Origin of the sequence: Desulfurispirillum indicum S5, assembly GCF_000177635.2 — a bacterium.
In the GTDB taxonomy this organism is placed as follows: Bacteria; Chrysiogenota; Chrysiogenetes; order Chrysiogenales; family Chrysiogenaceae; genus Desulfurispirillum; species Desulfurispirillum indicum.
The window spans coordinates 1,247,672-1,478,357 of record NC_014836.1; the positions used below are offsets into that span (position 1 = coordinate 1,247,672).

204 protein-coding genes, 4 tRNA genes, 1 pseudogene and 1 riboswitch (2 of these 210 cut by a window edge) are annotated in these 230,686 nt (G+C 55.2%); of the genes and pseudogenes, 107 read left to right on the forward strand and 102 right to left on the reverse strand.

Annotation, left to right across the window (positions count from 1 at the left end; genetic code table 11):
- The 6 genes in view from ruvA to argJ are tightly spaced (at most 30 nt apart) and all read right to left on the reverse strand, a layout consistent with a single transcriptional unit that may run on beyond the window.
- Nucleotides 1-551, reverse strand: partial view of a Holliday junction branch migration protein RuvA gene (ruvA, locus tag SELIN_RS05875; protein WP_013505750.1) — the 5' portion only. The gene continues 58 nt to the left of window position 1, outside the view; 551 of the gene's 609 nt are visible here — the first part of the coding sequence; the start codon lies at nt 549-551; the stop codon falls past the left edge of the window.
- Nucleotides 548-1,063, reverse strand: a complete 516-nt coding sequence (gene ruvC, locus SELIN_RS05880) for a crossover junction endodeoxyribonuclease RuvC (RefSeq protein ID WP_013505751.1) — start codon at nt 1,061-1,063, stop codon at nt 548-550. The genes ruvA and ruvC overlap by 4 nt, the downstream gene beginning before the upstream one ends.
- Nucleotides 1,060-1,809: a YebC/PmpR family DNA-binding transcriptional regulator gene (locus tag SELIN_RS05885; RefSeq protein ID WP_013505752.1), complete on the reverse strand. Its 750-nt coding sequence runs from the start codon at nt 1,807-1,809 to the stop codon at nt 1,060-1,062. The genes ruvC and SELIN_RS05885 overlap by 4 nt, the downstream gene beginning before the upstream one ends.
- Nucleotides 1,810-1,839: 30 nt before the next feature.
- A complete protein-coding gene (locus SELIN_RS05890; RefSeq protein WP_013505753.1) occupies nt 1,840-2,202 on the reverse strand; it encodes a hypothetical protein in 363 nt (120 codons plus the stop codon).
- Between the two features lie 7 nt (nt 2,203-2,209).
- Nucleotides 2,210-3,151: a uroporphyrinogen-III synthase gene (locus tag SELIN_RS05895; RefSeq protein ID WP_013505754.1), complete on the reverse strand. Its 942-nt coding sequence runs from the start codon at nt 3,149-3,151 to the stop codon at nt 2,210-2,212.
- An 8-nt stretch (nt 3,152-3,159) separates the two neighbouring features.
- Nucleotides 3,160-4,383 carry a bifunctional glutamate N-acetyltransferase/amino-acid acetyltransferase ArgJ gene (gene argJ / locus SELIN_RS05900; protein WP_013505755.1) on the reverse strand — a complete coding sequence of 408 codons (1,224 nt, stop codon included), beginning with the start codon at nt 4,381-4,383 and terminating at the stop codon, nt 3,160-3,162.
- Between the two features lie 252 nt (nt 4,384-4,635).
- Here argJ and SELIN_RS05905 point away from each other — a divergent pair, with 252 nt between their 5' ends.
- Nucleotides 4,636-5,196 carry a Pycsar system effector family protein gene (locus tag SELIN_RS05905; RefSeq protein ID WP_013505756.1) on the forward strand — a complete coding sequence of 187 codons (561 nt, stop codon included), beginning with the start codon at nt 4,636-4,638 and terminating at the stop codon, nt 5,194-5,196.
- 7 nt (nt 5,197-5,203) lie between these two features.
- Here SELIN_RS05905 and SELIN_RS13850 read toward each other — a convergent pair whose 3' ends face one another.
- Nucleotides 5,204-5,620 (reverse strand): pentapeptide repeat-containing protein, encoded by a 417-nt coding sequence (locus SELIN_RS13850; protein ID WP_013505757.1) that lies wholly within the window; start codon nt 5,618-5,620, stop codon nt 5,204-5,206.
- Nucleotides 5,621-5,787: 167 nt separating this feature from the next.
- On the opposite strand from SELIN_RS13850, the gene SELIN_RS05920 reads away from it, so the two are divergent.
- From SELIN_RS05920 to SELIN_RS05935, 4 genes are all read left to right on the forward strand, one after another.
- Nucleotides 5,788-9,114, forward strand: coding sequence for a PAS domain S-box protein (locus tag SELIN_RS05920; protein ID WP_156788030.1), 3,327 nt, complete (start codon nt 5,788-5,790; stop codon nt 9,112-9,114).
- A 106-nt stretch (nt 9,115-9,220) separates the two neighbouring features.
- Nucleotides 9,221-11,554 (forward strand): PAS domain S-box protein, encoded by a 2,334-nt coding sequence (locus SELIN_RS05925; RefSeq protein WP_013505759.1) that lies wholly within the window; start codon nt 9,221-9,223, stop codon nt 11,552-11,554.
- Entirely contained in the window at nt 11,551-13,959 is a 2,409-nt protein-coding gene (locus tag SELIN_RS13855; RefSeq protein ID WP_049871095.1) for a PAS domain-containing sensor histidine kinase, read from the forward strand. The genes SELIN_RS05925 and SELIN_RS13855 overlap by 4 nt, the downstream gene beginning before the upstream one ends.
- Before the next feature lie 98 nt (nt 13,960-14,057).
- Nucleotides 14,058-14,858 (forward strand): undecaprenyl-diphosphate phosphatase, encoded by an 801-nt coding sequence (locus SELIN_RS05935; RefSeq protein ID WP_013505761.1) that lies wholly within the window; start codon nt 14,058-14,060, stop codon nt 14,856-14,858.
- Here SELIN_RS05935 and SELIN_RS05940 read toward each other — a convergent pair.
- Complete coding sequence (locus tag SELIN_RS05940; protein ID WP_013505762.1) at nt 14,826-15,371, reverse strand: P-loop nucleotide/nucleoside kinase family protein; 546 nt, start codon at nt 15,369-15,371, stop codon at nt 14,826-14,828. The two genes, SELIN_RS05935 and SELIN_RS05940, sit on opposite strands and share 33 nt — an antisense overlap.
- Nucleotides 15,368-16,387 carry a hypothetical protein gene (locus SELIN_RS05945; RefSeq protein WP_013505763.1) on the reverse strand — a complete coding sequence of 340 codons (1,020 nt, stop codon included), beginning with the start codon at nt 16,385-16,387 and terminating at the stop codon, nt 15,368-15,370. Before SELIN_RS05945 ends, SELIN_RS05940 begins: the two co-directional genes overlap by 4 nt.
- 147 nt (nt 16,388-16,534) lie before the next feature.
- Here SELIN_RS05945 and SELIN_RS15430 point away from each other — a divergent pair, with 147 nt between their 5' ends.
- From SELIN_RS15430 to corA, 12 genes are all read left to right on the forward strand, one after another.
- Nucleotides 16,535-16,669 carry a hypothetical protein gene (locus tag SELIN_RS15430; protein WP_264180145.1) on the forward strand — a complete coding sequence of 45 codons (135 nt, stop codon included), beginning with the start codon at nt 16,535-16,537 and terminating at the stop codon, nt 16,667-16,669.
- Nucleotides 16,670-16,746: 77 nt separating this feature from the next.
- Nucleotides 16,747-17,397, forward strand: coding sequence for a tRNA (guanine(46)-N(7))-methyltransferase TrmB (gene trmB, locus SELIN_RS05950; protein WP_013505764.1), 651 nt, complete (start codon nt 16,747-16,749; stop codon nt 17,395-17,397).
- A gap of 187 nt (nt 17,398-17,584) precedes the next feature.
- The gene (locus SELIN_RS05960; RefSeq protein WP_013505766.1) at nt 17,585-19,360 is read left to right on the forward strand and encodes a M3 family oligoendopeptidase; all 1,776 of its coding nucleotides are present in this window, start codon (nt 17,585-17,587) and stop codon (nt 19,358-19,360) included.
- An 18-nt stretch (nt 19,361-19,378) separates the two neighbouring features.
- Nucleotides 19,379-19,846, forward strand: a complete 468-nt coding sequence (gene ribH / locus SELIN_RS05965) for a 6,7-dimethyl-8-ribityllumazine synthase (protein WP_013505767.1) — start codon at nt 19,379-19,381, stop codon at nt 19,844-19,846.
- A 74-nt stretch (nt 19,847-19,920) separates the two neighbouring features.
- Nucleotides 19,921-20,322 (forward strand): transcription antitermination factor NusB, encoded by a 402-nt coding sequence (locus SELIN_RS05970; RefSeq protein WP_013505768.1) that lies wholly within the window; start codon nt 19,921-19,923, stop codon nt 20,320-20,322.
- Nucleotides 20,319-20,564 (forward strand): DUF4911 domain-containing protein, encoded by a 246-nt coding sequence (locus SELIN_RS05975; RefSeq protein ID WP_013505769.1) that lies wholly within the window; start codon nt 20,319-20,321, stop codon nt 20,562-20,564. Before SELIN_RS05970 ends, SELIN_RS05975 begins: the two co-directional genes overlap by 4 nt.
- Nucleotides 20,561-20,971 carry a hypothetical protein gene (locus SELIN_RS05980; RefSeq protein WP_156788031.1) on the forward strand — a complete coding sequence of 137 codons (411 nt, stop codon included), beginning with the start codon at nt 20,561-20,563 and terminating at the stop codon, nt 20,969-20,971. The genes SELIN_RS05975 and SELIN_RS05980 overlap by 4 nt, the downstream gene beginning before the upstream one ends.
- Nucleotides 20,972-21,159: 188 nt before the next feature.
- Nucleotides 21,160-23,034, forward strand: coding sequence for a biosynthetic arginine decarboxylase (gene speA / locus SELIN_RS05985; protein ID WP_013505771.1), 1,875 nt, complete (start codon nt 21,160-21,162; stop codon nt 23,032-23,034).
- Complete coding sequence (locus SELIN_RS05990) at nt 23,027-23,404, forward strand: hypothetical protein (RefSeq protein WP_013505772.1); 378 nt, start codon at nt 23,027-23,029, stop codon at nt 23,402-23,404. Before speA ends, SELIN_RS05990 begins: the two co-directional genes overlap by 8 nt.
- 9 nt (nt 23,405-23,413) lie before the next feature.
- Nucleotides 23,414-24,040: a LysE family translocator gene (locus SELIN_RS05995; RefSeq protein WP_013505773.1), complete on the forward strand. Its 627-nt coding sequence runs from the start codon at nt 23,414-23,416 to the stop codon at nt 24,038-24,040.
- A gap of 131 nt (nt 24,041-24,171) precedes the next feature.
- Nucleotides 24,172-25,476 (forward strand): NCS2 family permease, encoded by a 1,305-nt coding sequence (locus SELIN_RS06000; RefSeq protein WP_013505774.1) that lies wholly within the window; start codon nt 24,172-24,174, stop codon nt 25,474-25,476.
- Between the two features lie 20 nt (nt 25,477-25,496).
- Nucleotides 25,497-26,474 (forward strand): magnesium/cobalt transporter CorA, encoded by a 978-nt coding sequence (gene corA, locus SELIN_RS06005; protein WP_013505775.1) that lies wholly within the window; start codon nt 25,497-25,499, stop codon nt 26,472-26,474.
- 721 nt (nt 26,475-27,195) lie between these two features.
- Here corA and SELIN_RS06015 read toward each other — a convergent pair.
- The 3 genes from SELIN_RS06015 to SELIN_RS06030 all read right to left on the reverse strand — a co-directional run bounded on the left by SELIN_RS06015 (nt 27,196) and on the right by SELIN_RS06030 (nt 29,328).
- Nucleotides 27,196-27,972 carry an ABC transporter ATP-binding protein gene (locus tag SELIN_RS06015; protein ID WP_013505776.1) on the reverse strand — a complete coding sequence of 259 codons (777 nt, stop codon included), beginning with the start codon at nt 27,970-27,972 and terminating at the stop codon, nt 27,196-27,198.
- Between the two features lie 413 nt (nt 27,973-28,385).
- Nucleotides 28,386-28,472, reverse strand: a tRNA-Leu gene (locus SELIN_RS06025).
- A gap of 121 nt (nt 28,473-28,593) precedes the next feature.
- On the reverse strand, nt 28,594-29,328 hold the full coding sequence (locus SELIN_RS06030) for a lipoprotein intramolecular transacylase Lit (protein ID WP_013505777.1): 735 nt from the start codon (nt 29,326-29,328) through the stop codon (nt 28,594-28,596).
- 47 nt (nt 29,329-29,375) lie between these two features.
- Between SELIN_RS06030 and SELIN_RS06035 the strand changes: the two genes are divergently transcribed.
- From SELIN_RS06035 to SELIN_RS06095, 13 genes are all read left to right on the forward strand, one after another.
- A complete protein-coding gene (locus SELIN_RS06035; protein WP_013505778.1) occupies nt 29,376-30,308 on the forward strand; it encodes a methionyl-tRNA formyltransferase in 933 nt (310 codons plus the stop codon).
- 122 nt (nt 30,309-30,430) lie between these two features.
- Nucleotides 30,431-30,505, forward strand: a tRNA-Gln gene (locus tag SELIN_RS06040).
- Nucleotides 30,506-30,647: 142 nt separating this feature from the next.
- Complete coding sequence (gene proB, locus SELIN_RS06045; protein ID WP_013505779.1) at nt 30,648-31,784, forward strand: glutamate 5-kinase; 1,137 nt, start codon at nt 30,648-30,650, stop codon at nt 31,782-31,784.
- Between the two features lie 15 nt (nt 31,785-31,799).
- Nucleotides 31,800-33,053: a glutamate-5-semialdehyde dehydrogenase gene (locus tag SELIN_RS06050; protein ID WP_013505780.1), complete on the forward strand. Its 1,254-nt coding sequence runs from the start codon at nt 31,800-31,802 to the stop codon at nt 33,051-33,053.
- Complete coding sequence (nadD, locus tag SELIN_RS06055; protein WP_013505781.1) at nt 33,050-33,664, forward strand: nicotinate-nucleotide adenylyltransferase; 615 nt, start codon at nt 33,050-33,052, stop codon at nt 33,662-33,664. Before SELIN_RS06050 ends, nadD begins: the two co-directional genes overlap by 4 nt.
- 75 nt (nt 33,665-33,739) lie before the next feature.
- The gene (locus SELIN_RS06060; RefSeq protein ID WP_013505782.1) at nt 33,740-34,177 is read left to right on the forward strand and encodes a Fur family transcriptional regulator; all 438 of its coding nucleotides are present in this window, start codon (nt 33,740-33,742) and stop codon (nt 34,175-34,177) included.
- Nucleotides 34,178-34,333: 156 nt separating this feature from the next.
- Nucleotides 34,334-35,899 carry a murein biosynthesis integral membrane protein MurJ gene (gene murJ, locus SELIN_RS06065; protein WP_013505783.1) on the forward strand — a complete coding sequence of 522 codons (1,566 nt, stop codon included), beginning with the start codon at nt 34,334-34,336 and terminating at the stop codon, nt 35,897-35,899.
- Nucleotides 35,896-37,000 (forward strand): peptide chain release factor 2 gene (prfB, locus tag SELIN_RS06070; protein ID WP_013505784.1). Its coding sequence is split into 2 segments (ribosomal slippage): nt 35,896-35,964 and nt 35,966-37,000, totalling 1,104 coding nucleotides; the frame shifts between segments, so codons are not numbered across the junction. Before murJ ends, prfB begins: the two co-directional genes overlap by 4 nt.
- A gap of 166 nt (nt 37,001-37,166) precedes the next feature.
- Entirely contained in the window at nt 37,167-38,129 is a 963-nt protein-coding gene (locus SELIN_RS06075) for a TAXI family TRAP transporter solute-binding subunit (protein WP_013505785.1), read from the forward strand.
- A 66-nt stretch (nt 38,130-38,195) separates the two neighbouring features.
- Nucleotides 38,196-38,639, forward strand: a complete 444-nt coding sequence (locus SELIN_RS13860) for a DUF1850 domain-containing protein (RefSeq protein ID WP_156788032.1) — start codon at nt 38,196-38,198, stop codon at nt 38,637-38,639.
- A gap of 5 nt (nt 38,640-38,644) precedes the next feature.
- On the forward strand, nt 38,645-40,630 hold the full coding sequence (locus SELIN_RS06085) for a TRAP transporter permease (RefSeq protein ID WP_013505787.1): 1,986 nt from the start codon (nt 38,645-38,647) through the stop codon (nt 40,628-40,630).
- Between the two features lie 90 nt (nt 40,631-40,720).
- On the forward strand, nt 40,721-42,709 hold the full coding sequence (locus SELIN_RS06090) for a transporter substrate-binding domain-containing protein (protein WP_013505788.1): 1,989 nt from the start codon (nt 40,721-40,723) through the stop codon (nt 42,707-42,709).
- 177 nt (nt 42,710-42,886) lie between these two features.
- Nucleotides 42,887-44,263 (forward strand): sigma-54-dependent transcriptional regulator, encoded by a 1,377-nt coding sequence (locus SELIN_RS06095; RefSeq protein ID WP_013505789.1) that lies wholly within the window; start codon nt 42,887-42,889, stop codon nt 44,261-44,263.
- 9 nt (nt 44,264-44,272) lie between these two features.
- Here the strand turns inward: SELIN_RS06095 and SELIN_RS06100 are convergent, their stop codons facing one another.
- The 5 genes from SELIN_RS06100 to SELIN_RS06120 form a co-directional block, all read right to left on the reverse strand.
- On the reverse strand, nt 44,273-46,189 hold the full coding sequence (locus tag SELIN_RS06100) for an ATP-binding cassette domain-containing protein (protein ID WP_013505790.1): 1,917 nt from the start codon (nt 46,187-46,189) through the stop codon (nt 44,273-44,275).
- Nucleotides 46,189-47,076 (reverse strand): carbon-nitrogen hydrolase, encoded by an 888-nt coding sequence (locus SELIN_RS06105; RefSeq protein WP_013505791.1) that lies wholly within the window; start codon nt 47,074-47,076, stop codon nt 46,189-46,191. The genes SELIN_RS06100 and SELIN_RS06105 overlap by 1 nt, the downstream gene beginning before the upstream one ends.
- Nucleotides 47,073-48,119, reverse strand: a complete 1,047-nt coding sequence (locus SELIN_RS06110; RefSeq protein ID WP_013505792.1) for an agmatine deiminase family protein — start codon at nt 48,117-48,119, stop codon at nt 47,073-47,075. Before SELIN_RS06110 ends, SELIN_RS06105 begins: the two co-directional genes overlap by 4 nt.
- Nucleotides 48,120-48,264: 145 nt before the next feature.
- Nucleotides 48,265-50,844 (reverse strand): TRAP transporter permease, encoded by a 2,580-nt coding sequence (locus tag SELIN_RS06115; protein ID WP_013505793.1) that lies wholly within the window; start codon nt 50,842-50,844, stop codon nt 48,265-48,267.
- Between the two features lie 148 nt (nt 50,845-50,992).
- On the reverse strand, nt 50,993-51,988 hold the full coding sequence (locus SELIN_RS06120) for a TAXI family TRAP transporter solute-binding subunit (protein WP_013505794.1): 996 nt from the start codon (nt 51,986-51,988) through the stop codon (nt 50,993-50,995).
- 275 nt (nt 51,989-52,263) lie between these two features.
- Here SELIN_RS06120 and SELIN_RS06125 point away from each other — a divergent pair, with 275 nt between their 5' ends.
- Together SELIN_RS06125 and SELIN_RS06130 are read left to right on the forward strand one after the other, a co-directional pair.
- Complete coding sequence (locus SELIN_RS06125) at nt 52,264-52,638, forward strand: response regulator (protein ID WP_013505795.1); 375 nt, start codon at nt 52,264-52,266, stop codon at nt 52,636-52,638.
- 32 nt (nt 52,639-52,670) lie between these two features.
- Complete coding sequence (locus tag SELIN_RS06130; RefSeq protein WP_013505796.1) at nt 52,671-52,865, forward strand: hypothetical protein; 195 nt, start codon at nt 52,671-52,673, stop codon at nt 52,863-52,865.
- 73 nt (nt 52,866-52,938) lie between these two features.
- On the opposite strand, the gene SELIN_RS06135 is transcribed toward SELIN_RS06130, so the two are convergent.
- The 6 genes from SELIN_RS06135 to mltA all read right to left on the reverse strand — a co-directional run bounded on the left by SELIN_RS06135 (nt 52,939) and on the right by mltA (nt 57,837).
- Entirely contained in the window at nt 52,939-53,991 is a 1,053-nt protein-coding gene (locus SELIN_RS06135; RefSeq protein WP_013505797.1) for a flagellar basal body P-ring protein FlgI, read from the reverse strand.
- A 9-nt stretch (nt 53,992-54,000) separates the two neighbouring features.
- A complete protein-coding gene (locus SELIN_RS06140; RefSeq protein ID WP_013505798.1) occupies nt 54,001-54,666 on the reverse strand; it encodes a flagellar basal body L-ring protein FlgH in 666 nt (221 codons plus the stop codon).
- A 51-nt stretch (nt 54,667-54,717) separates the two neighbouring features.
- Nucleotides 54,718-55,416 carry a hypothetical protein gene (locus SELIN_RS06145; protein ID WP_013505799.1) on the reverse strand — a complete coding sequence of 233 codons (699 nt, stop codon included), beginning with the start codon at nt 55,414-55,416 and terminating at the stop codon, nt 54,718-54,720.
- A 5-nt stretch (nt 55,417-55,421) separates the two neighbouring features.
- Nucleotides 55,422-56,069 carry a ribulose-phosphate 3-epimerase gene (gene rpe / locus SELIN_RS06150; protein ID WP_013505800.1) on the reverse strand — a complete coding sequence of 216 codons (648 nt, stop codon included), beginning with the start codon at nt 56,067-56,069 and terminating at the stop codon, nt 55,422-55,424.
- Nucleotides 56,070-56,085: 16 nt separating this feature from the next.
- Nucleotides 56,086-56,814: a polyprenyl diphosphate synthase gene (uppS, locus tag SELIN_RS06155; protein WP_013505801.1), complete on the reverse strand. Its 729-nt coding sequence runs from the start codon at nt 56,812-56,814 to the stop codon at nt 56,086-56,088.
- A gap of 93 nt (nt 56,815-56,907) precedes the next feature.
- Nucleotides 56,908-57,837 (reverse strand): murein transglycosylase A, encoded by a 930-nt coding sequence (gene mltA / locus SELIN_RS06160; RefSeq protein WP_049871098.1) that lies wholly within the window; start codon nt 57,835-57,837, stop codon nt 56,908-56,910.
- On the opposite strand from mltA, the gene SELIN_RS13865 reads away from it, so the two are divergent.
- The 7 genes from SELIN_RS13865 to SELIN_RS06190 all read left to right on the forward strand — a co-directional run bounded on the left by SELIN_RS13865 (nt 57,808) and on the right by SELIN_RS06190 (nt 64,051).
- Nucleotides 57,808-58,110 carry a hypothetical protein gene (locus SELIN_RS13865; protein WP_156788033.1) on the forward strand — a complete coding sequence of 101 codons (303 nt, stop codon included), beginning with the start codon at nt 57,808-57,810 and terminating at the stop codon, nt 58,108-58,110. The two genes, mltA and SELIN_RS13865, sit on opposite strands and share 30 nt — an antisense overlap.
- Before the next feature lie 125 nt (nt 58,111-58,235).
- Nucleotides 58,236-61,061, forward strand: coding sequence for a monovalent cation/H+ antiporter subunit A (locus SELIN_RS06165; protein ID WP_013505803.1), 2,826 nt, complete (start codon nt 58,236-58,238; stop codon nt 61,059-61,061).
- A complete protein-coding gene (locus SELIN_RS06170; protein WP_013505804.1) occupies nt 61,061-61,393 on the forward strand; it encodes a Na+/H+ antiporter subunit C in 333 nt (110 codons plus the stop codon). Before SELIN_RS06165 ends, SELIN_RS06170 begins: the two co-directional genes overlap by 1 nt.
- The gene (locus SELIN_RS06175; RefSeq protein ID WP_013505805.1) at nt 61,390-62,958 is read left to right on the forward strand and encodes a monovalent cation/H+ antiporter subunit D; all 1,569 of its coding nucleotides are present in this window, start codon (nt 61,390-61,392) and stop codon (nt 62,956-62,958) included. Before SELIN_RS06170 ends, SELIN_RS06175 begins: the two co-directional genes overlap by 4 nt.
- Nucleotides 62,958-63,458: a Na+/H+ antiporter subunit E gene (locus tag SELIN_RS06180; protein ID WP_013505806.1), complete on the forward strand. Its 501-nt coding sequence runs from the start codon at nt 62,958-62,960 to the stop codon at nt 63,456-63,458. Before SELIN_RS06175 ends, SELIN_RS06180 begins: the two co-directional genes overlap by 1 nt.
- A complete protein-coding gene (locus tag SELIN_RS06185; protein ID WP_013505807.1) occupies nt 63,452-63,721 on the forward strand; it encodes a K+/H+ antiporter subunit F in 270 nt (89 codons plus the stop codon). The genes SELIN_RS06180 and SELIN_RS06185 overlap by 7 nt, the downstream gene beginning before the upstream one ends.
- A gap of 9 nt (nt 63,722-63,730) precedes the next feature.
- Complete coding sequence (locus tag SELIN_RS06190; protein ID WP_013505808.1) at nt 63,731-64,051, forward strand: Na+/H+ antiporter subunit G; 321 nt, start codon at nt 63,731-63,733, stop codon at nt 64,049-64,051.
- A 72-nt stretch (nt 64,052-64,123) separates the two neighbouring features.
- On the opposite strand, the gene SELIN_RS06195 is transcribed toward SELIN_RS06190, so the two are convergent.
- The 9 genes from SELIN_RS06195 to SELIN_RS06235 all read right to left on the reverse strand — a co-directional run bounded on the left by SELIN_RS06195 (nt 64,124) and on the right by SELIN_RS06235 (nt 75,196).
- Nucleotides 64,124-65,590: a DEAD/DEAH box helicase gene (locus tag SELIN_RS06195; protein ID WP_013505809.1), complete on the reverse strand. Its 1,467-nt coding sequence runs from the start codon at nt 65,588-65,590 to the stop codon at nt 64,124-64,126.
- Between the two features lie 221 nt (nt 65,591-65,811).
- Nucleotides 65,812-66,336, reverse strand: a complete 525-nt coding sequence (locus SELIN_RS06200; protein ID WP_013505810.1) for an adenine phosphoribosyltransferase — start codon at nt 66,334-66,336, stop codon at nt 65,812-65,814.
- A gap of 238 nt (nt 66,337-66,574) precedes the next feature.
- Nucleotides 66,575-70,117, reverse strand: coding sequence for a CHASE domain-containing protein (locus tag SELIN_RS06205; RefSeq protein ID WP_041725959.1), 3,543 nt, complete (start codon nt 70,115-70,117; stop codon nt 66,575-66,577).
- A 122-nt stretch (nt 70,118-70,239) separates the two neighbouring features.
- Nucleotides 70,240-70,974: a radical SAM protein gene (locus SELIN_RS06210; protein WP_049871100.1), complete on the reverse strand. Its 735-nt coding sequence runs from the start codon at nt 70,972-70,974 to the stop codon at nt 70,240-70,242.
- A gap of 127 nt (nt 70,975-71,101) precedes the next feature.
- The gene (gene sppA, locus SELIN_RS06215; protein WP_013505813.1) at nt 71,102-71,935 is read right to left on the reverse strand and encodes a signal peptide peptidase SppA; all 834 of its coding nucleotides are present in this window, start codon (nt 71,933-71,935) and stop codon (nt 71,102-71,104) included.
- Between the two features lie 38 nt (nt 71,936-71,973).
- Nucleotides 71,974-73,398 carry an aldehyde dehydrogenase family protein gene (locus tag SELIN_RS06220; RefSeq protein WP_013505814.1) on the reverse strand — a complete coding sequence of 475 codons (1,425 nt, stop codon included), beginning with the start codon at nt 73,396-73,398 and terminating at the stop codon, nt 71,974-71,976.
- A 31-nt stretch (nt 73,399-73,429) separates the two neighbouring features.
- Nucleotides 73,430-73,927 carry a MogA/MoaB family molybdenum cofactor biosynthesis protein gene (locus tag SELIN_RS06225; RefSeq protein WP_013505815.1) on the reverse strand — a complete coding sequence of 166 codons (498 nt, stop codon included), beginning with the start codon at nt 73,925-73,927 and terminating at the stop codon, nt 73,430-73,432.
- Complete coding sequence (queC, locus tag SELIN_RS06230; RefSeq protein WP_013505816.1) at nt 73,924-74,574, reverse strand: 7-cyano-7-deazaguanine synthase QueC; 651 nt, start codon at nt 74,572-74,574, stop codon at nt 73,924-73,926. Before queC ends, SELIN_RS06225 begins: the two co-directional genes overlap by 4 nt.
- A 1-nt stretch (nt 74,575) precedes the next feature.
- Nucleotides 74,576-75,196 carry a site-2 protease family protein gene (locus tag SELIN_RS06235; RefSeq protein WP_013505817.1) on the reverse strand — a complete coding sequence of 207 codons (621 nt, stop codon included), beginning with the start codon at nt 75,194-75,196 and terminating at the stop codon, nt 74,576-74,578.
- A 146-nt stretch (nt 75,197-75,342) separates the two neighbouring features.
- On the opposite strand from SELIN_RS06235, the gene SELIN_RS13870 reads away from it, so the two are divergent.
- The 3 genes from SELIN_RS13870 (at nt 75,343) to SELIN_RS06250 (ending at nt 78,729) form a co-directional block, all read left to right on the forward strand.
- Entirely contained in the window at nt 75,343-75,924 is a 582-nt protein-coding gene (locus SELIN_RS13870; RefSeq protein ID WP_013505818.1) for a TMEM165/GDT1 family protein, read from the forward strand.
- A 90-nt stretch (nt 75,925-76,014) separates the two neighbouring features.
- Entirely contained in the window at nt 76,015-77,304 is a 1,290-nt protein-coding gene (locus SELIN_RS06245; protein ID WP_013505819.1) for a hypothetical protein, read from the forward strand.
- 258 nt (nt 77,305-77,562) lie between these two features.
- Nucleotides 77,563-78,729 carry an iron-containing alcohol dehydrogenase gene (locus SELIN_RS06250; protein ID WP_013505820.1) on the forward strand — a complete coding sequence of 389 codons (1,167 nt, stop codon included), beginning with the start codon at nt 77,563-77,565 and terminating at the stop codon, nt 78,727-78,729.
- 334 nt (nt 78,730-79,063) lie between these two features.
- On the opposite strand, the gene SELIN_RS06255 is transcribed toward SELIN_RS06250, so the two are convergent.
- Both SELIN_RS06255 and SELIN_RS06260 read right to left on the reverse strand, forming a co-directional pair.
- A complete protein-coding gene (locus SELIN_RS06255; RefSeq protein WP_013505821.1) occupies nt 79,064-79,516 on the reverse strand; it encodes an acyl-CoA thioesterase in 453 nt (150 codons plus the stop codon).
- Nucleotides 79,517-79,549: 33 nt separating this feature from the next.
- On the reverse strand, nt 79,550-80,746 hold the full coding sequence (locus SELIN_RS06260; RefSeq protein WP_013505822.1) for a M24 family metallopeptidase: 1,197 nt from the start codon (nt 80,744-80,746) through the stop codon (nt 79,550-79,552).
- Nucleotides 80,747-80,859: 113 nt separating this feature from the next.
- Here SELIN_RS06260 and SELIN_RS06265 point away from each other — a divergent pair, with 113 nt between their 5' ends.
- Nucleotides 80,860-81,174, forward strand: a complete 315-nt coding sequence (locus SELIN_RS06265; RefSeq protein ID WP_013505823.1) for a hypothetical protein — start codon at nt 80,860-80,862, stop codon at nt 81,172-81,174.
- A complete protein-coding gene (gene mutM / locus SELIN_RS06270) occupies nt 81,158-81,994 on the forward strand; it encodes a bifunctional DNA-formamidopyrimidine glycosylase/DNA-(apurinic or apyrimidinic site) lyase (protein WP_013505824.1) in 837 nt (278 codons plus the stop codon). The genes SELIN_RS06265 and mutM overlap by 17 nt, the downstream gene beginning before the upstream one ends.
- 24 nt (nt 81,995-82,018) lie before the next feature.
- Here the strand turns inward: mutM and SELIN_RS13875 are convergent, their stop codons facing one another.
- Together SELIN_RS13875 and pap are read right to left on the reverse strand one after the other, a co-directional pair.
- Nucleotides 82,019-83,314, reverse strand: coding sequence for an MFS transporter (locus tag SELIN_RS13875; protein ID WP_013505825.1), 1,296 nt, complete (start codon nt 83,312-83,314; stop codon nt 82,019-82,021).
- Nucleotides 83,315-83,344: 30 nt separating this feature from the next.
- Nucleotides 83,345-84,859, reverse strand: a complete 1,515-nt coding sequence (pap, locus tag SELIN_RS06280) for a polyphosphate:AMP phosphotransferase (protein WP_013505826.1) — start codon at nt 84,857-84,859, stop codon at nt 83,345-83,347.
- 133 nt (nt 84,860-84,992) lie between these two features.
- Between pap and SELIN_RS06285 the strand changes: the two genes are divergently transcribed.
- Entirely contained in the window at nt 84,993-85,817 is an 825-nt protein-coding gene (locus SELIN_RS06285; RefSeq protein ID WP_013505827.1) for a tetratricopeptide repeat protein, read from the forward strand.
- A 727-nt stretch (nt 85,818-86,544) separates the two neighbouring features.
- On the opposite strand, the gene SELIN_RS06290 is transcribed toward SELIN_RS06285, so the two are convergent.
- The 7 genes and pseudogenes from SELIN_RS06290 to SELIN_RS06320 all read right to left on the reverse strand — a co-directional run.
- Entirely contained in the window at nt 86,545-87,759 is a 1,215-nt protein-coding gene (locus SELIN_RS06290) for a sensor domain-containing phosphodiesterase (RefSeq protein ID WP_013505829.1), read from the reverse strand.
- A 3-nt stretch (nt 87,760-87,762) separates the two neighbouring features.
- Nucleotides 87,763-88,266 carry a tRNA adenosine(34) deaminase TadA gene (tadA, locus tag SELIN_RS06295; protein WP_013505830.1) on the reverse strand — a complete coding sequence of 168 codons (504 nt, stop codon included), beginning with the start codon at nt 88,264-88,266 and terminating at the stop codon, nt 87,763-87,765.
- Nucleotides 88,263-89,585, reverse strand: coding sequence for a 30S ribosomal protein S12 methylthiotransferase RimO (gene rimO, locus SELIN_RS06300; protein ID WP_013505831.1), 1,323 nt, complete (start codon nt 89,583-89,585; stop codon nt 88,263-88,265). Before rimO ends, tadA begins: the two co-directional genes overlap by 4 nt.
- A gap of 7 nt (nt 89,586-89,592) precedes the next feature.
- Complete coding sequence (locus SELIN_RS06305; protein WP_013505832.1) at nt 89,593-90,180, reverse strand: DUF502 domain-containing protein; 588 nt, start codon at nt 90,178-90,180, stop codon at nt 89,593-89,595.
- Nucleotides 90,165-90,965, reverse strand: a complete 801-nt coding sequence (locus tag SELIN_RS06310; RefSeq protein ID WP_013505833.1) for a gamma-glutamyl-gamma-aminobutyrate hydrolase family protein — start codon at nt 90,963-90,965, stop codon at nt 90,165-90,167. The genes SELIN_RS06305 and SELIN_RS06310 overlap by 16 nt, the downstream gene beginning before the upstream one ends.
- On the reverse strand, nt 90,962-91,954 hold the full coding sequence (locus SELIN_RS06315) for an amidoligase family protein (RefSeq protein WP_013505834.1): 993 nt from the start codon (nt 91,952-91,954) through the stop codon (nt 90,962-90,964). Before SELIN_RS06315 ends, SELIN_RS06310 begins: the two co-directional genes overlap by 4 nt.
- Before the next feature lie 3 nt (nt 91,955-91,957).
- Nucleotides 91,958-93,013: pseudogene (locus tag SELIN_RS06320) on the reverse strand (leucyl aminopeptidase); the annotation flags it as partial.
- Between the two features lie 447 nt (nt 93,014-93,460).
- Between SELIN_RS06320 and SELIN_RS06325 the strand changes: the two are divergent.
- The gene (locus SELIN_RS06325; RefSeq protein WP_013505836.1) at nt 93,461-93,859 is read left to right on the forward strand and encodes a hypothetical protein; all 399 of its coding nucleotides are present in this window, start codon (nt 93,461-93,463) and stop codon (nt 93,857-93,859) included.
- A 671-nt stretch (nt 93,860-94,530) separates the two neighbouring features.
- On the opposite strand, the gene SELIN_RS06335 is transcribed toward SELIN_RS06325, so the two are convergent.
- Nucleotides 94,531-95,220, reverse strand: coding sequence for a sulfite exporter TauE/SafE family protein (locus tag SELIN_RS06335; protein WP_013505838.1), 690 nt, complete (start codon nt 95,218-95,220; stop codon nt 94,531-94,533).
- A 60-nt stretch (nt 95,221-95,280) separates the two neighbouring features.
- Complete coding sequence (gene htpX / locus SELIN_RS06340; RefSeq protein ID WP_013505839.1) at nt 95,281-96,165, reverse strand: protease HtpX; 885 nt, start codon at nt 96,163-96,165, stop codon at nt 95,281-95,283.
- A 235-nt stretch (nt 96,166-96,400) separates the two neighbouring features.
- On the opposite strand from htpX, the gene SELIN_RS06345 reads away from it, so the two are divergent.
- The 14 genes from SELIN_RS06345 (at nt 96,401) to SELIN_RS06415 (ending at nt 114,935) form a co-directional block, all read left to right on the forward strand.
- On the forward strand, nt 96,401-97,150 hold the full coding sequence (locus tag SELIN_RS06345; RefSeq protein ID WP_013505840.1) for a hypothetical protein: 750 nt from the start codon (nt 96,401-96,403) through the stop codon (nt 97,148-97,150).
- Nucleotides 97,151-97,211: 61 nt separating this feature from the next.
- Nucleotides 97,212-97,389, forward strand: a riboswitch (cobalamin riboswitch).
- 177 nt (nt 97,390-97,566) lie between these two features.
- The gene (locus tag SELIN_RS06350) at nt 97,567-98,019 is read left to right on the forward strand and encodes a hypothetical protein (RefSeq protein WP_198007132.1); all 453 of its coding nucleotides are present in this window, start codon (nt 97,567-97,569) and stop codon (nt 98,017-98,019) included.
- Nucleotides 98,006-98,659: a cobalt transporter CbiM gene (gene cbiM, locus SELIN_RS06355; RefSeq protein ID WP_013505842.1), complete on the forward strand. Its 654-nt coding sequence runs from the start codon at nt 98,006-98,008 to the stop codon at nt 98,657-98,659. Before SELIN_RS06350 ends, cbiM begins: the two co-directional genes overlap by 14 nt.
- Before the next feature lie 8 nt (nt 98,660-98,667).
- Complete coding sequence (gene cbiQ / locus SELIN_RS06360) at nt 98,668-99,417, forward strand: cobalt ECF transporter T component CbiQ (RefSeq protein ID WP_013505843.1); 750 nt, start codon at nt 98,668-98,670, stop codon at nt 99,415-99,417.
- On the forward strand, nt 99,410-100,162 hold the full coding sequence (locus SELIN_RS06365) for an energy-coupling factor ABC transporter ATP-binding protein (protein ID WP_013505844.1): 753 nt from the start codon (nt 99,410-99,412) through the stop codon (nt 100,160-100,162). The genes cbiQ and SELIN_RS06365 overlap by 8 nt, the downstream gene beginning before the upstream one ends.
- Nucleotides 100,163-100,553: 391 nt before the next feature.
- Nucleotides 100,554-103,091: a PAS domain S-box protein gene (locus SELIN_RS06370; protein ID WP_013505845.1), complete on the forward strand. Its 2,538-nt coding sequence runs from the start codon at nt 100,554-100,556 to the stop codon at nt 103,089-103,091.
- 343 nt (nt 103,092-103,434) lie between these two features.
- Entirely contained in the window at nt 103,435-105,870 is a 2,436-nt protein-coding gene (locus SELIN_RS06375; RefSeq protein ID WP_013505846.1) for an ATP-binding protein, read from the forward strand.
- Nucleotides 105,857-106,237 carry a response regulator gene (locus SELIN_RS06380; protein WP_013505847.1) on the forward strand — a complete coding sequence of 127 codons (381 nt, stop codon included), beginning with the start codon at nt 105,857-105,859 and terminating at the stop codon, nt 106,235-106,237. Before SELIN_RS06375 ends, SELIN_RS06380 begins: the two co-directional genes overlap by 14 nt.
- A gap of 36 nt (nt 106,238-106,273) precedes the next feature.
- Nucleotides 106,274-107,695 (forward strand): sigma-54-dependent transcriptional regulator, encoded by a 1,422-nt coding sequence (locus tag SELIN_RS06385; RefSeq protein WP_013505848.1) that lies wholly within the window; start codon nt 106,274-106,276, stop codon nt 107,693-107,695.
- 417 nt (nt 107,696-108,112) lie between these two features.
- Nucleotides 108,113-109,216, forward strand: a complete 1,104-nt coding sequence (locus tag SELIN_RS06390) for a hypothetical protein (RefSeq protein ID WP_013505849.1) — start codon at nt 108,113-108,115, stop codon at nt 109,214-109,216.
- A 779-nt stretch (nt 109,217-109,995) separates the two neighbouring features.
- Entirely contained in the window at nt 109,996-111,984 is a 1,989-nt protein-coding gene (locus SELIN_RS06400; RefSeq protein WP_013505850.1) for a methyl-accepting chemotaxis protein, read from the forward strand.
- A gap of 13 nt (nt 111,985-111,997) precedes the next feature.
- Entirely contained in the window at nt 111,998-112,699 is a 702-nt protein-coding gene (locus SELIN_RS06405; RefSeq protein ID WP_013505851.1) for an HD-GYP domain-containing protein, read from the forward strand.
- Nucleotides 112,696-113,220 carry a chemotaxis protein CheW gene (locus SELIN_RS06410; RefSeq protein ID WP_013505852.1) on the forward strand — a complete coding sequence of 175 codons (525 nt, stop codon included), beginning with the start codon at nt 112,696-112,698 and terminating at the stop codon, nt 113,218-113,220. Before SELIN_RS06405 ends, SELIN_RS06410 begins: the two co-directional genes overlap by 4 nt.
- Nucleotides 113,221-113,258: 38 nt before the next feature.
- Nucleotides 113,259-114,935, forward strand: a complete 1,677-nt coding sequence (locus SELIN_RS06415) for a methyl-accepting chemotaxis protein (protein WP_013505853.1) — start codon at nt 113,259-113,261, stop codon at nt 114,933-114,935.
- Between the two features lie 136 nt (nt 114,936-115,071).
- Here the strand turns inward: SELIN_RS06415 and SELIN_RS06420 are convergent, their stop codons facing one another.
- From SELIN_RS06420 to SELIN_RS06435, 4 genes are all read right to left on the reverse strand, one after another.
- A complete protein-coding gene (locus SELIN_RS06420) occupies nt 115,072-115,575 on the reverse strand; it encodes a tetratricopeptide repeat protein (RefSeq protein WP_013505854.1) in 504 nt (167 codons plus the stop codon).
- A gap of 87 nt (nt 115,576-115,662) precedes the next feature.
- Nucleotides 115,663-116,049, reverse strand: a complete 387-nt coding sequence (locus SELIN_RS06425; protein ID WP_013505855.1) for a flagellar protein FlaG — start codon at nt 116,047-116,049, stop codon at nt 115,663-115,665.
- A 68-nt stretch (nt 116,050-116,117) separates the two neighbouring features.
- A complete protein-coding gene (locus SELIN_RS15435) occupies nt 116,118-118,619 on the reverse strand; it encodes a flagellin N-terminal helical domain-containing protein (RefSeq protein WP_013505856.1) in 2,502 nt (833 codons plus the stop codon).
- A 388-nt stretch (nt 118,620-119,007) separates the two neighbouring features.
- Nucleotides 119,008-120,510: a response regulator transcription factor gene (locus SELIN_RS06435; protein ID WP_013505857.1), complete on the reverse strand. Its 1,503-nt coding sequence runs from the start codon at nt 120,508-120,510 to the stop codon at nt 119,008-119,010.
- A gap of 812 nt (nt 120,511-121,322) precedes the next feature.
- On the opposite strand from SELIN_RS06435, the gene SELIN_RS06445 reads away from it, so the two are divergent.
- From SELIN_RS06445 to SELIN_RS06475, 7 genes are all read left to right on the forward strand, one after another.
- Entirely contained in the window at nt 121,323-121,709 is a 387-nt protein-coding gene (locus tag SELIN_RS06445; RefSeq protein WP_013505858.1) for a response regulator, read from the forward strand.
- A 55-nt stretch (nt 121,710-121,764) separates the two neighbouring features.
- On the forward strand, nt 121,765-123,843 hold the full coding sequence (locus SELIN_RS15365) for a methyl-accepting chemotaxis protein (protein ID WP_013505859.1): 2,079 nt from the start codon (nt 121,765-121,767) through the stop codon (nt 123,841-123,843).
- A gap of 161 nt (nt 123,844-124,004) precedes the next feature.
- A complete protein-coding gene (locus SELIN_RS06455) occupies nt 124,005-124,268 on the forward strand; it encodes a hypothetical protein (RefSeq protein ID WP_013505860.1) in 264 nt (87 codons plus the stop codon).
- Nucleotides 124,265-126,649, forward strand: a complete 2,385-nt coding sequence (locus tag SELIN_RS13880; protein ID WP_013505861.1) for a chemotaxis protein CheA — start codon at nt 124,265-124,267, stop codon at nt 126,647-126,649. Before SELIN_RS06455 ends, SELIN_RS13880 begins: the two co-directional genes overlap by 4 nt.
- 37 nt (nt 126,650-126,686) lie before the next feature.
- Entirely contained in the window at nt 126,687-127,574 is an 888-nt protein-coding gene (locus tag SELIN_RS06465) for a sensor histidine kinase (RefSeq protein ID WP_013505862.1), read from the forward strand.
- Nucleotides 127,571-128,062, forward strand: a complete 492-nt coding sequence (locus SELIN_RS06470; RefSeq protein ID WP_198007133.1) for a chemotaxis protein CheD — start codon at nt 127,571-127,573, stop codon at nt 128,060-128,062. The genes SELIN_RS06465 and SELIN_RS06470 overlap by 4 nt, the downstream gene beginning before the upstream one ends.
- 2 nt (nt 128,063-128,064) lie before the next feature.
- On the forward strand, nt 128,065-129,114 hold the full coding sequence (locus tag SELIN_RS06475; protein WP_013505864.1) for a protein-glutamate methylesterase/protein-glutamine glutaminase: 1,050 nt from the start codon (nt 128,065-128,067) through the stop codon (nt 129,112-129,114).
- A 224-nt stretch (nt 129,115-129,338) separates the two neighbouring features.
- Here the strand turns inward: SELIN_RS06475 and clpB are convergent, their stop codons facing one another.
- From clpB to tatA, 7 genes are all read right to left on the reverse strand, one after another.
- A complete protein-coding gene (gene clpB / locus SELIN_RS06480) occupies nt 129,339-131,927 on the reverse strand; it encodes an ATP-dependent chaperone ClpB (protein ID WP_013505865.1) in 2,589 nt (862 codons plus the stop codon).
- A gap of 194 nt (nt 131,928-132,121) precedes the next feature.
- Nucleotides 132,122-133,072 (reverse strand): alpha-E domain-containing protein, encoded by a 951-nt coding sequence (locus SELIN_RS13885; protein WP_013505866.1) that lies wholly within the window; start codon nt 133,070-133,072, stop codon nt 132,122-132,124.
- Nucleotides 133,073-133,076: 4 nt separating this feature from the next.
- Nucleotides 133,077-134,516 (reverse strand): circularly permuted type 2 ATP-grasp protein, encoded by a 1,440-nt coding sequence (locus tag SELIN_RS06495; RefSeq protein WP_013505867.1) that lies wholly within the window; start codon nt 134,514-134,516, stop codon nt 133,077-133,079.
- 849 nt (nt 134,517-135,365) lie between these two features.
- Complete coding sequence (dut, locus tag SELIN_RS06505) at nt 135,366-135,809, reverse strand: dUTP diphosphatase (RefSeq protein WP_013505869.1); 444 nt, start codon at nt 135,807-135,809, stop codon at nt 135,366-135,368.
- A gap of 59 nt (nt 135,810-135,868) precedes the next feature.
- Nucleotides 135,869-136,663 (reverse strand): twin-arginine translocase subunit TatC, encoded by a 795-nt coding sequence (tatC, locus tag SELIN_RS06510; RefSeq protein WP_013505870.1) that lies wholly within the window; start codon nt 136,661-136,663, stop codon nt 135,869-135,871.
- Nucleotides 136,664-136,981, reverse strand: coding sequence for a twin-arginine translocase TatA/TatE family subunit (locus SELIN_RS06515; protein ID WP_013505871.1), 318 nt, complete (start codon nt 136,979-136,981; stop codon nt 136,664-136,666).
- Nucleotides 136,974-137,174 carry a twin-arginine translocase TatA/TatE family subunit gene (gene tatA, locus SELIN_RS06520; protein WP_013505872.1) on the reverse strand — a complete coding sequence of 67 codons (201 nt, stop codon included), beginning with the start codon at nt 137,172-137,174 and terminating at the stop codon, nt 136,974-136,976. The genes SELIN_RS06515 and tatA overlap by 8 nt, the downstream gene beginning before the upstream one ends.
- Nucleotides 137,175-137,865: 691 nt before the next feature.
- Here tatA and SELIN_RS06525 point away from each other — a divergent pair.
- The 9 genes from SELIN_RS06525 to truA all read left to right on the forward strand — a co-directional run bounded on the left by SELIN_RS06525 (nt 137,866) and on the right by truA (nt 150,603).
- Nucleotides 137,866-139,113, forward strand: coding sequence for an EAL and HDOD domain-containing protein (locus SELIN_RS06525; RefSeq protein WP_013505873.1), 1,248 nt, complete (start codon nt 137,866-137,868; stop codon nt 139,111-139,113).
- 114 nt (nt 139,114-139,227) lie between these two features.
- Nucleotides 139,228-140,844 carry a thiolase family protein gene (locus tag SELIN_RS06530; RefSeq protein ID WP_013505874.1) on the forward strand — a complete coding sequence of 539 codons (1,617 nt, stop codon included), beginning with the start codon at nt 139,228-139,230 and terminating at the stop codon, nt 140,842-140,844.
- Nucleotides 140,845-140,904: 60 nt separating this feature from the next.
- The gene (locus SELIN_RS06535; RefSeq protein WP_013505875.1) at nt 140,905-143,634 is read left to right on the forward strand and encodes a cation-transporting P-type ATPase; all 2,730 of its coding nucleotides are present in this window, start codon (nt 140,905-140,907) and stop codon (nt 143,632-143,634) included.
- Between the two features lie 104 nt (nt 143,635-143,738).
- Nucleotides 143,739-145,145, forward strand: a complete 1,407-nt coding sequence (sthA, locus tag SELIN_RS06540) for a Si-specific NAD(P)(+) transhydrogenase (protein WP_013505876.1) — start codon at nt 143,739-143,741, stop codon at nt 145,143-145,145.
- Between the two features lie 79 nt (nt 145,146-145,224).
- The gene (locus tag SELIN_RS06545; protein WP_013505877.1) at nt 145,225-146,793 is read left to right on the forward strand and encodes a DEAD/DEAH box helicase; all 1,569 of its coding nucleotides are present in this window, start codon (nt 145,225-145,227) and stop codon (nt 146,791-146,793) included.
- A 12-nt stretch (nt 146,794-146,805) separates the two neighbouring features.
- Entirely contained in the window at nt 146,806-147,294 is a 489-nt protein-coding gene (gene ispF / locus SELIN_RS06550; RefSeq protein ID WP_013505878.1) for a 2-C-methyl-D-erythritol 2,4-cyclodiphosphate synthase, read from the forward strand.
- A complete protein-coding gene (locus SELIN_RS06555) occupies nt 147,281-148,147 on the forward strand; it encodes an NAD(+)/NADH kinase (RefSeq protein WP_013505879.1) in 867 nt (288 codons plus the stop codon). The genes ispF and SELIN_RS06555 overlap by 14 nt, the downstream gene beginning before the upstream one ends.
- A gap of 3 nt (nt 148,148-148,150) precedes the next feature.
- Nucleotides 148,151-149,815, forward strand: coding sequence for a DNA repair protein RecN (recN, locus tag SELIN_RS06560; RefSeq protein WP_013505880.1), 1,665 nt, complete (start codon nt 148,151-148,153; stop codon nt 149,813-149,815).
- Nucleotides 149,812-150,603, forward strand: a complete 792-nt coding sequence (gene truA, locus SELIN_RS06565; RefSeq protein WP_013505881.1) for a tRNA pseudouridine(38-40) synthase TruA — start codon at nt 149,812-149,814, stop codon at nt 150,601-150,603. The genes recN and truA overlap by 4 nt, the downstream gene beginning before the upstream one ends.
- Nucleotides 150,604-150,623: 20 nt before the next feature.
- On the opposite strand, the gene SELIN_RS06570 is transcribed toward truA, so the two are convergent.
- Nucleotides 150,624-153,830 carry an efflux RND transporter permease subunit gene (locus SELIN_RS06570; RefSeq protein WP_013505882.1) on the reverse strand — a complete coding sequence of 1,069 codons (3,207 nt, stop codon included), beginning with the start codon at nt 153,828-153,830 and terminating at the stop codon, nt 150,624-150,626.
- The gene (locus SELIN_RS06575) at nt 153,830-154,852 is read right to left on the reverse strand and encodes an efflux RND transporter periplasmic adaptor subunit (protein WP_013505883.1); all 1,023 of its coding nucleotides are present in this window, start codon (nt 154,850-154,852) and stop codon (nt 153,830-153,832) included. The genes SELIN_RS06570 and SELIN_RS06575 overlap by 1 nt, the downstream gene beginning before the upstream one ends.
- A 323-nt stretch (nt 154,853-155,175) precedes the next feature.
- Between SELIN_RS06575 and SELIN_RS06580 the strand changes: the two genes are divergently transcribed.
- A complete protein-coding gene (locus tag SELIN_RS06580) occupies nt 155,176-155,535 on the forward strand; it encodes a DUF4870 family protein (protein ID WP_013505884.1) in 360 nt (119 codons plus the stop codon).
- A gap of 100 nt (nt 155,536-155,635) precedes the next feature.
- On the opposite strand, the gene SELIN_RS06585 is transcribed toward SELIN_RS06580, so the two are convergent.
- The 9 genes from SELIN_RS06585 to SELIN_RS06625 all read right to left on the reverse strand — a co-directional run bounded on the left by SELIN_RS06585 (nt 155,636) and on the right by SELIN_RS06625 (nt 163,358).
- Complete coding sequence (locus SELIN_RS06585) at nt 155,636-155,974, reverse strand: GlpM family protein (protein WP_013505885.1); 339 nt, start codon at nt 155,972-155,974, stop codon at nt 155,636-155,638.
- An 11-nt stretch (nt 155,975-155,985) separates the two neighbouring features.
- Nucleotides 155,986-156,816, reverse strand: a complete 831-nt coding sequence (locus SELIN_RS06590; RefSeq protein WP_013505886.1) for an SIR2 family NAD-dependent protein deacylase — start codon at nt 156,814-156,816, stop codon at nt 155,986-155,988.
- A 100-nt stretch (nt 156,817-156,916) separates the two neighbouring features.
- Nucleotides 156,917-157,681: a M90 family metallopeptidase gene (locus SELIN_RS06595; protein ID WP_013505887.1), complete on the reverse strand. Its 765-nt coding sequence runs from the start codon at nt 157,679-157,681 to the stop codon at nt 156,917-156,919.
- Nucleotides 157,682-157,683: 2 nt separating this feature from the next.
- A complete protein-coding gene (locus SELIN_RS06600; RefSeq protein ID WP_013505888.1) occupies nt 157,684-158,247 on the reverse strand; it encodes a macro domain-containing protein in 564 nt (187 codons plus the stop codon).
- A gap of 18 nt (nt 158,248-158,265) precedes the next feature.
- Nucleotides 158,266-159,534 carry an OmpP1/FadL family transporter gene (locus SELIN_RS06605; protein ID WP_013505889.1) on the reverse strand — a complete coding sequence of 423 codons (1,269 nt, stop codon included), beginning with the start codon at nt 159,532-159,534 and terminating at the stop codon, nt 158,266-158,268.
- On the reverse strand, nt 159,512-160,393 hold the full coding sequence (locus SELIN_RS06610) for a M48 family metalloprotease (RefSeq protein WP_013505890.1): 882 nt from the start codon (nt 160,391-160,393) through the stop codon (nt 159,512-159,514). Before SELIN_RS06610 ends, SELIN_RS06605 begins: the two co-directional genes overlap by 23 nt.
- On the reverse strand, nt 160,390-160,869 hold the full coding sequence (locus SELIN_RS06615; protein WP_013505891.1) for an SH3 domain-containing protein: 480 nt from the start codon (nt 160,867-160,869) through the stop codon (nt 160,390-160,392). The genes SELIN_RS06610 and SELIN_RS06615 overlap by 4 nt, the downstream gene beginning before the upstream one ends.
- Before the next feature lie 20 nt (nt 160,870-160,889).
- Complete coding sequence (locus SELIN_RS06620; protein WP_013505892.1) at nt 160,890-163,076, reverse strand: CHASE2 domain-containing protein; 2,187 nt, start codon at nt 163,074-163,076, stop codon at nt 160,890-160,892.
- A gap of 12 nt (nt 163,077-163,088) precedes the next feature.
- On the reverse strand, nt 163,089-163,358 hold the full coding sequence (locus tag SELIN_RS06625; protein WP_013505893.1) for an ArsR/SmtB family transcription factor: 270 nt from the start codon (nt 163,356-163,358) through the stop codon (nt 163,089-163,091).
- A 405-nt stretch (nt 163,359-163,763) separates the two neighbouring features.
- Here SELIN_RS06625 and SELIN_RS06630 point away from each other — a divergent pair, with 405 nt between their 5' ends.
- From SELIN_RS06630 to pseC, 3 genes are all read left to right on the forward strand, one after another.
- Nucleotides 163,764-164,444 carry a hypothetical protein gene (locus tag SELIN_RS06630; RefSeq protein ID WP_013505894.1) on the forward strand — a complete coding sequence of 227 codons (681 nt, stop codon included), beginning with the start codon at nt 163,764-163,766 and terminating at the stop codon, nt 164,442-164,444.
- A gap of 15 nt (nt 164,445-164,459) precedes the next feature.
- On the forward strand, nt 164,460-164,867 hold the full coding sequence (locus SELIN_RS06635; RefSeq protein ID WP_013505895.1) for a hypothetical protein: 408 nt from the start codon (nt 164,460-164,462) through the stop codon (nt 164,865-164,867).
- Nucleotides 164,868-164,934: 67 nt separating this feature from the next.
- Complete coding sequence (gene pseC / locus SELIN_RS06640) at nt 164,935-166,095, forward strand: UDP-4-amino-4,6-dideoxy-N-acetyl-beta-L-altrosamine transaminase (protein ID WP_013505896.1); 1,161 nt, start codon at nt 164,935-164,937, stop codon at nt 166,093-166,095.
- 3 nt (nt 166,096-166,098) lie between these two features.
- On the opposite strand, the gene SELIN_RS06645 is transcribed toward pseC, so the two are convergent.
- From SELIN_RS06645 to SELIN_RS06695, 11 genes are all read right to left on the reverse strand, one after another.
- On the reverse strand, nt 166,099-166,725 hold the full coding sequence (locus SELIN_RS06645; protein ID WP_013505897.1) for an exopolysaccharide biosynthesis protein: 627 nt from the start codon (nt 166,723-166,725) through the stop codon (nt 166,099-166,101).
- A gap of 8 nt (nt 166,726-166,733) precedes the next feature.
- Nucleotides 166,734-167,954 (reverse strand): type II secretion system inner membrane protein GspF, encoded by a 1,221-nt coding sequence (gspF, locus tag SELIN_RS06650; RefSeq protein ID WP_013505898.1) that lies wholly within the window; start codon nt 167,952-167,954, stop codon nt 166,734-166,736.
- Between the two features lie 2 nt (nt 167,955-167,956).
- Nucleotides 167,957-169,438, reverse strand: coding sequence for a type II secretion system ATPase GspE (gene gspE / locus SELIN_RS06655; RefSeq protein WP_013505899.1), 1,482 nt, complete (start codon nt 169,436-169,438; stop codon nt 167,957-167,959).
- A gap of 17 nt (nt 169,439-169,455) precedes the next feature.
- Complete coding sequence (gene gspD / locus SELIN_RS06660; RefSeq protein ID WP_013505900.1) at nt 169,456-171,372, reverse strand: type II secretion system secretin GspD; 1,917 nt, start codon at nt 171,370-171,372, stop codon at nt 169,456-169,458.
- A 147-nt stretch (nt 171,373-171,519) separates the two neighbouring features.
- The gene (locus SELIN_RS06665; protein ID WP_013505901.1) at nt 171,520-172,494 is read right to left on the reverse strand and encodes a type II secretion system protein N; all 975 of its coding nucleotides are present in this window, start codon (nt 172,492-172,494) and stop codon (nt 171,520-171,522) included.
- Nucleotides 172,495-172,559: 65 nt separating this feature from the next.
- A complete protein-coding gene (gene gspN / locus SELIN_RS06670; RefSeq protein ID WP_013505902.1) occupies nt 172,560-173,303 on the reverse strand; it encodes a type II secretion system protein N in 744 nt (247 codons plus the stop codon).
- 97 nt (nt 173,304-173,400) lie between these two features.
- The gene (locus SELIN_RS06675; protein WP_013505903.1) at nt 173,401-174,513 is read right to left on the reverse strand and encodes an RtcB family protein; all 1,113 of its coding nucleotides are present in this window, start codon (nt 174,511-174,513) and stop codon (nt 173,401-173,403) included.
- Entirely contained in the window at nt 174,510-175,124 is a 615-nt protein-coding gene (locus SELIN_RS13890; RefSeq protein ID WP_013505904.1) for a thiamine phosphate synthase, read from the reverse strand. Before SELIN_RS13890 ends, SELIN_RS06675 begins: the two co-directional genes overlap by 4 nt.
- Nucleotides 175,124-175,978 carry a hypothetical protein gene (locus tag SELIN_RS06685; protein ID WP_013505905.1) on the reverse strand — a complete coding sequence of 285 codons (855 nt, stop codon included), beginning with the start codon at nt 175,976-175,978 and terminating at the stop codon, nt 175,124-175,126. The genes SELIN_RS13890 and SELIN_RS06685 overlap by 1 nt, the downstream gene beginning before the upstream one ends.
- 27 nt (nt 175,979-176,005) lie before the next feature.
- The gene (locus SELIN_RS06690; RefSeq protein WP_013505906.1) at nt 176,006-176,746 is read right to left on the reverse strand and encodes an SDR family oxidoreductase; all 741 of its coding nucleotides are present in this window, start codon (nt 176,744-176,746) and stop codon (nt 176,006-176,008) included.
- A gap of 7 nt (nt 176,747-176,753) precedes the next feature.
- Nucleotides 176,754-177,776 (reverse strand): aspartate-semialdehyde dehydrogenase, encoded by a 1,023-nt coding sequence (locus SELIN_RS06695; protein WP_013505907.1) that lies wholly within the window; start codon nt 177,774-177,776, stop codon nt 176,754-176,756.
- 183 nt (nt 177,777-177,959) lie between these two features.
- Here SELIN_RS06695 and SELIN_RS06700 point away from each other — a divergent pair, with 183 nt between their 5' ends.
- The 4 genes from SELIN_RS06700 (at nt 177,960) to SELIN_RS06715 (ending at nt 181,973) form a co-directional block, all read left to right on the forward strand.
- Nucleotides 177,960-178,901 carry a ribose-phosphate diphosphokinase gene (locus SELIN_RS06700; protein ID WP_013505908.1) on the forward strand — a complete coding sequence of 314 codons (942 nt, stop codon included), beginning with the start codon at nt 177,960-177,962 and terminating at the stop codon, nt 178,899-178,901.
- Between the two features lie 6 nt (nt 178,902-178,907).
- Nucleotides 178,908-179,483: an aminoacyl-tRNA hydrolase gene (gene pth, locus SELIN_RS06705; RefSeq protein WP_013505909.1), complete on the forward strand. Its 576-nt coding sequence runs from the start codon at nt 178,908-178,910 to the stop codon at nt 179,481-179,483.
- Between the two features lie 127 nt (nt 179,484-179,610).
- On the forward strand, nt 179,611-180,600 hold the full coding sequence (locus SELIN_RS06710) for an NAD(P)H-quinone oxidoreductase (RefSeq protein WP_013505910.1): 990 nt from the start codon (nt 179,611-179,613) through the stop codon (nt 180,598-180,600).
- 119 nt (nt 180,601-180,719) lie between these two features.
- Entirely contained in the window at nt 180,720-181,973 is a 1,254-nt protein-coding gene (locus tag SELIN_RS06715) for an EAL and HDOD domain-containing protein (protein ID WP_013505911.1), read from the forward strand.
- Between the two features lie 15 nt (nt 181,974-181,988).
- On the opposite strand, the gene hypE is transcribed toward SELIN_RS06715, so the two are convergent.
- The 9 genes from hypE to SELIN_RS06760 form a co-directional block, all read right to left on the reverse strand.
- Nucleotides 181,989-182,993: a hydrogenase expression/formation protein HypE gene (gene hypE, locus SELIN_RS06720; RefSeq protein ID WP_013505912.1), complete on the reverse strand. Its 1,005-nt coding sequence runs from the start codon at nt 182,991-182,993 to the stop codon at nt 181,989-181,991.
- Complete coding sequence (hypD, locus tag SELIN_RS06725; protein ID WP_013505913.1) at nt 182,990-184,114, reverse strand: hydrogenase formation protein HypD; 1,125 nt, start codon at nt 184,112-184,114, stop codon at nt 182,990-182,992. The genes hypE and hypD overlap by 4 nt, the downstream gene beginning before the upstream one ends.
- Nucleotides 184,111-184,356 (reverse strand): HypC/HybG/HupF family hydrogenase formation chaperone, encoded by a 246-nt coding sequence (locus tag SELIN_RS06730; RefSeq protein WP_013505914.1) that lies wholly within the window; start codon nt 184,354-184,356, stop codon nt 184,111-184,113. Before SELIN_RS06730 ends, hypD begins: the two co-directional genes overlap by 4 nt.
- A gap of 1 nt (nt 184,357) precedes the next feature.
- A complete protein-coding gene (gene hypB / locus SELIN_RS06735) occupies nt 184,358-185,155 on the reverse strand; it encodes a hydrogenase nickel incorporation protein HypB (protein WP_013505915.1) in 798 nt (265 codons plus the stop codon).
- Between the two features lie 17 nt (nt 185,156-185,172).
- On the reverse strand, nt 185,173-187,443 hold the full coding sequence (hypF, locus tag SELIN_RS06740; protein WP_013505916.1) for a carbamoyltransferase HypF: 2,271 nt from the start codon (nt 187,441-187,443) through the stop codon (nt 185,173-185,175).
- The gene (locus SELIN_RS06745) at nt 187,440-187,688 is read right to left on the reverse strand and encodes a helix-turn-helix transcriptional regulator (protein WP_013505917.1); all 249 of its coding nucleotides are present in this window, start codon (nt 187,686-187,688) and stop codon (nt 187,440-187,442) included. Before SELIN_RS06745 ends, hypF begins: the two co-directional genes overlap by 4 nt.
- A gap of 186 nt (nt 187,689-187,874) precedes the next feature.
- The gene (locus tag SELIN_RS06750; protein WP_013505918.1) at nt 187,875-188,447 is read right to left on the reverse strand and encodes a manganese efflux pump MntP; all 573 of its coding nucleotides are present in this window, start codon (nt 188,445-188,447) and stop codon (nt 187,875-187,877) included.
- Nucleotides 188,447-189,796 carry a glutathione synthase gene (locus SELIN_RS06755; RefSeq protein ID WP_013505919.1) on the reverse strand — a complete coding sequence of 450 codons (1,350 nt, stop codon included), beginning with the start codon at nt 189,794-189,796 and terminating at the stop codon, nt 188,447-188,449. Before SELIN_RS06755 ends, SELIN_RS06750 begins: the two co-directional genes overlap by 1 nt.
- A complete protein-coding gene (locus SELIN_RS06760) occupies nt 189,793-190,704 on the reverse strand; it encodes a tyrosine-type recombinase/integrase (protein WP_013505920.1) in 912 nt (303 codons plus the stop codon). Before SELIN_RS06760 ends, SELIN_RS06755 begins: the two co-directional genes overlap by 4 nt.
- Nucleotides 190,705-191,156: 452 nt before the next feature.
- Here SELIN_RS06760 and SELIN_RS06765 point away from each other — a divergent pair, with 452 nt between their 5' ends.
- The 6 genes from SELIN_RS06765 to SELIN_RS06790 all read left to right on the forward strand — a co-directional run bounded on the left by SELIN_RS06765 (nt 191,157) and on the right by SELIN_RS06790 (nt 197,388).
- Entirely contained in the window at nt 191,157-191,822 is a 666-nt protein-coding gene (locus tag SELIN_RS06765) for a cell division ATP-binding protein FtsE (RefSeq protein ID WP_013505921.1), read from the forward strand.
- Between the two features lie 16 nt (nt 191,823-191,838).
- Nucleotides 191,839-192,657, forward strand: coding sequence for a cell division protein FtsX (locus SELIN_RS06770; protein ID WP_198007134.1), 819 nt, complete (start codon nt 191,839-191,841; stop codon nt 192,655-192,657).
- A complete protein-coding gene (locus tag SELIN_RS06775) occupies nt 192,658-193,758 on the forward strand; it encodes a murein hydrolase activator EnvC family protein (protein ID WP_013505923.1) in 1,101 nt (366 codons plus the stop codon).
- On the forward strand, nt 193,755-195,014 hold the full coding sequence (locus SELIN_RS06780; protein ID WP_013505924.1) for a S41 family peptidase: 1,260 nt from the start codon (nt 193,755-193,757) through the stop codon (nt 195,012-195,014). The genes SELIN_RS06775 and SELIN_RS06780 overlap by 4 nt, the downstream gene beginning before the upstream one ends.
- Nucleotides 195,015-195,221: 207 nt before the next feature.
- A complete protein-coding gene (locus SELIN_RS13895; protein WP_198007135.1) occupies nt 195,222-196,397 on the forward strand; it encodes a divergent polysaccharide deacetylase family protein in 1,176 nt (391 codons plus the stop codon).
- Nucleotides 196,387-197,388, forward strand: coding sequence for a D-alanyl-D-alanine carboxypeptidase family protein (locus SELIN_RS06790; RefSeq protein WP_041725968.1), 1,002 nt, complete (start codon nt 196,387-196,389; stop codon nt 197,386-197,388). Before SELIN_RS13895 ends, SELIN_RS06790 begins: the two co-directional genes overlap by 11 nt.
- Here the strand turns inward: SELIN_RS06790 and SELIN_RS06795 are convergent.
- Complete coding sequence (locus tag SELIN_RS06795; RefSeq protein WP_013505927.1) at nt 197,377-198,345, reverse strand: NAD(P)-dependent oxidoreductase; 969 nt, start codon at nt 198,343-198,345, stop codon at nt 197,377-197,379. The genes SELIN_RS06790 and SELIN_RS06795 overlap by 12 nt on opposite strands.
- Nucleotides 198,346-198,427: 82 nt before the next feature.
- Between SELIN_RS06795 and SELIN_RS06800 the strand changes: the two genes are divergently transcribed.
- The 4 genes from SELIN_RS06800 to SELIN_RS06815 all read left to right on the forward strand — a co-directional run bounded on the left by SELIN_RS06800 (nt 198,428) and on the right by SELIN_RS06815 (nt 201,933).
- Entirely contained in the window at nt 198,428-199,756 is a 1,329-nt protein-coding gene (locus tag SELIN_RS06800; protein WP_013505928.1) for a glucose-6-phosphate isomerase, read from the forward strand.
- Between the two features lie 80 nt (nt 199,757-199,836).
- Nucleotides 199,837-200,112 (forward strand): HU family DNA-binding protein, encoded by a 276-nt coding sequence (locus SELIN_RS06805; RefSeq protein WP_013505929.1) that lies wholly within the window; start codon nt 199,837-199,839, stop codon nt 200,110-200,112.
- An 80-nt stretch (nt 200,113-200,192) separates the two neighbouring features.
- Nucleotides 200,193-201,497, forward strand: coding sequence for a phenylacetate--CoA ligase family protein (locus SELIN_RS06810; protein WP_013505930.1), 1,305 nt, complete (start codon nt 200,193-200,195; stop codon nt 201,495-201,497).
- Nucleotide 201,498: 1 nt separating this feature from the next.
- On the forward strand, nt 201,499-201,933 hold the full coding sequence (locus SELIN_RS06815; RefSeq protein WP_013505931.1) for an amino acid-binding protein: 435 nt from the start codon (nt 201,499-201,501) through the stop codon (nt 201,931-201,933).
- Nucleotides 201,934-202,142: 209 nt separating this feature from the next.
- Here SELIN_RS06815 and SELIN_RS06820 read toward each other — a convergent pair.
- The 6 genes from SELIN_RS06820 to SELIN_RS06845 all read right to left on the reverse strand — a co-directional run bounded on the left by SELIN_RS06820 (nt 202,143) and on the right by SELIN_RS06845 (nt 208,039).
- Nucleotides 202,143-202,229, reverse strand: a tRNA-Leu gene (locus SELIN_RS06820).
- A gap of 54 nt (nt 202,230-202,283) precedes the next feature.
- Nucleotides 202,284-203,168: a tyrosine-type recombinase/integrase gene (locus tag SELIN_RS06825; RefSeq protein WP_041725969.1), complete on the reverse strand. Its 885-nt coding sequence runs from the start codon at nt 203,166-203,168 to the stop codon at nt 202,284-202,286.
- Between the two features lie 136 nt (nt 203,169-203,304).
- The gene (locus tag SELIN_RS06830; protein ID WP_013505933.1) at nt 203,305-204,873 is read right to left on the reverse strand and encodes an ABC1 kinase family protein; all 1,569 of its coding nucleotides are present in this window, start codon (nt 204,871-204,873) and stop codon (nt 203,305-203,307) included.
- Nucleotides 204,874-205,078: 205 nt separating this feature from the next.
- Nucleotides 205,079-205,360, reverse strand: a complete 282-nt coding sequence (locus SELIN_RS06835) for a phasin family protein (RefSeq protein WP_013505934.1) — start codon at nt 205,358-205,360, stop codon at nt 205,079-205,081.
- A gap of 91 nt (nt 205,361-205,451) precedes the next feature.
- Nucleotides 205,452-206,993, reverse strand: a complete 1,542-nt coding sequence (locus SELIN_RS06840; protein ID WP_013505935.1) for an NAD(P)/FAD-dependent oxidoreductase — start codon at nt 206,991-206,993, stop codon at nt 205,452-205,454.
- Complete coding sequence (locus SELIN_RS06845) at nt 206,993-208,039, reverse strand: poly-beta-1,6-N-acetyl-D-glucosamine N-deacetylase PgaB (protein ID WP_013505936.1); 1,047 nt, start codon at nt 208,037-208,039, stop codon at nt 206,993-206,995. Before SELIN_RS06845 ends, SELIN_RS06840 begins: the two co-directional genes overlap by 1 nt.
- A gap of 82 nt (nt 208,040-208,121) precedes the next feature.
- On the opposite strand from SELIN_RS06845, the gene SELIN_RS06850 reads away from it, so the two are divergent.
- The 4 genes from SELIN_RS06850 to ubiE are packed head-to-tail and all read left to right on the forward strand — an operon-like array spanning nt 208,122 to nt 212,124.
- Nucleotides 208,122-209,885, forward strand: a complete 1,764-nt coding sequence (locus SELIN_RS06850) for a tetratricopeptide repeat protein (RefSeq protein WP_013505937.1) — start codon at nt 208,122-208,124, stop codon at nt 209,883-209,885.
- 6 nt (nt 209,886-209,891) lie between these two features.
- Nucleotides 209,892-210,494, forward strand: coding sequence for a hypothetical protein (locus SELIN_RS06855; protein WP_013505938.1), 603 nt, complete (start codon nt 209,892-209,894; stop codon nt 210,492-210,494).
- Complete coding sequence (locus SELIN_RS06860; protein WP_013505939.1) at nt 210,457-211,332, forward strand: 4-(cytidine 5'-diphospho)-2-C-methyl-D-erythritol kinase; 876 nt, start codon at nt 210,457-210,459, stop codon at nt 211,330-211,332. Before SELIN_RS06855 ends, SELIN_RS06860 begins: the two co-directional genes overlap by 38 nt.
- Nucleotides 211,333-211,374: 42 nt before the next feature.
- On the forward strand, nt 211,375-212,124 hold the full coding sequence (gene ubiE / locus SELIN_RS06865) for a bifunctional demethylmenaquinone methyltransferase/2-methoxy-6-polyprenyl-1,4-benzoquinol methylase UbiE (RefSeq protein WP_198007136.1): 750 nt from the start codon (nt 211,375-211,377) through the stop codon (nt 212,122-212,124).
- Between the two features lie 224 nt (nt 212,125-212,348).
- On the opposite strand, the gene SELIN_RS06870 is transcribed toward ubiE, so the two are convergent.
- Nucleotides 212,349-212,426 (reverse strand) — tRNA-Arg (locus tag SELIN_RS06870).
- 91 nt (nt 212,427-212,517) lie between these two features.
- On the opposite strand from SELIN_RS06870, the gene SELIN_RS06875 reads away from it, so the two are divergent.
- From SELIN_RS06875 to SELIN_RS06885, 3 genes are all read left to right on the forward strand, one after another.
- The gene (locus SELIN_RS06875; protein WP_013505941.1) at nt 212,518-214,749 is read left to right on the forward strand and encodes a CHASE2 domain-containing protein; all 2,232 of its coding nucleotides are present in this window, start codon (nt 212,518-212,520) and stop codon (nt 214,747-214,749) included.
- A gap of 76 nt (nt 214,750-214,825) precedes the next feature.
- Nucleotides 214,826-215,242 (forward strand): ferritin-like domain-containing protein, encoded by a 417-nt coding sequence (locus SELIN_RS13900; RefSeq protein ID WP_013505942.1) that lies wholly within the window; start codon nt 214,826-214,828, stop codon nt 215,240-215,242.
- A 32-nt stretch (nt 215,243-215,274) separates the two neighbouring features.
- A complete protein-coding gene (locus SELIN_RS06885; protein ID WP_013505943.1) occupies nt 215,275-215,919 on the forward strand; it encodes a DUF1847 domain-containing protein in 645 nt (214 codons plus the stop codon).
- Nucleotides 215,920-215,950: 31 nt separating this feature from the next.
- Here the strand turns inward: SELIN_RS06885 and SELIN_RS06890 are convergent, their stop codons facing one another.
- On the reverse strand, nt 215,951-216,829 hold the full coding sequence (locus SELIN_RS06890; protein ID WP_013505944.1) for a LysR family transcriptional regulator: 879 nt from the start codon (nt 216,827-216,829) through the stop codon (nt 215,951-215,953).
- A gap of 108 nt (nt 216,830-216,937) precedes the next feature.
- Between SELIN_RS06890 and SELIN_RS06895 the strand changes: the two genes are divergently transcribed.
- Nucleotides 216,938-218,107, forward strand: a complete 1,170-nt coding sequence (locus tag SELIN_RS06895; RefSeq protein WP_013505945.1) for a YbfB/YjiJ family MFS transporter — start codon at nt 216,938-216,940, stop codon at nt 218,105-218,107.
- A 56-nt stretch (nt 218,108-218,163) separates the two neighbouring features.
- Entirely contained in the window at nt 218,164-218,364 is a 201-nt protein-coding gene (locus tag SELIN_RS06900) for a 2-hydroxymuconate tautomerase family protein (RefSeq protein ID WP_013505946.1), read from the forward strand.
- Between the two features lie 105 nt (nt 218,365-218,469).
- On the opposite strand, the gene SELIN_RS06905 is transcribed toward SELIN_RS06900, so the two are convergent.
- The 4 genes from SELIN_RS06905 to SELIN_RS06920 all read right to left on the reverse strand — a co-directional run bounded on the left by SELIN_RS06905 (nt 218,470) and on the right by SELIN_RS06920 (nt 221,366).
- Entirely contained in the window at nt 218,470-219,933 is a 1,464-nt protein-coding gene (locus tag SELIN_RS06905) for a sigma-54-dependent transcriptional regulator (RefSeq protein ID WP_013505947.1), read from the reverse strand.
- A gap of 109 nt (nt 219,934-220,042) precedes the next feature.
- Nucleotides 220,043-220,420 carry an Hsp20/alpha crystallin family protein gene (locus SELIN_RS06910; RefSeq protein ID WP_013505948.1) on the reverse strand — a complete coding sequence of 126 codons (378 nt, stop codon included), beginning with the start codon at nt 220,418-220,420 and terminating at the stop codon, nt 220,043-220,045.
- 31 nt (nt 220,421-220,451) lie between these two features.
- A complete protein-coding gene (locus SELIN_RS06915) occupies nt 220,452-220,877 on the reverse strand; it encodes an Hsp20/alpha crystallin family protein (protein WP_013505949.1) in 426 nt (141 codons plus the stop codon).
- A gap of 174 nt (nt 220,878-221,051) precedes the next feature.
- Complete coding sequence (locus tag SELIN_RS06920; RefSeq protein ID WP_013505950.1) at nt 221,052-221,366, reverse strand: hypothetical protein; 315 nt, start codon at nt 221,364-221,366, stop codon at nt 221,052-221,054.
- Between the two features lie 126 nt (nt 221,367-221,492).
- Between SELIN_RS06920 and SELIN_RS06925 the strand changes: the two genes are divergently transcribed.
- The 4 genes from SELIN_RS06925 (at nt 221,493) to SELIN_RS15445 (ending at nt 228,857) form a co-directional block, all read left to right on the forward strand.
- A complete protein-coding gene (locus SELIN_RS06925) occupies nt 221,493-221,921 on the forward strand; it encodes an acyl-CoA thioesterase (protein WP_013505951.1) in 429 nt (142 codons plus the stop codon).
- Nucleotides 221,922-221,997: 76 nt separating this feature from the next.
- Nucleotides 221,998-223,317 carry a DUF1015 domain-containing protein gene (locus SELIN_RS06930; RefSeq protein WP_013505952.1) on the forward strand — a complete coding sequence of 440 codons (1,320 nt, stop codon included), beginning with the start codon at nt 221,998-222,000 and terminating at the stop codon, nt 223,315-223,317.
- A gap of 154 nt (nt 223,318-223,471) precedes the next feature.
- Nucleotides 223,472-225,994 carry a flagellin N-terminal helical domain-containing protein gene (locus SELIN_RS15440; RefSeq protein ID WP_013505953.1) on the forward strand — a complete coding sequence of 841 codons (2,523 nt, stop codon included), beginning with the start codon at nt 223,472-223,474 and terminating at the stop codon, nt 225,992-225,994.
- A 361-nt stretch (nt 225,995-226,355) separates the two neighbouring features.
- The gene (locus SELIN_RS15445) at nt 226,356-228,857 is read left to right on the forward strand and encodes a flagellin N-terminal helical domain-containing protein (RefSeq protein WP_013505954.1); all 2,502 of its coding nucleotides are present in this window, start codon (nt 226,356-226,358) and stop codon (nt 228,855-228,857) included.
- A 120-nt stretch (nt 228,858-228,977) separates the two neighbouring features.
- On the opposite strand, the gene SELIN_RS06945 is transcribed toward SELIN_RS15445, so the two are convergent.
- Together SELIN_RS06945 and ettA are read right to left on the reverse strand one after the other, a co-directional pair.
- Nucleotides 228,978-229,433, reverse strand: coding sequence for a PAS domain-containing protein (locus tag SELIN_RS06945; protein WP_013505955.1), 456 nt, complete (start codon nt 229,431-229,433; stop codon nt 228,978-228,980).
- A 24-nt stretch (nt 229,434-229,457) separates the two neighbouring features.
- A protein-coding gene (ettA, locus tag SELIN_RS06950; protein ID WP_013505956.1) for an energy-dependent translational throttle protein EttA crosses the window boundary here: on the reverse strand, nt 229,458-230,686 show its 3' portion. It continues 451 nt past the right edge of the window; 1,229 of the gene's 1,680 nt are visible here — the last part of the coding sequence; its start codon lies beyond the right edge, outside the window; its stop codon occupies nt 229,458-229,460.

Genomic DNA, 230,686 nt, shown 5'->3' on the forward strand with positions numbered 1-230,686 from the left:
CCGGCTGCCATGGCGCGGCGCGCGGCGCTGTCGGCTTCTTCGCGGCGCAGTCCCAGGGCGATCAGGCCCTGTACCGCATCGGCAAAGACCGATGGTGTCCCGGAAGTGGTGCCGGTAAAGGCCTGGGGCGCGCTGCTGGTGGCGGCAGCGGGAGTGACCTTGTCCTTGAGTTCCAGGGCGATCTTTTCAGCCACTTTCTTGCCCACACCGGGAATACGCTGAATCGTGGCGATGTCGCCCATGGCGATGGCGTTGCCCAGCTGTTGCGTGTTCAGGGTGCCCACTGCGGCCAGGGCAATCTTCGCTCCGATGCCGGAGACTTTCATGAGGAGCAGGAAGAGGGCTTTCTCTTCACTGCTGCTGAATCCATACAGGGTGATGGCATCTTCTTTGACGCCCATCCAGGTCTGAATGCTCACCGTCTGATCCACCTTCAGCGAGGTGGCCAGGGAGGCGGGGATGGAGAGTTCGTAGCCGACTCCACCGGAGGTCAGTATGGTGGCGCGATCCTGGGTGAGGCTGTGTACCGTGCCGCTGACGAGGGAAATCATCGGTGTGCTCCGCGAAGGTTGGTGCGGCCAATGGCCTGCTGGTGGGCAATGTGCTGGGAGAGGGCGATGGCAGCTGCCAGCGCGTCCGCGGCATCTTCGGGTTTCGGCAGTGTGGCGAGGCTCAGGAGCATCTGCACCATGCGGCCCACCTGCTCCTTGGGTGCCTTGCCGTAACCAGTGACACTCTGCTTGATCTGCAGGGCGCTCAGTTCCACCACATCCAGGCCTTGGCTGAGGCAGGTGATCATCAGGACTCCCCGGGCGTGGCCCAGTTTCAGGGCCGACTGAGGATTCTGGGCCAGAAAGACTTCCTCAATACAGACGTGGGCCGGTGAGTGCTCCCGCAGTACTTCATTCAGACCCTGCTGCAGGTGGAGCATACGCTGGGGAAAGGGGAGATCGACGGGTGGGCGTATGGCGCCGTGGGCACGGTGCAGAAGCTGATTGCCCCGTGCTTCCACTATCCCGTATCCCGTTATGCGGGTTCCCGGATCAATTCCCAGCAGGATCACGGGTTCAGCTGTTCCATCAGCGCGTCGTCAATGTCAAAGTTCATATAGACATTCTGCACATCATCGCAGTCTTCCAGGGCTTCCATGAGGCTGAGCACCTGGGTGGCGATTTTCTCATCCTCCACCGTGATGGTGGTGGCGGGTACCATGTTCATCTCTGCGGTTTCAATGGGAATACCTGCCTCTTCCATGGCGTCGCGCACGGCCATGAAGTCTTCAGCCGCCGCGATGATCTCAAACATGCCATCGCCACTTTTCACATCTTCGGCACCGGCATCCAGGGCCACCAGCATGACATCGTCCTCGCTGGCAGACTCGGCGTTGACGGTGATGACACCCTTGCGGCTGAACAGGTAGCCCACGCAACCCGACTCGCCGAGGGAGCCGCCGCGCTTGCTGAAGATGTGCCGAACTTCGGCGACGGTGCGGTTCTTGTTATCGGTCAGGGACTCCACCATAACGGCGATGCCGCCAGGGGCGTAGCCTTCGTAGGTAATGGATTCATAGTTGTCGCCATCCATGCCGCCGATACCGCGCTTGATGGCGCGCTGCACGTTGTCATTGGGCATGTTGACGCCTTTGGCTTTCTGCAGGGCCAGTCGCAGGGCGGGGTTCATATCCGGGTCAGCGCCGTTGCGTGCCGCGATGGCAATCTCCTTGGCGACCTTGGTGAAAATTTTGCCACGTTTGGCGTCCTGTGCGCCTTTGCGATGTCTGATGTTGGCCCATTTGGAATGACCTGCCATAAATCCTCCGAGTATAAAAATGACGTATGATTAGCGTTCTATAGTGATCTGCCGTACCAGAGAGGCGGCAATGGTGTAGCTGCCGAAACCGGTCTTACCGGAGAAGGTGCCATGGCCGTGCAGAATACGCAGCGTATCGTTGCCAGTCTGGATGACCATTTCGTCCTGTTCTATGTCGATCTGGTGAATTTTTGGCAGTTCAATGCGGATATCGGCGGAACCAAGTTTGCCCTGAATGAAGGGGGCGTGATTGTAGGTGAGTCCCTCCACCCGCACGCTTTTGCCGGAGGTGTCGGTGACAGTGGCGGTGGGGCCGGCAATGGATGGCCCCATGGCGGTAAGGGTGATCAGGGCGATCAGAAGCAGGGCAAGGGAGATGGTGAATTTTTTCATGGGCAACTCACTTTGCTGTGTATTCGTGAAGGGTGCTGAGCAGGCCGTCGGTGTCAAAGGTTGCGGCCTGGGCCAGAATCTGATATCCGCGCTGCTTTACGGTCGCCGTGGTGGGAGGTCCGATAGTGATGATGGGAACCTGCCACAGGATGCCGCTGTCCCGGACCCTGTCCAGAAAGTAGCCTGCCGCAAAACTTGAAGTAAATACCACAAAATCAGGTTTTCTGTCCACTGTGCGCTGGAGAAACTCTCCGGGGTGGGCGATGCCTTCACTGTGGTAGAGGTGCAGTTCCTCGACGGCAAAGCCGTGATGCCTCAGGGTGTCGGGCAGAATCTCGCGGCCACCGGCGCCGCGGGCCAGCAGAAATCTGGAGTTGGACGGTTTGTAGTGCTGGCAGAGTTCCCGGGCGAAGGCGGCGGCTTCCGAGGTATCTGCCACGTACTCAACGCGCAGGTTGCGGGCTTCGCAGGCCTGCCGGGTTCCCTGTCCGATGGCCAGAACCGGTGGAGCAGAAGCTGCGTCCATGTTAGCCATGGCGAGCATGCGCGCCAGATGTTCCACTCCCTCGCGGGATGTCAGCAGAATATGGGAGTAGTTGCCCAGGCACTGCAGGGCAGCAGGAAGTTGATGTTCTGCAGAGAGAGGCGCGGTGCGGCTGGCAGGAGCCACCAGCACCCGAAAACCTTCTTCCAGCAGCCGCCGGGTGAAGGTGAATGACTGGCTCACTGGCCGGGTATTGATGACGATGGGGCCATCCGTTTTGCCGAGTACCGGGTTTTCGCAATCTACCAGAATGTCACCGGATTCGCGGTAGTCGAGGTGGTGCTGCTGCGGTGCCAGGGTGATGTACTGGAGATACGCCTCATAGCTGTAGAATCCGATATTCTGCTGGTTGTGGTCGACGAGTCTGACATGGCGGCAGCTGGCAGGGATGGTGATGTGCTCCATGGCCGCTGTCAGGTCCGGTAGTCGGCATTGACCCGCACGTATTCGTAGCCCAGGTCAGAGCACCAGTAGTCGTGGGTGCCGGAGCCGAGCTTCAGGTCAAAGGTAACGGTGAATTCCGGCTGGGCCAGCACCTCGGCGCAGCGCTTTTCCGCCTCATCGCCCAGACCGATTCCGTCGGCGACCATCTGTTCGCGGTCGAAGAAGAGGTCGTACCCGTAGCGATTGATGGCCGCGCCGGAATAGCCCACGGCGGCGGCGATGCGGCCCCAGTTGGGATCGCTGCCGAAAAAGGCTGTTTTGCAGAGGTTTGAGTCGGCGATGGAGCGGGCGGCGGTGCGGGCATCTTCGTCGCTGGCGGCCCCCCTGACGACAATATGGACGGTCTTGGTGGAACCTTCGCCATCGCGGACGATCTGTTTGGCCAGTTTGAGCAGCAGTTCCGTGAGCACATCCCGGAAGAACTCCCACTCGGGAGTATCCACTTCCATGGCAGGTGTATGGGATTCGCCGTTGGCCAGCAGGCTGACCATATCGTTGGTGGACATGTCGCCATCCACCAGGATGCGGTTGAAGGTGAGGTCCACTGCGTGACGCAGGGCCTTCTGGGCTGCAGCAGGGGTCAGGTTGGCGTCGGTCTGCACAAAGCACAGCATGGTTGCCATGTTGGGGCAGATCATGCCGGCTCCCTTGCAGATGGCGCTGATGACGATTTCCCGGTCACCACGGGGCAGACGTACACCATCGAACTTTTCAAAGAGATCGGTGGTTTTGATGGCCATGGCCAGGGGCTGTGGCCGATAGGGCGACAGGTTGCCGGCAATGGCCGTGATAGCCGGGGCGATGCGATCCATGGGCAGGGGGACGCCAATAACGCCAGTGCTGGCCACCAGAACTTCGTCGGTGCCGATCTGCAGAGATCTGGCGACAGTGTCGGCCATGGCGCGGGCATCCTTTTCCCCCTGTGCTCCGGTGGAGGCGTTGGCGTTGCCGCTGTTGACGATAATGGCCCGCACGCGGCTGTCCTGCAGCGACTGGCGACAGATGTCAATGGGAGCGGCGTAGACGCGGTTGGTGGTGAAGACCGCCGCGCCGGTACACGGGGTGGGAGAGTAGATAATCGCCATGTCATCGCGACTGGTGTTTTTCGGCTTGACGGGCACCCGGCCCGCTGTGCCCAGAAAACCTCTGGGTACGGCATGCTGGTCCCAGATAACTGCTTCATTTACGCTCATGGTTCTCTCCTGATGGTCGAATCACTGACAGGTTGTGCTCGGTGCCGTCGATCGTTGCGGACGGTGAAAACCCCGTCTGTGGTCTGATCCGTGTTCCGCAGCGCACGGTATGCGGGATTCTTTCAGTTGCCTGCATGTTTTTGGTATTTCGCCGGGCCCCTGGGGTGCTGAAGGTAACTTTCATTGCGTCCGCCTGTCAGGTAATTTATCATGAAGTGCTGAATTCAAGCTACTGTTTGCAAGGGGTGAATCATGTCGGAACCGGTACAGAACAATAATGTCGAAGAGCCGGTGCTGCCGCGTCTGCTGGCTGCAAGCGCGCTGCAGGCCAATCTCACCAAACATATGGATTACAATAAGATGGCCGATCAGAAGGCCAGTGCCCTGGTGACCATTGCCACGGTGGTCATCACCATCACTCTTGCCCAGTACGCCAACATGGTGTTTCTGGTACCGGAAGTTCTGCTGGTGACCAGTGTCATCAGCATTTATTACAGCCTGCTTACCATTGTGCCCAAGGTGTATGATCACAATTTTATCGATCCCTACCACTATCAGAGCTTTTCCAAGATCTCCGAGGAGGAGTACCTGAGCCTGTTCAAGGAGCTGATTAAGGACCGTGAGAAGATGTACGATGCCTACCTGCGGGATATCTACTATCTGGGGACCTATCGGCTGAAAAAGAAATACCGCAACCTGATGCGAGGAAAATTCGCTCTGCTGGCCGGGTTGATTGCGGCGGGAGTGCTGACGCTGATCGCCAATCAGGAGTTGTCGTTGATGATACTGCTTTCAAAGGTGCTTGGACACTGAGGGTCTGTCAATAGCGGCATTGGCCGATGGAGCCTTCAGCGCAGACCTGTCCGTTGACCCAGATGGCCTCCTCAAGATTTGCCCCGTCAAATTGGGCGCTTTCGATGTTACGGCTCCAGCGGAAGTTGGCTCCGTTGAGGGCGGCGTTGCGAAAGTCGGTACTGCGCAGTTCGGCAGACTGAAAGTTCACGCCGCGCAGATTGGCGCCCTGGAAGTTGGCGTGCATGAGGTTGGCAGCCTCCATGCGCGCGCCCTCGAAGTTGCCCTCAGCCAGGTTGGCGCTGCGCAGGTTGGCTCCCATCAGGTTTTCTCCGGGGCACTGGGTTCCCGGACGCAGCTGACAGTTGCCGACTGTGCGCCCAGAGGCGTTCAGTGAGAATATGAGCAGCAGGAAAAGTGCTCCATATACGTATTTATATGCCATGGGAAAGACTCCTTAGTAAGGCTTCATTGGTGGATATGATGCCACAGAATCTGCCGGTATTCAGTAAAAATCGGCAAAGACTTGATAGATAAGAATTTGTTTCCACTGAAGAACATTTCCTGTTAGATTGGTAGGTGCGTAAGTCCTGATCGCTGACGGGGTGGAATTTGGGTATTCTGTCGAAAGAAGAACAAAGGCTTTTGTTTGTCCCCCTGGCGGGGGCCCTGGCTGTGGCCGTGGTGGTAACCCTTTTTCTGCTGCAACTGGCATCGGTCCGCACGGAACAGCGTGTCAGCCAGGCCCGCTCTGAAGGCCAGGAACGCATTGTGCAGCTGCGTGAACAACTGGAAGATGCCCTCTTCGACAGCTATCACGTGATGCATGCCACAGCCCGGGAAGTGGCTGAGCTCTCGCCATGGTCAGAAGAGAGGTTTGCGGCAGCCGGCAGCCGGGTATTACAGGCTCAGGATGCGATTTCTGCCATAGCGCTCGTGTCCCGCCAGGAGCTGGCCGCGGTGTACCCTCCCTCACTGGCGCAGAATGTGCCCTGTTTCACGTCGAAGAGTATTCACCGACTTTCCCAGAATAGCTCCACCAGCGCCACCCTTCGTGGCCCTCTTTTCCCCTCCCCGGATGAAGCTCAAGTCTGTATGGCGATACCACTTTCTGCCACTGCAGATGCTGACGCTGGCATACTGCTGGCAGCGATTAACCTGGCGAGCATGCTGGAAAAAGCAGGAAGCGTGGACTTTCGCCTTGATGGCATGTTTCTGGGGCTCAGCAAGGCGCTGAGCCCTGTGGCAGAAGGGGAATTTGCCGGCCATGAAAGGGCTTTCCGTGATGATGCCGTCACCACGCGCCTGCGCTTTCATGACGCCGAGTGGTATTTCTCCATGGCACCACAGGGTCAGTGGGGCCCGCAGGTCTACTCCTGGGTCTGGGTTATCGCGCTGTTCTCGGTGGCCGCCGGCAGCCTCTCCTGGTATCTTTTCCACCAGCTTATGCGCATGCACCGGTCCAGTCAGCGACTGGTGCCTGAGATGCGCAGCCGACGCCAGGCTCAGCAGGAGGTGCGGCGCATGAGCCGTGCCCTGGAAAACAGCGCCTGCTCGGTATTGATCACGGATATCGACGGTCTCATAGAGTACGCCAATCCGAAAACCTGCCGGGTGACGGGTTACTCGCAGGCAGAACTGCTGGGGAGCAACCCGCGTCTGTTCAGCGCGGGGGAGACGCCCGCTGAGGTGTACGATGCCATGTGGAGCGATCTGCTCAGTGGCCGCGAATGGGTGGGCGAACTGCTGAATCGTCGCAAGGATGGCAGTCTCTACTGGGAGCATGTGGCCATTTCGCCTATCTTAAATCAGAGCGGCAGGATCATGAGCTATATTGCCGTCAAAGAAGATATTACCCGTCGTCGGCAGGTGGAGATTACGCTGGAGCGGGAGCGGGGTGTCCTGGAGGCCATCGCCCAGGCCCGGCCTTCATCGGAAATTCTGCGCACTATCTGCGCTATCATACAGGAGCAGATTCCCCATTCGCGCTGTTCGTTCATGCTGCTGGACGCTTCGGGAAAGGTGCTGCAGGGCTGCATTCACACTGACCTGCCAACGGAGTATGTGGATCTCATCGTCAGCGTTCCGGTGCGGGAGGCTTCCGGTTCCTGTGGCACGGCAGCATATCGCAGGCAACCAGTGATCGTCAGCGATATCGCCACTGACCCCTTCTGGAGTGGCCCGTTTCGCGTGATGGCACTCAAGCACGGACTGAATGCCTGCTGGTCCTGGCCGGTGCTCTCCTCGACGGAAGAGGTACTGGGCACCTTTGCCATTTACTGCCGTGATCAGCGCAGGCCCGAGCCCCACGAGGAGCTTATGGTCATGCGTTTTGCCTCCATAGCGGCCATCGCGGTGGAAAAGGAGGAGTGGCGCGAAAAACTGCTGCTCAGCGAGCAGCGCTACCGCAGTTTCATGGAGAGCCTCAACGACGGGGTTATTATCACCCAGGACGGCCTGCTGCGCTATCTGAACCAGTCTATGGCGCAGATGGTCGGATACGGGCGGGAGTCTCTCACGGAAACACCATTCATGACCTATATCCATCCTGACGATCAGGCCCTGGCCATGGATTACCACCGACGCCGCATGATGGGGCAGCAGGCTCCCAGTGAATATGACGTGCGGCTTCTCTGTCACGATGGGCGGGTGATCACGGTGCGCGTAAATTCGAGCCTGATTACCTGGAATAACCGCCCGGCTGCCCTGGCAACGGTCACGGACATGACCCGGCGTCATGAGGCCCAGGAGCAGATCCGGCAGCTTAATGAAAGCCTTGAGCGCCGGGTGACCGAAGAGCTGAAGCGGCGTATGGAGACGGAAACCCTGCTGGAGGGTGTTTTTGAGAACTCTTCGGTGGGTATCGTGGCCATTGATGGCAGGGGGCAGGTGCTGAGGGCGAACGCCACCTACTGTCAGATGCTGGGGTATTGTCCTGAAGAGCTGCGCGAAGTCGGATTGGACTCTCTCCATCCCGATGACCGCCTGACGGTGGTCGAACACTTCGAATCCCTGATGGATGGTTCTGCGGCCATGTGTCAGATTGAAATACGCTATCTCACCAGGGATGGCGGGCTGCTTGATGTTCAGATAGTTGCCTCGGCACTGAATGATGAAAATGGAGATCCCAGGGCCATTCTCGCCATGGTCAAGGATATCAGCGATCTCAAGGTGGCCATTCGCCGCCAGCGCATCCAGGAACAGCTGTTGATCCAGCAGTCAAAGATGGCGGTCATGGGAGAGATGATCGGCGCGATTACCCACCAGTGGAAACAGCCCCTGAATGCCCTTTCCATCATACTGCAGGAGGCCCGCGAGGATTATCAGCTGGGCATTCTGCCACCACCGGTCTTCAGCGAAGCTGTGGAAAGATCCCTCAATCATATTGACTTCATGTCCCGCACCATCGACGATTTCCGCGATTTCTTCCGCCCTGACAAGAGCCGTGTGCTCTTTGACATTATCGAGGCCGTGGAGGAGGTGGAGAAACTTCTGCAGAAGCAGCTTCATCTGCACAGCGTCAGTATGCTCTATGAAATCTCTTCAGAAAACCAAGCGCATCGTGCCATCTATACCGTTGCCAATGAGGTGAAACAGATTGTCCTGAATATCCTCAATAACGCCATTGACGCCATAGCGGCGGCGCGGGTACAGGGCCTGCTGCACCGCAATGATAATGGCATCATTCGCGTGCGCCTGGAGACCACGCCCATGGAGCGCATCCTGCTTATTGAGGACAACGGCGGTGGTATTCCCGATGAGATTCTGCCGCGAATTTTCAAACCGTACTTCACCACAAAGGCGGACAAGGGGACTGGCATTGGCCTCTATCTCTCCAGGATGATCATGGAAAACAGCCTTGGGGGGAGTATCAGCGTTACAAATACACCGTCTGGCGCCTGTTTCCGCCTGGCCTTTCCAACGCTGCAGAAGGAGTAGTCATCCGCGGTATCCGGGTGGCTCGTACTTGCCAAAGCGTGCGTCCTTCCTGTATAAACCTGTATCGGCGATCGAACCTATCTTTTTCCGGGAGAGGAATGTAGCGTTGCCAGAAAACTGTACCCCCCCCATTACTCCCGATCTGGCTGACTTCCTGAATGCCTGCGATGAGCCGGTTCTGTTTTTTCATCGTCAGACGCAGCGGATTTGTTACGGCAATGCGGCTCTGCAAAACCTTCTGGGCATATCTGATGCATCGTCATCCTGGCCATTTGTTCATGATCTTTTTACCAATGTGGAGAGTTCATCTTTCACGACTGAGTCCGCTCGATACCAGTATCTGTGGTCGAAGCAGAGCATGCAGGATGGGATGGTGCAGCTGACGGCCTATGTCCCACGGGCCCACCCCGACTATGTTCTCATGAAGCTGCATATTGACGAGCGTTTTCTGCAGCGCTTCGAGCAGTGTCTGCACTTTTCCGGCGACGGGCTCTGGGAGTGGGAACTGCTGTCCGGCACGGTCTATCTCTCTCCGCGCTGGAAGGAAATCGCCGGATACAGCGATGGTGAGCTGGAGAACTCCTTTGCTTCATGGCGCCAGGTAATACATCCCGACGACTATCAGCGCGCCATTGAACGCATCCGATCCCTGTCCCAGTTCCCCGGCCGCGTCTTCCAGGTGGTTCACCGCATTCTCAGCAAGAGTGGAACCTTCAAGTGGGTGCTCTGCCGTGGCCAGGTTCTCCCCGGCCCCGATGGCAAGGCTGAGCGGATCATCGGCTTTCTGACTGATATCGATGAACAGCGTAAAATAGAAGAGGAGCTGGAGCAGGCCCGGCAGATGCTGCTGGATGTTCAGTCGCGGGTCAGCATGGGCAACTGGGAAATGGATCTGGAGACGGAGCAGTTCTGGTGGTCCGATGAGATGTACCGCATTTTCAATGTCTCCGCGGGTGACTTTGGCGGAAGCCTCAATGATTTTCTCGCCATGATCATCCCCGAGGAGCAGCCGCTTGTGGAACAGGTCTTTCGTGGCGATGTTCCCTTCAGTCACTTTTTCACCTTCCACACTGATCCCGTCGGGCCGCGCACGGTTTACATGGAAGCCGAAATCTACCGCAACGCGCATGGTACGCCCACCCGTATGGTGGGTCTGGCCCAGGATGTCACCGCCCAGCGCGAAGCTCAACAGCAGAACAGCAAGCTCAGCCGGGCGTTGGAGCAGGTTCCCAACGCGGTCATCATCACGGACCGCGAAGGCACCATAGAATACATTAACCCTGCCTTCGAACAGATTACCGGTTATACCCGGGAAGAGGTCATCGGCCGTAATCCCAATGTGCTGAACTCCTCTTCCATGCCCAGGGAGTTTTACCGGGACATGTGGCAGCAGATCCTTAACGGAAGCATCTTTGAAGGGGAACTGGTCAATCGGCGCAAGGATGGCACCCTCTACCAGGAGCACAAGTCCATTGCCCCTATTCGCGATACCCGTGGGCATATCACCCACTTTGTTTCCATTGGCCGGGATATCACCCAGCAGGTGCAGATGCAGCGGGAAATTGAAGCTGCCAACCAGACCCTGCAGGAATTAAACGAGGGACTGCAGCGGCGGGTTGAAGAGGGAATTGAAAAGCAGCGGCGTCAGGAGCAGCTTTTGCTGCAGCAGTCGCGCCTGGGGGCCATGGCCGAAATGATGAGCTATGTGGCCCACCACTGGCGGCAGCCTCTGAATATCATCGGCCTGCTGATTCAGAATATTCAGATAGCCCACCAGATGAACGAGCTCAACTCCCAGTTTATTGAGGATGTCTCCCGTCAGTCCATGGAGCAGATCCGCAAAATGTCAGAGGTTATCGACAGCTTCGCCAGCTTTTCCCAGGAGTCCCGTGACAAGCAGCCGTTCAGTCTGGTACACGCCATTCAGGACACCCTGCTGCTGGTGCAGCAGCAGTTGCAGGACAGTGGCATCACCATTCAGGCGACCTTTGTGCCCACCGGACAGATGATTCCCGTCAGTCAGGCCGATACCTGCCCCATAGACCCGCATCAGAACAACTATCCTGCCGTGAATGTGCTGGGGTACCCCAACGAGTTCAAACATGTGCTGCTGAGTATCATCAACAATGCCCGTGACGCCATTGCCAGTCGTTTCAAGGGTTCTGGGCAGGGCTTCATTGACATATCCCTGGATCATAACGAGCAGGAGATTGTGGTGCGGATCGCCGATACTGGAATGGGGATTGACGCTGCTATCATGGATCGCATTTTCGACCCCTATTTCACTACCAAGGATGTGGGCAAAGGCACCGGAATTGCTCTCTATATGGCCAAGGTCATTATCGAAACCCATATGGGAGGCCAACTGACGGCGCAGAATACCAATGAAGGTGCCTGCTTCACCATCCGGTTTCACGTTCCTGCACAGGTTTCTGTGTGAAGATTTTGCCCCTCGTCGCTCAGTCTGTTCTTAATCATCTGCCCTGTGGAGCCATCTGCGTGGATCGTCAGGGCAGGGTGGCTCTGGTGAACGCCATGGCAGCTCGCCTGTGGCAGGTGGCACCCGATACGGCCCTGGATATCAGTTCGCTGACCCAGTTGATGGCCAGCCAGCTGGAATCTCCTGAGCCGTTTGTGGAAGCGGTCCTGTCATACTTTTCCAGCAGCGGGCAACAGGAAATTGCTGGCCAGCTCAGGCAGGTGTGCGGGCGAAAAATCCATCATGCCATCACCGCGATCCATGATGAGTGTTTTCCCGAAGGAGCCTGGCTGTGGAGCTTTCTACCCCAGGAGGAGGCTCCGGCGGCTGTACCGGTTCCAGCAGAATCAGGGGCTTCTCTCTTTGCCGATGGCGAGATCACCCGTGATCTGAATGCCGTTGGCTCCCTTATGGAGGCCCTTGCGGAGATGGTCTTTTTTTATACCCTTGACCGCACCATGTACTTTGGTAATGTCATGGGCCGGTTTGCCCCCGAAACCCGGCTTTCCCCCGGGCACTTTTTTGCTCGCAGCATCTGGCAGATATTTCCCCACAAAACGGCGCGTATTCACGAACAAGTCAACCGTGAGGTGCTGCAGGAGGCGACGACGAAGGTCTTTGAGTGGTGTATGAGCGGCGGTGATGGTCAGGAGTTCTGGTTTCGCTCGTCCCATGCTCCACTGCTGGACGCTGGGGGGCAGGCCGTGGGTATTGTGGGAATATCCATGGATATCACCCGCCTGAAAAGCCTTGAGGAAAACACCCGCGAGCAGACAACCTATATTCGCAACATACTGAATTTCCAGGCCAATCTCATCGTGGTCATGGAAGGGTCTCGGCTGAAAACCTGCAATAAAGCCTTTCTTGACTTCTTCCACTGTGAGACCAAGGAGGAATTCCTGCAACGTAACCAGTCGCTGGAGCAGGTTTTTGTGGAGGAGGAGGGTTATCTCAGCGCCCGGGATGGTCAGTGGCTCCTCAGGTTGATGGAGAATCGACAGCGCGCTCAGGAGACGCGCGTGCTCCTCTATGATATGCGACGCGGAGAGAATCGTCATTTCCTGCTGGATTTTCGCATCATGCCCACGGGTATTGACGAGATGGTTCTCACTTTTACTGATATTACCGAACTGGAAGAATACCATCGCCTTTTGCAGGATATTAATGCGTATCTGGAGATTAAGGTTCAGCAGCGCACCAGCAAGCTTCAGCAGGTCAACGATCTGTTGCAGACACGGGAAAAGCTGGTACACACTATTTTCGAAACGATTCATGTGGGTATTGTGGTGCTGGATGAGGGCGGCAGCATTGTGCAGTCTAACAGTGCCTTCGGGCGTATCTGCAGCCTGGGCACCGATGAACTCGCGGGAAAACCCTTCGAGGAGTGTCTGCGCGGACGCAGTCGCCGCAGTGCCAGACGCATGTTCAATCGATCCCTGACGCGTTCCCAAGTCCAGGGGCCCTACCACTGGAAGGTACAGCGCCATGATGGCGCTCAGCTGCGGGTACTGTTCAGTCTGTCTCCCCTGGCCTATGGCAGTGGACAGGACTATCGCCTGCTGACCATTACCGATATCACACGGCGTCACGCCATGGAAGAGCGTGCCCGCTACCAGGAGCAGATGCTGATTCAGCAGTCGCGCATGGCGGACATGGGGGAGATGATCGGGGTCATAGCCCACCAGTGGAAGCAGCCACTCAACAGCATAGCCTTGCTGGCTCAGACCATTTCTCTGCTCTTTGATGGGCAGCCTGGTGAATACAGTCGCCAGCGCATTGCCGACTCCCTGCAGAATATCCTGGAGCAGGTCCGGTTCATGGCAGACACGATTGAAGACTTTCGCGACTTCCTGACGCCCTCGAAGGAAAAAGTGAATTTCCCCCTGGATGTTGCTGTCGCCTCCATACTGCATATTCTGGCGCCGCAACTGCAGCTCAGTGGAATCACTCCCCACACCAGCTTCCAGAGTACGGCAGGGGAGCTGATGCTGGCCCACGGATATCCCAATGAGTTCAAACAGGTCATTCTCAATATATTGGTCAACGCCCGTGATGCCATTGAGCAGGCGCGCAGCAACGGCCAGCAACTTCAAGGAGAGCACAGTATCGATATCGCCATAGAACCGTTGCCGGAACACTGGCAGCTCGCCATCAGCGATACCGGTGGGGGAATTCCCCCGCAGATGCTGGAGAAGATCTTTGAACCCTACATGACCACCAAGGGGGATCAGGGAACGGGAATCGGGCTCTCCATGTCGCGCACGATCATCGAAGACCATATGGGTGGCAGCATTGAGGCCACGAACTGGGAGAAAGGGGCGCGAATCCTTATACAGCTTCCTCGCGCGGGGAAGAGCTCCCTGTGAGAAAAGGCAGTGCTTCGCAGCCGTCAACCTGCCGCAAACTGCTGGGCGGATATAACTCTATGCGTATCGGCTGATGAATCTCCAATGAAAGGTTTCCCGTGGATTTCCTGCAGATTTTCATTCTCTCCGTCGTTCAAGGCCTGACGGAGTTTCTTCCCATTTCCAGCTCTGCGCATCTTATTCTGGTGCCGGTGTTTACCGCCTGGGAAGATCAGGGGCTGGCCTTTGATCTGGCGGTGCACCTCGGCTCACTGGCAGCGGTTTTGTGGTATTTCCGGGTGCAGATTGCCGGTATGGGCAGTGCCTGGACCAGAAGTCTGCTTTCGGGTCAGAAAAGCGCCGATTCGCGCCTGGCCTGGGCTATTCTGTGGGGAACCGTTCCCGTGGGGCTGGCGGGGATAACCATGAAGGGGCTTGTGGAGACGGAGTTTCGTTCACCGCTACTGATCGCGTTTTCCCTGATCCTCTTCGGCATTGCCCTGGGTGTCGCCGACTTTCGTCGCAAAGGCGAACGCACTGAATACGATCTGCGCTGGTCCGATGTGCTGGTGGTGGGTTGTGCTCAGGCACTGGCATTGATACCGGGAACGTCCCGTTCCGGCATCACCATGACCGCCGCCCTCTTTATGGGCCTTGGCCGTGAAGGAGCCAGCCGGTTCTCTTTTCTGCTCTCCATACCGGTTACGACTCTGGCGGTGGGGCTGCAGCTTCTGGAGCTGGTACAGATGCCGGCGGGTTCGACGGACTGGAGCTCTCTGGCGTTGGCTGCCGTGCTGTCAGGTATCAGTGCCTATCTCTGCATTCACTATTTCCTCGTTTTTATCCGGCAGATAGGCATGCAGCCGTTTGTGGCCTATCGTATTGTTTTAGGGGTGCTGCTTCTGGTCGTCTTCTGGTGAGATGGACTGGAGTATGTCGTTGACAGCCTTCCACGGGCTTTGGGTGTAGGTGTCGATCCGCAGCACCCGTTCATGGGAGGCGAAGGGTTCAAAGGACTTTTTCTGCAGCAGGTAGATGTCGAGATCCGCTTCGGAGGGGTTGTCGGCACGCTGCTGTCGTTGAATGATTCGCTGGCGGATGACCTCTTCGGGCGCCTGGCAGAGGATATACCAGTGAGGTGCGCCGGTGCCGGCCAGCAGGTTGCGCTGCCACTGGCAGGTGAAGGTAGCGTCCACGATGGCGTGGGGATGCTCCAGGGCGCGTTGAATCATGGTGGTGTAGGTCTGGCGGCTGAACGCGGGGGTATAGATATTGCTGCCGGGATGGGAAGCGCTCTGTTCCAGAGGTCCCATACCCGCCAGTTCCTTGCGGATGACATCGGACTGCAGATGGGGGTATCCAGTGGCCTCGGAAAAAAGATGGGCCAGATAGCTTTTCCCTGTTCCCGAAAGTCCGCAGAATGCGTAAATCATAGGCGGGAGAGTTCGTCGGCGTAGCCCAGGGCCAGTTCCACGTACTTGCGGGCCCGGTGGTACGCCTCATCTTTCTGCACGGGGTCAACCCCTTCATCGGCTATGAGCAGGCCCTCCACCTTGGCTCGCACCAGAGCGCGATAGAGCTTGTAGAAAATCACCAGCCCCGGTCCATCACTGCCTTCGCTGAAGTCATTCAGCAGCATTTTCTCCAGGTAGCGGGAGAACTCGTCGAAACCGTGAAAATCCATATCCATGAACAGAAAGGCGATATCATTGAGAATGTCGCAGCAGCGCAGGCTTTCGTTGAACTCGATACAGTCAATGGCGTGGATATGGCCTTCGCTGAAGCAAAGATGCTCAAGGCGCAAGTCACCATGGCCATCATAGATCTTGCCGCGCTGGGCCCGCTCGTCAAAAATGGCGCCGTATTTCTTGTAGATGGCTTCGGTGATGATGGTAAGGGTGTCATACTCATCCTGCTCAATGGTGGTGCCGATCTGGGTTTGCAGGACGTTGAAGTTCTCGTCGGTTTTGCGGGAAATGCCGGCCAGGCTGCCGTAGCGCTGGATGCCATGGTCATTGGGAGACTGGGAATAGAACTGGGCCAGGCGCTGACGAATCTTGTCCAGAAGGTTTCCCGGTGAAACAGACATGAAAATCAGCCGATCCAGGAGCATGTCATCGGGAATGCGATTCATGATGACGGCGTACTCGATGGCCTCACTGGTCTGCTGGTCAAAGAAGAGGTTGCCGTTGTAATGGTGCAGGGATGAAGCGCCCAGGTAGATGTTTTCACTCATGCGGCGATTCAGGGTGACTTCCAGCTCGCAGTACTTCTTACGCATCTCCAGGGTAGAGTAATCGACAAAGCCGAAGTTGACGGGCTTTTTTATCTTAATAACCCGTGTCTGACCGATAAAAACGGAAGAGATATGGGTCTGTTTGTTAATGAAGCCTTGCTGTCCCAGCAGGCTGCTGTGGCTGAGCAGGGAGTTGAGCTGTGCAAATTCCACCGGACACCTCCGCTTTTCGTTCAACTCTGGTACCATGGCACGATCTGTGCTGGGGGAACGCAGCCTTTGCATCCACATCGGATATTCGCTGTTTTTTCCCCGATTAAAATACGCTATAATTTTTGAATTCTCAACGAAAGACCCCCCATGAAATACGCTTTTATTGTTCTTCTGCTGGCTGTCTGGATACTGTATCCCACAAAATACCCCTTCCGCTGGGTGTTGCGCATTCTTCTCGTCGGGTTGATCTTCATGAGCATCATCACTATGATCAAACCGTGAGCGGCTGCTGAAAAAGCCGACCAGAAAAAGCACCGCTCTCTTAAGCAACTGATCATTCTGTTTCAGAGGAATCCTGTATGTCGAGTTCAACCATTGAAGTCAATCCGTACGTGCGCAAAATCCATGAGTTTCCCGAAACCATTCTTGTCCCCGGTGAGGATGGCCGCTTCGCCCTTTTTCCCCAGCTGCGCTCTGATATGCCGGTGGTGGTGGAGATTGGTTCCGGCAGTGGAAACCACATGATCCAGTACCTGACGCGCATGCCCCGGTGTCAATACTTTGGCTATGAGTTGCGCTACAAACGCCTCTACCGCACGGCTCAGAAGCTTGCTGAAGCAAAACAGCAGGGCTATGTGGTGCAGTGTTTTGCCCAGAAGATGCCAGAACACTTCGCGCCCGCTTCCATAGACACCCTCATCATCAACTTTCCCGATCCCTGGGCAAAGCTGAAGCAGCGCAAGAATCGCATCATGGCGCCGCAGAATCTGAAAATCTTCCACAGCCTGCTTAAACCCGGCGGTGTGGTGGAATTCAAGTCCGACCACCATGAATACTTCCTGCGTGCCAGGGAGAATCTTCTGGACAGTGGATTTGCGGTGGAAGCCTATACGCTGAATCTCCATGGTTCAGCGTACAGTGCCGACAATATCATCACCGAATTTGAGCGCATGTTTCTGCATAAGGTTCCCAAACGCATTGGCTGGCTGCGGGCACGCAAGGTGGGTTGAGCAGTGAAGAAGGCACCGCGACGCGTTCTCTGTGGACACTGCCGACATTACTACATCACCTGGGATACACACTTCCCCTTTGGCTGTCGGCGCCTCAACTTTAAAAGCCGTCATCAGCCTTCCCTGGAAGTCTTTCGTTCCTCCGGCATGCCGTGCCAGTATTATGAAGAGAAAAAGGAGAAGAACCATGACCACTCACCCTGAGGGCATTCGCTGGAATCTCAGTTCCATCTATACCGGTATGGACGACCACGCCATTGAGCGGGATTGCGCCATGGTGCGCAGCGAGGCTGCCGCTTTGCGGGAGCGTTTTCGCGGCAAGATTGACCAAATATTCCCCTCTGAGATGGCGGTGTTGCTGCAGAAGCTGGAAACCATCAATCAGATGATGGGAAAGCTGGGTGCCTACGCCTTTCTGCTCTTTGCGGTGGACACTGCTGACGAGGAGAAGTCGGCGTTCTTTCAATCCATGAAGGAGCTCTCCAGTGCCCTGTCTGCTGAGCTGACTTTCTTTGACATCGAATGGGCCAACCTGGATGAGGCCAGGGCTGCAGTCCACATGCAGGATTCCAGTCTGGCGCAGTATCACCATTTCCTGCGCAAAAGCCGCATCTACCGTGACCACCTGCTCAGCGAGCCCGAAGAGCGGGTGATCTCCCGTTACAGCGTGGTGGCGGGTTCCGCCATGAACAGCCTTTTCAGCAAGGTTATGTCGCGTATGAGTTTCGGTGCCGACCGGCTATCACAGGAAGAACTCATGTCAAAGCTGCGGGATGTCTCCGCTGCTGTGCGCAAGCAGGCCCAGGAGGACTTTACCGCTGGCCTGCGGGAGTATGGCCATATTCTGACCCATATCTATAATACGGTTATCAGTGAAAAGATGATCGTGGATGACCTGCGCAGCTATCCCAACTGGATTCGTTCCATGAATCTGGCCAATGAGCTTTCTGATGCTGCTGTAGAGAATCTGGTGGGTTCAGTGGTCAGCCGCTACGATATTCCCCAGCGTTTCTACCACCTGAAGCGGAAAATTCTTGGCGTCGAGACTCTCTATGATTACGACCGCTACGCGCCGCTGGATACGGTCAACCGTACTTACAGCTGGGAGTACGCCTGCGCTGCGGTGCTGGATGCTTTTGATACGGTCAGCCCGGCCATGGGCGATATCGCCCGTACGTTCTTTGAAAAGAAGTGGATCGATTCGGTCTGCCGTCCCGGCAAGCGCAGCGGTGCCTTTGCCCATCCCGTGACACCTGACGCTCACCCGGTGATCATGACCAACTTCACGGGGAACTTTCGCGATATGGAGACCCTGGCCCATGAGCTTGGTCACGGCATTCACCAGTACCTGGCCCATCAGCAGGGCTATTTCGGCTCAAGCACTCCGCTGGTGCTGGCGGAAACTGCTTCGGTGTTCGCGGAAATGGTGCTCTTCCGCAGTGAGTACGCCAAGCTCAGCGATAACCGCCAGAAGCTGGCGGCGCTCTGTGCCAAGATTGAATCGATCATCGCCACGGTTTTCCGCCAGATTTCCATGAATCGTTTTGAGGATGCCTACCACACCACCCGTCGCGAGAAGGGAGAGCTGGGTTCAGCGGATATTTCACAACTGTGGATGCGCAGCCAGCGGGACATGTTTGGTGACAGCGTCGAACTGACGGAGAACTACAGCATCTGGTGGTCGTATATTCCTCACTTTATCAACGCACCGGGCTATGTGTACTCCTACGCCTTTGGTGAACTGCTGGTGCTTTCCCTCTACAGCCAGTATCTGCAGCAGGATGACAAGGACGCCTATATGAAACGCTACATGGAGCTGCTGGGCAAGGGAGGTGTGGTTCCCCCTGCCGAGGCGCTGACATCCCTGGGGGTTGATATAACCAGTCCGGAGTTCTGGAATTCCGGTCTCGGCGCTATTGAAGAGCTTGTCAATGAGGCGGAGCTGTTATATAAGAACCTGTAATTTACCGGGAGTAACACCATGAACGTATTTGAAGGGAGCCTGATTGCTCCGCATAAACCTGTTGCCATCGTTGTCTCGCGATTTAACGCCTTTATCACCGAGAGTCTTCTGCAGGGCGCACTGGATTTTCTGAAGCGCCACGGCATGAGCGAGAGTGATATCGACGTCGTCCGTGCCCCCGGTGCCTTCGAAATCCCCCTGGTGGCTGACCGCCTGGCCCTGACGGGCAAATACAGCGGCATCATCTGTCTGGGCGCGGTGATTCGCGGTGGCACTCCCCATTTCGACTATGTGGCGTCAGAGGTGACCAAGGGCGTGGCCCATGTCTCCTTGCAGCGCGGCATTCCCGTCTCCTTCGGCGTGCTGACCACCGACTCCATCGAACAGGCCATTGAACGTGCCGGAACCAAGGCCGGCAACAAGGGTGCCGAGGCGGCAGCTTCGGTGGTGGAAATGATGAATCTGCTGGAGCAGATTCCCGGCTGAACGGTTCCCGTCCTGTAAGGCCCAGCGGAGCTTCTGCTTTTTCGTTAACAACTTCATAGCATAAAGAGAGTAAGGTGATTCCGGTGCCTACGCGCCGCAACCAAAGGGAAAACGCCCTGAAACTCAATTACGCGCTGCAGATTTTCAGCGGCAGCTTTGATGAGCCCCACATCCAGCGGACGGCCAGTCAGTTCGGCATGGAAGTGACGGAGTTCACCCGTGAGCTGGTGCAGATATCGCTGCAGGCGAACCCGGCCTGTGGACAGCTCATTGAGTCCCTGGCCAAAAACGATGACATGATCGCGCATCTCGACCGGATTCTCATGATACAGGGCATGTGCGAACTGAGTATGAAACACTCCCCTGCTCAGACGGTAATCAATGAATATATTGAACTTGCCAAACTGTATGGCGCGGAGAACTCCTTCCGCTTTGTCAATGTGGTTATGAACCAGTACAAAGAAGACCACCCGTGAAAGAGCTCGTGTATGTCTGTAAGGTCCACTCTCCGCAGATCATGTATGTCAACAGCCTGCTGGATTCCTACGAAGGTATCGGGATCATACGCACGGTGAACGAAAAGACCGGGGACGTGGTGTTCTACACCACGTCGGATACCGCCGAGGCCCTGGAGCATTTTCTGCTTTCACTGGATCAGGAATGTGGAATAGAAATACGGGAAATCCGGCAGCAAGAAGGCCTTGAGTTGATTCCATGAAATCCGACTCTTCCGACAAGGAGCAAGCCATGAACGCCGTGGAACGTCAGAAACTCCATATGATTCTCAGGGATATCATCAACACCCTCAATACCATCCAGGTGAAGTACCACCTTGAGCTGGAGCAGACCAACAAGAAGATCGACGTCATTATGTTTGTCCTGCGCCATATTGCCAAGAGCGAAGAGGTCGACCGCCTGATTCTCAAGGCCAAGGAGCAGCTCAACGAGCCGAACCTTGGCGACTCATTCAGCACGACTCTGGACAAGGAAATACAAAAGCTTGAGCAGTGGGTGAACGAGGTCATTGTACTGGAACGCATGCTGGAGGATGAACACGACACCAGGCCACATGTCGGACCCGATACCCCCCTGCAGTTTGACCCCGAGGAAGAGAGCCCGTCCTGAGGGCTTTTTGCCTTTCTGAATCACGGAACAGCTTGCTGAAATACTTCAAAATCAGGCAGGCCACTGGAAGACTCTGCGCAACACTCGCCCTGTGAGGAGTGGAGCGTGCCCGCAGGTTCCGGCGCGTGAATGTCCGGCGCCTGGCACCGCAGATGGGGTTTTTCGGCAGCCAGCTAAGGAGAGCTTCATTGCAGAAGGCAGATATCATAGCAGAAAACCTCAGACGCTTCAGGGTTGATAACTGGAGCGAAGGCTATTTTTCCATCAACGAGGCCGGCGAAGTGGTGGTGCGCTGCCAGGGGCAGTCGATTCCTTTGACCAACGTTATTGAAGCGGCCCATAACCTGGGGCTTTCCACGCCCTTCATCATTCGCTTCCCCTTTCTGATCGGCGAGCAGATCAAAAAGTTCTACCGTGCCTTTCAGCACGCCAAGGAAGAGTTCAACTACAAGGGTGAGCACAAGGCGGTGTTCCCCATCAAGGTCAACCAGAACCGTCACTTCATCGAACGGCTGCTGCACTATGGCAAGGATTTCTCCTATGGACTGGAAGCAGGCAGCAAGGCGGAACTGTTCGCCGTGCTCATCTCCGATATTCCCGAAAACGCCCTGATCACCTGCAACGGTTTCAAGGATCGCGAGTTCCTCGACCTGGCTGTCATCGGCAAGCAGCTGGGCAAGGATATCTGCGTCATCATTGAAAGTGTCGAGGAGCTGGTGGGCCTGATTGATATTTACCGGCGTGCCGAGACCATTCCCGATATCGGCTTTCGCATCAAGCTCTCCTCGCGGGGCTCCGGCAAATGGGAGAAATCCAGCGGCGAAGGGGCCAAGTTCGGCCTGAGCTCTACGGAGATCCTGCTGGCCATCGACCTGCTCAAGGAACATGACCTGCTCGACCGCGTGAATCTGCTGCACTTCCATATCGGCAGCCAGATCACCAACGTGCGCACCATGAAGCGGGCTATTCGCGAAGCGGGGGTGATCTTTGCCGAAGTCGCCAAGCTTGGTTTGAACATCAAGTACCTCAACATCGGTGGCGGTATCGGAGTGGACTATTCCGGCAGCAAGTCCTCTTCTCTGGCCAGCGCCGAGTACAGTATCGAAGAGTTTGCCAATGACGTGGTCTTTACCATGGAAGACATGTGTAATAAGCATGGCCTGGAGCGGCCCGGCATTGTGACGGAATCGGGTCGCGTGATCGCCGCCTACCACGCCATCGTGGTCACTGATCTGGTGGAGATCATGGGGGCGGAATACGACCTTTCCCATTACCAGCAGACTCAGAATGAGGTCAAGCCTCTGCTGGAGCTCAAATACGCTCTTGAATACATGAACGAGAAGAACTACATCGAATACTACCACGACGCCCTGGAATTCAAGGAAGACCTGCGTACCATGTTCACCCTGGGGCTGTGCTCACTGGTGGATAAGTCCAACGGCGATATTCTCTTCCAGGAAATTGTCGAAAAAACCATCGCCATTGCCCTGCGCAAAGGAGAAAATTTCGAGAAAGACCCTTTCCTGCGCAAGTTTCTGGCTGAAAAATACCTCTGCAATTTCTCGGTATTCAACGCCATTCCCGACTCCTGGGCTATTCGGCAGCTCTTTCCCATTATGCCTCTCAAACATCTGGACAGGCCCTGTGATAACTTTGGCGTGATTACCGACATCACCTGTGATTCCGATGGCGTTGTCAATGCCTATCAGTTTCCCGATACCGCCGAGAACGAATACCTGCCGCTGCACGACGAGATGGCTGACTACCCCATTGGGATATTCCTCACCGGTGCCTACCAGGAGGTACTGGCCAACAAACACAATCTGCTGGGGCAGATGAACGAGATCTCCGTGGATTTCAACGAAGAGGGCAAGCTGGACGTGGTTTCCAGTGAGCAGGGAGACACCGTCAAGGATGTGCTCAATGGCATGCGTTATGATGATGCCTTTATTAACAATCAGTCCAAGAGATTTTTCCAGAGTATGGATAACCCAAAGCTCTTCCGCCGTTTTCGCTCATACCTCAACAGCTACACCTATATGATCAAGGATGGCCATGATTAAGAAACTCCTCTTTATGTTGCTGTTTTTCTTCATCCCACTGGTGCTCGGCATTGCCCTGGCCCAGCAGGCCTTTGATGGCTCCTCCTTTGAGGCGGGGCGTGTTGCCTGGAACAGTGAAGAAAACCCCATGGGCATCAGCTGCGCTGGGTGTCACTTCGAGGGCTATGACGTGGTATCCCGTGGCAGTTTTCCCAGGCATAACTCCCTTGCGGATCAGCATATGACCCTGCTGGAATCCATTGAATACTGCATGCGCCACCATCAGCATCTTGATGTGCCCGACAATAATGATCTCTACGCGCTCTTTCAGCATCTGAGTATCCTGCAGGAAAACTACGAGCTGAATCTTTTTTTGCGCCAGCGCAACTGAAGCTGACCCATGCTCCCACTGGAAGTCATGATCACGTTCAGCGTGGCAGCGCTGGTGCTGGCACTGGTCCCCGGTCCCGATAACTTTTATGTGCTTTCGGTATCGGCCCTGCAGGGCCGGGTGTCAGGCTACTGCGTTATCCTGGGCCTCTGCACCGGCCTGATTCTGCACAGCATGGCGGTGGCCCTGGGTGCCGCCGTGATCTTTCAGACCTCCGCCCTGGCCTTTACCTTGTTGAAGTACTGCGGGGCGGCCTATCTGGTGTACCTGGCATGGCAGGCCTTCCGGTCGCGGGGAGAGGGGAATGGGTGCGTGTCGGTGCCCCGTGCACGCCTGCGTTCGCTCTATACGCGCGGAATTCTCATGAATATCTCCAATCCCAAGGTATCGCTTTTCTTTCTGGCCTTTCTGCCACAATTTGCCGACCCTGCCCGAGGCTCCATTCCACTGCAGATAGTGTTGCTTGGCGGCCTTTTTATCCTCTCCACCATTTTGGTTTTCGGTGCCATTGCCAGCCTGGCCGGAGCGGCAGGTGCCTGCCTCGGGCGCAGGCCAGGATTGTACGCCATAACCAGGAATATGGCGGCCCTGGTCTTTCTGGCGCTGGCAGCGCGGCTGATCACCGCCCAGCGCTGACAGACTGCTGTCAGTACTGATCCCTGGAGCAGCTTTTTCATCAATTGAAACAAATACACTTTTTTTCTTGGCGTAACTGTAGTAAGCAACAGAAAATTGACTGGATCATAGTTTTCTCATCGGGGGATTTCATGCTTGAATCGATGTTTCGACTCTCCGCAAACAAGACCAATGTTCGACAGGAGCTCATGGCTGGCGTAACGACCTTTGTCACCATGGGCTATATCATTTTCGTCAACCCGGCCATGCTCTCTGACGCGGGCATGAACTTCAACGCGGTTCTCTTTGCCACCTGTGTTTCCGCCGCCATAGCCACCATTCTCATGGGTCTCTACGCCAATTACCCCTTCGCTCTGGCTCCCGGAATGGGCATCAACGCCTATTTCACCTACGGCGTTGTGCTGGGGATGGGGTACGACTGGCAGACGGCCCTTGGCGCTGTTTTCATCTCGGGTGTGGCCTTTATCATTCTGACTCTCATCAAGGCCCGCGAGCTGATAATGAATGCCATCCCCAAAGGCATCAAAGTCGGCACGGTTTTGGGGATCGGCCTGTTTATCGCCTTTATCGGACTGAAAAACGCTGGCATCATCGTCAAACATCCCGCCACCATGGTCACCATCGGCAGTATCACCCAGCCTGCGGTTCTGGTGGCGATCTTCGGACTGCTTCTCATTGCCGTGCTGGTCAGCCGCAAAATCAAAGGCGCGATTCTCTGGGGAATACTGGCATCAACCCTCCTGGCGATCATGACAGGTGTCTCCAATGCGCCCACCGCCGTCTTCGGCGTTCCCACGCTCTCGGACGTCTCCATGACCTTCTTCCAGATGGATATCAAGGCGGCGATCACCATTGGACTGCTGGAAATTATTTTCGTCTTCCTCTTTGTGGATATCTTCGACTCCATCGGAACCATGACCGGCCTGAGCAAGCAGGCGGGGTACCTGGATGCCAATGGCAAGCTGCCCCGTGCCGACAAAGCGCTCATGGCTGACGGCGTGGGCACCACCGTTGGCGCCTGCCTCGGAACCAGCACGGTTACCGCCTATATTGAAAGTGCTTCCGGTATTGCCGAAGGCGGGCGTACGGGGCTGACCGCCGTAGTGGTGGGCGTGCTCTTTCTGCTGGCACTCTTTTTCACACCGATTATCGGCGCGGTGCCCGCAGTTGCCACAGCGCCAGCGCTAATTATCGTCGGCGCGCTCATGCTGCAGAATGTGCGTGATCTGGACTTTGATGACATGAGCGAGGTCATCCCCGCCTTTCTGACCATGATCATGATGCCCCTGACCTTCAGCATCGCCACTGGACTGGCCTTCGGCTTTATCTCCTACCCCATCATCAAGGCCCTCAGCGGCAAGCTGCGGGATGTCTCCTTCATGGTGTGGATCCTGGGAGCCCTGTTTGTCCTGCGCTTTATCTTCCTGGCGGAATAAGGGAAATTCGGAGGGGGCAGTTGTATATCAACGTCAGTGTATTCGACACAGTCAGCGGTGAACTGACACGCGGCGGCCAGGAGCTGCTGCAGAACTGGGATGCCAACCCCAACGCCATCATCTGGATGGATCTGATCAAGGTTGACCCCGGATTGGAGAGCCAGCTCCTGGAGGACTACTTTCAGTTTCACCCCCTGGCTATTGAGGATACCCTGCGCAAGAACCACCAGCCCAAGCTGGAAGTTTTCTCCGACCATGTCTTTTTTATTCTGCGTGGCGTCATCGCCGGCGAAGAGCCTCTCAGCTTCACCTATCAGCAACTGGCCATGTTTGTGGCGCCACGTTTTATCGTGACGCGCCACCAGGGCCAGATGAGCAGCGCCAGCGCCGCCCAGTGGGGCTATCTCATGTCCAGTCGCAGCGCGCTGGAGCGTGGTACTTCCTATATCGCCATTATGCTGGCCACCATCATCACCGAGCAGTACCTGCCCCTGGTTCAGGAGCTTGAGGAACGCCTGGAGGCCATCGAAGACGGCATGTTCGTCAGCCCGCGCGATGAGCACCTGAACGAGCTGCTCTACTATAAGCGTCAGCTCAAAAAACTGCGTCGCAGCGCTGCGTACCAGGAGTATATCTTCGTGCGCCTCCGCGAGGGCGGCATCCCCTATTTCCCGCGCAGCCTGCGCCATGAACTGAACAACGCCTATGAGAACCTGGAGCGGGTGGGCAGTCTGTGTACCCTGTACGGCGACATTGCCAATGACCTCATGAACGGCTACCTCTCCCTCTCGTCCCACCGCCTGGGCAGTATCATGAAGATCCTCACCATCATCACGGCAATCTTCGTTCCCCTGACCTTCCTGGCGGGCATCTACGGCATGAATTTCGAATATATGCCCGAGCTGAGCTGGAAATACGCCTACTTTGGTGTCCTGGGCTTTATGACCGCCATCGCCCTGGGTCTGCTGTGGTTCTTCCGTCGCCGTAAATGGCTTTGAAAACGTTGATCTCAAGTTTCGCATCTTGTTGTCTAGGGTTAAGGTTTTATTATTCTGACATTTATCGCGCGGAAACTGTATTGATTTTGAATGCTTGACTTATCTGGTATTCCACTTTTCGTCTCCGGATATTGTCCTTTTTGACCGCGCAAAAAGGACGCAAAAACGCGCCCCCCGAACGCCCGTTTTTGCGGATCGTTGGCTCGCCTGTTCAGGAGATCCGGCAGCAGGCTGCTCAAAGAGGCCCATCTGCTGCGTTGCCGGGCATCGCTCGTCACTGCGACGTACAGGGAGTACGCCTCGCTTCTCGCTTTACCCGCGCCTTGCACCTGGGCCTCTTTGCGTTGCCTGACCCCTGCATCCCTGCAGTGCTGCCGGACCACTCACCTCCTGTGAGTGTCCCTTCGGGTCTTGCCAGCCAGGCGTCGCACTCACCGGACGGGCTTAGGGGGGAACGGCCTGCTTCTGCCTCTCCCCCGCGTTCTTTCCCAGCCAGGACACGCCGACTGTCAGGTTGCTGAAAAGCCTCATCTGCGACGTTGCTCACCAGTGCTCGTCGCTGCGACGTACAGGAAGTACGTCTCACTTCTCACAAACAAGGTGAGGGCAATGTCAAGAAACCCAGTCTCAGAACCATTTCCGCTATTCCAGCATGGTATCCAGGTCGACGCCGACAACCTGCCGCTTCGGGGGTGCGAAACTTCAGGTTGATGGCAGCCGGTTAAAACCGGTACCAGCCGTCAGACTCATGTACCTGGACCGGTACGGCGAAGAGGCGGCTGAGCAGATCACTGCACAGTACTTCCGCCTTGGGCGCGTCGGCGAAGATACGCCCCTCCCGCAGGCAGATGACCCGGTCGATCTGGGGAATGATATCGGGCAGATGGTGGGTGACCACGATGATGGCGATACCCTCCCCGGCCAGCTGTTCCATGGTGCGATGCAGCTCCCGCTGCGCCGCCACATCAAGGCTGTTGGAAGGCTCATCCAGAATCAGCGATTGCGGCGCGTGTACCAGAGCCCGTGCCAGCACCACGCGCCTGAGTTCCCCCGACGACATCTCTGTCAGGGCCCGCTTTGCAAGGTGGGCGATACCCAGCATGTCCAGGAGCCCCCGCGCCCTGTGAACCATCTCTTCGGTTGCCTCCAGATGGGGCCACAAGCCATGAGTGGAGAAATAGCCGGAGAGCACCGCCTCCAGAGCACTGATGGAAGGACGGGTCAGCTCGGCAACCAGATCGTTGGTGACAATACCGAAACTGCGGCGCAGCTGGGCTACGTTCCACAGTTCCTGCCCCAGAATGCGCAATGCGCTGTCCGCGCTTCGCACCGGGTAGAGCTCACGGGTCAGCAGTTTGATCAACGTGGACTTGCCGCTGCCATTGGGGCCCAGAATCGCCACATGCTCACCGGGGAAAATTCGCATGGAAAGATGCTTCAGGGCCATGTTCTGCCCCTGCATCACGGTAATATTCTGCAGTTCAAGGAGGGGGGTCATGGGGTCTCCTTTCGTTCTTGTACATCTGACTCAAGTTTTGGTGCACCAAAAGAGCAGGTTGTCGACGTTTACCCTGATGCCATGCAGTAATGGTGAAAATGGTTCTGCACAGATAGCGTCTCTTGACATTGCCCTCGCCTTGTTTATGAGTTTCTTTTACCACTTTTTACCCGCAAAAAGTGGCTGGGAAGCGGCCCCCAGTGCTGTCCTTTTTGCGCGGTCAAAAAGGACAATACCCAGGAACGAAAAATGGAATGCCAGATGAGTCAAACATGCAAAATACATACGGCTTCTGCGTGCTCAACATCGGGACCATAATATCTTATCCAAGACGACAAGATGCGAAACTTCAGATCCAAGTGGGAAAAGCCTGAAAGGCGAGGAGCTTTCAGGCTTTCGTGTAAAGGATATGTTGGTGCCCGGAGCGAGAATCGAACTCGCACGATATTGCTACCGCCGGATTTTGAGTCCGGTGCGTCTACCAGTTCCGCCATCCGGGCTTCTGGATGGTGCCTGACCGTGTGCTGAAATACCATAAAACACGCAGCCTGTTAACGGTTGTGAAATGTAGCGGCATGGTAGTTTTTTGTCAATTGAAAATACGTTGGCTGTGGTGTGGCTTCAGCGCCGTCCGAGCATATACCACAGGCCGCTGTAGGCAGTGGCGGCAATGAAGACGCTCAACAGGAGCCAGCTGACTGCTATGGCACCGAATATGTCCGGGGCCTTCATGAGGGTGGTCATCAGGGACTCCTGGTAGTAAAAAAACCAGGGGTTATCGGGGGGGAAGAACCAGTCGTGGAGCTGGTAGAAGACCCTGACGGGGCCGAGGATATACACGCCGAGACTGATACACAGTGCGGTGATGCCGAGCAGGGCGGTGGCGCGCAGGGGGTGCAGCAGTCTGCTGCGCCGGTGCCACAGCAGCAGTGCCAGGAGCAGTGTCAGGATCAGGCAGGTTGCCCCGACGCGGGTGAGCAGGGTGACGATATGGGCGACATCCTGCAGGTGGGTGACTTCATCGGCGCTCAACAGGGTTCCGAGTTTCCGGCCATCAGGGGCATGATAGGTGATGGTGGCGAGGTCGCTTCGCCCATGGATGCCGTGGACGATCTGCTGGAACAGGCGAAAGTGCTCTGCGGTGGCGGTGTGGGCAAAGTTCCCCTTGCCGTGGATATTCTGCGGGGCGTACTCCTGGATGTGGGCCTCGATGTGCAGGAGGCTGTACCATTGGGGGTAGAGAAAGTTGACGGAACCGAGGAGAATCCAGCCGATGTACAGGGAGCTCAGCAGGAAAAGAAAGGGCAGACTCAGTGCTGAGGGGTGGAGGGGGCGCAACTTTTGCTTGTTCGCCATGGGTGGTGCTCCTATACTCGGTATATTCTGTGGGAATGGGTACCTTAATGAAAATTGTGGTTTTTGGCTACTCCGAGTTTACGCGGCGCTGTGTGCTGGAGCTGCAGCAGCGCGGTATGGACATTCTACTGCTGTGTCCCGAGTGCGATCGTGAACTGTTTGCAAGTTATGGCATGCACGAAATCGCGGTGCAGCAGCTCATTTTTCACGACATGGATGATCCCGTACTGCTTGACGCCCTGCGCGATTTTTCCCCTGATTATCTCTTTTCCATCATCTTTTCCCATCTGGTGCCCGATCATATTCTCTCCATGGCCCGCCATGGCTCGGTGAACTTTCACCCGGCGCCTCTGCCAGCCTTTCGTACTGCCAATGCCTGGTTCTGGCCTCTGCGCCATGGCGCTGAGTCTTCGGCTCTGTGTCTGCATTACATGACTTCGCGCTGGGACAGTGGCGATCTGGTGCTGCAGGTGCCCTTCTCCCTCAGTCCCCTGGAGACTCAGGGTACCTATGTGCAGAAAGTGTGCGAGCTGGCACCGGCGGTTGTGCAGCAGCTGATGGCTCTGATGAACAGGGGGCCGCTGCCTCGCACTCCCCAGGGCAAGGGCCGTTACTACGGCAAGGTGACGCTGGGTGATATCTTCATCGACTTCAATGAAGGCGCGCGCGGTATTGAGGCGCTGGTTCGGGCCTGTAACCCCTTCCATTACGCCCAGACCATGTTTCGCGACAAAAATATCGAAATTGTCGAGGCCGATCTGACAGGTCGGGCCAGCGATGGGGTTCCCGGCAGCCTGCTGTTTGAGGATGGTGAGCTGTACTGTGCTGCCGCCGATGAGCTGCTGCACCTGCGGATTCTGCAGGTTCCCATGGAGGGCACTTTCAGTGGCAGACGCTTCGCGCTGCAGTATGGGGTGAATTCCGGTGAGCGCCTGCGTCATATTCGCGAGTTTCCACAGTTTCAGCACCTGCTGCAGTGAGTCTGCAACTCTTGCATATGCGCTATTTGGGGGTGCTGGTGCCGGGGTTCAGAATTTTCTGTTGACATTTGGTTCGCATTGACGTATTCATTATCGCCGTTGCACAAAACACGGCAGACTCTTGGGGTGTAGCCAAGCGGTAAGGCAGCGGTTTTTGGTACCGCCATTCCGAGGTTCGAATCCTCGCACCCCAGCCATTCATCAATCAAGCAACTCTCCCAAAAAGAGAGTTGCTTTTTTTGTCGCTGTTGCGCCAAACTGATGGAGGCGTACCCGGAGGCTGCTGAGAATCTTCACGCGCCGGCTGTTTCTCAATTGACGTATTCCAAGGAAGAAGCCATGTCTGCAAGTTCGCTCGTTCAGGTCATCCAGGAGGCTCAGTGTATTGTCATCAAGGTAGGCAGCAACGTGCTGGTGCGTGGCACCGGCCTTGACCTGCCCTTCCTGTACACACTGGCGGAGGATATTCACGAACTGCGCCAGGCCGGAAAAAAAGTGGTCATTGTCACCTCGGGCTCCATTGCCACGGCCATGGTCAAACTCGCCACTCCCGCCCGGCCCAAGGCCCTTCCCCTGAAGCAGGCCTACGCCGCTGTCGGGCAGCTGGGGCTGATGTGGGAGTATGAACGGGCATTTCGCGTCTATAATATTCCTGTAGCCCAGGTGCTGCTGACCAGGGGTGATCTGGAAAACCGCAAACGGTATCTCAATTCCCACAATACCTTTATGGCGCTCTTTGATCTGGGTGTCATTCCCATAGTCAATGAAAATGACACCGTGGCCACCGATGAAATCCGTTTCGGTGACAATGACTCTCTCTCGGCCATGGTTGCCGGGGTGGTGAACGCCGATGTCAATATTATCCTCAGTGATATCGATGGCCTCTATACTGCCAACCCACAGCTTGAACCCGGCGCCACGCACATTGCGCTGGTGACCAGTATTGATGAGCAGGTGGAGAAGATGGCGGGTAACAGCCTCTCCAGTGTCGGTACTGGTGGCATGATCACCAAAATGCAGGCGGCGAAAATCTGCATGAATGCCGGCATTCACATGATTATCGGCTGTGGCAGAGGCAACCACGCTCTGCGGCGTCTGATGAAGGGGAAGACCCGGGGGACGCTCTTTGAGCCTTCCATTGACGCGGTCTCCGCTAAAAAACGCTGGATACTGCAGTCCCTCACCAGCAAGGGAAAGCTGGTTATCGATGACGGAGCCAGGCAGGCGCTGACCCGCAAGGACGCCAGCCTGCTGCCCATCGGGGTGACAGGGGTGCAGGGGCGCTTTGAGCGTGGAGACTGTGTGGACATTGTAGGCGCAGATGGCGTGGCAGTTGCCAAGGGCCTGGCCCTTTACAGTTCCGATGAGATCGTCCGTATCAAAGGGAAAAAATCTACTGAAATAGAGCAGGTTTTAGGGTATACCAATCACGATGACCTCGTTCACCGCGACAACATGGTCCTTTACAATGCGTAAATCAAGGAGAACGCCATGAACCAGCTTGCCATCAATTACGCCAGTGATGCGAAAAGTGCCAGATTCGCCCTGGCTCAACTGGGCAGCGCGCAAAAAAGGACGCTGCTCCATAAAATGGCCGATCAGCTTATTGCCCACAGCGACGCTATTCTGGAAAGCAACCAGCAGGATATGGTCAATGGGCGCAAGAGTGGGCTCTCCAATGCCATGCTCGACCGACTGCTGCTGAATCCCGAACGCATTGAAGACATGGCAGACTCGGTGCGCCAGATTGCCGATATGCCCGATCCCGTTGGGGAGAAGTTTGACCACCGTGTCCTGGATAATGGGCTGGAACTTACCAAGGTTCGCGTGCCCATTGGCGTGGTGATGGTTATATTTGAATCAAGGCCCAATGTGGCCAGCGATGCCGCCGCCCTCTGCGTGAAGTCGGGTAACGCCAGTATTCTGCGTGGTGGTAAGGAATCCATTCACTCAGTGACGGCCATTGGCCGTGCCCTGAAGCATGCCCTGTCGGAAATGAAGCTACCCGCCCAGGTTGTCACCATGGTGGAGGATGCGGATCGCGCCATTATGGAGGATCTGCTGCGCATGACCAGCAGTATCGACCTGGTGGTACCCCGTGGCGGCGAAGGGCTCATCAATTACGTGACTGAGCATTCGCGCATTCCTGTGGTCAAACACGATAAGGGTTTGTGCCATGTGTACATCGACCAGTATGCGGATATGGACATGGCCATCAGGATTGCTGTCAACGCCAAAACTCAGCGACCTGGCGTCTGCAATGCCATGGAAACGCTGCTGGTGCATCAGTCCATAGCACCAGCGATTCTGCCCCTTCTCTGTAAGGAGATGACAAGGAAAAAAGTGGAGATCCGTGGCTGTGAAGCCAGCATAAAACTGTGTCCCGATGCGGGCATCGTGGCGGCAAAGGCGGAGGACTGGGACACCGAGTACCTGGATCTCATCATGAATCTGCGCGTGGTTGATTCGCTGGAACAGGCAGTTGAGCACATCCAGCAGCATGGCACAGGTCATTCGGAAGCCATTGTCACCGAGAACTACCACGCGGCCGGACTCTTTCAGAAGATCGTGGATGCCGCTGCCGTTTATGTCAACGCCTCTACCCGCTTTACCGATGGTGGCCAGTTCGGCATGGGGGCGGAAATCGGCATTTCCACTCAGAAGCTGCACTGTCGAGGCCCCATGGGTGTGCGCGAGCTGACCACTACCAAGTATATTGTCAGCGGGAGTGGACAGATCCGATGATCGGTATACTGGGGGGCGTATTCAGCCCGATTCACAACGGACATCTCTTTCTGGCTGAATACGTGATGCACACCCTGCGTCTGGAAAAGGTCATGTTTCTGCCCTCCAATAAGCCTGCCCATAAAGAAGTGGATGTCATGGACTCCATTGAGCGGCTGCATATGCTGCATCTGGCCGTGGAGGACAATCCACGTTTTTTTATCTCCACCATGGAGATCGAGCGTTCCGGGTACAGTTATACCGCCGACACCATCCGCAATCTGGAGAACCCGCGCAACTACTGCTTTATCACCGGCGCGGATATCTTTTCCACCATAACGAACTGGCAGGACAGTGAGTACCTGCTCAGGAATCTGCGCTTCGCCGTTGCCAGCCGCCCGGGCAGCATCAGTCTGGACTCCATTGCTGAGCACCTGCCACCCTGGTACCGATCGCACATTACCTCTGACCTGGAGGATACCGCTAAATCCTGCTATCTTATTCCCATGCCTGAGCTTGAGATCTCCAGTACCTATATTCGCAACGCGCTGCTGGAGAATCGGCCACTGCGCTACCTGGTTCCAGACCCCGTCTTTTTTTATCTATCGGAAAAGTATGGTATTGTAAGTTAAGAAAAAAAATGGCAGAATCAATAATGACTCGCAAAGTTAACAAGCAGCACAGAAAATTCCACTGCGGGGTGAAGTATGCAGACACATAAAAAGAGTATTTCGGAAATTACCTCTTCTCTGCGCGACAAGGGCATGAAGATGACACAGCAGCGCCGGGTTATCCTCGATGTGCTGCGCAGCACCAAACAGCATCCATCGGCGGAGTGGATTTACAACCAGGTTCGGAAGATCATACCCAATGTCAGTCTGGGGACGGTGTACCGTAATCTGAACACCCTGCAGCAGGAAGGCCTGGTGCTGGAGATGAACTATGGCAAAGGCCAGTCCCGTTACGACGGGACGGTGGAACCCCACTACCATGTGCGCTGCATTCAGTGTGGCCGCATCGACGATGTGGAGTTCGACACCTACGATCATCTGCACGACCAGGTGGAGTCGCGAACCGGTTTCTCCATCAGTGAGCATCGTCTGGAGTTCTCCGGTATCTGCCCGGACTGCACCAAATCTGTCTGAAGACACAATTTTCCCTGCCACAGCATTGTCATGTCGACAATGCTGTGGCTTTTTTGTGTTCAGCCCACTATGATGTTCAGCTGCTGTCCGTTCACGGGTGGCCGCGGTGCCTGCTCCCCTTTTACGGGCAGGCGAGAACAGTATGAAGGATCACGCATGTCCCAGCAGGGAGAAAGTCGTCTTCTGGCCCGCGCAGTGGCCTCATTCGCTTCCGCCACATTTCTCAGCCGCATAGTGGGTTTTGTCCGCGATATGGTCATCGCCATGTTTTTTGGCGCAGGCCATCGCGCCGATGCCTTTTTCATTGCCTTCAGCATTCCTTCGCTGCTCAGGCGGCTTTTTGCCGAGGGAGCCCTTTCGGCCTCTTTTGTTTCCATCCTCTCCAAAACCGTGAAAAGTGATGGTGACGAACAGGGCAACGAGCTCTTCCAGAAAGTGCTCAGCCTGCTGAGCGTGGTGCTGGCAGGAGTGACGCTGGTTGGTGTGATTGCCGCGCCCTTGCTGGTCTGGGTCATGGCTCCCGGTTTTGGCCTGGTTGAGGGCAAGCATGAGATGACGGTGCTGCTGACCCGCATCATGTTTCCCTTTCTCTTCTTTATCGGCATGGCGACCACCGTGATGGCGGTGCTGAATACCAAGGGGAAATTCTTTATCGCGTCCTTTACCTCATTTGCTTTTAACCTCGCCATTATCGTGGCGGCGATCATCGGCTACTACGCCTTTGATCAATCCATATACGCCCTTGGCATTGGTGTGACCATCGGCGGCCTTCTGCAGTTTCTCATGCAGATCCCAAGCCTCTATCGCCTGCGCTACCGGCTGCGCTTTCGTCTGGATTTCCGCGATCCCCGCATCGTGCAGATTGTCACCCTGATGGGGCCTGGGGTGATCGGCCTTGCCGTGGCCCAGGTGAACACCACCGTCGATTCCATCATCGCCAGTTACCTGGTGGCCGGCAGTGTCAGCTTCCTGTACTATGCCAACCGTCTGGTGCAGTTTCCCCTGGGTGTGTTTGGTGTGGCTGTATCCACGGCGATTCTGCCCGGATTGAGCCGCAGTGTTGTTGACAGGAATAGCGGCGAGCTCAACGGCCTGCTGCGTCGCGGGATAGACCTGATCAACTTTATCACTCTGCCGTGCATTGTGGGGCTGGTGATCGCCGGTGATGATATTATCCGCCTGCTCTTTCAGCGGGGTGAGTTCACTGAGTACGACGCGTTGATGACCTACATGGCCCTGGCGGCCTACTCCCTTGGTTTGCTGGCCTTTGCTCTGGTCAAGCTGGTGGTTTCGCTCTTCTACTCCCTGGAAGACAGTAAGACCCCACTGAAGGCAGCTGCCTGGGCCATGCTGGTCAATATCCTCCTGAATCTCGCTCTGATGTATCCCCTGGGGCACGCCGGACTGGCGCTGGCCACCTCTGCGGCCAGCTGGGGGAACTTCCTCTATCTGTGGCATATTGCCCGTCAGCGGGGGATGACTGATGTGCGCCTGTTCAATGGCGAGACCTGGAGAATTCTGCTGGTCAGTGGTATGCTTGGCGCCGTCCTGCTGGTGATGAAGTTCGCGCTGTTGCCCTGGCTGGACGCGGGCACAGGCCTGCGGGTGGTTCTCTACCTGGGCGTTGCGGCTGCGGTCTATCTGCCCCTGGCCAGGGTCGCTCGCATTGACTCTCTGAATTATATTCAAAAATCACTTATGAAAAAGGAGATAGCGCCATGATTATCGATTTTCAGCCCCGCATAGATGCCATGGAGGAAAAGGTCGAGTTTTTCCGGAGGTGTCTTTGACGTTCCTGCCAAAGAGGAGCGTCTGGCCGAACTGGTTCCCATGATCGAAGACCCTACACTGTGGAATGATCCCCAGCAGGCGCAGGGTATCCTGCGCGAAGACAAAATGCTCAAGGATGCCCTGGCCGACTTTAACGAGATTCACCGTCTGCTGGAAGATGTCAAGGTACTCCACGAATTCTGCCAGGAGGACGAGAGTAACGTCGACGAGCTGACGCAGAATCTCGCGAAACTGGAAAAACTCGTTGCCGACTACGAGTTGACAGTGCTGCTCTCCGATGAACACGACCCTTCCAACGCCTACCTGACCATCAACGCTGGCGCCGGAGGAACGGAAAGCCAGGACTGGGGGAGTATGCTTATGCGCATGTACACCCGTTGGGCGGAAAAGCGCAAGTTCAAGGTCACCATCATGGAATACCAGGAGGGCGAGGAAGCCGGTATCAAGAGCGTAACGCTGTTTATTGAAGGCCTCTACGCCTATGGAAACCTCAAATCGGAAACGGGTGTTCACCGCCTGGTGCGTATATCGCCGTTTGATTCCAACGCACGCCGTCACACCTCGTTTACGTCTGTTTTTGTCAGTCCCGAGATCGACGACTCCATTGAAGTGGACATCAGGGAGAGCGACCTGCGTATCGATACATACCGCTCCAGTGGCGCTGGCGGACAGCACGTCAATACCACGGATTCCGCCGTGCGCATTACCCATACGCCCACTGGCGTGGTCACCCAGTGTCAGAGCGAACGCTCGCAGCACCAGAACAAGGAACAGGCCATGAAGATGCTGCGGGCCAAGCTCTATGAGCTGGAGCTGGAGAAGAAGCGGCAGGGGCTGCGGGAAGTGGAGGACAGCAAGATGGATATCGCCTGGGGCAGCCAGATTCGCAGCTATGTCCTGCACCCCTATAAAATGGTCAAGGACCTGCGCACCCGTCACGAAACCGGCAACGCGGAAGCGGTTCTCGACGGCGCTCTGGATGAATTTATTAAAGCCTACCTGCAGTGGCAGAGCACGGCGGCCGAGTCGTAGGCGGCAGGATTTGCCACAGGCGGCAGATTCTGCCGCCTGTGGGGCGGTCTCTTCGTTGGGGATAAGGTGAAGTTGTCCCCCGAAAACACTGTTTTGCAAGCACTCAACTCAAGTGGTACAGGTATTGCTCATGTACCGTGGCATCCAACATTTGAGGAGGCTTTCCATGAAGAAGATCCTGGTATCCCTGAGTATTTTTCTTTCCCTGGCGGTTCTGGCCGTGAGTGCTGCTGCCCAGCAGTTTGACAGAAACCTGTTTATCACCATCGCCACTGGCGGTACTTCCGGAGTTTACTATCCCATCGGCGGAGCGGTAGCCAATATTATCGCCCGTGACCTGAAAGTGGACACCTCTGTCCAGTCCACGGGAGCCTCTGTGGAAAACATCAACCTGCTGAATCGAAACCGTGTTGAACTGGCCATCGTCATGGGCGACGCTGTGGCTCAGGCCTATGAGGGAATCGGCGCCTTTGAAGGTCGTCCCGGTAACAAGGATCTGCGTGGCCTGACGGCCCTCTACCCCAACTATGTGCAGCTGGTGACCACGACGCGCACCGGCATCAACTCTGTGCGTGATCTGGAAGGCCGCCGTGTGGGCGTGGGTGCCGCCAACTCCGGGGTTGAGTTGAACGCCCGTCTGATCCTGGAAGCCCATGGCATGAGCTATGATAACATCCGTCAGGATTACCTCTCCTACAGCGAAGCGGTTGATCAGATCAAAAACGGCATGATTGACGCGGCCTTTGTCACCAGCGGAATTCCCAATGCGACGGTCATTGATCTCTCCACCACCCATGAGGCCAAGATCATTCCCATTGACAATGACGCGCTTGCCTACCTCACCAAAAATTACCCTTTCTTTGCCGCAGGCATTATTCCCGGCGGAACCTACAACGATAAAAATGATGTGCAGACTGCAACCATCACCAACGTCATGCTGGTCAACCATCGCCTCTCCGACGATGTGGTCTATCATATCACCAAATCATTGTTTGAAAATCTGGACACCCTGTACGGAGCCCATAACGCCGCGCGTAACATCAAGCTGGAGGCAGTTGCCGACGGCATGCCGGTGCCCTTCCATCCTGGTGCCGAGCGCTATTTCCGCGAAGTCGGTGTGTTGAAATAAATCAAGGTGAAACCAGGGGTGCCCTTGGGGGCGCCCCGCATTTCGGGAGGTACTCTGGTGGTGTTTATGGTGCGTCTGCTGCTGTTGCTGTTTCTCGCCGTTTCCACGGTCAGCGCCGAGGGACTCGTGCTGGAAATACGCCACGCACGCAGCCATGAGGTCCACTTCCACGCCCCGGTGGAGCCCGATGATGAAATCACGCTTGCCTGGATTCATTCGGTGGAACTGACCCCCTGGATGGAAACCTACCAGGTGCAGATCGATGGAACACTTGTGCTGACGCAGACGCGCTTTTTCTCTTATGGGGCGGGTGTTCCCCATCAGAGTGGAAACTGTTCGGTGAATGGTGGGCAGGTGGTCTGCACGGGATTTGATTTACAGCTCGACTTTCTCCAGTGGATCCACTCATTCGATGCCGAATACCATGTCCTTCTGAATCAACGGATTCTGCTGGACCGTGACGACCTCCCCCACCATGAACCGCTCAGACTCTCCATACAATCAAGGTGATCCCAATGAGTAAAGAAACACAACAGCCTGACTCGAAGCTGCAGGAAGTTCTCGAGAAATATGATAACGAATCGCGCTTTCGCACCTTCAGTTCCAAGCCCATTACCCTGATCGTCTCCGCCCTGGCGATCACGCTCTCCCTCTACCACCTCTATACCTCTTACTTCGGCACACCGGTGACACTGATTCACCGCTCGCTGCACGTGGCAGTGGTGCTGGGGCTCATTTTTCTACTCTACCCCGCTTCCCGCAAGCTGCGGCGTGACAAGCTGCACTGGTATGACGCGGTACTGGCGCTGATGGCCTTCAGTACCACCATCTATATCATGTTCGAGCATACGGCCATCTATATGCGCGGTGGCATGCCCAACCAGTGGGATCTGCTTTTCGGCGGAATTCTGGTGGTGCTGGTGCTGGAAGGCGCGCGGCGGGTGACCGGCTGGGCTCTGCCTGTGCTGGCCGCCACCTTTTTGCTGTACGGCCTGTTCGGACGACAGTTTTCCGGTATATTCCGTCACCGGGGTTACCTGTGGGAAGATATTGTCAACTTTATGTATGTGACCACCGAAGGCGTCTACGGAACTGCCATCGGTGTTTCAGCCACCTATATCTTTCTCTTTATCCTCTTTGGCGCCTTCCTGGCGAAATCGGGGATGGGCCAGCTCTTTAATGACCTTGCCCTGGCCATTGCCGGACAGTCCCGGGGCGGACCGGCAAAAGTTGCCGTTATCTCCAGTGGCTTTCTGGGAAGTATCAATGGAGCGGCCGTTGCCAATGTGGTGACAACGGGCTCCTTCACCATTCCTCTTATGAAGCGGGTTGGCTATAACCGTGAATTTGCCGGCGCCGTAGAGGCTTCGGCCAGTGTGGGGGGGCAGATTCTGCCGCCGATCATGGGGGCAGCCGCTTTCATCATGGCCGAGGTTCTGGGGGTGCCCTATCGCGATATCGCCATTGCCGCCCTGCTGCCCGCCCTGCTCTTCTATCTCGGGGTTATCGTGCAGATTCACCTGCGTGCCACCAAGGATGGTCTGCAGGGTATCTCCCGCGAGAATCTGCCCCGGGTCATGGAAGTGCTCAAGGAACGCGGACACCTGCTGATACCTCTGTTCTTCCTGATTTTCATGCTCTTCTTTACGGGGAAAACAATCATTTACTCCGCATTTCTGACGATTCTGGTAACGGTGGCAGTGGCCATGCTGCGCCAGACCACGCGCCTGGGCCTGAAGGACATTCTGGAAGCCCTGGAAAACGGCGCGCGTTCCGTGGTTCCCGTCGCCATCGCCTGTGCCTGTGTCGGCCTGATCGTGGGAGTGGCGACGCTTACCGGATTCGGACTGAAGCTGGCGAACGGCATTGTGCTGCTGGGTGGAGAGTCCCTTTTCCTGACCCTGGTATTTACCATGATTGCCTGTATCGTCCTCGGCATGGGTCTGCCCAGTATTCCCACCTACATCATCACGGCGACCATGGCGGCACCGGCTCTTGTGGCCATTGGCATTGAGCCCCTGGTGGCTCACCTGTTTGTCTTCTACTTCGGTATCTTCGCCAATATAACGCCTCCCGTGGCGCTGGCATCGTTTGCCGCAGCGGGAATCTCGGGCGGGGATCAGATGAAGACTGGCTTCATGTCCATGAAGCTCTCTATCGCCGGCTTTATTGTTCCCTATATTTTCGTGTATAACAGCTCGTTGCTGCTGATCAACACCACTTTGCTGGAAGGACTGATGGTTACCGCCACCTCCATTGTGGGCGTGGTCATGCTGGGGACTGCGGCGGAAGGATACTTCCTGACCCGTATCAATACCCTGTTGCGGGTGGTGCTCTTCGGTGGAGCCCTGCTGTTCATGAACCCGAATATTCTTCAGGATATCCTCGGCTTCAGCATCGTATTACTGACGATCTTCATTCAGTGGCGTAAAGCCAGGCGCGAGGGCGGAATCAACCAGCCCACCCTGAATCGGTCGAAGGAAGCCGTTGCGGAGGCCTGAGGACACTCTTCACCGTTATGCCAGCGGGGGTGCCGGTGGGCAAGAAGCTGGCGCCACCACTGGCTCTTTATGGAAAGGGAACTTTCTGCCGTGCGTTGTTTGTATGTCTTTGTGCTGATGGCGTTCTTCGTGGGAACATCCTTTGGCGAGCCCCGTCATGAATACGCCCATCAGACCCTCATCGTCGCCTATGAACCGGATCTGGCCCCCCTGAATGCCGCGCAGGAAGGGGTGCCAGCCGGTTTTGCCATCGAAGTTCTCGACCGCATTGCCGCCCTGCACCATATCAGGCTGCAGTATGTGCCCATGGCCAGATCCCGTGCCATTGAGGCCATCCGGGAACAGCAGGTTGACATCATCGTCAGCATCCCTTTCTCGCGCAGCTACGCGGAGCTCATGGATTTTTCCGAGCCATTCTATTCGACTTCCGTTGGCATCCTCACTCCTGCAGACAGGCATGGCATCGATGCGGTGACGGATCTTTCCGAGACGCTGGTTGCCCTGCAGAGTCACACCATTGAGTATGATTTCCTGAAGAATATCCGGCGGATTCACTACCAGGTTGCCGGCAGCCAGCGTGCCGCCATCGAAGCGTTCCTGCTCGGCCGGGCCGATGTGTTTGTGGGCGATGTCGCCATCGCGGAGCACTATCTGGAACAACACCACCTGGAAGATCGCTACAGCTTCGCGCGCACCTATCTTATGCCGCTGGACTACTCCTTTGCCGTATCCAAAGACAACTATCGCCTGCTGCATACCCTCAACAGCGGTATACGGCATGTCAAGTCGACGGGTGAGTATGGGGATATGTACCAGAAATGGTTCAAAACACCGCAGGAGTTTGCCTCGGGAACGCTGCTGGTGGTCGTGAAAATCACCCTGGCCCTCATCGCGGTCTTTCTGATCCTCTTCCTGGTGGGAGCCCGTTGGAATCGACAGCTGAAGAAGGAAGTGGATCGCAAGACCCGTGATCTCAGCCATCTGAACGCGTCCCTCGTCGAACAGGTTGAACTGACCAGAAATAATGTCGAGTTCCTGCGACAGATTATCGACAGCAGCCCCCGGGGCATCGTCACCCTGAATCGTGAAGGACTGATCACCAAATTCAACCAGAAGGCATCGGTAATCGTGGGGCTCAGGGAACTGCCCCTGGGGGAGCACTATTCCCGGGTGCAGCTGATCAGTGAGCTGCTGAAGAACAAGGCTGATGAGGTTCTCAGTGGCCGGAAAAACTACTATCTCGGTGAAACAAAAGAGTGGGAGCGTGACCCGGAAACCCTCTACCAGCTGCGCTACTATGTCTATCCCCTCTTCAGTTTTGAGCAGCACATCAACGGACTCATCCTGACTTTCGAGGATGTGACCGAAGAGACGGAGCTGCGCAAGAAGCTTTTTGAGCAGGAGAAGAGCAAGGCCTTAAGCCGCGTAGTGGCCGGCATCGCCCATGAAATACGCAACCCTTTGAGTTCCATCAAGACATTCGTGGAACTTATTCCCACCAAGCTCCATAATGAGCGTTTCCAGAAGGAAATATCCACCTACGTGCCCCGTGAGATCACGCGGGTCAATCAGCTCATCGAAGGACTGATTAATTACGCCCGTCCACGGCAGCAGATATTCGAGACCATTGCCGCCAGCACCATTCTGGATGAGTGTTATATTCTCTTCGAACGCAGCGTCATGAACAAGGGCTTTGCCCTGTTGCGCGATTATCAGTCCCATCGCCAGATCTGCGTCGATCACAATCAGATCAAGCAGGTGGTCATCAACTTTCTGATTAATGCCCTGGACGCCCTGGAAGAGAAGCGCCTCAAGAGTGACGAGCCCCTGCACATCACCCTGAGAACCCGCGATAAGGCTGATCGGGTCTGTATCCAGATCGTTGATGATGGAATCGGCATGGATGAGGATGGCCGCGTGAAGGCCCTGGAACCCTTTTTTACCACCAAACCCAAGGGCACCGGACTGGGTATACCCATTGCCGATCAGCTGATCAAGGAGAACCGTGGTGAACTGCATATCTCCAGCAACCAGAAATTTGGCACGGTTATTTCGGTATATTTTGATTCTGCGTTATAATGACATGTACGCATCCCCGCAACAGCAGCCTGACAGTCTGCACCCTACCTGGGCCAGCACGGGCTGACAGCTCTGAACCTGTCCAGCGAGCAGGCGAGGCGTGGGGTACCAAACCCAGTGAGAATGCACAGGCGGCCCTGAGAGTGAACGGGCGCGAAACCGCAAATGCGAGGTACCATGACTCCCATGAATCGCATACTCATACTGGATGATGAAGCGTCCATTGGCGCTTCTCTCTCCTTTGCCCTGGAGGATCAGTATGAGGTCAGTGTCTTTACCGAGCCCCACAGGGCCCTGGAGGAGATCCGCCAGGAGCTCTTTCATATCTGTCTGCTGGATCTCAAAATCGGCAATGTCGATGGTATTGATGTCCTGAAGCAGATCAAGGAGATTCAGCCTGGCATTGAAGTCATCATCATCACGGCCTTCGGCACCATCGAATCGTCAGTAAAAGCGCTGCAGAACGGCGCGTTCACCTATATCACCAAGCCCATCAACATCGATGAGCTCATCGTTAATATTGAGCGGGCTTTTCACTATAAGCAGCTGAACAGCCAGGTGGAGTACCTTTCAAAGGAGCTTGAGAAGAAGTACCGCTACGAAGAGCTTATTGGCAAGAGTGATTCCATGCAGAGAATCTATGGCCTGATCGACAAGGTCAAGGATGTCTCCTCGACGGTGCTTATTACCGGGGAGAGTGGTACAGGCAAAGAGCTGGTGGCCCGTGCCATTCATTATTCCGGCAAACGGGCCAAGGAGCCCTTCGAGGTGCTGAACTGTGCCGCCATTCCCGAACAGCTGCTGGAAAGTGAACTGTTCGGATACGAAAAGGGGGCTTTCACCGGAGCCAGCGGTTCGCGACAGGGCCGCTTCGAAGTGGCGCAGGGTGGAACCATTTTTCTCGATGAGATTGGCGAAATGTCTCCGCCACTGCAGGCCAAGCTGCTGCGCGTGCTGCAGAAGCGGGAGATCTCACGGCTGGGCTCCAACAGGACCATCGCCCTGGATGTGCGGGTCATTACGGCCACCAATCGCGATCTGCTGAAAGCCGTCCGCGAAAACAGCTTTCGCGAGGATCTGTATTTCCGCATCAATGTCATTCATCTGCATCTGCCACCGCTTCGCGAACGCACTGAGGATATTCCCATGCTGACGAAGTTTCTGGTGGAGAAATTCTGCCAGGAGCAGGGTACCTGCCCCAAGCGCTTCAGCCGCGCTGCGGAAGCACGGCTGATGAGCTATTCCTATCCGGGGAATATCCGGGAACTGGGCAATATCATCGAGTCTTCCCTGGTCATGGCCATGGGGGATATCATAGAAATTCACGATCTGCCGGCCAGCCTCAAGGACAGCGGCCCGGTCGCCCATGATGGCGAGCTCCCCAGCCTGAAACCCTTTGTGGGGATGACTCTGCAGCAGCTGCAGGATCTGTTTATTCAGGAGACCCTGGAGACCATGGATGGCCACCGCCGCAAAACGGCTGAAGTGCTCGGCATCAGCGAACGAAACCTGCGCTATCGCCTGAATACCCCCGACAAGCCTGAGCAGCCGTAAAGGATATTTTCAGGCCTGTGATTTTTCCATTTCGCGCACCAGGGACTCCAGTTTCTCCCAGCGCGCAAATTGCCTTTCCAGCTCTGCCTGCACCTCCTCCAGCTCTGCCTTGGTGGTGGCTATGGATTCCCCCTCGCGCTGGTAGAACTGCGGATCGGCCATAAGGTCGTACAGCTCCTGCTGGCGCTGTTCCAGCTCTTCGATACATGCGGGCAGCTCCTCAAGCTCTTTTTTCTGCTGAAAGCTCAACTTCGGCTTCGCGGGTCTGCCGGCACCACGGGTCTTTGCCGTCGGTTCAGGAACAACGGTGCGCGCCACAGCCGGAGTCGGGCGCTGGCGAAGCCAGTCGTCGTATCCGCCCACATACTCCCGGAAGCGGTCATCTTCATAGGCAATGGTGCTGGTGACCACATTGTTGAGGAAGGCACGGTCGTGGCTGACCAGCAGCAGGGTGCCCTGATATTCCATCAGCAGTTCTTCCAGCAGTTCCAGCGTCTCCACGTCAAGATCGTTAGTGGGCTCGTCCATGATCAGCAGGTTGGACGGTGCGGCAAAGAGCTTCGCCAGCAGCAGGCGATTGCGCTCACCTCCCGAAAGGGCTTTGACGGGGGTATGGAAGCGCTCAGGGGTGAAGAGAAAGTCCTGAAGATAGCCAATCACATGACGGTTCCTGCCATTGATTTCCAGCATGTCGTTGCCATCGGCTACATTCTCCCGCACGCTTTTCTCTTCGTCCAGCTGTTGTCGATGCTGGTCAAAGTAGCGGATATGCAGATTGGTTCCCAGCTCCACTCTTCCCGTGGTGGGAGGAAGCTGCCCCAGCATCAGGCGCAGCAAGGTTGTCTTGCCGCAGCCGTTTGGCCCGATGATACCGATGCGGTCACCGCGCATGATGGTAAGATCCATGGGGGCGACAATGGTTCTGCCATCGACGCTCCAGCCAGCTCCCGTGGCTTCGGCCACCAGGTTGCCGGAGCGATCAGCCTGTTGAATTTCCATGCGTGCTTTGCCTTCGGCACTGCGCCTTTGGCTGCGCTGGCGACGAAGCTCCTCAAGGGCGCGTACGCGCCCCATGTTGCGGGTGCGACGGGCCTTGATGCCCTGGCGTATCCACTGCTCCTCTTCGCTGAGTTTTCGGTCGAAGTGCTGCTGCGCCTTGAGCTCATCCTGAAGCACCGCTTCGCGGCGCTCCAGGTATTGGTCGAAGGTGCAGTCCCAGTTGCGCAGGTTGCCCCGGTCAATCTCCACGATGCGCGTTGCCAGGCTGCGCAGGAAGGCTCGATCGTGGGTGATGAAGACTATGGTGCGACTGCTGCGCAGCAGAAAGTCTTCCAGCCAGGTGATGGCGCTGATGTCCAGGTGGTTGGTGGGCTCGTCCAGCAGCAGAATATGGGGATCACTGACCAGGGCTCGACCCAGCAGGACCCGGCGCTTCATGCCGCCGGAAAGTTCCCGGAAAGGCAGGTTGCCATCAAGCTGGAGCAGGCTGACCATGCGGTCGATTTCCCCATAGAACTGCCAGGCTCCCTGACTCTCCAGTTCGCGCTGGTACTGGTCCAGCTGCTCAAGCAGACGCTGCTGCGTGGACAACTCAGCACTTTCCAGATGCCGGGTGAGCTGATGATAGGATTCCAGCAGTTGTGCCTTGTCGGCCAGACCACTGGCGATGACTTCCCAGACGCTGCCGTCAAGTTCCCCGGGAATTTCCTGGGGGAGCAGCGAGACACGCAGGTCGGGCTGACGGACTATTTCACCACTGTCGGCGGTGAGAGTGCCGGCCAGGATCTTCATGAGGGTTGACTTGCCCGCGCCGTTGCGACCGGTCAGGCAGATGCGTTCGCCCGCTTCGGCGTGAAATGCGATGCCATCGAGAAGGGGGTGCTGGCCGAAGGCGATGGAGAGATTGCGCAGGCTGAGCAGTGCCATCAGCGATCCCGGTAGCGCAGCAGGATGTCGTCATAGGCGTCGATGCGACGATCGCGCAGGAAGGGCCAGATACGGCGCACATCTTCGCTGCGCTGCAGGTCGATATCCACCAGGAGGGTCTCTTCACGGTCTGTGGACGCCTGGGCCAGAAACTCTCCCTGGGGGCCACAGGCAAAACTGCTGCCCCAGAAGTCGATGCCGCTGGAGGGATTGGCCGGATCGGCTTCCCGCCCGGTGCGGTTGACGCTGATGACGGGCAGGCCGTTGGCAATGGCGTGGCTGCGCTGAATGGTTATCCAGGCATCGCGCTGGCGCTGCTTTTCCGCGTCGGTATCGGTGGGAGCCCAGCCGATGGCCGTGGGGTAGAGCAGCAGATCCGCTCCGGCCAGGGCCATGAGTCGCGCCGCTTCAGGGTACCACTGATCCCAGCAGACCAGCACGCCAAGCCTGCCCACAGAGGTCTGGACTGGTTCAAAGCCAAGGTCGCCGGGGGTGAAGTAGAATTTTTCGTAAAATCCCGGATCATCGGGAATATGCATTTTGCGATAGGTGCCGGCGATGGAGCCATCCTTTTCCAGCACCACCGCCGTGTTGTGGTAGAGCCCGGGAGCGCGTTTTTCAAAGAGTGACGTGACCAGCACCACCTGGTGCTGGCGGGCCAGATCGCCAAAAAACGCTGTAGACGGGCCGGGTATGGGTTCGGCCAGATCGAAACACTCCACCTGCTCCTGCTGACAGAAGTAGAGGCTGCAGTGCAGCTCCTGCAGGACAATCAGCGTGGCCCCGCTGCGGGCAGCGTGCGCGATGGCGCTGGCGGTTCTGTCCATGGTCTGCTGGCGGTTGTCCGTGCATGTCTGCTGTATTAATGCGGTTTTGATGGTGCTCATGGGGTAACGGCTCCTTGGGGAAGTTGCATGGTCACACAGTGCAGTGAACCATGCTGTTCGATCAGGGTCCGGCAGTTGACGCCGATGATTTCGTGGTCGGGAAAGGCGGCGGCAACCACCTGCAGGGCCAGGGCATCGGCGGGATCGCCATAGACGGGAACCAGTACGGCACCGTTGATGATCAGGAAGTTGGCGTAGGTGGCCGGCAGGCGATGGCCGTCGGCGGCATGGCAGGGAGCCGGCCACGGCAGGGGGAGCAGGCGATAGGGTCTGCCATCAGCACAGGTAAAGGAGGCAAGCTGCGCCTCCATGGCCTTGAGGGCGCTGAAGTGGGAGTCATTGGGGTCGTCGCAGGCGACATACACGATGGTATTGTCGGGACAGAGGCGCGCCAGGGTGTCGATGTGGGCGTCGGTATCATCGCCTTCCAGGTGGCCGTGGTCCAGCCAGAGCACTTTGCGGGCACCCAGGACGGTACGCAGAATCTGTTCTTCGATATCCTGCTGGTTCAGCTGTGGGTTGCGATTTGGCTCCAGCAGGCAGTTGGAGGTGGTTAAAATGGTGCCGCGGCCATCGCTTTCAATGCTGCCGCCCTCCAGAACCCAGTCGAAACGGTGTTGGGGCGCGGTGAACGCTCCCAACTGATGCAGCTGCCGGGTGACGTTATTATCGTGGGTCGCCTCAAACTTTTTGCCCCAGCCGTTGAAGCTGAAGTCGAGCAGCCTCAGCTGCTGCTGATCCTCGACAGTTATGGGACCGAAATCGCGAATCCAGGTGTCATTGGTCTCGATGTCATAACAGCGCACATTCTCCAGCCTGCCACCCGAGCTGGTCAGGTCGGCAAGGGGCATCCGGGTGTCAGGAGCGACGATGATGACCATCTGGCGCTGGCTGATATGGCCGGCAATATCGCAAAAGGTCTGGCGGGCCTGTGTGAGTACGGGTTGCCAGTCGCTGGCCCCGTGGGGCCATGCCAGCAGAATGGCATCCTGTGGTTCCCATTCAGCAGGCAGGCGGCGCTGTGGTGTGTTGGTGGTGGACATGTACATGCTCCATTGCGGTCGTCGATGTGGTCTTCCGGCAGGCAGAGCTGTGTCTGTCCTGCGACGGGAAATAGTAGCACGGTGGAAGGGAAATACAAACAGGGCAGAAGAGGAGTACCCTTCTGCCCTGCAGTGTTCGTCCTGATCAGGTGGCCTGCAGTTTCTGGCGTCTGCGCTGTAGCATACCTATTGCCACCATGGTGGCAATGGCCGGAATAAAGATCAGGTGCTTGGGTGGCTGGTCCTCTTCGCGCTCCACATAGAGGATTTCCCAGTCGAAGTCAAAGCCCATCTGCTGCGCTTTGCTGCCGAAGACCACCATGTCCACGATAACCCGCTGATCGTCGGTGGTGTGGAGTATAAGGCCCGTCTCTTCAATGCGCGTCATGCCGTCAGCGCCTTTTTTTCCCAGGGGCAGCAGGATGATGCGATCAAATTCGCGGCCGTCAAAGGTCTCACCAGCCACGCGCATGCGCAGGGTGTCATGGGGCGGCACCTTCTCGGCAACTTCGCCAATGTGTACCGGGTCGAGTTTGGTCATGGGATGGTAGATCATATCCATCCAGAATCCGGGACGGAAGAGGCTGAAGGCCACTACCAGCATGACCAGGGATTCCCACAGGCGGTTCTTCACCATCCAGTATCCCTGGGTGGCGGAGGCGAAGGTAAGCATGGCTCCAATGGCACCCACTACGGTAAAGATCAGTTCCCAGACGTTGGGAATGTCAATCAGCAGCAGCTGTGTATTGAATATGAACATAAAGGGCAGGATCGCGGTGCGCATATCGTAGGTAAAACCCTGGATGCCGGTGGCAATGGGATCACTGCGCGATATGGCGGCAGCGGCATAGGCCGCCAGCCCCACCGGCGGAGTGTCGTCGGCCAGAATCCCGAAGTAGAAGACAAAGAGGTGGACAGCGATCAGGGGCACGATGAGCCCGTGTTGTGCGCCCAGGGCCACGATGACCGGAGCCATCAGGGTGGATACGACGATATAGTTGGCAGTGGTGGGCAGGCCCATCCCCAGAATCAGACTGATGATCGCCGTAAAGATCAGCATGAGCATAAGGTTGCCACCGGAGATGAATTCTACCAGATCCGTCATGACGAGCCCGATACCGGTCAGGGTCACGGTACCCACCACGATGCCGGCGGTAGCCGTTGCCACGCCGATGCCGATCATGTTCCGCGCGCCGGTAACCAGGCCGCTGAACAGATCATCAATGCCTCGATACACGGCGGGAACAATATCGCCGGAGCGGCGGAAGAAGGCCAGTACAGGCCGCTGGGTAATCAGGATAAAGACCATGAAGGTGGTAGCCCAGAAGGCGGAAAGGCCCGGGCTGAAACGCTCCACCATCAGGCACCATACCAGGACAAAGACCGGCAGCAGGAAGTGCAGTCCGGAAAGGAGAATGGGCTTGAGGGCCGGGACTTCCTTGAGGGACTCCACCGACAGTTCCTCGCCGCTGTCAGGGTAGCGGGAAGCCACGCGCAGAAGCGCGACATAGGCCACGCCCATGGCCACGGCCAGCACCACGGAGGCCACGGGACCGAAAACATCGCGGGTCCAGCCCACCCCGTAATAGACCAGCAGGGAGAGAAGACACATACCCAGGAAGGTTCCCACAAAGGACAGCGCGCTGCGGGCCATGGAGGACTGAGCCGTGCGGGGCAGGCCTTTCATGTTGGCTTTGACGGCTTCCAGGTGCACGATATAGATGAGGGCGATGTAGGAGATGATGGCGGGCAGGAGGGCGTGCTTGATGACTTCCAGATAGGATATTCCCACGTACTCCACCATCAGGAATGCCGCAGCGCCCATGATGGGAGGTGTCAGCTGGCCATTGGTAGAGGCCGCAACCTCTATGGCGCCCGCCTTGGTGCCGGGGAAGCCGACCCGCTTCATGAGCGGGATGGTAAAGGTTCCGGTGGTGACCACATTGGCTATGGAAGAACCGGAAATGATGCCACTGAAGCCGGAGGCAACCACGGCGGCTTTGGCTGGTCCGCCGCGCATGTGTCCCAGCAGGGAGAAGGCGACTTTAATAAAGTAGGCTCCGGCCCCAGCTCGCTCAAGCAGAGAACCAAAAAGGACAAAGAGAAACACAAAGCTTGAGGATACGCCAATGGCCACGCCGAAGACCCCTTCAGTGGTCAGCCACTGGTGGGACATGGTGCGTCCCAGGCTGGCACCCCGGTGGGAGATGAGTTCCGGCATATAGGGGCCGAAAAATGTATAACCGAGAAAGACAATGGCTACGATCATCAGGGGGAGCCCCAGGGAGCGTCGCGTTGCTTCCAGCAGCAGGATAATGCCGATAACGGCCACCACCAGATCCTGGGTGATGGGAGCTCCGGCACGAGTCGCCAGACTGTCATAGAAGAAGTAGAGGTAGCTGGCGCTCATGGTTGCCGCGATGGCCAGTATCCAGTCGAGTGTGGGGATGGAGTCGCGGGGCGAGCTCTTCAGGGCCGGATAAGCTGTCAGGGCCAGGAATACCGCAAAGGAAAGGTGGATGGAGCGTGCTTCGGTGGTATTAAAGACCCCGAAACCCAGCGCAAATGGCAGGGGCGAGGCATACCAGAGCTGAAACAGCGACCATGTCAACGCCACGGTCCAGATGATTTTCCCCTGGATTCCCATTGGCTGGCGGCCTCCGGTCTCTGATTGTGTGATCCGCTCCAGCTCCTCAGGAGTGGGTGGCTGTTTGGCTGGTGTCATAGGGTCCCTTTCGTGCGCAGATTCAAGACTTAGATGCGAGTGTCAGCAGAGATTTGATTGCTGGCTCACTTTCGTAAAGCCATTGAGAATAGCCTTGCGAAAAGAAGCGGAATCAAAGCGGGGGAGCATGTGCTCCCCCAGTTGGTGATTACTTGATGAGTCCGACTTCCCGGAAGTATTTTTCCGCACCGGGATGCAGGGGGATGGCAATGGCATCGGAGACCATGGATTCTTTATCCAGGTGCTCAAGGGCCGGGTGCAGGCGCTTGAACTGGTCAAGGCCTTCAAAGAGAGACTTGACCATCTGGTAGACCACGTTCTCGGGGACGTTGGTGGACGCGACCAGAAGAGCTCCAACGCCAAAAGTTTGTACATCATTGGGGTTGCCGCGGTACATGCCGCCGGGGATAGTGGCAGTACGGTAGTAGGGACGCTCGGCGATCATCTTTTCCACCGCTTCACCGGCGACTTCAACGATAACACTGTCGCAGGTGGTCGTGGCTTCCTGAATGGAACCATTGGGGTGGCCGACAAAGTAGACCATGGCGTCTATCTGGTTATTGCACAGGGCGATGGATTGCTCAGCTGCCTTCAGGTCGAAGGTGGCGCTGAACACGGAGTGATCCCAGCCAAGGGTTTCCAGCAGCAGGTCCATGGAAGCACGTTGTCCTGAGCCAGGGTCACCGATGCTCACGCGCTTGCCGCGAAGATCAGCAAATTTGGTGGCGTTGGCGTCTTTGCGTGCGATCACGGTAAAGGCTTCAGGGTGGATGGAGAACAGGGCGCGCAGATTTTTGTTGGGGCCGGCATCGGAGAAACGGCTGGTGCCGTGATAGGCATGGTACTGCCAGTCGGACTGTACAATTCCCACGTCAAGTTCGCCGGCGCGGATGCTGTTGAGGTTGAAAATAGAACCGCCGGTTGATTCCACGGTGCAGCGGATACCATGGTCAGCGCGATTGGCATTGACCAGACGGCAAATTGCGCCGCCAACGGGATAATAAACACCTGTTACTCCACCAGTTCCAATGGTGACAAACTGCTGCTGTGAACGCTGGGCCGAAACGTTGGATGCAAAGGTCAGTGAAATGGCAACGGCGGCAGTGCCTACCAGTGCCCGTTTCAGGTACTTTCTGAAAGTCATAGTCTCCTCCTTCATGATTTTGCAACATCGGGGACCAAATTTACTTCTCAATTATATATAGGGCAGGTTTTTATGAACTGTCAATCAGTCATTCCCTGAAGGGTTGATAATCTGTCCTGTATGGCGTCAGGCAGGCACTCAGTGCTCAGGCATTTCCTGTTCAATAAAACAGCGTTACCGTAAGCGGTCTGTAATCTGTGAAAAAGTACGCCCTATAGCTTCCCATTTACCGTGGAAGGTATTATAGTGCCAGAAAACCTCAGGAAGGAGTCGCCATGGCGACCATTCTCCTCATCGAGGACAATGAACTGAACTGTGACATGCTGACCAGGCGCCTGACACGCAAAGGATATGAGGTCATCACGGCTGGTGATGGAGCGGAGGGTTTACGTAAGGCCACCGAGCATCAGCCCGATCTGATCCTGATGGATATGAGCCTGCCGGTTATGGATGGCTGGGAGGCGACGCGCAGAATCCGCGATAACCAGCGCACCACTCATATCCCGGTGCTGGCGTTGACAGCTCATGCTCTGCCTGAGGATAGACGCCGGGCCTTTGAGGTCGGCTGCAGTGATTTTGAGACCAAGCCGGTACATTTGCCACAGCTTCTGGAGAAGATAGCCGACTTGCTTGAAAAGTGCGGGAAATAGCGGGAATTCTGTGGTTGCTCAGGAGGTGTGGCATGCAGAAAGATCAAGAAGTAAAACAGACCAGGCGTCAGCTCAGAAAGCTGATTACGTTCCTCATTCTGGCGGTCATTCTCTTTACCGCACTGGGGATTTACGCCTACTTTACCCCCAAACCTTATAAGTTTATAGACACGCAGATTGAGATGCGCAAGCGGGATCATCCACAGGGTATAGGCGCGGTACAGTAAAAGATGATTCACATAATACCGGAAAAAGGGGCCCGACTCAGAGAGTCGGGCCCCTTTTTACAGGAACAACGTGTCAGATGAATTCCAGATCACCACTGAGGGCACCTGCCTGCTTCATGGCCTGCAGAATGGCGATCATGTCCTCGGCGGTCATGCCCATGCGATTGAGCGCATCCACCACATTGCCGATGCTTATTCCATTTTCAAAGAGAGCGACCCGGTCGTTGCGTCCGGGTTCAACCACTTCTCCCTCTTCATTGAACTGTGGCTCAATGCGCACGGTCAGATTGCCGTGGCTGACGGCGACGGTGCTCAGGCGAATATCCGAACCCACCACGATGGTTCCAGTGCGTTCGTTGACGATGATCTTGCCGGAATTGGAGAGTTGCACGGGAATGGTTTCCAGCTGTGCGATAAAGCGGGGGATGTTGTTCCTGAGACTTTCCGGCACAATCACTTCGATGACGCCGGAGGAGCGTGCATGGGCTATTTCTTCGCCATATTGATTGTTAATGGCATCCTGAGCGTTGTTGGCGGCGATAAAGTCCGCATTCTTGAGCAGCAGGGTGATGCTGCTGCGGCCTTCAAGGCTGAAGGGAATGGAGCGCTCGACAATGGCTCCATTGACAATCCTGCCGGCGGTGGCATGGGCGGCATCGGCGGAGCCACCTAGGCTCACCTGCCCCTGGGCGACGGCGTACACATCTCCATTGGGAGCCTTCAGTGGGGTCAACAGCAGGGTGCCACCCTGCAGGCTGTCGGCGTTGCCCATGCTGGAAACGGTGATGTCGATACGAGCTCCCGGACTGGCAAAGGGAGGCAGCATGGCGGTGACCATGACGGCAGCGACGTTGTCGACGTTAATGTCGTCAGGATGGGCGGAAATGCCCATGCGACTGAGCATGTTTGTCAGTGACTGATTGGTGAAGCCGGTGCGGCTGCCGTCACCGGTGCCATCCAGTCCAACCACCAGGCCGTAGCCGATGAGTTGATTGTAGCGGACGCCTTCGACGGTGGCGATTTCCTTCAGGGATGCCACGGGGGCAGCATTAAGTGGCGCGACCATCAGGAAGGCAGCCAGCGCGAGGGGAATAAGCAGGTAGAGGGTGTCGATTATACGTTGCATGCCGTGCTCCTAGAATGGCCAGATGGTGTTCAGGAAGGTGGTGCCCCAGCCCGGTTTGCGCGAAGCGGCCAGTGCGCCACTGCCGGTATACATGATCTGGGCATCGGCGAGGGCGGAGGACATGACGGTGTTGTCGGCGTCAATGTCCTCGGGGCGGATGACCCCGCTGACAAAGAGCATCTGTTTCTCGTTGTCGATCATGATTTCGCGCTTGCCACGCAGAACCATATTGCCGTTATTGAGTACCTTCACGATGCGCGTAGATACGGTGGCGGTAATGTTGTCGGCTTTCTGGAGCTGCCCGGAACCGGCGAAGCTGTTCCCCGCGTTTGCCTGCACGGCGGGATTCAGTGATCCTCGCTCTTTGCCAAGCACTGAAGTGACTCCCATATTCACCGAGCTGTCGCGGGAAGTGGCAACGTTGCCGCTGTTACTGGCCGAGCTGGATTCGACAACTCGCACGGTGATGATGTCGTTGATACGACGGGCTTTCTGGTCGAGGAAGTAGATGCTGGTGACATTGGTGTCACTCCAGAGACTTCCATTTTGTACGCTGCGATCATCGGGGGCGACTTCATAGTCTTCCACGTGACTGAGCTCGGGAATGGTATACTGAACTTTCTGTGAGCACCCCACCAGGGTCAGGGCACTGAAGAGCAGAAGTAAGACACGCATATTACTCTCCTCATGATTTTTACAGAGGAGTATGCAGATTTTATGCCAGGGTTATTTCCACTGGCCGTTGTCTTCGGTGAATCCTTCCCAGATCTTGAGGTGCAGGGGTTTTACCGAGTCGGGGGGCTTGGGGCGGTACATTTCGTGAACCTTGTCCGTAACCAGTTTTCCCGCGATAAGGGCCAGTTCGCTCATGTTGGGGGCCTGCTGGCTGAGGCTTGGATACATGTTGTCAAAGAGTCCGGCGTTGAATTTTCCGAGCACGGCCACATCGCCATACCACAGGGTCATGCCGTCGGAGGCGCGCACCAGGCGCACCGTACTGTTGATGAGAGACTCATTGACACCATCCACATAGGAGCGCACGTGACCGACGATAATATATTTGTAGCGCTCCTGGCGGGCGAACTCTATGGCGCGTCGTATCTCCTGCTCTTCATTGGCCCCTGGCTCCAGGCTGAACCAGCTGTTGGAGTCAATGTCCTCCACCGCGAAAAACAGGCGCTTGAGGTGAAAGGCCTGCACGGTGGAGAGACTCATCATGCGTCCGGAAAACTGGGCGTCCCGCGCTGGTTTGAAGTTGAGTACCCCCAGCGTGTGGTCGCGAAAGTCGGTGGTGACGGAAGGGTACATGGAAATATATTCAGTGACCCGCGTTGTGTAGTTTTTTCCGGTGTAAATTTTTCCGGCGCAGCCAGCTGCCAGCAAAGCGATCAGCAGCATGCCAATGGCCGTGATTCGGGACGTCATGGTATTCACCGGCACTGCTGGCGCAGGGCGTTGATGGTGTGCCCGTAGTCCGGTGTGGAGAATATGGCGCTGCCGGCCACAAAGGTGTCAGCGCCGGCACGGTGGATCTGGGCGATGTTGTCCATGGTCACTCCTCCGTCAACTTCAATGGAAATATCCTTGCCTGTGGCGCTGATCATGGCGCGCAGACGACGGATTTTGTCCAGTGAGGCGTCGATGAACTTCTGACCGCCAAAGCCGGGGTTGACGCTCATGATAAGCACCATGTCCAGGTCGGGCAGAACTTCTTCTATCATGCACAGGGGCGTAGCGGGATTGAGGGAAACGCCAACCTGTCTGCCGAGGGCTTTTACCTGGTGGATCGCCCGGTGCAGGTGGACGTCGGATTCGGCGTGCAGGGTGATGATATCAGCTCCGGCCGCAGCGAACGCTTCAACATACTGCTGTGGGTTGGCAATCATCAGGTGAACATCAAGGGGGACGCTGGTGTGCTTTTTCAGGGAGGCGACCACGGGGGGGCCGATGGTGATGTTCGGTACGAAATGGCCATCCATGACATCCACATGGATGAGATCCGCGCCGGTGCAGCGGTCGATGTCTTCCCCAAGGCGGGCGAAGTCGGCAGAGAGAATACTTGGTGCAATGCGAATCATGGGTACCTCAGGGGGATTATTTGCCAAAGCGTCGTGTGCGTCGGGTGAAGTCCTCCAGCGCCGCTGCCATTTCCGTTTCAGTGAAGTCGGGCCACAGGGTCGGCGTGAAATACAGTTCGCTGTACGCGGACTGGAAGGTGAGAAAATTGCTCAAGCGCATCTCTCCGCTGGTGCGAACAATATAATCACATTCGCCGAGCTCGGGGAAGTAGCAGTGCTCAAGGAGCGTCTGAATAGAGATATCTTCCAGCTTCATATGCCCTTGCAGAAGTTTATTGCCGATATTGCGAACGCTGTCAACAACTTCCTGTTGCCCACCATAGGAGATGGCCAGCACCAGAGTGGTGCCGGTATTGCTCGCTGAGCGTTCTTCGGCTTCCCTGATCAGGCGCACCAACTCAGACGAGAAGCGGTCAATGGTGCCGATGGCGCGGAAGCGGATATTGTTTTCCATCATGATTGGCATCTCTTCTTCGAGATAGCTCTTGAGGGCAAGATTCAGAAATGCCACTTCGGCGGCATCGCGATTCCAGTTCTCGGTACTGAAGGCGTACAGGGTCACATAGGGAATATGGCGACGGGCCAGGTAGGTGACGATGGTGCGAGCCACCTCCATGCCCCTGGCGTGTCCTTCAATGCGCTCCATACCTCGCTGCTGCGCCCAGCGCCCGTTTCCATCCATGATGATACCCAGGTGGCGTGGGAGGGTCTCGCGGTCGTGATGTGGCTCAGGGGTGGTATTCAATGGAGTGTCCTTCGCGTGGAGTGGTCAAATGGGATTCAAGGGCTTATGTAACTGCTTTGACGCAGTGTTGTCAACTGTTAGCCTGATGCGTGGTCAGGGCCCCGGCTGCTTCGGCAGGAAGATATAGAGATTTCCCTGCTCTTTCATGTGACCTGCCAGCAGTTCCGCATCCTGACCGAATCCGAAGAACAGGTCAATGCGGGCCGGCCCCTTGATGGCGGCCCCGCGATCCTGGGCTACAGTCAGGATTGTGATGGGCTCGTCGCTGAGCGGGTTCCTGGTCTGGAGAAACACCGGAGTGCCTGTGGGGATAGAGGCGGGGTCGGTTGCCACCGACCGCCAGGGGGTGAGCACGACACCGGCACTGCCGAGGGGGCTGCGCAGCGGGTCAAGTTCGCGGAAGAAGATATAACGCGGGTTGTGGTGCAGCAACGGCATGCTGCGCTCCGGGTTCTGCCTGAGCCAGGCTCTGATGGCCTGCATTGATATCTCTTCACGGCTGATGGCTCCTTCGTCGATCAGAACCCTGCCGATGGAGCGATAGGGGTGCCCGTTATGGTCGGCAAATCCTACGGACACAAAAGATCCATCGGTCAGCTGAATTCGTCCGGAGCCCTGTACGTGAAGGAAGAAGAGGTCGACGGGGTCAGCGACCCAGGCGATGGGTTGAGGGGTGCGCGCCTTGCCCTGGTCAATGTCCCGGCGCGTCCAGTAGGGCAGAACACGCCGGTTTTCCAGGCGTCCCCGCGGGTCGGTCCCCTGAACCTGGACGCCCAGTTCAATCCGCAGCATATCTTCGGGCACTCTGTGTACCGGATAGCGGAAGTGGTCGCTGGACGTGAGGCTGCCTTGCAGCAGGGGTTCATAGTAGCCGGTGATCAAGGTGCGGGACTGCGCGGCGGCGGGATTGACACGGTACGGCTCGAAGTGCTCGTGCAGGAAGGCGAGGATACGTCGCTGATCCATGTTCTGGCTGGAGGTGGCCTGGCAGGTGTGGGTCCAGTCGCTGCGGTCGGTTTGCACCTGCTGACAGGTGCGAATAAACGCCTGCCAGAATTCCTTCAGATTGTCATCCGCAAGGCCGCTCAGTTCATTCCAGGTGGATTTTTTGAGCAGTGGTGGCTCCTGGGGTGCCTTGAGGGTGCAACCTGTGAGAAAAAGAGCCAGCAGAAAAAGAAAGAAAAATATCAGGAGGTTTTTCGTGAAATGAAGGAGAACAGAACATCTTTTCGATTTACGGGCTGCTGTGGAAGTCAGTTTGCTATCCCCTTAGTTTCAAGGTGTTTTCATTTGTGAATTGGTTGATTTTCAGCCGATATTGCTTGCATTTTGCCATGTTACTTTATACATAGTAATGCTGTTTTGGAGATTTTTTATAACACATATAACCAAAAATTTTGAGAAATGGAAGTTGCGGAACTATGAGTTTACCACTGATTCCTCTGCTGCCTCTCCTGGGGGCCATCATACCCCCGCTGTTTCAGAGTCGAAATGCCAATGCCATCAGTGCCGGTGTTATCGCGGCTTTGTCACTGTTGCTGCTCCTGCTTCACGCGCCAGCAGTATTTTCCGGTGAAATGCCTCTGGTCAGCTGGAGCTGGGTTCCGGCCATCGGCCTGAACTTTGCCTTCCGTGTCAGCGGTTTCGGCTTTTTCTTTGCCTTTCTCATCCTTTTTATCGGCCTGCTGATCATCCTCTATGCCCGTTATTACATCAGCGCTGAAGATCCCATGGGGCGTTTCTACAGTTACCTGCTCCTTTTCATGGGCTCCATGCTGGGGATCGTCCTCTCCGAAAACCTGATTCTGCTGGTAATGTTCTGGGAACTTACCAGTATCAGCTCCTTTCTGCTGATCGGCTTCTGGAGCTACCGCACCGATGCCCGTGAGGGCGCGCGCATGGCTCTGGTCATTACCGGTGCCGGTGGGCTGGCCATGCTGGCGGGATTCATCCTGCTGGGCAACATGGTGGGCAGTTTTGAACTGACCGATGTCCTGGCTGCAAAAGACATTGTGCATGCCCACCCCCTCTATCCGGTTATGCTGATTCTGGTGCTGCTGGGTGCTTTTACCAAGTCGGCCCAGTTCCCCTTCCAGTTCTGGTTACCCCACGCCATGGCGGCTCCCACCCCTGTCAGCGCCTACCTGCACTCGGCAACCATGGTCAAGGCCGGGGTTTTCCTGCTGGCCCTGCTCTTCCCCGTGCTTTCCGGTAGCTCACTGTGGTTTTATATTGTCACTCCCGTCGGTCTGGCGACCCTTATGTTCGCTGCCTACATGGCCATTTTTAAAGATGACCTCAAGGGCCTGCTGGCCTATTCCACAGTCAGCCACCTGGGCCTGATCACCTTGCTGCTGGGCCTTGGCAGCCCCCTGGCGGCCTTCACGGCGGTGTTCCATATTCTCAACCATGCTACCTTCAAGGCCGGGCTCTTTATGCTGGCCGGTATCATTGACCATGAAACCGGAACCCGTGACATGAAGAAACTGGCAGGCCTCTGGAAGTATATGCCTATTACTGGCACGCTGGTTATGGTTGGCTGCGCCTCCATGGCCGGGGTTCCCTTGTTTAACGGGTTCCTGAGCAAGGAGATGTTCCTGGCGGAAACCCTGGAACCGAACCTCTTTGGCGCAGCTTCCTGGATTGTTCCCCTGGGGGCGACCCTGGCGGCGATCTTCGCCGTGGCCTACTCTATCCGTATGGTGCATGACGTGTTCTTCAATGGCGAAGCACAGGATTTGCCCAAAAAGCCCCATGAGCCACCCCACGGCATGCGTCTGCCTTCGGAAATCCTGATGGTGCTCTGTGTGGCCGTCGGCCTCTTCCCGGCCCTGCTGGCCGGCCCCATCGTCAATGTCGCAGCCGGAAGCATCCTGGGTGCCGACTTGCCCGACTACCATATTGCCATCTGGCATGGCTTCAACATGGCCCTGGCTCTGAGTGTCATCGCCCTGATCGGTGGTGCCGCCCTCTACTTCTTCAAGTCCAAGGCCTTTGATGCCCACACCTGGTTTTACGCCCACTTTGACGGCAAGGGGAATTTTGAGGCCATTATCAGCGCCCTGGTAAAAGGCTCGCGCTGGATTACCGGAACTCTGGAAAACGGCTCATTGCAGCGATATCTGGCGCTGCTGGTCGGTTCAGCCCTGGTACTGGGAATCAGTCCATTTCTCGGCAGCGCTTCACCGTTCCTCGGCACACTCCCCATGACGGCCATTGATCCGGTGACACTGGTAATGGCTCTTGTGCTTGTGGTCGCGACGGTGGCCACGGTCCTGACCCATCACAATCGCATTGTGTCGCTGCTGATGCTCAGCACCGTGGGTCTGCTGGTCTCGCTGGCCTTTGTGCGCTTCTCGGCGCCGGATCTGGCCCTGACCCAGATCTCTGTAGAGGTGGTGACGATTATTCTGCTGTTGATGGCACTGCACATGCTGCCCCGCACGACACCCCAGGAGTCCACTCCCGCCAGGCGCTGGCGTGATATCACCATCGCCGGCCTCTCGGGCGCGGGTATTGCCGCTCTGATGATGGCTTTCTTTACCCGCCCCTACGACACCATTGCGACCTACTTCTTGGAAAACAGTAAACCTTTGGGAGGCGGCACCAATGTGGTGAACGTCATCCTGGTTGACTTCCGGGGCTTTGATACTCTGGGGGAAATTGCGGTTCTTGGCATAGCCGGCCTTGGCATTTACGCCATGCTGCATGGCCTTGAGCTCAAAGCGCCCCGTACCGACGCCTTTGGCCGCTTCTGGTCTTCCGATCGCTTCCCAGTTATTCTGGCATCCATCACCAGACCGCTGCTGCCACTGGCGCTGCTGTTCTCCTTCTACATCTTCCTGCGTGGTCACAATGAGCCAGGTGGCGGCTTTATCGCCGGATTGATTACGGCGACCGTCCTTATCCTGCAGTATATTGCCAGTGGTATTGTCTGGACGCGTCCGCGCCTGAACTTTGACAACCATATCATCATGGCCTGGGGTCTGCTGATTGCCGTGCTGACGGGCCTTGGCAGCTGGGTCGTGGGCTATCCCTTCCTTACCAGCTCCTTCACCTACCTGACCTGGCCGCTGGTGGGTACCTTTGAAGTGGCCAGCGCCATCGCCTTTGACATCGGCGTGTACCTGACGGTTATCGGCTCGGTGCTGCTGATCCTGGTAAAACTCGGGTCCATGAACTCTCCTGATGCCATGACCGTCTCAACGGCTGCCATGGAACAGGAAAAAGGAAAGAGGAGCAACTGATGGAACTGCTTGTATCTCTCTGCCTCGGTCTGCTGGTAGCCTGTGGCGTCTATCTTATGCTCAGGGCAAGAACCTTTCCCGTCGTGGTGGGTCTGACCATGATTGGTTACGCGGTAAATATGTTTCTGTTTTTTTCGGGTCGCATTCACAGCAATCTTCCCGCGGTCATTTCCCCGGACCGGGTCGCCTATGCTGACCCATTGCCCCAGGCGCTCGTGCTGACGGCTATCGTCATCGGTTTCGGCATGACGGCCTTTGTGGTCGTGCTGGCCCTCAGGGCCAAAGGCGAGCTGGGAACCGATCATGTTGACGGGAAGGAGAGCGCCCAATGAGTCACTTCGTCGCACTGCCTCTGCTGTTGCCGCTTATCGTCGGCATCCTCATGGTCATGGGTGTCAATCGCAGCCTGCACTGGCAACGTTCCCTCGGATTGCTCAGCACGGTTTCGCTGGTTGTCATTACAGGCATTCTGCTGCTGCAGAGTGCATCTGGGCCCATTCAGGTTTATGCCATGGGGGACTGGAATCCGCCCTTTGGTATTGTGCTCGTGGTCGATCGTCTCAGCGCGTTCATGATCTTCATTACTGCGGTGCTGTCACTGTTCTGCCTGCTCTACGCCATGGGCGGAACCGACTCCCTGGGCAAGAACTTTCACGCCCTTTTCCAGATGCAGCTGCTGGGAATCAATGGCGCCTTCATGACAGGCGATATCTTTAACCTCTTTGTCTTCTTTGAAATCATGCTGCTGGCCTCCTACGGACTGGTGCTCCACGGCGGTGGCGCGAAACGCACAGCAGCCAGCCTGCACTATGTGGTTATCAACCTGCTGGGTTCCGCGCTCTTCCTGGTCGGGGTGGGTGTGCTCTACAGCATACTCGGCAGCCTGAACATGGCCGACCTGGCCGTGCGCATGAGTCTGGCAGGGGAAGAGAACGCAGCGCTGCTGCAGGCCAGTGGCCTGATTCTCTTCAGCGTCTTTGCTCTCAAGGCCGCCATGCTGCCCCTCTATTTCTGGCTTCCCAATACCTATGGCTTTACCAGTGCGCCAGTGGCCGCGCTCTTCGCCATTATGACCAAGGTTGGCGTCTATGTCATCCTGCGGGTGTACAGCCTGATATTCGGTGAGCACGCCGGCGTGGCGGCCAATCTCGTAGAGCCCTGGCTGTTGCCCGTGGCGCTGATCACCCTGGTATGCGGCGCCATTGGCGTTGTGGCGGCCCGTGACCTGCGCCGTGCCATTGCCTATATGGTGGTGGTCTCCGTGGGAACGCTCCTGGCCGTAATAGGCACCTTCACTGCCGACGCCATTGCTTCGGCGCTGGTCTATCTGCCCCACACCACCTTCGTGACGGCGGGCATGTTCCTGGTTGCCGACATGATTCGTCAGCAGCGCATTCACGAGGCCACCACCCTGCGTCCGGATCTGCCAGTGGCCCAGCATCGTCTGCTGGGGCTGCTCTTTTTCGCAGGCGCCATCGCCATTGCCGGTCTGCCACCCCTGAGTGGCTTCATGGCGAAAGCCATGATGCTGGTTGCGGTACAGCAGAGTTCTTCAGTGGCCTTTATCTGGGCGATTATCCTGCTGGGTGGCCTGATGGGACTGATTGCCATTGGCCGCGCCGGCAGCATTATCTTCTGGAAAGTCCTGCCCCTTGATGATGGTGGAAAGGATGCCTATACGAAAAAGCCCCATCCCGATGCGCGCATATTCTCCCTGGGCTACGCGTTCCCCGCGCTTGCCCTGATTGCCATCAGTCCGTTGCTGGTAATGTTTGCCGGCCCTTTAAGTGAATTTGCCACCGCAGCGTCCCAGCAGATCACGACTCCCACCGAGTATATCCGTGCTGTGCTGGGATCTGATGCCGTTGCCCTTATGAAAATCGCGGGAGGTCAGTGATGAAATCCAGTAAGTGGCTCCCCCACCCCCTGATGACCGTTGTACTGATTGTTCTGTGGTTGCTGCTGAACAATACCTTCTCATTCGGGCACGTGGTGCTCGGAGCGGTGTTTGGTGTGGCTATTCCCCTGTTTACCAACAAATTCTGGCCGGAGCGTCCCTGCATCTCAAGCTACCGCAAGTTTTTCCACTTTTTCTTTGTGGTCTTTCTCTATGACGTGGTGGTGGCGAATATTACCGTGGTGCGGCTGATACTCCAGCCCGATATTGGCAAGCTGCAGCCGGATTTCATCGAGATACCCCTTGAGGCTGCCGATGACCTGGTCATCTCCATACTGGCCAGTGTCATTTCCCTGACGCCGGGGACGGTTTCTTCGGAAGTCAGCGCCGACCGCAAAACCCTGCTGGTGCATAACCTGAATGTTCCTGACAAGCAGGAGGCAATACAGGCCATAAAAACCCGATATGAAGCACCACTGAAGGAGATATTCTCATGCTGAGCATCGCCATACCCATTGCCTTTCTCATGATGTGTATTGCCCAGTTGCTGAACCTCTATCGCCTGCTGAAGGGTCCCAGCCTGCCCGATCGCATTCTGGCCCTGGATACCATGTATATCAACGCCATTGCGCTGTTTATCCTGCTGGGAATTTTCTTTGACACCACCACCTACTTTGAAGCGGCGCTGATCATTGCCGTCATGGGTTTTATCAGCACCGTTGCCGCCAGCAAGTATCTGCTGCGCGGCGACATCGTGGAATAAGGAGTCGCCATGATTATCGTGGAATTCATCGTTTCATTCTTCATTCTGGTGGGGGCATTTTTCGCCTTGGCCGGCTCCATCGGTCTCTATCGACTGCGGGATTTCTTTACCCGCCTGCATGGTCCCACAAAGGCCACGACCCTCGGCGTTGGCGGCATCGCCGTGGCATCTGCCATCTACTTCAGTTTCCAGCAAAGCGGCATCAGCCTGCATGAAGTGTTGATAACGCTCTTTCTCTTTATCACCGCGCCCATCAGCGCGCACTTTCTGGCCAAGGCTGCCCTGCATCAGAATCTCAAGAAGGACGATGCTGAATCTGGCCAGGAGTGAGGTTTCCGCAAAGCAAAAATCCGAAGCACCAGGTGGTGCTTCGGATTTTTTTTTGAGAGCAGGGGACGGCACTTATTTCTTGCGCGGCGCGGAACCCGTGTGTTTGACACGCTTGTTGGCAGGTTTGAATGGTTTTTTTGGTCCGCTGGATTTTCGGCCTTTCACAAAAGGTGCTTTGGGCTTCAGTTTATCCTTCTCGAAGACGACGCGCTGGATTTCCCGGTAGGAGGCCGGATCAAGCTCATCGCGATAAAAGTGTTGAATCAGCGCCGCCACGATATTCTGGGCGGAATGCTTCTGCAGGATGTCCTGGGCAAAGTCGCCGTGCTGCTGGTATTCGCCGCTTTCGATGAGATTCTCAAGCGCTCCGGCGATGCTCTCTTTTTTCAGCTTGATAACCGTATTCACATCGGGCAGTTCCTGGCGTCGGATGGTCGTCTGGGTAATCTTCTGAATAAAGGCCAGTTTACGGAACTCCGCCGGACTGATAAAGGTGATGGCGGTACCTTCCTTGCCGGCACGGCCCGTGCGGCCGACGCGGTGGACGTAGCTTTCGGGGCTCTGGGGCAGTGAGAAGTTGATGACGTGGGTGAGGTTCTGCACATCAATGCCACGAGCCGCCACATCCGTGGCCACCAGAATATTGAGACGCTTGCGGCGGAAGGCATCCAGGATCTTTTCCCGCTGATTCTGGGAGACATCGCCGTGGAGGGCTTCGGTGACATATTTTCGATGCTGCAGCCTGCGTGTGATCTCATCGGCATCCACCTTGGTCCGGCAGAACACCACACCGTAGAAATCGGGGGTGATGTCGATGACCCGGCACAGGGCTTCAAATTTATCGGCTTCACGAACTTCGTAATAGATCTGGTCGGTCAGTGAAGTGGTCTTCTGGGTTTGCTCGGCTACCACATGTTCATAGGTGGACATGTAGCGTTTGGCAAGATTGAGTATAGGACGGGGCATGGTGGCGGAGAAGAGCAGCATGCGCTTTTCGGCGGGGGTGTGCTGCAGGATATTTTCGATATCTTCGATGAAGCCCATGTTGAGCATTTCATCAGCTTCGTCCAGCACCACATACTCCAGGTGGCTCAGGTCAAGGTTGCCCCGGTCGATCAGATCCTGGATACGGCCGGGGGTGCCCACGGCAATGTGAACGCCCCGGCGCAGTTTCTGAATCTGCAGGCCAATGGACTGTCCGCCATAGAGGGTTGCAATATCAAGCTTCATGGAACCGCACAGAGAGGTGATCTCGTCGGCGACCTGCAGGGCCAGTTCCCGGGTGGGGGTCAGGATGAGGGCCTGGATCTGGCGGCGTTCCGGTTTGACCGTTTCGATGATGGGCAGACCAAAGGCGGCAGTTTTTCCGGTGCCGGTCTGTGCCTGGCCCACCACGTCCACATGCTGATGGAGCACCAGGGGGATGCAGGCCTTCTGAATGCTTGTTGGTTTTTCAAATCCCTTTTCGCGCAGGGCCTGGAGTGTTTGTGCTGAGAGTCCAAGGGATTCAAAGGAATCCACTGGTGAAGATGCGGTCATTGATTGTCCTTTACTGTGTGTGTTTCATGGAACGCTATTATCCTTGCGACAAACACACACTTGACACTTGGGGAAACCGCAAAAGGCATGGTGGCGCGTGAATAATAAGGCGTACTGCTACTGCCCGAGGGCGGGAGCCACAGGGGTGGCTCAGTCTCAAAGGCGTGGGGATAGTATAGGAAATATCATCCGTTGGCAACCACTATGAAGGTTCCTGCAGATTATTCCTCAACATCAAAGCTCATGAGAGAGAAACAGGGAATATCGTTGACCAGCTCTCTGCCGCCAAGCCCATTGAGTTCTACCAGGAAAACCGCTTCCACAGGGGTTGCGCCAAGCTGGCGAATCAGCTGGCCCGTAGCTCTGACGGTGCCGCCGGTAGCCAGCAGGTCGTCGGCGATGAGTACTTTCTGGCCTGGTTGCAGGGCATCTTCATGAATGTGCAGCTCATCTTCGCCGTACTCCAGGGCGTACCTGGTAGAAATGGTCTTCGCTGGCAGTTTTCCCGCTTTGCGAACGACGACCAGAGAGCAACCGAGCTTATAGGCCAGGGCACTGCCGATAATGAAGCCCCGTGATTCCACCGCTACTATGGCATCAAGCTTGCTGCCCACATGGCGGTCAGCGATGACGTCCACGGCGGTCTGGAAAGCACGGGGGTCCTGGAGCAGTGGGGTGATGTCCTTGAAAACAATTCCTGGTTTCGGAAAGTCGACAACATCGCGGATTTTACTGGCAAAGTCCAAAGGTTCCTCCATTGTATACATGAAAATGATTCGTATGCACTATCTCACAGCTTGCTGAAATACTCAAAACGCAAGTTTCGCACCTCCGAAACAGCAGATTATCGACGCTCACTCTGACACCAGGCTGGAGTGCAAAAGCGGCTCAGGAAAAAAGGTTTTTCGATACTTCCATTGAGTCTGTGTTTTCAGCACTTCCGCGAAAGATTACGGCTTTTCTTGTGTCTGGCAGTTCCCGCTGTTACAGCATGTCTTTAACCCTCAGGATAAAGCGCGCTCCGAACTCCGTGTTCTCTGCCATAACTGAGCCTTGATAGCGGTCGACGATAATGCGTTGCACCAGATAGAGGCCGAGCCCTTTATCGCGACTCATGAAAGCGGTGGTGACATACGGATCAAACACCCTGGGCAGTATCTCCGCGCGGATTCCACCTGCGTTATCTTCAATTGTAATGATGGTTTCGGCACCCTGGCTTTCGGCGGCGATCATGATCTGGGCTCCTTCCAGATGACGCTCATCAACGATGTTTGCGACATTTTCCAGCAGCTTCAGGAAAATCTCCACCCAGTCGGAACGACATGCGCGCAGGGTCAGGCCAGGATCAATGGTACAGCAGACCTCGATACCTCGCCCACGCAGGTGGCCGAGCAGCAGCTCTTTTGCTTCTTCGCACAGATCCCTCAAGGCGTAGGATGCAGGTATATCCTTGGCATCGTGAAGGCCGGTGAAGCGGTCAATGATAGTGGAGAGGTCTTCAAGCTGTCCCATGATGCCATTGACCCATTTTTTTACAAAGAGTCGTTGCTGGTGATCCAGTTCAAGTTCATCTTCAATCTGCTGAGCCAGCAGTCCGATGACATTCAGAGGCTGGCGCCACTGGTGAGCCAGGTTGACCAGCAATTGCAGCAGGGCTTCCTTGCGACGCTGCTCATAGATGATAAGATCTTGCTGGCGCACCTGTTCGATACCCTGTCTGATTTGCTCGTGCAGCTCTTCTTCGTGGCGTTTGCGCTCGGTGATATCGGTGAAGAGGGTCGCGAACTGCCCTTTGCCGGTATTGAATGCCCGCACATGGAAGTGCCGGCCAAGCTCGACGGAGTACTGGTCAAACACCTTCTCTTCCCCTGACAGGGCCACCCCGGCATAACACTGAATCCATATATCCTCTATTTCGGGCATTATTTCGCGGATGGTTCTGCCGACGACATCCATGCCTTTGAGCCCGGTCAGCTGTTCAAAAGCAGGGTTTACCGTCAGAAAGCGGTAATCTATAGCGGTTCCCTGTTCGTTGCACAGCATTTCATGCAGGGCAAACCCGTCGAGCATGCGCTGAAAGAGCATGCGGTAGTGCTGCTCAGCTCGCCGGTGTTCGGTGATGTCCCGGCTGATGGTCAGCACGGAGCTGACAGTGCCATCGGCGTTAAACTCCGGCACCAGCCGCCAGTTATACTGGCGGTATCCCAATGCTCCGTCATAGGAATACTCCAGTTCATTTGCCTGGCCACTGGCGAAGACCTGCATGACGGCTTCATGCCATGCGCGCGGCAAGCCAAGGTCCATATGGGTTTTTCCCAGGAGGCTAGCTGGTTCGTGGGCGCCTGTCAGGGCGATATTGTCGGAGGCGAATACGTGGCGGCCTTCGTGGTCGAAACGCAAGACAATATCCGGCAGTCCGCTTACCAGGGCCCGATAGGTTTCTTCACTCTCCTGAAGCTTCTGCCTGGCCAGGTACTCCTCAGTGACATCACGGAAGACCAGCACCGCTCCACTGACGGTACCCGCTTTGTCGCGAATGGGGGCGCAGCTGTCAGCGATCTGGTATTCTGTTCCATCGCGGGAAATAAGCACAGTGTGGTTGGCAAGGCCAACAATGACTCCCTCACGGAGTGAGCGTTCTACCGGATTGAAAGCCGTCTGTCGGGTTGTGGCGTGGACAATGTGAAAAATTTCTGTGATGGGATGTCCGATCGCCTGTTCCTCATGCCAGCCTGTCAGTGCCTGAGCCACCAGGTTGAGGCCGGTGACGTTGCCCGACGCGTCGGTGCTGATAACCCCATCGCCAATACTTCGCAGGGTTGCATAAAGGTACTCATTACTGGAGTGCAGAGCCTGGGTGCGTTCCTGAACCAGATGTTCAAGTTCAGTGTGCCTGTTGATAAACGTGGCGACCAGCAGAGTCAGGGCAGACGTTATCAGCAGTCCTGAGAGAAGGGTCAGTGTTATCATGTTATTGGGGTGCATGGCATGGAAGCTGGTGCCAGGCTCTGCCGATACCATAAAAGCTTTGCCGAAAACCAGCAGGGGGCGGTTAACGGAAAAGTCTGGTGTGCGGTCGTGGTGCGCAAGCGCCTGATCTGTGGAGGTCAGCAAAAGGGGGGGGTGGCCGGTGCGCAGCTGCCAGATATCCAGATGCATCAATGGAGTCTGCGGGTTCCATGTTCCGCCTGTGGTGCTTGCCAACAGTGATTCCAGTGGGAGAACAGAGGTGATAAAACCCCTGAGAACTTCTGTGTTCTGTTGGAATATTGGCAGGTACAACAGGAGCCCATATTCACGGTATTCGCCTTTCTGAAGAACCAGGGGATCCGAGGCGGATGGTATTCCATCATTCAGGGTTGTTTCCATGGCAATGCGGCGCAAGGGTTCCGACGCGATATCAAATCCAAGAACATGCTCATTGCCAGCCAAAGGAGCCCGGTAGAGCAGTGGATAGTAGAGATCTCGATCCTGCGCGGGAATAATTCTCCCTGAGTCGTTACGCTCCCATATCCGGAAAGAAGGGGTGATTTCGCGTCTCGCGTTTGCTTCAAAGGCTTCACGGTCCCTGCGCGGAACAAGAGGGCTCCAGGAAAGAGCGTCTATAGCGGGTATATGCAGAAGATGACTGGTGTACTCCTGGAAATCCTCCATGGACAGATCGGGTTTCCCTGCCATAAAGCTGGAGAGTCCCGCCAGGCTGATGTCACGCAGGATGTTGAGGGTTATGGAGAGTCCCAGGGACTCGGTGTCGGCCATCTGCTCAAAGGTTCGCTGGATACGCTGCTGTTCGAAGGTATAGCTCATCCATGTACCACAGAGTGTCAGGGTAAGGCCGCACAGGGCGACGATCCAGACCTGCGTGTGGCGCACACGATGCAGATTTTCCCGCTGTTGAAAGTGCTGAATGAATCGTCCGCACAGAAGAATTCCCATGAGCAAAGCACAGGTTACCAGAGGGATGAGAGCAGCGCCGCGGGAGTGATAACGGATTTTTACTGCGTCCGCTTCGGCTTTGAGAACCGCCAGCAGCTGGCCAGTGTTTGCGTGGGTAACTGGGATAAGAACGTGTATCTGTCTGCCGCGCTCCGTCTTCAGCGGCCCAATGAGATATTCAGCACCGGTCTGCATGGCTTCAGCCACACCCGGAGACGTTTGTGCCGGGACAGGATCGCCTTCTGTGAAATCGACACCTGTCTCAAGCAGAGTGACAAGAGTGCCGTTATGATCGTGCTTCAGGAGAGAGATAATTTCAATACTGGGATAGAGAGGAACCAAAGCTGCGAGTTGCTCCTGCAGACGCCGGTAGGCGGGCTGCTGTCTGTCCCTGATGGAGCCGTCAAAGTCTGCGATGTGCTGCTGGTTCAGAGCCTGGGCGATCAGTCGGGCGTCACGCTGAAGCCCCTGAAGTATATGCTGGTGACGGGTTTCAATGGTAAACCAGCTTGACAGCACGCCAAACAGGAGAACAAGCGCAGCGGCTGCCATAAAAGGTTCTTTCAGAATCCAGCGGAAAGTATGTTTCACAGGCTTCCTTTCATAAGGCTCCCGGCTCATTGAATCTCGACTAGAGAGAAAGTGTCCTTGAGGATTCCCACTCTTGTGTTTCTGCAAAATTAAAGTACCTGACGTACTCTGTGATGTTTGAATTATATATTGCCAGTATAGACAAAGTTACATTTTTTTTCCCGGATTTTATCCGCAACACGAAGTACCTGCTCGCGGGTGGTAGCTGGCTCATGGGATTGGTAGCGGGGGAAATAGGCACTGATATGCCAGGGGATCGTGGTAGAGATGGCGCAGACGTCTTCTATGAGCTGATCCATAACAGTATCAGTGATAGAGGGAATCAGCAGGGTTGTCAGCTCTATATGTACTCCCGCCTCAAAGGCGGTGGCAATATTGCGCAGCACCTGTCCATAACCCCCTGGCGCCTTGCAGATGGTTCGGTATATCCCTTCATCACCTTTGAGGTCGATATTCATGGCGCTGATCCAGGGCGTCAGTTCCTGCCAAGGCGCGTCGCTGAGGTAGCCATTAGTGATCAAAGCGGTATGCATTCCCGCTTCACGGACGGCACGGGCGCAGTCGATGGTGAACTCATAGGCTATGGAGGGTTCGGCATAGGTAAAGCTGAGTATGGAGGTGCCGGATTTCTTCAGCTGAGCCAGAATATGGGCAAAGCTGAGCACAGGGATCTGCTCGTACAGGTCGGGGGAGAATTCACAGGAAATGGGGAAGTTCTGGCAGTGTTGGCAGCGCATGTTACAGCCACCACAGCTGATGCTCAGGGTGCCCTGGCCCGGGAAAAAACGGGCCAGGGGCTTTTTTTCAATGGGGTCAATATGCGTGCTGATAACCCTTCCATAGGAGAGTGCTTCCATGCGCCCGCCCCGATTGTGACGTATCCTGCATATGCCGCTGTTGCCTGGGGCGATTATACACCTGTGAGGACAAAGATCGCAGCGCAGCTGTTGATCGTTCATAGGGCTCCAGTACCGGGCTTCCATGTCAATCCAGCAGATACATCATGGAAACGGAGGTGTCAAAGGTTGCCTGAACGGTCGAGAGCAGCTCTCTCAAGCGCTCTCCTCGGCTGCGCTGATAGACGAAATAGTTGTCCGGGTGTACCTGCAGCTCCTGGGCGAATTTGTTGCGAAACTCGTGATAGGATGAAATCTCATCAGCCAGGCCATACTCAACAGCTCGCAGGCCACTGAAGATACGTCCGTCGGCAATGTCAATGAGCAGTTGTTTGTCCATATCCCGCGAGCTGGCAATAGCGTTCACGAACTCATCGTAGCTGTCACCGATCAACTCTTCGAGGATCCTGCGTTCGTCGTCGCCAAGGGGCTGGTTGGTGCTGAGGATGTTCTTGAAGGGGCCGGTTTTGACCGTGATCTCTTCAATGCCGATTTTCTCGTAGAGCTCCCGGGCATTGATGGAGCGGATGATAACCCCTATGCTGCCGGTTATGGTGGTGCTCTGGGTGCCGATGCGATCTGCACCTATGGTGGCGAAGAGCGCGCCACTGGCGGCCAGGCCGTCATGGAATGCCCACACGGGTTTGGGATAGTGGCGAATAAGAGAGTACAGCTCCTGTGAGGGCGTGACCACGCCGCCAGGTGAATTGACCCGCACCAGGACGCCGGTGATCATGGGATTGCGGGCGAAATCGTCCAGGGCGCCGGACACAAAATCTATGTCATAGAGAATGCCCTCAAGGGTAACCAGTCCGATATGGGGCTCTTTCAACTTCTTCTGACGGTCCATGGAGCTGATGACCGCGCTGGTCACAAAGATGATAACCAGCAGGATCAGGAACCACTTGATAAATTTCTTCATGTATCGCCTTCCATCTCATGAAATTCGGAAAACCACGTTCAGTTCAGATTAAACATCACCGTCTTCAGTTCGGTCATTTCCTCCACACTGAAACGGGCTCCCTCGCGGCCGGTTCCGCTGAGCTTCACGCCGCCATAGGGCATGTTGTCAACGCGGAACGTTGGCATGTCATTGACCATGACACCGCCGACATGCATGTGATCAACGGCGTAGAAAGCCGTCTTGATGTCTGTGGTAAAGATGCCCGCCTGCAGGCCGAACTGGGAGTCATTCACCCGTGCCACCGCTTCCTCGATGTTGTCGTAGGCCATCAGGCAGACGACCGGGGCAAATGCCTCCTCCCACACCACGGTCATTCTTTCCGTGGTGTTCTCGAGTACTGTGGGTTCCATCAGTGTGCCGCGACGTTTGCCACCGCAGAGTATAGTCGCCCCTTGTGTGAGTGCTTCCTGCACCCATTTTTCGATGCGCTCCGCTTCCCTTTCCTCAATCATGGGGCCGACAAGGGTCTGCTCCTGCATGGGGTCACCGGTTACCGCCTGTTTCACTGCATCCACAAAAGCCGTGCGGAATTCCTCGTAGCGTGAGCGGTGTACGTAGATGCGCTGAATACTGATGCATACCTGGCCCGAATTGGCGAAGCCTCCGATGACACAGCGGGGGAGCGCTTTCTGGATGTCAGCGTCCTGGTGGATGACCACTGCTGAGTTGGAGCCAAGCTCCAGTGTCACTTTTTTTATGCCTGAAGCAGCCTTGATTCCAAGTCCTACTCCCGGGGAACCAGTAAATGTGATCATATCCAGTTTCTCGGAGGTGACCATGGCGTTGCCGACAGTGGATCCTGAACCAACCAGCAGGTTGATGCCTTCTGCCGGCAGTCCGACTTCAAGCAGGAGCTCTACCAGTTTGATAGATGTCAGTGGTGTAGTGGAAGCGGGTTTGAGGACAACGGGGCAGCCAGCCGCGATGGCGGGGCCGACTTTATGGGCGACGAGGTTGAGTGGAAAGTTAAAGGGCGTTATGGCGCCAATGGCCCCCACGGGGTAGCGACGGAAGTAGCCGAAGCGACCGGAACCGGTCGCGGCTGCATCAAAGGGAATCAGTTCGCCACACAGACGGCGGGCTTCATCGGCGGCGAACTGAAAGGTTTCTACACTGCGATCCACTTCCCCACGGGCAAAGCTGATGCCTTTGCCAGCTTCGAGGGCAATAGTGCGGGCGATCTCCTCTTTATCCCTGGCAATAGCGTGGCTCAGACGATCAAGGATCTCGCCCCGTTGTCTGGCAGTCAGTTGCGCCATGGTGCTGCGAGCCGCACTGGCCGATGACAGGGCGCGTTCGGTTACCTCGGAAGTCGCCTGACAGACTTTTGCGATGACACTGCCATCGTAGGGGTTGCAAACGTCAATGGTTGTGCCGGTATCCATCCACTGGCCGGCTACATAGAGCTTATGTGTCAGCATATACCCTCCTGTTTCTGGGAAATGTGTTCTTTCAGGGTGCAGAAGCACAGTCGCTGGGATCACCGTGAATTTTTTTTATGGCGTGGAACAGGGCTGGTTCTATGGCAGCCAGATTTTCCCTCGCTCCCTTTTCCGATCCGGGCAGGTTCACAATCAGGCTGGCCTTGCAGATGCCCACCACGGCCCGGGAGATCATGGCGTGGGGAGTCTTGAGCATGCTGGCGGCGCGCATGGCTTCGGCCATGCCGGGGATTTCCTTTTCCACCACCATGCGCGTTGCTTCAGGGGTGACGTCACGGGGAGACACGCCGGTTCCGCCGGTGGTCAGGACAAGGGCAATATTTTCTTTGACAGCTTTGCGGAGAGCTTCTTCTATCATGTCGCTGGTGTCCGGCAGAATCACCGGCTCCGGCTCGACGGCGAATCCCAGCTCCCGCAGCCTGCTGACCAGAGCCGGGCCACTGGTGTCAGTGCGCTGCCCTGTATACCCTTTGTCGCTTAATGTGATAACTCGTGCTGAATAGGTCATTGTGCCTCTTCTATGGCCCGCTTCATGCGCAGGCAGCTTTCACAGGTGCCGCAGGGAACCTCTTCACCCTTGTAACAGCTCCAGATAAGCTCCATGGGGAAAGCGTTACGCATGAGGTAGCCGGCAATCTCCTTTTTGTCCATGTCGATGGTGCCACTGACCACAAACAGGGTATCCAGGGTAGAGAAGTGCAAAGCACCGTTGGCGGCCATCAGGAAGTCCCGTGAGTTGTCAGGGAAGGTTTGCGCCTCTTCGACATTGAACCCCGTGATAATGTGCTGACAGCCCATGCTCTCGGCAAAGACCGCGGCAATATTGATGAACAGGCCGTTGCGGTTGGGAACCCAGACGCTGCGGGCGCTCTGCTCCGATTGTCTGGTGTCATTGATGTCAATATTTTCGGGGATGGTGCCGCGATTGAGGCTTGAGTTGCTCAAACGGGCCAGAAAGGGCAGTTCGACGGTTTCATGGGGTATACCCAAGTGATCACAGATGGCCGCAGCAGCGGCAATTTCCTTCTCTTGCGCCAGCTGTCCGTAGGCCATGGTCAACGCGTGCCGGACAACACCTCCATCGTGCAGGTATTTCAGCAGGGCACAGGTTGAGTCCATGCCCCCGGAAAGCAGGGCAACGGCTGATGGTTTCATATTACACCCCCAGGAGTAAGCGGAAAGTTTGAATCAAGGGCCAGATAACTTTCTGGGTTCCACCGAAAAACAGCAGGGCCAGGATTATGAAAAAACCGTAAGGTTCAATACGGGCGACCTGATAGGCCTGTCGGTCTGGCAGCAGTGATACGAGAATGCGGCCGCCGTCCAGTGGGGGGATGGGGATGAGGTTAAAGATCCCCAGGGCCAGGTTGATGATCACCCCCATCTGCACCATGAGAAAGATGGGGTGCACATAGACCATGGCATCGGCGCTGACCTGCATGTCTTTCATGGCGTGGAAGATCACGGCGAAGACGCACGCCAGGGTAAAATTGGCAGCCGGCCCGGCCAGGGCCACCCACATCATGTCCCGTTTCGGGTTGGCGAAGTAGCGGTAGTCAACGGGCACCGGTTTGGCCCAGCCGATAATCTGCGTCACTATGAGGGTCAGTGTGCCCAGTGCGTCCAGGTGTTTGATCGGGTTGAGGGTAAGCCGCCCCTGATTCTTGGCCGTGGGATCACCAAGGCGATAGGCCACGTAGCCGTGGGCCAGCTCGTGGAAGGTAATGGCGATGAGGAGCACGGGAAGCGCTATGATCAGTCGTTGTATCCATTCCATGGGGTAATCTGTCCTTTAATCGGGAAGTGTATGGTGATACTATCACAGCAGGTTGCGGTTGCACAGCGTGATGACGTGGAATTTCAGATGCTGTTTCCTCTGTAACCGCTGCGTGGCGCAGCAGCCTCCGAGCAAGGGAGTACCAGGTGGGTTCCTATCACGAAGCCTTTATAATGGCATTTACCCTGGCGTTTCCAGCGGAAATGTATGACAAATCGCAGATCATGATTCTCTTTCTGCTCACGATCTATGCTCCACCCCATGTCTTTGCCGGAGCCATAATCGGGGTGCTGCTGGCCAACGTCCCCGTGATTATCCTGGCATCCTATGTGGGTGCGCCCCTGTCAGCGATCTACACTTCAGGGCTGTGTTTTGTCTTTTTTGCGCTGCTTGGCCTGTACATGCTCTATTCGCGACCGCCGGGCAATGTTATCCGCAAGAACGTGCGGGAGTTTTCCAATCCCGTATACACTTGCGCGCTGGCATGTTTTGTGACAGAGTTCGGCGACAAAACCCAGGGGGTTATGGCCGGACTGGCGCTCCACTACAGTACTCCGGTGCCACTTATCATGGGTTTTGCCTTTGCTGCCATCCTCTCCACGTATGTGGTGGTAACCTTTAAAGACATGGTGACGGTGAATATCTTCCACCTGTATCGTCTCAGTGGGTATGTCTTTGTGGGTTTTGGTCTGATGATGGGGCTGGGGATGCTGAGCCTGGTTTTCTGAAGAGTGTCAGCTTCCACAGAGCAGCGCTCATGTGCCTTTGTCACACCTTTTATGATTATAAACCGTTTTGCACGAAAGAAAGGCATTTCCATGGACAAGAAAAAAAACAAAAAGATTATTAAACCGGATTTTACCTCATCCTCCACAATTGAAGATTTTGGCAACGGACATGATCCTCTCTTCTGGGCCGGTCAGCTGCTGGAGGAGCTGGCGCGTTATACCGCTGGCAAGCATGCGTTGACCATGGTTGAAGCCATTTACGACTACTACAGCATCGATCGCGATGATGTGGATGAAGACGAACTGGCCAATATCCTGGGCGAAGAGATGTTTCAGGAACTCATGACCGATGCCTTTATGTGCCATCTCTTCTTTGATTTTCTACCGACAGCCCAGGATGAAACCATCGCCGAAAGCTTTCTGCGTTCAAACAAGCGCATTCATCCCCTCAAGCGCGCCTATGTCGAGCAGGCACTGAAAAGTTACCCGTCAGTCTATCAGCTGCGGCAAAGAGAGCAGAGCGTGGCGCATATCCACGACATCTTCCTGGATGAAGAGCGAACCATTGAGGCCTCGCACCTGGACCGGTATCCCCTGAAAGCCATATTCATGGCCCGCTTCATGGAAGTGGACGGCAGGCTGGTTCCCCTCTCTCTTTCTCAGCCGGTCTCTCCCCTGCACATGCCTTCGCTGCGTTCGGGTCTGCTGGCCAGCTATGAGGAGGAGCTGAAAATCTGTCGCGAAGAGGGCATCATGACCCCACAGCCCCTTTCCGACTTCCTCAGTCGTAACGAAGGCGCGATTCTCGACCTCATGGAAGAAGTCGGCCAGAAAGAAGGCACGCCGGAAACCTATTTTGCCGCCGACTACCTCATTAACAACCTGGATGAAGTACGCCGCTATCTGGCAACCCTCGAAGCCACTTCGCCCCACGCGTTCTACCTTCCCATCAGCTATGACGGCCTGGAAGGGTTTGCCATACTTGGTGTTGACGAACAGGAGCGGCAGCTTATTGTGGAGTGCGTCGAGGGGAACGACCTGGAAGAAGCCATGGACATGATAGAAGAGGCTTTGAACGACCATATCGAGTTTGACGGTGACCGCGAGTTTGACGACGAGGAAGACCTGCGTTTTCTCGACGCCGAACACATCGTCAGCGCTCCTGCCGGCTTTCTCGACGACTTCCCCCAAGGTCCCCTGGATTTCCTCGATGGCATGAGCATCGTGGAAGCACACCGTAAAGGGAGCCATGGCGACATGCTGGAAGCGGTCCGTGACGCCGTGATCTTCTCCCACGAAATGCTGCGCCTCTACGGAGAGGAGCACACCAGCGTAGCGGAAATAGAAGAACGTTACCAGGCACTCCTGAGCGGCGAGTAGAAAGGTGATAACTCTTCACGGTATACGGCAAGAAAACGTTATAGAACGTCACACGCAAAGCCTTTAGGGAAAGGCAGGCAAAAGAAAAGGCGATATCTCTCGCCCGTTCGCTGCGCTCACTCAAGACGCGGAGCACGCCAAGGAAATACAAGGAAATTAATTTGACCACCAGTCTTCTCTGCGTTCTCTGCGGCTTGGCGAGAGGAAAGAGCCTTTCTTGCATTCGAAAATCCTGAATGAATACGAAAGGAGAAACTTGTGCAGAACTTTGTCTTCCATAACCCCACCCGCATCGTATTTGGTCGTGACAAGACCGCGTCCATCGGCAAGGCGACGCTGCCCTACGGCAGGCGGGTGCTGCTGCTCACCGGTCAGGGAAGTGTCGTGAAGCATGGCATCCTGGCAAAGGTCACCAGCAGCCTGAGCACAGCGGGAATATCCTGGGTGGAGTGTTCCGGCGTGCAGCCCAATCCCGTCCTGGGTTTTGTGCGCCAGGCCATTGACACCTTCCGGCGTGAAAATCTCGACGCCATCGTCGCCGTAGGCGGTGGCAGCGTTATCGACACCGCCAAGGCCGTGGCGGCGGGAGTCCGTTACGAAGGTGACGTCTGGGACTTTTTCACCGGCAAGGCCAATGTGCTTGACGCCGCGCCCATTACCGTTGTCCTGACCTTGCCCGCCGCAGCGTCGGAGATGAACAGCGGGGGCGTCATCACCAACGAACAGACCAGACAGAAGTTCAACCTGGGTGGCGAACCCCTCTCTCCCAAGGTGTCCATTCTGGACCCCGTCAACAGCTTCAGCGCGCCGGTCAACCACTCCCTCTACGGTGTCGTGGATGCCATGGTGCACCTGCTGGAAGGCTACTTCAACGGCAGCGATCCCTGGACGCCCCTGCAGGACCGTTACGCCGAAGGAATCATCAGAACCCTCATGGAATGCGCCGCCATTATACGTGAGCAGCCCGATCACTATGATGCCCGCGCCAACATCATGTGGGGGGCGACCCTTGCCTTCAACGGACTGGCTCCCTGTGGCATCGGGCCTGCCGGATTCCCCATGCACATGATCGAGCACTCACTCAGTGCCCTGTATGATGTTTCCCATGGTGCCGGACTGGCCATGATCCTGCCCGGTTGGCTCAAATACCACAGCGACAGCTCCCCCAGGAAGGTAAATCAGTTTGGTCGGCGCATTTTCGAGCTTGACCACCAGGACGACCGGCAGGGCGCCCAGGCTGCCATCGCTGAACTTGAACGCTGGCTGCGCTCCATGGATATCCCCGCCAGCCTGCACGAAGGCGGTATACCCATTGACGAAATACCCGCCATCGCCGAAAACGCCGTGATGCTAGCCCAGAAATGGGGGCTGAAGGCGTATACCCAGGCTGTGATAGAGGATGTGCTGCGCCGCGCTTCCCGCTGAGACGGACGCCTTGCGGAGAGCAGACTTCACGTAACTCTTCACGGTGTAATGGCACTCGCGCCAGCATTCCTCCCAGAGAAGCTCCTTTTCGTCCGTGGTTCGAGTCTCTGCCGCTCGCCATCCGGGCTCGCTCTCGGAACACTGGCGCTCCTGCTGAAAAAGCGCTGGGTGACCGTGAATGGTTACAAAAGGACAATGTATGCATAGTCTGAATGCTGAATGAGTCAAGCATGGCAAATTGAAGTCATTTACTCGAGGCAAACGACAATTGTTCAACGCTTCATGTCCAGGTCAAGGATGCTGAAGGATTGCGAAACTGTACCCGCACTCCATGCTACTGCACAATATCACGCAGGTTCCGACTCATTTCCTTGATGGTTCTGACCATCTCCATCTCGCGGGTATAGTCGTTTTCACTTCTGAAGGGGTCCACCGGCAGAGGAGTGTTGTCTTCGGCCAGTTTCACAAAGGTGAAATAGGCGAAGCAGGCGCGGCTCTCTTCGCCTTCCAGGGGGTTCTGGGTAAATCCTTCGGCACGGATCTCGATGCTGGTGCGTCCGGTGCCGATGACCCGCGCTTCAATACGGAAGGTGTCGCCCAGATTGACAGGGGCCAGGAAGGTGAAATTGTTAATGGAAACGAGCAGTATTTTGCTGTGGGCGTAACGGGTTGCCACTATGGCGGCGGTCTTGGCCATCTGTTTCGTGATTTTTCCGCCAAAGAGCGTACCGTGATGGTTGAGATCTTCGGGGAAGATAAAGTCAATACTTTCTGCTTTGCATTCCATGGTTATTCCTTGGGTTTCATAAGTACTGCCTGTTCAGGTGGGCAGTACCTGGATTTCGTCGTCCATCTCGGTCATCTTGCGCGCGTCTCCATTTTCCATGATCAGCCAGGTGTTTTCAATACCAACGACGCCAAGTCCGGGGATGACTTTCTTGGGCTCAACGGCCAGGGTCATGCCAGCTTCCAGTGGCTCATCGAACCCTTTGGCAATGGCAGGATATTCGTCCACGGCCAGGCCGACTCCGTGGCCCAGAAACTTCACGGCACGGTCGCCATATCCCATGAAATGCTCATCCCAGTTCAGCGCCTTCAAGCGTTCCATGATGTCCTGATAGATCTGGCTTGGCACATTGCCGGGCTTGAGCTTTTCAGCCACCCACTGCTGAACTTCAATACAGCGTTTCTGCGCGTCCAGGGCCTCCTGAGGTAACTTCCCTCTACAGAAGATGCGGGTCATGTCCACATGATATCCCTGGTAGCCGAATGCCAGGTCGATGAGCACGGGCTCATCCTTGTTGATGGGACGCTGGCTGCCAAGCTCCGGTACAGCGGGACAGATGCCTTTACAGCCGCCTGGCCCGTCAAACATGTGGGGATAGTACCCGCTGTCGCCAGCGCTCACATAACCGATATGCAGGCGGTTGCCCCAGGTCTGAATATTGGACATGCCGTGGTGGCCCAGCAGGAGCATCTGGTACTCAATGGCAGCTCCCAGCTCGAGCTCGGTCATATTGCCGCGAAAGAGCGAAGGGATGCGGGAGAAGTTTTCCACATGGCGCCGCCCTGCTTCAAAGAGCAGATCAATTTCATAGGCGGTTTTGCGCGAGCGGCATTTGGCCAGCAGTCCCTGTATGTCCTTGAAGGTGCCCTTGACGTATTTTTCCATGCGGCCAAAGGCGTCCATGGGCATGGAGTACTCAACCCCGATGGTCGCAGGGGTCGGCAGGCCAAACTGCTGCAGAATGTCATGGAAGGCGCGGTAGGAGGAGAAGGGGACGATGTTTTGCATGGGAGACTCGATCTGTGCTCGTTCCAGGGAGCGGCGAACCATGAGAATGGCTGGCCCAGCGGCTGGAACATAGAGCGCGCCGGACTGCATGGTGCCGCTCAGGTAGTACATATTGGTGGTTCCCACCACGATGGCTCCATCCAGGTGGTGCTGCTGCAGAGCGTTCTGAAATGCTGTGATGCGCTGTTCTGATTCTTTCACTGGCAACAGTATATGTCCCATGGCAGTATCTCCTGTGGTCTTTTGGTGGTGTTTCCCAGCTGGATTTTCCAAACTTTTTCCCATACTATAACAGAGTTATGATCGGGGAAAAACTCTCAATGTCAGGAAATCATATGGGTACCATACTGAAGTATCAGGATGGCCGCGAAGCGGTCGTGCAACTTGCCTCAAAAGAAAAACTGAGTATCGAGGTCGTGCAGACGGGGCTGCAGATCCAGCAGCTGAAGTTTTATGGACTGGTGGCAGCGTCTGTGGTAGCCCGCTGGAGCCGTGAAGAGCTACCGGATTTCTTCCGACTCTTTGCCGCGGATCAGCCGCCACACTTGTTTTTCCAGGAAGCCGTGAGTGCCATCAAGGAGTTTGAGAGTATTGAAGCACTGAAAAACCATATTGCCAGCACCAGGGGAAACCATGCCGGAACTTCCTGAGGTACAGACCCTGGTGGATGACCTGTGCCATCGTGCCCTTGTGGGACAGACCATCTCCGATGTCCAGGTTACCTGGCCCCGCTCCATTGCCAGCCACACTCCCGCCGATTTCAGGCATCAGCTTACCGGGCAGACCCTTACTGCTATACGACGGCGAGCCAAGTACCTTGTCATGGAACTGAGCAGTGGCTGGGGTCTGCTGGTGCATCTGCGCATGACGGGCAAGTTTGACCTGTGTGATCCCGTGAAACCCCGCGATATACATGAACACGTCATTCTTTGCCTTGGGAGCGGTCAGGAACTGCGTTTTCACGATACGCGCAAATTCGGACGATTTTCACTGGTGCCCGACACCGTGGGGGCACTGTCCCACCTCGGTGTGGAGCCGCTGTCACCGGAATTTACTCCCGAAGTGCTGGGCAGACTGCTGGCAGGGCGAAACACCATGCTGAAGAGCTTTCTGCTGGATCAGACCAAGGTCGCAGGCATTGGCAATATCTACGCCGATGAAGCGCTGTTTGAAGCCCGCCTACACCCGGCAAACCCCTGTCGCCTGGTGGCCGCGGAGCAGGTGGCTTCCCTCCATGGCGCCATCATCATGGTGCTTCAGCGGGGCCTGCGGAATATGGGGACTTCCCTGGGTACCAGCAAGGGCAACTTCTATTCCGTGGCTGGCCGCCCAGGCCGTAATGAAGACGAACTGAAGGTCTTTCGGCGCACGGGCACGCCCTGTTGCGCCTGTGGAACCACCATTGAGCGCATCATCCTGATCCAGCGCTCGACCCATTTCTGCCCGCTCTGTCAGCCGCTGCTCGCCTGATAAGGGAGCCGACTGCTGCTTTCCTCACCCTCGTGCGCTGTCCCGTATTTCCTCATCATGTGACTTCGGAAAACTCCAGGCTGCTGCCAGGCCAATGGCACTGCACACCATGGGCAGCATGAGAACCAGCTGGTATTCCTGCAGCCCTGGAGTGGATGTGTCATTGTGGAAGAACCCAAGGGTCACCCCCATCAGGTACTGCAGGATTGCCGTGAAGAGAAAGGCTCCGGCATTGACAAAAGCAGTGGCGGTGCCCATGCGTGATCGACTGACTGACTCGCGGGTGGCGGTGAAGATGACCGCCAGTGAAGCACCGGAGAGAGCCAGCAGCAGGAACATCAGCATTGGCCACCATCCAGGAGTCCAGGGTGCCAGGGTGAGTCCGGCCCAACCCAGGGTTCCACAGAGGGCACTGACGATAATAAATGGCCGCCTGACCCCGGAACGATCGGAGAGCAGGCCCAGGAAAGGTGCTCCCAGAGAGTAGACCAGCAGAGCCACGGTGGCGTAGTGGCTGGCTTCGAGAACCGAAAGTCCAAAGCTGTCGGTGAACAGGGGAATGGCCCACAGTCCGAGAAAGGCGTAGAGGGGACCACTGGTGGCACTGATGACCAGAAACAGTGTCAACACACGACGATTGCGCAGAATATGGGAGAAGTCACTCCAGCGCACACCGGACCTGGGCGAGGTGACGGTGTGGAGGTTCGCACCAGCCCGGCGCAGTGCCCGGGGTGACTCGTGGCAGATCAGCAGGAGCGCCAGGGCCGTCAGCAGGCAGAAGGCGCTCAGGCCGCCGAGAATCTGACGCCAGTCCAGAAAGCGCAGCGCGTAAGCCGTAGGGCTCTCGGCCAGCACACTGCCCAGGGAGGCCAGCAGGATGGTGATTCCGGTGACCAGGCTGAAGTGGCGCGGTGGAAACCACGCCAGGTTGTATTTCATCAGGCTCACAAAGATCAGGGACATGCCCAGAGCCACCAGGACCGGGCCGCAGAATGCCTGCCAGGGTTGCGTTGCGGTGGCCAGCATCAGACCACCAGTTGCCATGAGTACACAACCCGCGATAGCTGATGCGCGCAGGCCATGGCGATCCACCAGGTGGCCGGCGGGAACCTGGGCGATGGTGTAGGCCCAGAAGTGCATGGACGCCAACGCGCCCAGCATGCCAGTACTCAGCGCCAGATCGCGGCTGATGGGGCTTCCCAGGGTGGCTGGTGCGAAGCGATGGTAGACACCGATCATGAAGACGAGCACCAGCAACGTGTAGGCGCTCCACTTATAGATGGGGAGATGGGGATAGCGGGAGAGGGGTATGCGGATCATAGCTGCTCCACACTCCAGGTGGAGTCCTCCTTATTTTCTGATCGCGACTTCCAGCGCGTCGCTGACTGTGCGGATCACTTCCACCCGCGCGCTCCTTTTGGAATTGGCGGGAATAATATGCCAAGGGGCAAGGGTCGTGCTGGTCTTGGCCACCATATCATCGACAGCACGCTTGTACTGATCCCACTTGTCGCGGTTACGCCAATCCTCTTCGGTGATCTTGTGCTGCTTCCAGGGCGTTTCCTGACGGTGTCGAAAGCGCTGCAGCTGCTCTTCATGGCTGATATGCAGCCAGAACTTCACCACCACAATACCGTGGCGCACCAGCTGGTACTCAAAATCGTTGATTTCCTGGTAAGCGCGGTTCCACTCATGGAACTGCGCCAGCTCTTCAACGCGCTCCACCAGCACGCGGCCATACCATGAACGGTCATATATAGTCACAAAACCAGCGCGGGGCACATGACGCCAGAAGCGCCACAGGTAGTGGTGCTTTTTTTCCTCGTCGGTGGGAGCCGCGACGGAAATAACCTTGTAGAGACGGGCATCCATGGCTTGTACCATACGTCTGATGGTGCCGCCCTTGCCCGCTGCGTCCCAGCCTTCAAAGATAATGATGCTGGATATGCCCTGCTCCAGTGCTTTCCATGCAGCGGTTCCCAGCCGTTTCTGCTGGGCTTTGAGCTGTTTGGCGTAGCCGTTGCCCTCCACAGAGCGCTCCAGATCCACGGCATCCAGAATCGACGCGGTGTTTTCCCAGTGGGAAAGTGGTGCCGTCGAGGTGGTGTGAACCGGGGCGTTCTGTTTCTTTTCAATGGCCTGCCGAAAGCCTTCTGCAAGGTTCTGCAGAAACTGCACATCGCGAAAGCGCCTGTCATAAGAGTCTATGAGGAACCAGGGGGCCTCGGTGGTATTGGTGACCGTGATGCCACGGGCGGCGGTGAGCACCAGCTGGCTGTAGTGCTCCACCCGCTCGATCTCCTCACGGGTGACGATAAAGCCGGAGCCGGGATTTTTGCGATAGGTGCGGATACGTTCACGCTGCGCTTTGGCGGTCAGGTGAAACCAGAATTTCAGCACCAGAGCCCCGTCATCCACCAGCATCTTTTCAAAGCGGGAAATAGAGCGCATCTTGCGCTCAAAATCCTCGTCGCCCATGGAGCCGAGAGCATTTTCGTAGAAAGGATCACGATACCAGCCGTTGAAGAAGACACCGATTTCCCCGGTGGCGGGCATGGCGCGCCAGTAGCGCCAGAAAAGCGGACGTTGCAGCTCTTCATCGGTGGGCGACCAGAGGTTATGGGTATTGATATGGCGAGGGTCAAGGAATTCCGCCATCAGGTTGAGGGCGTCACCACGGCCGGAACCATCAAGGCCGACAATCAGAATTACCACCGGAATGGAAAGCTCACGGGCCTGTGCCTGGAGCTGCAGGAGGTTCAGGCGTAGCTCCTTGATGCTGGCCTTGTATTCGTCCTTGGCAAGACACTGTTGAGTTTCAACTTTATGGAAGATATGCGCCAGATTTTCGCTGCCCTGTCCCATGATTGCCTCCTGCCTGCCTGTTGCCACTGCGGGTACTCAGGGTATCGCACAAATACCAGCAATTCGCAATGGCGTTGCAAAAGGATCCCTGCTACTTTTACTGGATATTGCACCCGTAAAGGAAAGGAGTACCATGCGTCTGCTCTGTACCCTCTTGCTGTTGATGAGCCTCCCCGCTGGCCTGACCGCCGCCCAGCAGGATGTGCTGGGATTTGCCCGTCACCTGGTGGCTTCCGGTGAGTACTACCGGGCCATAACAGAATATAAGCGCTACCTCTACAGCCTGGCCCCGGAAGATGAGCAGCGTCCGCATGTACGAGTGGAAATGGTGTTGGCGTACTTCGCGGGGGGGCAGCTGGATCAGGGGCTGCATTCCCTTGAGGACATGATGCTTGAAAGACATGCTGCGGCGGCTCCGGCCGTGGCGGAAGCCGGTCGCCTGCTTTTCGACGCGGGACGCTATGGGGAAGCCCGCGCCTACCTTGAGTTTTATTATGGCACGTGGCCCAGTGAGGCGCAGCTGGGGGAGGTCACCGCCCGCCTCAGTGCGGTCTATCTGGCCCTGGATCAGAGGCAGCTGGCGCTGGAGCTTGATCCCCGGTTGAACGCGTCCATTGAGGATATTTCCATATCGCGCAAAAGCCTGCCTCTCGCCGGTTCACTCTCGGCCGTGCTGCCCGGAGCCGGCCAGCTGTACGCTGGACGACCTGTGGACGCGGCAGTGGCCTTTACGGTCAATCTGATCTTTCTTGGCGCCACAGTTTCCGCAGTGGACGCCGGGCATACACTACTGGCCGCCGGGGTGGGGGTTTTCGGGATTGGCTGGTACGGGGGAAATATCTTCAATGCGATCAACAGCGCTCGTCTTCATAACCAGCAGGCCGTTGACGACGCCGTCCGCGACTACTATGAGCAGCGCAGGCCCGTTATGGGCGTGGGGTGGCAGCAGCGTTTCTGAGCGAAGTGAGGTGCGAAAGTTACTTCATGCTTTACTTTCGCATCTTGCTGTCTTGGGTAAGGTGTTATTATCCTGACATTTATCGCGCGAAAGCTGTATTGATTTTGAATGCTTGATTCATCTGATATTCCTCTTTTCTTTCTGGATATTGTCCTTTTTGACCGCGCAAAAAGGACACAAAAACGCGCCCCCCGAACGCCCGTACTTCCGGCTCATTGCTCGCCTGTTCTGGAGATCCGGCAGACACTGCCTCCCTGCAGTGCTGCCGGACCACTCACTTCCTGTGAGTGTCCCGTTCGGGTCTTACCAGCCAGGCGTCGCACTCACCGGACGGGCTCAGGGAGGAACGGCCTGCTTCTGCATCTCCCCCGTGTGCTGGCCCAGCCAGGACGCGCTGACTGGAACGCTATGGAACCGCAGGGTTGCCGCCACGAGGGCGGCAACCGCAAACCAAAAGCCATGGAGGGCGGTTGTTTGCGGTCCCCAGTTCCAGGCATGCGGATGGCTGAAAAGGACAGCACTGGGGGTCGCTTTTGCGCCACTTTTGGCGAGTCAAAAGTGGCAAGGAAAACTCCTGAGTAATGGAACCGGAATATCAAGAGACGCAGTCTGTACAGAACCATTTCCGCCATTCCAGCATGGCATCAGGGTTGGTACAGACAACCTGCCGTTTCGGGAGTGCGAAAGAGAAGTTCGTTGTTTCGGGGAACGAAATGTACGTTCATGTTTATAATGGTTCCTCTTCCAGCCAGCCCGCAGGCAGATCGGCACAGAGAACGTGAAAATGACCGCTCTTTCCATTGTGCAGAGCAATGGAGAGGGTCACATCCAGGGTGGCGTCGGGCAGCCCCAGATAGGGTGCTGACACCTGAACTGCGCCCGGCTGTTCCAGGGCGTTGCGAAAGTAACTTCTGCGGGCCCAGAGAGCGCCAGTGGTCCGCCGAAACGGAGCATAGACTTTGGCGGCGGCAGTGCGCTCCCCGGGGTAGAGGTTTTCCACGATCTGAATACCCTCGGCATCCAGCAGGTAGATGCGTTCGATGGCCGGATGCGACTGCAGTGGTTGAGTTGCCTGATGGAATTCCAGTCCGTGCTCCAGGCTGACGGCGGCCTCCTTGAGTCTTCGCTTCAGAGTGGCCTGTTTGCGTTCCTGGTTGCGCTGGCGGTTAAGCTGCTGCTGGAGTGTCTGTTGGTGCAGTTTCTGTATGGCGCCAGAAAGCTGTTCTCCATGGTAGGAGCCTGTGGGGGAAGGGCGGGCAAAGTAGTATCCCTGGGCCAGTTCGCATTCACTGTCCAAGGCCAGCAGGGCGTCATCTTCGGTTTCTACCCCTTCCAGCAGGACCAGGGCACCGGTTTCTCGCAGGAGGGCAACACAGCGCGCCAGCCAGCGCTGCCGCCGGGGATTGTTGCGGGCGTTGACGAGCATGGAGCGGTCAAGCTTGACGATGTGGGGCTCAATCTGCCAGATGCGGTCAAAGTTGGATTGGCCCGTGCCAAAGTCATCTATGGCGATGAAGAATCCCGCCTCCCGGTAGTAGTGGACAAAATCCTTGAGCCGTAAGGGATCCGCGACGGCATCTTCGAGGATCTCCAGGACAATGCGTTCACTGGCGAGGTTCTGGCGCTTCAGGAATTTCTCCAGCAGTTCCGAGCGCTGGTTGCCGGGTTGGATGGTTTCGGCGCGCAGGTTGAGGAAGAGCCACTGATCCTCGGTGTTCAAATGGCTGAAGTTGCGGATATGGGTAGCGATGCATTCCCGGTCGAACTGGTGCACACGGTTTTCCTGTACCGCCAGCGCAAAGGCGTCGGCAGGCGAACAGGAAGTGTCAGTTCCGGTTTGTGCCCGCAGCAGGGCTTCATAGCCGACAACGCGGCGATGGGCAAGGCTGATGATCGGTTGAAAGTGGCTGTGTATCAGAATGGGACGAACCTTCTCAGGCATTGCTTACGGGCCTGTATGGATGTATGGCAGTGGATGATGTTCTGCACGCCTTGTGGAGAAAAAGGCCTCCAGCAGTTGCCGGCAGCGCTGTTCCAGAAGTCCCCTGCGCGCATCCACCTGGTGGTTCAGCCGCTGGTCGGCGGTCATGGCGAAGAGGCTGATACCACCATATTTTTCATCGGAACAGGCATAGTAGACGCGGGGAATGCGGGCCGCGATGATGGCACCGCAGCACATGACGCAGGGTTCCAGGGTAACGTAAAGCTCCACGTCCTCCAGACGCCAGTTGGCGCAGGCTGCGGCCGCCTCGCGAATGGCGAGCACTTCGGCGTGGGCAGTGGGGTCACGGTGCTCTTCCTTGCGGTTGCCGGCCCGGGCGATGATTTCGCCATGGCGCACAATGACTGCGCCTACGGGAACTTCGCCCCGCTGCGCGGCCTGTCTCGCTTCCTCCAGCGCAACTGCCATGAAGCGTTCAGCATCAGCGTCGGGTGTTGACGGGATCATGAATCGACCATTCCCCCTACCAGATCATAGGGCAGCGCCTGTTCAATACGCACCATCACAAAGTCACCGGGATGAGCAGTGCCATCATTGATGAGGATATGTCCGTCCACTTCCGGAGCCTGGAAGCTGGCTCGACCCTGCAGCAGCAGCTCCGTCTCCTGGCTGATTCCCTCCACCAGAACTTCAAAGGTCTGGCCGACCCTCTGTTCATTGCGGCGCAGGGAGATGCTGTGCTGGAGTTCCATCAGGGCTTCAGCCCGCTCCCTGGCCGTGTCGGGGTTTACTTTTCCCGGAAGCTTATGGGAAGCGGCCAGCTCCTCATCGGAGTAGGCAAAGGCTCCCAGGTGATCGAACTGCACGCGCTCCACCCCTTCCAGCAATGCCTGAAAGTCCGCTTCAGTCTCGCCGGGAAATCCGGTGAGCATGGTAGTGCGGATGGCAATGCCAGGGATGCGTTGGCGAAGGCGCTGCACCAGGTTTTCCATCTGTTCGACACGGATATGGCGGTTCATGCGTTTGAGCACCGAATTGCTCATATGCTGAAAGGGAATATCCACATACTTGCAGATTTTCGGTTCACGGGCGATGGTCTCGATGAGTTCGTCGTCAAAGTGGTTGGGGTACGTGTAGAGAACCCGTATCCAGTGGAGGTTTTCAATCTTTGCCAGCTCTGCCAGCAGAGGTGCCAGACTGCGTTTGCCGTAGAGATCCAGGCCGTACTCGGTGGAATCCTGACTGATGAGCACCAGCTCGCGCACACCACTGGCGGCCAGTTCCCGGGCCTCACTCACGAGTTTTTCCTGCGGGACGGACTGGTAGGGGCCGCGTATGCGTGGAATCACGCAGTAGGTACAGGTGTTGCTGCAGCCTTCAGCGATTTTCAAGTAGGCCATATAGGATGGAGTGGTCAGGAGTCGCTCGCCGGGAAGGGCTTCCAGGTGATCCTGGGGGGTGAAGTTCACCAGCCTGCGGGACAGCTGATCCCCGATGGACTCCATGCTGGACTCCTTGGTGTCGATAAAGATGTCCACCTCTGGCAGTTCCTGGCGCAGTTGCTGTTCATAGAGCGTCACCAGGCAGCCTGCCACGATGAGCACCTGGCAGCGTCCGTCCTGCTTAAACTGGGAGTGCTCGACAATGGTGGAGATGGACTCATCCTTGGCGTCCAGGATGAAGCCACAGGTGTTGATGAAGATAATGTCTGCAGCCGCGGGGTCATCCACCGGGTCGACGGGGCGGCGCAGCAGGCGTGCCAGCATGCGTTCCGTATCCACAAGGTTTTTTGAGCAGCCCAGGCTGATGGTGTAGAGGGTGTACATGGTTTGGTTATCTCTCTTTACGTTTGGTCATATTGGCCGTGAGGACAATGCGCATGGCGTCTTCTACGCTGAGATCAAGGGAGGTCAGGCGTGCGCGATCCACATAGACCGTAAATCCGCCGATCTGGTAACTCAGGGGAATATAGACAGCCACGTCGTCGGGATTGTCGGAGCCGATGGTCTGTCCCCCCTGGTGGTCGGTGACAAAGCCGATCAGCTTCATTCCCTGATATTCAATGGTGACGACGGAGCCGAACTGCTTTTGTTCTTTGCTCCTGGTGACAAAGAGCATGAGATCCTGCAGGCCGGTCAGTGCGGTCTTCACCAGGGGAATACGCTGCAGGAGCCTTTCGCCTATTTCAATAACCTGGCGGAACAGGTAGAGATTGACCATCCAGCCGATCAGCAGCAACAGCGCGATGCTGGCCAGAATTCCCAGGCCGGGGAAGTAGATGCTGCCGGGCAGAAAGAAGCGCAAACCGGAGCCGATCAGGTTTTCCACTGTTGAGATGAGCCAGTACAGGATATAGAGCGTCAGTGCCAGGGGAAGAACCAGACCCAGGCCCTGCAGGGATTTTTTCAGCCAGTCTTGCATGTTTTTTCCTTTATGGTTTTGCGGGTCGCGTCAACGAGAGCGCAAAAGAGCGCTCTCTGGTCACGCCGGTAAACAAGGTACTCCGGATGCCACTGCACGCCGATCGTAAAAGTCTTTTTGCTGTGTTCGATGGCCTGCACTATACCACTTTCCTCACGGGCGCAGACAAGAATTTCCTCACCGGCGTGATCAATTGCCTGATCGTGCAGGGCATTGACCAGGAGTACGTTGGTGCCGGTGCAAGCGGCGAGTTTTGAACCACCTGCCAACTGTACCTGTTTGCGAGGGAGTATGGTGCGCAGTCGTGGGACCTCTTCGTACATTGAAGAGATATCGCGCAGGAGGGTTCCTCCGCAGACCACGTTAAGAAGTTGTGCGCCCCGGCAGATACCGAGCAGAGGTATGTCCCGAGCAAGTGCCTGCTGGATTAGCTCTTTTTCCAGCGTATCTCTCATCTGGTCAATGGTTCTGGGATTTTTGGTGCTCAGGAGCAGGCGCAGAACCAGAAAGAACGGAGCAAATACGATGGCGCTGACGAGGTTTTTCCAGCGGAATTCGCGCCAGACGGCTTCATTTTCATCGGGTTCATCTGTGTAGAGCGAAGGACTGACGTCAGCGCCTCCGCCGATGATCAGTCCGTCAATGCTCTGAATGTCAGCGGGGGAAGATACTGTGATACGACGGGCGCGCCCGCCGCAAAAACCTATTGCCAGCCGGCACGACCACCAGGCTGCCAGTCCGCCGGTGTGGGAACCCGTCACGCCAATAATTGGTCGTGGGTTCACTGCAGCCAACCCTCAACCTTGCCGGGCCATTGCCAGCTGATAATGCTCAGGGGGCTGTGCAGAAGTTCAAGCAGCTCCTGGGACATGGCGTGAAGAACATGGCTGTTGGCAGCCAGTTTTTCCACCTCAACCCAGTAGCGCCACGGATGGGCAATGCGCCAGTCTTCTTCATCTACCAGACTGTTGGGCAGGCGATAGTGAAAGGTCGGGCGGCTTTTATTGAGCTCACTTTCGATGGGGTAACGGTCTACCAGATCAGGAGCTATGTGGCTGAACAGGGGCAGCATGTCCAGGGGGCGGTTGCGGGTGGGATTGTGCTCCAGGTAGTGCTCTATCAGCTGGCCCATATCTGGAGCGTACTCTGGCTGGAGTATGAGTTTCAGATACTCTGCCGGAAATTCATCAATATAGGGGCTGATGCGTCTGGTGTAGTCGATGGCAGATTCGCGGAATATCCAGGGGTAGAGTACACAGAATGCCTGCAGGTGAGCCAGGATTGAGGGTACCTCAAAGCTTGGCACCTCCGGGTTGAAGTGCAGGCCGAAGGCAAATCGCCATGCTGACCTGGTACCCAGGGCGCCGCGCTGCCGAAGGCACTCCCGCAGGGTCTCGGCATGGTGGAGCTGATCCATGGGCAGTGGTGGCGTTACCAGCTCATAGGGAACCAGTACAGAAGCCACGTTGGCCAACAAGGCTTCCAGGTCATCTCCCAGAATCAGGGTGTCACCATCGACACCCATCTTCTGCAGGAACTCGGTATACTTTCCAGAGCTCAGGAGAATGGAGTCGAGCTCCACGGTGAAATCACCCAGCTCAGTATCCTTGATCTTGTGGACATGGGAATTCACCTCATGGTGCCGGCCACCCCACAGTTTCTGTATATCCCGCACGACCATTAATGGCTCAACGTGTGTATACTCCAGTTCCACACCAACATGCCGGATGCTGCCGTGCTGATTGTAAATCAGTGGCGGCTGCGCGAAGGACATGCTTTAGAGATCCTTGATCAGAGCGTAGAAGGTGCGCACGCCGCTGCCAGTGGCACCTTTTTTATGGAAGTACTCCTTCTTTCCATCCCAAGCGGTACCCGCCACGTCCAGGTGTACCCAGGGGGTGTTTTCGGGGACAAATTTCTGCAGGAAGAGTCCGGCGGTGATGGTTCCCGCTTCCTTGCCGCCCACATTCTGCATGTCGGCGAAATCGCTCTTCAGCTGCTCGTCGTACTCAGCGTAGGCGGGCAGTTGCCACAGGCGTTCGTGAAGAGTCGCTCCTTTCGCGGTCACTTCGCGGGCGTACTCGTCATTATTGGAGATGACGCCGATGGCATGGGAGCCCAGGGCCACGACGCAGGCGCCGGTGAGAGTCGCGATATCCACAATGGCGGAGGGTTGATAGGTCTTTGTGCCATGGGCCAGGGCATCGCACAGAATCAGGCGGCCTTCAGCGTCGGTGTTGATGACTTCAATGGTTTTGCCATTGCAGGCGGTGACGATATCGCCCGGCTTGTTGGCGGTGCCGCTGGGCATGTTCTCAGCGGCCGGGACTATGCCCACCACATCCTTGCGAATCCCCAGGGAACCCATCAGGTGAAAGGCACCCAGAACCGCCGCACCGCCACACATATCGTACTTCATTTCTTCCATGGATGCCGATGGCTTGATGGAAATGCCGCCGGTGTCAAAGGTGAGGCCCTTGCCCACCAGCATCAGGGGAGCTTTCTTCTCTGGTGAGGTATTGCGCAGGATGATCATTTTTCCCGGTTGAGCACTGCCCTTGCCAACACTGTAAAAAGCGCCCATGCCAAGCTTCGCGGCCTCTTCCTGGTCAATGACGGTGCATTCAAAGCCAAACTGTTGCGCCAGCTGGGTGGCGGTTTGGGCCAGAGAGGCCGGAGTGACGATATTTCCCGGCAGATCGCCCAGCTCGCGGGTGAAGTTCATGGAAGCCGCGATGGCCATGCCTTCCTGGAAGTCAGTTTCATGACTGGTGCAAAAAAGCCCTTGTACCTGCCACTGGGGGTCTTTTTCGTCAACACTTCTGGTTCTGGTGTAGATGTAGGAAGCCAGCACCGCGCCCATGGCGCAATCGCGGGCAGCTTCGCCGCTATCCACTGAGAAAGCCATATGGGAGAAGCGCGCTTTGCGAGCCACTTTCAGGGCGACTGCTCCAGCAACCATGAAGCGGTCTGAAGATTTTTCATCACAGCCCACATAGAGAAGATAGTCGCTGCCATTTTTATAAATCACAGATTCCTTGGGCTTTGCGAAAAAACCCAACCGCTTGAGCTCCTGGGCATGGGAAATTCCTTCCAGTTGAGCCGGGGACAGCAGGGTGACTCTCAGGGCGTCGGGGTGTGTTTCAAAGACGAGGGACATAGTTCTATCTCCTTAAAAGAAAAAAGCCTCACGTCCACTGAAGAACGCGTGGCGTAAGTTGGTGATTGATTTGCATATGTAACACGCCACCATGTCAAAAGCAATATTCCAGGAGGATGTATGGAACCCATCACTGATGAAAAAATGCGCCAGATACTCAATCAGATGCGATCAACGGAGCCCGTGGCGGAAACCATCCATCGTTTTGAACAGACCTACACCATGGTCAAAAAAGAGTACGCCAAAGCCAGGGCGGTGTACGAGAAATTCCTGCCGGATGTTGAAGACTTCTGTCCGGAGTTTTCCGAATACATCAGGACCACCGCACCCTTTGAAAAACAGCCCGGTGAAACCTATCTGGAGGCCGAAGATCGCGCCATGGACTTCCACGGCGAGATCCTGGAGAAGATGCACCTCTTTTTCACGCGCCTGCCCAGCATCCTCTCCTATGATCAGCTGGAACAGTGCCCCACACTGAAAGAGTACCTGAAGCAGTGCGAGATGGAGCAGGCTGTCTAGCAGGCTTTGAGCTGAAGCATTGCATCTTATCGCCTCGAATTAAGGTGATATTGTACCAATGCTTACCGCGCAGAAACAGCGTTCATTTTGCATGCTTGTCATCTCGTATTCGTCTTTATGTTTGCGGATATTGTCCTTTTTGACCGCGCAAAAAGGACGCAAAAACGCGCCCCCCGAACGCCCGTTTTTCCGGCTCATTGCTCGCCTGTCCTGGAGATCCGGCAGACACTGCATCCTTGCAGTGCTGCCGGACCACTCACTTCCTGTGAGTGTCCCGTTCGGGTCTTGCCAGCCAGGCATCGCACTCACCGGACGGACTCAGGGGGGAACGGCCTGTTTCTGTCTCTCCCCCGTGTGCTGGCCCAGCCAGGACGCGCCGACTGGAACGCTATGGACCCGCAGGGTTGCCGCCACGAGGGCGGCAACCGCAAACCAAAAGCCACGGAGGGCGGTTGTTTGCGGTCCCCAGTTCCAGGCAAGCGGGCGGCTGAAAAGGACAGCACTGGGGGCCACTTTTGCGCCACTTTGGGCGGGTCCAAAGTGGCAAAGAAACTCATAGACAAGGCGAGGGCAATGTCAAGCGACGCAGTTGTGCGGAACCATTCCGCCATTTCAGCATATCATCTGGAACACGCAGACAACCTGTCGTTTCGGGGAGCGAACGTCCAGCTTTAAGTGACCGGAACAAAACCTGTCAGCCTGGCAGCCTTGTAGAGAAAAACCGCCGCGAAGAAGAGGATGCTCAGTCCGGCAAGGGTGTTGAGCAGCCTGCGCAGCCCCTGGTAGCGTTTGAAGAAGTCGATGGAGATGGCCAGCAGATACATGGGGGGAATGGTGCACAGCCCGAATACCCCCATGATCAGCGCGCCCTGCAGGGGTGAGCCGCTGGCTGCCGCCATGGCGGCAAAGAAGTAGACAAAACCGCAGGGCAGCAGACCGTTCAAAAGTCCCAGGCCGAAATAGCTCCACAGCGAAGGGCTCCGGGTAAAGCGGCGGAAGGTTTGTTGGAAAACGCCGCTGGAAGCCGGATCCCACAGCAGGGGAATCCGGCCCACTCCCAGAAACTGCAGGCCGATCACAACCATGAGCAGCGCCACCGCCACAAAGAAGATACCGTGCAGGGTGCGGTCAAGTCGAAAGGCGATACCCAGCAGCGCCAGCAGGGCGCCCATGGCCACGTAGGTTGTGGTGCGCCCCAGGTTATAGAGCAGGTGTCCACTCAGACGCTGCCAGCGGCTGAGTGCTTCCCCCTTGGCGGTAGTGTAGGCAACCACGATGCCGCCGCACATGCCGATACAGTGGCTGAATCCACCCGCCAGAGCTATTCCCGCGATAAAATAGAGATTGTCCAGTATATCCATGGCAGTGTCCTGAAAAAGGCCTGGAGACGATGCTCCAGGCCTTTGGTAATGGAAGAATCCTTATCTGCGATTACGCAGGGCAGCGATACGATCGTCCAGGGGCGGGTGCGTCATGAAGAGCTGCTTGATGCCGGTGCGAACGCCGGAGTTGATGCCGAAAGCACTCATGGATTCTGGCATCTCATCGGGCAGCCCCTGCTCGCGCTTCAGGCGCTCAAGGGCGGCAATCATGGGGCCCGCTCCCGCCAGAGAGGCACCAGCCGCATCGGCACGGTATTCACGGCGACGGGAGAACCAGAAAACGATCATGGAAGCCAGGATGGCCAGAACGATCTCCGCCACAATAGTTACGATGTAATAGCCGATGCCCAGGCCACGCTCGGTCTTGAAGACCACGCGATCCACGGTGTAACCGATGATGCGGGCGAAAAACATGACAAAGGTATTCACCACACCCTGGATCAGGGCCAGGGTTACCATATCGCCGTTGGCCACGTGGCCGATTTCATGTCCGAGCACGGCGCGGATCTCCTCGTCACTGAAACGCTGGAGCATCCCCTGGCTCACCGCCACCAGGGCGTTGTTGCGATTCCAGCCGGTGGCAAAGGCGTTAGACTGCTGAGCCGGAAAAACGCCCACTTCAGGCATGCCGATGCCGGCTTTCTGGGAAAGCTCACGCACCGTCTGCACAAGCCACTGCTCGCGCTCGTTACGCGGGCGCTCGATGATAACGGTGCCAGTCCCTTTTTTTGCTATCCATTTCGAAAGCAGCAGGGAGACAAAAGAACCGGACATGCCGAAGACAAAACAGAAAATGAGCAGGCTGGTCAGGTTGAGCCCGGTGCCCGAAGCATCCAGGATGGAACCAACGCCCAGCAGGCTCAGGGTAATGCTGGCGACGACAATGACCGCCAGGTTGGTAGCCAGAAAGAGCAGTATACGCATGCAACCCTCCTTGAAGAGTTTCACTGACGCTCAAGACGCCATGTGCGATGAATGTTAAAAAAAAATCCTTGAAAGCGCACAAATATTATCAAAATTCCCCTTGTTGACAAGGAAATTCGTCTTTATCTGGTAACACGAAAATAAATTTCGTAATATTTTTCTTGACTTTTTCGAGCGATAAAGCGTAGTTGTGGCAGGAAATACCGTGTATATGCACGTTGCAGGGAGATTTTCCATGAAGAAAACAATGCGATCTACCGGGCTTTTCCTGGCCAGCACCCTGGCGCTGCTGTCATGCTTCAGCATGGCTTCTGCCGGAACGCTGAAATTCTTTGCCAATGGCGAAGAACTGATAGCCGAGGGGTTTATGAGTCCGAAACTCACCAAGGATGGCTGGCAGCTGAATTTTGACCACGCCTTTGTGGTGCTCCAGAATATCACGGCCTACCAGACTACCCCGCCCTTTGACCCCGAGGTGGCCGATGCCATCACCTACAGCGCCAAGGCTTCCCTGGAAGGGATTCATGTGGTTGACCTGGCCCGCGGCAGCGTGGAAGAGCCACCAGTGCTGGTAGGTGTCGTTGAGAACGTCACGCCTGGTCACTACAATGCCCTTTCCTGGCAGGTTGTCAAGGCGGAGTCGGGCATGCTCAAGGGAGCGTCTATGGTGCTGATTGGCACCGCCCGGAAGGATGGTCGCAGTGTCAGCTTTCAGATAACTTCCGATGACGTTGCCACCTATCGCTGTGGCGAATTTGTGGGTGATGAGCGCAAGGGATTTGTCAGTAAGGACGAAGACGGTGATCTGGAAATGACGTTTCACTTTGATCATATATTCGGCAGAGCCGACAAGGATGCTGACGATGATGTGAATCTCGAAGGTATCGGCTTTGCTGTTTTCGCCGCTGGCGCTGACAGACTGAAGCTTCAGGGTATGCATGTGGGTCATGCCGGCGAAGGACACTGCAGTGTCCAATGGCACTGAGTCACTGCTGAAGAGGTGCAATGGCAGGTATCTTGACAAATGGGTACAGGTACCGTAAACACGTTTAGTTCTCATTTTCGGTGCCCGTATCCGGGTGAAAAGGGAAGAGGGGTGCAAATCCCCCGCGGACCCGCCACTGTAAGCGATGACGATGGATCACAAGCCACTGGCCCGTGCCGGGAAGGCGATCTGGAGGATGATTCGCAAGCCAGGAGACCTGCCGGAAAGTACACACGACCCTTCCCGGGTATGGAAGGCGGGTGCGCAGAGACGTTGGGGTTAACAGCCACGACGCCTTCTGGGTTCTTCCGTATCCGGGGCAGATCCCAGGAGGCTTTTTTATGTCCAGTGCGAGCTCTTGTTGTTCCCCCAGATATTCCGGAATATCACCGATGGTAATCGTTTCGGGCACTACCGTGTCAATGCGGTTTGCCCTGCTGGTTCTCTGTGCTTTTCTGTTGAGCTCGGGTATTGCCCATGCGCATGGTGTGGTTACCCGTACGGAAATCCAGAGGGTGATCTTCGTGGAAGCTATCTATGAGGATGGCACGCCCATGGCTGGCGCCCAGGTGGTGGTCTTTTCGCCTCAGAATCCCCGCACGCCCTGGCTGACCACTGTGGCCGATGAGCAGGGGCATGTGCGCGTTACCCCGGATCAGCAGATTTCAGGTACCTGGAGCATTCAGCTGCGACAGGCGGGCCATGGGGCCATGATCCATGTTGATCTGGGCGATGAGGATATTACCATTACTTCCCGTACAGAAACAGGAAGACTGCGCACCCTTCTCATGTTCGGCCTGGTCGTCTGGGGTGCTGTGGGAACGGCGCTCTATTTCCGCAAAGGAAAGAAGAGTCATGCATATTCCTGACGGCATATTGCCACTGCCGGTAACTGTTGGAGCTTTTGCGCTCACTATTGGCCTGACGGCAGTGGCAGTAGCAAGAATCAACCGCATGGCAGACCCCCGGGAAGGGATTCCCCGCGCGGCACTGTTTACGGCAGCTTTCTTCGTCCTCTCCACTGTGCATATTCCCATCCCTCCCACCAGCGCGCACCTTATGCTCAGTGGCATACTGGGTGTTATGCTGGGCTATTACGCGCTGCCAGCGGTGGTCATCGCCATTTTTCTGCAGGCAATCATGCTGGGTCATGGCGGGCTGACCACCATAGGCATAAATTCCCTGATCATTGGTATTCCTGCACTGGTGGCCAGTGGGGTTTATCGGATGATGCGTCCTGTGGCCATGCGTGGCGGCAACCTCCTGTATCTCGGACTGGCTTTTTTTGTGGGCTCCCTGGGGTCGGTGCTGGCAGTCATCATTTTTGCATCAACCGTACTCCTGTGGATGCCAGTACATATAGACGCTGCCGCTGAACGGGCGGCTCTGCTCGTCCTGGTGCTGGTGCATATTCCTTTAGTCCTCCTGGAGGGTGCCTTCTGTGCCTGGCTGGTGCACTATTTTCAGCGAACCAGCCCTGCGCTGCTCGACGAAAACATGGAGGCATAGCACGATCCATGGGGTGTTTTTGTTTTCTCCACCGTTGGGATCCGCGTTGTCGTTTGCTGGCTGCCCTGGTGCTGGCCTTCAGCTTTTCCTTTGTCAAAGCGCTGCATTTGCTGCCACTGATTCTGGGGGTTGGGTTTGCGTGTTCAGTGCTGGCGGGCCTTGGGCCAATGGCCCTCTTCAACCGTCTGCGTCTGCCATCGTTCATTATTGTGGCCATGGTGATTTTCCTCCCCTTTGCTGGTGGCCAGACGGTGCTGTTGGATCTCGGGATGGTCAGTGTCTCCCGTGAGGGGACGCACGCCGCTCTTTTGATTGCGGCCCGCTTTTATGCCATCATGATGGTGGTGTTCGCGATGATAGGAACCATGACCCTGGAGGTAACAATAAATACCTTGAAGTCCCTGGGGCTGCCGCCGGTGATGGCCGATATGGCCGGGCTTGTGCTGAGGTATTTCCATGTCATTGCCGATGACCATGGACGCATGACCACCGCCATGACCCTGCGCGGTTACTCGATAAAACCATGGTCACTTCTGTCACTGCGCACCATGGCCTGGCTGTGGGGCAGTCTGTTTCTGCGCAGCCATGAGCGTTCCCAGCGGGTCTACCAGGCGATGATCCTGCGTGGCTACCACCTGGGCAGACCGACAGGTCACCCGTTTCCTCCCTGGCGCCACCTGGTGTTGCTGGGGCTGGTGCTTGTGGTCTGCGCGTTTATTATATTTCTTCAATTACAGGCAGGATATTCCCATGGCTGAATCTCATACTCCGGTACTGCGTATTGAAGGGCTGTGCTTCTCCTATCCCGATACGCCCCATGTCATCAGAGCTCTGAATCTGGAAGTTCTGCCTGGAGAAAAAGTCGGTGTGATCGGGCCCAACGGAGCAGGGAAGAGTACGTTGTTTCTGCTGATCAGCGGTATCCTCGCGGCAGAGCAGGGCTGTATTGACTTTATGGGAAAGCCATTGCGAATCGGGCAGTTTCATCCTGACATGGCTTTGGTCTTTCAGCAGTCCGACGATCAGCTCTTCTGCCCGACAGTTCGTGAAGATGTGGCATTTGGTCCTCGCAACATGGGGCTGGATAATGTCACTGTGGAAAAGCGGGTAGCTGACGCTCTGGAGCGGACGGGAACATCCGCGTTTGCCCAGAAGGCGGTGCACCATCTTTCCGTGGGCCAGAAGCGCATGGTTGCCATCGCCGGTGCTCTGGCCATGGAGCCCCGTCTGGTGCTCTATGATGAGCCCAGTGCCAGTCTCGATATACGCTCTCGCCGCCAGCTTATCGGTCTGCTGCAACGCTCTCGCCACGCCATGCTGTTGGCTTCCCACGACCTGGAGCTGATTCTGGAGGTCTGTACCAGGGTGATCCTGATAGATGATGGTGCTATCGTGGCCGATGGCGAACCCCGAGCGATTATGGCCGATGAAGGGTTGATGTGCGCCCATGGACAGGAAAAGCCCCACTCACTGGTACCTCACCAGCTCCTGCACCACCACTGAGAGAACACCACAGCGCAGCTTTCGCAACCGAATCAGGATGAAAGATGCCGTCCCTTGACTTTGTCCTCACTGTACGCGTGAGTGGCTTCCACGACTTTGGGTCCGCAGACTCCCGCCCTTCCTGGCTTTTGGTTTGTATTTGCCTCTGCCGTGGCGGCAAGCTCTGCGTTCATAGTGTTCCGCAACGGTAAAGCACCCATCAGCTGCGTTGCCTGGCATTGCTCGTCACTGCTATGCAGGAGACTCCACCTCTTTCCGCGATTTGTCCACGTCCGGCAGCGGTGTATTTTCGATTGCCTGCTGATGTGAGGTATTTCGTCAATCTGTTAGAAGTTGTGGTGAGCGGCATAATCTGTTACAAACTGTCGAGAGTTCTCAATAGTGGGTTGTTATGGTACTTCGTTTTTTCGTGAGTCGTATATGCGTAGTCACCTTCGCCGCATTTCTTCTTTGGGTTTTTCTCCCTGCCGCTGCCAGTGCCACCCCACCACCGGCTGTTTTTTCCTGTGAACACCTGCGCCAGTATCATCCCTTCGCGCTTCCGACTCTTACGGTACTGCTGCTGCTGGCGGCAGTTCTTGGAGCTTTGCATATTCAGCTGAGTCTGCGGCTGGCTTCCCAAAAGCGCCTCTATCGTGAACTGCTGGACAGTCTGAGCGCCAGGGTGCTCATTTTCCATCCCGTTACAGCGGAAATCCTGGATGCCAATTCGGCGGCACTGGAATCCTCTGGCGTAGCTGCCACTGCTGATCTCAACGCAGAGTCTTCTTGGAGTGCGTCACCGTATTCCTTGGCTGACGCCAGAGAGCTGGTGCGCAGAGCCGTCGCAGAAGGTTCCCTGTGTGTGGAGTGGAAACGCCATCATGTCAGCGGTCTCCCCCTCTGGGAAGAGGTGACCCTGAAGACCATCACCATTAACGGGAAATTGACCGTGCTGGCAACGTGCCAGGATATCACCCGGCGCAAGGCATCCGAGGACGCGCTGCGCGAGAGCGAAGAGCGCTATCGGGCCGTTATCGGGGTTATGAACGAGGGGGTGACAATTCAGCAGGCTGATGGCACCATTGTTTCCTGTAATCCTGCTATTGAACGCATACTGGGTCTTGAGCCTGGTCAGTTGCTGGGAAGCAGCATGACCCGACTGAATCGCCCAGCTATCTATCCAGACGGTTCGGATTTTCCCAGTGAGGAACGTCCGACCCAGAAAGCCCTGCGCACCGGCCTTCCCCAGCGCAATGTGGTTATGGGTGTTGTACGTCAAAATCAACAGGTTACCTGGTTGCTGTGCAACAGTGAGCCCCTCTTTTTTCACGATATCCCTGAGCCCTCAATGGTCGTGACGACGGCCATTGATATTACGGCACTGCACGAGGCGAAGCGCCACCTGGATCAAAGTCAGCTGTGGCTTCAACAATTCGCGGAGCACACGGATACGGTCTTCTGGGTAAGTTCCCCCGATTGTGTCAACTACATCAGTCCCGCCTATGAAAAGGTTTGGGGCTACAGTTGTCAAAGTCTCTATGATGCTCCTGCTTCTTTCCTGAATGCGCTTCATCCGGATGATCGAGCGGCGACCCAGGAAACCATATACACCCTGAGTGAGCAGAGGCTGGGTTTTGACCTTGAGTATCGCATTATTCGCGCTGATGGCCGGGTTCGCTGGATCCATGCCCGCACCTTTCCTCTTCACGATGATCGAGGTGAGTTTACTGGCTGGGTTGGAGTTGCCGATGATATTACGGAGCACAAAGAACATGAAATCATGTTGCAGGACTTCAGCATCCGCATGGTGAAGGAAATAGAAGCTGAACTCTCCCAGCGAATGCAGCTGGAGCGCAGGTATCAGACGCTGGTTGAACAGTCGCCTGATGGAGTGCTGCTGTTGAATGGGCAAGGACAGGTTATCAGTGCGAATCCCGCAGCTGGCGCTATCCTGGGAGTTGATATTCGCGAACTTATCGGTGTGCGACCGTGGAAACTGTTTCAAACCACACAGCTGCTGGGAGCTCAGGAGGAATCTGTCGCTCCCCAGTCAATGCTGATGCAGCTCAAGCAGCAGCGCAAGGCTCGCTTCGCCTGGAATATTACGGTTCCAGGCGGACAGACAAAGAACATTGAAGTGATCATTACCGATATAGGAAAGAAGGACTCTGAACACTTCTTGATGTTGTGGCGGGATAACACGGAGGTACGGCAGCTGCAGCAGGAAAAGCGCATGCACGAGGCGCTTCTTATTCAGAAATCCAAAGAAGCCGAAATGGGGTCGATGATCGACACCATTGCCCATCAGTGGAAGCAGCCCCTCAATAATGTCGCAATACTTGCGCAGCAGTTACAGGAAATCTACCGTGACAATGAACTCACCGCAGCGGAGATGGATTTCCATGTTGCACGGATCCTCGACCAGGTTGACTACATGTCGGAGACCGTGTCGGATTTCCGACGGTTCTATTCTGCTTCCAGCGAGCTTGAGTCATTTGACCTGTGGCAGCAGACCAACGCCGTGCTTATGCTCCTGAAACCACGCCTTGATGCCTGTCACGTGAAACTGCGAATGCAGGAGCCCGTCACTTTGATGGTCAGAGGGTACACCAGTGAATACCGTCAGGTAATCCTCTGCATCGTGAATAACGCAATTGATGCTTTCGATGAACATCAGAGTGACGAGAAAATATTGACGATCACGTTTCACTCCCACCGTGACGCAGCAGAAGTCTGTATCTGTGATAATGCGGGCGGCATTGCTCAGGAGCTGCTTCCCCACAAACTTTTCGAACCATTTACGACAACAAAGGGAGCTCGTGGTGGTACTGGAATTGGCCTCTCCCTGTCCCGTACCATCATAGGAGAGAAAATGTCTGGGCAGTTGATGGCAACCAATCGCGACAATGGCGCTTGTTTCACGATTGTGCTCCCTGTATCTCCCTGAAGTGCTCTTCCCGTTGTCAATCACTCAGGAAACCACTCTGAAAAAAACTATTTCCGTTCAAGCGATCGCGAGAATCTCATCTTGTTGGCCGTGTAATGTACTTCATCGCGATTATGGAGAACCTGGGGGAAGATTTTTCGCTATGTCTCTGGAGAATAGTAACCTACGGAGGATTTAAGCGGTTATCAAATGGTAGCGAATTGTAACATTATTTATCTGTTGGTCTAATAGGAGCTTTTCTTGACAGTGCTGAGATAGTTATGACATAGTTGCCATTCGCTCAAATTGCTGCCATAGCGATGCTTTTCACGCGAAAGGAAGGGGTTCCTGGAGGGGGGGGGTCATGCAGGTTCTGTTTCGTTCCATTGTCAGATGTGCGCGTGGGCTGGTGGTGCTGCTGCTGAGTACGGTGCCCCTGTATACCTTTGCCGCTGATACGCTGACTATCGGGAGCAGTAATAACTTCCCTCCGGTGAATATGCTGGATGAGCAGGGTCGGCTGCAGGGTTTTGGACGTGATCTCTCTTCGGCTGTTGCCGATGCCATGGGATTGCGTACCCGCTACCAGCACTCATCCCGTTATTCCGAAGTGCTGCAGTGGCTGGAACAGGGTCGTATAGACCTGATTCACGATACCGCCTGGACCCCTCAGCGCGCCGAATTCCTGGATTTCAGTGACCCCATCCTGGAGATGCCCGAAGTCATATTCGTTCGACCGGAACGTTTTGATATTGTCGACCTGGAATCCCTGAGTGGCAAGAAAGTTGCCTGTATCGATCAGCATATAACCCATCTTTACCTTAAGCAATTTCCCTATATCGATTGTTTCATGGCAGATACTCCCGCAGAAGGTATCTACCACCTGGTTGCCGGTGATGTTGACGCCTTTATCTTTCCCCGGCAGATTATCCTCTTCTATGCCCATCGCCTGAATGTGCTGGACAGTGTCAAGGAAGTGGGAACGCCCCTGCGTACTCTGACCTGGTCAATGGTTGTGGCAAAGGGCAATGGCGAGCTGCTTGAATTGCTCAATGAAGGATTGCGGCGTGTTCGGGCCAGTGGTGACTATGACCGGATTTACCATCACTGGTATGGACGAATCTATGACGGTGGCTATTCACTGCAAACCATTGGGTTTGCCGTTGGGGGTATCGGGGCAGGTGCCTTTGTCCTCTTTCTGCTGCTGCTGGTTCGCAATCAGCGACGTTTCAACCGCGCGCTGCAGTTAAGCGAATATCGCCTGCGCGAGGCTCAGCGCATTGCCAGTGTGGGTAATTGGGAGTGGAATATTGAAAACAACGCCCTGCACTGGTCCGATGAGATCTATCGGATTTTCGGCCTGAAGCCCCAGCAGTTCACAGCCACCTATGATGCTTTTCTTGCGCGGGTCCACCCCTGTGACCGCCAGAGAGTTGTTGCCGCGGTAAACGCAAGTGTTGCCGACGGTTCCCCTTATGATATCGATCATCGGATTCTGCTGCCCGATGGCCAAGAGCGTGTCGTCCGGGAGCAGGGAGAGGTGATCTTCCGTGATGGCCGCGCCGTCACGATGACGGGCACCGTGCACGATATTACCAGGGTGAAGCGGGTGGAACAGGAACTCACGGCCAGTGAGGAGAAACATCGCAATCTCTCCGAGCGTTTTGTGGCTGTGCTGAACGGAATACCGGACGCCATTGCGGAGATCGACCGTCAGTACACCATTCGATGGGTGAATGACGCGGCCCGTTTCCTCTATGGGCGTGATCCCGAAGTCATAACCGGCAATCATTGCCACCACCTGATCGCCGATTCCAGCGAACCGTGTTCGGAGTGTCCCGTGCGCCAGGTTTTTGAAACCTCAACACCAGCCAGCCAGACCAAATATCTCTCCGGAAATCGTATCTGGGAAATCAACGCGGTTCCTGCCAATTTTCACGACTCCACTTTCGATACGGTGATTATCGTCGGACGTGATGTCACCGAACGCACCCATATGCAGCAGGAGGCCATGCGCGCGGCCCATCTTTCTCTCATGGGTCAGCTCAGCGCCGGAGTGGCCCATGAAATCAATAACCCGAATAATTTTATTATGCTGAACACCTCTGTTCTGCAGGATATCTGGGGCGATATCTCCATGCTCCTCGAACGCATGCATGCTCACCAGCCCTTGCATGCCGGCGGTTTCACCTTTGATGAACTTCGTGACGAGATTCCACAGATGTTGTCCCGTATTCATCGTGGGTCACAGCGCATCAAAGTCATCGTCGATCACCTGAAGGAGTTTTCTTCACAGGAGAAAGCCACTCTCCGGGACGATGTGGAGATCAATCAGGTTATTCGCGATGGACTGACCATGATGGCCAATGAGATCAGGAAACATGGGGAGCAGTTCCGGCTGGAACTGACAGATCAACTTCCCCTGTTGCGCGGACGTGGACCACGTCTTGAGCAGGTGATCATCAATCTGGTCATGAATGCCCTTGAGGCAACCCATGGCATGCAGGAGGAAGTGATTGTGGCGAGCCGGTTCAACGCGGATACCAGCATGGTTGAAGTGACGGTCAGCGATACTGGGTGCGGTATAGAGCCGGATACCCTGAAGCACCTCTTTGAACCTTTTTTTACTACAAAATACGCAGCAGGTGGTACCGGCCTTGGTCTTGCCATCTGCCAGTCGATTATTGAAGAGCATATGGGCAGCATACGTGTAGATTCTTCACCGGGAATCGGAACCACGTTTACGGTGAGCCTGCCAGTAAGTCGCAAGGCAAAGGGGGTGAGCAGTGAGAAGCACTGAACTCAAGAGGGTGATCGTAGTTGATGATGAACAGGATATGCTCGATACTATCAGGCTGCCACTGCGGCTCTATTTTCAGGATATTCACACCTTCAGCGATTCACGCAAGGCACTGGATTTCATGGGTAGTGATCGGACGCCTGCACTTCTGATACTCGACCTGGTCATGCCAGTCCTTGATGGCGCTTCACTGCTTGAAGAGCTCCGTTCCCAGAATATTGCGCATCCGACTGTTATTCTCAGCGCAACCAGTGACCGCAAGATACTGGAGCGCTGTCACCGGTCAGGAGTCACGCACATACTGCAAAAGCCCATCGACTTCAGTGATTTGCGCTCAGTCATCGCCGGAATACTGGCCCAGTATTGATGAAATCAGAAAAACATCAGCAATCAGGGGAGGTTTATGTCATTTTTTCAATTGCCACTGGTCATTATAGATGATGAGGAAGACAGCCTCTTTTCTGCCAAAGTAGCCCTGCGATCCGCCGGTTACCGTAACATAACCACACTCTGTGATCCCCGACAGGGCCTGGACGCCGTGCGGCAGCAGGGGGCGTCCGTAGTCATTCTTGACCTCATGATGCCCCATCTGTCAGGGCAGGAACTGCTGGCGCAGTTGATGATGGAGTTTCCTGAGCTTACCGCCATTGTCATGACGGCAGTCAATGACGTGGAGACAGCTATTGAATGTATGAAATCCGGTGCCTTTGACTATATTGTCAAACCCTTTGACAAAAGCAGACTTATGGCAACTGTTCAGAAGGCGGTAGAAGTCAGTCAACTGCGCGCTCAGGTTTCCCGCATGCGTGAAAGCCTGCTGGAAAGCCTCGACAGCACCCCTGCTGCCTTCGAAGAAATCGTAACCCAGAGCCCGCGCATGAAAACCCTTTTCAAGTACATTGGTGCCGTTGCCCAAAGTATGCAACCCGTTCTGATCAACGGGGAGACCGGCAGTGGTAAGGAGCTCTTTGCGCGCGCTGTTCACAAGGTTTCGCAAAGACCGGGGGCTTTTGTCCCCATAAATATTGCCGGCCTTGATGACACCATGTTTTCCGATACCCTCTTCGGGCATACGAAAGGCGCCTTCACTGGTGCGGAGAAGACGCGCGAAGGGCTGCTTGCCAGGGCGCAGAATGGCACCATCTTTCTCGATGAAATTGGAGATCTCAGTGAGGCGAGTCAGGTGAAACTGCTGCGCCTGCTGCAGGAGGGTACTTACTACCCGCTGGGCTCGGATACTCCCAGCACTACCAACGCCAGAGTGGTGCTGGCCACCAACCGTGACCTGGTCAGTGCTGTTGCCGACGGAAGCTTTCGCAAGGATCTGTTCTATCGTATCCGCACGCATTTGGTGCGAATTCCTCCACTGCGGGAGCGTCGTGAAGATATTCCCCTTCTGCTGCATCACTTCGTGGAAAAGACCGCCCGCAGTTACGGCTGCGAGGCACCGGCTATCAGTGGGGAAGTGGTTGCCTTCCTGAAGAGCTGCCCATTTCCAGGAAATGTGCGGGAACTTGAGGCTTTGGTGTTTGATGCTGTCGCTCGCTGCCATGAAGGCACCCTGGGCGTTACCCATTTCATGGAAATGGTGCGGGAAAACAGCAGCTTGCATGAGACCCATGGCTTTTCACCCATGGTGACCAACGGGGAAGGCAACTCGCTGGTACATCTGTTCGGCTACTTTCCTACACTCAAAGAGCTGGAAGCATTTGCCGTTTCCAATGCCCTGGACATCACCTGTGGCGTGCAGGCAAAGGCGGCAACCCTGTTGGGAATTTCGAAGCAGGCGCTTAATCAGAAACTCAAAAAGAAAATACTTAACTGAAGTTACGCATCTTGTCGTCTTTGCTTAAGGTATTATTGTCCTGATGTTTGCCGCGCGAGAACAGTAATGATTTTGCACGCTTGACTCATCTGGTACTCCTCTTTTCGTTTACGATATTGTCATTTTGACGTAAGCAAAATATTTACTGTTTTACGCTCATGTCAAAGGTGCAGAACCTGAGGGGATACATCCTGAAGAGCTTGCAGTGGCTTCAGGATCTCTTCCGTCAACCCTGCTTGACGGGTCAAGCAGGTGGAACTCGACTAACGCCTTCATAAAAAGTAAGTTCTCGGTAGTCGTTCCGGAATGTCAATCCTGGTTGACGCGATGGGGGATTGTCTGATCTCGAAAGCATTTGAACCATTGGTTTTGCTGTGGCATGGATATTGCTGGTTTCTGTTGAAACTGGAGGTGACCATGCAAAACCATGGAGAGGGCGGGAATGGGCAGAAGAATTTAGGCTTCCACTGCGCTTTGACGCTGTGGCAGTGCGATGCTGACGGAACCTTCCGTGATGCGGTTGACGGAGTATTTCCCCGGATAATCTCTCCGGCATCTTTTCATCAGAACTGGCTCACAGACTCCCACCCCGATGATCACGAGCAGCTGAAACGCCAATGGCAGGAAGCATTTGCGCATCATCGTCCCTTCAGGGCTACCCATCACCTGAATGCTCAGGAGCGCGTCTGGTGGCGTGTGCATACCGTAGGTGAACCATGCTTTCGACAAGATGGTACATTTCAGGGCTACCAAGGGTACACTGTGTTCCTGGAGCCGGTGGAGTTTGCCTGCGGCTCAAGTCTCTATCGTGGGCTGCCCATCTCTACCCGCACCATGGCCAGTGGCATGGGCACGGTTGCCAGCCGAATTCGCAAGCCCATGAATATGCTGGCACTGGCACTCCTGAGTATAGACAGTGAGCAGGATGTCAGTCCGGCTGGTCGGCGCTGGCAGGAAAAGGCCCAGGTCAGTGTCAATGAAATCATGCAGATACTCGCCCAGACAGAACAGTTGCAGGATTTTCAACACGTGGCGACCGCGTTTGACATGCGCATGCTGATGCGCGAAGTCTTTGAGCTTGCCGCTGATCAACTGCGCAGCCGCAGGATATCGCTTTCCTGGAGCTGTCAGCCCCTGGCAGAAGCTGATTGTCACCATTCTTCTCATGGTCAGGGATGGGAGCATTGTCCACCTGACGGGATGCTGGTCTTTGAACAGCGACAGCAGGTATTCATGATTCATTTAAGTATTCTGCTGAAGTTGCTGGAACAGGTTTCGCCACAGAAGAATACCTGCATGCGAACAGCTCTGTATCAGCACGGAGGTGACCTGGTGCTGGAAATGCGGCTTTCACCGATTTGTGGTGAGAAGGACGCGACTCGCCTTTCAGACAACGGAACACTGAACCTGTGGCAGGAGTACCTGCACGCCACCAAGAACGTGCTGTTTTCGTGGCGCGTGTGCGATGATTTTCTTGAGCTTTCCTGGCGCTATCCCCTCTTCCGTTTTCGCGGTGCGTAAGCCGAACTTCTTGTTTCATTATTCATTCTTATTTTCTCTCACCCCTCTGTCAGAGGAGATCCCGTGGGTGAGCCATATCGTCGATAAAAACAGTGGGAGTAATCTTCCCTGCTGTCCACCTCCTCCATTGGAGATCCTTGAGGATTTTCTCACTAGCCCAGCTGCCGATATGATTTTTTCTCTTTTGTCAGATGATTCTGTGTACCTTTCCATCTTGGGCTCTGCCATATTTACTGCCAGGTACCAGCTTCTCAGTAATCCGAGCCCCTGACCAACTCTTTGACCAATCTCCTGCCACTGGATTCTAACCTTTAAAAGGCATTAAAGGATCTTCTGGAAACTGTATCTTCTGCTTCCCTGATTGTGACGCAGGGAACTACACCTTAGAATTTTCCGGTGACAACGCTTTGCTGCTGTGTCGCAAGGGCGCTGCTTATCGCGCAAACACTACCGATTGCAACGAGCGTCTGAATCTGAAGAAGGAGTTCGTAAAACTTTTTTGGCAGCATACTATGAAACACCACCCTGCATAAAATAGTGGTGTTTTGGGCAGTCTGTTTGATTCCAGCAGCCGGCCGGTCAAGCATGCTTGACCGGCCCAGAGGTGTCAATATTCTCGCTATCTCCTCTCTTTACTGTCATATCTGTGTTTTTTTGTGTCTCTGGTCAATTATGTTTGACTGTCACGATAGTTGTAACCTCTTTTAAATAAAGGCAATCATCCTGGCATGCTCCTTGCGGTATTCCACGGCAAACAGTGGAAGTGGAGGAGGAGCATCATGATATCCTGGTCTCTTGGACAAAAAATTCTGGGTTCCATTCTTATTATTGGTTTAGTTATTTTCGGAGGTACTTTCTGGTACCTGGAGCGTCTTGGCAATGACGTGGAGCGCGCTGTGCTGGCGGAGCGGGGTGATTTTCTGCACGAGATGCTCCATGAGCAGCTGGTCACCAAGAATGATGTGGGGTTGACGACAGCTTTGACCATCGCCAGTAATGACCGGATTATTGAATCCCTGGTCAGTGGTAATCGTGAGTTGAGTATTTCCACTCTCGCAGCCATTTCTGAATCACTGCGCAATCAATCCAATTATCAGAATGTGCGTGTGCATATTCACACGGCGGATCTGCGCTCCTTTCTGCGTTCATGGAATCCTGCCAGCCATGGTGATGATCTGAGTGGTTTTCGACAGACACTCCATGAGGTGAAGCGCACCGGTAAGGCTCTGGTTGCCTTTGAGGTGGGGCGCGCCGGCATGACCCACCGATCCATTGTTCCCATCTTTGATGGTCAGACGTATGTTGGTTCCCTGGAAGTCATTCAGGGGATGAACTCGGTGGTGCAGGCCATGGCGCAGAAGAACCGTCATCTTATTCTGATGATGAATGCCGATCAGTTGAGCGTTGCGACAGAAATGGCCGGAAACCGGCGCAGTGGCAATCTGGTGCTGGCTCAAAATCAGATACATGACCAATTCTTTCAGGACTTTGAGCGTATTTCATCATCTGCACTCTTTGGCCACTCCCACCAGAGCGGACGCCAGTTTTTCTTCACCCATCAGCCGGTTCTGGACTTCCAGGCTCAGCAGGTGGGTGTGTTCATTATTGGTGAGTCCCTAGAGAGTGTGATGGCGGCAGTGGATGCGTCGCGGGGTATTGTTCGTGTCTCCCAGGGAATTACCGGGGCACTGGTGATTCTCTTTATGGTGACTCTGGGTATTCTGCTTCACCGTTTGATTATACGAAAGATAAAGGTGCTGTGCGGACTGGTGGAGGATATCGCCAGCGGCGATGGAGATCTGACCCAGCGTATACAGGTGACAAGCCGCGATGAACTGGGTCTGCTTTCCGGGCATTTCAATCTTTTTGTGGACAAGATCCACGACATTGTCTTTGACGTCAAATCCAGTGCCTACAGTGTGGCATCGGGCAATTCGGAGCTTTCGGCCACTACAGAGCAGCTCTCATCGACCTTCAACGAGCAGTCGGCACAGATTGCCAGTGTGGCCAGTGCTCTTGAGGAGATGGATGCCACAGCCCTGGAGGTGAAAAACAATGTGGAGCTGAGTCAGGAAAAGTCCCGCAATGCCATGGAGAAGACCAACGAGGGCCGTGAAATGGTTGCCAAAGCCGTCAGCGCTATTCAGGCTGTCCAGCGTCAGAGCGACGCACTTGCCGAGGATGTGCAGAACCTTGGTTCCCTGACGGCAGAAATTACCCAGGTGCTTGCCGTGATCAACGATATCTCGGAGCAGACCAATCTGCTGGCCCTCAACGCCGCTATCGAAGCAGCTCGAGCTGGAGACGCTGGGCGTGGATTTGCTGTGGTTGCCGATGAGGTTCGCAAGCTGGCGGAAAAGACCCAGGAGTCCATTCTGGATATTGAGCAGATCATCAACGCTGTCAAAAGTCAAGCCAGCAGTATTTCCGACGGAATGGGGGCCACCGAGAACCGAGTACGCGAAGGTTCGGTGGCCATGGAGCGCACCAATGAAACCTTTAACCATATTGTCAATTCAGTGGAAGAGATTGTGGAGTCGAATGATGCCATAGCCTCTGCGGTCGAGCAGCAGTATCAGGCCATTCGGGATATTTCGTCCAATGTTCAGATGATTGCTTCCGGAGTGGAGGAGAGTTCATCGGTCGTTGTGGAAGTGGCCCGCACAGTCAATGATCTGCAGGCCCAGGCGGAATCACTGCAGCTGCTGACCGACCGCTTTACCATCCATGAAAATCAGGTGAGCACGCATCTGTTGAATCCGGCCTGAAAAGAGGTGTCCCATGATGAGGTCGATCCGATCCAGCCGAATATTTATCCGACAGCTGGCCCAGGTGACACGACACCACTGCCCGGAAACCAGCTGGCATATCAAGCGTGTGCGCTACTTCACCCAGATTCTGGCCAGCGAACTGTTGCGAATGGAAATGAAGGGGCTGACTCCTGAGCAGGCCTGCCGCACCGTGGAACTCTCCCATATTCACGATATCGGCAAGGTATGCATCCCCGAATCCATTCTGAATAGAGCTGGCCCTCTGACAGATGAGCAGATGGAGCGCGTCAGAAGGCATACGGAGTTTGGTGGATATATTCTGGACGACCTCTGCCTGAACATGGATGTCTGCACCTATCAGACGGCCTGGAATATCGTGGTCTACCACCATGAACGCTTCGATGGCAAGGGCTACCCCTATGCTCTCAACGGCGAGGATATCCCCGTGTGCGCCCGCATTGTGGCGTTGGCTGATGTCTATGACGCGCTCAGCAGCCCCCGATGTTACAAGCCCGCCTACACTCGCAGCGTCTGCCGTGACATCATCGCCAGTGAAGGGGGCGGACACTTTGATCCTTTTATAGTACGCGCTTTCCTGAATATTGAGGAAGCCTTCTGGAATATCCATCAGACCATCGGGTTTCAGGGCGACCCCTGTGCCCAGGATAAGCCCCAGGCAAGCATTCAGCAAGAGAAAGGAGTTTTGATATGAGTCAGCAGGAGCACGTGGCCGTAAAAGGCAGTGACGTGGAAATTATTGAATTTCAGTTGTTTCACCGCACCAGTGGCGGGGGGCGCAATCCGGTGCATTATGGCATAGATGTCAGCCATGTGCGGGAGATCATAAAAGTGCCCGAAACCACCCAGTATCCCAATTCTCACCCCAGTGTGCTGGGTATTTTCAATCTGCGTGAGCACATCATTCCCCTGGTTGATCTTGCCAGCTGGCTCCGAGCCGAAACCAATGCCCCTTTGAGCGAAAAGCGGGTGATTGTGACCCAGTTTGGCGAGCACTTCCATGGCTTTCTGGTGGATTCCGTCAATCGGATCTATCAGATCGAAAACACAAAAATGGAGTCCTGCCGCGACTTCCAACAACACAATGAGCGCGACTGTGTGCAGTCGGTCGTGCGCATGGATGGGCGGTTAATCCTTATGCTCGATTTTCGGGCCATTATCGGCAGTATTGAAAGCGGTCTGGAAGTCCATGAGCCAGCTGCCCTCGGGGCGTAGACGTTTTTACACAATAACCGTCATTCAGGAGATTACATATGCAGGCGTTTTACACTATCAAGGGGAAATTGATTGTCTTTATTCTTATCACCGTGGCAAGTCTTGGGTTGCTTATCACCCTTTCACTCAATGCCCTGTATGGCAGCCTCTATCAGGCCAAGGAAGACGCGGTACGGGATATCACCGAATCACATTATACCGTCGTGGAGCACTACTGGAAGCTGGCGCAGGAAGGTCGGATGACGCAGCAGGCGGCGCAGCAGGCGGCGCTTGAATCCCTGAAGTCGGTACGTTATGGCGATGATGACTACTTCTGGGTGAACGACATGCGGCCACGCATGATCATGCACCCCACCAACCCAGCCCTGGATGGACAGGACCTCAGCAGTATGACTGATCCCGACGGTGTACGCCTCTTTGTGGAATTTGTCGATATGGTGCGCAAGGATGGGAAAGGTCATGTAAGTTACCGTTGGCCGAAGCCTGGATTCAGCAACCCTGTAGCCAAAACCTCCTATGTCATGGGTTTTGAGCCCTGGGGTTGGATAATCGGAACCGGGGTCTATATAGATGATATCCAGAAAGTCTTCTGGACCCAGGTGCGCAATCTCTCCACAGCCATAGTACTGCTGGTGATCGCACTCATGATCCCCATGTTCTTTATCATGCGCTCAATCATTACCTCCTCTTCGTCCATTGCCCGGGTTGCCAGGGATCTTGCCAGCGGTGAAGGTGATCTGACGCGGCGTATTCCCCTGATGGGAAAAGATGAGCTTACCGAAGCATCGGGGTATGTGAATCAATTCCTGGATCGCATCCATGACATTGTTATTGGGGTACGCGAGTCCTCTCAGGGCGTTGCCTCCGCCAGTGAGCAGCTCAGCAGCTCCTCTTCACAGATGAGCGTAGGCATGAACAGTCAGGCCCAAAGCATTGCCCAGATAGCCTCGGCAACCCTGCAGATGTCCCAGACCGTCAATGAAACCACCCGCAATATCGCATCCATTCAGGAAAATTCCATCGAAGCTCTGGGCCAGGCGCGTAAGGGTGGGCAGATCGTCCAGCAGTCAACCCGTGAGATGGAAGCCATCGCCGGTGAAGCCGAACAGGCCACACAGGCTGCCCACGCTCTGGAAGAGAAAGCTGCACGAGTGGAAGAAGTCATACAGGTGATCAATGATATCGCCGATCAGACCAACCTGCTGGCCCTGAACGCCGCTATCGAAGCGGCCCGTGCCGGAGAAGCTGGACGTGGATTTGCCGTGGTGGCAGATGAAGTGCGTAAATTAGCCGAAAGAAGCACCGAGTCGACCCAGGAGATCATCAATATTGTCCAGAGTATTCAAAGCGGTGTGGAACAGGTGACCAAAGCCATGGCAAATGTCAACGGCAGAGCCCAGAGTGGAAATCAGCTGGCCCGTCAGACTGATCTGGCCTTTGAAGAGATACTGGCCGGCATAGAGGGGCTGCAGGTGCTCATAGAGCAGAATGTGGCAGCCATGGAAGAGATGTCCACCACGTCTGACCAGATCAGTGCGGATATCCAGACCATTTCGGCAGCGGCAGAAGAGTCGGCCCAGGCTTCCGAAGAAGTCGGTCACGCCTCTACGGATCTGGCCCATCTGGCCAGCGATGTGCAGAATCGGCTCGGCGTCTTCAACACCAGTGATATGCTGCCCCAGGAAAGGGGTCAACGGCTGCTGGAATCCGCATGATCTTCGTCTGCGGGGTTGTGAACAGCCCTGCAGAATTTTTTTGGCCAAGAGTACGTGGTGTTCGGCATCAGCCTGAAAAGAGAAGAGTCAGGGGAACGGAAGATACTGATATGCAGACAGGGGTGGTGTGGAAATATCAGCCCTGGCTCTGTGTTTTCAGTACCAGGGCGTTGAGCGCATCCATGGCTTCCTGATAGTCCTCTTTCAGAATCACTGCCCGCGCGTAGGATTCCTTGGCCTCTTCACATTTCCCCATTTCCTCAAGCGTCTGGCCGAGGCAGTAATGACACTCGTGATCGTCTTCTTTGAGGGCGAGGGACTTGCGAAAAGCAGTGGCTGCATCCATGAGCTTCCCCTGCAGTTTCAGGGTGTTGCCAAGGCTGAAAAAACCATCGGAGGATTCACGGTTCAGGGCCAGGGATTTCAGAAAGTATTTTTCCGCTTCCGGGTAGTTCTGGTGCTGATAGGCCAGCACCCCCAGGTAGTGGAGGACACCATAGTGGGTGGGGTGAAACTTGAGAATCTGGAAGTAGATTTTCTGAGCTTCGGTAAACTGGCCAGCCTTGTGCAGTTCGGTAGCCTGTATGAAAAGTTTGCCTGCTGCCGCCTCACGTTCACGGGGGTTATTGAAAATAGCCATATGTCCTCCAGTATGGGGAAGTTCCGGAAAGGCAAAGGCACTGAAAGTCGCCTTTCAGTGCCTTTGTAGCAAAATTCAATTCATGTGTCACGCATTGCCGTCGTAGAGCATACCCAGAAAATCCTGCATATGGGACATTCGCTTTATGGCTTCTTCTGAAGGAATCTGACGGATGACTTCGCCCGTCTGCTTATCCATCAGTTTTACCACCAAAGTGTCGGTAGACTCCTCCACTTCAAAATGGCGGGAGACATTCAGGAAGCTCATGTTGCGGTTCAGTTCTTCAACAGCACGCTGAAGTTCTTCTTGACTGGGAGCTTCCTGACGGCCACTGTTTTTCTGTGGCCGCGCCACCGCACCCTCTGAAGTGGTACCAGCAGCCAACCGATCCACAGCAGCATTACGTCGCTGCTGCAGGACGTCTGCCCGATCTCCTGCGGAAGGTGACACAGCCTGATAGCTTTCAACCTGCATCGCGCACCTCCTGCGGAAAGCCTCCCGGAGGGAGTACCTCCGGGATTGCTGTTCCTAATGGTAGTTCATTAACGCAGGAGCTGCATGACGCCCTGGGGCAGTGCGTTGGCCTGGGCCAGCATGCTCTGGGCAGCCTGAGTCAGCATCTGGTTGAGGGTGAACTGGGACATTTCCTTGGCCACGTTCACGTCGCGGATACGGGACTCTGCAGCCTGCAGGTTTTCATAGGCGACGCTGAGGCTGTTGATGGTGTGATCCAGACGGTTGGACACCGCACCCATCTTGGCCCGCTCGGTGGAAACCATACCAATGGCTTTGTCGATGTCGGTAATGGCCTCCTGAGCCAGACTTTGGCTGACCACCAGGACGCGGTCAATTCCCAATGACTTGGTGTCAATCTGGGCGATGTTTGACTGCATGGTCTGACCCGCGTTGGCACCAATCTGGAAGCTCATGGAGTTATCCACCAGGTGCAGGTTCATGGTCGCGGGGTCAGTTTCCGCCGTGAATTCAAAGCGTGCTCTGGTAGCATCGAAACTTGCTTCAATGCCGATGTTTCCTTTAAACACCACATCCACGCCCTGAATGACGTTCTTCATCACGCCGTCTCCAACGGTGTCACTGCCGACGGGGCGGCCAGTGTGGGCATTGGTGACCCGCACGTTGTAGGTGTTCTCCTCGGATGCCTGTACCTGATCGAGGTTCAGGGCATCGATGAGCTTCTGCTCGCCAACAAAGGCCAGCTCGCCCTGGGCACCGTTAAAGAGGGAGCGGATCAGCAGCGTGCCTTCCACGGCAGCGTCACTGTTTTCAACGGATGAACCCTTGCCCACAAAGTCAACCACGCGGTTGTCAGTGGTGGTGTTGCCCATGGAGATGCCAAGATCCTTGGTGATGGCCTTGATCAGCTTCTCTTCCAGACGGGCGAGAGAGTCATTGCCCTCCAGGTACACATCGGCAGACTTGCCGTTACCGTAGATGGTCAGCTTCTGGGAAGTGTCGAAGACATTGGTGCCATCGGGAGTGATGAAGGCATCGATGTCCTTGAGCTTGGTGTAGGCAGAGGCCAGTCCGCCCGTACCGCGCACTTCCATGTTCACCTGATCGTCATGCTGCGTGCCAGTCTGGTTGGCAGCAAAGTCCAGGGTGATGGAGCCGATGGTGACGGAGCCGGTATTGGCGTCCATCTGGGCCATATGGTACTGGTGCTGTTTGGGGCCTTCGCTGAGGACGGTGTTCTGCATGCCACCGGCATCAGAAGTGCCGTTTGTGATGATGTAGTAGGCGCCCATATTCTGTACAACAGAGCCGGAACCCACTTCATTGTAGTAGCGCTCGTCGATTTTGAAAGCACCGCCGGCACCACCGGTTGCACTGCCGTCAATCCGTGCGGCATCCACCTCACCGTTGATACTCATCAGCATCTTATCACCGGTTTTGATCATGGCGCCGTCGTTGAAGAGCAGCTGGGCACCGCCGTCAAACTGATCCAGTCCACCAAGGCTCAGGGCATTGTCAACGATGTTGACGGTGGCCCAGGCTTCGGCTTCACCGGTAGTGACGCTGATAAAGCGTACGCGGGCAGCGCCGGTGACATCGGAACCACCAGTGGTCAGGTGGGCATCCTGCAGGAACTCGATTTCCATATAGCCATGGTATCCCGTGACGACACCCCCATGGGTGGCGAAAACATTCATGCCATTATGGTTTTCAAGTTCTCCTGATCCATTGCTCAGAACGGACCAGTTTGATCCTGCCTGCTGGTAGGTGCCATTGATGGCCATGCTTCCGCTGCTGATGCTGGCAAGAGTCAAGGTTGAATCCCCGTTAAAGGACGCGCCAGCCAGCGATGTGGTGGCCACATTGACCAGGTAGGTGCGGTCGGTGATATCACCGGTACGCACACCCTCAGCGGCATAGACGCCGGCAACACCGGAGGAGTTGACGGACGCAGTAACGGCAACACCGGCCAGGGTGAGCACGTCACCGGCGAAGGCGCCTTCACGCAGGGTCATGATGTTGGACTTGAGCACCTGGTTCTTGCCCACCTTGGCGGTGACATCGATTTTGTAGTTCCCGGTGATGACCTGGTCGCGGATGATGGCTTCCATGAGGTCACTGTCAGAAGTACTCCAGCGTGCGGTGGCGTCACCATTGAGCAGCTTCTTGGTGTTGAATTCGGTGGAGGTGGAGATACGGTCGATTTCGCTCTTGAGCTGATCCACTTCGCGCTGGATGTGCTGGCGGTCGTCAGAGGTCAGGGTGCCGTTGGCGGCCTGAACACTCAGTTCACGCATACGCTGCAGGATGGCGGTGGTCTCGTTGAGAGCGCCTTCTGCGGTCTGAATCAGGGAGATGCCGTCCTGGGCGTTGGCGACAGCGCGGTCAAGGCCGCGGATCTGTCCGCGCATCTTCTCGGAGATGGCCAGACCGGAGGCGTCGTCGGAAGCGCGGTTGATGCGCAGGCCCGAAGACAGGCGCTCAATGGACTGTGAAAGGTTCTGTGAATTGACGCGCAGGTTGTTCTGCGCATTGATAGACGGAATGTTGTTGTAGATAACATTGGACATGACAATATCCTCCGTGATTTGTTCAGGTGGTACCAGCACCTGGTAAGATTTCGACTCCAGTCCTTGGGGTCGATACATTGCGAGTGCGTGTCTGCGTGGCAAAGGATGCGAAAAAGTGTGACCCTCCTGGCATCATAAATTTTGCCTGCGCGAAAAAAACACTCAAGGGGGCTGGAAATGCTGCCGATAAGAAGGGGGAATGAAAGAGGTGCTTCCTGCGTCGTGCGCAGATGAGGGAAATGCCTTGCTTCCCTGCAAACAGTCACTTCAATCGCCTTCCCTGGCAATTCTATTTCGAAGCCACTATCACAATATCTGTCATGTGATCGGAAAATCAATGTTTTTTATTTTTCGGATGCTTTTTTTTTTGATATCGCGAGCGAATGCTTCAGAAAAAGATATCCAGATCATCCTCTTCCTGACTCTGCTCCTCTTCCTTTCCGGAAAGGGTATACTCAATCTGCAGGCAGGAACTGAAGAGCGAGCTGTCCAGATAGTGGATGTCCTTTGATTCCCGGGTGACAAAAATGGTGGTCCGCCAGTTCTGCAGATCTTCGCGGATAGCTTTGAGGTAGGTTTTCAGGATGACGATCTTGCGATCGTCGAGCTGTGCCATTTCTACGTTACGCAGAATGGAGGACAGGGAAGTGATGGCGTAGGAGAGGTCGGAGAATTCGAAGATCAGTGACATGGTGCTGGCATATTTGCTGAACAGACTGGAGACGCGTTCCAGGTTTGCCTTGTGAGGTGAGCCGGCAAATTGCTCCAGGGCTATATCAATGTCCTCTTCCAGCTCTTCAAGTTCATAGAGTTCATAGAGTATCTCTTCGCCGATGTCCGCGACAAACTCCTGGGCCGTAACCTTTTCGCTGTGGCTTTTGCGCAGGACATTCTTTTCCTTGTCGTTGAGGGACTGATCCAGTTCAGCTTGCTTCTTTGGAGTGGCCGGTGCTTGCCTGGCGGGTGCCGGCTCTGGGGTTGCGACCTCTGGCGTTTTCTGTGAGCGTGAGGTGAAGACAAACTCTTCCAGGAATTCAGTATACTGGGCTATTTTAATTTTCTGGTATTCGGGCAGGGTGATGTCGTTGAAGGTGTAGAGAACGTGTGGGGTGCCGTGGAGGTTCAGCTCCCGCACCAGCACCAGATAGATTTTTCGGCCCATGGTGGTTTTTATTGAGACGGTTTTGGGTGTGGTGTCTCCGGGGCGCAGATCTTTCAGCTGATGTACCGAGCCCTTCTCCTGCAGAAAGCATTGGCTGATGTCAAAGTCCCTTCCCACAAGATCCGCGTAATTCTCCTTTTGCACCATGGCGCCCAGGGCCTGGTTGATATAGCGAATGGTGGACGCTTCGTAGACAATGGTCGGGTTGGGATAAGCCTCCAGAACCTGCTTGAGCATCTGTATGGTCAACGTGTCTTTCTGGCGGTTTTTTTCCACCTCCTGCCGCACCCGCTCTTCAAGGTGCGAATTGAGTTCTTCCAGTTGCCGCTTCGACCACAGCAGTTCCAGGGCATCGGTGATGGAGTTCAGAAGGGAGTCCTGCATCACCGGTTTCATGACGTAGCCGTTGACGCGCAGATTAATGGCGCGCTGCAGAAAGCGGGAGTCCCCATGGGCCGAAATGACGATGACTTTCTGGTCCAGGTCATTTTCACGGATCGACTCGATCATCTGGAAACCATCCATCACAGGCATGGTGACATCGGTGATGATGAGGTCGGGGCGCTTCTGCCGATATATATCCAGACCTTCTTTACCATTGGTAGCCAGCAGAACTTCCCTGAACAGACGTTCAAAGAGAAGTGCAATGGAATTGCGGGTGGCATCTTCGTCTTCGACATACAAAACGGAAGTATTTTTCGCCAGCGCCAGAATATCCTGCTTGAGCATCGTCCACCTCAGAATAAGTAAATAAATTTTAAAGTTTCGCACCTAATAGCATTGGTTTAATTCATTATTTCTCTGTCGTTTATCGCGCAGAGGCAGTATTGATTTTGCATGCTTGACTCATCTGGAGTTCCTTTTTTTGTTCCGGATATTGTCCTTTTTGACCGCGCAAAAAGGACTCAAAAACGCGCCCCCGAACGCCCGTTCTTCCGGCTCGTTGGCTTGCCTGTTCTGGAGATCCGGCAGACACTGCATCCCTGCAGTGCTGCCGGACCACTCACTTCCTGTGAGTGTCCCTTCGGGTCTTGCCAGCCAGGCGTCGCACTCACCGGACGGGCTCAGGGGGGAACGGCCTGCTTCTGTCTTTCCCCCGTGTGCTGTCCCAGCCAGAACGCGCCGACTGGAACGCTATGGACCCGCAGGGTTGACGCCACGACGGCGGCAACCGCAAACCAAAAGCCACGGAGGGCGGTTGTTTGCGGTCCCCAGTTCCAGGCAAGCGGGCGGCTGAAAAGGACAGCACTGGGGGTCGCTTTTGCGCCACTTTTGGCGACCCAAAAGTGGTAAAAGAAACTCATAAACAGGGTGAGGGTAATGCCAAGCGACACAGTCTGTGCAGAACCATTTTCGCCATCCTAGCATGGTGTAAGGGTCATCGCCGACAACCTGCCGTTTTTGGGGGTGCGAAACTTCAATGAATTCCTATTATGTCATAAGACAATTATTTTGCCAGCGCTATCTAAAATTCAGATGCAAGGGTAACACTTTGATGTTATAACGCCATTAAGTAACGATTTATTCTGATAGGGGAATATATGGCGAAAAAAGTAATTCTGGTGGATGACTCGCGGACGATCCTGGCCTCAGCTGAATTGGCGCTGGAAGAGCTTGTGCAGTCAGGGCAGGTGCATTTTTTTACGTACAGTAATCCTCAGCAGTTCCTGGATGAAGCACTTGGCGGTAGTATAGACTATGACCTTTTGATATCTGACATCAATATGCCCCAGGTCAGTGGCCTTGAGGTGTCTGCGAAATTAAAACAGGACCCGCGCTTCAAGAGTAAACCCATTCTCATTCTCACCACAGAGAGTTCAGCCGAGATGAAGGAAAAAGGCAAAGCCATCGGGGTAACCGGCTGGATGGTAAAGCCTTTCAGTGATCAAAAACTGGTGAAGTCGATCAAAATGGTACTAGGAATCTGATAGCGGGGAGAACGCTGGCAACCCCACCAGACAAGGTAACTTCAGGAGATGCGCCATGAAATCCACCATGACTCTTAAGAAACAACTCATCGCTGTTCTACTTTTTGTAGGTTTGCTGCCCTTTATAATAATGGGTATTATTTCCTACTTCTCTGCAGCCAATGCCCTGGATCGTGAAGCTTTCGCCAAGCTGGAGGCTATTCGGGACCTTGTGCGGGGGGAGCTCTCCCTGTACCTTGACAATACCGCTGAAGGCATTGGCGTTTTTGCCCGCAGCTCTGATGTGGCTGAAATGTTCCGCGAGCTGGTGCGCCTGCACAACGAACACAATGTCGGAGCGGAAGATCCATTCTTTATTACCGATTATCCCGATGTGCGGGAAGTTTACCAGCGCTTTGAGCCCCTCTACCGTGGTGCCGCTGAAGCCTTCGAACTGAATGATATCTATATGGTCTGCCGTCTCCACGGCCATGTCATGTACTCTCTGGCGAAACGGGATGACCTGGGACAGAACGTGGGCAGTGGTCCCCTGCGTAACAGTGGCCTGGCAGAAGCTTGGCGTCGGGTGGTCTCTACCCAGCAGATTGCCTTCGTTGATATGTCACCTTACGGGCCAGCGGGCAACCGCCCCACCATGTTTATGGGTATTCCCATCATGGCAGGCAACACCATGCTGGGTGTCATGGTTCTTGATATCAGCATAGAGACCGTAAATTCCATAATGCAAAATAGAACAGGGCTGGGGGAAACCGGTGAAAGCTATCTCGTCGGCCCCGATAACCTTATGCGCAGTGACAGTTTCCTGGAGCCCAATACCCACTCTGTCGCCAACTCATTTCGCAACCCCAGTCAGGGCGCGGTGCGTACGGAAATGGCCCAGGCGGCCCTTCGCGGAGAAAATGGCGTGCGTGTGGGCTCTGACTACCTGGGCAACGAAGTCCTCTCTGCCTATGGCCCTGTAGAAGTGTATGGCGTTCGCTGGGCTATCCTGACGGAGATGTTTCACGATGAAGTGCTGGAACCCGTATATCAGTTGCGTAATGTCTCCCTTATGCTTGGCGCCATCATTCTGGCAATTGTCGGCGCCATCGCCTTTCTGATGGCCTATATGCTGGCCAAGCCCATAATCGCCGCGATCCGCAATATATCAGAAGCGAACTCACAGGTGGTAAGCGCCTCAGACCAGATTGCGTCGTCGTCGAGTTCACTTGCAGAAGGCGCCTCTGAGCAGGCCAACAGTGTAGAGGAAGTGACGGCGACCGTTGAGGAAGCGACATCGATTAACAATCAGAATGCGGAGAACACGCGTCAGGCAGACATTCTTGCCGGTCAGGCGACGCAGGCCGCCAATGAGGGCTATGAGAAGGTCCAGCAGCTGATGAGCTCCATGGAGGAAGTGACCGCGTCCTCGGAGCGCATATCGCAGATCATCAAGACCATCGACGAAATCGCCTTCCAGACGAACCTTCTCGCGCTGAACGCGGCCGTTGAAGCGGCGCGCGCCGGCGAGCACGGACTTGGTTTTGCAGTGGTGGCGGAGGAAGTGAAGAGCCTTGCGCAGCGCAGTGCCAACGCAGCGCGTGAGACCGCCGACATCATCCAGCGCACCATCAGTCAGATTCGTCAGGGCAACAGCGTGGCCGAAGAGACCAACAGCGCCTTTGATGAAATCCGTCAGCAGATCAAGAAGACCTCGGACCTGATCGGCGAGATCACCGTTTCGGTGAAAGAGCAGTCCGAAGGCATGAACCAGATCTCGACAGCCATGAGCCAGATCGATAAAGTGACCCAGCAGAACGCCGCCAACTCTGAAGAAGCCGCTGCCGCGGCTGAAGAGCTGAACGCTCAGGCCGTGGCCATGCTCAACAGCGTCTCCACCGTGGCGAACTTCGTAGGTTTTCGCATGGAGAGCGAAAGCAGCCACAGTCGGGGCAGTGGATCACTTCCGCCCGCCGGTGGTCGTGTGCGCGTCAGCGCCCCGGGCAGCCCGGCGAAGCCCTCAGGCTCCAAGCAGCTTGCCCCGGCCTTCCATGATCCCCGTGGCAGCAGCGGCAGTGGCAGGGGCAGCAAGAAAGCGCGTAACGAGAACGACGATATCTTTCCCCTGGATGAAGACGACCTGAAGGAATTCTAAGCAGGCCGCTGAAGATCGCTCGGGCATAAAGAAAAGCCAGAAAAAAAGCCATTTCTCTCGCAAAGACGCGAAGGACGCCAAGGGAAGAAAAAACTGAGCATACAGGCGCAAACAGTTTGGTGTATTTCGTGGTTTGCTTCTCTTCTCCAGAAAGGACAGCGATGTTTGAAATAGACGGCGAAACCCTGAATATCAGCCTTGGCATGGACGCCGAGGACGTGGAGCAGCTTCGGCAGTTTCTGCTGAGCCGCATCGAGTACATCGAGCACATCGGCATCCAGGACCCCCGTGAAAGCCTTGGCAGCTCCAGCCTTCTGCAGCTGCTCGGGGCGATCCGCCGCAGCCATCGTGACATCGTGATCGACCTCTTTGACATGCCCCTTGAGCATCCCGAGCTTGGTCGTCAGTACTGGAGCGTGCCATGAACCGCGAGCGCCTGCGCCAGATTTTCATAGAGGAAGCCAGCGAAATCATCGAAAAGCTCGACAGCGATGTGATGGACCTTGAGAGCGACCCGGGCAACAGCGACACCCTGAACGAACTCTTCCGTGGCGTGCACACCCTGAAGGGCAGCGCCAACTCCATTGGTTTCACCCGTCTTGGCACCTTTGTGCACAGCTTTGAAGACGCGCTTGACTACTACCGCGCGGGCCAGGGCACCGTGAACACCGCCGTGATCGACACCTTCCTTGACGCGGTGGACGTGATCAAGGACGTCTTTGACGACGAAGTGCAGGAACGCTCAGAACTGACCCATCCTGCCCGCTATGAACAGAGCCTTGAGCACATCCGTCAGCTGCTGGTGCGCGTCAGCCCCACCGAGGAAACCGAGAGTGCCACCGCAGAAGACACCAGCGACCAACGGCCCAGTCAGACCGCCTACCGCGAAGTGCTGCGTGACCTTGCCGAAGAGTTTGCCAGCGTGCCCGAAGCCCCTGACGACAGCACCGACAGTGCCAGCGCCGTTGGAGGGCGCGCGCCGTCAGATCCCGTCAGCCGTGAGGGCGCAGACCACATAGACCTTGGTGAACTGCAGAGCCGCAAAGGCCCCGGCGAGCACCTGTATCACATCCAGCTGACCCTTGACAGCGACATCTACATCCGCGGCTACGACCACGCCATCTTCCTGCGCCTGCTGCGCGAACAGGGCAGCATCCTGAGTGTCCGCTGGGACCTCAGCCGGGTGAGCCACCTGAGCGACATCGACCCGCTGCGCTGCGACATTGGCATCGTGGACATCTATATGGCCAGCGACCATCCCCAGGGGGAAATCGAAGAGATCTTCGAATTCCTTGACGACTTTGAATACCGCGTTCGCGTCGTAGACGACGAAACGAGTGAGCCGGCATCCATAGCCCAGAGCGACAGCGCACCCGCGCCGACTCCGGCACCTTCACCGGCAGCGACTGTTACCGCTGCAACTACAAGCCCTGATGAGGGGCACCGTGAACCGCCAGCACCGGACACTGCCGCCAGCGCACCACCCACCGCCCCGGCAGAGGCATCCACAGAGCTCCCCACAGAGCCACCCACCGCCCCGGAGAGTGCAGACGCCATTGCCGCAGCACCCACTGCTCTTGCCGCAGAGTCCGAGGTCGAAGAGGACCGTGCCGCAGAGCGCAGCGCCCCCGCCAATCGCGGTCGCGACGAGAAACGCTCCTTCGTGCGCATCGACACGAAGAAACTGGACGAACTCTTTGACTCCGTCGGCGAACTGGTGATCGCCCAGAGCTTCCTGACCCAGAACCCCACCATTCAGGACATCGCCGACGAACACGTGAAGAAGACCCTGGACGTGCTGTCGAAGATCACGCGCCTGATCCAGAACCGGGTCATGTCCCTGCGCATGGTCCCCATCCGGGATACCTTCGAGAAGATGCGCCGGGTGGTGCGCGACGCCTCGCGCAAAATCGACAAGGACATCGTGCTGCACATCAGCGGCGAAGACACGGAAATCGACAAGAACATGGTTGACGCCCTTGGCGACCCGCTGATCCACCTGATCCGCAATGCCATCGACCACGGCATCGAATCCGACCCCGCCGAACGCACCCTCCATGGCAAGCCGATCCAGGGGAATATCTTCCTGCGGGCCTTCCACAAAGGCGGCTCCATCGTGATCGAAATCAGTGACGACGGCCGTGGGATCAACCGTGAGAAAGTACTGCACAAAGCCATCAGGCAGGGCCTGGTGAGCGCCGAAGAGGAACTCAGCGACACCCAGGTGTACAGCCTGATCATGCAGGCAGGCTTCTCCACCGCCGAAGCCATCAGCGACCTCTCTGGCCGTGGTGTTGGCCTTGATGTGGTGCGCAGCTCCGTAGAACAGCTGCGCGGGAAAGTGGAAATCCAGTCCATGGCCCAGCAGGGCACGACCTTCAGCCTGCAGCTTCCGCTGACGCTGGCGATTATCGATGGCATGCTGGTGCGCTGCGCGCACGAGACCTTTATCATCCCGACGCTGTCGATTCTGGAGTCCTTCCAGCCCAGCAATGACAGCGTGTTCACCTACCAGGGCAAGGGCGAGTTTGTGAAGCTGCGCGAAGAAATCCTGCCCATCGTTCGCCTTGATGAAGTGCTGAATATCAGGGCTGCAAAACGCCTGAAAGCCGCAGAGGCCACGCTGGTGCACGTAGAGAACGACAACGGCCACTTCGCGCTGCTGGTTGACGAACTGATCAGCCGTCAGCAGGTGGTGATCAAGCCCATCGGTGAAGGGAGCATCCGGGTGCCCCAGGTCTCCGGTGCGGCAGTGATGGGCAATGGAATGGTTTCCCTTATCCTCAATGTGGAAGGACTCTACTGAAAAACTGATGGAATCACGATATACGAGGAGGTGATGGGTGATTGACATAACGAAAGTGGAAGATGTCGATTTTCTCGGGGAAATTCAGCGACGTTTTCGCGAGAAGAATGCTTCCATTGAAGAGATGCAGCGCATGACGCAGAACCTTCTGGATCTCAATGACAAGGCGCGTCAGGCTGAGGCGGTGAAAAGTGAATTTCTTTCACTGATAAAAAATGAATTCAACAACCCCATCTCATCGCTTCTCAGTTTTTCCCAGGCCCTTGCCAGTGGTCGCCATACAGAAAAAATCTCCGATATCGCCCGCATGACTCATCAGGAACTGCAGCGCATTGATTTTCATATGAAGAATATATTCGCGGCGGCGGAGATTGAATCCGGTCAGATACAGAATACCTTTGAAGACGTTTATCTGGATGAACTTGTCAATGAGGTTCGCTCCAGTCTGCGCTATATCATTGCGGACAAACATCTGGACATTCAGCTGTTTAACGAGCTGTCCGGCGCGGTACAGTCCGATAGTGCCAAACTCTTTACGATTCTGCTGAATCTGCTTTCCAACGCCTGCGAATACTCCCATGTCCATGGCAGAATTGTCGTGTGGGCCGGGGTTGATGATGGAAGTATCGTCATCTTTGTGAAGGATTTTGGCGAAGGGATACCCACTCAATATCACGGCAAGATTTTTAACCGTTTCACCCAGTTTCATTCCGGCAAGAATCGACCGCATACCGGACTGGGTCTGGGGCTGAGTGTGGTGAAAGGGCTTGTGGAGTCTTTAGATGGATCCATAGAAAGTTATTCCTCCAGTGAGCAGACCGTTTTTACGGTGCGACTGCCTGCTCAACCTGTTCGTTTTGACGATTTTGCCGATGGGGACTCCTTTGACGGGGAGTTTGATGACGAAGATATGGTGGAAATGTGAGCAGCACGATGAACGGAGTGTATCAGAAACGCTATATCAAAGTCGGTGAGATATTTGTCGGGGTCAAACCCACGGAAATCGTCACAGTGCTTGGCTCGTGTGTGGCGGTGTGTCTTCATGACCCCTATGAAGGAATATCTTCCCTGAATCACTACCTGATGCCCCTGTGGAATGGAACGGAGCTTCAGAGTCCAAAATATGGCAATATTTCCATTCCTCGCCTGATTGAGTCCATGGAAAATGTCGGCTGCAATATCCGCAACCTGCAGGCCAAGGTTTTTGGTGGTGCCAATCTCAATACGACTACTAATGAACAGCTCATGATAGGCAAACGCAATGTGATTGTTGCCAAGGAGATTCTCCAGGAGTATCGCATTCCCATCGTCGCCCAGGATCTCGAAGGTGCACGGGGCCGTCGCATTCTGGTCCAGAGTGATACGGGGAAGGTCTTTCTCAAATATACCAAGAATCCCAATGAAGGAGTCTAGCGATGCCCATCCGCGTCCTGATTGTTGACGACAGTGCTACAGCACGCGCGGTCCTGCGGGAAATACTGGAAGCTGATCGCGATATTGAGGTGGTGGGTGTTGCTCCAGATGCCTATGTTGCCAGGGATAAGATAATTCAGCTGCGACCTGACGTCATTTGTCTTGATGTTGAGATGCCACGCATGGATGGGATTTCGTTCCTGCGTAAACTCATGAAGTTCATGCCGACACCAGTGGTAATGGTGTCATCGCTGACCCAGGAGGGCGCACGTACGACATTGGATGCCCTGGAGGCGGGTGCCGTTGACTATGTACCAAAGCCCCACTCCAATATTTATGATGGTGCTGACGAGATCCGCGCTGAACTGATCGAAAAGGTGAAGTCAGCAGCCAGAGCCAATGTGAAGGCTCAGCACGAAAAAGCCTTAACCCGACCTGTTCCGAAGCTCTCTTCCATGGCCCTTTCGGAGACGACCCAGAAAGTCATTGCCATGGGCGCTTCCACGGGAGGAACCGAAGCGCTGAAGCAGGTTCTGTCTGCACTGCCCATAGATTGCCCAGGGATTGTGATTGTGCAGCACATGCCCAAGGACTTTACGAAGCTCTTTGCCGAGCGTTTGAATACAGTATGCGGCATTGAGGTGCGGGAAGCCAAAAATGGCGATCAGGTGGGTCGCGGGCTTGCCCTGTTGTGTCCAGGCGACTTCCATATGGTGCTGCGTCGCAGTGGGGCCTTTTATTACGTGGAAATCGGCTCCGGTCACAAGGTATCCGGACATCGCCCCAGTGTGGATGTGCTGTTTAACTCGGTGGCCAAGACGGCTGGTCGCAACGCGGTGGGTGTCATCATGACCGGCATGGGTGGCGATGGTGCCAAGGGTATTCTGCATATGCGCGAAGAGGGTGCGCGTACCATTGCCCAGGATGAGAAGAGTTGTGTGGTCTTCGGCATGCCCAAGGTTGCCATCGACAAAGGGGGTATCGATGTGGTCACGCCCCTGTCCGATATTCCATCCGAAGTGCTGAAGGCTGTGGAGCATATTTCGAAATAAATAAAAGAAAACCACGAAATACGAAAAAGGCCGATGAAACCGAGAATGAACGCAAATAAACATGCGTAAAACAAATGTGAGCGCCAACACTCCTCGCAGACCACGCTCGCTTTTCTTCCTGGCGAGAGGGTCTGCCACTCGCCATCCAGGCTCGCTTTCGGAGTGCTGGCGCTCACCGCTAAAAACTTCTCCCTTGGTATCTCTGTGTCAGTCTCTCTCTTCTTTTACCTGAAGATCAGCTGATCCCCTTCCACATCCACATGCACCTCCTGCTCTTCGCGGATTTCTCCAGCGATGATTTTACGTGCCAGGGGCGTTTCCAGGTTGCGCTGGAGATAGCGTTTGACTGGACGCGCTCCGTACTGGGGTTCGTAGGATTTCCGGGCGAAGAACTCCAGGGCGCTCTCGGTGAGCTCAACATGGATAAACTGCTCAGCCAGGCGCCTGTTCAGTCGAATGACCTGCAGCTTCACAATCTGTTTCACCTGATCCACACTGAGGGGCTCAAAGATAATGGTCTCGTCCACCCGGTTGAGAAACTCCGGACGGAAGTGATGACGCAACTCGCGGGTTACCTGCTGGCGGACATCCCCGGTGATGCCGCTGCCGCTTATGGCCGCGTCCAGTAACAGATGGCTGCCTATGTTGGAGGTCATGATAATGACCGTGTTGCGGAAATTGACAGTGCGTCCATGGCTGTCAGTGAGCCTGCCGTCATCCAGGAGCTGCAGCAGCAGGTTAAATACGTCAGCATGAGCCTTTTCGATTTCATCGAAGAGCAGGACACTGTAAGGCTTGCGCCGTACGGCCTCCGTCAGCTGGCCACCTTCATCATAGCCAACATATCCCGGAGGGGCCCCGATCAGGCGGGAAACCGCATGTTTTTCCATGTACTCGGACATGTCGATGCGGATCATGTTTTCCTCGCTGTCAAAAAGGGCCTCAGCCAGGCTGCGGGCCAGTTCCGTCTTGCCGACTCCTGTAGGGCCGAGGAAGATAAAGGAGCCAAGGGGGCGATCTGGGTCCTGGATGCCACCTCTGGCGCGAATCACCGCGTCCACGACGGAGTCAACCGCTTCATCCTGCCCGATGACCCGTTGGTGCAGGGTTTCTCCCAGGCGAAGAACCTTCTCCTTCTCGCCTTCAACCAGCTTGGTGACGGGAATACCGGTCCAGCGGGCCACAATGGCCGCTATTTCGCTTTCCGTCACTTCCTCTTTCAACAGCGAGTCTCCACGGTCACGGGTTTTCTGGTACTCTTCAGCCTCCTGGAGCTTCTTTTCCAGTTCCGTGAGTCTGCCATACTTCAGTTCGGCAACCTTTTCCAGGTTATACTCCCGCTGGTAGCGTTCAATTTCGTGTCGTGTGCGCTCGATTTCCTCCTTGATATGCTGCAGTCCACCGATGGCCTGCTTTTCCATTTCCCAGCGGGTTTTCATGGCATTGTAGGATTCCCGCACATCCGCCAACTCTTGACTGAGCTTTTCCAGGCGCTCCTGTGAGGCCCGGTCTTTCTCCCGCTTCAGCGCTTCCTGTTCAATTTCCAGCTGCATGATCCGGCGGTAGAGGGTATCCATTTCTGCCGGCGAAGAATCAATCTCGGTGCGCACCATGGCTGCGGCTTCGTCCACCAGATCGATGGCTTTGTCAGGCAGGAATCGGTCGGTAATATAGCGGTCAGAGAGTGTTGCTGCCGCGACGATGGCGTGGTCGTGTATGGTCACCCCATGGTGAATTTCAAATTTCTCCTTGAGCCCACGCAGGATGGAGATGGTGTCCTCCACCGTGGGTTCCTGCACCTGAATAGGCTGAAAGCGGCGCTCCAGGGCGGGGTCCTTTTCTATATGCTTGCGGTATTCGTCAAGGGTAGTGGCGCCAATGCAGCGCAGCTCTCCTCTGGCCAGCATTGGCTTCAGGAGATTGCCGGCATCCATGGCGCCTTCGCTCTTGCCGGCACCGACGATGGTATGCAGCTCGTCTATGAAGAGAATAATGCGCCCGCTGCTCTCACTGACCTCCTTCAGTACTGCTTTCAGGCGCTCTTCAAACTCGCCACGGTATTTGGCCCCGGCGATCAGGGCTCCCATGTCAAGGGAGAAAATCATCTTCTCTTTGAGCCCTTCGGGGACATCACTGTTGACGATACGGTGAGCGAGCCCTTCGACAATGGCGGTTTTGCCCACGCCTGGCTCGCCGATAAGCACCGGGTTGTTTTTGGTGCGTCGCGAAAGAATGCGCACGGCGCGGCGGATTTCCTCATCTCGCCCGATTACCGGGTCCAGCTTGCCGTCGCGGGCAGCACGCACCAGGTCTCGTCCGTATTTTTCCAGGGCGTTGAAAGTTCCTTCAGGGTCCTGAGTATCCACATGCTGTTTGCCGCGTAATGCGCTGATAGCCTCGGTTACCTTCTTCTGCTCCAGCTGAAAACGGCGCAGAATTTCATCAACTGCGCTGCCGCCATGCTGTATCAGGCTGAGAAAAAGATGTTCAACACTGATAAAGCTGTCGCTGTATTCCTTCTGGATTTTTTCCGCAAAGGCGAGGAGTTTTGCCAGCTCCTGGGAGAGGTAAACCTGGGCTCCCGAACCGGAGACCTGAGGGAGCCTGTTCAGTTGCTGTTCAATGTCAGTGTACAGCGCGTTGATGTTGACGCCCAGTTTGCTGATCAGTGCGGGTATGGTACCACCGCTTTGCTGTGTCAGCGCCGCCAGCAGGTGCAGGGGGAGAATCTGTTGGTGAGAAGCGGTGAGTGCGCGGTTGTGAGCGTCCTGAATGGCTTCAGCAGCTTTATGGGTAAACTTGTTCAGGTCCATGGGATCCTCCTTGGTGTTTGTTGTTAATGATGTCTTTTGCGGTGGAGTTTTCAAGCTCGGGAGAAAAGCAAACTCCATGCCATGTGACAAACTGCTTTCAGAACGGTATGTTGCTGTTCTGGGACGAAAAAAAGCCACGCTGTGTGGCGTGGCGAAGTGGTGCATTGCGACGAAAACCTGCTGCGTTGGGTGATTCAGTGCTCAAAATAGGTCTGTTCGAGTTTTGTGCCCAGAGCCTGGGTCTTGTCAAGCATCTCGAAGAGGAAATCATACAGGTGCATTTGCTGCATATCTTCAATATTGAGGTAGCGGGCATATGAGGCCAGTCTGCCGGCGTCAAACTCTACGGTTCCGCGTCGAGGCGAGTTGGTGCCTGCCAGCTGGAACAGGTGGTGTCGCAGCTGCAGGAGGTTGAAGCACAGTGAGCGGGGAAACTCCTGGTGGAGGATCATGATGTCCAGGACATTGTCCATATCCAGCATCCACTTGTAGGTGCGACGACTCAGGTCAAGGGCGCTGTTACTCTGCAGGAGGTTGCGCAGCATAAGCCGTTCGATGACTTCACCCATTCCCGCTTCGCGGATTTTCCGGATATCTTCCAGCTTGGTCATGAACATCCGGCAGATCTGGGTGGTACGCTCCAGGTGAATGCCGATTTTGAGAAAGCTCCAGGTAATGCCGTGGGGTAATGAGTTGTCGATGAAGCCATGCAGCAAAGAGCAGTATTCGATGACATGTTTGGTGAGTTCGTGAATCCCTTTTTTCTGAAAATTTTCGGGAGAGTAGTCCTTGACGGAGTGGTAGAACTTGTTGAGGTTCTCCCACAACTCGATGGAGACGGATTCGCGGATGCCACGGGCGTTTTCACGGGCGAAGGCAACCGCGGAAAACATCGACATGGGGTTGCTCTGATCCAGGGCGGCAAAGTAGAAGAGTTTCTTTTCGGAAAGGGTGGTATAGCGCTGGAAATATTCCTCTTCACAATCATACATGGAGAGGATCGATTCCATGACCATCTGCTTGCGACCGGGAATGGGGATATCCATGGTGGTGTAGTACTGCACATCAGCATAACGGGCCATATTTTCCGTGCGCTCGATATAGCGTCCGATCCAGAAAAGGCTTTCGGCAATTCGTGAGAGCATGTTGCTATTCCTCCATCACCCAGGTGTCCTTGGAACCGCCACCCTGGGAAGAGTTGACAATGAGGCTGTCTTTTTTCAGGGCCACCCGAGTGAGGCCACCCTTGAGGATGTACTCGCGTTCTCTGCCGATGAGGGTAAAGGTGCGCAGGTCGATATGGCGTGGTTCAAAAGACTTATCGTCAATAAATGTGGGGTGAACGGAGAGGCTCATGACCGGTTGCGCGATATAATTGCGGGGATTTGCGAGGATGTTCTCCCGGCACTGGGCCAGTTCCTTGCGGGTGGCTTTGGGGCCGATGACAATACCATAGCCTCCTGACTCCCCCACGGGCTTTGTGACCAGATCCTTGAGATTCTCCAGCACATATCGGCAATCATCGTCATGGGCGCAGATATAGGTGGGTACATTATTCAGTATGGGTTCCTCACCGAGGTAATAGCGGATGATATGGGGGAGATAGGCGTAGATGGCTTTGTCGTCGGCAATTCCGGTGCCTGGAGCGTTGATGATGGTGACATTGCCCTGACGGTATGCCTCCATGATGCCGGGAACCCCAAGGAGTGAGTCGGGGCGGTAGACCAGAGGGTCTAGGAACTCTTCATCTATGCGCCGGTAAATGACATCCACTCTGGCTGGGCCATAGATGGTCTTCATGTAGACGAAGTTGTTGTCCACAAAGAGGTCACGACCTTCCACCAGCTCTATGCCCATCATATAGGCGAGAAAAGTGTGTTCATAATAGGCGGAATTATACATGCCTGGTGTCAGGAGTACGCAGTTGGGTTCGTCGACGCCATCGGGTGCCACTGACTCCATGGTCGCCAGCAGTTCTTCTGTGTAGGATTCAATGGAAATGACCGAATCCTGAAAGAGAACATTGGCAAAACTGCGTTTCACGGCAGTACGATTGGCGTAGACATAGCTGACACCGGAAGGGCAACGAACATTGTCTTCAAGGACATAATACTCGCCATCACAGTGACGTATCAGGTCAGTGCCGGAGATGTGGCAGTAGACACCGGAGCGCGGTATGAATCCCTCCATATGTCTGTTGTAGCTCTTGCATTTCAGCAGAAGATCAGCCGGGATTATTTTGTCGCGTATGATTTTCTTGTCATTGTAGATGTCCTGAAGAAAGGTATTGATGGCATGGGTGCGCTGCAGCAGACCCTGTTCAAGAGCCGACCACTCCTGACCCGTGATGATGCGGGGGAAGAGGTCAAAGGGGAAGATCTTCTCTGTTCCAGCAGACTCAGAGTATACGTTAAAGGTTATTCCCTGATTGAAGAAGGAAATTTTAGCGTATTCATTGAGATAGAGCAGCTCTTCCATGGAGAGGGCTTCAAACTGATTGACGATATTGCGGTACGCTTCGCGGACCCGCTTGTCGTGAAAGGCCTCGTCATAGCGCTCGGCAGATACCTGGTAATGTTGAAACAACATAAAGTACCCCTTTCCGCTTGTTCACATCAGGTAGGACACAGTTTTCAGGATATCAATTTTCTGGTACATGGGAAATGAAAAAGAATCATTACTCTACAGACTGAAGTTTCGCACCCCCGAAGCGGCAGGTTGTCGGCGCCGACCCACATGTCATGCTGAAATGGAGGAAATGGTTCTGCACAGACTGCGTCGCTTGACATTGCCCTCACCCTGTTTATGAGTTTCTTTTGCCACTTTTGACTCGCCAAAAGTGGCTGGGAAGCGACCCTCAGTGCTGTCCTTTTCAGCCGTCCGCTTGCCTGGAACTGGGGACCGCAAACAACCGCCCTCCGTGGCTTTTCAGCAGCCTGACAGTTGGCGCACCCTGGCTGGGAAAGAACACGGGGGAGAGACAGGAGCAGGCCGTTCCCCCCCCTGAGCCCGTCCGGTGAGTGCGAAGCCTGGCTGGCAAGACCCGAAGGGACACTCACAGAAAGTGAGTGGTCCGGCAGCATTGCAGGGATGCAGGGGTCAGGCAACGCAAAGAGGCTCAGGTGCAAGGCGCGGGCGAAGCGAGAAGGGAGGCGTACTCCCTGTACGTCGCAGTGACGAGCGATGCCCGGCAACGCAGCAGATGGGGCTCTTTGAGCAGCCTGCTGCCGGATCTCCAGAACAGGCGAGCAAACGATCCGGAAAAACGGGCGTTCGGGGGGCGCGTTTTTGCGTCCTTTTTGCGCGGTCAAAAAGGACAATATCCGGAAACAAACATTCAAAATCAATGCAGTTACCGCGCGATAAATGTCATGATAATAGTGTCTTAACCCAGGACAACAAGTGTGAAATTTGAGGTGTTACCGTAAAGAGCGCGCATCAAGAGGTAGTGTCACGGAGCCCGGTGCTGCCGAATCCCCCGCTGGCGCGCGCCGTATCACTCAGGTTCCCGACGTCAGTGAGTGTGACTCGTGTTACGGGCGCAAATACCATCTGGGCAATGCGATCGCCGCGCTTCACGGCGTAGGGTTCTCTGCCAAGGTTCAGAAGGATGACTTTGACTTCGCCGCGGTAATCGCAGTCGATGGTGCCTGGACTGTTGGGCAGGGTAATGGCGTGCCTGAGGGCCAATCCACTGCGCGGTCGAATCTGGGCTTCGTAGCCACTGGGTATTTCCATGGCAAATCCCGTCGCGACCACTTGGGGCTCATGGGGAATGAGCAGGGCGTCTTCAGCGGCATACAGGTCAAGTCCACTGGCGCCTTCGCTCTGATAGGTGGGCATTTTATAGAGGTGCGCAAGGGCATGGAAGGCAACGTGCATGGGGTTCTCCCACAAAGGAATCAGGCCGCAGATTCAGGCTGCGGCCTGTGAATGAACACTCAGGAGGCGGGAGATTCATCTTCCAGGGTGAAGTCTTCCGGTTTTTTTCCGAAAAGTCTGACGATAATGATACTGCCCTCGTAGAGCAGAATCATAGGTCCGGCCATCATGACCTGGGTGACAACATCCGGTGGCGTGAGTATGGCTGCGCCAGCGAAAATGACAAGAATGGCGATCTTGCGGCCTTTGCGCATGGCAGCGGCGCTGACCAGCCCCAGGCGGCCCAGTACAAAGACGATGACCGGCAGTTCAAAGGCAATGCCGAACGCCATGATCAGCTTTACCACAAAGGTCAGATACCATCCCAGCGAAAGGCTGGCAATAACACTGCCTTCGGCATAGTTCAGGAAAAACTGAAAGCCCAGTGGAAAGACAATATAGTAGGCAAAGCTGGCACCGACGAAGAAGAAGATGGTCGCAAAGACTACCAGGGGAATGGTGGCTTTGCGCTCACGGGGATACAGGCCAGGTGCGATAAACTTCCATACCTGAAAGAGGATGTAAGGCATGGCAACACAGACAGCAACCAGCAGTGACGCCTTCAGCTCGGTGAAAAAGCCTTCCGGCAGACGCAGCAGGGCGAAAGGGGTAGCTCCTGGTGGGAAGGCTGCCAGTACCGGTTGTTGCAGGAAGAGCATGATCTCTTTACTGAAAAAATATACGACGGCAAAGCACACGCCAATGGCTATGAATGAGCGAACAAGCCTGGTACGCAGTTCTTCCAGGTGAGCCGTCAGGGGCATCACCTGGTCATCGTTGAGCTGCTCTGCCGCGTCATCGCGGTTCGGGGCCATTTATGAGTTCTCTTTCTTCGAATCGTTTTCCTGAGGTGCAGCAGAAGGGTTCTCTGCCGTTTGTGTGGGCGCGGCGGACTCATCGGCTTTTTTGACGTCAATCACTCGATTGTTGCCTGACTGAGCGTTTTCACGCTGGTTTGATGTCGGGCCGGTTTCGTGAATGTTGACGGTGTCGCGCAGGTCATTCATGGCTCGTTTGAATTCGCCGAAACCCTTTCCAAGACTTTTGGCGACATCGGGAAGTTTTTTGGGGCCGATGATCAGCAGAGCGACCACCATAATAACCAGCAGCTCCGGTAATCCGATGTTAAACATCTTTCTTCTCTTCTTCTTTACCCGGTGACTCGGTCTTGTTTTCTATGGCCTTGTCTTCTTCCTTGACGGAGTCTTTGAAATTCTTAATACCTTTTCCAAGGCCTGCACCGATCTGTGGGAGCTTACCTGCGCCAAATATCACAAGGATGATGACCAGAATAATAGCAAGTTCCCAAACACCCAAACCAAACATATTTCCTCCAGTTGCCCCGCTGTTTGCTGGGGCAGACTCTTTAAACTCTCCAATTTGTACTGTATTCCCCTCAGCTTTTCAATAGGGAAAAACCCTGGTTTGACGCAAGCTTTGCGCAGCGTATGATGGAAGTTCAGCGCCCTGCTACATAGAGTAAGATTTTTCGGCATAAGTGTTTATCGCATGGGAAAGTGTGGTTTGCATACGCAATGCATCTGATTTTACGACTATGTTTTCAACTTTCGCACCTTACTGTCTTGAGTTAAGGTGCTATTACTCTGACATTTATCGAGCGGAAACTGTATTGATTTTGAATGCTTGACTTATCTGGTATTCCACTTTTTCGCCTCTGGATATTGTCCTTTATGACCGCACAAAAAGGACTCAAAAATGCGCCCCCCCGAACGCCCGTTTTTCCGGATCGTTGGCTCACCTGTTCAGGATAGCCGACAGCATCCGCTTTCCAAAAAAGAAGCTCATGAACCGCGTTGCGAGGTAAGTGGATGGAAGAAAAGGGTGGTGTTGAGGGCCGCCTCCTCATTTCAGCAGGGTATCAGGATGATCGTCGATAATTTGCCGTTCTGGGGGACAGAACCTGAGGTACAACGGAGTGCCGCACGGACGGTGGCATTTCATTGACAAACTTTGGTACTGCCGTATATTACCTGGCAGATAACAAGGAGTTGCTATCATGGATGATGTGTTCATCGCCCGTCAGCCCATATTGGACGATCGACAACAGGTCTGCGCGTACGAATTCCTCTTCCGGCAGGGGGGCAGCGCGAACCATGCCGAAGTCATTGACGTGAATCATGTCAGCGCGCGTATGATTACCAATATTTTCGGCAATTTTGGTGCGGAAAATCTTACTTCCGGCGGCACCGGCTTTATCAATGTGGATCGCAATCTGCTTATGGGCGAGGCGGTGGAGATCATACCGCGCGAAAACTTTGTGCTGGAGATCCTGGAATCCTGTCGGGTCGACCAGTTCCTCATCCGTCGCGTCGATGAGCTGCGGGATAAGGGCTACCGCTTTGCCCTTGATGACTTTGAGTTCACTGCTGAATATGTCGAGAAGTTTACCCCTTTGTTGAAAAAAGTCGAGTATATCAAAATAGAAGTTCCCAGCATCAATCGTGAGCGGTTTCCGAAACAGATTGAGCTTCTGAAACGCTTTTCCGTGAAACTGCTGGCCGAGAAAGTGGAAACCCGCGAAGAGTATGAATACTGCAGGGACCTGGGTATCAACTACTTTCAGGGGTACTATTTCGCGAAACCGCAGATCATGCAGCAAAAATCCATAGAACCCTCGAAACTTTCCATTATGAATCTGGTAACTCTCATCCGCAGCGATGCCGAGAACATCAAGATAGTCGAGGCGTTCCGCCAAAGTCCTCAGCTTACCTTTTTGCTGCTGCGCTTCATCAATTCAGGTGCCATGTTTCTGCGCAACCGCATCGAGTCAGTGCAACAGGCTATTGTCATGATCGGCATGCGTCAGCTGCTGAACTGGCTTATGCTTCTCGTATACGCCAACCCCAGTAAGGAGCATCTCGGGGTTTATGACGCCGTTTTTCAGACCGCGCTCTTCCGGGCCAAGCTTATGGAGAATCTCTTTGTCGCCATTGAAAAGAATGCTGTTTCCAGGCGCTCTGACACCGCGTTCTTTGTGGGGGTTCTCTCGCTTGTGGATGTGGTGTTTCACTCCCTGAAGGAAGACATTCTGACCCGCCTGAATGTCCCACAGGATATCTATGAGGCCGTCGTCAACTATGATGGTCTGCTGGGGAAACTGCTCTGGCTGGTCATGGTTTCCGAGCAGGACGACTACACCCTGGTGCAGGGTGCTCTGCAGGAGATGAATGTGAGCGTGGAACACTATAACCAGGCGAAGCTTTCAGCCTATCAGTGGATTACTGACTTTATTTCCGGTATCTGATCCTTTGTCCGTTTGATCTCGTTGTGATATTTCTGTGAATTCCACGGTGAGAACGTGCTCCGGAGAATCACTTATGGTATGCTCCTGTGCCATGCAGATTGATGAGGAGCGCCTATGAGTATATTCCGCCCCCAATCCGTTTATATTGCTGATTCCTTTATGATCCCCGTGGGCAAATACGATGGCCGCCATCGGGAAAAGAAAACGTTCTTCGAGCTTGTCAAGATGCTCGATTCCTTTCTCGACAATGGCCCTGTACCCCGCTCTTCCATCGACGCTGTAATCGTCGGCAGCCAGAATCCCTTTGCCTTCAGCCAAGTCGATAACGTGGCGGCGAAAATAGCCGGGATTCTGCGCATCAGTGGTGCCAAATCCATTCTCATCGATACCGCTTCGTCATCGGGAGCCAGTGCTTTTGAAGAAGCCTATCTGGAGGTCGCTTCGGGACGGCACGAGAATGTTCTGGCTATTGGCATCCAGAAGATGAGCGATACCTCCACGGAAAAAGCCACCAATATCATCGCTGGAGTCATTGATCGTGAAGAGGCTGAGTTCGGTCTGACCATGCCAGCCTGTGGCGCCCTGGTTGCCAAGGCGCTGATGGCACGCTTCAATCTCAGCCAGGAACAGTGGAGCCAGTACTCCGCTCGCCTGACCCAGCGGGCTCACTTCTATTCTGCGCGCAATCCCAACGCCCACTTTGACTTTGAATTACCCGTCGAAAAATATTTCGAAGAAATCCGCAACGGGAAAAACAGCCTGTACTTCGATCCCATGCGTTACCACGATTTCTGTCCCATGTCCGATGGACTGGCAGCCTGCCTGCTGACCAGCACTCCCCGGGAAGTCATGGTCGCCGGCGTTGGTTCCGGAACCGATATTCCCACTATCGCCGATCGCGAAACCTTCACCACCTTCCCCGCCACCATAATCGCCCTGCGCTACGCCCTGGCCATGGCTGGCCTGACAACACTCCAGGAACTGGAAAACCGCGTTCACATCAATATGCACGATCCATTCAACGGGTTCGGGCCAGTTAACCTGGCTGATTTTGGCATCCTTGACCGCGATGATATGCTGGAATCCTACCTTGATGACCGCATTACCGGTGAGAATGGTCGCTTTCCCACTAACCTGACAGGTGGGCTGAAGGGGCGTGGCCACCCCCTGGGAGCCACGGGCATGGTACAGGTGGTGGAAAATCATCAGATGATCCGCGACGGTCAGTTTGAAGCGGGGCTGAGCCACTCCATCGGTGGCCCCATTAACAACAACGTGGTTATCCTGCTGGAGCGTACTTCCCATAACCATCAACGGCAGCCGATTCCCTATAAACCGGTGCGCGAGGAGTTTCCAGTGCTCTCGGCCATGAAACCAGAACAGGTAACCCTTGAAGCCCTTTTCAGTGGTAAAAAGGAAGTGATGGCACGGCTTCTGAGCAGCACCACACGCTATAACTTTCGCGGCGAAACCCCCATGAACTCACTGCTGCTTTTCCGAGCCCGGGTGGACAAGAAGGAGTACCGCTTTCTGATTGCCGTTGACCCTGCTGCCCTGGCCTCCATTGCGCCACTGGAAGTGGGCGAGAAAATTCTGCTGCAGCGGGATGCCGATCAGGTGACGATCAACGATATTCCGGTTCGCCGCTTCTATCGCAAAACCCTTGCCGGCATCATGGAACTGGCAGACACTGCCATGAAACACTGGAAAAATACCAGGAAGATGGATTGACATGCCAATACCCCCGACAGCAACACACAGAACACCCTGATGCATGACGAAGGAGGTCCAATGTCCGGTCGCACGTCTGACACCATGAACTGGCACGCACTTGAAGCCGATGTGGCTATGGAACAACTGAAGAGCCGTCCGGAAGGCCTGACCCCCGAGGAAGTTCAGGAGCGCCTGAAGGAATATGGCCCCAACAGTCTGCCAGCGCCCCTGAAAAAAAGCGCGCTCATGCGTTTCCTTTCGCAGCTGCACAATGTGCTCATCTACCTGCTGCTGGTGGCCGCTGTGGTTACCGCCTTCCTGGGAGAGTGGGTGGATACCGGAGTCATCCTGGGCGTGGTGATTATCAATACCTTTATCGGATTTATTCAGGAAGGCAAAGCCGAAAAGGCCCTTGACGCCATCCGCAATATGCTCTCACCCCAGGCGCTGGTTCTGCGTGATGGCAAGCAGCTCCAGGTTGCCGCGGATACCCTGGTGCCCGGCGATGTGGTGATCCTGCAGTCCGGCGATAAGGTACCCGCTGATGTGCGTATCTTCCGTGCGCGTGATCTGCGTATCGACGAGGCAATGCTCACGGGCGAATCCGTACCAGCGGAAAAATACACCACCGCGGTTCCGGAAGATGCGCCTATAGGTGATCGCAAAGGCATGGCCTACTCGGGAACCCTGGTCACCTATGGGCAGGCCCGTGGCGTGGTCAGCGGCACGGGTGTGGCGACGGAGATCGGTCGCATCAATGCCATGCTCACGGAAGTCGAGGCCATTACAACTCCACTGCTCAGGAAAATGGATCACTTCGGTCGCATTCTCACCATGGCCATTCTTCTTCTGGCGGCTTTTTCCTTCACCATTGGGCTGCTTTTTCAGGGGTACAATCTGGTGGAAAACCTTCTGGCCGCCGTAAGCCTTGCCGTTGCCGCCATACCTGAAGGTCTGCCGGCCATTATGACCATCACCCTTGCCCTGGGCGTGCAGCGTATGGCCAGGCGCAATTCCATTATCCGTCAGCTGCCGGCAGTGGAAACCCTCGGCTCAGTAACAGTGATCTGCTCCGATAAAACCGGCACTCTGACCCGCAATGAGATGACCGTAACCACCATAGCAACGGCTGATGGCCTGATTGAAGTGGACGGAGTCGGCTACCAGCCTGTAGGGAATTTTCACCGCAACGGTGAGCGCATAGAAGCCGATACCGACACGCTGCTGCGTCATCTGTGCCGTGTGGGCCTGCTGTGTAATGACTCGGTGCTTTCCCAGTCGGAAAATGAGTGGACCATTCAGGGTGACCCAACCGAAGGAGCCCTGATTACCCTTGCCTTGAAAGCGGGCATGGACCGCAGGCAGGAGCAGGGAAAATACCCACGCGACGACTCCATTCCCTTTGAGTCAGATCACCGCTTCATGGCGACTTTGCACCACGACCACAATGGCAAGGGCTTCGCTTTTGTCAAGGGGGCTCCCGAAAGACTGCTGGAGATGTGTGAACAGCAGCGTACTCAGGATGGCAGCAATGTCTCGCTGGAGAAAGCATACTGGCAGGAGTGTATCCAGCAGATAGCCAGCCAGGGGCAGCGTACTTTGGCACTGGCCTGCAAGCCCATGCCGGCGCAGCAGACGGAACTGTCCTTTGACGACGTGCAAAGCGGGCTGGTTCTGCTGGGTATGGTGGGCATCATTGATCCACCGCGCACGGAGGCCATTGAGGGCATACGCCAGTGCCTGAGTGCGGGAATACGTGTCAAGATGATCACTGGAGATCACGCGCTTACCGCGCGCGCTATCGGCAAGGAACTTGGTATTGGCGATGGTACCACGGCCCTGACGGGCAGTGAGCTGGAAACCATGGATGATGAGGAGCTGATGCGTCGAATTGACGAGGTTGATATTTTCGCCCGCTCCAGTCCTGAACACAAGCTGCGCCTGGTAAAGGCCCTGCAGAGTCAGGGGAATATCGTCGCCATGACCGGTGACGGAGTGAACGATGCTCCCGCCCTGAAACGGGCTGATGTTGGTGTGGCCATGGGCATCAAGGGAACCGAGGTCTCCAAGGAAGCTTCCAAAATGGTGCTGGCCGATGACAACTTTGCCTCCATCGTGGCAGCTGTCAAGGAGGGCCGTACCATTTACGATAATCTCAAGAAGGCGATTCTCTTTATCCTGCCTACCAACGGTGGTCAGGCCGGTGCCATTCTGGTTGCCATTCTGCTGGGCATGGCGGCCATGCCTATTACGCCGGTACAGATACTCTGGGTCAATATGGTCACGGCGGTGACCCTGGCTCTGGTACTGGCCTTTGACCCCTCAGAACGCAATGTCATGAATCGTCCACCCCGTGATCCTGGAGAACCCATCCTCTCCCCCTTCCTGATCTGGCGTATCGCCTTTGTATCCCTGATTCTGGTCATTGGCAGTCTGAGCATGTTTCAGTGGGGGCTCGACAATAAACACATGAGCCTGGAGAGTGCCCGCAGCGCTGCCATCAACGGACTCGTGGTGGGGCAGATCTTCTACCTCTTCAGTGTGCGCCGTATTATTGATACCAGCTTCAGCCCCCTGGCGTTTACCGGGAATATTTACGCCTGGATAGCCATTGGTGTGGTCATTGTCCTGCAGGGGCTTTTCACGTATTTTCCACCCATGCAGCAGCTCTTCGGAACCGGTCCGCTGGACCTCACAGCCTGGCTGCGCATTATCTGGATCGGCGTCGCTATCTTTCTTGTGGTTGAAGTGGAGAAATTTGTCTGGCGACGACGCCTGTGTCGGGGTGATCAGTGCGAGCAGCCGTGATCCAGTGTCAGTATGGGGCGTCAGCGGGGAATTGTGGCAGTTTCAGCGTACAGCCGGAAACTGTGGTATAGTGGCAAAAAAAGTCAGAGAGAGCAGGTGAGCAGATGGCATATCAATATGATCTTATTGTCATTGGCAGCGGCCCGGCAGGCCTGAACGCTGCCCTGGAGGCGGTAAAACTGGGAAAAAAAATCCTGGTGGTCGAAGAGATGGGTTTTGAAGGGGGCAACTATCTGCATAATGGCACCATCCCCAGTAAGACCCTGCGTGAAGCCGTTCTGAAGCTTACGGGCAAGGGAAGTATCCTGACATCCACCTTGTCCGTTCAGGAACAGTGTGCTCAGGAACCAAGCCTTGATCACTGCCAGCAGGTCTCCTTTGAAGATCTTGAACGTGAAGTAACCTCGGTCATCAGGTTTGGCCTGACCAATATCACGCGCCAGCTCAGCGCCCTGGGTGTGGAAGTGTTGACGGGGAGCGCGCGGTTTATCAATGCCCATACCCTTGAGGTCCGTGGCCCACAGCAGCGCAGTGCCGTAACAGGAGATACGATTCTCATCGCCACAGGCAGTCGACCACGTACGCCTCAGGATATTCCCATAGATAACGAGGTCATCTTCGAAAGTACGGGCCTGCTGCGGGCGGGGCGTATTCCAAAAACCATGATTGTCATCGGTGGCGGCGTGATTGGCACCGAGTACGCTACCATTTTCGCGGCGCTTGGCACCAAAGTCCTGCTGCTGGATCGCAATCAGAGGCCCCTGCAGTTCCTGGATGAAGAGATCGGTGAGACTCTGACCTCTATCATGGGGGAAAACGGAGTCGGCTTCGCCCATGCCGAGCAGATTGTAAGCGTCAGACGCGATGGCGATACAGGTATTGTGCAGACGGAACACCAGACCTATCAGGCTGATCTTGTGCTCTATGCCCTGGGGCGGGTAGCCAACACGGAGTCTCTGAAGCTGGAAAACGCCGGCATAGCCTTGAACGATCGCGGGTATATCCCAGTCAACGACCTCTATCAAACCGAGGTTCGCCATATATTTGCCACTGGTGACGTGATCGGCTGGCCCAGTCTTGCCAGCACCAGTGCCCTGCAGGGCCAGATGGCGGTTCGCTTCGCCTTCCGCACCCCCACAACACCATTTCCAACGGTCTTTCCCTATGGAGTCTATACCATTCCCGAGATCAGCATGGTTGGCATGACCACTCAGGAGTGTGTCGCCAGGGGATTTCAATACAACTGTGGTCGTGTGCGCTTCAGCGATCTCCCACGGGGGATAATTTCCAGCGATATCCAGGGAATGCTGAAGATCCTCTTCCACCAGGACACTGGAGAGATCCTCGGCGTACACGTCATTGGCACCGCGGCGACGGAAATCATCCATACCGGGTATATGGCCATACTCGCCAATAAAAAAATTGACCATTTCCCGGCGATGGTGTTCAATACGCCTACTTTCAGCGAAGCTTACCGCATCGCCGCTATCGATGGATGCGCGAAGCGCTGAACACAGCTTTGCTCAGTGGCTGCAGCCATCCCTGGGATGAGCCAGCCCCTGTATATCAATACCTGCATCGGGGAAGCCATTGTTACGCTACATACTGAACAAAATCCGCAAACTGCCCCTGCGAAAACTCAAAGGGCAGTCATCACAGAGTTCATCGGTCGCTGAGAACACGACAGACACGACATCGCCAAAGCCCCTGTACAAGTCCCAGCGGAAAAAGAGTGCCAAAACAGCTCCAAAGCCCAAGGAAACGCCAAATACTGAACCGGAGCGCGTACCCCGCAGTGGCGGAAAAAAGCGCCGGGCATCTGCCGAAAAAACCGAGCAGACCGTACGACCGGAATCAACACCCTGGACTCCCGAAGTCTTTCAGGTTGACCCCCAGGAAGGGCGCGTCCGTTTTCACGACCTGAATCTGCCGGAAGAGTTGATGCATGCCATTTACGATCTTGGTTTTGCGTACTGTACGCCGATCCAGGAACAGGTACTGCCCCGGGCCATAGAGGGCAAGGATGCCATAGGGAAAGCCCAGACAGGAACCGGCAAGAGCGCGGCTTTTCTCATGACCATCATCTGCCGGCTGCTGTCCCGTCCCCAAGAAAAAGCCAGCATTGGACGTCCACGAGCCCTGATTCTCGCTCCGACCCGTGAGCTGGCAATGCAGATATCCAAGGATGCCCATGACCTGTGTCGTTATACCCCCCTGAAGATCGTGACGCTCTTTGGTGGGATGGATATGAACAAACAGCGCCAACGCCTGGAAAACGAAGCGGTGGATATTGTGGTGGCTACCCCTGGCAGACTGCTGGATCTGAAGTATCAGAAGTGCGTGTTCCTGGGGAAAGTCGAGATTCTGGTTATCGATGAAGCTGACCGCATGCTGGATATGGGATTTATTCCCGATGTGCGCCAGATCGTCAACTCCACCATGCCCAAGCACCTGCGTCAGACACTGCTTTTCTCGGCCACGCTTTCCAATGAAGTCACCCGTCTGGCATCCGCCTGGATGACCGAGCCCTTCATGGTGGAGATCGAGCCGGAACAGGTTACGGTAGAAACCGTCGATCAGCTCGTCTATATCACCACCCGTGAGGAAAAATTCACCCTGCTGTGGAACACCATCAATCAGGCGAACCTGACCCGCGTCATTGTCTTCGCCAACCGCCGCGATGAGACCCGTCACCTTTCGGAAAAACTGACCCGCTACGGTGTCACCAATGCGATACTTTCCGGTGAAGTGCCCCAGGCAAAGCGTATTCGCACCCTGGAGAACTTCCGCGAAGGCAAGATCGCCGTCCTGGTGGCCACCGACGTGGCCGGTCGCGGCATCCACGTGGACAGCATCAGCCACGTCATCAACTACAATCTGCCCGAAAACCCCGAAGACTACGTGCACCGTATCGGCCGTACCGGCAGAGCCGGAGCCTCCGGCATCTCGGTCAGCTTTGCCTGTGAAAACGATTCCTTTTATATCCCTGCCATCGAAGACTACATCGGGAAGAAACTCACCTGTAAATATCCTGGGGATGAGCTGCTGCGACCGCTTCCCGCTCCACAGAAGAAGGAGGCGGCACCACAGGAAGCTTCCTCGGGTTCCAAGCGTTCATCGCGCTCCAGAAACCGACGTAAACCCAGAAAATCAGAGTGATGCGGAGCGTGCATGTACCGAATCGGCACGGGATTTGATGTCCACGCCCTGGCAGCCGGGCGCAAACTGATAGTCGGCGGGGTTGAAATACCCTTCCCCCTTGGGCTTCAGGGGCACTCCGACGCGGATGTGCTGCTGCATGCCATTTGTGACGCGCTCCTGGGTGCTGCGGCTCTGGGCGATATCGGCAGGCACTTCCCCGACAATCAGCAGGCGTTCAAGGATATAGACAGCCGGATACTGCTGCGCGAAGTCCGTCAACGCATTGCGCAGTCGGGGTATACGGTAGTGAACATCGATGCTACCATCATTGCCCAGGCACCCAAAATGGCACCCTATATCGACCAGATGCGTCGTAATATCGCCGAAGATCTCTGCATAACCGTCGACGAGGTGAATGTGAAGGCCACCACCACGGAAAAACTTGGCTTTACTGGTCGCGGTGAAGGGATTGCCTCCCAGGCAGCCGCGCTGATAGGGAAGGTACATGGAAACCATTAAGTATGTGGGGATTATCGGGAAACCGAAACAGGAGCTCACCCGCACCGTTGTCAGTGAGTTGATCGCCTTTCTCGAATCCCAGGGTATCCGCTACGATCTCGACGAAGATACCGCCCGCACCTGCAATATGGAAAAGTGGGTGAATAAAAGTCAACTGGTCAACGAAGTCGACCTGCTGGTCGCCCTGGGAGGCGATGGCACGATCCTTGGCGTGGCACGTCTCATGGCGGCCACCTCCATTCCCATACTGGCGGTGAATCTGGGACGCCTTGGCTTCCTGACGGAAGTGACCGTCGATCAGCTCTTTCCCGTGCTGGCTGAGATACTCAAGGGAAACTATCGCGTCGATAATCGTATGATGCTCAATGCCCATGTACATCGTCGCGGAGAGCGTTTCGGCACCCATAATGTGCTCAATGACGTTGTCATCAACAAGGGTGCCCTGGCACGCATTATCGAGCTGGAACTCTTTGTCAATGACCAGTTTGTCACCCGCTACCGCTCCGATGGCCTGATTGTCTCAACCCCCACGGGCTCGACGGCCTACAACCTGGCCGCCAACGGCCCCATCATCCATCCGTCCCTGACAAACATGATCATCACGCCGATCTGCCCCCATATGCTCACCAACCGGTCCATTGTGATTCCCGCCGATGGAGTGCACCTTTCCATCCGTGTCAAAAGTCACAGCAGCGATGTGATGCTTACCCTGGACGGACAGGTGGGAGTGGGACTGCAGACCGATGATATCATTCATATTGCGAAATCAGACGCGGTGATCAGAATGATCACCCACCCGAAGAAGAATTATTACGCGATTCTCAAAGAAAAGATGAAATGGGCGGAGCTCTGAACCATGCTGCAGGAACTCACCATAAAAAACCTCGCCATCATTAAAGAGGTTACCGTCAACTTCCACCATCAACTGAATATTCTGACTGGTGAAACCGGAGCCGGGAAATCCATCATCATTGACGCCCTGGGGCTTATCTGTGGTGCCAAGGCCCCCAAGGAGCTGATTCGCAGCGGCGAGGAGAGCATGGAAGTGCAGGCGCTCTTTGAGAACCTGCACCCTGAGCTGTGCCAGCTGCTGCGGGAGCAGGATATCGACTGCGATGATGACCAGTTGATTATCCGCCGTGTGGTCAATGTCAACGGGCAGAACAAGGTGTACGTCAATGCCGCCATGCAGCCGGTGGCTTTTCTGAAGACCCTTGCCGATCACCTGGTAACCATCCACGCCCAGAACCACCACCAGATGCTCCTGCAGCCAGCGCGCCACGTCAGTTTTCTTGACGCTTTTCTGGAAGCGCCGCAACAGCTTGAAACCTATCGAGAGCACTATCAGGACTACCGTCGCAAGCGTCGCCACTATGACGAGGCCGCTTCCCGGGTACGCGAAGCCCGTCAGCGCCTCGACTTTATTCAGGGACAGCTGGAGGAAATTGACAGCGCCCGCCTGCAGCCCGGTGAAGATGAGGAACTGGAGAACCAGCTGCGGGTGCTGACCCATGCCCAGGATATCGTCGACCTGTGTCAGCAGGTGTATGACGCCCTTGAAGAGGCCGATGATGCCATCCTGGCACGGCTTGCCCAGGTTAAACGGCAGCTCGTCAGTCTGACCAGATTTGACAACGACTTTCACTCCTACCTGAGTGAGCTGGAAGGGGCCGTGACCACCATCACGGATATTTCAGCCGTTGCCGGCCAGAAAGCCCAGGAAATAGAAGCTGATGAAAAACAGCTTGCCATTGTGGAAGGACGGATACGGCTGATTGACAGCCTGAAGCTCAAGTATGGCACGACAGTTCAGGCCATCCTGGAATATGGGGAAGAGCTGCGGGCAGAGCAATCGGAACTTGAGCAGAGTCTTGACCTGGAGAAACTGCAGGCGGACAGCGAAGAGGCCCTGGCCAAAGCCATGGACAGTGGACGGCAACTGAGCGCGCAGCGGCAGAAGGCAGCCGCCTACATCACCAGCAGCATCCTGCAGCACCTCAACCAGCTGCATATGAAGAACTGTCGCTTTGAGGTCAGCATGACATCCCTTGACGAGCCAGCTGAAGAAGGTCTGGAGCAGGTGGAATTCCTTCTTTCCGCCAATAAGGGTGAATCCCTGAAGCCCCTTGCCAAAGTCGCCAGTGGCGGCGAGATGAGTCGCATTATGCTGGCCATCAAGGGGGCACTGGCCGAACGGGAAACCCACGCCGCCACCATGGTCTTTGATGAGGTTGACACCGGCGTCAGTGGTGCCGTGGCAGAAATGGTGGGCAAAAAACTCAAGGAGCTGGCCCGCCGGCACCAGGTCATGGTGATCACCCACCTGCCCCAGGTCGCTGTGCAGGGTGATCAGAACTACCGAATTACCAAAATTACCAGTGGCAATGCCACCATGACCCGTGTGGACGCCCTTGACCATGAGGAGAAGGTTGCTGAAATCGCCCGAATTCTCAGCGGCGTCGATATCACGGCCGAATCCCTCTCCCACGCCCGTCGCTATATGGATCAGCTGGAATCATGACCGAAGGAACCACCAACCGGCGCATAGCCCTGAAAGTCGCCTATGACGGCACCCATTACCACGGCTGGCAGACCCAGGAAAACGCCGCAAACACCATCCAGGCCATTCTGGAGCACGCGGCGGGAAGCGTATGCAATCACCCGCTGTATATCCATGGTTCCGGCCGCACCGACACCGGTGTGCACGCCCGGGGGCAGATCTGCCATCTGACCACCACCAGCACGATTCCCCTGTTCAAGATCATCATGGGCATGAACTCCATGCTGCCCCGTGATATCCGTGTGCGCAACGCCTTTGATGTGGATGAAGATTTCCACAGCCAGTATTCAACCCACAGCAAAAAATACAGTTATGCCATTCTGCACGGCTGTCAGCCCGATCCTCTGCAGCGGCTTTACAGCTGGCATGTGCGACAGACCATCGATCCGGCTCGTCTGCAGGAGGAGTTGAACCACTTTGTGGGCGAGCACGACTTCAAAGCCTGCCGGGCCAAGAAAGCCACCACCAAAACCACCGTCCGCACCATCTATTCCATCGGTGTCCGGGTGGAGAGCCCCCACAAGCTGCACATTCACTTCCATGGCAATGGGTTCCTCAAACACATGATCCGCATCATGGTCGGCACCGCCGTAGATCGCGCCATCGGGTGCCTGGATCGCAGCATTCCGGAAATACTCCTGAGTCGTGACCGTACCCGGGGTGGCAGGACAGCGGCCCCCTGCGGGTTAGTGATGGAGGAAGTGCTCTACGAGCAATACGACTTCAGCGCTGACTTCCGCATCACCTGAAGGGCCTTTGGGGGCACTCCCTATACGGGAATGCCCCGGTGGCGAAAGAGCGCGTAGTAGAGCAGCGGAATGACCACCAGCGTCAGCAGGGTGGAGACGGCCAGTCCGAAGATCAGCGATATGGCCAGGCCGTTGAAGATCGGATCATCAATGATGAACAGAGCGCCGATCATGGCGGCCACAGCCGTCAGAATAATAGGCTGCGCGCGCACCGCGCTGGCGTGTACCACGGCTTCCTCCCAGCTCTGACCACTGCGCAGACTGTGATTCATGAAGTCCACCAGCAGGATAGAGTTGCGCACGATAATGCCCGCCAGGGCGATCATGCCGATCATACTGGTGGCAGTAAACTGCTGCCCCAGGAGAGCGTGTCCCGGCATAATGCCCACCAGGGTCAAGGGGATAGGGGCCATGATCACCAGGGGCACCAGGTAGGAGCGGAACTGCCCCACCACCAGCATGTAGATGAGAATCAAGCCAACAGCGTAGGCAATGCCCATATCGCGAAAGGTCTCATAGGTGATCTGCCACTCGCCATCCCACTTGATGGCCGGCGTTGCCGGCCACGAAGGCTGGCGGATGAAATACTGTTCGGGCGCGTTCTCTTCTCCCGCCAGGACGGCCACGGCGTCAAACATGCCATACAGTGGCGAGTCGAGCTTGCCGGCCATATCGGCCATTACATAGCTTACCGGGAGCAGATCCTTATGATAGATCGCGCCCTGCCAGCTGGACTCCACGATATCCGCCACTTCCCCCAGAAAGACGAGTTGGCCGCTGCGGTTGCGCACTTTTAGTGACAGCAGCTGTGAAGGCTGCGCCTTGTCCGCTTCGCTGAGATGGACCCGTATCGGTAGAGGATACTTACGATAGGGATCGTGCAGAAAGCTGACCTGCTCAGCGCCCAGTGCCATGGTCAGGGCGTCGACCACCTGGGACTGGGCCACGCCCAGGTTGGCGGCACGCTGGCGATCCACATGGATAAACCATTTTGGAGAAGGAGATTCCAGAGTGTTGTCCACGTCCACAATCCCTTCGCGCTGGCGCAACAGTTCGGTGATGCGCTCCGCCATACGGGCGCGCGTTTCGGGAGAAGGACCATAGATTTCCGCGACTATGGGTGCCAGAACCGGTGGTCCCGGTGGTACTTCGACAATTTTCACATTGGCTCCGCTCTCGCGGGCAATTTCCTGCAGCGGAGCGCGTACCGCCAGGGCAATTTCATGGGACTTGCGCTTGCGTTCGCGCCGGTCAGAGAGATTCACCTGAATATCGCCATGGTGGGGCTCACTGCGCAGGTAGTACTGACGGACCAGTCCATTAAAGCTCATGGGTGAGGAAGTGGCCGCGTAGGCCTGCCAGTTGGTTACTTCGGGTACTGTTTCCAGGTATTGTCCAAAAGCCAGCAGCGTAGCCATGGTCTGCTCCATGGGCGTTCCCTCGGGCATGTCGACCAGAATCTGAAACTCCGACTTGTTATCGAAGGGCAGCATTTTCATGATCACCAGTTTGCCAACGGGCAGCAGCATTGCCGCCAGGGTAAGGGCGACTACACCGGCAGCCAGTAGCCAGCGCCTGCCACGTCGGCCACCGAGAAATGGATCAAATACCCGCTGGAAAAAGCGCTCTACACGGGGATTCGGACCCTCGTGGGGCGCTGGGGCTTCACCGGCAGGGTGCTGCGGATGTTGCATGAGCTTCAGGGCCAGCCAGGGAGTGACCACAAAGGCGATGATCAGGGATATCAGCATTCCGGCAGAGGCGTTAATGGGAATGGGGCTCATATAAGGGCCCATGAGGCCGCTGACAAAGGCCATGGGCAGCAGAGCCGCGATAACCGTGAATGTGGCCAGAATCGTTGGCCCGCCCACCTCGTCGACAGCCAGGGGAATGGCTTCGGCCAGGGTTTTATTGCCCATCTGCATATGGCGGTGGATGTTCTCCACCACGACAATGGCGTCATCCACCAGGATACCGATGGAGAAGATCAGGGCGAAGAGGGAGACCCGGTTGAGGGTGAATCCCCACGCCCAGGAGAAGAAGAGGGTAATGGCCAGGGTGATGACCACAGCTATGCCGACGATCAACGCCTGACGCCAGCCAAGGGTTGCCAGTACCAGCAGGATTACGGAACCGGTTGCCAACATCAGTTTGGCAATCAGGGTGTTGGACTTATCGGCGGCAGTCTGGCCGTAATCACGGGTAATGAGGACCTCGACGCCGTCAGGGATAACCAGATCCCGCAGCAGCTCCAGTCGTTCTGTAATGGCAGTGGTTATGTCAATGGCATTCTGACCAGGTTGTTTGGCGATAGCCATGGTAACCGCCGGGAAAAACTGCTGTGATCCATGGCGATGTTCTCCAGGACCAAAGCCCAGTATGACACTGTGGTCAGGCACAGCGGCCTCACGGGTAATGACAGCCACATCCTCCAGAAAGACCGGTGCCCCGTTGTGCATGCCGATCACCAGTCCACGCACTTCATCCACATGTTCCAGAAAACTTCCGACCTGAACCGGAAGAGCGACTCCTTCCCGTACAATGCGGCTTTCCTGGCTGGTGGTATTGGCGGCCAGCAGTGCCTGGCGGATGTCATCCAGGGCAAGGTTGTAGCCATGGAGCCTGGCTGGATCAAAAATCACCTGAACCTGCTCCGGCGCGGAGCCAATGGTATAGATATCCCTGGTGCCGGGAATGCGCTTGAGCTCGACTTCCAGAGCATGGGCCACGGCAGTGAGGTCGGCCGGGCTGCGTGTGTCTTGCGGGCTGAAGAGCGTCAGGGACATGATGGGAACATCATCAATGCCCTTGGCCTTGATAATGGGAGGCATGGTGCCCAGATGGGGAGGCAGCCAGTCCTGGTTTGCATAAACCTGATTGTACAGGCGAACCAGTGCATCCTGCCGTGGCACACCCACCTTGAACTGCAGGGTCACTACGGCCATTCCATGGCGCGAGACGGAGTAAATGTGTTCAAGGCCCTCGATTTCACTGAGTATCTGCTCGGCTGGAGTGGCGATGAGCTGCTCAACCTCCACCGGGCTGGCGCCTGGATATGCGATAAAGACATCGGCCATGGTCACATCAATCTGGGGTTCTTCCTCTTTGGGGGTGACCGTGATGGCAAAGAGTCCCATGAGCAGTCCCGCTATGGCCAGCAGTGGCGTGATGGGTGACGCCTGAAATGCCGCCGCTATTCTTCCCGAAAATCCCGTGTTCTTCGTCATCAGTGTGACCTCGTCTGGAGAAGCTGCAGCGCCTCGTGGGGATGCAGCGCGATAATTTCCCCGGCGGACAGTCCTGCGAGAATCTCCAGGAGCTCCCCATCGTGACTGCCGACACGTACCTGGCGCAGGCGAGGCCGCATGTTTTCATCCATGACATAGACCGCCCGCAGCTCACCCTGGCGCACCAGTGAGGTGGTGGGTATCCAGAGAGCTGACCGTTGCGCCACCGGCACTTCTACTCTGACCAGCATGCCGGGAAAGAGGCTGGCGGCAGGATTTTCTATGTCTATGCGCACCCTGAAGGTATGGGTGGATGGATCAGCGTAGGGATACAAGGTGGTAACACCGGTTTCAAGGGGAGTTCCATCGTCCATGATTACGCGGAATTTTCGCTCCTGGCGGCTCAAGGCGGCAAAGCGCTGAGGCAGGGCCGTAACCACCCGCAGTTCTTCCAGGGTAAGGCCGCTGAGCAGTGGAGTTCCTGGGCTGACAGCCTCTCCGATTTCCACATGCCGGCGGGTTACCAGGCCTCCATAGGGGGCGCTGATGCTGGTGTAGGCCAGGTGTTGCTGAGACTCTTCCAGCGCGGCCTGTGAGCGCGCCAGTCGAGCTTGTGCTGCTGAGAGCTGATTGCGCGCCTGGTCAAACTGAGCCGGAGATGCAATGCCCTGTTCATGGAGTCTTTTGACACGTTCATGGTTGGATTGGGCATCATTAAGGCCGGCAGTTGCCTCGTTGAAAGCCGCTCTGGCCTGGTTGACGCGTGCGCGGTGCTCGCGATCATCCAGCTCAAGGATAAGCGCTCCCGCCGGCACAGCATCGTCCACATCAAAGTAAATTGCCTTCACTGTGCCGCTTGTCTGGGCCGAGACGGTGCTCTGTCTGACCGCCTCGACGGTTCCATCAAGCTGCAGGTATTCGGTTTTCACTCGGTGATTGACCACTGTGGTTTCCAGGGCGAAAGCCGGTATGCCCAGCAGAAGAAACAGAAAGGGGAGAAGTGCTGATTGTGATTTCGACATAAAGGACTCCCTTGTGCATGAAGTGAAGAAATGCCGGTGTCTCTATCCGCAGTCTTGCCTGTGCGTGAAGAGTCATGTTCGAAAGATATTTGCATATATGGCCATTCAAGAATAGGTTTTTTGCCACCAGAACTCAAGGGAATGTTACGTTCCCACGGGGGGATATTCACGTTTGACGAATGGAAGGACGTGTGTTAATTGTCATAGAAGTGATATTCTTAAAGGGCAAAAGTTGCATGCGGAAAACGTTGCCAGTGGCTAATAACATATACGTTTCACTGCTGGCCCGTATCAGCTGCCCTATCTCTGGGAGGAGTTGGATTATGAACAATGCGGAAGATCTCAAATCAGCAAAAACCCTGACAACCGTTATCTATGCGCTGTACGCGGCATCCTTTTTTGTGGGCCTGACGGCGATCGTTGGGATTATCCTGAACTATCTGAAAAAAAATGAGGTCGCCGGAACCTATCTGGAGAGCCACTTTCGCTGGCAAATACGGACTTTCTGGTTCGGTCTCCTCTGGTCGGTGATTGGTGCGGTCGCCCTGACCATCCTTATCGGCTGGGTGATTCTGCTGGCAAACTTCGTGTGGATCATTTACCGAATCGTCAAGGGCTGGCTGAGACTCAACGAAAACAAGCCCATGTACGAGGAGAAAGTGATTCCGGTTCAGGCCGTTTAACCGCAGGTGAAAATTCGCTGCGGTGTTACTCTTGCGGTGTCTGAGCTGCGCAAAGAATTCTTGAAGCCCTGGCTCCTGCCGGGGCTTTGCTGTATCTTAATCAGCTGCTGTAGCGGGTCCACAGGATGATCAGAACCCAGGCGGATACTGCCCAGCAGGCCACTGCCGAACCGAGGGCCATGCCAAGACGCATCCGGTCGGCAAAGAGGTACAGGCTGAGCAGGTAGATGGAATAGGGCACCATGGACCAGGCGCCGAAAATGATAGTCGTTTTCAGATCCGCAACGGAGCGCTCGGTTCCAATAATGAAGTGGGCGATGAGCGCAAAGGTGGGAAAGAGGGGTACCAGTCCGGCAATGGCGTAATTGCGCGTTTTGGAGAGCAGGGCGATGAGCAGGACGGCCACTGCCCCCAGCGCAACCTTAATGGCCAGTGACATAAGTGTGCATCTCAGCGGGCAAGGTGCTCACCAATCCCCTGCAGTGCTTCCAGGGCACCTTTGTCAATGGAGATATGGGCGCCGCGCACTCCATATTCGCGGGGGTTGATGCGAATCAGGGTGACATCCTCTGTGGTGCTCAGGCGATCTCCCAGGTTCCTGATGGTGGGAACCGAAGTGCCGGCACCCATCTCAATGATGACTTTACGGTGGCCGCGGTGACGGTTGAGAAAGGCGGAAAAACGTTCCTCCTGTTCAGCAGTACGGCTGCTGATCCAGGCGTAATCACCGAACATCAGGATGTTGGGTCGCGCCACAGCGTTGCAGCGGATACAGGACGGAATATATCCGGCTCGCATGGTATCGAGATCCACTGGTATATCTTCCTCGTTGGCCCATATTTCCGAAGAGCATGGGGTCGTGCACTGCAGGTGGTGAATGGAGCCGTGAACCTCCAGGATACGGGAGTCGGCATAGCCTGCCTGCTGGAACTGTCCATCGACATTAGAGGTGACCACAAAGTGATCTATGCCGAACTTCTTTGACCACTCCTTCAGCCAGTTAAAGCCGTCGTGGGGTGTGGTGGAACGGTACAGGTTGGTACGGTGGCCATAGAAACCCCAGCCGAAGGCAGGATCTTCGTCGAAATGGCGCGGATTGGCTGCTCCGGCAAAGCTCAGACCAAGCCGTTCATACATGGGGTAGGCGTTCCAGAAACCCTTTTCACCGCGGAAGTCGGGCAGGCCTGAATCCACACCCATGCCGGCTCCCGAGGTAATGATCATGGCTTCGGCGTTCCGTATAACATCAGCTGCCTTGCGGTACTTCTCCGTATACTCCATAGTCTTCACCTCCAGCACATGTGGTTTTTCGGTTCACTGATCCGTGTGTATTGACATAAGTCTAGTGATCACAGGAAGATGTTGCAAGAAAAACCCGCGATTATTTGTGGGCAGTATCCCAAGCGAAAAGCCGTGCCAGCTGTTCATACCACTGTGGATTCCATTGCCTGAGTTGTCTGGGCTGCTTGAAAAAACACTCACAGCTTACGGCAAAAAATTCAGCGGGGTCTTCGGCGCCATAAGGATCGAGCACCGTGTCCTCGTCCGCCTTCACCAGGCGTCCATGTTCGCGAAAGGCCGCCTGCAGTATGGTGCGCCAGGTATCGCGGCTCATGTCAGGATGGAGCAGCGGCACTCCGTCGGCGTCACCGCTGAGCATGTCGATCTGGTGCGCCATCTCGTGGATGACCACATTGGTGTTGCCTTCGCTGAAGGCATCGTGGCTGACGTCATTCCAGGAGAGAATCACGGGGCCATAATACCAGGATTCACCGATCAGCGGTTCTTCGTCCAGATGGACGATGCCATTTTCGTCCTCCAGTGCATGGCGCGGAATGAACTCGTCGGCGTAAACAATTATGGAATCGAATGAACGATAGACGTTCAGGTTCAGATTCACCAGGGGTACGCAGGCCTGCAGGGCGATGAGGTGCTTCATCCTCGCGTCGATGGCAAAACCAGCGGCCGGGAGAAGTGTTTTCCTGGACAGGAATTCATCGGTTATCCGCTGGAGCTTTCGCTGCTGCTCCCGCGACAGATTCTTCAGCAAGGGCATGGACTGGCGCAGATTCTGCCACAGGGCCAGATCAAGGCCTTCGCTGTCAGAGAAGAGGCGAAACCATCTGCGCAGCCACCTTGCACGCAATCTCAGGCTCCTTTCAGGGCGGCCCGGATGAGGAAGAAATCATCGCGACTGTAGCCATAGACGACAATGTCCATATCAAGCTCCCGCGCCATGGGGATGAGATGCCTGGCGTAGCTTTCCAGTACGCTGCGCTTGTCCAGACCACCCACGCCGGTACCCATCAGGGGCAGGACCAGTTTGATTCGCGTCAGATCGGATGGCAGGGAAGGCCGCATGCGGCTGATACATTCCCCTATGCCTTCGAGAATCTTTTCGACGGTGTGTATGGTGGGCATGCTGCTCTTGCCGCTGGAGTAGTCCATCACCGCGCCGTGGAGCACATTGCGGATATTGCGGGCTGTGCCCGCCCCGGTGCATACGACATCACCCTGCTGGATGGGCCCATGTTCGCGTTCATAGGCCGTTTTGCAGGTGTGCAGGTACTGCTGATACTCGTCGTCGCCGCAGTGGGCGCGAAAGGCAGCGGAAACGCCGCTGCCCAGCACAAGCTCCGTGTTGGAGGCGTTGACGATAAAGGTGGCATCGGGTTCTTCAACCAGATTGCCCTGCCGGGCTATGACAGACATAGGGAAAGACCTCCGTGGTTAGTAGGAGTAGGATGATCCGAGAAAAGCCGTCAGCGAGAACATTTCCATATCACTGGAGTCCCCATCACTGGAGTCCCCGCCCTGGACGATGGCACCTTTGCCTGAACCAAAGCTGCTGTTTATGCCCATGGTCAGGGAAGAGTTGCGGGTGAAGCGGGTCAGGCTGAAGGTGACGCCGTACAGATCGACCTCATTTTCCGGCCCGTAGCCATTGTGATAGTTCGTAAAGGCGCCACCACGAACTGCCCAGCGGGGACTCAGGTAGTATTCGGCCCCCACAGCCAGGTTGGTAACCGCATGGGTGTCATCGGTACTCAGATAGTGAAAGACATCTGCCGACAGCAGCAGACGATCATCGGCAAACCAGGCGGCACCGAAGGAGAGCTCGGTGGGATAGGAACGACGCAGGTTGGACTCGTAGTAGGCGAAGTCTATGCCGTTGTAATCCGGGTACTCTGGCGGTTTGATACTGTCATTCTCAATGCCATGGAATACCATGAAGCTTTCGGTGTCTGAGGTAATGATCGTGGTGCTGCGCAGAGTCGCACCAAAAGCAAGCCTCTCCAGGGGACTCCACATGACGCCCAGCACGGGGTTCAGGCCGAACTCGGTGGTACGGGTCACCAGCTCCTGGTACTCCACGTCGGGGATATCGCCATTGGCATGGCTCTTGGTGCCAACACGGCCTATCTGAGTGAAGATGACCTTGGACTGGAGCAGGTGAAAGTAAAGGGTAAAGCCGATGGCCAGATTGTCATTGACGGCCATGGCGATGGAGGGCCCGATCTTGTTCACCACATGGGTGTTATCGAGATGCACGCTGAACTCTTCGAACACATTGACGTTCTGGTAGCGTTGGATCATGTCCTCGCGCATGTTATCGGTGACCGCAAAGGAAAAGCCCACGGTGAAATCGCCCAGGGGCTGGGTGACGCCGAAGAAGTTGGGGATCAGGTCAGCGGATTGCCGGTTCCAGTCAGTGTGTCCACCAAGGACATCCTTATAGGTGGTCTGGGAGGTGTGAAAGGAGTTGACGCTGGCTGAGAGGTTTGGCGCATAACCATAAACGATTCCCGCCGGATTGTAGTAGAGACCGGAAGGATCATCGGAAATCGCCGTATAGGCACCACCCATGCCCATGGCCCGTTCGCCGATGAGAATGTTGTTGTAATGATACTCGTCAGCACTCGCTGTGGAAAAGAATGCACTTGCGCAAATGAGCAGAGCACCCGCCAGGGCGAGTTTAGTTGCGTATGATTTTGACATGGCTTTCGAAGCGCTCCTTCATGATGGGGTTATCCAGCTCGGCCAGATCGTAGAGGTCAATGATTTCTCTGAGTGCGCTGAAGCGCGCATCCATGGCGGGGTGTGTGCGGTCGATGACCTCCAGGGCTTCGCCTTTGATTTCAGCAATGGATTCCAGGTAGCGCAGCATGGCAGTGGCTTCGTAACCGGTCTGGGCCAGCAGCAGGGTACCGATGTAGTCGGCTTCGAATTCATCTTCCTGCTTCAGGCCATAGGTGAAGAGAATATCCACGGCCTGATCCACCGCCTGGGCGAAAGCGACGCGGATAGGGTCGGAGCCGGCACCCAGCAGGCGTGAGAGTCCGGTGACCGGGCTGTCATCAACGCCCCTGATGCCCAGTTCATTGACAATGTGTTTCTCGGTGACGTGGGCTATCTCGTGGGCCAGGACGGCAGCCAGTTGGGCTTCATCACTCATCATTTGCAAGGCGCCGGTGGTGATGAAGATATATCCGCCGGGAGCGGCAAAGGCGTTGATGGTGTCGGAGTCCAGCACCTGAAAGCGGAATTCCAGCTCGGGCCTGCTGGCGTGCAGGGCGACAGAGCGTCCCACCAGATTGACGTAGCGGTTCAGCTCCGGGTCGTTCAGGGGGCGGTAGGTGCCGAGGATGCGCGCGCCCACCTCCTTGCCGAACTCCACTTCGGCGGTCACATCGCTCTCCAGGTCGGCAATGGTGACATGCACATGGGAGAGGCGGCTGCGGTATTCCTTAGGACTGGTGTCGGGCAGTGCCGAATACTCGGCACTGCCACAACCGACTATCAGAATGGAGGCAATTGCTACGGTAAGAAGAGAAAAATGCAGTGCTCTTACGTTCATGGGGCCACTACCTCCCGGTGAAAGCGAATGATTTCCTCTTCTTCAAGGTGCAGGCGTTCCATCTGCGCCAGGGCATGGTAGTTGGAGAGTCCCATTTCGCTGGCCCGGGCGCGGTCTTCCGGAGTGAGTCCCCGGGCGGCACCAGCGGTAACCACGGCTGAGGTACGACGTCGGACACTGTCTTCCAGGCGCTCTTCTCCGGCTCCGATCACACCAACCCGCCCAAGGGGGGGATTGGAGGTCAGGGCCAGTCTGGACATCCAGCCCTGCTGTTCTTCTGCCTGTACTCTGTGCCAGGTGCCCTGGGTCTCCAGAACACGCACTTCTCTCCCCTGGGTGAAGGTGCCCAGCACGGCCGCGCCAAAGGACGGTTCCTGCATCAGTGGAGCCTCACGGCTCTGTACGTACATGGTCGATGCCATGGCTGCCATGCCCATGGCAAGCACGGCCATCAGTGATAATACCCCTTTTTTCATAAATCCCCCCTCTTCTGCTCTTATTTCGTTTCCATGGTATGGACACCATCCCAGGAGTCTGGTGGCTCCTGGTGCGCGTAGGAACGACAGCGTTCAAGCATCATGGTAATAGACAAATGTTCCGGAATTTGTTCAAAAAGATCAATGGCCTCCTGCCATCGGCGATGCAGGTAGGCATCAAAAGCAGCGGCGGCGAGTGCCGCAGTTTCATGGGCCTGCTGCAGAATTTCCGCTGGGTCATCAGGGGCCGCCAGCGGACGATACATGGCGATGGGCTTTACCTTGCCCTTGACGCGTACGAGGTCGACCTGGGCGCAGGGCACAGGGAGGCTCAGGGCGTGGTAGGTGTTCTCGGTAAAGAGTACGGGACAGCCATATTGCTTGGTAAGACCTTCCGTGCGGGAGGCCAGGTTGACGTTGTCGCCGATGACGGTGTAATCCAGTTTTTTTTCGGAGCCGATGTTGCCGAGTATGACATTGCCGGTGTGCAGGCCTATGCCGATGGCGATGGGAGGGTATCCCTTCTCCTGGAGCCGCTGGTTGACTTCGGCCAGCCTGCGGTACATGGCAATGGCGGCGCAGACGCCGCGATCGGCATGGTTTTCAATGCGGATAGGTGCTCCCCAGAAGGCCATGATGGCGTCTCCAATGAATTTATCCAGGGTGCCCTGGTATTCAAATATGACATCGCACATGTCTTTCAGGTAGATGTTCAGCAGATCCACCACCTGGTCTGCCTGCAGTTTTTCGGAGATACTGGTGAAGCTGCGGATATCGGAAAAGAGAATGGTGAGGTTTTCATCAGTACCCACATCGGCGGTGGCAATGGAATCATACTTGTCGACTACTTCCGATAGAATCGCCGGCGAAACATACTGGGAAAGCATGCGACGAACCTTGCGCTTATCCCTGCCTTCGGTGAAGGTGAGGTAGGCAAAGCCACCAAGCCACGCCAGTATACCGGAAGTGACCGGTGAAACCATGTCCAGGACGAGCTGATTGCCGAACTGCCAAACTGCGGTTATGCCATAGAGAATGATGATTCCCGCCGGGAGCATGAACTGGAGGGAAAAGCGTGGAAGGTAGAGGATAGACGCTATGGATACACCCGCCATGGCAAATATCAGCACAAAGGTTACCGCCATGGGGGGAGTTGTCAGGTAGTCATTGTCAAGTACGTTGGAGGCGACGCTGGCATGAATGAAAACCCCTGGAGTGTTGTGGGAGAGGGGGGTCGCCTTCACATCCTGCAGGCCTATGGCACTGGAACCGATAAAGACGTACTTGTCGTGAAATTCGGCCGGGTCAATGAGAACACTGGCAAAATCGCCGTGGAGAATGGCCTGGTAAGAGGCGAAAATGCCCCCCATGGAGAATGCGTTAAATGAACCGTAGTAGTTGGGGAGGAAGAAGCGGTCGCGCTGCTGGGAGAGAGTTTCGCTGGCAACGGTTACACCATCGGCGCCTATGCCCAGCTCAAGTGTGGAGTCGTGGGAAAGCGCTGCCAGCGATAGGGGAAGGTAGAACTGATCATCATAGGCAAAATACAGTGGGGTGCGGCGGTAGATGCCATCGGGGTCAGCGTCTATATTGACGACACCGGCGCCCCTGGCTCCCCGGTAAAGCTCCGCAAAGGGCAGTATAAAGTGATTGCCCGATGGTTCCATATCGCGGTGATCGCCTGTCGTCTGGAATGCAAAGCGCTGGGAAAATTCACTGGGAACCGGACGATAAAGCTGATGCTGGCCAGCTTCATCCTCTGCCTCATGGAGAATCTGAAAGGCGTGATAGATATTGCCGAAGTGCCGGGTGGCGAGGGCGAAACTTTCGTCATTGAAGCCGGGTTGACCTGGGGGAACGTCAGCCTCGCGCTGGTATTCACTGAAGAGAATATCAAAAATGATGGCGCGGGGCTCGCCCATGGCAAGGAATTCCATGAGCTCGGCATATACGGCTCGTGGCCAGGGCCAGCGCCCCACCAGCGGATTCATGGCCTGCAGAGTGGCTTCGTCAATAAGGATCACGGCAATGTCCGGATGGGCGGCCACATCTTCCCGGAAAAGTTTCATGCGGCTGTCGTAGGTAATCCACTCCATACGCTGTAAGCCCCCCTGGTGATACAGGAGGGAGACCAGCAGGCTGATCACCAGAACCATTCCCCATCCCCACAGGAATTTTACACGATGATGGGAGTGTGGGGATGACATAGCTCCTCCGGCTCAGTCAGAGCACATGAGTTGGCAGAGTTGCTGGACTTTGTTTCCCTGGAGGGAGTAAATGACCTTCATGCCCTGTTTGTTGGAAACCACCAGCCCGGCGTTTTTCAGCAGCGAAAGATGCTTGGAGATGTTGGCCTGTGTGGTTCCTATTTTTAACGCTATATCGCCAACACAGTGTTCTCCTTCCATCAACAGATGAAGGATCTGCAGGCGGGTGGGGTCAGACAGACACTTGAACTTGGTGGCGATATCATCAAAGCGAATGTTCATGTAGACCTCGGAAGAATATAAATTCTGCGTTTTCGATAATCAGCAGCGCATTGTGGCAGAAGCGGAATTGCGCGAAAAAACTTATTTGAGTATAGGAAGAGTTACGGGGTTTTGCCAAGAATTACTTTTGGTTTTTTTTGCAAAAAATACCTTTGGTTTTGTAAAAAATATGTCGATAGAGTAGCAAAGCAAGAAAAAACCTTGTCAAGTTATGGGTGGTTTCCTATATTGACTTTGTCATGCAAACACCAGAGCGCCCTTCAGGATGAAAGGGAACTGCTCTATGGAGACAGTGTAATAACAGGGATGTGATTGGGATACAAGGAGGTGACCATGAAGCGATTATTGCTGCACTGAAAGGCTCTATGGGCTCCTTTTCGTTGAACAAATCCCAGGAGGGTTGTCGTGTTACGTTATATTTTCACTCTTTTTCTTATCATAACCGTGCCGCTGCTGATACTGACAGGCTGCAGCAAGCCAGTCGAGATTTTTGCGCCCAGCAATTCCAATGTGCATGTTATGACCAAGAAGCTCGCCATTGAGCGTCCAGATCAGGACACGCAGCATTATTTTGTTATCAAGGAAGGGGCCACTCCCGAAACAACGGTCGTTGAGATCGGACGTCAGGTGGTTCCCCCCCAGATCCCCGCATATCCCGCAGAGCACTCCGCAAAGGCCGCTGCTCCCAGGGCAGCAGAAACCGAGCGGGTAAATCGAACGGATTTACTGCCACCTCCGCTGTATTCGTACCAGTCATCCAGAAATACTTCCAATACCATGGGACAGCAGGGCGTTAACGGGAACCAGCAGCCAGCATTCGGTGCCCCTGTGATCAACAACTCATATCAGTACTACCATCAGCCACAGTTCATGCCACAAGCATATGGCATGCCCCAACAGGGCTTTGCACCCCAACAGGGAATGGGAATGCCCGGCCCCTACGGTTCACCGGCCATGGGAATGGGTGCTCCATTTGCGGCTTCCAACCCCTATGCGCCACCCATGATGCCATACCAGGCACTGCCGTACGCGGGACAACCCGTTCCCATCATGCCAGTGCAGCCAGTTCCGTTCAGCGTTCAATAAGCCAGGAGGATACCCATGAAAAAAAGAATGATGCTTACGATGATAGCCTTTCTGATCTTTCCGCTGAGCGCGGCTGCGCAGGGGTTCTATCAACAGCCCGCCCAGCAGTACGGCGCAGGATACTGGCAAGGAGCCTCGCCCTATGCCGCCTATCAGCAGTACAACCCATACCAGCAGTACGGGTATGGCATGATGCCGCAACAGCAGCAGGCCCAGCCCATCACCACCTACCACTACCAGCCGCAGGGAGCCTATCAGGAGACTGAGGTCTGGGTACCGGTGGTCCGTTATGAGAAACGCAAAGCCTATCAACCAGTCGGTGTGGTCATGCCAGGTCAGATGCCCGTGATACAGCAGTACAATGCCTTCCCCACCGGCACTCCTCAACCTGCTCCCGGGCAGCAGTTCCATATGCCTCAGTAAGGCACATACGACACAACTCGAAGCGGAGGGGAGATATCCCTTCCGCTTTTTTTCGCGGAGCCTCCCCATGATACCTTATGGTCGACAGGATATTTCCCCCGATGATATCAGGAGCGTCCTGGCAGTCCTGGAGTCGGACTGGCTTACCCAGGGTCCATCCATTACTGAATTTGAACACATGGTCAGCAGTGCGTGCTCCAGCCGTTTTAGTGTTGCCTGCAGCAATGCCACCGCAGCACTGCACATTGCCTGCAAAGCCCTGGGACTTGGCCCCGGTGATACCCTGTGGACATCCCCGAACACCTTTGTTGCTACTGCTAACGCCGCTCTCTACTGCGGTGCCGATGTTGATTTTGTCGACATAGACCTGGAAACAGGGAACATGGATGTTGTCTGTCTGGAGAGAAAACTGCAAATCGCCGCTCAGCAGGGAAAGCTTCCGCGAATTGTCGCTCCTGTACACTTTGCTGGTCTCTCGTGTCCCATGGAACCAATACAGCGCCTGGCACAGCAGTATGGGTTCGCCATCCTGGAAGATGCCTCCCACGCCATCGGGGCGACCTACCGCCAGCAACCTGTCGGCAGCTGCGCCTACAGCCACATAACCGTATTCAGCTTTCATCCCGTCAAAATAATCACCACCGGCGAGGGGGGAATGGCGCTGACCAATGACGAAACCCTTTACAGGAAAATGACCCTGCTGCGCAGCCATGGTGTGACCCGTGATCATGAAATGCTTGAGAACCGCAATGAGGGTGGGTGGTACTACGAACAGCAGGATCTGGGCTTTAACTATCGCATGACCGACCTGCAGGCGGCTCTCGGCGTAAGCCAGATGAAGCGCATTGATGACTTTCTGCAGAAAAGGCGTTTGCTGGTCAGGCGCTATCGCGAGCAGCTGCGCTTCCTGCCTCTGGATCTGCCGGGAGAGTTCGCAGACAGTGAGTCCGCCTGGCACCTCTTCGTCGTTCGGCTTCGGCCTGAAGAGACCGGAAAGGATCGTCGCGGGGTATTTGAAGCTCTGCGTGCAAAGGATATTGGCGTAAACGTGCACTATATTCCGGTTCCCATGCAACCCTACTACCGCGCCCTGGGTTTCCGTGCCGAAGACTACCCAGCGGCGTTAACGCATTACGAGAGAGCACTTTCCCTGCCGCTACATCCAGGAATTACCCAGGAACAGCAGGATTATATTATTACCACCCTGGGGGGAATCCTCAGAGGGTAGCCTTTACCCTGTCAGCCATGCCAGCGCATCGGCTCCATAGAACAGTAACACTGCGATAATCGTCGCGTAGAGCATCACGGCGAGAATACCCAGTGCCAGCGCCGCCAGCGTAAATAGTCCATCACGTTCGCTCATGCCCACGCCGCAACAGAAAATCACGATAGCGGGCAGGGTGTTGGTAAGGGGGATGGGGAAAAGCATCAGGAAAGCCATGGTACAGACGATCCCTCCGGAGAGGGGCCGCAGCCATGAGCAGGTGGTCCACAGATAGCGGGGCTTGACGATGCGTTCTAGCATGGCAAAGAATCGTGCACTCCGGTGAAGCGTGTTGCGCGCTTTGGCGGTGGGTATGCTCCAGTTCAGCATGAACATAGGAAACCAGGGAGTTCGGCGCTGCAGCAGCAGTTGGAATCCAAGCAGCAGCAGCAGGGCCCCGAAGGGGATACTGTAGCCGGGCGCAGGGACAGGCAGAGCACTGGGGAAGGAAAAGAGCAGCAGCAACAGCCCGAACCCACGGCTTCCAAGCTGTTCTATGACATCCTGCAGTTTCAGGGTTCCTCTGTCTGGGTCATCTACAAGCGTGCTCAGGTCATGGGAGAGGCTGTGTATGGGTGTGTTGTTTTCCTGCATTGGATTCCTTACATTACCAACTGATTGATACTCAGGATGGGCATGAGAATTGCCAGTACGATCAGCAGGACTACGGTGCCCATGACGACGAGCATAAAAGGCTCAAAGAGACCCACAAAGGTTGCCACCAGGCTCTCCATGTCCCGCTCCTGATTGGCCGCCACCCGACTGAGCATGGTGTCCAGTTCACCGCTTGATTCGCCGCTGGCCACCATGTGTATCATCATGGGCGGAAAGCATTTTGCCTTGTCAAGGGCGAGATGCAGACTCTCCCCTTCGCTGACCATCCGGCCGATATCCATTGAGCGTTCCTTTATGAAATCATTCCCCAGTACCTGACCGGCAATGCGAATGGCTTCCACCAGAGGCACACCACTCTGGGCCAGGATACTGAGTGTGCTGGCAAAGCGAGCGGTGTTTATCCCCCGCGACAGTCGTCCGATCATGGGAAGCTTTAACAGGGTTTCATGGACGCGCATGCGCAGGGCTGGTCGCTTGAGAAGCTTTTTCCAGAGAAAAGCGAAGGTTGCGATCAACAGCAGGCTGAGCAGGCCGTAGTTTTTTACGAAATCACTGAGGCTGATCAGGGCGATGGTCAGTCCCGGCAGTTCCTGGCCGGTGTCCACAAAGACTTTTATGACGTCGGGAACCACATAGCCGAGCAGGAAGGTGACAATCAGAATCGAGGTGACGGTGAGGATGGCAGGGTAGAGCAGTGCCAGTTGAACTTTCTGGCGGCTGCGCTGCTGGCCTTCGGTGTAATCTGCCAGGCGCTCAAGCACCAGGTCAAGGTGGCCGGCGTGCTCACCAGCGGCTACAGTGGAGCGATAGAGATCCGGGAAGGCACGGGGATACTGAGCCAGGCTCTTGGCCAGGGAGTAGCCTTCCATGACCTTGGCGCGGACGCCCAGCAGTATGCTGCGGACGCGATTCTTTTCTGTCTGGGCGGCGACAGCCTTGAGAGCTTCCTCTACGGGGAGTCCGGCCTGAATGAGGGTCGCCATCTGGCGGGTACACAGGGAGAGGTCGTTAACACTCATGGATGGCCGAAAGAGGGAGAAAGAGGTTTTGCGGGCATTGTTTTCGCGGCTGTGGGTTGCCTCAATCTGCAGTGGCGTCCAGCCTTTTTCGCGCAGCTGTTGTCGTACCTGGCGTGGACTGTCAGCTTCCAGAATGCCTTTGCGGGTTCTGCCACGGCCATCGAGGGCCTGGTACTCAAAAGCCGCCACGCTCAGCCGTCCTCAAGGGTGACGCGCAGAACTTCTTCCAGCGTGGTCTCACCCTCCAGTACTTTTCTGGCCCCATCAGCGCGTATACTGGCACTGTGTTTGCGGGCATAGGCTTCCAGCTCCTGTTCCGACGAGCGGCGGTGCACCATGGTGCGCAGCTCGTCGTTAAAGGTAATCAGCTCGTAAATACCTGTTCTGCCGCGATATCCAAGGTGGTTACACTCCTTGCAGCCAGTGGCGCGATAAATGACCGGAGCCTGCAGACTGCCATTCACCTGCAGAAGTGCGCACTCCTCCTCGCTGGCCTCGTAGGCTTCGCGGCAGTGTTTACACAGGACGCGCACCAGTCGTTGGGCCAGTACTCCGAGCATGCTGGAGGAGAGCAGAAAGGGCTCGATTCCCATATCCTGCAGGCGGGTGATGGCTCCGGCAGCGCTGTTGGTGTGCAGGGTCGAGAGGACAAGGTGGCCAGTCAGACTGGCCTGGATGGATATCTCCGCTGTTTCCAGGTCGCGGATTTCACCGACCATGACCACATCGGGATCCTGGCGCAGTATGGCGCGCAGCCCGCGGGCGAAGGTCATATCAATTTTGGTGTTCACCTGGGTCTGGCCGATGCCTTCGAGGTTGTATTCAATGGGGTCTTCTACGGTGAGGATATTGCGACTCTTGTCGTTGAGTCGGGTCAGCATGGCGTAGAGTGTCGTGGTTTTCCCGGAGCCGGTGGGTCCGGTGATCAGGATAATGCCATGGGGCTTGTGGATGATGTCGTTGAGGAGTCGCGCGTTCTGCGTGGACATTCCCAGCTGTGCCAGATCCAGGCGTCCTGCCTGTTTGTCCAGCAGGCGCAGGACGATGCGTTCACCGTTAATGGAAGGCATGGTGGATACCCGCACATCCACTTCCTTGCCGCCGACTTTCAGGGAGATGCGACCATCCTGGGGGATGCGCTTTTCGGCGATATCGAGACGGGCCATGACCTTGATGCGCGAAGTCAGCAGCGGCGCAAGGGCCCGCTTGGGCCGCACCATCTCGCGCAGGACGCCATCAATGCGAAAGCGCACGATCAGGTTGCGCTCAAAGGTCTCGATATGGATATCCGAAGCGTTTTCCCGTATGGCTTCCGTGAGCAGGGCATTGATCAGACGGATGATGGGGGCGTTATCTTCCTGTTCCAGAAGGTCTTCGGTCTCAGGCACAGAGTCGGCCAGGCTGGCGAGATCCATATCGTCACCCAGCTCCTCCACCATCTCCATGGCAGCGGAAGAGTCGTTCTGGTACGCCGTGGAAAGGGCCGCAGAAAACTCCTGCTCATCCACCTGCAGAAAAGGGGTCAGCTGTCCGACGAATCGCTGGACTTCTGCGATAGCAGCCGGTGCAGGTGGTTGACGGTAGAGGACGTGAACGCCGCCGTTTTCATCTTCCTGTAAGAGGAGCTGATGGCGTTTCGCAAATCCAAAGGGTAATCTCTGGGGTAAGGGCATAGGAGTACTGGCTCGCTCTAACGGTATATGTCTTCAATGTTTTCCGGTAAGGATGGTTTGACACCCATGGGTATCCCCCTCAGTTTTGGTGGATTCAGCTGCAGCTCATAAATGCCGGTATACTTTTCACGGCTCAGGGAAGCGGAGTCTTCCTGGGTCAGTAGAATGGTCGGTCGCAGAAAAACCAGGAGATTGCGCTTTTCAACCCGCTGACGTCGTGCCTGGAAGAGTCTTCCCAGCAGAGGGATGTCACCGAGCAGCGGAACCTTGCTGACGACCTCCTGGACATCATCTTTAATCAGGCCGCCAAGAACAATGGTTTCATTGTTATCGGCCAGTATAGTGGTGATGATCTCCCGCTTATTCGTGATGATGCCATCGGTGCCTTCCGTGAGCACAGAGGATGCCTCCAGTTCTACCTGCATGCGCACGGAGTTCCCTTCATAGATACTGGGTGTGGTTTTCAGGACAATGCCCACATCCTGACGCTGAATGGTGGTGAAAGGGTTGGTGCCGGAATCGTGGGAGTAGGTACCGGTACGCACAGGAATATTCTGGCCGACCAGAATGCTGGCCTCCTGGTTATCCAGGGTGAGAATACTGGGAGTGGAAAGCAGGTTGGCGTTGGTTACGGAGGCAAGAGCCGTCAGCAGGGCACCCATCTCCACGCTGCCACTGGTGGTTGCTACTCCCAGGCTCATTCCATCGCTGATAGTGGGGGGGGTCTGTGTCGCTATGCTGGTGAGAATATTACTGAGGCTTGTGCCTGCATTGGAAAACGAAGTTCCACCGATGGGGCCAAGTGTGTCACCAGCGCTGCGGGCCGCCAGTTGTACACCTAATTGATTCAGGGAGTCGCCGACAACTTCGACAATAACGGCTTCAATGAGCACTTGGGCTCTTCGCACATCAAGCTGCGCGATAATGGATTGTATTTCAGCCATGGTGGCTGGTTCGGCGCGGATCACCAGGGCGTTCAGTGATTCGTCGGCCTGAATGCTGAATTTTTCCGCTGGCGCCGGAGCTGAATCACGACCGGAGCCACTGGCTGACGCTGTTCTTCCCTCCACCAGGCCCTTCAGCAGTTCCGCCATTTTGGTGGCATCGGCATGGCTCAGGCGCAGGACCATGGTTGAGCCTGTGGTCTTAACGGGAATATCCAGGGAATCGATCAGCTGCCGGTATTCCTCCAGCGCTTTCTGTGTTCCCTTCAGTATAAGGCGGTTACTGCGCTCATCGGCGATAATGCGGATGCCCGCCGCAGGGGAGCGTTGCTGCTGTCCTCCCTGGGGAGTAGCTATTTTCTCCAGCAGGCCGGCTAACTGTCCAACCCAGGCGTGCTGAAGGTCGACAATGGCAATGGCTTCACTCTCTTCCTGGTCGAGGCGATCGACGATATCGGCTATGCGCGAGACATTCTCCGCGTGATCACTGATAATGATGGCGTTGGCGGAAGGCACACCGGCCAGGTGGCCGTACTGGGGCACCAGGGGGCGCAGGATGGGAATCAGCTCGGCTGCAGGCGTATTACGCAGTGGCAGCACGCGGGTTATGAGAGTTTCTCCCAACATGGTGCCCTCTGCGTCATAGGGGATGGCTCCTTGACGCGCTATGGCGTTGGGCAGAATCTTAATGGCTTCTTCACCCTCGACAGTGATAAATCCATGCACATTCAGAACCGCCATGAAAAGCTCATAGATGCTGTCACGGTTCATGGGCGTCTGCGAGATGACGGTGACTTTGCCTCGCACCCGGGGGTCAACCACGAAATTCTTTTTGGTGATGGATGAGACCTGGTCTATGAGGGTGCTGATCTCGGCTTCTTTGAGGTTGACCGTCCAGGTCTGCCGCTCCTGAGCGACTGCCGAATTCAGGGTGTAAAACAAGAGAAGTGTCACTACTGCTGTAATGGTGGTGATGGTGCGCAATCTCATATACCTGCTCTGTATAAGTGGAGTGTCATTCAGTAAAGATGATCGGAAAGGCATCATTTCACGTTCTGGAGCCTGGTTCAAGTGAAATTCCCTTCAGTTGCCTGCCAAAAGACCACCAAAGGTGTGGATTAAGCCGGTGTGCGGCGGTCAGCGCAGCGGATAGGTAACCACAAAGGTTCGCTGACCTCGTTGTATTTCTATGCGGGCGACGCCAGACTCCACAATCTGATTGATGAGCTGGCGGTCACGTTGTACATCTCCAACGGGGTGACTGTTGACCGAGACAATTACATCGCCCTGCTGCAGTCCCAGCTGGCTCATGAGGGCAGCCGGGGCCTGAGCTCCCACCGTATAACCCCTGCTTTCACCAGAAGAACCTCGTGGTTCCAGACCTGCCCCATCAAGAATGGCCTGTGGATTCGTCTGCATGATGGGCATATAGGTTTCCATAAAGGAGCCTGCGTCCATCTGCTGGATATTCTCTGTCAGCTGCTGGGAAGCTGTCAGATCTGCTGGTATATCCGCGGCAGCACGACGTGCCGAGGGACGCGATGATCGCGAAGCGTTTGCCGGTGTTTCCGCCCGTATCCCACTGTCGGAGTCCCCGCTGTCGGGGAAACGCAAGGTTTCATAGGCTTCTCCCCGCTGCAGCAGAACGCGATCAGCGAAAACGGCGGCGAGGGTTACCCCCTGGCTGACGCGGTCGCCTATAGTGTACCTTTCACCTGGTCGGGACTGTTCAGCAATAAAGGCGCTGGAATACTCTGGTACTTCTGAAAGGAACACTCCCTCAAGGCGAAGTCGCATACGGGTTTCCGGTGCCTGCACCTCATCGAGGGAGACACTCTGAGGCTCTTCCGGCGGTGCTGGTTTGCCGAACAGGTGTAATTGCTCTATGTTCTGTGCCAGGGAAGCTTCCGGTACGGCCTGCTGACGCGGAGCTGGTGTCTTTGGTGACGCAAATATCACCGGCACAGGCTCCAGGAGCGTCCAGGTGAGACGCGCAAGGGTGTGGGAGGTGCTTGCCAGTACGCCGAGAATCAGCAGCATGCTGCTGATCTGCAGGAGCCGGGTTCCGTTAATGGCGGCAAGAGCGGAAAATACTGGCAGCTTATCGGTCATGGTGAATTATACTCAGGGGAGTTACATCTCGAGAAGCAGCGAGTATACGCATAGGGTTCCGCATGTCAGAATACCTTTTCTTCATAAGTAAAGAGAATACTACCAGCTCGCCCCGGAATATTCCAGGGTAAAGGAATGGCGCGGGTAAGATGGGACATGATCTGCAGGCGGGCCCAACCATCGGGTCCAAGGCTGATCTCACCTACCGGTTGATCGTCACCTTCACGGCCAATACGCAGGATGGCGCGTTGTTCCTCATGGCTGAGATTGCCGACCAGAACCGGCATGTTAATGGTAAACGCGTTGCCGCTTTGGGTGGATTCAACCAGTCCGCCACTCCAGTGCAGCGTACCGTCAGCCTGTCGAATTTCATCGCCATGGATGTTCACGTGAACCCGCCGAATCTCAAGATGCCCTGGAACACGCAGATTCAGCGTCTGCAGCAAGGGCTGCACTGTCGTGGCGTCAAGTCTTCCCGATGCCATAAGCTGTACTGCACCCCAGGGAGCAGCGGCAATGCCGAGATCTATGTCAGTCCGGCCTTCCTGAACACGGAAAGCCAGCAGCACCTTTCCCTGCCACAGCAGGCGGGGAGATATTTTCCAGCTTACGGGCAGTGGCGGAAGAGGGCCGTAATGCAAGGAGGCATTCCCATTCCACAGGGTTCCGGATATCCTGGTAAGGGTGATGGTGTCCTGGGCGGGAATCTTCGCCCAGATGTACGCTGCCGGAATCGTGGTGACGAGGAAAAAGCCATAGAGCAGGAAAAAGGCGAGAACTATTCCAAAAATGCGTTTTTTTGTCAGCATTCCGTGAACCTTTCAGGAGTCTCAACAGTGGTGTGCAAACCACTGAGGTTTAATGTAGGCAATTGACTGGCGGTTGTAAATGAGGAACTCACGCCTGTCAGCCTTTGATATTAATCAGGGGTTGAACATGATGGCGGATAACCACGAGCTCTGATTGCGCTTCCAGCACGGCGTGAATGTTCTTGTAGGCCATGGGTGCCTCATCAAGGGTACTTTCCTGTACGCAGGCAACGACGGATTCCATGGACTGTCGGAACTCGTGCAGACTGAGTTCACGTTTCGCCTCCGCTCGACCCAGTAGACGTCCGGCACCATGGGAACTCGACCACAGCGCTTTGGGGTTGCCCAGTCCTTCCACCACAAAACTCCCGTCACGCATATTGCCGGGAATAATACCAGCCATGCCACTTTCCGCGTGCGTTGCCCCTTTGCGATGGATCCACCAGCCGTTATACAGGGCCGCGTGGTTGTGGTTGCGATTGATCAGGGACACCCACTGTGGGGAACCATTGATGCGCCGAGAGAGCACTTCTGCTGCTCTGCGCGCAATTTCGAGACGATTTTCCAGGGCAAACGACAGGCAGAAGTGCATATCATCAATATAAGCTTTGCCAGCTGCCGAGCGGACATCCAGTGCGTAGTGGCCTTCGCGGGCCCTTGAGCTCTTACTGGCGACCTTCATGTAGTGTGTGGCCATGGTATGCCCCAGATGACGGGAACCGGAGTGTACGAGAATCCAGATCCGCTCCAGTTCATCGTAACCGATCTCGAGAAAGTGATTGCCTGAGCCCAGGGTACCAAGCTGATAAAGCCCTTTGCGTCGGAAGTACTCTTCCAGAACCGCTGAGCGTGGAAGATGGGAACAGTTCCAGGGCACAGGCTTTTGGTTGTGGGCAGAACCCACAGGGATGTGTTCGTAGAGAGAGCGGAAAATGGCTGCGGCATTCTGGCGGACTTCAGACAAGGGAAATGTGGTGGGCACACCCAGGACACCGCAGCCGATGTCGTACCCCACCCATGCGGGCACAACAACACCATCGGTAGCGACGACGGCTCCTATAGGCAGCGCGTAGCCCTTATGGGCATCGGGCATCAGTGCTCCGCGAACCACATAGGGCTGATCCATGGCGCTGAGAAACTGTTCCATGGCTGCCGGCTCAATGTCGTTGCCAAAAATGTGATAGGGGGCCGGGCGGTTCGTCTTCTTCATGGGTTATCGCAGAACGGCGTTGCCAGGATGTTGTGGGAATCGCGCAGAAAACAGCCGATTGCGGCCCAGCCACCGAGCCCCTCCACCCGCTGCAGCAAAGACAACGTCTGCTGGTTGATACCACCCAGGGCAACGACCCGTGAGCGGAGCGAGACATCCACATCCATCAGGGCTGAGATTCCGAGCGGTGTGACACTATAGGGCTTTGGTGTGGGAAAGATCGGACTGAGGGTCACAAAGCGCAGATGTTCATAGGCGCGCAGCAGTGCCTGGGCCTGTTCCGGGTGGTGGCATGATACTGAGCAGGGAAGTTTCATGGCGCCCAGGAAGTCCATATCGCGCTCGGCGCAGTGGATGGCGGTGCACAGGTGCTGTTCATACAGCTCGTGGGCGTGCTGAGGTGTGGTGATGTTGCGCGAGTGGACGATCAGCTTGCCACAGTCGGCAAGACGGTGTACGAGTCGCAGATACGCATCGCTGGCCATGTCCGGTTCCCGCAGAAGAACCCCCGTGACACGATGGTCGCAGGCGATAGCACGGTAGTGGTCGACAAAGGCGTCGGAGGTCTCGAAACTCCGGCTGTCGGTGATGACATAGATAGCCAGGCTCATCAATGGGGGATTTCCGGGATATCCCGTTCATCTTCGTGTTCCAGGCGTTTCGCGAAGTTCCGGGGATAGCGGGGTGTATTGGTGTAGAGACAGTGGTTGCAGAAACGAATGATATCCGCACGGGTATCCTCGTCGGAGATAATACGGCAGAAGTAACGCAGGGAAAGGGCCGCGCCCGCTTCATAGGTGCCGCTCTGACGGGGAGAGAAGGGGGCCTTCTGCCAGTGAATGCTGGGAATGAACTTGCTGCGGGTTATGCGGTACGCCTCATCGTCCAGCACACTGGGCGCGTGCTGGTCATCGTGCTGCACCAGGGTCAGATTGCACAGATCCTGATAGTGGGCAGGACTGTTGATTATGCCGATGGTGCTTGCCGGAAAGGCGATGCGCAGGAGGCTCAGCAGGTGAATGTGACGGTTTTCGGACTCCTGGGGATGGTGACGAATAAGAAATATCTGCTGGGCCTCCTCCTGGGGCAAGGTGAGGTGCTCTACCTGGTGAAGTTCCAGAACGCGCAGCGAAGGGATAGCCTCTGTTCCGGGGTCAGGAAGGGCACTTCGGGTAGAGAGAAAGTACTGGCGTTCGTCTATCAGTGGGAAATCCGAATCTTCAGGACAAAGGGGGCCGGGAGTCAGAAAGAGACGGTATCCCCTGCGCAGATCGTCGCGCAGCTGATGCGTTTCGGGGAGTTCTTCATAGTAGCGGCCGATCAACTGAACGTTACTCAGATAGCGTCGCCGCAGCACTTCAGCACAATTGCGCAACAGCGTCGTGTCGGTGGTGAACAGCTGGCGCCACTGTTGTGTTGAGGGGCGTGCATCATCAAGTATATGCTTTAAAAGGGATTTTGGCATGACAAAAGGCTCCTTGGGATGGCAGGGTCAGAGATGTTCTCCCCCGTCAACGGGGATATCGATTCCGGTTACATAGTCACACTGCAACAGAAAGTCCAGTGCCTGCAGTATATGCTCAACACTCCCCTGGCGTTTCAGGGGAACGTTCTTTTCGATCAGGGTGCGAAATTCCGCGTCGGTTTCTGTCGTGGCCTGCAGGATAGGACCGGGAGAAATGGAGTTGCAGCGCAACGTGGGGGCAAAGGTCTTGGCTGCCATTCTGGTGAACTCTGCCAGGGATTTCTTGCTGAGTTCATAGGCAGCGCGGGTAGTGGTGCGTTGATAGACCCTTTGGTCGCAGAAAACTACGAAGTTGCCGTTTTGCACGTCCGCATGTGTCATATGAAGATGGAGCGCTTTGGCCATGAGTATGGGAGAAAAGAGGTGCACCCAGAAATTCTGGAGCATATGGTCAGTATCAATGGCTTTCAGAGTAGACTTTTCAAAAAAGCTGGCAGCGTAAATCACACAATGCACAGGTGCGCCCGTAGCCGCGTGGGCCTGCTCCAGGATATCACCGGGGTTATTCAGGGTCGCCAGATCGTGGCAAAGGACAGTGCATGGAGTGTATTGCTCCAGCAGCTTTTGCGTGGCCAGAGCACCCTCACGGTTGGTGTGATAGGTGATGGCCACGCGATACCCTCGCTTCGCCAGGTGCAGAGCTACGGCACGTCCGATACGATCGGACGCCCCGGTGACTATGGCGGTGGCAGGGGGTGCGGACAGCATAGGAGAATTACTTCTGAATCAGCAGTTCGGCAATCTGAATGGCATTCAACGCGGCTCCTTTGCGTAGCTGGTCACCGACAACCCAGAAGGTGAGGCCATTCTCAAAGGCCAGATCCTTGCGGATGCGGCCAACTTCGCAGTCATCACGTCCTGCCACAAAAAGTGGCATGGGATAAACCTTGTTGGGCAGGTCATCAACTACCTTGATGCCAGGTGCCGCGCTGAGCAGTTCGCGGGCCTTTTCCACGCTGATGGGCTGCTCCGTTTCTATGGTCACCGCTTCGGAATGGGCGGAGATAACCGGCACGCGTACACAGGTGGCACTGACGCGGATATTCTGGTCACCCATGATCTTACGGGTTTCATGGAACATTTTCATCTCTTCGCGGGTGTAGCCGTTGTCCTGTGGGGTATCTATATGCGGTATGACGTTTTGCAGGAGCTGGTGGGCGAAGGCCTGAATTTCAAGGGGCTGGCCAGCGCAAAACTGCTTTGTCTGATTCTGCAGTTCGTACATACCCTTGGCACCAGCGCCGGAGGCAGACTGGTAGGATGACACCACCACACGCTTGATGGGGCTGTAGTCGTGCAGGGGTTTCAGGGCAACCACCATGATAATGGTGGTGCAGTTCGGGTTGGCAATGATTCCCTTATGCCTGAAGGCATCGGCCGGATTGACCTCAGGGACGACCAGGGGAACATCTTCATCCATGCGGAACGCAGAGCTGTTATCGATGACGACGGCACCCGCCTGGGCGGCAATGGGGGCAAACTCTTTACTGGTTCCTCCTCCCGCTGAGAACAGGGCGATATCCACGTCGGCAAATGAATCCTGGGTCAGTGCTTCTACCGTATATTCCTTGCCGGCATAGGTGATCTTCTTGCCCGCGCTGCGTGGTGATGCCAGCAGCTTCAGCTGGTGGATGGGGAACTGGCGCTCTTCAAGAATCTGCAGGAAAACTTCCCCCACAGCACCGGTTACCCCGGCGATGGCGACATTGTAGCGGTCTTTTTTCTGTAACTGAGTCATGGTGCCTCCACATTTGGTTGCAGGTAACATAAAAGAAGTGCGTAAAATAGCATAATAACCCGACAGGTGCAAAGTGCTCACGTGTATTGAGGAAAAATCACGTTCGGTTTATGCTTGCAAAAGATGGCGTAATTGGGCATAACCTCCGCCGACAGCATATTCAGATCACTCAGGAGCCGCCACATGCAGAATGACTTGGTTATTTTTTCCGGCAATGCCAGCAAAGATCTGGCGTTCAGTATTTCCAACGAGCTGGGGCTGCCCCTGGGCGACGCCCATGTGGGACGTTTCAGTGACGGCGAAATTCGTGTGAAAATCAATGAGAATGTCCGTGGACGCGATGTGTATATCGTGCAGTCCACCCACGCTCCGGTAAATGACCACCTCATGGAACTGCTGATCATGTGTGACGCCCTGAAAAGAGCTTCCGTCAAGAGCATTACTGCGGTTGTGCCCTATTTCGGGTATGCCCGTCAGGATCGCAAGGCCGAACCGCGCGTGCCCATAACCGCCAAAATGGTCGCCGACCTGATGCAGACGGTTGGAGTCAGCCGTGTGCTGACCATGGATCTGCACGCTGGTCAGATTCAGGGATACTTCGACATTCCCGTGGATAACCTTTACGCTATGCCCATTCTCGTGGAAAATCTCCGAAAAAAACAGATCCAGGATCTTATCGTTGTCAGTCCCGATGCCGGTGGCATGGAACGCGCGCGTGGATTTGCCAAGATGCTCAATGCCGGGCTGGCTATGATAGATAAGCGTCGTACCGGGCCGAACGTCAGTGAAGTCATGAATGTCATCGGCGACGTCAGGGGAAAGAATCTCGTTATCGTTGATGATATCATCGATACGGCTGGAACTATCTGTAAAGCCGTCGAGGCCCTGAAGTCCAATGGTGCCTGCGATGTCTACGGCCTCTGCACCCACGCGGTACTCAGCGGGCCTGCCATCAGCCGAATTACCGAAACCCCGTTCAAGGAAGTGATCGTCACCGACACCATTGCGCTGCCCCAAGGCAATGCGGGTTGTGAGAAAATTCAGACGGTAAGCGTATCAAAGCTCTTTGCTGAAGCTATTTCACGGGTATATCACGGTCAAAGTATCAGCTCCCTCTTCGGTTAAGGTCTGATGAAACTGATCGTTGGACTTGGAAATCCCGGTGCGCAGTATCGCAACCATCGGCATAACATCGGCTTTATGGTCGTAGAACGAATCGCTCAGAAACTCGGCGTTCCGAGTTTTCGCCAGAAGTTCAGCGGGCTTCTGGGTGAGGGAACTTTTGCGCAGCAGAAAATCCTGCTGCTCATGCCCCAGACCTATATGAATCTCAGTGGAGATTCGGTCAGTCAGGTACTCGGGTGGCACAAGCTCTCTCCTGTTGATATGATCGTGATTCAGGACGATCTTGATATGGCCTATGGGCGGTTTAAGCTGAAAATGGGAGGGTCGCCGGGAGGGCACAACGGTATTGCCGACATTACCCGCAAGTGCGGAACTCCTCAGTATATACGCGCCAAATGCGGTATTGGGAAACCGGAGCCTCCCATGAGCGTCAACCAGCATGTGCTCTCCAGCTTCAGCTCCGAACAGATTCAGAGCCTCGACTCCTTTCTCAACCATGCCGCCGAGGCAGTGCTCCACAGTGCCGCCCACGGCCTGGAGTCCGCCATGAATATCTATAACGGTGATGCGCTGTCGATATAGGTGGCGTGAGCACCAGCTGCGTCGATCCTCCTGAACTCATGCTCAGGGAAACACAGACTTGTGACCTGGTTGTAAAATATGGTAGCTTTGAAACCCTGTTTGATTATATCTGTACGGAGGTGCATAGATGCGCGCAGTGTTAATGGAGGGTTTTGGAGGGCTTGAGGTACTGAAGGTTGGGGATGCGCCCAAGCCGGCACCTGCCGAAGGCCAGGTTTTAATCAAGGTTATGGCGACGTCCATTAATCGTCCGGACCTGGTGCAGCGGGAGGGTAATTATCCGCCCCCGCCTGGTGATTCGGAAATTCTCGGCCTGGAAGTGGCCGGCACCATTGAAGAGATTGGTCCGGGTGTCACCGGGTACCAGGTTGGTGATCGTGTCATGTCTCTGGTCGGTGGTGGAGGATATGCCCAGTATGCCGTGGCCTATGCCAGCCATTTGATGCCGATTCCCGATTCCATGAGTTTTGAACAGGCCGCCTGTGTCTGTGAATCCTATATAACCGCATTTCTGAACGTCTTTATGATTGGCGAATTACGCGATGGCCAGACGGCTATCCTCCACGGTGGAGGTGGTGGCGTCAATACCGCAGCCATCCAGCTGTGCAAGGCGCTCACTCCCAATACCAAACTGATCGTGACGGCCTCCACAAAAAAGCAGGATCGCGTCAAGGATCTTGGGGTGGATCTGGTAGTCAACTATGAAGAGACGCCCAATTTTGCCGATGCCGTCAAGGAATTTACCGCCAAGAAGGGCGTAGACGTTATTCTCGACCATGTGGGCGCCAAATATCTTGATCCCAATATGAAGTCCCTGGCCTACAAGGGCAGGCTGGTGATCATAGGTGTTACCAGTGGCATAAAGGCTGAACTCAACCTGGCTCTGATGATGGTGAAAAGACAGCAGATCATCGGTTCTGTTCTGCGCAGTCGTCCAGTCAAGGAAAAGGCGGAAATTGTGGCGGAATTCACCCGCACCGCCCTGCCAAAATTTGCCGATGGCACCATCGTTCCCATGATTCACCGTACCTTCAGTCTGGATGAGGTTGTCGAAGCTCACCGCACCATGGAAGAGGATCATCACTTCGGCAAAATTGTGCTGACCATACCGCATTAACCCTTCATTGAGGGCGGATTTCATCCGCCCTTTTTTCTTTGACATACCCTTCAGGTGCACTATAATCGCTTCTGTTTATCAAGAAAGATCCAAGCTTACACCATGAAACAGAGGTTACCGTGTCTGAAGTCTTTATCGGACGTCAACCAATCATAGATGCTGATCAGCAGGTTTTTGCCTACGAACTTTTCTTCCGTCAGGGCATGATGAATCGGGCGATTATCTCCGATGACAAGATTGTCAACGCCAAGATGATGGCCAATATTCTGGGGAACTTCGGCACGAAAAAGGTACTCGGCGATCGCCCGGGCTTTATCAATGTCGATACGGCCTTTTTCTCCCAGGATTTTGTTGATATTATTCCAAAGGATCAGCTGGTGCTGGAGATTCTGGCCAAAACCGATGTGGATGAGAAGTTCCTGGCGAAGATGGATGCCTACAAGCAGAATGGTTTTCGCTTTGCCCTTGGGGACTTTGAGTTTGAAAACTGGTATATTGAGCGTTTCGGCCCCCTCATTAAAAAGGCCAACTATATCAAGATTGACCTGCAGAAAGTCACTATTCCCAGACTGGCTCAGAAGATCCCCATACTGAAGAAACTTCCAGCCAAGCTGGTGGCCGAGAAGGTGGAGAGCTGGGATATCTTCCATGAGTGCAAAAAGATCGGATTTCACTACTTTCAGGGATACTTCTACGCTCAGCCGGAGGTTCTGCGCTCAGAAGAGTATAATCCCAGCAAAGCCCCCATCCTGCGCATCCTGCGACTGATAAACCAGAACAGTGAACCATCGGTTATTGAACACGAGTTCAAGGGGCATCCTGAGCTCAGCTATACGTTGTTGCGCTACATGAACTCCGGTGCCATGAACTTCACCACTCCCATACGGTCTATCGGGCATGCCATAAAACTCCTGGGGCTCAAGAAGCTCAAAAGCTGGCTGATGCTGCTGAATTTCGCATATCCCGACAGTGGCACTGCTTCCCAGAAAAAGAAAAAGGACGTTATCTTTGAAACGGCCCTGATGCGGGCAAAGCTGATGGAAGAACTTCTTATCCGCTACAGCGGCGGCAAGTACGCACCATTGGGTGATTCGGCGTTCTTCCTGGGAATCCTCTCTCTGGTGGATACGGTTATCGGTATTTCCAAACAGGAGCTCGTGAAAAACATTCTGTTGCCGGCAGAAATGGCTCAAGCGCTTCTGACACAGAAGGGCCTGCTGGGGCGGCTGCTCTTTATTGTCATCGCCGAAGAGCAGCGCCATCACAGCGAGATGTATGATGCCCTGGAGTCCCTGGGAATCTCCCCGGTCACCTTTGATGAAGCCGTAAACGCGAGTCATGAGTGGCTCAATGATTTCATCAACAACGTTTAACGCCATGGCGTGAACTCAGCAGATCCTCGGCAACAGCTCTCCTGATCCCATCTCCATGAATCTGCGGGTTCCCCAGGCCGTTTCCAGAATGACTTTTCCCTGATGCCCTTCGCACACTTCACCAATGATGCTGGCCTGATGGCAAGCGGTTTTCGTGCGCAGAACTTCCACGAGTTCTGCGGCATGACGAGCCTCCACAGCCAGTACAAAGGTGCCTTCATTGGCCAGGTGGTAGGGCTCAAATCCCAGCAGTTCACAGATGCCGAGCACTTCAGGCCGCACGGGAATGGCATCCTGTTGCACCGTGAGGGAAACTGAAGACTGCTGCGCCCACTCATGGAGCACGGCGCTGAGTCCCCCTCGGGTAGCATCGCGCATGGCGACTAGTGGGATGCCGTTTTGGATAATTTCCTGCACGGCAGGCCACAGTGATGCACAGTCGCTGACCAGGTCAGTCTGCAGGTCCATTCCTTCACGCTGGGCAAAAATCACGGTACCATGATCCCCTACCGGGCCGGATACGACGATTCTGTGCCCCGGCTGCAGAGCTGCGGCACTCAGCGAGGGTATTTCCACGGAACCTACAGCGCTGGTGGTGATATAGAGGCCATCGGCACTGCCACGTGGAACAACTTTCGTGTCACCGGTAACGATCTGGCAGCCATTGTGAGCCAGTTCTTCAGCCATGGAGCGCACAAGTGCCTCCAGCTCACTGAGGGCGAACCCTTCTTCGAGAATGAATCCAGCACTCATATACCGTGGTCTGGCACCCATCATGGCCAGATCATTACAGGTTCCGCAAACCGCCAGCTTGCCGATATCGCCACCGGGAAATTGGCGTGGAGAAACGGTAAATCCGTCAGTAGTAAAGGCCAGTTTTCCTCCCGACATGGGAAGGACGGCGGCGTCTTCGGCCTGTAAAAGTATTTCATTGGAAAAGTAGCGAAAAAACAGTTCGCGGATAAGCTCAGCTGACTGCGCTGCTCCGCCTCCATGGGCTAATTGAATGGATTCCTTCATAGGGCTTCTCCGCGATACTTGTAATAAGCGGCACAGGCACCTTCACTGCTTACCATGCAACTTCCCTGAGGATTGGACGGAGTACACTGCCTGCCAAAGAGCTGGCACTGTCCGGGCAGGGCTACGCCACGGAGAATAGCTCCACACAGGCAGTTGCGATGATCATCACTGGAATTTTCCGGTAAAACGGACTGAAAGAGGATTTCCGCGTCAAGATGACGGAAGCGTTCCCTCAGTTGCAGGGCACTGGCAGGGATATCGCCGAGTCCGCGCCAGGGAAAGGTGCTGCGCGGTTCAAAATATAAGTCCACCAGCTCACGGGCGCGTGAATTGCCTTCATAGGAGACGACCCGCCTGTAGTCGTTGTGTGCCGCAGGTTTTTTTTCCAGCGACTGCGTGACTATCGTTCGTACGGCTGCCAGAATGTCCACCGGCTCAAAGCCGGAGACCACAAAGGGGACCTGATGTTCTTCCGCAAGCTTTTCATAGGGCTTCCAGCCACTGATGGCGCTGACATGGCCCGGGACGATAAAGGCGTTAACAGATGAAGATCCCGATTGCAGAAGTGCTGTTACGGCAGGAGGCACCATGACGTGATTGATATGGAAGACGATATTGCTCAGGTTATTTGCCTGGACCGTATGCAGCAGTGATGCTGTGGTCGGTGTCGTAGTCTCAAAGCCGATGGCAAAGAACACCACGGTCTTGCCGGGGTTTTCTGCCGCAATGGGGAGCACATCCAGCGGTGAGTACACAAAGCGCACATCGGCGCCGTCTGCCCGGACATGCTGCAGGCTTTGGCCGCCACTGCCTGGAACGCGCATCATATCGCCCAGGCAGACGAGAATAGTGTCAGGCTGGGTTGCCATGCAGATGGCATGGTCGACTCGTACCTTGGGTAGCACGCAAACGGGGCACCCGGGGCCATGGACAAAGCGGATGTTTTCCGGCATCAGAGTATCGATGCCATATTTCATGATGGAGTGGGTGTGCCCGCCACAGATTTCCATGATGTGCAGGGGTGTCTCAAGCATTGTGGCAGCGGTTCCGATGGCTGACGCCATGGCTTGAATCGCCTGTGGATGGCGCAGGGCCGCGGTCAGTTCCAGCGTATTCTTCACAGGGTGCCGTCCCGGTTTTCCATTTGCTCCAGGAGCTCGCGATAGGTTTCAAGACTGGCCAGAGCCTCTTCACGGGAAATCTTGCCAATGGCGAATCCCACATGCAGCAGTATAAAGTCTCCCACTTCAACGGGCTCCGGCATCAGGTCAAGGCTGATATGGCGACGTACCCCCATGGTGTCAATCAGGGCCATGTTATTTTCGTCAATGGAGAGTATTTCTGAAGGAATGGAGAGGCACATGTCAACCTTCCTTCTGACGAAGATTCTGCAGGGTGGCAAGCCAGTTCTGCACCGACTGTGGGTCTTTGGTGGAGAGCGTTAACAGGGTCGCGCCTGGGTTGATATGGGAGAGATCGTGGCGTACCCGATCCAGGGAAAAATCAAAATGGGGCAGCAGGTCCACCTTCGTGATGATGATAATATCAGCATAGCGGTAGATGACCGGATACTTGGTTATCTTGTCATGACCTTCGGGAACCGAGAGCAGTACCACATTGGCGTGTGTGCCCAGTTCGAAGTTGGCAGGGCAGACCAGGTTGCCGACGTTTTCCACCACGACGTAATCGAGCTCATGCAGGGGGATATGGTCCATGCCATGGCCAACCATATGGGCGTCGAGATGGCACGCTGTGCCTGTGGTGATCTGGTAAGCCGGTATGCCAATAGCCTGCAGTCGCTGCGCGTCCTGGGAGGTTTCAAGGTCGCCCTCTATGACCCCCAGACGAATCTGGGGAAAGGTTCCCGTGGCCTCAAGCAGACTTGTCTTACCACTTCCGGGGCTGCCCATGAGGTTGATAGCGGTAATGCCATGCTGGTCAAACCGCTTGCGATTGACCATGGCATACCGGTTGTTCTGATCCAGCAGGCTCGACATCACCTCAAGGGTTTTTGCTGAAGACAGGTGAGGGTTTTCCTCTAGGGTGCCATGGTGATGATGGTCACGCCCGTGGCTGTGGCCATGTTCGTGAGAATGAGAGTGAGAATGACTGTGGTCATGGTGCTGTTGGCCTGATGCCGGGCAGCCGCAATTCGTACACATGGAAAACTCCCGAATGATTAGGATGATAGAAGAGCCGCGTATGCCTGCCCCGCCGCAATGGATGCATCGTTGGGAGGCAGAACGACCGGCATGTACAAGCGTTGGCCGGAACATTGAAAATACTCGTCCAGCAACTTGACCAGAACTCTGTTCTGAAACACTCCACCGGTGCAGATGACAGGCAACTGAGGATGCTGCTGGCTGATCTGCTCGATGGTGTGCACCAGTGCGCGGAAAAAGACGCTGACCGACTGCCGCACATCGCTTCCCAGGAGTATATAGTTGAAGAGCTCACGGTAGTCAATTCTGTGGCCTGCCGCTGGCAGAGAAACCAGAGGCGGGTACGGTACTGAGGGGTCAAAAAGGGCTTCCAGAAGCAGTCCGGTCTGGCCTTCATAGTCGGCTTTCTGGCAGATGCCACACAGGCTGGCAACGGCGTCGAAGAGGCGCCCTACGGAGGTACTCAGCGGTGCGTTTACACCTTTTTGCCATGCACTGAGGAGAATCTGCAGTTCTGCGTCGCTGTAACTGCGCAGTGCGGGATGGTGGCGACAGGTTCGAAGCGCGTCTGGACCATACATCTGCAGCAGGCAGGCCAGGGCGATGCGGCGGGGCTCGCGTACGGCGGCTTCACCACCAAGTAAGCGCAGTGGATGTATCGTATACAGGCGCTCACAGGACGCACCATGCAGCAACAGAGTCTCGGCTCCCCAAAGGGTGTTATCAGTGCCATAGCCTGTGCCGTCCCACACAAAGGCCAGTGCGGGTTCATGCAGGCCGTGTTCCATCATGACCGCGAGGGCATGGGCGTGGTGGTGCTGTACGCCGTGGCAGTGTACGCCTTGCTGGAGCGCCCACTGCGTCGTCATATAACGCGGATGTAGGTCGTGCTGCAGGCGCTCTGGCTCTGACTGATACAGCCGGCACAGAGTCTTCCTGGTTTCCGAGAAAAACTGCAGGGACTCCGGCGATTCAAGGTCACCGATGTGCGGGCTGACCACAAGCTGATCTTCGATGCCAAGGGCAATGGTGACTTTTTGTTGGGGCCCCGTTGCCAGCACGTGCTGGCGAAATGAATGTTCAAGGGGAAAGCTGACAGGTGCATAGCCCCGGCCGCTTCTCAACATAAGCGGACGAGTGCCTGCAAAGGTCATGACGCTGTCATCACAGCCATTGAGTATCGGGCGATCGTGATCAAGGGCAAATGCAAAACCACCACTGAGTCTGGCGTAGAGGTCATGAACATTCGTGATGATCGGTTCATCACTGATGTTGGCACTGGTGGCGACCACTGGGCGGTTGACCAGATGCAGCAGGAGGCGGTGCAGCGGTGTATAGGCAAGAAAGACTCCCAGCGTTGGAACACCCGGCGCGACCAGTTCACTGAGGGGACGGTGGCGGGAGTGCGGCAGACGTTCCAGCAGGACAATGGGCGCACGATGACTTTCGAGGAGCTGCAATGCCGTTTCATCGCAGGGTGAATAGGATAACAGATGCTCACGGTCACGGAACATGACTGCCAGCGGCTTTCCGTAGCGGTGTTTGCGCTCGCGCAGCGACTCCACTGCCCGGTGATTCGTTGCATCGCACAGCAGGTGAAAGCCGCCCAATCCCTTGACGGCGATTACGTTTCCCTGAAGTATTTCACGGGCTGCCAGGCGCACAGCATCGGTTTGCGTGGCAAGACACTGGCTTTGCTGGTTCAGGACACGCAGAGTTGGCCCGCAGTGAAAGCAGCTCACTGGTTGCGCATGGTAACGGCGGTCGACGGGATCAGTATATTCCTGTCGGCAGTCATCACACATGGCAAAGGCTGCCATGGAGGTGTTGGGGCGATCATAGGGGATGTTGGCCATGATGGTATATCGCGGTCCGCAGTGGGTGCAGGTGATGAATGGGTACAGGTAGCGTCGATTCCGGGGGTCGAACATCTCCTGCAGGCACTCATGGCAAATGGCGAGATCCGGGCTGATGGATGTCAGGGGCGGCGCTGTTCCGTGACTTGCGTCAATGGTGAATGACTCTGGAAGATTACAGGGTGCTGTTATGGTTGCGGTGAGTGTCTCAATCCTGGAGACTCGCGGAGCTTCAGTGCGGATACGTTCACAGAAGACATTGATGTCATCGTTACTCCCACACACCTGTATTTCCACTCCGGCACTGTTGTTTCTGACAGTGCCGGGCAAATTCATCTGGCGGGCGATTCGATAGACAAAGGGACGAAATCCAACACCCTGGACTATCCCGTTTATTTCGATGTGCCAGTAGAGCTTTTGCTTCGCGCTCACTTGGGTTTGGAGTTCTCTTCAGAGTAATGGTCGTGGAACAGCAAAATATCTTCTGCCTTTACCACGCCAATGGTTGCCTGCTCAATTGCCTGAGCCAGTTTTTTTGACGGGACGTGGGTGCCTCGCTCTATGCCACTGATATGGGCCCTGGAAACACCTATGCTTTTGGCGATATGTTCCTGGGTGAGGTCACGGAAAACCCGGTATTGATAAAGAGGGTGAATAGGTGATTTTTTTGAAGACATGCTCTACACCTGACTGAATGAGGTTAAATGAAACTTATAAACTTGGCGGGGCGGGTGCACAATGTTCAGTATACTGATCGGTATAATATCGTGGCTGTAATGTTATATACTGCCCTGTGGAGTGTCAATGAATTTTCTTAACACTGACTTTTTATGTCCGTGTCACATGGTTTCATTTGTTTGATATTACAGATGCTCCAGAAGGATTTTCACACCGATAGCGATGAGGATCGCCCCGCCCAGACGCTCGATATACTCTTCGCGCACACGACCGAAGCGATTGCCGATGTACACTCCTGCGAAGGAAAACGCAAAGGTGACAAGACCTATGATGAATACAGGAAACCAGATGGAAAGATTCAGCAAGGAGAAACTGACGCCAACAGCAAGGGCATCTATGCTGGTGGCGAAGGAGAGCAACAGGATGCGTCGCAGAGAGTGGGCGCGCTCTTCGCGGGCAATGGGGCAGTGCTGCGCCTCGCTGCCCAGCGAAAAGGACTCATATACCATTTTTGCGCCAACAAAGAGGAGAATGAAAAAGGCAATCCAATGGCCGTAACTGTTGACATAGTCGCGGAAGCCGACACCGGCAACATAGCCTGCCAGCGGCATCAGGGCCTGAAATACCGCGAAACAGAAGGCAACTTTCATGACATGATGTACGCGCAGGTTGCGGATGGTGCACCCGTTGACGATGGATACCGCAAAGGAATCCATGGCCAGCGCTATGGCAATGAGCAGGATCGCATACAAAGCCATCAGGGATGCGCCTCCAGGGTTAAGGTATTCAGACAGGCGTAGCCTGAGCAGACGCCACCTTCGTTGTTGCTGGCCGCTTTGGTGCGCACCAGGTAGCCGATATCCCGGTTGATCAGCGTTGCGGTGCCATCATGGACCATCATGCCATAGCGCCCTGTTTCACTGATGCAAAGTTGATCTTCCGCGTTTCCATCGACAATCAGTCGAGCGGTGTGGGTGTGGGCGTGAATCTTCTCCATAAGCACATGGGCTTGTCTGCGCTTGTCGCTGAGAGCGTCCAGGGCAGGGGGAATATCATCTGCGTAGGTGTTATTCCCACCACCTTCGCGCTGTGGCTTCAGGACATAGTTCTGGGGAAAGCGCCTGACGTGATCTGTGATCGGCACACCCGACGGGTGGATTTCATCAAGGTGGTACATGGCTTTGGTGACCTGAAGCAGAGGTGCGATGGAGGTGGCATCCAGGTAGTTCCGAAGAAATTCGGGCTTTCCCAGTGCGCGCTGCGCAAGTTTTGTTCCCGCCAGGTGGGTAAAGATATCCGGTGTCCTGATGCAGTCGGCAGCTTCCAGCAGTTTGCGGCCATCAATGGCCATCTGGCTGGGATAGTCCTCCGGAGTGTAACCGGAGCGGAAATAGGCCACGGCGACAGGTTTGCCCTGCACAAAAAGGTGGCCATTACGCAGGACGCCCTCGCGGGCTATTTCTGTCAGACTCAGGCGAACTACGGGTACGCTGAGGTGGCTCTCTATGGCGAACTGAATCAGGCGCTGATCAAAGATGTTTCGCTCATGGGGCTGCACGACGAAGAGTATGCAGGGGTCGGGGAGCCCCATTATGGCTAACGCGGCCTGAAAACCACTGCACAGCTCTGCCAGGGGTTCCTGGGGAAGGATAGCCGGCAGGTGTCCGAGTTTCGCCAGGTGAGAGTGCACCTGAGTCGCGCGCTGCATGAGGCCATGAAAGCTTGCCGAAATGGTATTGCACTCCACCAGCTTTGGCCACAGAACACCTTCGTGTTCTTCCACCATAAAGTCATTGCGGAACATATGCAGGCTTGCCGGCTGGGTGGAAGACGCACTGCGGGCTATATCCAGGAGAATTGCCATAAACTCGTCGCCATCAGCAAGGGGAGTATGCATGTCCAGCAGACACTCATGATCCCGTGACAGATTATGGAGCAGCTGGTTGCAGACAGGTGTCAATGTCGTCATGGTGTGCTGCAGGTGCTGACTGATGGTGTAGGGGGAGACACTGAGGGGAGCGTGCCGCAGTGTTGCTTCAGGGGAGAGCTGCAGCAGCCCGTGGATGCATGCATACTCTATGGCCAGGGTATCTTTCTCGTTTATCAATGGTTATCCCTTTCCTGGAGGTTAAGGAGGTTGACCGTACTGCGCAGGGATTCTGGGGATACATGGGTGTATATCTGTGTCATGCGCACATCGGCGTGGCCCAGAAGATTCTGTATTTCAATGAGGTTCGCCTTGCGTCGCACAAGATTCGTGGCAAAGGTGTGACGCAGGACGTGGGCACCTTGCTTCGTACAGCTGAGGGTATCTACTCTCTGCAGCTGGCGCGACACCAGGTGCCATATTGTGCGCGGCGTCATGGGCTGTCCCTGTTTTGTGCAGAAGTAGTATTCCGAAGGAATGGCATCATACCAAGGTGTCCAGTAGGTATCCAGAATTTTTACAAGTTCTGTGGCCATGGGCAGAACCTGCTGCTTACCACCCTTGCGCGTGATGATAAAGGTCTGGGTTCCAGCGGAAACATTACTGCGCTTGAGAGAGCACAGCTCCGATGTTCGCATGCCCGTCATGAGAAACGTGAAAATAATGGAGCGGTTCCGGTCATTGGTGAAATTGCGCTTCAGTGACAGAAGCTGTTGCAGGAACTCCGACTGAGCTTCTGAGTTCACATACTGCGGGAGTTTATCCTGTGGAGACCTGCGGGGAAAAGAGAGTTTCGTGGTTGGATTGGCGTGGGTTATCTCTTCGCGTACCGTAAAGCGGAAGAAGGACTTCAGGGTCGCAAGCACTGTGGAGAACGTGTGTTTTGAGAGATTGCCGGCTCGCTGATAGAGATATGCCCGCAGTTCCAGGTGCGTAACCTCCTGCCAGTCATGGATACCCTGCTCGTACAGATGTTCCGCAAGCCTTCCCAGCTCCTGGGAATATTTTGAAATGGTTCCCGGGGAACAACCCTTCTCCATGCGCATATAGCTGCAAAAATTTTTTATGATCCTCTGCATGGAATTCATGGTTTCATTACCCCTGTGTTTTCACACTATGAGACCAGGTGGCCCATTTTTAGTTTACTCATGCGCTGCATTTTGTAAGACATTTATGCGGAACACGTTACCATTGCAATGGAGTATTTGCAATCATATTTGTAATGAAATAATATATTTCATTACAAATATGCGAAAGATCAAACCCTATTAAATCTATCGGGAATTTTGCATATCACTGTCTATGGTGTAATTGCCATGAATAGGAGGGAAATTCGCATTCGAAAAATGAAAATCAGGACACGAAATCCTCGCCGGGCATACCATGCCCCTCGCAGAAGGTGAAAGAAGGGAAAAACGTTTAATTTGGCCCAGGAAGACATAAATGGGAATAAGGCGCATTCATCTTGCGGTTAATGGGAGGAATTGAGTACAACTAGGAGGTGCAAAGCATCAGAAAGTGTCGCGAAGGACCAATCGCCATGATTCAATTTTACAATGTTACGAAAAGTTATGGGGATCACTTTGAACTTTCCGGTGTGAACATACGCATCGCCAAGGGACAGTTCTGCTTTCTCTGTGGTCCCAGTGGCGCGGGGAAAACGACGATTATCAACCTGATCCTGGGCGAAGAGCACCCGAACCAGGGAAGCGTGCTGGTGAACCGCCGTAATGTGCCGGATCTGCGTGGCAATGAGCTGGCCAGGCATCGTCGCGACGTTGGTGTGGTCTTTCAGGACTATCGCCTTATTGAGCGTCTCAATGTTTACGATAACATCGCACTTGCGCTGCATATCTGTGGATTCACCGCTCGCAGGGAAATCGACCGCAGGGTGGAGGCAGTCTGTAAAATGCTGGGCCTGGTGAAGTACATTCACGCGCCTGTGATGCAGCTCTCTGGCGGTGAAAAGCAGCGCGTGGCAATAGCCCGCGCACTTATACACAATCCTCCCGTCATCATTGCCGATGAGCCGACCGGTAACCTTGACATGAAGCAATCCATCGATATCTTTCGTATTTTCAGGAAGATATGCGATATGGGCACCACGGTTTTTTTTGCAACCCACGACAATCACCTGGTGGAAGGCTCCGGCATTCCTGTCTATCGGGTGGATAACGGAATGATCAGCTATGATGTTTCACCTTAAACGAGCCTGGTTTAACATGCTGTCTACCCCACTGGTGACGCTGGTGGCCATTCTGACTATCTCCATAGCGTTGACCTGCCTGATTCTCTACCAGACTTTTCTTCATAACCTTCGCAATTATATTGACTACCGCATAGACGGCAGTCGGATAGTCGTCTATATGCACGGAGATCGTGATGGGGATCTAGAGGCATTCCTGAAGCGCTATAATCTCAACTTTCGGTTTATTGACCACAAGGAAGCACTGGTAATATTTTCGCAACGGTATCCAGATGAGTCCGATCTGTTGAGCGCCATGGAGGTCAACCCTCTACCCCAGAGCTACCTGGTCAGCATGGATTCCCACAACATTCAGTACTTCCGTTCCATCATCAACGGCATCAAATCCTCTGGTGATTCGGTCCTGTCTGTCGAATACAGTTTCCATGAGATATCCGTTCTGCTTGAAGCCCTGGATCTGACGGAGAGGTTTCGTCTTATCATCGGTGCTTTTGTAGTCTTTGTCTGCGCCGTCATGGTGTCCAACACCATACGCATCTCCTATTACAAATATATGGACGACATCAGGATTCTGCGTATCCTGGGCGCATCCAGCATGTTCATCAAAGGTCCGTACTTCCTTGAGGCCTTTCTCATCGGCGTCTGCAGTATTGCCATTGCCATTGGCGCCTCACTTTACAGTGTCTATTTTCTGGCATCCGATACGTCCTTTCTCACTATACTCGGCAGCTACGCGCTGCACTACCCCACCATGGAACAGGTTGCCTTGAACTCTTCTATTGTGGCCCTGCTCTCTGTCATCGTCAGTATGTTTACCCTGCGTGGAGCCTCCTGAATGCCATGGACATCGCTGCGGAAATCCCTCACTGCCTCCTGCGCCACACTGATTCTGTTTGTGCTTACCGCTCCTGCAATGGCAGAGCCTCTGATGAGCCTACGCCAGATTGATCACTCAATCCAGGAAGTGAACCAGCAGATTTCCAGGGTTTCCACCCGTATCGGCGCCCTTGTGGCGGATATTGCCACTATCGTGGATGAGACTGAGGAACAGGAGCGCCTGCGGCTTGGGCTTCTGGCGGAGGTAAAAGCCATCGACATGGAGCTTCAGAATATGCGGAACCGTCTCAGGGAGGGGCAGACTCTCCTTGAAGAGCTTGATCGTGAAATCTCCATGATGGAGGCATCCATGAGCGAACGCCGTAACTCCCTTGAGCGTTCATCGAGGCTGCTTTATCGCGATATACATATCCCCCATGACGATACGCGCTATCTCCAGTCAGTGTTCATGGAAATCGGCACATTCCTGGAGGCTCTGTATCGTGATCTGCGTCAGTTGCAGGTGGCTCGCAATGACAATCATAAGAAGGTTCTTGAGCACCAGTCTATGATACAACGTTTTTCCAGCCGCTCCCATGGGCTCCTGGAAGAGATTGATGTCATCACCCGGAAGGTGCAGAGCTCTTTCGCCCTGACCCAGGAGAAAAAACGGATTCTGGATCACCTGCATGAGGAGCAGCAGGATCTGCAGGAAATCTTTCGCAACCTCTTGAACCGTAAAGCGGATTTCTATGAAACCGTTAAGGACATCCAGCACTTCAAAGGCTATATACCGCTGCCCGCTGATGGCCCGTACTTCGTGTCCCAGGACGACAATTCCCTTCTTATCGATATGAAAAATGATGCCCGCGTCTATTGTATCTTTGATGGAGAAGTTGTATATAGAGGGAACCTTTATCGTTTTGAAAACGTGATCATTATTGATCATGGCAACAATTATTATTCCGTGTACGGTGGCTTGGTTGATGTCATCGTCAATGAAGGGGATCGCGTTTACGCCAATGAACTCCTGGGTTCAAGCCTCTATCTGTATTTTGAACTCAGACACCGATCGACGCCCCTCGACCCACAAGAATGGATTTTTCTGGAGGAAATGTGAAGAAGATACTTTTTGTTGTAGCCATATTTGCAACCATGGCAGCTACTGCTTTTGCCATAAACAACGACCTGCTTCGTCAGCAGCTCAAGCTTTTCAGCGAAACTCTGTCCTATATAAATGTCAACTATGTGGAAGTCCCTGACCAGAAAGAACTCATCTACGGTGCTATCCAGGGAATGCTCACCACTCTTGACCCCCATTCATCTTTTATGAAACCCGAGACCTATCAGGAGTTTAAAACTGATACGCGCGGGGAATTTGGTGGGCTTGGTATACAGATTGCCATTCGTGATCGGGTACTCACGGTCATTGCGCCCATTGAAGATACTCCGGCATGGAAGGCGGGCATTAAAAGCGGCGATCGTATCATCAGAATCGAAAACCAGGCCACCGAGGGCATGAGTGTGATGGACGCGGTGCGCATTCTGCGAGGTGAGCCCAACACGCCTGTCACCATTACCATCTGGCGTGAAGGCCAGAGCACGGGCAAGGATTTCACCATTGTCCGTGATATCATTAAAGTGAAAAGTGTGCGTCATGAGCGTTATGGAGATATTGGTTACGTACGCATTACCAACTTCAACGAGAATACCTCAAGTGAGCTGCGCGACTCTCTGAAGGACCTTGAAAGCCAGCCTCTGAGTGGACTTGTTCTGGATATGCGCAACAACCCGGGTGGATTATTGAATCAGGCAATTGATGTCACCAGTGCGTTCATCTCGCCGAACAAACTGGTCGTCTATACCGAAGGTCGTACCAGCAGTCGAACAGAGCTGCATTCCAAGGTTTTCGATAATAAACAACGTGAATATCCCATGGTGGTGCTCGTCAACGGTGGCAGTGCCTCCGCTTCGGAAATCGTCAGCGGTGCACTGCAGGACTATAAACGCGCGATTATCATGGGCACGCAGACCTTCGGGAAAGCCTCGGTTCAGACGGTTATTCCCCTCTCAGATGGCAGTGGCATGCGATTGACTACCGCGCGTTACTACACCCCTTTTGGCGGAGCCATACAGGGTGTCGGCATAACACCAGATGTTATCGTCGAGCAGGGGCGCATTGTGCGAGACGAAGGCACCGAGGGAATGCGTGAGGCAGATATTCCCGGCCATATTCGCGGCGAATTCGAAGGGATCCCTGCTGAGGACAACAGCACATCGGAAATGCCCTTGGATGACCTGCAGCTCCTCAGGGCCATTGATGTCCTCAGCGCCATTCACGTATTCGGTGGAAAACTGGATCTGAACAACAAGTAATCCGCCAAAGAGTGCGCCAGCACGGCCTGGCATCTGATATTCGGATGTCTACGCAGCTGGCGTACCGCTACGCCTGAAGGGATGATAGACGGTTAATCACCTATGCAGCGATACACAACCTTTCTCTGGTCGATCTTGATTCTGGCTTCAATCCTGACGCTCGTTTTCGCCATTGGCGCTTACTCCCACGTAAACAGGGAGAAGCCGGTGCTGTTGGATTATACCCGCACCAGCACGGGCGTTGAAAACGCACTGCAGGCTGTTCTTCTCGAGCACGGCATCTCATCCGGTGATATCACCCATGAACAGATGCGACTGGCCTCCCGCGATAATCAGCAGTGGAATTACTACTACCGCGAGATCAACGTCATGGGCGATGATGACCTCCTTGCCCTGGAACGTAAAATAATGAGAGCACTGGCCCCGTGGAAAGTGCGTCTTTCTTCTCGGGAAGCCGGTTCCCGGGACAACAAGGCGTACTACAAGATTCGGCTCTCTCTGCCCCAGGGGATCACGACCCATTCGCTGCTCTTCTTCACACCGGAAATTGCCTATCATCCGGCAGAGCCTGAAGGGGTGCCCATGGATGAAATACCGGTTCCTCCTCGTCCAGGAACACCTCTTGAACCCCTTCAGGTGGAAGAGCCGTGGGAGAAACCGGCGCGGATAGCCATTATCCTTGACGATGCCGGTGACAACTTTCAGCTGGCAAAACAGGCGGTACAGATCCATCCGGCGGTTACCCTTTCCATACTTCCGAAACGTCCTTTCTCCCGCGAAATATCGCAGCTTCTTGACCGCATGGGACTGGAATACATGCTTCATCAGCCCATGGAGGCGCAGAATCCCCTTATTAATCCCGGTTGGGCAGCGTTGCTGACTACCATGGACGAAGAAGAGATCCGCAGTACTTTCACCGCTGCTTTGGAGTCACTTCCCGGAGTCGCAGGGATTAACAATCACATGGGCTCCAGGTTTACTCAGGACCCTGACCGGCTGCGCATTGTCATGGAGATGATAGCGGAGCGGGACCTTTATTTTATCGACAGTTATACCACCAGCGACTCGCAAGCCTATGCCGTTGCCACAGAATTTCAGGTATCAAGCGGGTTCCGTGATGTGTTTATAGATAACGAAAGTGACGTGGAGGCCATCCTGCGACAGCTGGATATCCTGGTCCGTGATGCGCAGCGCTACGGTTCAGCCATCGGCATCGGTCATGTGCGCTCTCGCACCATTGAAGCACTGGAAGAATTTACTGGCCGGCTTGAAGAGATGAATGTTGAGCTGGTGACGCCTTCAGTCATTGTATCCCACCGAAAACCTGCTCAGATCAGCGAGATCGTAAATGAAGACACACAATCAAGTCCTGATGAATTCTGATCCTCTGGCCAGAAACGCCTTTATTCGAATTATCACAGCGCCGAGACTGAACCAGGTTCTGCTCGGACTCTTCCCGTTTTTGTTCTTCTCCTATCTGCTGATCTCCTATTACAGTATGCGTCCGGAAGAACCGCGCGTGGGGCACCTGCAGATTCAGATGCGTGCAGCGACCCAGCAGATGCCCTTTGCGTTGCCGGAATTTCGTCTGAACCAACGTTCTTTTTTCTTTCCCGAGGCCTCGCAGCTTGGAGCCATAATAGTCGTTGACGCAAACCGGCAGGAGATCGTCTATGCCAAAAACCTGCACGAGGTTATGCCAATAGCTTCACTGACAAAGGTGTTTCTGATGGAAGAGCTTCTTGACCGTATTCAGCAGGGGGCCCTCACTTTTGACAAAGAATTACGGGCCTCGACCAGGTCTTCGCTTATCGGGGGTTCGCGAGTGTATCTGCGCGAGCACGAAAATACCACCATAGAGCAACTTGCCAAGGCCACGATGATTCACTCCGCCAATGATGCTGCCTACCTGCTGGGAGAGGTCATTGGTGGAGGTGACGCGAACCATGCCGCCCAGCTACTGACGGCCAAGGCACAGACTCTGGGGCTGAAAAACACCAGGCTCTATAACGTCAATGGTCTGCCGAACCGTGGAGGACCTGATAATATATCTACTCCCTATGAACTGGCACAGTTTACCTTTAAACTGATGGCGAGAAACCCGGAAATCTTTGAAATCGCCAGCACCGAAGTGGATTATTTCCGCCGTCCCGGAGGACAGGATTTTCTGCTGGTGAACCGCAATCGTCCTCTTGTGCGACTGGACTATGTCACTGGCCTGAAAACCGGTTATACCAACAGTGCAGGTTTCTGCGTGATCACCACATCGAACAAGAATAACCGTAATCTCATCACGGTGATTCTCAATGCGCCCAGCTCGCAGATCCGAGATCGCGCTGCCAAACGCCTCATTGATCACTTTTCAACGATCTGACGACCGCATCTCCGGATACCAGCTGATCAGAGCCGCGCGTTCGTGTTCCACGAGCTGCTCCAGCATTTCAAAAGTGTAACCGGCGATATGGGGAGTGCACAGCACCTGTGGATGTGAACGCATCCAGTGGTTCGCACCCAGAGGTTCATCCTGGAAGACATCCGCAGCATAACCCGCAAGGATCCCCCCATTCAGAGCCCTTTGCACCGCAGATTCATCGACCACTTTTCCCCGCGCAGTATTGAGAAGGTATGATCCTGGTTGAAGGTGTGACAGTGCCTCGTCGTCGATCATATTCTGTGAAGATGTTGTCAGTGAACAGTGAAGACTGACCACTGAGCATGAAGAGAGCAGGGTTTTCAGATCGCTATAGCGCTGCACAGCATGGTCATATACCTCATCTGCTGCGACAAAAGGATCATAGTATCCCAGGCTGCGCGGCTCGAAAGATTTCAGCATGCCACTGACCCTGCGGCCGATAACGCCGTAACCGATAATGCCGATATCCTTGCCATGGAGACGTCCCGTACCTCTGATCTGGTTGCGTACCCAGTGCCCTTGTTGCATGGATTGATAGATGGAGCTGGACTTCCTCAGAAGATCCAGCATCATCATGATCGTCGACTCGCTGACGTCAATACTGCGTGGCACTGGAAGATGCTGCCAGCGAATTCTACGGTCTGCCACAGCCGCCATATCCACATGGTCATACCCGGAATTCGGTATCAGAATCCCCTCAAGGTTGGGGAAGTATGCCAGGACCTCGGCACTTATTGCATAGGAGGTATTGGGTATGATGACATGGGCGTCGCGTACCGCAGGGTGAGGTATTTCTCCCTTTTCATGATGCACGCATGTATAAGCAAATCCGGCACTTTCCAGGGTTTTCTGCTCAAATGGCACCAGCTGCTGGAACTGCCGGGGTGAGATGGTCAGACGGGCAACGCGCTTTCGCATATACGAATCCTTTGCGGGAATTTTACTTGTCTTTTGTCGAGATCATGGCGATATTCTAACATACTAAAAAAGGGGGGCTGTAATGATTACCATCGATTATACGCTGACCATGAAAGAGAACGTTGCTACCGGTCTGAACTCTGAAGTGCTTGAAGCCATTGACCTGCGTTTTCGCACGCAACTCCATCGGCAGCTTGAAGCCAGACTTGCCGACAGCACCTATGCCTTTCGTGCAGGCCTTTCCATAGCGCACGATGAGCTCCCTTCAATAAAACGATTTCTGCAGGAAAACCTTGGCGGGATGAGAAATTTCGTGGTTGTGGGCATCGGCGGTTCAAACCTCGGAAACCTCGTCCTCGACAGGGCATTTCGCGGAAATGGCAAGAGTATCTATTATCTTGACAATGTCGAGCCCGATAAGATTCACCGTCTTTTCCAGGAGATAAACCTGCAGGAGACAGTTTTTAACATTATCACCAAATCAGGGTCCACCTCTGAGACCCTTGCCAACTATATTGCCGTTCGCAATGTGCTGGAGCGCAAACGACTCCCCCTGCAAAAACATCTTATATTCACCACGGATCCGCAAAAAGGCTACCTGCAGGAAATACGGCAGCGCGATGGCATCCCTACTTTTCACATCCCCTCGCCACTGGGTGGACGATTCTCAGTTCTTTCAACCGTTGGACTTCTGAGCTCAGGATTCAAGGGTATAGACCTTGAGAGTCTGTTGCAGGGTGCCCATGCTGCTGCAAACGACTGTCTCTCTGATTCCCTGCGCACCAACAAAGGTCTGCTGCTGGCGGCACTTTATATCGCAAACTATCAGAAGGGACGCACCATCAATGTGCTCATGCCCTATTCCGACCGTTTGCACCCCTTTGGGCAGTGGTTCCGACAGCTCTGGGCCGAAAGTCTCGGGAAAATTAACCGCGATGGAAAGCCTGTTGGCCAGACTCCTGTGGATGCGCTTGGCACTGTTGACCAGCATTCCCAAGTGCAACTCTACATGGAAGGCCCCGACGACAAGATTATCACTTTTATCGAAATTCTTCGCCACCAGAATGATATTTCACTGGATGGTGAAATCGACTACTTTAATGGACAGACCATGGCAAAACTCCTGCGTGCACAGCTGCACGCAACCCAGATTGCCCTGCTGCAGAAACAGCGCTGCAGCCTGCGAATTGAGATGGATGAACTCAACGAGTGGAACATGGGTTATCTTATGTATTTATATATGTATGCGACCGTTGCCGCAGGTGAGCTGCTCGGGGTGAACCCTATAGATCAGCCTGGCGTAGAGCAAGGAAAGGAATATACTTACGCACTGCTTGACCGCCCGGAGTACCATGAACAAAGAATCCAATACGAAAAATTATGCGCATCTTTGCGCAAATATTGCGTATAATTCGTTGACAAAGGGTTTTGCGATAAGTAATATTTTTTCAGAACATCCTAACGTACCAATGACCCATATAAGGAGGGGGCATGACGAAGAAAGAATTGATCGGTAAGATGGCTGAGGCTTCTGGTATTACGAAGGTTCAGGCGGAGAAGGCTCTGAATGCATTTATCGATTCAGTGAGCTCTACACTCAAGTCCGGAGAGAAAGTAACGCTTGTTGGTTTTGGTACTTTCCAGGTTTCTGAGCGTGCAAAGCGCCAGGGCATCAATCCCCGCACAAAAACACCCATCACCATCCCTGCTCGCAAGTCGCCCAAGTTTGTTCCCGGCAAGGCTCTGAAAGAGCTGGTGGACAAGTAAGTCTCATTTCCTTTATTTTAAAAGGCAGGCATGTTACGTGTCTGCCTTTTTTTATTTCGCTCAAAAAGGATCGTTGCCCTATGTTATGGAATGAGGAATTTGAAACCCTTCCCCGGGAAGCCCTTGAGGCCCTTCAACTGAAACGACTGCAAAATACATGCGCCCGTGTCTACGCCAACGTACCCTATTACCGCGCTGCATTCGACCAGGCAGGGATAACGCCCGCTGATATCAAAAGCCTCAATGACCTGCACCGGTTGCCCTTCACGGGCAAGCAGGATCTGCGTGACAATTATCCCTATGGTATGTTCTGCACCCCCATGGAGCATGTGGTTCGCATACACGCTTCCAGCGGCACCACAGGCAAGCCTACAGTTGTAGGTTACACCAGACGTGATATTGACACCTGGTCGGAGCTCATGGCCCGTTGCTTTGCCGCCGCAGGTGTCACGCGGGGCGATATTGTCCACAACGCCTATGGATACGGCCTTTTTACCGGAGGACTTGGCGCTCATTATGGCGCCGAGAAAGTTGGGGCATCCGTTATCCCCATGTCTGGTGGCAACAGCAAAAAACAGATTATGATCATGCAGGATTTCGGCTCAACGGTGCTGACGGCTACGCCATCCTACGCTCTGCATCTGGCAGAGGTTGCTCAGGAGGAAGGAATTCCCATGGAATCTCTCAAACTCAAAGTGGGTATTTTTGGCGCGGAGCCCTGGAGCGATGCCATGCGTCATGAGCTGGAGAGTAAACTGCATCTTGATGCCATCGACATCTATGGCCTGAGTGAAATCATGGGGCCAGGCGTCTCCATTGAGTGCCGTGAGGCCAAGCATGGTATGCATATTATGGAAGATCACTTCATTCCGGAAATCATAGATCCGGACACCGGCGAGTCCCTTCCCCTTGGTGAAAAGGGCGAGCTGGTATTCACCACCATCACCAAGGAGGCCTTTCCCCTCATTCGCTATCGAACACGCGACATTACACGTCTCATCAGCGAACCCTGCCGCTGTGGGCGCACCTTCTATCGCATGGAAAAAGTATCCGGGCGCAGTGATGATATGCTGATTATCCGTGGCGTCAATGTCTTCCCTTCCCAGATTGAAGCTCTGCTCATCAATGTCAAGGGCATTGAGCCTCACTATCAGCTGATTGTCGACACACATGACCATATGGATACCCTGGAGGTTCAGGTTGAAGTCAACCAGCAGCTCTTCAGCGATGAGATCCGCCATTTACAGAACCTCAGCAAAAGTATCCAGAAGGATATCAAGGATCTGTACGGCATCTCCAGTAAAGTGTCCCTGGTTGAACCCAAAACCATTACCCGCTCCCAGGGCAAAGCAGTACGGGTAATCGATCGCAGAAAGGATAAATGACATGAAAGTGCAACAGATATCGATATTTATCGAGAATCAGGCTGGCAGGCTGGCCGAAGTAACACGCTGTCTGGCTGAAGGCAATATCAATATCAGAGCCTTGAGCCTGGCTGATACCCAGGACTTTGGCATACTCCGGCTGATTGTCAACGACGTGCAGGCCGCACGTAAACTCCTTGAAGAGAAGAGCTTCACCGTTGGCATCACGGATGTCGTTGCCATTAAGGTTCCCGATAAACCAGGGGGTATGGCGGCAATTCTGGCCATTCTCGATAACTGCAATATCAATGTGGAATACATGTATGCCTATGTGGACAGGGACTTTCAGGATAATGCCGTGATTATCTTCCGCTTCGAAAATCTGGATGACGCCATCGCGTGTCTGACAGCCCAAGGAGTGGATATTGTCAAGGGAAGCGAGCTGTACGGCATGTAACTCAGGCTTCGCGCTGTTTTCCTTGCCGCTTTGGACCTGCCAAAGTGGCTGGGAGGCGGCACAGTGCTGATTTTTCAGCTCTCAGCGTACCTGGAACTCCTGTTGGCTTTTCATTGCCTGCACGTTGCCGGTACAATCAAATGAAAGAATTCAGCGAAGAGTGTACAAAAAAAAGCCCGCAGCAAAAGCTGTGGGCTGATTCTGTAAGATGGTGCAGAAGGGGGGACTTGAACCCCCACGGCCTTACGACCACTACCCCCTCAAGATAGCGCGTCTACCAGTTCCGCCACTCCTGCAAACAAGCCGGCAAATTACAGAAATAATGGTTCGGCGTCAAGTCTTTTTTCTCCTCAATCGAGAACACTGACGGCGCTGCGCAGGCCTTCCGGCGACGTATGGGTATAAATTTCTGTCACCGCCACGTGGGAGTGCCCAAGCAGACGCTGTATTTCAATGAGGTTTACACCCTTGCGCACCAGATTCGTGGCAAAGGTGTGACGCAACAGGTGTGCCCCGCGCTTGCGAGGAAGGTCAATGCCCGCCGCTTTGATATGCAGGCTGGTACGCTGCCAGATAATGTAGGGTGTCAGTGGTTTGCCGTTGGTGCGGCAGAAAAAAAAGTCAGAGTCAATGGAGTCCATGTGCTCGTACCAGTAAAACTGCAGGATTTCCATTAAAGCGTCCGCAATGGGCAGAATTTGCTCCTTCTGGCCCTTTCGGGTTATCTGGAAGGCCTTGCCCTGGCGATGGAAGTTTCTGCGGGTTAACTGGCAGATTTCGGAGGCCCGCATGCCGGTGTACAGAACACACAGCATGACCGCTGTGTCGCGGTCATTGTGAAAGTTGCGCTCCAGCCCGTTCAGATAGGCCCGCAGGCGCTTCTGTTCATCGTCTTTGAGGAAAACCGGCATCTCATTTTTATAGGCTCCTTTGGGGCTCTTGAGATCCCTGGCGGGATTCTCTTCGAGAAACCCTTCATATTGCAGCCAGTTAAAGATCGCCCGCACATAACACAAGACGTTGGCATAGGTTGACTTGCTCTTCCCCATGGCCTTGTGGGTCAGGTACATGCGCAATTCTCGCGGCCCTGCGGTTTCCACAGTGAGTTCTTCCTGTTGAAGGAATTCAAGAAACCTGCGCATTTCAAAGAGATAGCGGTCTATTGTCTGTTGTGACAGACCACACTCGTATTTCAGATACCGCTGATAGTGTTTTTCCATATCCCTGGTGTTCATGGAGGCAGGATACCACACCCGACGGGCATATCCAATGAAATTATTTATTTCATTGGATAAGAACGGGTGAATTGTTTCATTATGGTTATTTTTCGTGAAATGGTGCATTTTCCGCAATGAAATCAAATGAAATATCTCAGCGCAGGCGCAGCGCCTTCAAAATGCCCGCAAGCATGAGGAGTACACCTGCCGGGAGGGCGTGGCGCAGAGATGAGTCCAGCACGAAAAGGCCACTGACAATAAGGATCACCGAAATAAGCATCTGCCGAAGGTAGGATTTCACCGCATCCAGCAGTTGAAGTTTATCCTCTCTGTTAAGGCGCACGGTGAATTCGTCATCGTACATCTGATCGACGATCTTCTGCACTTTCAGAAGGGTCATGGGAAACTGCCGACCCTCTTTCAGCAGCTTTCCCACAACGTTTTCCTTCTCCAGGGCACGGGAAAGATTCTGCTTCAGAATGGGCAGGATATCCTTAATGCCATTGAAATTTTCAATATAGGTTGTTCCCAGCCCTTCGACGATGGCGCTGGCGCGCATGATGTAAATGGTTTCCTGGGGGAGTTTAAAGGGCATCTGCTTCATGGAGCCAAGCAGGTCAGTGGCCAGTTGCTGCATACTGCTGGCATTCAGGGAGTTATCATCGAAGATATCGAAAATCTGCTCTGCCAGATCCTGCAGTTCGTCGGCCGGGGCGTCTTCCGTGATAATACCCAGCTTGCGGGCCGCTGAAACGAGGTTTTCGTAATTGCGCTCGTACGCTGATTTCACCAGTTGAATGGTTGCTATTCGTATGCGTCGTGGTATGCGCGTCACCATGCCGAAATCCAGCAGTATCAGTTCACCTTGACGGTTGACGAGGAGATTTCCCGGATGAGGGTCGGCGTGAAAGTAGCCTTTGACGAGCATCTGCTCTGTATAGAACATCACCAGTTTCTCCATGAGGTCATGAAAAGAGATGTCAAGCTTCTGCAGGTGCGCGCGATCATCAAAACGATACCCCTCCTCAAAGCTCATAACCAGAGCGTCTGCACATGAGTACTCCGGGTAGGGTACGGGGAAACGCACCTGAGTCGTGGCATAGACTCCACGGAAGTGTTCAAGATTCTCCAGTTCCCGTGCCATATCGACTTCCTGCAGGATCATGGTGGCGAAGGCCTCAAGCACGGATTCCACGGAATTGCGGGTGTAGTCGGAAAACAGCGGGCGGAAGAGGTGGTGGAAAAAGCTGAGAATGCGAATATCCTGCGTTACCATAAAGGCTATGGCATTGCGGCGAAGCTTCACCGCCACCTGCTGGTTATCGACCGCCAGGGTGGCCCGGTGCACCTGCCCGATGGAGGCGCTGGCCATGGCCTCGTGCTCAAACTCAACAAAGATGGCGCCATTGCCAAAAGCCCTCTTGAAGACCGTCTGAAAGTCTTTGGGGCTCATTTGGGGTATCTGGTCGTGTAACTTTCGTAATTCATGGATATACGCAGCATCAAAGAAATCCGTACGGGTGGCAAGCACCTGGGAGAGTTTTATAAAACTGGTTCCAAGCTGCTGGATGATACCCAGGAGCATTGGTGGTGACAGCGGACGTACGCCGAGAAAATGCTCTTTGCGCTTGATAAGCAGGAAAATAGTCAGGAGAAAACGAAAGACGCCGTAAATCCTCAGCGGATTATACAGCCGGAAAAAAAGGGCTATGTGGGTCGACAAAGGTAATCCTTCAGCTGGCTGCCGAGAAAACGCCTTCTGCAGTGTTGCCCGCTGTCGCAGATCGGTGCAGCGCACTGTATGTCCACGTCACTCCTCGATCTGCAAGCTTCTGGCGCCTGGCGTTCTTCATTTGCCTGCCTGATTTCTGGTATTTCAGCAAACCGTTACAAAAAAAGCGTATCCACACATGGATACGCCTGGGAGTTTACTCTTTCCGGGTGAGTTCATCGCGGAGCTTTTCCAGATCCTCCCTGGTAACCAGGTCCAGTTCGTGCACCACATCCTTGATGATCTGCCGAAGTCTGGTTTCCAGTTGCTCGCCTTCGGATTTTCCCTTGGCGATGGTCTCATCAACAAAACTCCTGGCTTCTTCACGACTCATCTTCCCGTGCCGCGCGAATTCGTCAACCAGGGATTCAATTTTCTCCCTGGTCATCAGGGCGCTTCCGAGACCAAAGAGGATCAGATCTTTTATCCTGTTCTCCATGACAAACCTCCATACGTGTTGTCACGTTTAAGGTAAGCAAAAGATATCGCGGTTTCAAGGGAATTCGTGCATGGGGTCTCTGCCTGCGCTCTCAGTTCCAGCGGCGCAGGATTGCCAGGGCCGTGTTGACCCCATCGACGGCGGCGCTGACGATGCCACCAGCATAGCCGGCACCTTCGCCACAGGGGTATACCTGAGGCCAGACACTGCTGGACAGGGTTTCACGTTCACGGGGGATGCGCACTGGGCTGGACGTTCTGGTTTCCGGAGCAATCAGCAGCCCGTGTTCAATAAAACCGGGCATCTTGCGCTCAAATTCCCGCAAGCCGTGTCCCAGTGCCATGGTCACTGGTTGTGGCAGCAGGTGGTGGAGATTCGCCTCAACGGGTGCAGGTGAGCTGCTTGAGCCAGGCAATTGCCCCTGTGGCGTACCCCACAGGAAGTCGGTCGCGGTCATGGCTGGCGGGCGGTAGCTCTGGCTGTAACGGTAACAGGCGGATTCGATGGAGCGTTGATAGGCCAGGCCTGCCAGGGGATCAGTGCTGCCGAAATCACGCTGATCGACGGTGACCACCAGGGCGCTGTTGGAGTATTTCGCGTTGCGACTCTGGTAACTCATGCCGTTGACAGCGATATGATCCACCTCAGAGCTGGCATTCACCACCAGCCCCCCTGGACACATGCAGAAGGTGTAGACTCCGCGTTCCGCACACTGTGCGCTGAAATGGTACTCTGCCGCCGGCATGTTCAGGTGCCAGTGGCCATACTGACTGCGATCCACCAGGTCACGGGGATGCTCTATGCGTACTCCCACCGCCAGGGGTTTTGATTGCAGCTGCAGTTTGCGGCTGAGACGCTCGAAGGTATCGCGGGCGCTGTTGCCCACAGCCAGTACCAGCGCGTCACCATAATAACTTTGCCCAGTGGTCAGCGCGTCAACCCCGGAACCATGGGGACGAAGGTCAACCACTTTCTCGCCGAAATGCAGTGAGACGCTGTGCATTTCAAGTTGCTCACGGAAGCGACGCAGCACCTGCTGCAACTGATCGGTACCCACATGGGGTTTCGCGTCCCAGAGTATGGCTCGACTGGCTCCCAGACTCACCAGCAGGTGCAGCACAAAATCACGATGGGGACTTTTTATGCGCGTGGTGAGTTTCCCGTCGCTGAAGGTGCCAGCTCCACCCTCCCCAAACTGTACATTGGACATGGGATCCAGGTTTGCGTTTCTCCAGAACTCATAGACGTCGCGTTTGCGTTCGTCTACCTGGCGGCCCTGCTCAATCAGCCGAACGCGCACCCCGGCAACCGCCAATGCGTAGGCACAGAACAACCCCGCAGGACCACTGCCTACGACGGTGACCTGTCGGTTTTGCACCTTTGGGAAGCGGCGCAGGGTGCCCATGGTGGATGTATTCTCCAGGGAGTATTCCGGCAGTTTCTCCCCGGTGAGCGCATACTCGACCTGCAGGAGTTCATAGATAACCTGTCGCTTCTGCCGGGCATCTATACTGCGTCTGATGATGCGTATATCGCTGATCTCCTCGTGACTTGAGAGTCCAAGATGCCGCTGAAGGTGGATTTGCAGATTCTCACCATAGGGAAGGCGCAGCTGGGCCTGACGGGAACTCATCAGGGATCCCTGCGCACAGGCATATAGGCTACGGGAATGCCGGGTGGCAAAAGGCGCTCCAGGGCGTGTACCTCAGCAGGGGAGATAGCTTCACCGGTGCGGAAGTCTTCGGTCTGAATCTTCGGCAGAATCCGGTGATGGCCTACAATCCGGGCAATGTTCTCGACAATCAGCGCGGCCTGGTAAATTGAGCCTTCGCGACTGAGGCCCAGCTCATCTCCGATCTGACGGTGATAGCTCATTATGGAAAAACGGTAAACCGGCAGCTGCGCGAGAAGCTGCAGATCCTGAGCGAGCCACAGAAGTGCATGGTCGGGATTGGTTCCATGTTCATAGTAGATATTCAGGAGTATCCTGCAGTCGTTATGGTGGTGATGCACCTCTTCAATGATCCCCGCAAGGGTTCCAGCAATCACCCGTGCACGCTGCTGTGCCACCTCGTGGTATTCACGGGTATAGCCCGAGGGATTTCGAACGATGATACCGGTGGGTAACTCATCCTCTGTGCGATAGATAAGGTCATCCTGAATGAGAATGCCGTGTACGCCACTGCGTGCCAGATCGGCGTAGAGGGCACGCAGATATGGGAGACTCTGCTGATGGAACAGGGATATCCGATTGGTGCGTGGGTCTTTCAGGGGGTGATCGGGCGCCAGCCAGTCCGCACGCCTGGTACCAAGCCATCCGTAGAGCTGCAGGCCGTGTCTGTTTGCCAGGGCCAGGGCTGGTGTCAGGACGTCCTCTATAACCGGTGCGTGCGTGGTTGGAAAGTACACTCCACTGGGAGGTCTGTCAGGGGAACGGTTCCCAAGGCTCAGGTAACGGTCACCTTCATTATGGAACAACCGCAGAATGACCGCACTGTACCCCTGGGCTTTCAGTCGTATGAAAAGCCGATCCAGATCGGCGTGTTCTCCCATCTGCACATAGGATATCTGGGCAACTCTGCCATGCAGAGCCCTGACCTCCTGTGCCTGTGCCGGCAGCAAAAGAAGTGCGGTCAACAGGCATGGATAAAGGAAGAGTCTTTGCAGGAACGCAACCATACGATGGGAAATTTCCTTTGAGTTTTCAATGTTTATTGTATACTGTACGAATGTTTTTGTTCTCTGTAAAGGTGGAATACCCATGAAGTGCCTGCGCACATGCATACTGATTCTCATAAGCCTCCTGCTGGCTGGCTGCGCCGAAAAGAAGACCAGTGTGGGAATGTTCCCCCTTGATGATCACCCTCTGGTGGACTTTTACGTCCCTTCAGAAGCGGAAAGCACATACCACTACCTTCTCTATACCATGTATCGCCTCCACGGCGATGACCAGAAAGCCCTGGAACACTTCCAGATGAGTATCGGAGCTTCGCCGTCACCCAGCGCAGAGCTTCTGATGGAGCTTTCAGCTATCTACTCTCTGCAGCACGATCAGGAACGAGCCATATCTGTCCTGGAGCAGGCTGTGGCGCTGAATCCCTATGACCCCAACCTCTATAAGCTCCTCAGTCTCTACTACTACCAGGAGTACGATTTCCTGCGGGCCCGCGACGCTATCACCCGTGCCATTGATCTTGGGCAGACCAGTGGAGAAGACTTTCTCTTTCTCGCAGATGTCCTGGAGAAAATCGGCGACTATGAGTCCATGGTGCAGGTTCTGCACCAGCTCACCCTGGAACACACCGATAATTATGTGGCCCACTACTCACTTGGCGTTGCCTTTTATCGACAACAGCGCTATGACGATGCCGCCCGCAGTATCAGAACTGCCATGGAAATTCGCGGAGGGGATACTCTCTCCTACCGTTTCATGCTCGGAAAGCTGCGACTGGAACAAGGCTATCTTGATCAGGCCCTGGATATCTACGAGGAGATTTACCGCAGCTCGCTTCCCATGGACACACAAATAGCCACCGGCTATTCCATGCGCATCATGGAAACGCTTCATGAATATGGTCACTACGATCTTTCCATAAAGCTCGCAAAGCGCATGCTGCAGGACAATCCCAGCTGGATATGGACAGTGGACTACTGCACTCTCGGCCTCTATGCCATGCAGACAAATGCGGTACCGGACGAGTGCAATGGTAACATCAGCCTTCCAGCGGGATCAGGGCACGCTTTCACCCGTTTGCTCTTTCAGTATCTTGACACCTCCACCCCTGAAGACAGGGCGCAGATCCTGCATCTGCTTAATGATAGCCAGTCACAGGGTATACTGGTGCAATCCATGCGCCCTTTTCTGGATATCGACAAACGCTTTGGGCGATCACAAGGCCCCAAAATGCTGCTGGAACTTTTGCAAAGCCTTGCGGAAAGCCCCCGTGAAGCCCTTGCCATGGGGATTACCATCGCCGATATGATCGACAATACCGAGCTCCAGCTGACCTACGCTGCAGATCTCTACGAACAGTATCCGGATTCCGTCTCAGCACTTCAGCTTGCCTGGGCGCATTATGACTCAGGCAACCTTCAGCAGGCCATCAGCATAGCTGAACCCTATGCGAAGAAGAAAGATGCGCCTGCAGAACTCCTGAACTTCCTTGGCTATATCATGGTCGATCATCATATGCAGATCACCGTCGGTGGCAACTACATCCGGCGCGCGGTGGAGCAGGAGAGCAATAACCCTTACTACATTGACAGCCTGGCCTGGTATTACTACCGAACCCGCGACTACACCAATGCCCGCATCTACATAGAGCGATCCATCATGCTGCTGCAGGAGCGAGATCCTGAGCCCGACGATGCCATTATCTTTGAGCACACCGGCGATATACTCCAACGCCTCGGAGACCAATACCGTGCCTTCGCGTATTACGCACGTTCCTATGCCTTTCGCGATGAACCCAGAGTATTCAATAAAATGCAGGCCATTCGGCATTCTGTCGACGCTCAGCGTTGAGATGGCGTGGTACCCCTGATGCTCCGCGTGCTCTCCACCTTCGCAGTCACCTGCCTGATGTTTTCAGTGCTCTTGCTCAGCAGCTGTGCAGTGAAAATTCCTGCGGTTCTGCATCCAGCTGTTGATTGTGAGTATATTGAAGGGGCGGCGCGACTGCGCATTGAAGACAACACATCCCTGCGGATGGACTTTGTCGTGACACGTCCTGATACCGTGGCAACAGTGCATTTTACCGGCGCTTTTGCCCAGCGTTATGCCACACTGGTTCTCACAGGGAATCACGTTTCTTTGTTCAATCATCCCCAGCGCAGCTATTCGGTCGCCAGTTATGATGAACTCTGCTTCCAGCAGGACATCTGTTTTGGTGGCGAGGATTTCATATACCTGCTGGCAGGAGACTTCAGCCGCCAAAGACAGTTCAGCCTCGATTCATACCAGTGTCAAACTGAGCACTTACCGGAAAGTGAGATCTACACCTGTCGGCACGCCATGCTCGCTGATATGAATCTGCGCATTCTCAGCAGGCAGTGCGTAAGCGTACCGCCACACGAATACACTATACCGGATCACTATGAAGCATTACCCTTATCACGCCAAAAGCTACGCTAAAATCAACCTGACCCTGCACATCACCGGTAAACGAGCCGATGGTTATCACCTGCTGGAAAGTCTGATGGTGCCCGTCTCCCTCAGCGATACGCTGAAGTTTGCCCCTTCCCATGAGTTCAGCTATTGCGGGCCGGGATCGCTTACGAACAAGGAAAACCTTATCTATCGTGCCTGGAGTGAGTTGCGTCAACGCTACCCTGTAGGGGGCGTTGACGTGGTGCACCAGAAACACATTCCCATGGGCGGCGGACTTGGGGGGGGCAGCTCCAATGCAGCAGTGACTCTGACAGCGCTCTCTCAGCTTTATCGCCTTGATATCGGCTATGCAGAGCTCAGTGCCATAGCGCTCACGCTCGGAGCCGATGTTCCTTTTTTTCTGCGCTGCACTCCGGCGCTGGCACGTGGAATCGGGGAAGTTCTCGACGATGTCATCGTTGCGCCCCTGCATATTTTACTGATAAGTCCAGACCGAGGGCTCTCTACCCCCCAGGTATACCGCAACCTGGATTACAGGGGCGATCCTCCTGCATCAGGAGGATCCAGCATTGCTCCCGGACAAGTCTGGAAATATGACGATATCATCAGAGTCTGCCACAACGACCTTGAGAAAGGGGCACGCCCGCTGTTCCCTGAAATGGATACCATAAAATCAGATCTGATCTCCTGTGGCGCGGGTGCGGCATGTCTGAGCGGCAGCGGTTCCACAGTCTTTGGCATCTTCCCGGATCAGGACTGTCTGCAGTCAGCATGCACTTTCTTGCAGCAGAAATATCCCAAATACCGTATATTCCCTGTAAAAACGCTGCCGAACCTGTCAGAGAGTACAGGATACGTTTGATACCAGCCTCAGTACGCAGAGGAGAGAATGGAAAGGTTGAGCATGAAAAACAAAGAAAACCAGGACGCAAACCAGCAGCTCCCGGATCAGGATAAAGTCCAGGAGATGTTCCAGGAAATTGCGCCGAAATACGACTTCCTGAACCGTCTGCTCAGTGGCAGGCGCGACGTCGCATGGCGACGCAAAGCCGTTTCATATCTTAAATGGGGTGACAGGTCACGGATCCTTGATATTGCCACGGGCACTGCCGATGTCGCCCTGGAAATCGCCCGCCAGACCAAGGAGACCGTCAAAATCACCGGTGTCGACTTCAGCGAGAACATGCTCGCAATCGGCAAAAGCAAGGTCAGTGCCTCCAAGTACTCCCACCGTATAGACCTGCAAATTGCGGACGCGCAGGATTTACCCTTTGACGAGGATATTTTCGACTCGTGTATCATTGCCTTCGGCATCCGCAACATCCCGGATCGCGCCAAGGCACTGCGCGAAATGGCCAGGGTGGTACGCCCCGGCGGCACAGTGGTTATCCTGGAATTCACCACTCCCGATATTCCCCTGTTGCGCACACTCTACCACTACTACTTCTTCCGACTGCTGCCCTTTATCGGCGGCTTAATCTCCGGACAGCGCGATGCCTACACCTACCTGCCGGAGTCTGTCAGTCGCTTCCCTTCACGGGATGAATTCTGCCAGCTCATGAGCCTCTCAGGGCTGCGCGATGTCTACTGTCGCAATCTTACCTTTGGGGTCGCCTGTATCCATATAGGTACCGTTCCCGAGGCGCAGGAATAAACGCAAAAAACCCTGGAACCGCTTATGGTCCAGGGTTTTCTTCTATCCGGAGGAGGAGAATTTAAGGATACCCGGCTGTGAAGGCAGATTTTTCAAGGGCACCTGAACGCGCGTTTCTCCGGCTTGTCTGCTCAGGATATCCGGCAGCTGGCTGCTCAAAGAGCCCCATCTGCTGCGTTGGCTGACATCTGGTTAAGTGTCACGCAGTGCGATATATGAGTATATGGTGGCCCTACCAGGACTCGAACCTGGGCTAACCCGGTTTAGGAAACCGGTGCTCTATCCACCTGAGCTATAGGGCCAGGCGAAAAAATCTAGTGAATTCGCGGTGAAATTGCAAGCAAAAACCCGGCACGCCGCCGTGAAGCGCTGCTATGAGGGAGGGGAAATACCATGGGACAACTCTCATTAAAGCATGTTCTCAACATACTGTCGCGGCGCAATGCCAGCACTTTTCTGGCGGGGGTCCTCTTCAGCCTGGTGATGGCAGCGCTGTATATCTACATGCCCCCCTTTCTGCGCATCATGGACCACAAAGTATACGATACCATTCTGAAAGCGAACCACGCCACTGAGTTGTCGGATGCCGTGATTATCGTGGACCTTGACGAAAAGAGTCTGGCCAGCTACGGACAATGGCCATGGCCCCGCTATCGGGTAGCCCTGTTGCTCGAACAGCTGCGCCGTGGTGGCGCACTGGCCGTGGGGCTTGATATTCTCTTTGCGGAAGAAGATCGCACTTCGCCCCGCATACTGCAGCAGCAGTTGCAACGCGAGCTGGGGGTCAGTATTCACTTTGAAGGGCTTCCGCCAGCCCTTGAGGACAATGACGCCGTACTGGCCTCCATACTTGAGCAGGGCCCCTATACCCTGGGCTACTTCTTTGATTTTTCCGGCGAAACGGTCATGGAAGAGCATACTCCCTGCAAACCGCACCCTTTTCAGGTGGTGACCCTCCGGGAAAGCGGTGCCGCAGAACCCGCAGAAATTCTGCTGAATGCCCCCTATGTGCTCTGTAATATCGATATCATAAGCAACGCAGCCACTTCTTCCGGTTATTACAATGTCGCCCCGGACGCCGACGGCATCATTCGCCGGACGCCACTGGTCATCTATCACGATGGCGAGATCTATCCAAGCCTTGGACTTTCCACCCTGGCCCAGGCCCTGGGCACCCGACAGGTGCTGCTGAAGCTGACGGCGGGAGGCGTGGAATCTCTTGTCTTCGAAGGCACAGAAATACCGCTTGATCACCGTGGCCAGATGCTGCTGCACTATCGCGGGCCGGGGAAGACCTTCACCTATTACTCCGCTGCCGACGTTCTTGATGGCAGCGTTCCCCAGGGCGCCTTTGACGGGCGCATGGTTCTGATCGGCACTTCGGCCGCAGGCCTGAAGGATCTGCGCAGCACACCCTTTGATACCGTCTACCCGGGAGTAGAAGCCCACGCAACCGTTGCTGACACCATCCTTCAGGGCGACTTTCTGGCGCGCCCTGACTGGGTGCCAGGCCTTGAGCTGCTTCTCGTGCTGGCCCTGGGAGTTGTCTCGACCGTGGCCATTACCTGGACGCGCAGCTACTGGCTCCTTATACCACTACTGTTGTGTCTGGCGGCAGCCTGGTTTGGCTCCACATACCTTTTCACGCACCAGGGAATCTATGTCTCCCCCATGATGCCCATGCTGACCCTGGCGGCAAACTTCAGTCTGCTGACGCTCCTGAAATTCTGGAGTGAAGAGAAGAGCCGCGAACAGATTCATGGAGCGTTTCAGCACTATCTCAGCCCGGCTTTCATCAGCGAACTGCTCAAGGATCCCGATCGACTGCAGCTGGGAGGAGAGCAACGTGAGCTGACGGTGTTATTCAGTGATATCCGCAGCTTTACAACCATCTCCGAGGGCATGAGCCCTGCTGAACTCGTGACTTTCATCAACGAATATCTTACCGCCATGACCGATATTGTCATGCAGAGGGGTGGTACTCTGGACAAGTACCTGGGTGACGCCATAATGGCCTTTTTCGGTGCTCCTCTGCCCCAGGATGACCATGCGTTGCGGGGTTGCCGAGTAGCGCTGGAAATGATCCACAGGCTCGACTCTCTGAGGGATCAGTGGGTGTCGCAGGGGTATCCGCCAATGCATATTGGCGTCGGGGTGAACACCGGACAGATGGTTGTGGGCAATATGGGTTCGCAGAGCCGTTTTGACTACACGGTTATGGGTGATAATGTCAATCTGGGCTCCCGCCTGGAAGGTCTCACCAAAAGCTATGGTGTCAGTATCCTGATCAGTCAGAGCACCTTTGAATTGGTGAAAGACACACTATTATGTCGCGAAATCGACCTGGTACAGGTCAAGGGCAAGCATCTGCCAGTTGCTATTTTCGAACCGCTGGGGGAACGAAGCGACTTCAACCGCATACCTCCCTGGATCACCAGCTTCGAGGAAGGGCTTCAGCTCTATCGTGCTCAGCAATGGCAGGAAGCGATGGAGGCTTTTGAGAGGGCACGGGAGTTCAATGCTGCGGATCGTGCCTCAGAGGTGTTTGCGCAGCGCTGCCGCCACCTGCAGGAGAACCCGCCCCATGGGGAGTGGAACGGTGTCTGGGTGATGACAACCAAGTAGGGATTTGCGTTGAACTCCATTCATTTCGAGGTTAGTATAGGAGAATCCATCACATCCCGTACCAAGGTGAAATGCCATGTCTGACATGCTTCTGTCATACCTGAACAAACAACTGCACTCAGAATACAAGGCCATGTACACCTATATGTACTACGCTGCCAGAGAGAATCATCCCCGAATCAAATCTGCCCTCAAGAAATTTTATGACGAAGAGCAACAGCATGCAGTCATGCTGATGGAGTTTATCTTCCGCATGGGGGGAACCCCCGAGCTGCCGGACAGTATTCCCATCGAGATTCATGATGATATTCTTCCCGCCCTGGTGCTCAGCGTGGCGGAAGAAGAGTCGGCAGTCCAGATGTACAAGATGATACGCAGTCTCATGAGCAGCGACGAAGAGCGTTCCATTATAGATATCACCATCGCTCAGGAGCAGAAACACCATGAGGTGCTGGGAAGCATTCTTACGCTGGCAAAATCAGAGCTTCTCTGATCAGCGGCTCAACATCATCACAAGGAGGCAATATGCAGCAACTGACCTGCACCGAGTGTTCCGCACTTCACTGCTACAAGCGGAATTCGCAGTATCCTGAATTCTGTCCAACCACGGAACTTGATCCGCAGATACTGGAAAATTCTCTTGCAGCGTATCGTTTGGATCCATTTGTTGAGAAAGCCTTCAAAGCGGCGGCGGAAGTGGAAGGCCATTTCTATGGAAAACTCACCCGGGTTGAGGAGATCGCGGAATTTGCCAAGCGTATAGATGCTCACCACATAGGCATCGCCACCTGTATCGGGATGGTCCGGGAATCTCGCCTGCTGGCAAAGTTCCTGCAGATACGCGGTTTTACAACGACCGGCTTCTCGTGCAAACTGGGATCCAAAGACAAGACAGACGTTGGTGTCCCCGAGGAAGATAAAATCACACCAGGAAATTTTGAAGCCATGTGTAACCCCGTACTGCAGGCGCAGCTGCTGGAACGGGAAAAAACGGATCTTAACGTGATCATGGGACTGTGTGTAGGCCATGACACCCTGTTCATCAAGTACTCTGCTGCACCGGTAACCTATGGCGTCGTCAAGGATCGCGTCCTGGCCCATAACCCGGCTGCAGCCCTGTACACCAGTGATTTCTACTTTAAAAGGCTCTTTGAAAAACCCAATAGCTGAGCTTTCCAGAAGCTGTAACAGGTGCCGGCGATCACCATGTGACTCCTGCTTCCGCCTTCCTCCTGGCATACTGACGACAGAGGGTGAGAAAGTCACTGACCTGTGGAGGCTGTGCGTCGCCAGTCCAGTGGTGTATGATGCTGGTCGCCAGTGCCGGGGGAGCCGCAATGCCATGTTCCACGAGTGGCTGCTGTCCCATCTTCTGTACAATTCCCTTTGGCAGAAGCGTGTAGCCCATACCTGCAGCGGCACACGCCAAGAGAGTCTCCAGGGACCCAAATTCCAGGATTTTACCTACAGTCACCTGGTTCTGGAGGAGGTGCTGCTCAAGAAACTCCCGATATGAGCAGCCTCGGCGGAAAGCAAGCACTGTGATGCCTCCCTTTGTGTCCGCTTCCTTCTGCTTCCCCACGATACACATGGGCTCCATCAGGAATATCTCGGTATGCAAAGCCTTTGCATCGGATCCTCTGGCATTGACAAAAGCGCAGTCGAGTTTCTGCCCTGCTGTCTGTTGCTGCATTTCTGCTGTTGTGCCGGTGACCAGTTCCAGTCGAACCTGGGGATGCTGCTGGTGAAAGGCCAAAAGAATTGATGAAAGGTGCAAGGCGGCACAGGATTCTGTTGAACCGATAGTAAGCTTCTGCTCAAAACGGCTCTGTTGAATATGCGACCGAGCTTCAGCCTGAAGCTCGAGGATTTTCAGTGCATAGGGCAAAAGGGCTTGACCGGCTTCCGTGATGGTCATTCTGCGATTCTTACGCCAGAACAGTGGCTTCCCCAGGCTCTCTTCCAGCCTGCGTATGCGTGTGGTCACATTGGACTGCACGCATCCAAGCTCAGACGCCGCCCTGGTAACACTTCCAGTCTTTGCTACCGTGATAAAGGTTTCCAGCAGATAGTGCTCCATACCCCCTCCGTGAATCATTACTTATGATAGAATTCATCTAAACATTTCATTTGACTGAACGAAAGTCAAGGGGTAGCTTACGGTGAGTGACACCAGAGAGGAAAGAGCATGGCCCCCTTAACTTCATTTTATAACAGTGCTTTATGGGTCATTCTTGGCGGTATTGCCAGCCTGTCCCTGGCCATAGGGGTTGGGCGCTTCGCCTTTACCCCCATACTGCCCATCATGCAGGAGGCGGTTGGCTTCGGCACGGACTTTGCCGGCATGCTGGCCTCCGCCAACTACGCAGGCTATCTGGTTGGAGCTATCGCCTTTGGCTATGTGTCGCCAGCCAGACGGCTGCTCTGTTTTCGCATCAGCCTGCTGTTGTGCGTGCTCCTGACAGGCCTGATGGGAGTAAGCGACACCCATGGAATCTGGTTTGTCCTGCGGGCCATCACTGGCCTGGCCAGCGCTGGGGTATTTGTGCTCGGCTCTGTTCTGGTGTTGGATCGACTGAACACCATGGGCTACACCAATGCTGGTGGCCAGATATTCGGCGGTGTCGGAGTGGGTATCGTCCTGACAGGACTGGCCGTACCGGCCCTGGATTTGCTTCTTGGCTGGCAGGGCGCGTGGATAGGTACAGCCTTCCTCAGTCTCGTGCCGCTGCTGCTGGCATGGGTGTTTGTGCAGCCCCAGGCTCTTTCTGCCGTTCCTGTCACCAAAACCCTGAGCCGTTCTTACAGGCTCACCGCTGGCGGCGCTCCCATGATGCGCCTCTGGGCCGCCTATTTCTGTGAAGGGTTTGGCTATATCATTTCGGCTACATTTCTGGTAGCTATCCTTCAGCAAAAGACAGGATCAGCCTTTGTCAGCCAGTCGGCATGGGTACTGGTGGGAACCGCTGCCGCCGTGTCCACCCTGTTCTGGCCACGCTTTGGTGCCCGTTTTGGGTTTGTTAAAACACTGATCGTCGCACACGGCGTTCAGGCTGTGGGTATAATTCTGCCCGTATTTTTCAGCCATGCCTGGGCAGCGTATGTCGGCGCACTCTGTTTTGGCGGCACCTTCATGGGGATCGTGGGCATGTCACTGATCTATGGGCGCACCCTGGCCAGCGGTGGACAGGTGGTGGGCTGGCTGACGGGCCTGTTCAGCCTAGGACAGATTATCGCCCCTGTGATTGCCGGATTTATGGCGGCCAGCAGAGGGAACTTCGATGGCCCACTGATCATGGCTGCCCTGGTTGTTGCAGCAGGTACCATCCTTCTGTGGCCCGACAGAAATCGTGCCTGAACACCTGACTTTTCCAGTAGCTGATTCAGCTATTCACTCTTTTTTGAGGAGGCCATATGCCATTTGTCAACATCCGCATCACCAGAGAAGGCGCGACCAGGGAACAAAAAGAACAACTCATTGAGGGGGTTACCAACCTGCTGGTTGACGTGCTGGGCAAAAATCCCAAGACCACCTTTGTCATCATCGATGAAGTGGAAACGGATAACTGGGGGGTTGGTGGGGAGTCGGTCACGACGTTGCGTGCCAGAACTTAGTGTCAGACGACAGAGGCCCCGTCACGAATCCGGCAGACGGGGCCTCTGTTGGTTTTTTACACTCATTCTCGAGTTTTATTCTGTCAGGCGACTGAAACTCCAGTATCACTCGATATGGATACCCAGTTCGCGATATTCTTTGATCTTGTTCAGCAGGGTGCGGCTGGTGATTCCCAGCATATCAGCCGCCTGCTTCCGATTCCCGCTGCACTTCTCCAGCGTTTGAAGAATCAGACGCTTCTCCATCTCATGGACACTGGTACCCACCTCAATCAGCAGGGGGTCATCGTCGGCCAGCGCTGGCATACATCCTTCTTCCACGGACTGCGCCTGTTCCACGCAAACCGTTTGCCCCTCGTCTCCTGCGGTGGGTATATCCAGCAGGGTGCCGTGAAGAAAGAGGTTACCCGGTGTCAGTGTCTGAGTCCGACAGATGACCACAGCCCGTTCGATGATATTCTCCAGCTCACGCACATTGCCATGCCATTGATGATTCATCAGAGCGTTCATGCCTTCCGGGGTTACAGCGGTAATACTCTTGCTGTTCTTCCGGTTATATTTGGCGATAAAGTGGTCAACCAGAAGCGCGATATCCTCCTTGCGCCTACGCAGCGGAGGGATATGCAGGGGGATAACGTTCAGGCGGTAGTAGAGATCTTCGCGGAAGGTCTTTTCCTTGATGCTCTCCTGAATATCGCGGTTCGTAGTGGCTACAATGCGCACATCCACATTGATGGGCTTTGAGCCACCCAGTCGATCAACTTCCCCTTCCTGGAGTACCCGCAAGAGCTTGGCCTGCAGGTGAAAGGGCATTTCCGTGATTTCATCCAGCAGCAGGGTTCCACCATCGGCCATTTCAAACTTGCCGATCTTGCGGTTGGCGGCTCCGGTAAAGGCACCCTTTTCGTAGCCGAACAGTTCACTTTCCAGCAAATTATCGGGGAGTGCTGCGCAGTTGACAGCCACAAAAGGCTTATCCTGCCGATTGCCTGCGTAGTGGAGAAGACGTGCGAAGAGCTCTTTCCCGGTACCCGATTCGCCGTTCACCAGCACGTTGGCGGAAGAGCTGGCCACATCGGTGGCAAGATGAATGAGTTCTTCCATGCGTTTGCTGCGGGTGATGATGGTCGGTGCTTTATGGTTGGCGGCAGCTTCATTTTTCTGAGCTGGTGCTGGTGTGTTTTGCTCCAGGGCGCCGTGATACTGAAAAACCCTTTCCAGGGTGGACTCAATGACTTCAGGCGAAAACGGCTTCATGATATAGTCAAACGCGCCGGATTTCATGGCATCCACTGCGGTGTTTACCGTGGCGTACGCGGTCATCAGCACGATGGGCAAACCGGGTTTTTCCTGCAGTGCCTTTTGCAGAAACTCCATACCATCCATGACCGGCATGCGCAGGTCGGTTATAACGGCGTCAATGGAATTGTTCTGTAACTTGCTCAGGCCATTGTTGCCATCAAAGGCAGTTATGACTTCATAACCGGCACGGGTAAGGGTTTCACGCAAAGCGAGCCGCATCTGGTCTTCATCGTCCACCACAAGTACCGTTTTTATTGACTGGGTCATGCCTCTCTCCACTGCAATTTGTTTCAAGATAGCATATTTACAAACCTTTGCCAATAAAACGAGCCTGTCACAATGGCGACAGGCTCACCCTTTGACCGCTTTGCGATCTTTACTGAATGGTCACTTTGCGGGCTTTTTCCTTTTCTGACTTTGGTACCCGCAGCCGCAGTTCACCATCTTCATAGACAGCGTGAATCCGGGAAAGGTCGTATTTACGGCTCACACGGAACTGACGGGCATAGTTCTGAAGAAGAAATTCCTGATGACGGTATTCACGTTCGGCGCTGGAAATACCTGTGGTTGAGACGGAGAGCATGTCGCCTTCAGCATGAATATCCAACTGACTTCGCTTGACTCCTGGAAGCTGAAAGATCAGATGCAGGCTGTCATCATACTCCAGCACATCGACGTGTGGGGCTATGGTGTTGTCTGTTTTCAGTGAAGCCTCAAGCTCTCCCTGCTGATTGTGTTGTTCAATATTACTCATGGGTCACCTCCTGGTGCGCGTTGTGCTGGATTCAGGCAGAAATTTCGATCTTGCGTGGTTTCGCGTGTGCTGCTTTAGGAATAGCTATGGAGAGAATGCCATCCTCATAGGAGGCTGCTATGGCATCTATTTCCACATCGGCCTTCAGGGCAACATTGCGCTTGAATTTCCCGTAGCGGCTTTCAATACGACTGTACTCCAAACTGTCTCCCTGGAGCTGCTTGCGCTCGAACTCCAATGTCAGCATGTTCTGGTTTACAGAAATATCAATGTCCTCCTTGCGCACTCCGGGACACGCCACATCCACATGGAAACTGTTGCTGTCCTCCCAGATATTCAGGGCAGGATACCCGTGTGGTGAGCCGCTGCGCCTGCTGGCTGGAACTGCCATGGGAGTAAGGTTCCCAAAACCGCGCATCAGGTTGTCCATTTCATCAAAGATATCCACATAACGCATAAGGTCCTCCTCTAAGGATATTTGCAGATGGCAAAAAAAAACAGTTCTGCAAGCCTGATCTGCAGAACTGTTGCCAGATTATTATCCCTTTGAAAAAAGCGTGGTTACAGCAAAACCGTCTGCGCCTGCCACGGAAATGCTACGTTGCAGCCAGTGGCAGGCGTTGCATTCACATCAGCGCGGGTGTGCTTCTGTGGTGTTATAGGTATAGGAACGTACACGATTGTCAGCGCCAAACCGAACCACCAGATCTGAAGTGGAGGAATCGCCCAGAAGGCGATACTGATACCGTCCATAGGTCCATGTGCGATAACCGTCTTCCACTCCGGTACGCCAGGGCGTGCCAAACATTTCCAGAATCTCACCCTGGGAGGTCTGACCGATAATAATGTCGTTGACCCGCTCCTGGGGCCATGGTTTTCCGACCGTGGCACATCCTCCTGCAAAAAGAATCAGCGCCATAAGAGCTACAAGAAGCCGAGATTTCATGATTATTCCTCCTGAACAGTAATTTGCAGCCTGCGTCAACAGGTAATGCAGGCAAAGCTTTTATTCTATGGTATGCTCTAGACAGAAAAAATTCCCGTGAAATTTTACGATATCCGGAGGGCTGCCATGCCATCTTCAACATTTTCCATTATTCTGACTGTGCGTGATTATGAATGCGACTTTCAGGGCATCGTCAACAATGCGGTGTACATGAATTACCTGGAGCACGCGCGCCATGAATTTGTCAAAAGTCGGGGGCTCGATGTGGTGAAACTGGCTCAGGAAAACATCAATCTGGTGCTGGTGAAAGCGGAAATCGAATATCGCGCATCCCTGCGCAGTGGAGATACCTTTCGGGTCAGCGTTCACATGGAGCCGATTTCACGCGTACGCTTTCTCTTTGTCCAGCAGATCCACCGGCAAAGCGATGGCAAGCTGATCATCGATGCCTGTATGACCGGAGCCTCCATTGACGAATACGGCAAACCCAAGGCATTTGATGAAATCACAGCTTTGTTGGTCAGGGATTCCTGTCAGCCTGACCCGGAAGCCTAATTTCCGGTTTTTTTCCGGGGCAAGCTTTGCTAGTATCCAAAGGTTTGCTCCTAAAGTCTCTGATAAAGGTGTCTGTATGAACTTTAACTCCATAGCTCTGCAAGCTCCCCAGTTCCTGTTGCCAAACCAGAACATCGACCTGTGTCGCTGGACAGTCATAGCCTGCGATCAATATACGTCTGAACCGGAATACTGGGAGACCGTGAACCAGTATGTCGGTGAACATCCATCAACCCTGCACATCACCCTGCCCGAAATATATCTGGATAAAGCCGCAGAGATGACACCCCGCATCCAGGACAGGATGGAGCAGTATCTCAGGGAAGAGGTTCTTCAACCCTGGGGACCGGGTTGGATACTCCTGCAACGCCAGCTTAAATGCGGGCGCAAGCGCCACGGACTTCTGGTGGCCCTGGACCTGGAGCAGTATAATTTCAGCCCCACCAGCACCAGTCTGATCCGTCCCACGGAAGGCACCATTGCCCACCGTCTCCCCCCTCGCATGGATATCCGCCGCCAGGCTCCCCTGGAAGTCTCCCACATCATGGTGCTCATCGACGACCCCCGAAATACTGTCATCGAACCTCTTTGCCATAACCAGCGCACGCCATTATACGACTTTGACCTCATGCTGGACAGCGGCCGTGTCAGCGCCTTTGGCGTCAATGATCGCCTGGAAATGCAGTCCGTGGCAGACGCTCTGGCCAGGCTCACTCACCGTGACAGCCAGGGAAGTGCACTGCTCTATGCCGTCGGTGATGGCAATCACTCCCTGGCGACAGCCAAAGCGCTGTGGGAAGAGGTGAAAAACAGCACCCATGATCTTGAGTCGATTCAGGAGCATCCAGCCCGCTTTGCCATGGTAGAGCTGGTGAATCTCCACGACACCTCACTGGTGTTTGAGGCCATCCACCGCGTGCTCTTCGGAGTCGACCCTCACCATCTGCTCAAGGCCATGGAAACTTATTTCGGCCGCAAGAATATCGACGCTCACTTCATCAACCAGGACTTCCCCCAGGATATCAGTGAAAAGTCCATGGCGATGCTTGCCTCCAGTTCACCGCAGTGCCATCGGATTCCTGTCATCTGGCAGAACTCCTCTGGCATTATCGAGATAACGCCACCGGACACCAAACTGGCCACGGCATCGCTGCAGAACTTCCTGGACGACTATCTTGAGCGTGAACTGAATATTGATCTGGACTATGTCCATGGCGCGGAGGCTGTAGCCACCATCGGCAGCCGACCTGGCAACATGGGATTTTTCCTGCCGCCCATCGACAAACAGAGCTTCTTCCCTTCGATCCTTCAGGATGGTCCTTTTCCCCGCAAAACATTTTCCATGGGAGAGTCCCATGAAAAGCGTTTCTATCTGGAGTGCCGCCGGATACGCTGAGCGTATCCGGCAAAACACAGAAGTGGTTGAAACCACTGATAAGAGCATCGCTTGAAAAATTTCTCATAATCCCCCTTAAGTTTCCTCCCGGCGTTTCCGAAAAGCTTCCCAAAGGCAAGGATGCCAAACGAAAACTATCAGGGAGGATAGTGCCATGTCGATGTCTGTACTGTATAACAACCTGCCGTCTCTCAATGCGCAGAATAATCTGCGCGTCAATTCCAGTGCCCTTTCCAACTCCATTGAACGACTCTCTTCCGGACTGCGCATTAACCGTGCATCCGACGACGCCTCGGGACTTGCCATCTCCGAGAAAATGCGTGGTCAGATCAGCGGTCTGAACCGTGCTGTCGCCAATGCTCAGGATGGTATTTCTCTGATTCAGACTGCTGAGGCTGCTCTGAACGAAACCACTGCCATTCTGCAACGTATGCGTGAACTGGCTATTCAAGCCGGTAACGGAACCATGACGTCCGATGATCGCCAGCACATTCAGCGTGAAGTTGATCAGCTGAAGCACGAAATCGATCGTATCTCCACCTCAACCGAATTCAATACGAAAAAGCTGCTCAATGGCGATGCCACAGCACGCTGGAGTACCTCCAACCCCAATCTGATGGAAGCCGTCATCCGTGACCGCGTGGTTTCCGGCAACTATCAGCTGGACGTCACCGCCAAGGTGGGCAAAAACCAGGTGCTCAAGTCCAACATCATGGCCCTGCGCGAAGGCGCCTTTGCCGGGGATGTGCTGACGGCCAATGGCGTAGCCTTGACCGGCCAGACAAATTCTTCCGGCATTGCCGGCATCTATGCCGCCGAAGGCGTACGTACCGGTGGCATCAATGAGCGCACCTATGTGGTAAACGTACTTTCCAACCTTTCCGGTGGCGGTGCTAACGTCATCAGCGGTGTTTCCACTCTTGGCGGAACCGATGGCGTGAATACCCTCACCACCGGTGGTGTCGGAGTCAACGGTTTCTATCAACAGTCCGGCTCAAACTGGGGCATCGCATCTACCGGTGGCTTTGGTCCCATGGGTAATGTTGATGGTATGAATCGATTTTCGTCCGCTGGTGCCTTTGTCGTATCCGGCTACCACGGTTACGTGGAGATCGAGTTCATAAAGGACATGCACCTCTCAGCAGGCGCGAACGTCAGCGATGCTGCCCGCGTGCGCTTCATCGACGTCAAGACCGGAGAACCCACTGCCTGGACCACCATTGATATCGCTGGTGGCGAACTGGAGCTGGACTCAACAGCCATATTCGGCGCCGGTGCAAACTTCGCCCTTATCGATGGTTCCATGATCAAAACCGGCGACAAGATGCTGTTGAGTGTCGACGCTGCCCGCAGCCTTACCGCAGCGACCGTATCCCTTGGAAATGGCGCTTTCAAAATTGACGAGCGATACCTGAATGAAGTGGGAACCGGATCCGTGGTACACAATCGCGGAGCTTACTACATCATCACCACTGGAACCACCACCGGCTCAGGCGATGGCCTTCAGAATGTTGTCATCAGTCAGGGGAACCTGACTCACGAGTACCACCTGGCACAACTTGATGCTTCAACGGGTGCTGTTACCATTGGCGCCATTAGCCTGGATTTCAATGCGTCGGCTACAGGAACCCAGACCGATGACTCCCTGGCCATGGAAATCCGTGGAACCGGTGGTCTGGCTTCATCCTACACCAGGCTCAGGGATATTGAGGTATTTATCACCCCTGATGGCCCCAGTGTTTTTGAGACAGCCCAGAAGCTGACCATCTACGGAAATGGCAAATCTGCCGACGTGTACCTGGAAGGCAATGATACCATAGCTCGCCTTGAAGAAAAGCTGACCAAAGCCATTACCCAGGATCTGGGGATCACCATGGGCAACGTCAGCACCGATAATCGCGTGGTGGATTTCATCACGAAAGGTTCCGGTGTCGCAAACTCCGATGCCGCCGTTGACGGCACCATGGTCATTCGGTCCCTCTTTAATGGTGCCCAGGGCGAGCTGGCCTTCGTCGCCGACCAGAAACTGCTGGACGCTCTGAACCTGGCAGAAATTCAGGAAGCCGAAGAAAACCTCTACAGTGTCACCGTACGTGACGCGCACACCGGCAGACCCGTCGGCAGTGATGTGGTAGGCGATGGCGTCATGAAAGACACCATCCAGGGTGTGGATGTGCACTTCAAGGGAAATATCGGCATAGGCGCTTCCTTCAACGAAACGCTGCAGAAATTTGACTTCACTGCCGACACAGATCCGGCAACCATGTATCTGCACCTGGTGGACTCTTCCATGAGCTTCCAGATTGGAGCCAACGAAGGCCAGACCATGCGGGCCAACATTGCCCAGATCGATGTGAAATCACTCGGACTGGAGAATGTCTACCTTGTCAGCCAGGAGCTGGCCCAGGAGGCCGTAGGACGGATTGATAAGGCCATAACTCAGGTTTCCAGCGAACGGGCCAAAATGGGTGCCATCTCCAACCGACTGGACCATACCATCAACAGCCTCAGCATTGCCGCAGAGAACCTGCAGGCTGCTGAATCCCGTATCCGTGACGTAAACGTGGCCAAGGAAATGTCCCAGTTCACCCTCAATCAGATGCTTACCCAGGCAGCCCAGAGCATGCTGGCCCAGGCCAACGCCATGCCTCAGGGAATCATGCAACTGCTGGCATAACAGAGACAGACAGTACCATCGACCGGTGATCCGGGGAGTCGGCAGCTCCCCGGACCTCCCCGGGCGAGGAAAGAGTCTGTCCGCCAGGGCTTTTTTCCCAGAAAGCCCTGACCGCCGGACTCTTCGGCAGAAATCGCTAACCCGCAAGTCCTCTCAGCCTGGTTCCCAGGCGCGTTAAAGAGAGGCAGGATAACTGACAGGAGGTGTTGCAGACAGAGAATCAGGACAGATCTCGCAAAGGCCTGAACCAGTGGAGAGACGGCAAAAACCGCCCCACAGGCAAAGGCACATCACAGCTCTTCAAGGATGAAGAGCACACCAGGTGCTGGTACCACCTGAACAAATCACGGAGGATATTGTCATGTCCAGTGTTATCTACAACAACATTCCGTCTATCAATGCGCAGAACAACCTGCGCGTCAATTCACAGAACCTTTCACAGTCCATTGAGCGCCTGTCTTCGGGTCTGCGCATCAACCGCGCTTCCGACGACGCCTCCGGTCTGGCCATCTCCGAGAAGATGCGCGGACAGATCCGCGGCCTTGACCGCGCTGTCGCCAACGCCCAGGACGGCATCTCCCTGATTCAGACCGCAGAAGGCGCTCTCAACGAGACCACCGCCATCCTGCAGCGTATGCGTGAACTGAGTGTTCAGGCCGCCAACGGCACCCTGACCTCTGACGACCGCCAGCACATCCAGCGCGAAGTGGACCAGCTCAAGAGCGAGATCGACCGTATCTCCACCTCCACTGAGTTCAACACCAAGAAGCTGCTCAATGGTGACGCCACCGCACGCTGGAGCACTTCTGACAGTGACCTCATGGAAGCCATCATCCGCGATCAGGTCATCACCGGAAACTACAAAATCGATGTCACCGCCAAGGTGGGCAAAAACCAGGTGCTGAAGTCCAACATCATGACCCTGCGTGAAGGCGCCTTCGCCGGTGACGTGCTCACCCTGGCCGGTGTTTCGGTCAGCGCGTCCGTCAACTCCTCCGGTATTGCCGGCGTCTACGCCGCCGAGGGTGTGCGCACCGGTGATATCACCGACCGCACCTACCTGGTCAATGTGGCCACCACATCGGAAATCGGCGCGTCCTTTAACGGTGATTCAATCTTAACTCTTGCCAGCATCAGCAGCGGAAGCATGGCCATCAATGGCACCTACCAGCAGGCAGGATCAAACTGGTCCGTTCTGAGCAATGGATCAGGAGAACTTGAAAACCATAATGGCATGAATGTTTTCGCCACCCATGGGGGTGTCGTCACGGGATACCATGGCTATATGGAAATCGAGTTCCTGCAGGATGCCCACCTGACCACTGGTGGTTCCGATGTCACCGGCGCTGCCCGCGTACGCTTTATCAGCGTCACTACCGGTGAAGCCGAAGCCTGGGCCACCGTCAACATCGTTGACAATGCCCTGAGCCTTGGTGGACTGGATCAGTTTGACGCCGGTGCCCAGCTGCTCTTCAACGACGGCGCCATGATCAAAACCGGTGATAAGATGCTGATGAGTATCAACGGTGAGGTGGATGCCGCACGGATTGACGGCAGTGCAACCGGTGGTGCCGGCGGTGCTTTCAAAATCGACGAGCGCTACTACAATGAAGTGGGTTCCGGCTCTGTTGTACAGAATATGGGCGCCTACTACATCATCACAAACGGCACTTCTGATGCCGGTGGCATGCAGAACACCGTCCTCAGCGAAGGCCCCAAACAGCACCAGTACCATATGGCCCAGATGGACGCCAATACCGGCTCCGTCACCATCGGCTCCATCACCCTGGACTTTGCTGCCAACCAGACTGGCACGCAGCATGACGATCAGGTGAACATGGAAGTGCGCGGTACGGGCGGACTGGCCTCTGCCTACACCAAGCTCAAGGACATCGATGCCTTCATCACTCCCGATGGCACCAATGTCTTCGACACTTCCCAGAAGCTGACCATCTACGGTAACGGCAAGTCTGCCGATGTGTACCTGGAGGGCAATGACACTCTCGCCCGTCTGGAAGAGAAGCTGATCAAGGCCATCACCAAGGATCTTGGCATCTCCATGGGTAACACCACCACTGACAACCGCGTGGTTGACTTTGTGGGCAAGGGTTCATCCGTTGAAAACAGTGACGCTGCCGTGGAAGGCACGCTGCTGATCCGCTCCCTCTTTAACGGTGCCCAGGGCGAGCTGGCCTTTGTTGGCGAGCAGAAGCTCATCGATGCCCTGAACCTCGATCAGGTACAGGCATCCGAGGAGAATATCTACAACGTGCGGGTCACCAATGCCCACACTGGCCGCCCCGTCGGCAGTGACACCGTTGGAGACGGCGTGATGAAGAACATCATCCAGGGCGTGGATGTGGCCTTCAAGGGCAACATCGGCGTTGAAGCTTCCTTCGATGCAGCAAAAGCTCGCTTTGAGTTCACGGCCAAGACCGATCCCGACACCATGAACCTGCACCTGGTGGATAACTCCATGAGCTTCCAGATTGGTGCCAACGCGGGTCAGACCATGAGCGCAAATATCGCCCAGATCGATGTGAAGTCACTGGGCATCGAAAATGTCCTCGTGGTAAGCCAGGAGCTGGCCCAATCAGCCATCACCGACATTGATAAAGCACTGGGCATGGTTTCCACCGAACGGGCCAAGATGGGTGCCATCTCCAACCGTCTGGATCACACCATCAACAGCCTCAGCGTCGCCTATGAAAACCTGCAGGCTGCAGAGTCCCGTATCCGCGACGTGAACGTGGCCAAGGAAATGTCCCAGTTCACCCTCAACCAGATGCTGACTCAGGCTGCCCAGAGTATGCTGGCCCAGGCCAACGCCATACCTCAGGGCATCATGCAGCTCCTGCGATAAACCATGGACGGTTTCGCAGTCACACCACATCATTCGGACCAGGCAGGGTTCAACTGATGAAAGGCCGGGGAGTTCTCCCCGGCCTTTTTTTTATCTGATATCACAAAACGACTAGTTGAGTCATAAGGATAACCCGCAAGCGCCCCCGGGTTTTCCCTCCTGTTTCAGACGCGTAAGCTCCTGTCGCATTTGAATTTCCTCGGCCCAGCGCTCGGTTTCATCCCTGACTATGGCTCCAATCGCCTCAGGAGTACCGCACTCATTGCTAAGGACCACTACCGTAAAAGCGATAGAGAGCGCACGACCTTTCTGATCAATGGCTGGTACCCGCAGTACTGTGGTGCCATACCGGGTAATCCCGGTAGCCATCGTCTGGTGATACCCTTCCCAATGGCGCTGGCGAAAGCGTTCTGGAATGATAATATCCAGAGATTGGCCCAGGGCTTCAGTTTCACTGAAACCGAAAATACGGCCAGCCGAAGCATTCCACAAGACAATATTTCCAGCGCGATCCGAGGCCAGGATGGCATCACCTGCCTGCTCGACAAGCTGTTGAAAGCGGTTGTCACGGCTCATGATCATACTCTTGCGTGACGGTGTTTATCGCGTCAGCTGACGGTACTTGATGCGGTGTGGACGCTCAGCTTCCGGGCCCAGGCGCTTCTTGCGATCAGCTTCGTATTCACTGTAGTTGCCTTCAAACCAGATCACCTGACTGTCGCCTTCAAAGGCCAGGATATGGGTCGCAATGCGGTCCAGAAACCAGCGATCGTGGCTGATCACCACGGCACAGCCGGCAAAATTCTCCAGAGCTTCTTCCAGAGCGCGCATGGTGTTCACATCCAGGTCATTGGTGGGTTCGTCAAGGAGGATGACGTTGGCACCTTCCTTCAGCATTTTTGCCAGGTGAACCCGGTTGCGTTCGCCTCCCGAAAGGTTGGCCACCTTCTTCTGCTGATCGGCCCCGGAAAAGTTGAAGCGGGCAACGTACGCCCGTGAATTCACCAGCTGATTGCCGAGTTTTATCTGTTCCTGTCCATCGCTGATGACATCCCAGATGCTCTTGTTGCCATCCAGTTGGCGGCTCTGGTCCACATAGGCCAGCTTGACGGTTTCACCAATGCGGATGCTGCCGGTGTCAGGTTTTTCCTGTCCGCAGATCATGCGAAAAAGGGTCGACTTCCCCGCTCCATTGGGACCAATAACACCCACAATGCCACCGGGGGGCAGGGAGAAGGAGATGTTTTCCATGAGTATGCGGTCTTCGAAGGCTTTCGTAATGCGGTCTGCTTCGATGACTTTATCGCCCAGCCGTGGCCCAGGCGGTATGTAGAGCTCCAGATCCTTGGCTCTTTTTTCGCCTTCTTCGCTGAGCAGCTTTTCATAGGCGCTGATGCGTGCCTGGCTCTTGGCGTGACGGCCCTTGGGGGACATGCGTATCCACTCCAGTTCGCGTTCCAGGGTTTTCTGACGATTCGATTCCGACTTTTCCTCAAGACGCAACCGCTCCTGTTTCTGCTCAAGCCAGGAAGAGTAGTTCCCTTTCCAGGGGATACCTTCGCCACGGTCCAGTTCAAGAATCCAGCCGGCCACGTTATCGAGGAAGTAGCGATCATGGGTTACGGCAATAATTGTCCCTTCGTATTGCTGCAGGTGATGTTCCAGCCAGGCGACGGATTCCGCGTCAAGGTGGTTGGTGGGTTCATCCAGCAGAAGAATATCTGGTTTTTGCAGCAGGAGACGGCACATGGCGACCCGCCTTTTTTCTCCGCCGGAGAGGACACTGACAAGAGTATCAGGGGCGGGGCAGCGCAGGGCATCCATGGCCA

Bases quoted from the DNA above. Each gene is read 5' to 3' on its own strand.
- SELIN_RS05885 (WP_013505752.1), bottom strand. From the start codon at position 1,809: ATGGCAGGTCATTCCAAATGGGCCAACATCAGACATCGCAAAGGCGCA.
- SELIN_RS05890 (WP_013505753.1), bottom strand. From the start codon at position 2,202: ATGAAAAAATTCACCATCTCCCTTGCCCTGCTTCTGATCGCCCTGATC.
- SELIN_RS05895 (WP_013505754.1), bottom strand. From the start codon at position 3,151: ATGGAGCACATCACCATCCCTGCCAGCTGCCGCCATGTCAGACTCGTC.
- argJ (WP_013505755.1), bottom strand. From the start codon at position 4,383: ATGAGCGTAAATGAAGCAGTTATCTGGGACCAGCATGCCGTACCCAGA.
- SELIN_RS05905 (WP_013505756.1), top strand. From the start codon at position 4,636: ATGTCGGAACCGGTACAGAACAATAATGTCGAAGAGCCGGTGCTGCCG.
- SELIN_RS13850 (WP_013505757.1), bottom strand. From the start codon at position 5,620: ATGGCATATAAATACGTATATGGAGCACTTTTCCTGCTGCTCATATTC.
- SELIN_RS05940 (WP_013505762.1), bottom strand. From the start codon at position 15,371: ATGATTTACGCATTCTGCGGACTTTCGGGAACAGGGAAAAGCTATCTG.
- SELIN_RS15430 (WP_264180145.1), top strand. From the start codon at position 16,535: ATGAAATACGCTTTTATTGTTCTTCTGCTGGCTGTCTGGATACTGTAT.
- trmB (WP_013505764.1), top strand. From the start codon at position 16,747: ATGTCGAGTTCAACCATTGAAGTCAATCCGTACGTGCGCAAAATCCAT.
- SELIN_RS05960 (WP_013505766.1), top strand. From the start codon at position 17,585: ATGACCACTCACCCTGAGGGCATTCGCTGGAATCTCAGTTCCATCTAT.
- ribH (WP_013505767.1), top strand. From the start codon at position 19,379: ATGAACGTATTTGAAGGGAGCCTGATTGCTCCGCATAAACCTGTTGCC.
- SELIN_RS05980 (WP_156788031.1), top strand. From the start codon at position 20,561: ATGAAATCCGACTCTTCCGACAAGGAGCAAGCCATGAACGCCGTGGAA.
- SELIN_RS05990 (WP_013505772.1), top strand. From the start codon at position 23,027: ATGATTAAGAAACTCCTCTTTATGTTGCTGTTTTTCTTCATCCCACTG.
- SELIN_RS05995 (WP_013505773.1), top strand. From the start codon at position 23,414: ATGCTCCCACTGGAAGTCATGATCACGTTCAGCGTGGCAGCGCTGGTG.
- SELIN_RS06000 (WP_013505774.1), top strand. From the start codon at position 24,172: ATGCTTGAATCGATGTTTCGACTCTCCGCAAACAAGACCAATGTTCGA.
- SELIN_RS06015 (WP_013505776.1), bottom strand. From the start codon at position 27,972: ATGACCCCCCTCCTTGAACTGCAGAATATTACCGTGATGCAGGGGCAG.
- SELIN_RS06030 (WP_013505777.1), bottom strand. From the start codon at position 29,328: ATGGCGAACAAGCAAAAGTTGCGCCCCCTCCACCCCTCAGCACTGAGT.
- SELIN_RS06035 (WP_013505778.1), top strand. From the start codon at position 29,376: ATGAAAATTGTGGTTTTTGGCTACTCCGAGTTTACGCGGCGCTGTGTG.
- proB (WP_013505779.1), top strand. From the start codon at position 30,648: ATGTCTGCAAGTTCGCTCGTTCAGGTCATCCAGGAGGCTCAGTGTATT.
- SELIN_RS06050 (WP_013505780.1), top strand. From the start codon at position 31,800: ATGAACCAGCTTGCCATCAATTACGCCAGTGATGCGAAAAGTGCCAGA.
- nadD (WP_013505781.1), top strand. From the start codon at position 33,050: ATGATCGGTATACTGGGGGGCGTATTCAGCCCGATTCACAACGGACAT.
- SELIN_RS06060 (WP_013505782.1), top strand. From the start codon at position 33,740: ATGCAGACACATAAAAAGAGTATTTCGGAAATTACCTCTTCTCTGCGC.
- murJ (WP_013505783.1), top strand. From the start codon at position 34,334: ATGTCCCAGCAGGGAGAAAGTCGTCTTCTGGCCCGCGCAGTGGCCTCA.
- SELIN_RS06075 (WP_013505785.1), top strand. From the start codon at position 37,167: ATGAAGAAGATCCTGGTATCCCTGAGTATTTTTCTTTCCCTGGCGGTT.
- SELIN_RS13860 (WP_156788032.1), top strand. From the start codon at position 38,196: ATGGTGCGTCTGCTGCTGTTGCTGTTTCTCGCCGTTTCCACGGTCAGC.
- SELIN_RS06085 (WP_013505787.1), top strand. From the start codon at position 38,645: ATGAGTAAAGAAACACAACAGCCTGACTCGAAGCTGCAGGAAGTTCTC.
- SELIN_RS06095 (WP_013505789.1), top strand. From the start codon at position 42,887: ATGACTCCCATGAATCGCATACTCATACTGGATGATGAAGCGTCCATT.
- SELIN_RS06100 (WP_013505790.1), bottom strand. From the start codon at position 46,189: ATGGCACTGCTCAGCCTGCGCAATCTCTCCATCGCCTTCGGCCAGCAC.
- SELIN_RS06105 (WP_013505791.1), bottom strand. From the start codon at position 47,076: ATGAGCACCATCAAAACCGCATTAATACAGCAGACATGCACGGACAAC.
- SELIN_RS06110 (WP_013505792.1), bottom strand. From the start codon at position 48,119: ATGTCCACCACCAACACACCACAGCGCCGCCTGCCTGCTGAATGGGAA.
- SELIN_RS06115 (WP_013505793.1), bottom strand. From the start codon at position 50,844: ATGACACCAGCCAAACAGCCACCCACTCCTGAGGAGCTGGAGCGGATC.
- SELIN_RS06120 (WP_013505794.1), bottom strand. From the start codon at position 51,988: ATGACTTTCAGAAAGTACCTGAAACGGGCACTGGTAGGCACTGCCGCC.
- SELIN_RS06125 (WP_013505795.1), top strand. From the start codon at position 52,264: ATGGCGACCATTCTCCTCATCGAGGACAATGAACTGAACTGTGACATG.
- SELIN_RS06130 (WP_013505796.1), top strand. From the start codon at position 52,671: ATGCAGAAAGATCAAGAAGTAAAACAGACCAGGCGTCAGCTCAGAAAG.
- SELIN_RS06135 (WP_013505797.1), bottom strand. From the start codon at position 53,991: ATGCAACGTATAATCGACACCCTCTACCTGCTTATTCCCCTCGCGCTG.
- SELIN_RS06140 (WP_013505798.1), bottom strand. From the start codon at position 54,666: ATGCGTGTCTTACTTCTGCTCTTCAGTGCCCTGACCCTGGTGGGGTGC.
- SELIN_RS06145 (WP_013505799.1), bottom strand. From the start codon at position 55,416: ATGACGTCCCGAATCACGGCCATTGGCATGCTGCTGATCGCTTTGCTG.
- rpe (WP_013505800.1), bottom strand. From the start codon at position 56,069: ATGATTCGCATTGCACCAAGTATTCTCTCTGCCGACTTCGCCCGCCTT.
- SELIN_RS06165 (WP_013505803.1), top strand. From the start codon at position 58,236: ATGAGTTTACCACTGATTCCTCTGCTGCCTCTCCTGGGGGCCATCATA.
- SELIN_RS06170 (WP_013505804.1), top strand. From the start codon at position 61,061: ATGGAACTGCTTGTATCTCTCTGCCTCGGTCTGCTGGTAGCCTGTGGC.
- SELIN_RS06175 (WP_013505805.1), top strand. From the start codon at position 61,390: ATGAGTCACTTCGTCGCACTGCCTCTGCTGTTGCCGCTTATCGTCGGC.
- SELIN_RS06180 (WP_013505806.1), top strand. From the start codon at position 62,958: ATGAAATCCAGTAAGTGGCTCCCCCACCCCCTGATGACCGTTGTACTG.
- SELIN_RS06185 (WP_013505807.1), top strand. From the start codon at position 63,452: ATGCTGAGCATCGCCATACCCATTGCCTTTCTCATGATGTGTATTGCC.
- SELIN_RS06190 (WP_013505808.1), top strand. From the start codon at position 63,731: ATGATTATCGTGGAATTCATCGTTTCATTCTTCATTCTGGTGGGGGCA.
- SELIN_RS06195 (WP_013505809.1), bottom strand. From the start codon at position 65,590: ATGACCGCATCTTCACCAGTGGATTCCTTTGAATCCCTTGGACTCTCA.
- SELIN_RS06210 (WP_049871100.1), bottom strand. From the start codon at position 70,974: ATGGAAGCACTCTCCTATGGAAGGGTTATCAGCACGCATATTGACCCC.
- sppA (WP_013505813.1), bottom strand. From the start codon at position 71,935: ATGAAGAAATTTATCAAGTGGTTCCTGATCCTGCTGGTTATCATCTTT.
- SELIN_RS06220 (WP_013505814.1), bottom strand. From the start codon at position 73,398: ATGCTGACACATAAGCTCTATGTAGCCGGCCAGTGGATGGATACCGGC.
- SELIN_RS06225 (WP_013505815.1), bottom strand. From the start codon at position 73,927: ATGACCTATTCAGCACGAGTTATCACATTAAGCGACAAAGGGTATACA.
- queC (WP_013505816.1), bottom strand. From the start codon at position 74,574: ATGAAACCATCAGCCGTTGCCCTGCTTTCCGGGGGCATGGACTCAACC.
- SELIN_RS06235 (WP_013505817.1), bottom strand. From the start codon at position 75,196: ATGGAATGGATACAACGACTGATCATAGCGCTTCCCGTGCTCCTCATC.
- SELIN_RS06245 (WP_013505819.1), top strand. From the start codon at position 76,015: ATGGACAAGAAAAAAAACAAAAAGATTATTAAACCGGATTTTACCTCA.
- SELIN_RS06255 (WP_013505821.1), bottom strand. From the start codon at position 79,516: ATGGAATGCAAAGCAGAAAGTATTGACTTTATCTTCCCCGAAGATCTC.
- SELIN_RS06260 (WP_013505822.1), bottom strand. From the start codon at position 80,746: ATGGGACATATACTGTTGCCAGTGAAAGAATCAGAACAGCGCATCACA.
- SELIN_RS06265 (WP_013505823.1), top strand. From the start codon at position 80,860: ATGGGTACCATACTGAAGTATCAGGATGGCCGCGAAGCGGTCGTGCAA.
- mutM (WP_013505824.1), top strand. From the start codon at position 81,158: ATGCCGGAACTTCCTGAGGTACAGACCCTGGTGGATGACCTGTGCCAT.
- SELIN_RS13875 (WP_013505825.1), bottom strand. From the start codon at position 83,314: ATGATCCGCATACCCCTCTCCCGCTATCCCCATCTCCCCATCTATAAG.
- pap (WP_013505826.1), bottom strand. From the start codon at position 84,859: ATGGGACAGGGCAGCGAAAATCTGGCGCATATCTTCCATAAAGTTGAA.
- SELIN_RS06285 (WP_013505827.1), top strand. From the start codon at position 84,993: ATGCGTCTGCTCTGTACCCTCTTGCTGTTGATGAGCCTCCCCGCTGGC.
- SELIN_RS06290 (WP_013505829.1), bottom strand. From the start codon at position 87,759: ATGCCTGAGAAGGTTCGTCCCATTCTGATACACAGCCACTTTCAACCG.
- tadA (WP_013505830.1), bottom strand. From the start codon at position 88,266: ATGATCCCGTCAACACCCGACGCTGATGCTGAACGCTTCATGGCAGTT.
- rimO (WP_013505831.1), bottom strand. From the start codon at position 89,585: ATGTACACCCTCTACACCATCAGCCTGGGCTGCTCAAAAAACCTTGTG.
- SELIN_RS06305 (WP_013505832.1), bottom strand. From the start codon at position 90,180: ATGCAAGACTGGCTGAAAAAATCCCTGCAGGGCCTGGGTCTGGTTCTT.
- SELIN_RS06315 (WP_013505834.1), bottom strand. From the start codon at position 91,954: ATGTCCTTCGCGCAGCCGCCACTGATTTACAATCAGCACGGCAGCATC.
- SELIN_RS06325 (WP_013505836.1), top strand. From the start codon at position 93,461: ATGGAACCCATCACTGATGAAAAAATGCGCCAGATACTCAATCAGATG.
- SELIN_RS06335 (WP_013505838.1), bottom strand. From the start codon at position 95,220: ATGGATATACTGGACAATCTCTATTTTATCGCGGGAATAGCTCTGGCG.
- htpX (WP_013505839.1), bottom strand. From the start codon at position 96,165: ATGCGTATACTGCTCTTTCTGGCTACCAACCTGGCGGTCATTGTCGTC.
- SELIN_RS06345 (WP_013505840.1), top strand. From the start codon at position 96,401: ATGAAGAAAACAATGCGATCTACCGGGCTTTTCCTGGCCAGCACCCTG.
- cbiM (WP_013505842.1), top strand. From the start codon at position 98,006: ATGCATATTCCTGACGGCATATTGCCACTGCCGGTAACTGTTGGAGCT.
- cbiQ (WP_013505843.1), top strand. From the start codon at position 98,668: ATGGGGTGTTTTTGTTTTCTCCACCGTTGGGATCCGCGTTGTCGTTTG.
- SELIN_RS06365 (WP_013505844.1), top strand. From the start codon at position 99,410: ATGGCTGAATCTCATACTCCGGTACTGCGTATTGAAGGGCTGTGCTTC.
- SELIN_RS06370 (WP_013505845.1), top strand. From the start codon at position 100,554: ATGGTACTTCGTTTTTTCGTGAGTCGTATATGCGTAGTCACCTTCGCC.
- SELIN_RS06375 (WP_013505846.1), top strand. From the start codon at position 103,435: ATGCAGGTTCTGTTTCGTTCCATTGTCAGATGTGCGCGTGGGCTGGTG.
- SELIN_RS06385 (WP_013505848.1), top strand. From the start codon at position 106,274: ATGTCATTTTTTCAATTGCCACTGGTCATTATAGATGATGAGGAAGAC.
- SELIN_RS06390 (WP_013505849.1), top strand. From the start codon at position 108,113: ATGCAAAACCATGGAGAGGGCGGGAATGGGCAGAAGAATTTAGGCTTC.
- SELIN_RS06400 (WP_013505850.1), top strand. From the start codon at position 109,996: ATGATATCCTGGTCTCTTGGACAAAAAATTCTGGGTTCCATTCTTATT.
- SELIN_RS06405 (WP_013505851.1), top strand. From the start codon at position 111,998: ATGATGAGGTCGATCCGATCCAGCCGAATATTTATCCGACAGCTGGCC.
- SELIN_RS06410 (WP_013505852.1), top strand. From the start codon at position 112,696: ATGAGTCAGCAGGAGCACGTGGCCGTAAAAGGCAGTGACGTGGAAATT.
- SELIN_RS06415 (WP_013505853.1), top strand. From the start codon at position 113,259: ATGCAGGCGTTTTACACTATCAAGGGGAAATTGATTGTCTTTATTCTT.
- SELIN_RS06420 (WP_013505854.1), bottom strand. From the start codon at position 115,575: ATGGCTATTTTCAATAACCCCCGTGAACGTGAGGCGGCAGCAGGCAAA.
- SELIN_RS06425 (WP_013505855.1), bottom strand. From the start codon at position 116,049: ATGCAGGTTGAAAGCTATCAGGCTGTGTCACCTTCCGCAGGAGATCGG.
- SELIN_RS15435 (WP_013505856.1), bottom strand. From the start codon at position 118,619: ATGTCCAATGTTATCTACAACAACATTCCGTCTATCAATGCGCAGAAC.
- SELIN_RS06435 (WP_013505857.1), bottom strand. From the start codon at position 120,510: ATGCTCAAGCAGGATATTCTGGCGCTGGCGAAAAATACTTCCGTTTTG.
- SELIN_RS06445 (WP_013505858.1), top strand. From the start codon at position 121,323: ATGGCGAAAAAAGTAATTCTGGTGGATGACTCGCGGACGATCCTGGCC.
- SELIN_RS15365 (WP_013505859.1), top strand. From the start codon at position 121,765: ATGAAATCCACCATGACTCTTAAGAAACAACTCATCGCTGTTCTACTT.
- SELIN_RS06455 (WP_013505860.1), top strand. From the start codon at position 124,005: ATGTTTGAAATAGACGGCGAAACCCTGAATATCAGCCTTGGCATGGAC.
- SELIN_RS13880 (WP_013505861.1), top strand. From the start codon at position 124,265: ATGAACCGCGAGCGCCTGCGCCAGATTTTCATAGAGGAAGCCAGCGAA.
- SELIN_RS06475 (WP_013505864.1), top strand. From the start codon at position 128,065: ATGCCCATCCGCGTCCTGATTGTTGACGACAGTGCTACAGCACGCGCG.
- clpB (WP_013505865.1), bottom strand. From the start codon at position 131,927: ATGGACCTGAACAAGTTTACCCATAAAGCTGCTGAAGCCATTCAGGAC.
- SELIN_RS13885 (WP_013505866.1), bottom strand. From the start codon at position 133,072: ATGCTCTCACGAATTGCCGAAAGCCTTTTCTGGATCGGACGCTATATC.
- SELIN_RS06495 (WP_013505867.1), bottom strand. From the start codon at position 134,516: ATGTTGTTTCAACATTACCAGGTATCTGCCGAGCGCTATGACGAGGCC.
- dut (WP_013505869.1), bottom strand. From the start codon at position 135,809: ATGCACGTTGCCTTCCATGCCCTTGCGCACCTCTATAAAATGCCCACC.
- tatC (WP_013505870.1), bottom strand. From the start codon at position 136,663: ATGGCCCCGAACCGCGATGACGCGGCAGAGCAGCTCAACGATGACCAG.
- SELIN_RS06515 (WP_013505871.1), bottom strand. From the start codon at position 136,981: ATGTTTAACATCGGATTACCGGAGCTGCTGGTTATTATGGTGGTCGCT.
- tatA (WP_013505872.1), bottom strand. From the start codon at position 137,174: ATGTTTGGTTTGGGTGTTTGGGAACTTGCTATTATTCTGGTCATCATC.
- SELIN_RS06525 (WP_013505873.1), top strand. From the start codon at position 137,866: ATGGATGATGTGTTCATCGCCCGTCAGCCCATATTGGACGATCGACAA.
- SELIN_RS06530 (WP_013505874.1), top strand. From the start codon at position 139,228: ATGAGTATATTCCGCCCCCAATCCGTTTATATTGCTGATTCCTTTATG.
- SELIN_RS06535 (WP_013505875.1), top strand. From the start codon at position 140,905: ATGTCCGGTCGCACGTCTGACACCATGAACTGGCACGCACTTGAAGCC.
- sthA (WP_013505876.1), top strand. From the start codon at position 143,739: ATGGCATATCAATATGATCTTATTGTCATTGGCAGCGGCCCGGCAGGC.
- ispF (WP_013505878.1), top strand. From the start codon at position 146,806: ATGTACCGAATCGGCACGGGATTTGATGTCCACGCCCTGGCAGCCGGG.
- SELIN_RS06555 (WP_013505879.1), top strand. From the start codon at position 147,281: ATGGAAACCATTAAGTATGTGGGGATTATCGGGAAACCGAAACAGGAG.
- recN (WP_013505880.1), top strand. From the start codon at position 148,151: ATGCTGCAGGAACTCACCATAAAAAACCTCGCCATCATTAAAGAGGTT.
- truA (WP_013505881.1), top strand. From the start codon at position 149,812: ATGACCGAAGGAACCACCAACCGGCGCATAGCCCTGAAAGTCGCCTAT.
- SELIN_RS06570 (WP_013505882.1), bottom strand. From the start codon at position 153,830: ATGACGAAGAACACGGGATTTTCGGGAAGAATAGCGGCGGCATTTCAG.
- SELIN_RS06575 (WP_013505883.1), bottom strand. From the start codon at position 154,852: ATGTCGAAATCACAATCAGCACTTCTCCCCTTTCTGTTTCTTCTGCTG.
- SELIN_RS06580 (WP_013505884.1), top strand. From the start codon at position 155,176: ATGAACAATGCGGAAGATCTCAAATCAGCAAAAACCCTGACAACCGTT.
- SELIN_RS06585 (WP_013505885.1), bottom strand. From the start codon at position 155,974: ATGTCACTGGCCATTAAGGTTGCGCTGGGGGCAGTGGCCGTCCTGCTC.
- SELIN_RS06590 (WP_013505886.1), bottom strand. From the start codon at position 156,816: ATGGAGTATACGGAGAAGTACCGCAAGGCAGCTGATGTTATACGGAAC.
- SELIN_RS06600 (WP_013505888.1), bottom strand. From the start codon at position 158,247: ATGTCTGTCATAGCCCGGCAGGGCAATCTGGTTGAAGAACCCGATGCC.
- SELIN_RS06605 (WP_013505889.1), bottom strand. From the start codon at position 159,534: ATGTCAAAATCATACGCAACTAAACTCGCCCTGGCGGGTGCTCTGCTC.
- SELIN_RS06610 (WP_013505890.1), bottom strand. From the start codon at position 160,393: ATGAACGTAAGAGCACTGCATTTTTCTCTTCTTACCGTAGCAATTGCC.
- SELIN_RS06615 (WP_013505891.1), bottom strand. From the start codon at position 160,869: ATGAAAAAAGGGGTATTATCACTGATGGCCGTGCTTGCCATGGGCATG.
- SELIN_RS06620 (WP_013505892.1), bottom strand. From the start codon at position 163,076: ATGTCATCCCCACACTCCCATCATCGTGTAAAATTCCTGTGGGGATGG.
- SELIN_RS06625 (WP_013505893.1), bottom strand. From the start codon at position 163,358: ATGAACATTCGCTTTGATGATATCGCCACCAAGTTCAAGTGTCTGTCT.
- SELIN_RS06635 (WP_013505895.1), top strand. From the start codon at position 164,460: ATGAAAAAAAGAATGATGCTTACGATGATAGCCTTTCTGATCTTTCCG.
- pseC (WP_013505896.1), top strand. From the start codon at position 164,935: ATGATACCTTATGGTCGACAGGATATTTCCCCCGATGATATCAGGAGC.
- SELIN_RS06645 (WP_013505897.1), bottom strand. From the start codon at position 166,725: ATGCAGGAAAACAACACACCCATACACAGCCTCTCCCATGACCTGAGC.
- gspE (WP_013505899.1), bottom strand. From the start codon at position 169,438: ATGCCCTTACCCCAGAGATTACCCTTTGGATTTGCGAAACGCCATCAG.
- gspD (WP_013505900.1), bottom strand. From the start codon at position 171,372: ATGAGATTGCGCACCATCACCACCATTACAGCAGTAGTGACACTTCTC.
- SELIN_RS06665 (WP_013505901.1), bottom strand. From the start codon at position 172,494: ATGACCGATAAGCTGCCAGTATTTTCCGCTCTTGCCGCCATTAACGGA.
- gspN (WP_013505902.1), bottom strand. From the start codon at position 173,303: ATGCTGACAAAAAAACGCATTTTTGGAATAGTTCTCGCCTTTTTCCTG.
- SELIN_RS06675 (WP_013505903.1), bottom strand. From the start codon at position 174,513: ATGAAGAAGACGAACCGCCCGGCCCCCTATCACATTTTTGGCAACGAC.
- SELIN_RS13890 (WP_013505904.1), bottom strand. From the start codon at position 175,124: ATGAGCCTGGCTATCTATGTCATCACCGACAGCCGGAGTTTCGAGACC.
- SELIN_RS06685 (WP_013505905.1), bottom strand. From the start codon at position 175,978: ATGCCAAAATCCCTTTTAAAGCATATACTTGATGATGCACGCCCCTCA.
- SELIN_RS06690 (WP_013505906.1), bottom strand. From the start codon at position 176,746: ATGCTGTCCGCACCCCCTGCCACCGCCATAGTCACCGGGGCGTCCGAT.
- SELIN_RS06695 (WP_013505907.1), bottom strand. From the start codon at position 177,776: ATGACTCAGTTACAGAAAAAAGACCGCTACAATGTCGCCATCGCCGGG.
- SELIN_RS06700 (WP_013505908.1), top strand. From the start codon at position 177,960: ATGCAGAATGACTTGGTTATTTTTTCCGGCAATGCCAGCAAAGATCTG.
- pth (WP_013505909.1), top strand. From the start codon at position 178,908: ATGAAACTGATCGTTGGACTTGGAAATCCCGGTGCGCAGTATCGCAAC.
- SELIN_RS06710 (WP_013505910.1), top strand. From the start codon at position 179,611: ATGCGCGCAGTGTTAATGGAGGGTTTTGGAGGGCTTGAGGTACTGAAG.
- hypE (WP_013505912.1), bottom strand. From the start codon at position 182,993: ATGAAGGAATCCATTCAATTAGCCCATGGAGGCGGAGCAGCGCAGTCA.
- SELIN_RS06730 (WP_013505914.1), bottom strand. From the start codon at position 184,356: ATGTGCCTCTCCATTCCTTCAGAAATACTCTCCATTGACGAAAATAAC.
- hypB (WP_013505915.1), bottom strand. From the start codon at position 185,155: ATGTGTACGAATTGCGGCTGCCCGGCATCAGGCCAACAGCACCATGAC.
- SELIN_RS06745 (WP_013505917.1), bottom strand. From the start codon at position 187,688: ATGTCTTCAAAAAAATCACCTATTCACCCTCTTTATCAATACCGGGTT.
- SELIN_RS06750 (WP_013505918.1), bottom strand. From the start codon at position 188,447: ATGGCTTTGTATGCGATCCTGCTCATTGCCATAGCGCTGGCCATGGAT.
- SELIN_RS06760 (WP_013505920.1), bottom strand. From the start codon at position 190,704: ATGAATTCCATGCAGAGGATCATAAAAAATTTTTGCAGCTATATGCGC.
- SELIN_RS06765 (WP_013505921.1), top strand. From the start codon at position 191,157: ATGATTCAATTTTACAATGTTACGAAAAGTTATGGGGATCACTTTGAA.
- SELIN_RS06770 (WP_198007134.1), top strand. From the start codon at position 191,839: ATGCTGTCTACCCCACTGGTGACGCTGGTGGCCATTCTGACTATCTCC.
- SELIN_RS06775 (WP_013505923.1), top strand. From the start codon at position 192,658: ATGCCATGGACATCGCTGCGGAAATCCCTCACTGCCTCCTGCGCCACA.
- SELIN_RS06790 (WP_041725968.1), top strand. From the start codon at position 196,387: ATGAATTCTGATCCTCTGGCCAGAAACGCCTTTATTCGAATTATCACA.
- SELIN_RS06795 (WP_013505927.1), bottom strand. From the start codon at position 198,345: ATGCGAAAGCGCGTTGCCCGTCTGACCATCTCACCCCGGCAGTTCCAG.
- SELIN_RS06800 (WP_013505928.1), top strand. From the start codon at position 198,428: ATGATTACCATCGATTATACGCTGACCATGAAAGAGAACGTTGCTACC.
- SELIN_RS06805 (WP_013505929.1), top strand. From the start codon at position 199,837: ATGACGAAGAAAGAATTGATCGGTAAGATGGCTGAGGCTTCTGGTATT.
- SELIN_RS06810 (WP_013505930.1), top strand. From the start codon at position 200,193: ATGTTATGGAATGAGGAATTTGAAACCCTTCCCCGGGAAGCCCTTGAG.
- SELIN_RS06815 (WP_013505931.1), top strand. From the start codon at position 201,499: ATGAAAGTGCAACAGATATCGATATTTATCGAGAATCAGGCTGGCAGG.
- SELIN_RS06825 (WP_041725969.1), bottom strand. From the start codon at position 203,168: ATGAACACCAGGGATATGGAAAAACACTATCAGCGGTATCTGAAATAC.
- SELIN_RS06835 (WP_013505934.1), bottom strand. From the start codon at position 205,360: ATGGAGAACAGGATAAAAGATCTGATCCTCTTTGGTCTCGGAAGCGCC.
- SELIN_RS06840 (WP_013505935.1), bottom strand. From the start codon at position 206,993: ATGAGTTCCCGTCAGGCCCAGCTGCGCCTTCCCTATGGTGAGAATCTG.
- SELIN_RS06845 (WP_013505936.1), bottom strand. From the start codon at position 208,039: ATGGTTGCGTTCCTGCAAAGACTCTTCCTTTATCCATGCCTGTTGACC.
- SELIN_RS06850 (WP_013505937.1), top strand. From the start codon at position 208,122: ATGAAGTGCCTGCGCACATGCATACTGATTCTCATAAGCCTCCTGCTG.
- SELIN_RS06860 (WP_013505939.1), top strand. From the start codon at position 210,457: ATGAAGCATTACCCTTATCACGCCAAAAGCTACGCTAAAATCAACCTG.
- ubiE (WP_198007136.1), top strand. From the start codon at position 211,375: ATGAAAAACAAAGAAAACCAGGACGCAAACCAGCAGCTCCCGGATCAG.
- SELIN_RS06875 (WP_013505941.1), top strand. From the start codon at position 212,518: ATGGGACAACTCTCATTAAAGCATGTTCTCAACATACTGTCGCGGCGC.
- SELIN_RS13900 (WP_013505942.1), top strand. From the start codon at position 214,826: ATGTCTGACATGCTTCTGTCATACCTGAACAAACAACTGCACTCAGAA.
- SELIN_RS06885 (WP_013505943.1), top strand. From the start codon at position 215,275: ATGCAGCAACTGACCTGCACCGAGTGTTCCGCACTTCACTGCTACAAG.
- SELIN_RS06890 (WP_013505944.1), bottom strand. From the start codon at position 216,829: ATGGAGCACTATCTGCTGGAAACCTTTATCACGGTAGCAAAGACTGGA.
- SELIN_RS06895 (WP_013505945.1), top strand. From the start codon at position 216,938: ATGGCCCCCTTAACTTCATTTTATAACAGTGCTTTATGGGTCATTCTT.
- SELIN_RS06900 (WP_013505946.1), top strand. From the start codon at position 218,164: ATGCCATTTGTCAACATCCGCATCACCAGAGAAGGCGCGACCAGGGAA.
- SELIN_RS06905 (WP_013505947.1), bottom strand. From the start codon at position 219,933: ATGACCCAGTCAATAAAAACGGTACTTGTGGTGGACGATGAAGACCAG.
- SELIN_RS06910 (WP_013505948.1), bottom strand. From the start codon at position 220,420: ATGAGTAATATTGAACAACACAATCAGCAGGGAGAGCTTGAGGCTTCA.
- SELIN_RS06915 (WP_013505949.1), bottom strand. From the start codon at position 220,877: ATGCGTTATGTGGATATCTTTGATGAAATGGACAACCTGATGCGCGGT.
- SELIN_RS06920 (WP_013505950.1), bottom strand. From the start codon at position 221,366: ATGAAATCTCGGCTTCTTGTAGCTCTTATGGCGCTGATTCTTTTTGCA.
- SELIN_RS06925 (WP_013505951.1), top strand. From the start codon at position 221,493: ATGCCATCTTCAACATTTTCCATTATTCTGACTGTGCGTGATTATGAA.
- SELIN_RS06930 (WP_013505952.1), top strand. From the start codon at position 221,998: ATGAACTTTAACTCCATAGCTCTGCAAGCTCCCCAGTTCCTGTTGCCA.
- SELIN_RS15440 (WP_013505953.1), top strand. From the start codon at position 223,472: ATGTCGATGTCTGTACTGTATAACAACCTGCCGTCTCTCAATGCGCAG.
- SELIN_RS15445 (WP_013505954.1), top strand. From the start codon at position 226,356: ATGTCCAGTGTTATCTACAACAACATTCCGTCTATCAATGCGCAGAAC.
- SELIN_RS06945 (WP_013505955.1), bottom strand. From the start codon at position 229,433: ATGAGCCGTGACAACCGCTTTCAACAGCTTGTCGAGCAGGCAGGTGAT.